We start from the raw sequence: 224,075 nt of genomic DNA on the forward strand, positions 1-224,075 counted from the left end.
CCGATGGGCGCGACCTTCATGATGTAGCCCACGATCACGAACAGCACGTGCGAGAACTTCTCGATGAAGTCGAACACCAGCGTGCCGCGCCCGCCAAACTTGTGCAGCGCGAAGCCGAACATCACGGCAAACAGCAGCACCTGCAGGATCTCGCCCTTGGCGAAGGCATCGACCACGGTGTTGGGGATCACGTGCAGCAGAAAGTCCACCGTGCCCTGCATCTGGCCCGGCTTGGTGTAGGCGGCGACCGAGTTGGCGTCCAGCTGGCTCACGTCCACGTTCATGCCCACACCGGGCTTGACGATGTTGATGATGACCAGGCCCACGATGAGCGCGATGGTGGAGACGATCTCGAAGTACAGCAGCGCCAGGCCGCCGGTCTTGCCGACCTTCTTCATGTCCTCCATGCCGGCGATGCCGACCACCACGGTGCAGAAGATGATGGGCGCGATGATCATCTTGATCAGCTTGATGAAGCCGTCGCCCAGCGGCTTCATGGCCGCGCCGGTCTCTGGCCAGAAATGCCCGAGCAGCACGCCGATCACGATGGCGGTGATGACCTGGAAGTACAGGCTCTTGTAGAAGGGTTGCGAAACCGTTGGGTGGTCCATGCCGCTGTGGGCGGTGTCTGACGGACAGGGGTGATCCTAGGGAGAACCCGGTNTCATGGCCGCGCCGGTCTCTGGCCAGAAATGCCCGAGCAGCACGCCGATCACGATGGCGGTGATGACCTGGAAGTACAGGCTCTTGTAGAAGGGTTGCGAAACCGTTGGGTGGTCCATGCGGGTCTCCTTGGGTAGTGTCAGGCTGCGCGGTGGGAGTGGGCGTCCACAACGGCCAGCGCCGTCATGTTCACGATACGCCGAACGGTGGACGAAGGGGTGAGGATGTGCACGGCACGCGCGGCGCCCAGCAGGATGCCGCCCACCGTGATGCCGCTGCCGGCCGCCACGCGCAGCAGGTTGTAGGAGATGTTGGCCGCGTCCACGTTGGGCATGACCAGCACATTGGCTTCGGCGGTGAGGCCCGAGTCGGGGAACTCGCGGTCAAGGATGGGCTTGGACAGGGCCGCGTCGCCGCGCATTTCGCCCTCGATGGCGAGCTCCGGGTCCTGCGCCTGGACCAGGGCCAGCGCGTCGCGCATCTTGAGGGCCGAGGGCGCGTCGGAGCCGCCGAAATTGGAATGCGACAGCAGCGCCACGCTGGGCGTGATGCCGAAGCGGCGCACTTCCTCTGCGGCCAGCAGCGCGATCTCGGCGATCTGCGCGGCGTCCGGGTCGCGGTTCACGTGCGTGTCGCAAATGAACAGCTGGCGGCCCGGCAGCATCAGCATCTGCATGGCGGCCATGGTCTTGCTGCCGGGGCGCAGGCCGATCACGTCGCGCACATGGCGCAGGTGCTCGCCGTAGCTGCCCAGCGTGCCGCACAGCATGGCGTCGGCCTTGCCCTGGCGCACCAGCATGGCGGCCAGCAAGGTGCTGCGGCTGCGCATGTAGGCCTGGGCCACCTCGCGCGAGATGCCTTCGCGGCGCTTGATCTCGTAGTAGCTCACGGCGGCCTCGCCATGCACGCCCTGGTCCTGCGGGTCGACGGCCTCGCAGTCGGTGCCCAGCGTGAGGCGCAGGCCGAACTGCGCGATGCGCTCGGCGATGACGTCGGGCCGGCCCAGCAGCAGCGGGTAGGCCAGGCCTTCATCCACCACCACCTGGGCGGCGCGCAGCACGCGCTCGTCTTCGCCCTCGGCATAGACCACGCGCTGGGGCGCGTTCTTGGCGGCGGCGAACAGCGGCTGCATGCTGCTGCCCGACTGGTAGACGAACTGGCTCAGCCGCTGGCGGTAGGCACGCATGTCGGCAATGGGCCGCGAGGCCACGCCGCTGTCCATCGCGGCCTGGGCCACGGCGGGCGCCACGGCCTCGATCAGGCGCGGGTCGAAGGGCTTGGGGATCAGGTAGTCGCGGCCGAAGCGAAGGCCGACCGCGCCGTAGGCCTGGGCCACGACCTCGGGGATCTCGGCGTGCGTGAGGTCGGCGATGGCGTGTACGGCGGCCAGCTTCATCTCCTCGTTGATCGTGGTGGCGCCCACGTCCAGCGCGCCACGGAAGATGAACGGGAAGCACAGCACGTTGTTGACCTGGTTCGGGTAGTCCGAGCGGCCGGTGCCCAGGATGGCGTCGGGCCGCACGGCCAGCGCGTCCTCGGGCAGGATCTCGGGCGTGGGATTGGCCATGGCCAGGATGATGGGGTCGCGCGCCATGGCCTGGACCATCTCGGGCTTGAGCACGTTGCCGGCCGACAGGCCCAGGAAGATGTCGGCCCCGCCGATGATCTCGGCCAGCTGGCGGGCCGAGGTGTCCTGCGCGTAGCGGGCCTTGTTCGGGTCCATCTGCTCCTTGCGGCCCGCATACACCACGCCCAGGCTGTCGGACACGGTGATGTTGCGCATGGGCAGTCCCAGGCTCACGATCAGGTCCAGGCAGGCCAGCGCGGCAGCGCCGGCGCCCGAGGCCACGAGCCTGACGTCGGCGATGTCCTTCTTCACATGGCGCAGTGCGTTCAGGATGGCGGCCGCGGCCACGATGGCCGTGCCGTGCTGGTCGTCGTGGAACACCGGGATCTTCATACGCTCGCGCAGCTTCTTCTCGATGTAGAAGCACTCGGGCGCCTTGATGTCTTCCAGGTTGATGCCGCCGAAGGTGGGCTCCATGCGCGCGATGGTGTCGATCAGCGCGTCGGGGTCGTTCTCGGCCAGCTCGATGTCGAACACGTCGATGCCGGCGAACTTCTTGAACAGACAGCCCTTGCCCTCCATGACCGGCTTGCCGGCCAGCGGGCCGATGTTGCCCAGGCCCAGCACGGCCGTGCCGTTGGTGATGACGGCCACAAGGTTGGCGCGCGAGGTGAGGTTCATGGCCTCGGCCGGGTCGCGCACGATCTCCATGCAGGCATCGGCCACGCCGGGGGAATAGGCCAGCGCCAGGTCGCGCTGCGTGGCCATGGGCTTGGTCGGGTTGACCGAGATCTTGCCGGGGGTGGGGTAGCGGTGGTAGTCGAGCGCGGCGTCGCGCAGGGTGTCGTCGGACATGGAGGTTCTCTGGGTTGGTTTTGGTGGATCAGCGGGTGCGGGCCAGCCAGTGCTGCAGCACGCGCAGCAGGGCGGCGGGCTGGTCGGCGTGCACCCAGTGGCCGGCATCGGCAATGCTCTGCAGCGCGGCGCGCGGGAACAGCGCCTGGATGCCGGGCACGGCGCTCGGCGGCACGTAGTCGGAATCGGCGCCGTGCACGAACAGCGCCGGCCCGTCGTAGCGGCCGTTGCGCAGCGCATCGGGAAAGCCGCACAGCTCGCCCATGCACAGGCTGGTGGCCATGAGGTTGATGCGCCAGTCGAAGCGCTCGCCCTGGCGGCGCAGGTTCTGCAGCAAAAAGTCCACCGGCGCCGTGGGGCCCAGCTTTGTCGCCAGCGCCTGCTGCAACTCGCGCCGGCTGGTGGCGGCGGCCACGTCCAGGCTGCGCATGGCCTGCACGTAGGTGCTGAACTGGTCCGCATAGGCCTGCGGCGCGATGTCGATCACGGCCAGGCCGGCGATGCGCTGCGGGTCGGCCAGGGCCAGCGCCATCGCGGTCTTGCCGCCCATGCTGTGGCCGATCACGAAGGGGTGCTCCAGCCCCTCGCGTTGCATCAGCGCTGCCACGTCCAGCGCCATGTCGGCATACGACATGCTGTCGGACCAGGGTGATGCGCCGTGGTTGCGCGCGTCGGGCAGGATCACGCGGTGGTTGGCCGACAGCGCCTGCGCCATCTGCGTCCAGTTGCGCCCCGCGCCGAACAGGCCGTGCAGGATGACGACGGGCGGGCCTTCGCCCAGCGACTCGAACGCTAGCTCGACCGGAGTGCTCATTTCTTCTTTTGCGGCGGCAGGTCGGTGCAGTGGCCTTCGAAGACCTCGGCCGCCATGCCGATGGACTCGCCCAGCGTGGGGTGCGGGTGGATGGTCTTGCCGATGTCGCCGGGCTCGCAGCCCATCTCGATCGCCAGGCACACCTCGCTGATCAGGTCGCCCGCATGCGTGCCGACGATGCCGCCGCCCACGATGCGGTGCGTGGCCTCGTCGAACAGCAGCTTGGTGAAACCCTCGTCGCGGCCGTTGGCAATGGCCCGGCCCGATGCGGCCCAGGGGAACACGGCCTTGCCGATCTTGAGGCCCTCGGCCTTGCACTGCTCCTCGGTCTTGCCGGCCCAGGCGACCTCGGGGTCCGTGTAGGCCACGCTGGGGATCTGGCGCGCGTCGAAGAACGCCGGCTGGCCGTTGGCCGCCTCGGCCGCCACATGCGCCTCGTGCACGGCCTTGTGCGCCAGCATGGGCTGGCCGACCACATCGCCGATGGCAAAGATGTGCGGCACGTTGGTGCGCATCTGCTTGTCGACGTCGATGAAGCCGCGGTCGGTGACGGCGACGCCGGCCTTGTCGGCAGCGATCTTCTTGCCGTTGGGGCTGCGGCCGACGGCCACGAGCACCAGGTCGTAGACCTGCGGCTCTTTCGGCGCCTTCTCGCCTTCGAAGCTGACCTCGATGCCGGCCTTCGTTGCCTTGGCGCCAACCGTCTTGGTCTTGAGCATCACGTTGTCGAAACGCGGCGCGTTGACCTTCTCCCAGACTTTCACGAGGTCGCGGTCCGCGCCCTGCATCAGCCCGTCCAGCATCTCGACCACGTCGATGCGCGTGCCCAGCGTGGAATACACCGTGGCCATCTCCAGCCCGATGATGCCGCCGCCGATCACCAGCATGCGCTTGGGGATGGATTTCAGCAGCAGCGCGCCGGTGGAGTCGACCACGCGGTCGTCCTCGGGCATGAACGGCAGCTTCACGGCCTGCGAGCCGGCCGCGATGATGGCCTTGGCGAACTTGACCACCTTCTTCTTGCCGTCTGCCGCCAGCACCTCGACATGGTGCGCATCGAGGAAGCTGCCCACGCCGGTCACCACCTCGACCTTGCGCGCCTTGGCCATGCCGGCCAGGCCGCCCGTGAGCTTCTTGATCACGCCGTCCTTGAAGCCGCGCAGCGCGTCGATGTCGACTTCCGGTGCGGCGTACTTGATGCCGTGGTGGCCCAGGTTCTTGACTTCGTCCATCACGGCTGCGGTGTGCAGCAGGGCTTTCGATGGGATGCAGCCCACGTTGAGGCAGACGCCGCCCAGCGTGGCGTAGCGCTCGACGAGGACGGTTTTCATGCCCAGGTCGGCGCTGCGGAAGGCCGCGGAGTAACCGCCGGGGCCGGCGCCGAGGACGAGGACTTCGCATTCGATATCGGCCTTGCCGGCATAGCTCCCTCCCCCTTTGGGGGAGGGCTGGGGTGGGGGCGCCTGGCCACTGGCCGGGGCTGGTGCAGGCGCCGCTGCCCCCACCCTACCCTCCCCCAGGGGGGGAGGAGACGAGGCAGCCGCCCCCGCCGCCTCGACCACCAGCACCACCGTCCCCTCGCTCACCTTGTCCCCCAGCTTGACCTTCAGCTCCTTCACCGTGCCCGCATGGCTCGACGGAATCTCCATCGACGCCTTGTCCGACTCCACCATCAAGAGCCCGGTGTCCACCGCGATGACCTCGCCCGGCTTCACCAGCAGCTCGATGACGGCCACATCCTTGAAGTCCCCGATGTCGGGGACCTTGACTTCGACTAGTGCCATGGGGAAACCTCAGAAGAGAACTCGCCGCAGGTCGGCGAGCACGTTGGCGAAATGCACGTTGAAGCGCGCGGCGGCGGCGCCGTCGATCACGCGGTGGTCCCAGGAGAGGGACAGCGGCAAGGTCAGGCGCGACGTGTACGTCTTGCCATCGCTGGAGTGCTGCTTCCAGTAGCTCTTGCACACACCCATGATGGCCACCTCGGGCGCATTGATGATGGGCGTGAAGTAGATGCCGCCGATGCCGCCCAGCGAGCTGATGGTGAAGGTGCCGCCCGACATCTGGTCGGGCTTCAACTTGCCGTCGCGCGCCAGCTTGGCCAGCTCGCCCATCTCCTTGGCGATCTCGGGCACGGTCTTCTGGTCCACGTCGCGGATCACCGGGACCATGAGCCCGTTCGGCGTGTCGGCCGCGAAGCCGATGTGCCAGTAGTTCTTGAGCACCAGCGCGTCACCGTCCAGGCTGGCGTTGAACTCGGGGAACTTCTTCAAGGCCGACACGGCCGCCTTCATCATGAAGGGCAGCATGCTGATCTTGACGCCGGACTTTTCCAGCTCCTTGTTCATCTGCACGCGGAACTGTTCGAGGTCGGTGATGTCGGCCTCGTCGTGCGTGGTGACGTGCGGGATGACCACCCAGTTGCGGTGCAGGTTGGCGCCCGAGATCTTCTTGATGCGCGAGAGCTCCTTGCGCTCCACGGGGCCGAACTTGGCGAAGTCGACCTTGGGCCAGGCCAGCAGGTCCAGGCCGCCGCCACCGCCGGAGGCGGCGGCCGAAGCGGACTTGGCGGCTGCGGGGGCGGCTGCTCCACCGCCGCCCTTGGCGAAGGCTTCCACGTCGGCGCGCACGATGCGGCCATGGTCGCCCGTGCCCTTCACATGGCCCAGGTTCACGGCGAGTTCACGCGCCAGCTTGCGCACGGCCGGGCCGGCGTAGGCCAGCGCGAACGCGGTCTCGTCGATGCCGGTGCTGGCGGCGGCTGCGACCGGCGCTGCAGCTGCGGGCGCGACCACAGGTGCAGGCGCCGCAGCAGCCACCGGCGCTTCGCCGGTCGCCAGCACCAACACTACCGTGCCCTGGCTCACCTTGTCGCCCACCTTGAGCGCAATCGACTGCACCACACCCGACAGCGGCGCGGGCACGTCCATGGTGGCCTTGTCGGACTCCAGCGAGATGATCGGCTGCTCGGCCTTCACCGTATCGCCCACCTTCACGAAGATCTCGATGACCGGGATGTCGCTGAAGTCGCCGATGTCCGGCACGCGCACCTCGGCCACGCCGGCCGGCGCGCTGGTCGCAGAGGGCGGAGCCGTCACGCTGGGTTTGGCGGCCTCGGCGGGGGCGGCGGCAGCCGCGCCCTCGGCCTGGAACGTCATGATCACGCTGCCCTGGCTGACCTTGTCGCCCAGCTTCACGCCGATGGACGCGACGACGCCGCCCTGCGGCGCGGGCACTTCCATCGTGGCCTTGTCGGATTCGAGCGAGATCAGCGGGTCTTCGGCCTTCACCGTGTCGCCGACCTTCACGAAGATCTCGATGACGGGGATGTCGGTGAAGTCGCCGATGTCCGGCACCTGGATGTCGATGGTGTTGCTCATGGTGTTCTGCCTCACACGGTCCAGGGGGCGGCGCGCTCGGCGTCCAGCCCGTACTTCGTGATCGCCTCGGCCACGACGGCCGGCTTGATGATGCCGTCGTCGGCCAGGGCCTTCAGCGCGGCCACGACCACGTGCCAGCGGTCGACCTCGAAGAAGCGGCGCAGCTTCTTGCGGTAGTCGCTGCGGCCGAAGCCGTCGGTGCCCAGCACGGTGTAGCGCCGGCCCGCGGCCTGCACGTATTCGCGCACCTGGTCGGCGTAGTTGCGCATGTAGTCGGTGGCAGCGATGACGGGGCCGTCGTGGCCCTCCAGGCACTGCTCCACGTAGCTCTTGCGCGCCGGCTCGGTGGGGTGCAGCCGGCTCCAGCGCTCGGCGGCCATGCCGTCGCGGCGCAGCTCGTTGTAGCTGGTGGCGCTCCACACGTCGGCGGCGATGCCGAAGTCGGCCTTCAGCAGCTCGGCTGCGAACATCACCTCGCGCAGGATGGTGCCGCTGCCCATGAGCTGCACGCGCTGGCCCTTCTTCTTCTCCTTGCCGCCATCGCTGAGCTGGTACAGCCCCTTCAGGATCCCCGCCTCGCTGCCCTCGGGCATGCCGGGGTGCGGGTAGTTTTCGTTCATGAGGGTGATGTAGTAGTACACGTCCTCCTGCTCGGCGTACATGCGGCGCATGCCGTCGCGCACGATGGCCACCACTTCGTAGGCGAAGGTCGGGTCGTAGCTGATGCAGTTGGGGATGGTGCCGGCCAGGATGTGGCTGTGCCCGTCCTCGTGCTGCAGGCCTTCGCCGTTCAGCGTGGTGCGGCCGGCGGTGCCGCCCAGCAGAAAGCCGCGCGCACGGATGTCGCCCGCCAGCCAGGCCAGGTCGCCCACGCGCTGCAGCCCGAACATCGAGTAGTAGATGTAGAACGGGATCATGGGCACGTTGTTCGTGCTGTACGAGGTGGCGGCCACGATCCAGCTGGACATGGCGCCCCCTTCGTTGATGCCCTCCTGCAGCACCTGCCCGTCCTTGGACTCGCGGTAGTACATGAGCTGGTCGGCGTCCTGCGGCTTGTAGAGCTGGCCGAGCGAGGACCAGATGCCGAGCTGGCGGAACATGCCTTCCATGCCGAAGGTGCGCGACTCGTCGGGCACGATGGGCACGACGTGCTTGCCGATGTTCTTGTCGCGCACGAGGGTGCCCAGCATCTGCACGAAGGCCATGGTGGTGGAGATCTCGCGCTCGCCGGTGTCCTTGAGCAGCCGCTCGAAGGTGGCCAGCGGCGGAATCTCCAGCGCCGTGGACTTCTGCCGGCGCTGGGGCAGGTAGCCGCCCAGCGCTGCGCGGCGCGCCTTCAGGTACTGCATCTCCGGGCTGTCGTCCGGCAGCTTGATGAAGGGCATGTTGGGCAGGTCTTCATCGGACACCGGGATCTGGAACCGGTCGCGAAAGCCGCGCAGCGCGTCCTGCGTCATCTTCTTGGCCTGGTGGGCGATCATTTGGCCCTCGCCCGATTCGCCCATGCCGTAGCCCTTCACCGTCTTGGGCAGGATCAGCGTGGGCTGGCCGGTGTGCTTGACGGCTGCGGCGTAGGCGGCGAACACCTTCTCGGGGTCGTGGCCGCCACGGGTCAGGCTCCAGATCTCGTCGTCGCTCATGTCGGCCACGAGTGCGCGCGTCTCGTCGTACTTGCCGAAGAAGTGCTCGCGCACATAGGCGCCGCTCTTGCTCTTGAAGTCCTGGTACTCGCCGTCCACGCACTCTTCCATGCGCTGCAAGAGCTTGCCGCTCTTGTCGGCCGCGAGCAGCTTGTCCCAGCCGCTGCCCCACAGCACCTTGATGACGTTCCAGCCGGCGCCGCGGAACACGGACTCCAGCTCCTGCACGATCTTGCCGTTGCCGCGCACCGGGCCGTCCAGCCGCTGCAGGTTGCAGTTGATGACGAAGACCAGGTTGTCCAGGCTCTCGCGGCCCGCCAGCGAAATGGCCCCCAGCGATTCGGGCTCGTCCATCTCGCCGTCGCCCATGAAGGCCCAGACCTTGCGCGGCGCCGTGTCGGCCAGGCCCCGGCCGTGCAGGTACTTGAGGAAGCGCGCCTGGTAGATCGCCATCAGCGGGCCCAGGCCCATGGAGACGGTGGGGAACTGCCAGAAGTCCGGCATCAGCCAGGGATGCGGGTACGAGGGGATGCCGTTGCCGTCGGCCTCCTGGCGGTAGTTCAGCAGCTGCTGCTCGGTGAGCCGGCCTTCGAGGAAGGCGCGGGCGTAGATGCCGGGCGAGCTGTGGCCCTGGATGAACAGCAGGTCGCCGCCATGCGTGTCGGTTGCCGCATGCCAGAAGTGGCCGAAGCCGATGTCGTACAGCGTGGCGGCAGACTGGAAGCTCGCGATGTGGCCGCCGAGTTCGCTCGACTCCTTGTTGGCCCGCAGGATGATGGCCATCGCGTTCCAGCGGATGATGGAGCGCAGCCGGTGCTCGATGGCGCGGTCGCCGTTGGACTTTTCTTCGCGCTCGGGCGGGATGGTGTTCTTGTAGGCCGTGTTGAGCGATTTGGGCACATAGAGCCCTTCGCGCCGGCCCACGTCGACCAATCGGTTCAACAGGTCATTGGCGCGTTCGGGGCCGCGGTGCTGCTGCACGGCGCCGAGTGCGTCCACCCACTCGCCGGTTTCCAAGGGATCGGGGTCACCCATCATGCTCATTGCGTGTCTCCTGAGATCGAGCTGCGTCCGGCGTCGGATGACGCGGGCGGCGGATCTCGTTTGCAATGCGCATGCCACGTATCGCGCGGCCGAAACAAGGGATTAAGTCATTGATTCTGAAGAAAGTTTTTCGCCGCGTGCAGGCAGACAGGCCGACATTCCAGCAAGAGGGCGGCGGTAGCGTCCGGCGCGTCGGACAGACGTGTTGGGGAAAACCCTTTGCCGTTGCGACTGATAGCCGGAGCAATCGCTCACGGGAAACATGCGAAGCACTTGATTCCTTTAGAGTCTTCGCTTCCTGCACTCCCATCTCGAAGGGCATCGCGATGCACGTCGTCAATGTTTCTTTTCTGAGGAACAACCCCAGCCGAACGCTACGCTGCGCGCGCGATGACCTCGTCGTGGTCATGCGCCGCGACCAGCCAGACGCCGTGATGATCGGCCTGCAGTCGGGCAAGCTACTCGCCGAGCCCGGTGTGCGCGCGGCATTGGCCACGGCGCTGTTTCGCGCCGGTGGCCTGTCTCTGGCGCGTGCTGCCCGCATGGCGCAGATGCCGCTGGCCAGCTTCATCGCTCATGTGTCGCGGCTGGGAATCTCCGTGGTGGACCATGACGAGAGCGAAGTCCCGCGCGATCTGCAGACGCTGGACGAGTGGCTCACTTCGTCCTGCGCGGTGCCAGCCCCGAGCAGTCTGGGGCAGGGCTGATCCTCTGATGAAAGAGCGCGCCAGCCGTGCCATGGCGACAAAGCAGGGCTGTTAAGGAAACCGCACCACCACGCACAACCCCTGCCCGCTGGCCGCCGTCTGCAGCTCCGCCAGCGCCCCGTGCCGCTCGCAGATCTGCCGCACGATGGCCAGCCCCAGGCCGCAGCCGTCGCTGAGTGCGCCGTTCACGCGGTAGAAGCGGTCGAACACCTTGGCGCGGTGTTCCGGCGCGATGCCGGGGCCGTTGTCCTGCACCTGCAGCAGCGCCTGGCCGTCGGGCGCCTGGCCCACCGACACGGTGATGGCGCCGCCGCGTGGCGTATAGCGGATCGCGTTGTCGGTGAGGTTGCTGACGAGTTCGCGCAGCAGCAGCGCCTGGCCCTGCACCGGCGTGGCGCCGCTGTCCTCGAAACCGAGCTCGACGCCCTTGTCCAGCGCGTTCGGCAGCAGGTCGAAGGTGGCACCGCGCGCAATCTCCACCAGGTCCACGCGCTCCGTCGGCATCAGGTGGCCGGGCTCGCTGCGCGCCAGCGCCAGCAGCTGGTTGATGGTGCGCGCCGTCATGTCGGTGGCGTCGTGGATCTCGGCCACGATGGCGCGCATGCGGGCCACGTCCTGCTGCTGCAGGGCCAGCGCGGCCTGGGTCTTGAGCACGGTCAGCGGCGTCTTGAGCTGGTGCGAGGCATCGGCGATGAACTGGCGGTGCGCTTCGTTGAGCTGGCGTTGGCGTTCGGTGTGCAGGTTCAGCGCCTCGATCAGCGGCGCGACCTCGCGCGGCACGGCCCGGGCGTCGATGGGTGTCAGGTCGAACTCGTCGCGGCCGGCGATCTCGCGGCGGATGCGGCGCAGCGGCTCCAGCCCGCGGCGCACGCCGAAGGTGATCAGCAGGGCGGCCGCCGCGATCAGTGTGAGCTGCGTGAGAGCCGAATCGAGCAGGATGCGGGTGGACATGGCCTGGCGCGCCGCCGTGGTCTCGGCCACCTGCACCAGCACCGGGCCGAGCCCGCGCTCCTCGTACAGCGGCCGGCGCACTGCCACCATGCGGATGGCCTCGCCCTGGTAGCGCGCGTCCTCGAACACCGGCTGGTCGCCCTCGAGCGCCGCCGCGGGGCCGGGCAGGTCTTCGTGGCCGGTGACGACCATGGCGGGGCGCTCGCTGGAGACCTTGTAGAAGACGCGGTCCTGCGCGCGCGTCTCCAGCATCTCCAGCGCGGCATAGGGCAGGTCCACCGAGAACGCGCCATCGCGCACCATCACGCGTTCGGCGATCGCCAGCGCCGAGCCGGCCAGCGTGCGGTCGTAGGCTTCGTTGGCCTGCGCGATGCTGCGCGCGTAGTCCAGATGGAAGCCGATCGCCCACACCAGCGCCAGCGGCAGCAGCAGCCAGCGCAGCAGGTGGTTACGCAGGCGCATCGTCGGCGCGCTCCAGCAGATAGCCCAGGCCGCGCAGCGTGCGGATGCGGGTGCCGGAATGCTCCATGCGCTTGCGCAGGCGGTGCACGTACAGCTCGATGGCCTCGGGGCTGATGGCCTCGTCGAGCGAGCACAGCTGGTCGATCAGCGTCTTCTTGTCCACCGGGCTGCCGGGGCGGGCCATCAGCGCCTCCAGGATCGCGTGCTCGCGCCCCGGCAGCGGCAGCGGCTGCGCGTCCACGCTGAACAGCCGGCTCACCGTGTCGTAGCGCAGGCGCCCCAGCTCGAACACCGAATGGGCACGCCCGGCCCGGCGCCGGGCGATGGCGCGCACGCGGGCCACCAGTTCCTCGGGGTCGAACGGCTTGGCCAGGTAGTCGTCGGCGCCGGCGTTCAGGCCCCGCACGCGGTCGGCCGTCTCGCCGCTGGCGGTGAGGATCAGCACCGGCACCTCGTCGCCGCGCGCGCGCAGCACGCGCAGCAGCTCCATGCCGCCCATGCGGGGCAGTTCCAGGTCGAGGATGACGGCGTCGTACTCCTCGTGCGTGAGCAGTTGCTCGGCATGCAGGCCGTCGCCCACCGTGTCGACCACCAGGCCCGCCTCGGCCAGCCACGCGCTGAGGGAGCGGACCAGCCGGGCGTTGTCTTCAACCAGCAGCAGACGCATGGCGCATGATGTCCTTCAGAAAAACGGGCGCGGGGCGTCGAGATAATGCCCGCGACAACGGAGACGACATGAACAAGATGCTAAGGGCGATGGCGTGCACCATGGCGTGCGCATGGAGCATTCTGGCCATGGCGCAACAGCCCGCGGGTTATCCCTGGGACTACGCCAGCACCATCGCCAGTGCCCGGCACGAGGGCACGGTCGTGGTCTACGGCAACACCGACATGGCGGTGGCGCAGCACCTGGTGCAGGACTTCATGGCGCTGTACCCCGGTGTGCGGGTGGACTACCGCGACATCGAGTCGGCCGACATCTACCAGCGCTTCCTGCAGGAGGCCGCCGCCGGCACCCCGGTGGCCGATGTGCTGTGGAGCTCGGCCATGGACCTGCAGGTCAAGCTGGTCAACGACGGCCATGGCCGGCGCTACGTGTCGCCCGAGACGCCGTACCTGCCCAACTGGGCTGTCTGGAAGGCCGAGGCCTATGGCACGACCTTCGAGCCCATCGGCTTTGCCTACAACAAGCAGCACCTGAGCGAGGCCGAGGTGCCGCGCACGCATAGCGAGCTGGTGCGGCTGCTGACCGCGCCGGGCGGGCGCTTCCGATCGCGCGTGACCACCTACGACCTGGAAAGTTCGGGCCTGGGCTTCCTGTTCGCCACCCAGGACGCCAAGACCTCCACCATGTTCTGGGACGTGGCGCGCGCGCTGGGCCGCAACGACACGCGGCTGCAGACCAGCACCGGCGACATGCTGGAGAGCCTGGCCTCGGGCAGGACCGTGCTGGCCTACAACGTGCTCAGCTCCTACGCCAGTGGGCGTGCCCATCACGATGCGGCGGTGGGCTTCGCCTACCCGCGCGACTACACGCTGGTGGTTTCGCGCATCGCCTTCATCAACCGCCGCGCGCCGCACCCCAACGCCGCGCGCCTGTGGCTGGACTACCTGCTGTCGCAGCGCGGCCAGACCGTGATGGCCCAGCAGTCCGACCTGTTCGCGCTGCGCAGCGACGTGCAGGGCGGCCAGACCGCCGCCACGCTGGCGCGCACTGTCGGTCCCAGCCTGAAGCCGATCGCGATCGGCCCCAGCCTGATGGTCTACTTGGACCGCGCCAAGCGCGGGGATTTCCTGCAGGAATGGAAGCGGGCGCTCACGGCTGCGAGGGATTGAGCCGCCCCGGGGTGCATGCATGCGCGGCATGCTGCACCCACCTGCCTTTCATCCACCTTTCGCCCGACCCTAGGGCAAGCCCCAACACGATGGCGCCCGCTTCGAAAGGTATCCGAAAGCCGCTGTTTCCTACATTGGTCGCACCCCCACAGCGTCCATCCCCAAGGAGACAACGACATGCAGATCACCGGAATGTTGCACGGCGCCCGCCTGCTCGAATTCGCCGGCTTTCCCACCACCGAAGTCCTCGGCCCGGCGGCCAGTGAAGAGGAGATCAAGGCCATGCTGGACAAGCACGGCCTCATCTTCATCAAGCCCGTGTTCAAGGGCGGCATCGGCAAGAAGGGCAAGGCCGGCCTGCTGGGCCGCGCCACCAACCTGCAGGGCGCGCTGGCCGAGAAGGAGCGGCTGTACTTCGCCGAGCACCAGGTCGGCCATGTCAAGGCCAAGGCCAACGGCGTGACCTTCGAGGCTGGCGTGCCGGCCGAGCACGAGGTCTACTTCTCCATCAGCGACTCCACCCATTTCCGCGCGCCCACCATGACGCTCACGCACAAGGGCGGCATGGACATCGAGGAGCTGGACAAGAGCGAAGTGGCGATGGTGCCGTTCGACCCGCTGACCGGGCTGAAGGCCTTCGTCGTGGCCAACGCGCTGACCGAGATCGGCGCGCCCAAGGAGATCATCTCGCCGCTGGTGCAGCAACTGCCCAAGCTGTGGGAGCTGTTCCACAACTTCGGCATGACCACGCTGGAGCTGAACCCGATCCGCATGCGCGCCGACAAGAAGGGCCGGCTCACGCCCGTGGCCTGCGACTTCAAGTGCGGCTTCGACCGCGACGACCCGCGCTGGCTGCGCCTCAATTTGCCGCCGCACCTGTTCGCCGCCGACTACTCGCCGTTCGAGCAGGAGATCAACACCCTGCGCACGCACCAGGGCCAGAGCGACGTGTACGTCATCAACGGCCAGGGCACGGTGCTGGCGCCCACCTTCGGCGGCGGCGCCAATTCGCTGGTGACCGAGATGCTGGGCGACGCGGCCATCATCAGCTCGGACTTCGGCGGCAACCCGCCCTACGAGAAGATGAAGGAGGTGGCGCGCATCTGCTTCAAGCACTGGCTCAAGCAGTCCAACGTGCTGTTCATCATCGGCGGCAAGAGCAACAACACCGACATCTTCGAGACCCTGCGCGCCATGGCCGATGCGCTGCGCGAGCACTTCAGCGCGCACGGGCCCACGCCGCTCTACGTGGTGGTGGGCCGTGGCGGCCCGAACCTGGTGCGCGGCATGGGCGCGCTGCGCGACACCTGCGACGCGCTGGGCCTGCCGTACCGCCTGTTCGGCTTCGACTCGGACATGAGCGAGGTGATCCAGTTCGCCAAGAAGGTCGACCTGTGGATGCGCGATGGCGGCCGCGCACAGATCGCCGAACGCTTGGGGCTGGAAGCCCCCGCAACCAACGCCAACGCCTGAGGAGACACACACCATGCAAACCAACTTCCAACGCCACAGCGTGGGCGGCTTCAAGTACCACGTGGGCATCAGCTCGCTGACCCAGGTCGCCTCGCGCGACGACCGCGTCTGCGTGCTCAACATCCTGGGCGGCGAGTCCAAGGAGGTCACGCCCGTCAGCCACGTCTACTCGGGCGGCAACGTGGTCTGCGGCACCGCACCCGGCAAGGGTGGATCGGTGCTGGAGACGGCCATCGGCAACATCCCGGTCTACAACAACGTGCGCGACGCGCTGGCCGCGGGCCACCGCTTCAACTGCGGCGTGGTCTACCTGCCGCCCTCGGCCGCCCGTGACGGCGTGGCCGAGCTGATCCGCGTGAACCCCGATCTGCGCAAGGTCTTCATCATCACCGAGAAGATCTCGGTGCACGACGCGCGCGAGATCCGCGCCATGGGCCAGCAGAACGGCATCGACATCTTCGGTGCCAATGGGCTGGGCGTGGCCGACTCCTGGAACCAGGTGCGCATCGGCGGCGCGCTGGGCGGCGACAAGCCCGGCGATTCGCTGCGGCCCGGCTCGATCGCGATCTTCTCCAACTCCGGCGGCTTCTCCACCACCATTGCGCAATACCTGCGCATGGGCGGCTGGGGCACCACCACCGTCATCAGCAGCGGCAAGGACGTCTACATCCACTACGCCGCGCCCGAGTTCGCGTTCGCGCTGGCCAACGATGCGCGCAGCAAGGCGGCCGTGCTGTACTGCGAACCCGGTGGCTACTACGAGCACGACGCCACGTTCACCAAGCCGGTGGTGGCCTGCGTGGTCGGCCGCTGGAAGAGCAAGCTCACGCGCGCCGTGGGCCATGCCGGCGCCATGGCCGGCGGCCATGACGACGCGCAGGCCAAGGAGCGCTGGTTCATGCAGAAGTTCGGCGTCACCGAGCTGTTCACGCCCGAGAACCCGGTGTGCTCGGCCAAGGGCGCGGTGGTGACCAACATCGCCCACATCCCGGCCGCCCTCACGGCGGTGATGCGCGCCAACGCCACGCTGCCGGACTTCCCGGCCGAAGGCAACCTGGCGCTCAAGCCCTGGTTCGGCTCCGACGAGGGGCTGGACCTGCCCGAGACGCTGCGCCTGCCCGTGGTCGAGGCCCTGGCGCCCTACAACGAGCAGGTCGCGCTGCTGAACACGCAGATCGGCGGCGTGGTGCCGCGCCAGACCATGAAGGATGCGTCCGGTGCCTCGCAGATGGACGCCAAGACGCAGGTCAGCAGCCTGCACGGCACCAGCATGCTGAACGCCGCCACCTTGCCGCTGGAATCCAATGTGGCGCTGGCCTTGCTGCACGACGCCGGCGGCGACAACGACCGCAAGCTGATCGCACCGGCGATCGCGGCCTACATCAACCTGCACGGCCGGCCCGAGCTGGCCGCCGCGCAGGCCAGCCGCGAGGCGGGCAATGCGCCCAACGCGGTGCTGGCGGCAGCGGCAGCCATCGTCGGCCCCAAGCGCCAGCAGGCGGCGCGCGACGCGCTCAAGTTCATGATCGAGCGCTTCCATGCGGCCGGCCTGGGCAACGAGTACGGCGCCTCGCTGAGCGACAGCTTCGACATCGCTCTTGTGGATGCCGGCAGCCAGGCCGGGCTGACGACGGGCGCGCCCGATGCGCGTGCCCAGGCCCTGCTCGACGGCGTGGCCGCACGCGGTGGCCGCTCGGTCTTCCTGCGCTGGCTGCAGGCGCAGCCCGGCCACGCTACCGAGGCCGCCGTGCTGGCCGCCATCTCGGCCACGCTGGCCTGGGGGCCGTTGTCGCGCAAGCGCATCTCGCGCGCCACGGCCGAGAGCTTCCCGTGGTGGCTGCAGTTGTTCGGCACGCTCATCGGCGCGTCGGCCGACGCTTCGAAGCACGAGCCCACGCGCTTTGCCGGTATCGACCAACAGCGTCTGCTGGGCGAGCTGAGCCTGGGCGAGACGGCCTTCGCCGCGCTGCTGGGCCACGCACCCGGAGCCGACGACCTCTTCGCGTTCCAGACCCTGGTCGGCCTGCTGCTGACCAACGGGCCGGGCGCCATCTCGGCGCAGGGCGCCAAGGGCGCGGTGTCGGCCGACGGGCCGGAGCAGCCCGAGCGCGTGCAGCTGAACAAGGCGCTGATCGGCTTTCTCACGCACACCGGCTACGCGCACGGCGGCAACGGCTACGAGGGCATCGCCTACCTGGTCGAGCAGTTCAACGGCAGCGGCCTCAAGGACCCGAGCGCCAGGGACCACGGCATCGACCTCCAGGCCATCGCCGCCAAGGCCGTGGCGCAGTACGCGCAGTACAAGACGCAGAAGAAGACCCAGGGCAGCCTGGACATCGCCAAGCTGCCGGGCGTGAACCATCCGGTCTTCAAGGACAAGCCGGTCAACCACGACCCGCGCGAGGTCTTCATCGCCAAGCTGTTCGAAGAGCGCGGCGAGCGCAACGTGTTCCACGACTTCTACCGCGCGCTGGTGCAGGAGCTGCACACGGCCGGCGTGTCGCGCAACGTCTATTGCGTGAACATCGACGCGGTCATCGCTGCGCTGCTGCTCAAGATGCTGTGGAAGCCGCTGCAGGCCGGCGAGATCGGCGAGCGTGAGCTGGAGACGGCGGCGTTCACCATCTTCCTGTACCCGCGCATGCTGGGCTGCGCCGCCGAGGTGGACGACCACCTGAACCGCGGGCGCAACATGGACACGCGCACGGTGGCGTCCGTCTGCAAGTTCGTGGCCTGATGCACTGCGGGAACCACACACCATGCTGACCGCACTCGCCTACACCATGATCATCGTCTTCATGGCGCTGATCATGACCAAGCGGCTCTCCGCCATGATCGCGCTGATCCTGGTGCCCATCGTCTTCGGCCTGATCGGCGGTTTCGGCATGGGCCTGGGGCCGATGATGCTGGAGGGCATCAAGAAGCTCGCGCCCACCGGCGTGATGCTGATGTTCGCCATCCTGTACTTCGGCATCATGATCGACGCCGGCCTGTTCGACCCGGCCGTGCGCTGGATCCTGGCGCTGGTCGGCAACGACCCGTGCAAGATCGTCATGGGCACCTTCGTGCTGGCCACCTGCGTCTCGCTGGACGGCGACGGCTCCACCACCTACATGATCACCTGCGCGGCCATGCTGCCGCTGTACCAGAGGCTGGGCATCAGCCGGCTGGTGCTGGCCTGCGTGATCATGATGGCGGGCGGCAACATGAACATCCTGCCCTGGGGCGGCCCCACCGCCCGCGCGGCCAGCGCGCTGGGCGTGGATGTGGGCACGCTGTTCGTGCCGATGATCCTGCCGATGGTCATCACCGGCGCCTGGGGCCTGTTCGTGGCCTGGCTGCTGGGCCAGCGCGAGAAGCGCCGGCTGGGCCACATCGAGCTGCCGGTGGCCGCGCATCCGGCGGAAGGCCTGCCGCTGGTCGCCGACGCCACGACCGCGCGCCCGCACCTGATCTGGGTCAACCTCGGCCTGACCATCGGGCTCATGACGCTGCTGGTGATGGGCACCTTCCCGCTGCAGGTGCTGTTCATGGTGGCAGCCGCGATCGCGCTGATGATCAACTACCCGAACCTGGGCGAGCAGAAGGACCGGCTCGAAGCCCACGCGGCCAACATCGTGCCGGTGGTGGCGCTGATCTTCGCGGCCGGCATCTTCGTCGGCGTGCTGTCGGGCACCAAGATGGTCGACGCCATCGCCGCCAGCGTGATCGCCGGGCTGCCGAACTGGCTGGAGCCCTACCTGGCCGTGGTCACCGCGGTGCTCAGCGTGCCGTTCACGTTCTTCATCTCGAACGACGCGTTCTACTTCGGCATCCTGCCGATCCTGGCCAAGGCCGGCGCGGTGCACGGCTTCACGGCCGCCGAGATCGGCCGCGCCTCGCTGATCGGCCAGCAGGTGCATTTGCTGAGCCCGCTGGTCGCCTCCACCTACCTGCTGGTGGGGCTGGCCAAGGTCGAGTTCGGCGACCACCAGCGCTTCACGCTGCTGTGGGCCATGTCGGCTGCGGTGGTGATGCTGGCCGCCACGCTGCTGCTGGGCGTGATTCCGCTCGCACGCTGAGATGAAACCACCCCCGTTTGGACATCTCACTGCGTGTAGAAGTCCCATCCCCCCTCCAGGGGGCGCCGCGAGCGGCCGGGCAGAGCCCGTTCCGCCGCGTCCGCTGGCATGGGCTGCTCCGCGCCCGTTCGAGCAGCGGCTTGCGACCCTGTTTCATGCCCTGCGGGTGGCGCGCCAGCGCCGTGGAGAACTGAGATGACCATCTTGCACAAGCACATGCCGTTTCCGCCCGCCACGCGCCGGCGCCTGGTGCTGGGCCTGGCCGCGCTCGCCGCCAGCCGGCTGGCCGGCGCCCAGGATGCCGACGAGCTGCTGGAGTTCGCGCCGCGCGCCGCCCCGCCGCCCGGCTATGCGCCAGGCTACGCCGCCACCGTGCGCGCGGCCGAGGACGAAGGGCGGCTGGTCATCTACGCCACCACCGACCTGGCCGTGGCCCAGCCGCTGCTGGACGACTTCAAGGCGCTGTACCCGCGCATCAACATCGAGTACGAGGACCTCACCAGCACCGAGCTGCACCACCGCTTCATCGCCGAGACGCAGCTGCGCCGCGCGTCGGCCGACGTGGTGTGGAGCTCGTCCATGGACCTGCAGGCCAGCCTGGTGGCGCGCGGCGACGCGGCCACCTATGTCTCGCCCGAGCAGGGCGGCCTGCCGGCCTGGGCCAGGTGGAACGACCAGACCTGGGCCACCACCTTCGAGCCCGTGGCCATCGCCTACGACAAGGCGCAAATCACCGGGGCCCAGGTGCCGCGCACCCATGCCGACCTGGCCAAGCTGCTGCAGTCCGATGCCGCGCGCCTGCAAGGCAAGGTCATCACGTACGACATTGCCAAGTCCGGCCTGGGCTTCTTTTTGGCGACGCAGGACGTGGCCGTGGCGCCCACGTTCTGGGACGTCGCCGTCGGCCTGGGCAAGACCGGCGTGCGCTACGCCGCCACCTCCGGCGCCATGCTGCAGCAGCTCGGCACGGGCCGGGCGGCGATGGCCTACAACGTGCTGGGCTCCTACGCCGTGGCGGCGGCGCGCGCGAACGCGGGCATCGGCGTCGTGTTCCCCAGCGACTACACGCTGGTGATGTCGCGCCTGCTGCTCATCAGCCAGCGGGCCGCGCACCCGAACGCCGCGCGCCTGTGGGTGGACTACCTGCTGTCGCGCCGCGGCCAGGCGGTGATCGCCAACCAGTCCGGCCTGTACGCGGTGCGCGCCGACGTGAGCGGCACGGCCACGGCGGCGGGCCTCACGCAGACGCTGGGCACCAGCCTGCGCGCCATCACCGTGGGGCCGGCGCTGGCCGATCACCTGGACGAGCAGAAGTACCGCGACTTCATCCAGAAGTGGCGGCAGGCGCTGGGCAGGCGCTAAGGCTGAGTGCCCAGCAGAGCGCGCAGGCGGCGCACTTCGCGCTGCAGGTCGATGATCAGCGCGGCCGCGTCGATGCTGGCGTCGAGGTCGCGCTGCAGCCGCCGCGCCTCCAGCGCGCAGCGCAGCGCCTCGCCATGAAAGGCCCATTGCGCCTGCGGCAGGCCGGGCTCGGTGGGCGCGATCACGCCGGCGTCGACGAGTTGCACGACCCATTCGATGCGGTCGCCCGCCGCATGGGCCAGCTCGGCCACGCGCAGCGGATGGTCCTCGTCCACGGGCGTGCAGTGGGTGATGGTGACGGTGGTGTGGCGCATGCTCATGCTCGCTCTCCCATGCTGGCGCGCGGATCGAATGCCGTGCTGGCCTGGGCCAGCGCCTCGTAGGCGGCCCGCGCGGCGGCGGAGTCGGCCGGCGGCAGCGCGATCTCCAGTTCAAGGTACACGTGGCCCGGCTGTTTGCCAGGAAAGCCGCGCTCCTTCAGGCGCAGCTTGCGGCCGGCCCGGGAGCCGGCCGGCACGCCGACCTCGACCGCATCGCCGTTGGGCAGCGCCACGCGCACCTGCGCGCCGAGGGCCGCCTCGCTGGGCGTGACGGGCAGGCGCATGGTGATGTCGTGGCCTTGCACGCGCCAGCGCGCGTCGGGCACGATGCGCACCTCCAGGAACAGGTCGCCCGCCGGCTCGCCGCCGTGGCCCGGCAGGCCCTGGCCCGCCAGTCGGATCAGCTGGCCCGGCCGCACGCCGGGCGGGATGCGCACCTCCAGCGTGCGTTGCACAACCTTCGGCTCGCCCTGCGCGTCGATCTCCAGCGCCTGCAGCTGCAGCGTGTGGGTGCCGCCGCGCAGCGCGCCGGGCAGGTCGATGTCGATGGCGGCATGCTGGTCGTCGCCGCGCATGCGGGCGGTGCGCTGCTGCGTCTGGCGGCGCTGGGCGGCACCGAACAGCGAGGAGAAGAACTCGCTGAAGTCGGCGTCGTCGGCCGGCCCGCCAGGGCTGGCCGTGCCCCCGCCGCGGCGAAAGTCGAAGCCCTGGTCCCAGCCCGGCGGCGGTGAGAAGCCCTGCCCGGTCGCGCCGGGCTGCGGGCCGTTGGCCATTTGCTCGGCCAGCGCGTCGTAGGCGGCACGCTTGTCCTTGTCGCGCAGCACGTCGTAGGCCTCGTTGACCTCGCGCATGCGCGCTTCGGCGTCGGCCTCCTTGCTCACGTCGGGGTGGTACCTGCGGGCCAGTTTGCGGTAAGCCTTGCGCACCTCGTCTTCCGACGCGGCCTTGGCCACGCCCAATGCGCTGTAGTAGTCCTTGAAGTCCATGGCGCTCCGTCATGCAGATAGAATGGCGCCGAGCATCGGCCAAGAGTCTCCCGCTTGCAAGCGCCGGGCGGCGGCGCCAGGCGTCGGTGCCTGCCTACAGCCGGGCGCCGCCTCGGCCGGCTGTGCGCCGCCGGGCGGTGGACGACGCTTACTACCACACGCGTGCGCCATGACACGCCAGGAGTCCCCACGATGCATCCCCAAGAATCGGCCGCGCCATCCGCGGCCTGCCCCCTCTCGCTCACGCGGCGCGACCTGCTGGTCGCCTCCGCGGCCACGGCTGCCGCCGGCAGCACCGTGGCCGCTGAGCCCACGGCGCCGCGCCCTGCGGCTGGCGCCGCGCCTTTGCACAAGCTCACGCTCACCGTCAACCGACAGCCCTACACGGTGGAGCTGGACACGCGCACCACGCTGCTGGACCTGCTGCGTGAGCAGCTGCACCTGACCGGCAGCAAGAAGGGGTGCGACCACGGCCAGTGCGGCGCGTGCACTGTGATCGCCGACGGTCGGCGCATCAACGCCTGCCTGTCGCTGGCCGTCCTGCACGAGGGCAGCCAGATCACCACCATCGAAGGCCTGGGCACGCCGCGGCAGATGCACCCCATGCAGGCCGCCTTCGTCAAGCACGACGGCTACCAGTGCGGCTACTGCACACCGGGCCAGATCTGCTCGGCCGTAGCCGTGCTGGACGAGGTCAAAGCCGGCATTCCGAGCCATGTGAGCGCCGACCTGACCGCCAAGCCGCTGTTGTCGGCCGATGAGCTGCGCGAGCGCATGAGCGGCAACATCTGCCGCTGCGGCGCCTATTCCAACATCGTCGATGCGGTGACGGAAGTTGCAGGGAGGACGGCATGAAAGCTTTCACCTTCGAACGCGCCCGCACGCCGGCCGAGGCCGCCGCGGCCGTGGCCCGCACGCCGGGCGCCCGCTTCATCGCGGGCGGCACCAACCTCGTGGACTTGATGAAGCTGCAGATCGAGACGCCCGGCCACCTGGTCGACGTGAACGGCTTGGCGCTGGACAAGATCGAGCCCGCGCCCGGTGGCGGCCTGCGCATCGGCGCCCTGGTGCGCAACACCGACCTGGCCGCCGACATGCGCGTGCGGCGCGACTACGCCGTGCTGTCGCGCGCGCTGCTGTCCGGCGCCTCGGGCCAGTTGCGCAACAAGGCCACCACGGCGGGCAACCTGCTGCAGCGTACGCGCTGCCCCTACTTCTACGACACGGCCCAGGCCTGCAACAAGCGCAGCCCGGGCAGCGGCTGCTCGGCGCTCGATGGCGTGAACCGCCAGCACGCCATCTTGGGCACCAGCGACACCTGCATCGCCACGCACCCGAGCGACATGGCCGTCGCCATGCGCGTGCTGGACGCGCAAGTGGAAACGGTGCGCGGCGACGGGCAGGCCCGCACCATCCCGATCGCCGACTTCCACCGCCTGCCCGGCAACACGCCGCAGCGCGAAACCGCACTGGAGGCCGGTGAGCTGATCACCGCCGTGACGCTGCCGCCGCCCGTCGGCGGGCGCCACATGTACCGCAAGGTGCGTGACCGCGCCTCCTATGCGTTCGCGCTGGTCTCGGTCGCCGCCATCGTGCAGCCCGACGGCCGTGGCCGCCTGGCGCTGGGCGGCGTCGCCCACAAGCCCTGGCGCGTGGATGCCGCCGATGCCGCCCTGCCGCGCGGCGCCGCAGCCGCGGGCGAACAGCTGCTGGCCGGCGCCCGCACCACCGAACACAACGCCTTCAAACCGCCACTCGTGCAGCGCCTGTTGGCCGCCGTGCTGGCCGAAGCCAGGAGACCCGCATGAAATTCGACACCCCCGCCACCACCAACGCCATCGACCAGCTCAAGGTGGTCGGCAAGCCGCTGGACCGCATCGATGGGCCGTTCAAATGCACCGGCAGCGCACCGTATGCCTATGAGCGGCACGACGTGCTGCCGCAGGCCGCCTACGGCGTGGTGGTCGGCGCCGGCATCGCCAAGGGCCGCATCGCCTCCATGGACCTGGCCGCCGCACGCGCAGCGCCCGGCGTGCTGGCCGTCGTGACGGCGCGCAACGCCGGCAAGCTGGCCAAGGGCAAGATGAACACCGCCAAGCTGCTGGGCGGCCCGCAGATCGACCACTACCACCAGGCCATCGCGCTGGTCGTCGCCCAGACCTTCGAGCAGGCGCGCGCCGCGGCCGAACTGGTGCGCGTGCGCTACGAGAGCACGCCCGGCGCCTACGACCTGGCGGCCCTGAAGGACAGTGCCAAGACCGCCAAGCCCAACGAGAACACGGGCCCGACCGAGACCGCCGTGGGCGATTTCGCCGGCGCCTTCGACGCCGCGCCGGTGCAGCTGGACACCACCTACACCACGCCCGACCAATCGCACGCCATGATGGAGCCGCATGCAACGCTGGCCGCCTGGGACGGCGACAAGCTCACGGTGTGGACGTCGAACCAGATGATCGACTGGGGCGTCAGCGACCTGGCGCGCACGCTGGGCGTGCCCAAGAAGAACGTGCGGCTGATCTCGCCCTTCATCGGCGGCGGCTTCGGCGGCAAGCTGTTCGTGCGCGCCGATGCGCTGCTGGCGGCGCTGGGCGCGCGCGCGGCCAGGCGGCCGGTCAAGGTCGCGCTGCAGCGCCCGCTGATCTTCAACAACACCACGCACCGGCCGGCGACGATCCAGCGCATCCGCATCGGCGCCGGCAAGGACGGGCGCATCAGCGCCATCGCGCACGAAAGCTGGTCGGGCGATCTGCCGGGCGGCGGCCCCGAGGCGGCCGTGCTGCAGACGCGGCTGCTGTATGCCGGCGCGCACCGCATGACGGCGATGCGCCTGGCCGAGTTGGACCTGCCCGAAGGCAACGCCATGCGCGCCCCTGGCGAAGCACCGGGCCTGATGGCGCTGGAAGTGGCCATGGACGAGCTGGCCGAGCGGCTGGGCATGGACCCGGTGGCCTTGCGCATCCTGAACGACACGCAGGTCGACCCCGAGAAGCCCGCGCGCCCGTTCACGCAGCGCAGCCTGGTGCAGTGCCTGCGCCACGGCGCCGAGCGCTTCGGCTGGAACGCGCGCCAGGCCAGCCCCGGCACGCGGCGCGAGGGCCGCTGGCTGGTGGGCATGGGCGTGGCGGCGGCGTTCCGCAACAACATGCTGCAGGCCTCGGGCGCACGCGTGCGGCTGGACAGCCAGGGCCGCGTGACGGTGGAGACCGACATGACCGACATCGGCACGGGCACCTACACCATCCTCGCGCAGACCGCGGCCGAGACCATGGGCCTGCCGCTGGAGCGCATCACGGTGCGGCTGGGCGATTCGCTGATGCCCGTGTCCTGCGGTTCGGGCGGGCAGTGGGGCGCAGCCAACTCCACGGCCGGCGTGTACGCGGCCTGCATGGCGCTGCGCCGGCAGGTGGCGCAGAAGCTGGGCCTGGACCCGGCCGCGGCGCAGTTTGCCGATGGCCAGGTCACGGCCGGCGGGCGCACGGTGCCGCTGGCGCAGGCCGCAGGCGGCGGCGAGCTGGTGGCCGAGGACAAGATCGAGTACGACAAGGCGCTCTCCGAGAAAGCCCAGCAATCGACCTTCGGCGCGCACTTCGTCGAAGTGGGTGTGGACGTGGACAGCTGCGAGATCCGCGTGCGGCGCATGCTGGCCGTGTGCGCGGCGGGCCGCATCCTGAACCCCAAGTCGGCGCGCAGCCAGGTCATCGGCGCGATGACCATGGGCGTGGGCGCGGCGCTGATGGAAGACCTGGTGGTGGACAAGCGCCGCGGCTTCTTCGTCAACCACGACCTGGCCGGCTACGAGGTGCCGGTGCATGCCGACATCCCGCACCAGGAGGTGGTGTTCCTGGACGAAGTGGACGCGTCCTCCACGCCGCTGAAGGCCAAGGGCGTGGGCGAGCTGGGCATCTGCGGCGTGGGCGCGGCCGTGGCCAACGCCATCTACAACGCCACCGGCGTGCGCGTGCGCGACTACCCGATCACGCTGGACAAGCTGCTCGAACGCATGCCGACCGGCGCGTAATCCTTCAGTCGGCGTAGCCCGGGTTCACGCGGTCCAGCACCCGCATCATGGCCGCGAAGTACAGCGCCTCGCGCTCGGCGCGCGGGTGGCTGTCCTGCGGGTTCGGCTTGTCGACCTTGGCGACGAGATCGTCGGACAGCAGGGCCAGCGGCTGGCCGGTCGCCATGGCCAGCAACTGGGCCTTGCACACGCGCTCGAGCCGGTAGAGCCGGCGGTAGGCCTGGGCCACGCTGTCGCCCACGGCCACGACGCCATGGTTCTTCATGAACAGCATGTGCTTGTCGCCGATCACGCCGGCCAGGCGCTCGCCTTCGCTGAGACCTGCCGCCAGGCCGGTGTAGCCGTCGTCGTAGGCGATGTGCTGGGTCAGGAACGCCGAGGTCTGGCTGCAGGGCAGCAATCGGTTGTCCTGCAGCAGGTTCATCGCGAGCGCCCAGGTCTGATGCGTGTGCAGCACCACCTGGGCGCCCGTGATGCGGTGCAGCGGCGCGTGGATGCTCACCGCGCTGAGCTCGACGCTGCCCTGGCCCTGCAGCACTTCGCCGGCCTCGTTGAACACGATCATGTCGCTGGCCCGGGCCTCGGACCAGTGCAGGCCGAAGGGCAGCACCAGGAAGCGGTCGGTGGTGCCCGGCACCATCATCGTGAAGTGGTTGTCGATGCCTTCCTCCAGGCCGTCGTGCACCGCGAGGCGGTTGGCGGCGGCCAGATGCACGCGCGCCTGCCAGAGGGCGTCGTCGGTCTCGACGGCGTGCAGATGGGCATGGGTTCTCGGTGCTGTGGTGTTCATGGGGCCTCGTGGGGTGATGGCTGGCGTCAGGTGTCCGCGGGCATTTTCCGGCGTTGAGGCAAAAGAGCTGTCCCGCATGGAACTGCTGGTGCAACGCATGCACCAGCTCATTCGCTAAGCGGACCGGCCGTCCAGACGATCCAGGATCGCCAGCGCACGCTTCGGGTCGCCACCGGCCGCCATCGCGCGAAAGCGCGTCTCGGCGTCGAATGCGGCCAGGGCTTGCGCGCTCATCTCTTCCACCAGCTTGTTCACGCTGAGGCCACGACTGCGGGCCAGGGACTTCAAGCGCTCTGCTGTGTTGTCGGGCAGCCGAATGGTCAAGGTACTCATCACAAATCCTCCAAACATTGCGCGGGCGTTAGCACCCGCAAGTGTTTCCAGGCCAGTTCTCCACGTCGCACATCGCGCACGTTGTGCGTGACGATGGCCTGGGCATTGCCAGCCACGGCAAGCTCGATCAGATGGTTGTCACCCTCATCGGGCAGGTTCGGGCGCCAGCCGTAGTACACGGACACCCAGCGACCCGAGGCGGCAAGCGCCGCCAGAATGGCGCGCCGCTCGTGCGGGGTGGTCTCGTCAGTCCAGACCGGGCGGCCCAGCAAATCTTCGTACTCCAGCCAGAGCGCGTTACCGAACAACGCCGTGTAACGGCCCGACAACACGCGGCGCAGGATCTCCCGCGATGCACCGCCCTCCGACCGCAGCGCAGCCACCATGACGTTGGTGTCGAGAACAATCGTTCGCATCAGGCTGACAGCATATATGACAGCAAAATTCGACTCAAGCAGACAGGCGCGCCACAATCGCGGCTTTTCAGGAGGCCCATGAAACTCGTCCTGCAGCGCGTCCGCGAAGCCCGCGTCGAAGTGGACGGCGCCATCGTCGGCGCCATCGGCCAAGGGCTGCTGGCCCTGGTCTGTGCCGAACGCGGCGACACCGACGAGAAGTCCGACAAGCTGTTGGCCAAGCTGCTCAAGCTGCGCATCTTCAGCGACCCGGCCGGCAAGATGAACCTGAGCCTGCAGGACGTGGGCGGCGGTCTGCTGCTGGTGAGCCAGTTCACGTTGGCGGCCGACACCAGCAGCGGCAACCGGCCGGGCTTTTCCGGCGCGGCGGCGCCCGACGAGGGCCGGCGGCTCTACGACCACTTCGTGGCGCGCGCGCGCGAGGCCCACCCCATCGTGGCGACCGGCATCTTCGCGGCCGACATGCAGGTGCACCTGGTCAACGACGGGCCGGTCACGATTCCGATGAGTGCATAAATGAAGGAGCGAGACATGACGACAGCAACGGTAGGTGTGATCGGCCTGGGCGCGATGGGCGCGGGCATTGCGGCAACGCTGCGCACGCGCGGCCATGCGCTGCGCGTGTGCGACGCGCGGCCCGGCGTGGCGCAGGCTTTCGCCCAAGAGGGCGGCACGGCCTGTGCGCATCCGGCCGAAGTGGCCGAAGGCTGCGAGATCCTGGTCTCGGTGGTCGTCAATGCGCAGCAGACCGAGGCCGTGCTGTTCGGCGACCACGGCGCCGCCGCTGCGATGCGGCCGGGCAGCGTGTTCATCATGTGCTCGACGGTGGACCCGAACTGGTCCGTGCGGCTGGAAGCGCGGCTGGCCGAACGGGGCCTGCTGTACCTGGACGCCCCCATCTCCGGCGGCGCCGCCAAGGCCGCTAGCGGCCAGATGACCATGATGACGGCCGGCACGCCCGCCGCCTACGCCAAGGCCGGCGCGGTGCTGGACGACATGGCCGGCAAGGTCTACCGCCTGGGCGAGAAGGCCGGCGCGGGCAGCAAGGTGAAGATCATCAACCAACTGCTGGCCGGCGTGCACATCGCCGCCGCGGCCGAGGCCATGGCGCTGGGCCTGCGCGAGGGCGTGGACGCGGCTGCGCTCTACGAGGTCATCACGCACAGCGCCGGCAACAGCTGGATGTTCGAGAACCGCATGGCCCATGTGCTGGCGGGCGACTACACGCCGCTCTCGGCCGTGGACATCTTCGTCAAGGACCTGGGCTTGGTCCTGGACACGGCGCGCGCCAGCAAATTCCCGCTGCCGCTGGCGGCCACGGCGCACCAGATGTTCATGCAGGCGTCCACCGCGGGTTATGCGGCCGAGGACGACAGCGCGGTGATCAAGATCTTTCCGGGGATCGAGCTGCCCAAGGCCAAGGGCTGAAGCGGAAAAACCCGGCGATTTGGCAATGCGTCGCTGCCAGCGGCGCGATGGGGGAGGCCCGCGCTGGTCGGCTGCGCCACCATGACGCCGCCGCTGTACGCGTGGGGCGACTTCACCAAGATGCAGTACGAAGCCCTGCGCGCCAACGGGACGCCCTCACCCGAGCGCATGGTCGACATGGAGGCCCACATGCAGGAGGCCGCGGCCTCGCACGCGGCGTTGCCGCCAGGCTTTCGCGCGCACCTGGGCATGCTCAAGCTGGCCAGCGGCGACCCCGCGCAGGCCCGCGCGCTGTGGCAGGCCGAGAAGGCCGCCTTCCCCGAATCCGCCACCTACATCGACCAACTGCTCAAGCGGCTGGATGGGCCCGCACCACAGGACAAGCCGGTATGAAGCCGCACCGCATTTCCCTGGCCGCCGCCGCCACGCTCGGCCTGGCCCTGCTGACCGGCTGCGCCACGCAGAGGGCACCCTACGACTACACCGCGTTCCTGAAGGCCAGGCCCGCCACCTTGCTGGTGATGCCGCCCCTGAACGACTCGCCCAAAGTCACGGCCACGCCGAGCGTGTGGGCGCAGGCCACGGCGCCGCTGGCCGAGGCCGGCTACTACGTGCTGCCGGTCACGCTGGTGGACGAGACCTTCCGCCAGAACGGCGTGACCAGCGCGCACGACGCGCACGAAATCGCGCTGCCCAAGCTGCGCGAGGTCTTCGGCGCCGATGCGGCGGTCTTCATGAAGGTGCGGCAGTACGGCACCAGCTACCGCGTGATCGGCAGCGACACGCGCGTGACGCTGGACGCGCGCATCGTCGACCTGCGCAGCGGCGAGCAGCTGTGGCAGGGCAGCGCCACGGCCTCGTCGGCCGAGCAGCAACAGCAATCGGGCGGCGGCATCGTCGGCCTGCTCGTGATGGCGGTGGTCAAGCAGACCATCGAGTCGTCGACCGATGCCTCGTTCAACTACGCGGGCATTGCCAACCAGCGGCTGCTGGCCCCGCGCGTGGACGGCATCCTGCCCAGCCCCCGCTCGCCCAAGGCCGGCCAGATCCCGGCCCCCCAACGCTGATCAGCCCGGCGCGGCCCGCAGCCCTGCGGCCAGCAGGCCCGCCATCCAGTCGGCGAACACGCGCACGCGGGGCGTGAGGTGGCGCCGGTGCGGCACCACCACGTGCACCGGCATCGGCGCCGGCCGCGCCTGCGGCATGAGCATCACCAGTTCGCCGCGCGCCACAAGGTCGCGCACGTCGTACCACGGCAGTTGCACCAGGCCCAGCCCGGCGCGGGCCGCGGCGATGTAGGTCTCCACGTCGTGCACCGCCACGCGGCAGCGCACGGGCTGCTGGCGCGGCGTGCCGCTGGCGTCCACGAAATCCCAGGGCGTGCGCATGCCGGCGGCACTGCCGCGCTGCGCGCCGTAACCCACGGCCCAGTGCGGCGGCGCGGCGAGCTCGGCCACGGTCTGCGGAACGCCGTGTGTGGCCAGATAGGCGGGGCTTGCGCAGTTGACGAGCTCGAACGCGCCCAGCGGCCGCGCCACCAGGCTGCTGGGCGCGAGCTGGCCCACGCGTACGGCGCAGTCGATGCCCGCCTCGACCAGGTCCACCATGCGGTCGCTGGCGCCCAGGTCGATCTCCAGGCCTGGATGGCTCGCCAGCAGGCTGGGCAGGGCGGGCAGCACGATCTGGCGGCTGATGCGGCCGGGCAAATCCACGCGCAGCCGGCCGCGCACGGGCAGCGCGCGGGCCAGGGCGGCCGGCTGCGGCGTGGCGATGGCCTCGTAGTCGGCCAGCAACGCGCGTGCGCGCTTGAGCAGGCTGTCGCCGTCGGGCGTCAGGCTCACATGGCGGGTCGTGCGCGCCAGCAGGCGCTGGCCCAGCGTGGCCTCCAGTTGCGCGACGGCCGCCGACACCGTCGCGCGTGGCAAGCCCAGGTCGACCGCCGCACGGCTGAAGCCGGACAGCTCGGCCACACGCACGAAGACACGCAGTTGATCGAGACGGTCCATGCGGCGCTTTCTGATTGGTCGCGAAGTGTGGACAGTCTATCCAGCCGGCGACACCCAATCTGGCTTCGTATGCAACCTACCATGCGCGCCCCAAGTATTGATCTCAGGACCACTCCCCATGACATCCCGCACTCTCCAAGGCAAGGTCGCCGTCGTCTCCGGCGGCGGCAAGAACCTGGGCGCGCTGATCGCGCACCAGTTCGTCGACGCCGGTGCCCGCGCCATCGCCGTGCACTACAACAGCGTCTCGTCCAAGGCCGATGCCGAACAGACCGTCGCGGCCCTGGTCGCCAAGGGCGCGCAGGCATTTGCGTTCCAGGGGGACCTGTCGGTGGTCGACAACAACGTGCGCCTGTTCGACGAGACCAGCAAGCGCTATGGCCAGGTCGACATCGCCGTGAACACGGCCGGCGTGGTCATCAAGAAGCCCATCCTGGACGTGACGGAAGACGACTACGAGAAGAGCTTCGCCGCCAACTCCAAGGCCGCGTTCTTCTTCATCCAGCAGGCCGGCCGCACGCTGGCCGACGAGGGCAGCATCGTGACCATCGTCAGCTCGCTGCTGGCGGCCTACACCGACAGCTACGCCGTCTACCCCGGCAGCAAGGCGCCCGTGGAGCACTACACGCGCGCGGCTTCCAAGGAGTTCGGCGCACGTGGCATCAACGTGAACGCGATCGGCCCCGGCCCCATGGACACGCCGTTCTTCTACGGCCAGGAAAGCAAGGAATCGGCGGCCTACCACGCGTCGGCCGCAGCGCTGTCCAAATACTCGAAGAAGGGCCTGACCGACATCGAGGACATCGCGCCCATCGTGAAGTTCCTCTGCACCGAGGGCTGGTGGATCACGGGCCAGACCATCTTCGCCAACGGCGGCTACACCACGCGCTGAGCCGCCGGGGCGGGCGCGCGGCTACTCGCCGCGCATCACCAGCGCGAACAGCTCGTTGCGAAAGTGGATGCCCAGTCGCGTGAACGCGCGGTTGCGGTAGGTCTTCACGGTCGGCAGCGAGAGCTGCAGGTCGGCCGCGATGCCGTCCTGCGTCATGCCGCGCAACAGCCGCGTGCACACATCGAGCTCGCGCGCCGTGAGGTCGGCGCAGCGCTGCAGCAGCGTTGCGCGCAGCGCCGCCGGCGAGCGTTCCACGGCTGCGCTCCCGCCGCGCAGCGCCACATGCTTTTGCGCCAGCGCCAGCAGGGCCGGGGCCAGTTGCTCGAACCAGGCGATCTGCGCGTCCGTCAGCGCGCGCTGGTGCGCGTGGCGGTAGAAGTTCACCGCGAACAGGCTGTCGTCGTCGGCATGGCGCACGACCGACACGCGCTCGGCCATGCCGTGGGCGTCGTACACGCGCACGCGGTGTTCGCTGGGCACCTCCTGCGCGGTCACGTGGCACAGCTGCGTGCTGCTGCGCGCCGTGCCGGTGTCAAAGCGCAGCGTGCAGTCTTCCCGGTAGGGGCCGGCCAGGTAGGCACCCCAGCACGCGCGCGTGGTGTCCGGGATGCCGCTGCTGGCCGACATGAACAGCGTGGGTGCGCAGCGCGGGCCGACCTGGTAGACCGACCACGAGGCCGCCGGCAGCACCGGCTGCAGCTGCTCCAGCAGCTGCGACTCGAAGCCGTCCTCGCCCAGGCTGGCGATCATCCGGCCCATAACCTCGGCCGGCACGGCGGCGGCCTCGTGCCGCCATGCGGTGGGTGCCCATTTCCTCATGCTTGTCTCCCAGGGTTGCCCCGTCATCCTCTGGGATGACAGCGGCGCCGTCGGCGCGGATTTACGCTGCAGCGGCTTTTGACTCCGGAACCGATTGTCATGGACGACACCGCGATTGCCGCTCCCCATTTACGCTTCTTTGCCGACCTGTCGGTGCAGGTCGGCCAGCCCCAGCAGGTCGGCGCCACGCTGCGTGGCACGCGCCGCGTGATCCCCATCGTGGGCGGCCAGGTGCGCGGCGACGGCTGGTCGGCCCGCGTGCTGCCCGGCGGCGCCGACTTCCAGCTCATCGTGCACGCCGGCTACGCCGAGCTGGACGCGCGCTACGTGCTGGAGGCCGACGGCGGCGACCTGGTCTACGTGCAGAACCAGGCCGTGCGCCGCGGCGCGCCCGAGCTCATGGAGCGCATCGCGCGCGGCGAGCCGGTGGACCCGGCACAGATCTATTTCCGCTGCCAGCCGCGCTTCGAGACCGCATCGACGGCGCTCGCCTGGATCAACGAGCACCTGTTCGTGGGCAGCGGCGCGCGGCACCCGGACAAGGTCGTCATGCGCTTTTTTGCCCTGCTGTGAACCCCACCATCCCACGGAGACATCCCATGCCCATCACCCGCCGCCACGCCGCGCTGCTCGCCGCGCTGACCGCCCTGGCACCCCTGGCCGCGCAGGCCCAGACGCCCGGCTACCCCAACAAGCCGGTGCGCATCATCGTCGGCTTCCCGGCCGGCACCGGCCCCGACATCGTGGCGCGGCTGCTGGCGCAAAAGCTCTCCGAAGGCTGGGGCAACCTGGGCGTGATCGTGGACAACAAGCCCGGCGCGGCCGGGCTGATCGCGGCCAGCGAGGCTGCCCGCGCCGCGCCCGACGGCTACACGCTGATGCTGGGAGAGACCGGCCAGCTGGCCATCGCACCCAGCAGCTACAACAAGCTGCCCTACGACCCGGCCAAGGACTTCGTGCCGGTCTCGCAGGTCGTCACGGCCGACTTCATCCTGCTGGTCAACCCGCAAAAGGTGCCGGCGAAGAACGTCAAGGAGTTCGTGGACTGGACGCGCCAGCAGAAGGGCTTGTTCATGGCCACCTTCGGGGCCGGCACGCCGGGCCATTTCGGCGCCTACATGTTCGGCGACGCCATCGGCATCAAGCCCGAGCCGGTCCATTTCAAGAACACGGGCGACGCCATGAGCGGCATCTTCAGCGGCGACGTGTCCGGCGTGTTTGCCAGCGCCGGCCTGGCCGCGCCGAACGTGAAGTCGGGCAAGCTCGCCGCGCTCGCCAGCACCGGCGCGCAGCGCTCGGCGGCCCTGCCCGATGTGCCCACCTTCAAGGAGCAGGGCTACGCGAACCTGGAATTCAACTCGTGGTTCGGCATCGTTGCGCCGGGCAAGACGCCGCCCGAGATCGTGGCGAAGCTCAATGCCGACATCGTGCGCGCCATGCGCTCGCCCGACGGCCAGAAAAAGATGGAAGACGCGGGCTTCCGCGTGACCGGCACCAGCGCCCAGGAGTTCAGCAACATCATCGCGGCCGACACCAGGACCTGGGGCAAGGCCGTGGCCGCCACCGGCTTCAAGGCCGACTGACAACGACTGGAGGAGACACACCATGCACATCAAGACCACCACCCCGGCCACGGCCCTGCTGCTGGCGCTGCTCGCCGGTTGCGGCGGCGACGGCGAGCTCGGCCCGCTGGACGCCAAGGCCGCAGAGGCGCGCTGCACGGCCATGCCCACCACGGCCGGCCTGCCCGCCACCACGCTCACCACGGCCTACGTGCCGGCCGGCACCAAGCGCCCCGGCACGCTCACAACGGGCGATTACCTGGGCGGGCACTGCGTGGTGACGGGCAGCATCGGTGCACGCACGGGCGTGGACGGCAAGCCCTACGCCACGGGCTTTCAGCTCAGCCTGCCCGACAACTGGAACGGCCGCTTCCTGTACCTGGGCGGTGGCGGCAACGACGGCACGCTGCGCGACACTTCGCTCTCCTCCAGCATCTCGGTCGGCACGCCCTCGCCGCTGGGCCAGGGCTACGCCGTGGTGTCCACCGATGCCGGCCACAGCGGCACCAGCGCCAGCTTCGGGCTGGATCCGCAGGCCCGCATCGACCACGCCTACGCGGCGCACGACAAGACCGCCACCAGCGCCAAGGAGTTGATCCGCCAGCGCTACGGCCAGCCGCCGGCGTACTCCTACTTCTCGGGCTGCTCGGGCGGCGGGCGCCAGGGCATGATGTTTTCGCAGCGCTTCCCGAGCTACTTCGACGGCATCACGGCCGGTGCGCCGGCCATGCGGGTGTCCAGCGGCGCCACGGTGGCGGCGATGTGGAACAACAAGAAGTTCACCGACATCGCGCCACAGGACGGCAGCGGCAACCGCATCCTGTCGCAGGCCTTCAGCAACAGCGACCTGACCCTGGTCGCCACGGGCATCGCCAATGCCTGCGACGCGGCCGACGGCGCCGTCGACGGCCTGGTGGCCAACACCAAGGCCTGCCGCTTCGACCCCGCCGTGCTGCAGTGCACCGGCGCCAAGACCGACAGCTGCATCAGCGCCGCACAGGTCGGCGCGTTGAAGGACGTGTTCGGCGGCCCCAAGAACTCCGCCGGCCAGGCGCTGTATGCCGGCCAGCCCTGGGACCCGGGCATCCGCGACGCGGGCTGGCGCGCCTGGACGCTGGGCACCTCGACCACGGCCGAGCCCAACTCGCGCTACAACGTGCTGATGCTGGACGCGCTGCGCAACGAGTTCTTCACGCCGCCCGAGCCCACGTTCAATGCGCTGGCCTTCAACTTCGACACCGACCCGGCGCGCATGGAAGCCTTCTCGGCCGTCTACGACACCTACCGCGACACGCAGCTTGCGGCCTTCAAGGCGCGCGGCGGCAAGCTGCTCTTCATCCACGGCATGGCCGACCCGATCTTCTCGGCCAACGACACGGTGGACTACTACGAGAAGCTGGCCGCCAACAACGGCGGCATCGCGGCCACGCAGGGCTTCGCGCGCAACTTCCTCGTGCCAGGCATGGCGCATTGCTCGGGCGGCCCGGCCACCGACACCTACGACTCGCTGCAGGCCATGGTCGACTGGGTGGAGAAGGGCGTCGCGCCCGACACCATCGCGGCCCGCGCCAGCGCCACCAACGCCTACTACCCGAACCGCACGCGGCTGCTGTGCGCGTATCCGAAGTTCGCGAAGTACAAGGGCACGGGGAGCATGGAGGACGCGGCGAGCTTCAGCTGCAGCGAGAACTGAAGTGACAAGGCTGCGCTGGGCAGGCGTGCTACAAGCGCGTGCCTGACCCCCCCCGGAGCCTTCAGCGATGCAAGCCCTGCGCGTCCACGCCTTCGACCAGCCGCCCCGGCTCGACACACTGCCCGACCCCGTGCCCGCCGCGGGCGAGGTGCGCGTGCGCATCCAGGCCTGCGGCATCTCCTTCTTCGACCTGTTGATCGCGCGCGGGGGCTACCAGTGGCGGCCTGAGCTGCCATTCACCGTGGGCAGCGAGTTCGCGGGCGTGGTCGACGCGGTGGGCGAGGGCGCGGTGGGCTTCGCGGTCGGCGACCGCGTCTGCGGCTCCAGCTCGATCGGCGCGTGGACCAGCCTGCTGTGCCTGCCGCCCGACGCCTTGCAGGCCGTGGAGCCGCAGGCCTCGGTCGACGAATCGGCCGTGCTGCACACGCCCTACGGCACGGCCCTGTACGCGCTGCGCGAACGCGGCGCGCTGCAGCCGGGCGAGACGGTGCTGGTGCTGGGCGCCACCGGCAGCATCGGCGACGCCGGCGTCCAGCTGGCCAAGGTGCTCGGCGCGCGCGTGATCGCCGGCGTGTCGGGCCCGGCCAAGCAGCAGGCCGCGCGCGACGCCGGTGCCGACGCGGTGGTCGACCTGCAGGCCGACGACTGGAAGGACCAGGTCAAGGCCCTGGCTGGCCCGCGCGGCGTGGACGTGGTGCTGGACCCCATCGGCGGCGCCTTCATGGACACCGCCTTCCGCACGCTGGGCTGGGGCGGCCGCCACCTGGTCGCGGGCTTTGCGAGCGGCGCCATCGGCAGCCTGCGCGGCAACCTCACCATCGTGAAGGGCGCCTCGCTGATCGGCGTGGACCTGCGCCAGTTCCGTGAGCGCCAGCCCCAGGCGCTGCAGCGCGTGCTGGGCGATGTGGCCGCGCTGCATGCGGCAGGGCGCATCCGGCCGCGCATCGCGGCCCGCTTTCCATTCAGCCGGGCCGGCGAGGCGTTTGCCCTGGCGCAGCAGCGCGAGACCGTGGGCCGCGTGGTGCTGCAGCCGGGCGGCTGAGGTGCCCCAGGGCAAGGCTGGAGAATTCCGCCCGCGCCCGCATGTACGAAGCGCAAGGAGTTCCCATGACCACGCCAGCAACCACCCGCCTGCCCACCTACTTCATCTCCCACGGCGGCGGCCCCTGGCCATGGGTGCCCGAGATGCGCAGCCGCTATGCGCAACTCGAAGCCGCCCTGGCCGACATGCCGCGCCAGATCGGCCGCAAGCCCGCCGCCGTGCTGATGGTCTCGGCCCATTGGGAGGAGGCCGCATTCACCGTGCAGGCCCACCCGCAGCCGCCCATGCTGTACGACTACGGTGGCTTTCCGCCGCACACCTACCAGGTGCGCTACGACGCGCCAGGCGCACCCGCGCTGGCGCAGCGCGTGCAGGGCCTGCTGCAGGCGGCGGGCCTGCCCGCGGGCATCGATGCGCAGCGCGGCTTCGACCACGGCATGTTCTCGCCCATGGTGGCCATCTACCCGCAGGCCGATGTGCCGACGGTGCAGTTGTCGCTGCTGCGCGGGCTCGACCCGTCTGCCCACCTGGCACTGGGCCGCGCGCTCGCGCCGCTGCGCGGCGAGGACGTGCTGATCGTGGGCAGCGGCCTGAGCTACCACAACCTGCGCGCGTTCGGCCCGCAGGCCGCGGCGCCGTCAAAGGCCTTCGACGACTGGCTGGACCGCACCGTGGTCGGCAGCGCGCCGGCCGAGCGCACGCAGGGCCTGATTGACTGGGAACGCGCGCCCGCCGCGCGCCTGGCCCATCCCCGCGAGGAACACCTGCTCCCGCTGATGGTGGCCGTGGGCGCGGCCGAGGGCGAGGCGGCCGTGCGCGTCTACCACGAGCAGGCCTTCATGGGCGGGCTGGCGGTGTCGAGCTACCGGCTGGGCGACGCGGCGAACGCCTGACGGCCGGCAGCGCGGGCGGCCAGCAGGCCGGGTCGGCGAACCAGGCCGCCAGCGCGTCCAGCATGGCGCGCAGCACCGCCGGCATCTGCCGGCGCGACGCATAGATGCCGTGGATGCCCAGCGGCTGCGCCACGTGGCCGGGCAGCAGCGCCACGAGTTCGCCACGCGCCAGCGGGCCGGCCGCCGCGTACAGCGGCTGCATCGCGATGCCCGCGCCCGCGATGGCGGCGGCCAGCAGCACCTGCGTTTCGTTGGCGCTGAGGTTGCCGCCCACCGGCACGCTGGCCGGTTCCCCGGCCGCGTCGGTGAACTGCCACAGGCTGCGGCCGAAGTACGAATACGTCAGGCAGTTGTGCACGGCCAGGTCTTGCACGCGCTGCGGCGTGCCGTGCGCGGCCAGGTAGGCCGGCGCGGCGCACACGACGGAGGCGCAGTCGCCCAGCCGGCGCGCGATCAGGTTCGGGTCCAGCTCGTTCGTGATGCGGATCGCCAGGTCGATGCGGTCTTCCACCAGGTTCACGGGCCGGGCGTCGATGCGCAGGTCGATGGCCGCCTGCGGGTGCGCGCGCAGGAACGCGGCCACGGGCGCCACCAGCACCTCCTGCGCGAGCGACTGCGCGCAGGCCATGCGCAGCAGGCCGCGTACCGCGTCGGCCTCGTCCTCGGGTGGCACGGCCAGCTCGCCTGCGACGTCCAGCATGCGCCGGCAGCGCGCCAGCGTCTGCTCGCCGGCCGGCGTCAGGCTGAGCCGGCGCGTCGTGCGGTGCAGCAGCCGCGCGCCGGCCCAGCGCTCCATCTCGGCCAGGTAGCGCGTGACCATGGCGCGCGACATCTCCAGCGCATCGGCCGTGGCGGCCATGCTGCCGCGCTCGGCGATCTGCACGAAGACTTCGGCGGCGGTGATGCGGTCCATGTGGGCTTTCTGATTGCACCGATTGGCGCAATGAAGAAGCGCATGGTAGGGGGTATTTCCATCGGATGAAGCAACCTACGATGCGGCCTCGTCGTCCTTCAGAGGCTTGCCATGTCGATCTCTTCCATTCCCACGCTGCACTACGTCTTCGACCCGCTGTGCGGCTGGTGCTATGCCGCCGCCCCGCTGGTCGACGCCGCGCGCGATCTGCCCGGCCTGCGTGTGCAGTTCCACGGCGGCGGCATGATGACCGGCGCGAACCGGCGCGCCATCACGCCGCAGTGGCGCGACTACGTGATGCCGCACGACCGGCGCATCGCCGCGCTGACGGGCCAGCCTTTCGGCGACGCCTACTTCGACGGCCTGCTGCGCGACACGGACGCCGTCATGGACTCGGCCCCGCCGACCACGGCCGTGCTGGCCGCCGAAGCGCTCGCCGGCCGCGGGCTGGACATGGCGCACCGGGTGCAGCGCGCGCACTACGCCCAAGGCCGGCGCATCGCGGACGTGGCCGTGCTGCAGTCACTCGCCGCCGACCTGGGCCTGGACGCGACCGCTTTCGCCGATGCGTACGAGCGCCTTGCCGGCGCCCCCACGCAGGCACACATCGCCGACAGCCGGCAGTGGCTGGCGCGCGCGGGCGGGCAGGGCTTCCCGACCTTCGCGCTGCAGCGCGAAGGTGGCGCCCTGGTGCCGCTGGACATCGGCCCCTGGCTGGGGCGGCCCGCGCCGTGGCGTGCGCACCTGCAGGGCCTGCTGGCCCAGGCGCAGCCCACCGTCGCCGCCGCCACGTCCGCCATGGCCTGTGGGCCGGACGCCTGCGACATCTGAACCGCTTTCCCTTTCCGCAACCGTTCTTCTCAGGAGCATTCCATGACCCAAGTCGCCCTTCTCGGCATCACCGGCCGCGCCGGTTCCCGCATCGCCGCCGAGCTGCTGCAGCGCGGCCACACCGTCACGGGGATCGCGCGCGATGCCCGCAAGGCGGCGGCCCAGCCCGGCCTCACGCTGCAGTCCGCCGACGCCACCAGCGTCGATGCGTTGGTGCCGCTGTTGCGCGCCCACGACGTGCTGGTCAGCGCCACGCGCTTCGACGGCGGCAGCGACGCCGCCACGCTGATCGCCGCGGCCCGGCAGGCCGGCGTGCCGCGCCTCGTGGTGGTCGGCGGCGCCGGCAGCCTGGAGGTCGCGCCCGGCCAGGCGCTGCTCGACGCACCCGGCTTCCCCGATGCCTACAAGCCCGAGGCCGCCGCCGGCCGCGTCTTCCTGCAAACGCTGCGCGCCGAGCCCGCACTGGACTGGACCTTCCTCTCGCCCTCGGCCCTGTTCGAGCCCGGCGAGCGCACCGGCAAGTTCCGTATCGGCGGCGACCAACTGCTGGCCGACGCAGCAGGCAACAGCCGCATCTCGATGGAGGACTACGCCATCGCGCTGGTCGACGAGATCGAGCAGCCCAGGCACACACGCCAGCGCTTCACCGTGGGGTATTGAGAGCGGCCCGGCGGCCGTCTGCAGCGTGTGCCGCCGAGTGCTCCACCGCCTGCTACGCTCGGCCGCTTTGCTCGGCATTGGAGGCGGCCATGGTGTCTGGATCGACGGTGTTGCGCGCGGCGCTGCTGGCCTCGGCCCTGTGGCTGGCCGGATGCGGCGGCGGTGGTGGCGATGGGGCGGACTCCGCGCCCGCGGTCGTGCCGGCGCCGGCCCCTGAAGCCGTGCCCACGCCCATCCCCACACCGGAGCCCGAGGTCGTCGCCCAGGCCTGCGGCAAAGGCGGCCTGGTCGATGCCGAGTTCCGCGACGCCGCCCTGGCCACGCTCACGCAGCTGAGCGTGCAGGCGCCGGGCAAGGACGCGCATGGCGCCATCCGCGCCCACCTGTCCCCCGGCCACACCGACCCCGACGACCAGGATTGGCAATTCGTCGCCGCCTACCACGCCAACCTGGCCATGGCCGAGGCCCTGCGCGTGTCGCCGGCCCTGGCGCCGCGTGCGGCCGACTGGCTGCGCTGGCAGGCCCGCCACACCACCGGCGTCGGCGCGGGCCAGGGCGTGGTGCTGGACCACTGGCTGCGCGTGGGCGACCTGCAGGAGTCGCTGTGCCCGCCCGGCCGGCCGGCCGGCAGCTGCCCGCAGGTCGACTCGTACGACAGCACCGCCGCGTCCCTGCTGCTCATGGCCGACGCCTACCGCGCCGCCGTGCCCGACGCCGCACTGCTGCACGAGAGCGCCGTGCGCACTGCGCTGCAGACGGCAGCCGCCACCATCGCTGCGCTCACGCAGGCCCATGGACTGACGCTCGCCAAGCCGGACTACCCGGTGGCCTACCTGATGGATGCCGTCGAAGTGGCCGCCGGCTGGCGCGCCTGGGCCCGCGTGCAGCAGCAGGTCTACGCCGACACCATCGGCGCCCAGGCCAGCCGGGCCGCAGCGCAGCGCACCGAAGACGCCGTGCGCCAGCAGCTGTGGCACGTGCCCAGCCAGGCCTGGCGCGTGGACGTAGAGGCTGGCGCGCCCGACTTCTCACGGTGGTACGCCGACACCGTGGCCCAGGCCTGGCCGCTGCTGTGGGATGTGCGGGGGCCGGCGGCCTCCGATGCGGCCGACGCCTGGCGCCGCGCCGCCAGCCGCTGGCAGGGCGCGAACGACTGGTCGCAGCGCAACGTGGACCCCGACGGCTTCTGGTGGCCATCCATCGCCGTAGCCGCGCACTGCGCCGGCGACGCGGCGGCGGCGCGTACCTGGGTCGCCCGCGCGCGCAGTGCGTGGTTGCAGCCCGGCGATCCCTTCCCCTGGCCGTTCCAGGTCAGCGATCTGCGCTGGGTGTTCTGGATGGCTGAGCCGCGGAGTTGATGCGGGTGTGCCGCTGCCGCGAGCGGCTGGGCCGGCTGTGCGGCCAGCGAAGAAGTGCTTACACGTCGTGCGCGTAGACGATGAAGCCGAAGTGCTTGGCCACGCGGTCGTAGAGTAGCCTGCCGGCCGCGTTGGTCTCGTGCGTCTGCCAGTAGACCCTTTTGACCCCGCTGGCGCGTGCTGACACGTACACCGCTTCAATGAGGGCGCGACCGACGCCGCGACCCCGCGCCTGCGGCAGCGTGAACAGGTCTTGCAGGTAGCAGGTCGGCTCGATGCGGGTCGTGCTCCTGTGGTACAGGAAATGCACAAGGCCGATGACTTTCCCATCCAGCACCGCGACCAGGGCGAACACAGGTTCGCTTGGATCGAAGAACCTTTGCCATGTGGTCTGCGTGATCTTGCGGTCGAGCGCCGTGGCGCCCTCGCGCCCATAGAAGGCGTTGTAGCCGTCCCAGAGCGGGAGCCAATCCTGCAGGTCGGCTTGCTGGATCGGGCGGACGGTGATGGCTGCGTCAGGCGCTTGGTTGAGCACGTAGGCTATGGGCATGGAGGGCGCGAGCGAGGGACTCATGGTGGTACTCGTTGTCGTCAGCATATGCCAGGGGCACCTTGCCAGATTGGGGCCATAGCAAACCGACTGGGCTCCATCAATGGTCTGGACGAAACTACGCCAGGGCGATCCGAAATCTGAGGCACGGCTTGCTGCCAAATTGGGGCGGCTTGTTGAATCGCTCAAACAGATTTCCGCCCGCGGCCAATATCACCTTCTGCGAAGGCAGGTTGTCGGGGTCTGTGGTGATCTCCACGTACGGCAGTTTCATCGCGCGAGCATCTTCGAGAATAAGCAGCAGCGCTGCCGTGGCATAGCCACGCCGCTGCTTCCACTCGACGACCGAATAGCCGATGTGGCCAAGGCAGTAAGGCGGAAGCGCTGCCGTGCCGTTCTGCCACCGAAGGCCGATGCTTCCCGCAAACTCGCCGTCCCACATCCAGCGCCTGAAGCCCGGCAGGCGCGGGACCATGGAGCCATCAGGCATCTTCACAGGCCCGCCCCTGGCTTCTCTGTCATCGAGGGAGGCGAGGAAGGCTGGGGGGTTTGCCGCGATCTGATCGAGTTCTTCCAGAGAAGCTGCCAGACCGCGTTCATTGTTCGGCGACCAACCGCGCCGAAGTGCGGCTGTGTAGCTCGGGAGATATGGGTCGGCTGGGACTACGAGTTGAAGCATCGCCTAGTTGCCTGACCGTTGAAGTTGAGCCGCAGACCGAGGCTTGCCGAGGGCTGTCGGCTCGAACGACCGATTCGGCCTTGCAGCGTGCACGACTACGCCGCCTCAAGCACAAATTCGACCTTCACAGCCTCAAAAGGGAACACAACGCCACCTTCTACTGTGCGACTAAGAATGCCGGCGTTCAACAAGGCCGTTACGTCCCCATGCACTGCCTTCACATCCCGCCCAACCCTCCGTGCCGCCTCGCGGATGGACATGGCACCAGCCCCACACATTGCTTTGAGCAACTCCCAACGTTTAGCGGAAAGCACCTGCCACAGTAATTCGGGCGTAGCAAAGCCGATGCGAGCCTCGCGCTCAGCGCGGCCAGAGTGCATTGCGCGGGCCGCGTCTGCAAGAGTGTCCGCCAGCGAACGAACCTCAAGAATGACCGTGTTCATGATTCCACCTCGTAATGTCAGCGTTGAAGTCGAGCATCAACTGCTCTGGCGTTGAGAAGACGTAGTCAAGCTCCTGCTCGCCAAAGTGCCGGTGATCACCTTTGCCTCGTTCGTTGTCGTACCTGAGGACGCATTCCCCACGTACAACATAGGCAAGCCGATACTTGAACGGATGCTCAGAAGGCGGAACAGGTTCAGGTACTCGCCAAACGGCGATCTCTGCGAATGCGTCGGAAGCAAGGACAACACGACGGCGAATGAGCGGGATAGCCTTCATGTTGGAGATTGTGACAACACAAAGATGACGTTGTCAACAACTCCAACGCACTCAAAGTCTCCGCGAGGCCGGCTGTGTTGTCTGTCGATTGTTCACGTTTTCCGCCCAACATTTGAGCATGCGCCACTATCTGCCGATAGCGCTTTCTGAACGCGACGTGCGCGTAGTGCAACTCCATAGTCGCGCATCGAACGCCGGATCGATCCGGCATCCATCAGGGCGCGAGGTTCGCCGCCAGCCGTTCGACTGGAGCTTTTCCCGCGGCGGCATTTCCTGGTCTTTGCATTTCGGGCCCAAGCCACCTGACGTGAGGCAATGGCGCGTCAGCAGGAATGGCGAGCCCTGGATGTGTGCGGGGAATCGGTCCCGCACTCGCCCGGCGCAATGGACGTTGACCTGCAAGCCCGCAGGATCGGCGTAGCCGGGGAGGTCAGGACGCGCAGGCGCATCCGCGTGACGCACCACCTACCCCCGATCCCGCACATACGGATTGCTCCGCCGCTCCCGCCCGAAGCTGCTCTCCGGCCCGTGGCCGGGGATGAACACCGTTTCATCCCCCATGGGCCACAGCCGCTGGACGATGCTCTCGATCAACTGGTCGTGGTCGCCCTGCGGGAAGTCCGTGCGGCCGATGGAACCGGCGAACAGCACGTCGCCGACGAAGGCGCGCTGGATGTCGGGCGCATGGAACACCACGTGGCCGGGCGTGTGGCCCGGGCAGTGGCGCACGTGCAGCAAGTGGCCGGCCAGCGTGACCGTGTCGCCGTCGTGCAGCCAGCGCGTGGGCGTGAACGGCCGGGCGGGCGGGAAGCCGAACATGCGGCTTTGCTGCTCCAGCCCGTCGATCCAGAACTGGTCGCCCGGGTGCGGGCCAAGGATGGGCAGGCCCAGCCTTTCGGCCAGCTCGCCCGTGCCGCCCGCATGGTCGATGTGGGCGTGGGTGAGCCAGATCTGCTCGAGCGCGAGGCCGCGCTCGGCGACGGCGGCCAGCAGCAGGTCCAGGTCGCCGCCGGGGTCGATCACGGCGGCTTGCAGGGTCTGGTCGCACCAGACGAGCGAGCAGTTCTGCTGGAAGCGGGTGACGGGGATGGTGTGGTAGCGCAGCATGGCCGTGGAGTTTCACACGGGCATGGGCCTTGGCATCGGCCTGCAGGCCCGTGTCCCGCCGCTGGTGGCCAGCCGCCCCTGTGCGGCCGGCGCCCCGCGGGCGCGCGAGAATGCCGGTGGCGTGCGGGCATTGCCCGGTGCGCGCTGCATCCCACCCTGCAAGGAGCCCCCATGGCCGATGCCCCAGCAACCGGCGCCCGACGCGCGCTCTATCTCGAAGACCTCGCGGTCGGCGACCGCTTCACCAGCGGCACGCATGCGCTGGACGCCGAGCAGATCAAGACCTTTGCGCAGCAGTTCGATCCCCAGCCCTTCCACACCGACGAGGAGGCCGCCAAGGCCACCTTCTTCCAGGGCCTGGCCGCCAGTGGCTGGCACACGGCTGCCATCACCATGCGGCTGCTGGTGGACAGCGGCATGCCGCTGGCCGAGGGCATCATCGGCTCGGGCGGCGAGCTGCATTGGGCGCAGCCCACGCGGCCGGACGACGTGCTGCATGTCGAGAGCGAGGTCGTGGAGATCGTGCCCTCGCGCTCCAAGCCCGGGCGCGCCATGGTGCAGATGCACTGCCGCACGCTGAACCAGCGCGGCGAGCTGCTGCAGAGCTTCAAGCCGAAGCTGGTGGTGACAAAGCGGCCCGCTGCTCAGCCGGCGTAGGGGTTGTCAAAGCCCAGCGCGGCCAGGATGGCGGTCTCCCGCGCTTCCATTTCCTCGGCGTCCTGCTCGCCGGTCTCGTGGTCCCAGCCCTGCGCATGCAGCGTGCCGTGCACCAGCATGTGGGCGTAGTGGGCCTGCAGCGTCTTGCCGTTGTCGCGCGCTTCCTTCTCGATCACGGGCGCGCACAGCACCAGGTCGGCCGTGACGATGGGCTCTCGCGTGTAGTCGAAGGTCAGCACGTTGGTGGCGTAGTCGCGCTGGCGGTAGTCGCGGTTCAGCGCCTGGCCTTCGTCGGCGCCGACGATGCGCACGGTGATCTCGGCGTCCGTCTCCAGCGCATGGCGGATCCAGCGCGTGACCTTGTGGCGCGGCAGCGCGGCGCGGTGCATGGCCACGCCGTCGAATGCGGCGAACTGCAGCGAGAGCGACAGCGCGTTCATCGGGTCACCCGGCGCGTGCGCACCAGCTTCTCGGCGGCGTCCAGGGGCGAGTCGTCCACCTCGCGGCCCACGCCGCGCGCGTCGTAGGCGTCGACGATGCGCGCCACGAGCGGGTGGCGCACCACGTCGGCGCTGGTCAGGCGCGTGATGGCGATGCCCTCGACGCGCTTCAACACGCGCTCGGCATCGATCAGGCCCGACAGCTGCTGCTTGGGCAGGTCGATCTGGCTCACGTCGCCGGTGATGACGGCCTTGGCGCCGAAGCCGATGCGCGTCAGGAACATCTTCATCTGCTCGGGCGTGGTGTTCTGCGCCTCGTCCAGGATCACGAAGGCGTTGTTCAGGGTGCGCCCGCGCATGAAGGCCAGCGGCGCGATCTCCAGCGCGTTGCGCTCGAAGCATTTCTGCACCTTGTCGGCGCCCATCAGGTCGTACAGCGCGTCGTACAGCGGGCGCAGGTAGGGGTCGATCTTCTGCGCCAGGTCGCCAGGCAGGAAGCCCAGGCGCTCGCCGGCTTCGACGGCCGGGCGCGTGAGCACGATGCGCTGCACGGCGCTGCGCTCCAGCGCGTCGACGGCGCAGGCCACGGCCAGGTAGGTCTTGCCGGTGCCGGCCGGGCCGATGCCGAAGGTGATGTCGTTGCTGGCGATGTTGTCCAGGTAGGTCGCCTGGTTCATCGTGCGCGGCTTCAGGTCGGTGCGCCGCGTGAGCAGCGAGGGGCCGTCCTGCGCGCCCAGCATCTCGCCATCGCCGGCCAGCATCAACTGTACGGTGTCGGTGGCAATGGGGCGCTGCGCGATCTCGTACATGGCCTGCAGCACCTCCAGCGCGCGATTGGCCTTGGCCTTGTGGCCGTCGATCTTGAACTGCTCGTGGCGGTGCGCGATCTTGACGTCCAGCGCGGTCTCGATCGTGCGCAGGTGCGCGTCCATGGGGCCGCAGACATGGTCCAGCCGGGTGTTGTTGGGAGGCGTGAAGTTGTGGCGGATGATCATGTGGGGCCCAGGGCAAGGCGACAATTGTCACCGCACGCAATCACATGGGTTATCAATGATCGGAAGACTGCAGGGCCTGCTGGCCGAGAAGAACCCGCCGCAGGTGCTGCTGGACTGCCATGGCGTGGGCTACGAGGTCGATGTGCCCATGAGCACCTTCTACAACCTGCCGGCGCTGGGCGAGCGGGTCACGCTGCTCACGCACTTCGTGGTGCGCGAGGACGCGCAGCTGCTCTACGGCTTCGGCACCGCGGACGAGCGCAACGCGTTTCGCCACCTCATCAAGATCACGGGCGTGGGGCCGCGCACGGCGCTGTCGGTGCTGTCGGGCATGGGCGTGGCCGACCTGGCCCAGGCCATCACGCTGCAGGAGGCGGGCCGCCTGATCAAGGTGCCCGGCATCGGCAAGAAGACGGCCGAGCGGCTGCTGCTGGAGCTCAAGGGCAAGCTGGGCGCCGACATCGGCCCGCACGCCGCCGTCACGCACGACAACCAGGCCGACATCCTGCAGGCGCTGCTGGCGCTGGGCTACAGCGACAAGGAGGCCGCGGCCTCGCTCAAGGCCCTGCCCAAGGACGTGGGCGTCAGCGACGGGATCAAGCTGGCGTTGAAGGCCTTGTCCAAGGGGTGACGCCCGGATGGCCGGGCGGCTTCTCTGTGCCGGTGGAGCGAGGCCGGTGGCGAGCGAAGCGAAGCGCGTTCGGGAGCACCCGCGGCACGGGGGGATATGCGCTAATTCCCCTGCAACTCCGGCTTGCTCGCAAACAGCTCCGCCGCCCAGTCCACGAACGCCCGCACCTTGGCCGACAGGTGCCGGTTCGGCGGGTACACCACGTAGACCGGGATCGGGTCGGGCTTCCAGTCCGTCAGCACGCGCACCAGCGCGCCGCTCTCCAGGTAGTGCGAGATGCCGAAGGAGCCCAGCTGGCTGATGCCCAGGCCGGCCAGCACGGCCTCGGTCAGCGCGTTGCTTTCGTTGACGGCCAGCTGGTAGTTGTTGCCCGCGATCTCGATGCGCTCGCCGTCGCGGTTGAACTCGTGCGGGTAGGGCCGGCCCGTGCGCGCCGAGAAGAAGTTGATCGTGCGGTGGCCCTTCTCCAGGTCCAGCGGGTGGGCCGGCGTGCCGTGGCGGCGCAGGTACTCGGGCGAGGCCACGATCACCAGGTGGATGTTGCCGATGCGGCGCGCCACGAGGGACTGCTCCTGCAAATCGCCGCCGCGGATCACGCAGTCCACGTTGTCGGTGATCAGGTCCACCGGCCGGTCGCTCACCCCCAGGTCGAGCTGGATGTCGGGGTAGCGCGCATAGAAGGTGTGCAGCGCCGGGATCACGATCAGCCGCGCGACCGAGGCGCCGATGTCCACGCGCAGCCGGCCCTTGGGGTTGGCCTGCGCGTTGGCCATGCTGGCCTCGATGTCGTCCAGGTCGTTGAGCAGGCGGATGGTGCGCTCGTAATAGGCGGCGCCGTCGGGCGTCACGGTCACGCGGCGCGTCGTGCGGTTGAGCAGCTTCACGCGCAGGCGCGCCTCCAGGTGCTGGATCTGCTTGGTGACCGTGCCCTTGGGCACGTCGAGCGACTCGGCCGCCTTGGTGAAACTGCCCGCCTCGACGACGCGGGTGAACATGCGCATGGACTGGAGCTGGTCCATGGGTACCTCCTGGTGGGCTCCTGCGGAGCTTCTGTAGGAATTCTCACACGCTGGTTTGCGGCGATTGTTGGTTGTTTGGAAACAGAGAAGGGGCGCAGCCTCGGTTTATCCCGCCCGATGATGCGCCTACATTTGCAACATCGCTGCTGTTCCCACCTGCCACTGTTTCGCTATCGGAGCCCGCCATGTCTGCCACCGCCCCCGTGTCCCCTGTCTCTGCCCCTGCCGGCGGTGCGGCCGCGGCGTGGCGTGACGTGACGGTGGAGCTGCCGCAGCTGGCCCCGGTGCCCACGCGCATCTATGGCCAGCGCAAGCGCGGCCAGGTGCAGCCGCTGGTGGTGCACTTCCACGGCGGCGCCTTCGTGGCCGGCGGGCTGGACAACGGCCGCAACTTCGCCAGCCTGCTGGCCGACAGCGGCGCCATCGTCGTCTCCATCGCCTACCCGCTGGCACCGGCCCACCCGTTTCCGCAGGCCATCGACGTGGGCTACGGCGTGCTGGAATGGGCCTGGAAGCAGCGCACCAAGCTGGCCGGCACCGGCGCCCCCGTGTTCCTGGCCGGCGAAGAGGCCGGCGGCAACCTGGCCGCTGCCGTCACCGTCATCGCGCGCGACCGCCACCACCCGCCGATCGCCGGGCAGGTGCTGATCTCGCCCATGCTGGACCCGTGCGTGGGCACGCAGTCGGTGCGCGAGGCCGTGGGCGCGTCCACGCAGTGCAAGTGGGCCGAGGGCTGGCGCAATTACCTGCGATGTCCGCAGGACTCCACCCACCCTTATGCCGTGCCCGGCGGATCGTTGCGGCTGACCGGCCTGGCGCCCACGCTGGTGCTGACCTCCAGCGACGACCCCATGCGCGACGAGGCCCGCACCTACGCCGGCAAGCTGCAGGCAGCCGGCGTGCCGGTCACGTTCGAAGAGCTGACGCCGGCGACCGGCTGGCCCGACAGCCTGGTCTCCACGCAGCCCATGGAATGCGCGTGCGCGGCCATGGTGCGGCCATCGCTGCTAGCCTTTTTTGCCGCCGCCATGACGGCCGGGACGCGACCACCAGCGGCCTAGACCGCCGCGCTTTTTCCAGGACAGGACCCGGGACCGGGCGCCGCATGGCGTGCCGGCAGGGGAGACGCTTTTTGTTTTTTTGATTGAACCGAGGGATGCCATGACCGATTCCACTTCCACCTCCACCCGCCCGCCGCGCAACCGCGTGCTGGCCGTCGGCACCGTGCTGGTGCTGGCCATGGCCGCCTGCGGCCTGGCGTTCACGCTGCAGTCGCCGCAGGTGCATGCCGATGCCCTGCCCGCGGCAGTGCCGGCCACGCCGGTCTCCGTCGCCACTGTGGCGCAGAGCGAGGTCGCCACCTGGGACGAGTTCTCCGGCCGGCTCGAGGCCGTGGAACGGGTCGACCTGCGCTCGCGCGTGGCCGGCACCGTGCAGTCCGTGCACTTCCGCGAAGGCGCGCTGGTCAAGAAGGGCGACCTGCTGGTCACCATCGACCCGGCACCCTACGCCGCCGACATGGAACGCGTCGAAGCCCAGATGGTGGCCGCCGAGGCACGCCAGTCGTTCACGCGCAGCGAACTCGACCGCGCCCAGCGCCTGCTGGACGAGCGCGCCATTGCCCAGCGCGAGTACGACGAACGCGCCAACGCGCACCGCGAAGCCCAGGCCAACCTGCGTGGCGCCCAGGCCGCGCTGCAGTCGGCCCGCCTGAGCCTGTCGTACACCCAGGTGCGTGCCCCGGTCGCGGGCCGCGCCGGCAAGGTGGAGATCACGGTGGGCAACCTGGTCTCGGCCGGCCCCGGCGCCCCGGTGCTGACCACGCTGGTCTCGGTGAGCCCGATCTACGCCAGCTTCGACGCCGACGAACAGGTCGTCTCGCGGGCGCTGCGCGACCTGCCGGCCGGCGGCAACCGCAACCAGATCGACCGCATTCCGGTGCAGATGGGCACCGCATCGCATGACGACACGCCGCTGGTCGGCCGCCTGCAATGGGTGGACAACCAGGTAGACGCCAAGAGCGGCACGGTGCGCGTGCGCGCCCAGTTCGACAACGCCGACGGCACGCTCATGCCCGGCCAGTTCGCCCGCCTGCGCATGGGGCAGGTCAAGAGCAGCACGGCCCTCTTGGTCAACGAGCGCGCGGTCGGCACCGACCAGGACAAGAAGTTCGTGATCGTGGTGGACGCGCAGAACAAGGCCGAGTGGCGCCAGGTGACGCTGGGTGCCAACGTGAACGGCTTGCGTATCGTGACCAGTGGCCTGAGGGGCGGCGAGCGCATCGTCGTCAATGGGCTGCAGCGCGTGCGCCCCGGCATGGAAGTGGCGCCGCAGGCCGTGGCGATGGACGCCAAGCCCTCTGCCACTGGACAGCAAGCCAAGGCGGCCGCCGCCACGCCGCAATCCTGATCCCCGCCTGATCGACTGACGCTCCCGCGTCCCCCACACCGCGCGCGCCCACCCGGCGCCGTGCGGCGGGGGCTGCTGCGCCCTCTCACCAGAGAACCGCCATGAACCTCTCCAAATTCTTCATCGACCGGCCGATCTTTGCCGGTGTGCTGTCGGTGCTGATCTTCCTCGCCGGCCTGATCGCCATGCAGTCGCTGCCGATCTCCGAATACCCCGAAGTCGCACCGCCGCAGGTCGTCGTCAACGCGCGCTACCCGGGCGCCAGCCCCAGCGTGATCGCCGAGACCGTCTCCACGCCCATCGAGGAGCAGATCAACGGCGTGGAAGGCATGCTCTACATGGGCAGCCAGGCCACGACCGATGGCGCGATGACGCTGACCGTCACCTTCCGCCTGGGCACCGACCCCGACAAGGCCCAGCAGCTCGTGCAGAACCGCGTGGCGCAGGCCGAACCGCGGCTGCCCGAGGAGGTGCGCCGGCTCGGCATCACGACCGTCAAAAGCTCGCCCGACCTGACCATGGTGGTCCACCTCGTGTCGCCCAACGGCCGCTACGACGTGAACTACCTGCGCAACTACGTGCTGCTCAACGTGAAGGACCGGCTGGCCCGCATCGAAGGCGTGGGCCAGGTGCAGACCTGGGGCGGCGGCGAATATTCGATGCGCGTGTGGCTGGACCCGCAGAAGGTCGCGCAGCGCGGCCTGTCGGCCAACGACGTGGTGGAAGCCATCCGCAGCCAGAACGTGCAGGCCGCGGCCGGCGTGGTGGGTGCATCGCCCGGCCTGCAAGGCGTGGACGTGCAGCTCTCGGTCAACGCCCAGGGCCGCCTGCAGAACGAGGAAGAGTTCGGCGACATCATCGTGAAGACCGGCGCCGATGGCGCCATCACGCGGCTGCGCGACATCGCGCGCATCGAACTTGGCGCGGCCGACTATTCGCTGCGCTCGCTGCTCAACAACGACCAGGCCGTGGGCACGGGCGTGTTCCAGTCGCCCGGCTCCAACGCGCTGGAGATCTCGGCCGCCGTGCGCAAGACCATGGACGAGCTGGCCAAGACCATGCCCGAGGGCGTGGAGTACCGCATCGCCTACGACCCCACGCAGTTCGTGCGCGCCTCCATCGAATCGGTGGTGCACACGCTGCTGGAGGCCGTGCTGCTGGTGGTGTTGGTGGTGATCCTGTTCCTGCAGACCTGGCGCGCGTCCATCATCCCGCTGCTGGCGGTGCCGGTGTCGGTGGTGGGCACGTTTGCCGTGCTGCACCTGCTGGGTTTCTCGATCAACGCGCTGAGCCTGTTCGGCCTGGTGCTGGCGATTGGCATCGTGGTGGACGACGCCATCGTGGTGGTGGAGAACGTGGAGCGCAACATCGAGGCCGGCCTGTCGCCGCGCGATGCGACCTACCAGGCCATGCGCGAAGTCTCCGGCCCCATCATCGCGATCGCGCTGGTGCTGGTGGCGGTGTTCGTGCCGCTGGCCTTCATGACCGGGCTGACCGGGCAGTTCTACAAGCAGTTCGCGGTGACGATCGCCATCTCCACGGTGATCTCGGCGATCAACTCGCTGACGCTGTCGCCGGCCCTGGCCGCGATGCTGCTGCGCGGCCATGACGCGCCCAAGGACGCACTCACGCGCGGCATGGACAAGGCCTTCGGCTGGTTGTTCAGGGGCTTCAACCGCATGTTCGGCCGCGGCAGCGAGGCCTATGGGCGTGGCGTGGGCGGCGTGCTCAAGCGCAAGGGCCTGCTGATGGTGGTCTACCTGGTGCTCGTCGGTGCCACCTTCGGCCTGTTCAAGGCCGTGCCCTCGGGCTTCGTGCCCACGCAGGACAAGCAGTACCTGATCGGCTTCGCGCAGCTGCCCGACGGCGCCACGCTGGACCGCACCGATGCCGTGATCCGCCGCATGGGCGAGATCATGGAGAAGAACCCCAACATCGAGGGCACGCTGTCCTTCCCCGGCCTGTCGATCAACGGCTTCACCAACAGCTCGAACGCCGGCATCGCCTTCGCCATGCTTAAGCCCTTCGATGAGCGCCCGAACGCGGACCAGAACGGCGCGGCCGTGGCGCAGCAGCTGAACCAGGCCTTCGGCGAGATCCAGGACGCCTTCATCGTGATGTTCCCGCCGCCACCCGTGGCCGGCCTGGGCACGACGGGTGGCTTCAAGCTGCAGCTGCAGGACCGTGGCGCGCTGGGCTACCAGCAGATGGACGGCGCCGTGAAGGCCTTCATGGCCAAGGCCTACCAGACGCCTGAACTCGCCGGCATGTTCACGAGCTGGCAGGTCAACGTGCCGCAGCTGTTCGCCGACATCGACCGCGCCAAGGCGCGCCAGCTCGGCGTGAAGGTGACCGACGTGTTCGACACCATGCAGGTCTACCTGGGCTCGCTGTATGTGAACGACTTCAACAAGTTCGGCCGCACCTACACCGTGCGCGTGCAGGCCGACGCGGCCTACCGTGCGCGCGCCGAGGACATCGGCCTGTTGAAGGTGCGCTCGGCCACCGGCGAGATGGTGCCGCTGTCGGCCCTCATGAAGGTGCAGACCGGCGCCGGCCCCGAGCGCGCCATGCGCTACAACGGCTTCCTGGCCGCCGACATCAACGGCGCGCCCGCGGCCGGCTATTCGTCGGGCCAGGCGCAGGACGCCATCGAGCGCATCGCCAAGGAAACGCTGCCGCCCGGCGTGGGCTTCGAGTGGACCGAGCTGACCTACCAGGAGATCCTGGCCGGCAATTCGGCGCTGCTGATCTTCCCCATCGCCATCCTGCTGGTGTTTCTGGTGCTGGCCGCGCAGTACGAGAGCCTGACGCTGCCGGCCGCCATCGTGCTCATCGTGCCCATGGGCATCCTGGCCGCGATGACGGGCGTGTGGTTGACCGATGGCGACAACAACGTGTTCACGCAGATCGGGCTCATGGTGCTCGTGGGGCTCAGTGCGAAGAACGCGATCCTGATCGTGGAGTTCGCACGCGAGCTGGAGTTCAGCGGGCGCACGCCGGTGCAGGCCGCCATCGAGGCCAGCCGGCTGCGGCTGCGGCCCATCCTGATGACCTCGCTGGCCTTCGTCATGGGCGTGCTGCCCCTGATGCTGGCGAGCGGCGCGGGCGCCGAGATGCGCAGCGCCATGGGCGTGGCCGTGTTCTTCGGAATGATCGGCGTGACGGCCTTCGGCCTGTTCCTCACGCCTGTGTTCTATGTGCTGATGCGCAAGCTGGCGAGCAACCGCCCGCTGGCGCACCACGGCGCGGCGCATGCGCCTGTGGTTCCCGCCCACGGCGGTGGCGGCGCGTCCGTCCAGGCGTTGCCCGCTGCGCCGCGCCATCCGATCGAATGAAAACCTCTTCACTCCCTCTCCCTCTGGGAGAGGGTTGGGGTGAGGGCGCGCACGGCCTGCCGATGGCCGACGCCGCCGCCCCTCACCCCCACCCTCTCCCCAAAGGGGCGAGGGAGCAAGACCGCTGCAGTTGAAGCGTATTGGAGAACTGACATGAACCGAATCCACAACATCCTGACTCCGCTGATGGCCGCGTTGATCCTGGCCGGCTGTGCCAGCGCCCCGCTGCCGGCCAACCCCGACCACGCGCTGCCCACCATCCCCGCGCAGTTCAAGGAAGGCGGCGCGCGCTTCACCACGGCGCTGCCGGCCGAGCAGGCCGAGCGCGGCGCCTGGTGGCTGGCGTTCAACGACCCGGTGCTCAACGCGCTGGTCGAGCGTGCCGGCGCACGCAACGCCAGCATCCAGGAGGCCGGTGCCCGGCTGGCCCAGGCCAGGGCCTTGCTGCGCAGCGCCGATGCCAACCGCGCGCCGCAGATCGGCGTCGGCGCGGGCGCCGTGCGCCAGACTGGGGCCGACACCGCGCAGGGCAGCCGCCCCGGCAGCGTGTTCAACGCCGGTGCCAACTTCTCGTACGAGCTGGACCTGTTCGGCCGCCTGTCGCAGGCCAGCGACGCTGCGCGGCTCGATGCCGCCTCGCGCGAGGCGCTGCTGCAGAGCACGCGCCTGCTGGTTCAGGCCGAGACCGCGCAAACCTACCTGAGCCTGCGCGCGCTGGACGACGAACGCGCCCTCGTGCGCGAGACCGTTGCCGCCTACGCCGACACCCTGCGCCTCACGCAGCGGCGCCTGGACGCGGGCGACATCGCCGAGCTGGACGTGGTGCGCGTGCAGAGCGAGGTGGCGGCCAACGAGGCCGAGGCACTGGCGCTGGACCGCAGCCGCGCCGCGCTGGAAAACGCGCTGGCCGTGCTGGTCGGCGATGCGGCTTCCTCGTTCGCCTTGCCGGTGCAGGCCTGGCAGAGCGCGCTGCCCACCATCCCGGCCGGCGTGCCCGGCACCGTGCTCGCACGCCGGCCCGACGTGGCCGCCGCGCAGAGCGCCATGCTGGCCGCGCAGGCCCGCGTGGGCGTGGCGCGCACGGCCTGGTTCCCCGACATCGCGCTGACCGGCTCGGGCGGCTTCGCCTCCACCGACCTGGGCGATCTGTTCAAGTGGTCGGCACGCGCCTGGGGCATCGGCGCGCTGCTGTCGCTGCCGGTGTTCGACGGTGGCCGGCGCGAGGCCAACCTGCAGGGCGCCGCCGCACAGCTGGACGCCGCTGCGGCCGGCTACCGCGGCCAGGTGCTGGGCGCGTTCCGCGACGTGGAAGACCAGCTGTCGGCGCTGCGCCTGCTGGGCGAGCAGTCGCAGGCCCAGGGCCGCGCGGTGGATGCCGCCGCGCGCGCCTCGGCCTTGTCCGAGACGCGCTACCGCAACGGCCTGGTCAGCCAGATCGAACTGCTGGACGCGCGCCGCAGCGAGCTGCGCAACCGGCGCCAGGCGCTGCAGGTGAAGGCTGCGCAATACCAAGCGACAGTGGGGCTGGTGCGGGCGCTGGGTGGCGGCTGGTCGGTGTGAGTCTTGCTCCCTCTCCCCAGGGGGGCGAGGGAGTCGGAGCCCGTCGGCTAACGTTCCTGCCGAAACTGCCGCGGGTCCATCCCCGCATGTGCGCGCCGCACCACGCCGGCGCGGTCCAGGTAGACGTAGAACATCTGGTCCACCATGCCGCCGCGCCAGCGGTAGGTGAGCACGGGGCCGTCCCAGTTGCCGACGGACCCGACCGATGCGGGCGGGCCGAATTCGCGGTCGATGTCGGCGCCGGTCCAGTCGCCCTGCGTGCTGATGCGCGCGAAGTCGCGCTCGTTGAGCACCTGCCGGGCCTGGACCACGCGGCCTGCCGGGTCGATGTCGACCATCACGGTCTCCTGGCCGAAGGGCTGGTAGACGTATTGCAGGCGCTCGCCGAAGGCCAGCGGCACGACGCGCGTGGGCTGGCCCCAGCGCGCCATGACCTCGTCCCGCGTCATGCCGGGCTTGAGGCTTTCCACCGTGCCGCAGGCCGCCAAGAGGGCGGCCACGGCCAGGCCGGTCCAGCGCAGGGCACGCGGTTGCATGGCCGGGCGTGTTGCGGGGTGTGGCTTACGCCGCTTCCACGATGCGGATCTCGCGCTCGGCGCCGTCGCCGAGCGCGTCCAGCGCCGCCTGGTAGGCCGGGCTGTCGTGCGTGGCCGTGGCCTGCGCGACGCTGTCGAACTCGATCAGCACCGTGCGCTGCTGCAGGCCGGCTTCATAGACCTGGGCCGGCAGGCCGCGCGCGAGGAAACGGCCGCCGCCGGCCGTGATGGCCGGGCCGGCGAGCGTGGCGTAGGCGGCCAGCTTGTCGGGGTTGCTGACGGAACGGTAGGTCGAGATCCAATAGGCTTTGGGCATGGGTGCTCCTGGGTGTGAGGGGGTGCGAATCGGCGATTGTGAACGCAGCGCGGCGCGGCTGCTGCCGTGCCGCTTATCCGCTGAGCACGCTTGCAAATGCGAAACCCTTCGTTGGCCGCGCCAGGCAGGCCTCCTAAGGTAGGGGCTCTTTCGCACACCCTCAGGAGCCCCCACGTGAACACCCGCCTGAACCCCGCCAAGGCCTCGCGCTCGGCCGCCGTCAAGGCCCGCCTGGACCACCCCGTCATCGACACCGACGTGCACGTGAACGACTTCGCGCCGGTGCTGGAGGACTACATCGCCAACTACGGCGGCCCCAAGCTCGTCGACGCGCTGCGCAAGGCGCTGGGCGGCCGTTTCGTCACGCGCGACGGTGGCGGCAAGGACTGGTACCAGCAGACCCCCGCCGAGCGCCAGCACCACCGCACGCTGCGCGCGCCCTGGTGGGCCCGCGTCACGCGCAACACCTACGACCTGGCCACCTACACCATCCCCGCGCTGCTGCACGAGCGGCTGGCCGAGCAGGGCTCGGACTACTCCATCCTGTTCCCCAACGACGTGCTGTCGCCGGCCGCGGCCGGCAGCGAATACCGCCAGCCGCTGCACCGCGCGATCAACCACTTCCACGCCGACCAATACCGCACCTATGCCGACCGGCTGACGCCCGTGGCCGGCATCCCGATGCACACGCCGCAAGAGGCCATCGAGGAGCTGGACTTCGCGGTCAACACGCTCGGGCTCAAGGTCATCAACATCCCCGGCGGCGTGCGCCGGCCCATCCCGGCGATCGCCGAGAAGTACCCGGCCAAGGACCACCCCGAGATCGCCAGGCACGCCGGGTATATCGACTTCTACGGCATCGACAGCCCGCACGACTACGACCCGTTCTGGGCCCGCGTGGTGCAGCTGGGCGTGCCCGTCACCACGCATTACGGCAGCCAGGGCTGGACCGGGCGCCAGTCCATCAGCAACTACATGTTCAACCACATCGGCCACTTCGCCGATGGCTCGCAGGCGTTCGCCAAGGCGCTGTTCTTCGGCGGCGTGACGCGGCGCTTCCCGGGCCTGCGCGTGGGCTTGCTCGAGGGCGGCGCGGACTGGGGCGCCCATGTCTACACGCACCTGGTGGACCGCTGGGAAAAGCGCAACCGCACGGCCGTGCGCAACTACGACCCGGCCGAGGCCGACATCGACCTCTTGGCCGCGCTGTTCGATACCCATGGCGGCGACCTGCTGCAGGGCCGCGCCATCCACAAACCCACGCTGCTGCGCGACAGCCTGGGGCTGTCGGCCCTGCCGCACAGCCGCGAGCCGCACGACGACGAGATCGACGACTTTGCGCTGGCCGGCATCGAACGCGTGGAGGACATCCGCGCGCGCTGGGTCGACAACTTCTACTTCGGCTCCGAGGCCGACGACCGCACCGTGGCCGCCGCCTTCAACACCCGCGTGAACCCACTCGGCACCAAGATCAATGCGATCTGGTCGTCCGACGTGGGCCACTGGGACGTGCCCGAGTTCACCGAGCCGCTGGCCGAGACCTGGGACCTGGTGGAGCAGGGCGTGCTCAGCGCGGCGGATTTCAAGGCCTTCACCTTCGGCAACCCGCACCGCTTCTACACCGAGGCCAACCCGGCCTTCTTCAACGGCACCGAGGTCGGCCGCAAGCTCGACCTGGCGCAGATTTGATCTTTCGCACTTTCACGGACACCACCATGCTTTTCACCCCATCACGGCGCCGCTGGGCGCAGGCCCTGGGCGCGCTCGCGCTCGCTTTCTCTTTCGGCAGTGCGCAGGCTGCGCCCGAGGTCATCCGCATCGGCGTGGCCACGGCCGGCGGTGGTGACCCGGTCACCTGGGGCGGCTCGCCCGGCGGCGTGGCGCGCGTGAACCAGTGGCTCGAGCAGGAGTTCAAGGCCTCTAACATCAAGATCGAGTGGCTGTTCTTCAAGGGCGCCGGCCCGGCGGTGAACGAGGCGCTGTCGAACAAGCAGATCGACTTCGCCTACCAGGGCGACCTGCCCTCGCTGGTGGGCCGCGCCAACGGGCTGGACACCAAGCTGTTGCTGGCCAGCGGCACGCGCAACAACCTGTACGTGGTGGTGCCGCCCACCTCCGACATCCAGTCCATCAAGGACCTGAAGGACCGCAAGGTCTCGATCTTCCGCGGGACGAACGGCCATCTGGTGGCCATCAACGTGCTGGCGGCCAACGGCCTGACGGAACGCGACATCAAGGGCGTGAACCTGGACACCGGCAGCTCGCAGGCGGCGCTGGTCTCCAGCGGTGTGGATGCGGCGTTCGGAGGATCGGAGTGGTTCAAGGTGCGCGACCAGGGCCTGGCCAAGGTGATCTATTCGACGCAGGGGCAGGACCCGGCGTTCACGCGCCAGGCCGCGCTGCTGGTGCACGGCGCGTTCGAGAAGAACCACCCGGCCGAGGTGCAGCGCGTGGTCGACGTGTTCGTGCGCGCCGCGCACTGGGCGTCCGACGAGAAGAACCGCGAGGCGCTGTTCGGCATTTGGGCCAAGAGCGGCACGCCCGTGGCGTCGTACCAGGCCGAGTTCGACAAGCAGTCGCTGGCCGAGCGCAACTCGCCGCTGCTCGACGGCTTCATCCGCGCGCGCTACAAGGCCGTGGTCGATGATGCGCTCAAGCTCAAGCTGATCCGGCGCAGCGTGACGGTGGACGATTGGCTGGAGCCCAAGTACCTGAACGCGGCTTTGAAGAAGCAGGGGTTGGAGAACCACTGGACGCCGTACGACGCCAAGGGCAAGCCGGTGGACCGGCAATCGGTGGCGGCGCGCTGAAACCATGAACCACCCCCCAAGCGGCTTCGCCGCTCCCCCCTCTGCTGCGCGAGGGTGGCGCACCCAGCGGCCTGGCAGAGCCAGTTCCGCGGGTGCCCTGGCGTGGCGCTTCCTTCGCAGTCCGTCGTCGCTGGCGTCGCTCAGCGATGCGCTGCTGCCCTGGCTGCTGCCCGCCGCCTTACTCGCCCTGTGGTTTACGGGCGCCGACCAGGGCTGGATCTCGCCCCAGGTGCTGCCGCCGCCGCAATTCGTCTGGGAGACCTTGCGCGACCTGGCCCCCAGCGGCGAGCTGTGGCTGAACGTCAGCGCCAGCCTGCAGCGCGTGGTGGTGGGCTTTGCCATCGGCGCGTTGCTGGGCCTGGCGCTGGGCGCGGCCATGGGCCTGTCGCGCACGGTCGAGGCCTACCTGCTGCCCAGCTTCAACGCGCTGGTGCAGATCCCGGTGCTGGGCTGGCTGCCCTTCGTGCTGCTCTTGGTCGGCATCGGCGAGCCGCTCAAGTACATCCTGATCGCCAAGGCCGCGCTGGTGCCCGTGGCGCTGAACACCTTGCAGGGCTTTCGGCAGACGCCGGTGGCACTGCGCGAGGTGGGCCGCGTCTACGGCTTCACGCCGCGCCAGCAGGTGCTGGACATCGTGCTGCCGCATGCCCTGCCCACGCTGTTCACGGGCCTGCGGCTGGGCTTCACCAAGGCCTGGCTGTCGCTGGTGGTGGTGGAGCTGGTGGCGTCCAGCGAGGGGCTGGGCTACCTGATCGTGTACGGCCGGCAGTTGTTCCAGCTCGACCTGGTGATGGCGGCGGTGATCGTCGTGGGTGCCATCGGCTATGCGATCGATCGGGGGCTGGACCGCTTCGAGCGCTGGGCCAGGCGTAGCCAGCCTGGAGTGGCGGTATGAGTACGGACCGCGCTGAACTCGGCACGCTGCAGCCGCTGCGCCCCCAATCGGCGGGCCGCTGGCGCGGCCTGGTGCTGCCCATTGCCTTCATCGCGCTGTGGTGGCTGTCCGCGCGCTACGAGATCGTGAACTCGGCGCTGCTGGTCTCGCCCACCAAGGTGCTGGCCACGGCCTGGGAGCAGATCGAAACGGGCCGGCTGCTTCGCGCCGTTTCCGCCAGCCTGGCGCGCGAGGCCACGGGCTTTTTGATCGGCACCACCGCCGGCCTGGTGCTGGGCGCGCTGCTGGGCCTGTCGCCGCTGTTCAACCGCATCGTCGGCCCGAGCTTCAACACCTTCAAGCAGATCTCGCTGTTCGCGTGGATCCCGCTGATCTCGGTGTGGTTCGGGCTGGGCGACGTGGCCAAGGTGGTGTTCCTGTCGCTGGCCGCGCTGGTGCCGGTGGTGGTCAACACTTGCGACGGCATCCGCACCACGCCGCCGGCGCTGCTGGAAGTGGCGCGCGTGTACGGCTACACGCGCTGGCAGACCATCACGCAGGTGGTGCTGCCGGCTGCCCTGCCCGCCATCTTCACGGGCGTGTACCTGGCGCTGATCTATTCCTGGCTGGCCACCATCGGCGCCGAGTACCTGCTGGTGGCAGGGCGCGGCATCGGCAACACCCTGGTCGAGGGCAGCGAACACTTCCGCATGGACCTCGTGATCTTCGGCATGGTGGTGATCGGGCTGGTCGGCTGGCTCATGAATGCATCGGCCCGCGCATTGGAACGACGCCTGTCCCGCTGGACCGGCCGCTGAAACCTCAAGGACATCCGTGAACGACATCGCAACCCCCACCAACGAACTCCACATCCGCCACCTGGCCAAGCGCTACGCGAGCACGCAGGCGCAGGGCGGCGAGCTGCAGGTGCTGCAGGACATCGACCTGCATGTGCCTTCTGGCCAGTTCCTCAGCATCGTGGGCGCCAGCGGCTGCGGCAAGTCCACGCTGCTGCGGCTGGTGCTGGGCCTGGACGACCAGTACGAAGGCCGCATCGAGCTGGACGGAAAGTCCATCGCCGGCACCGGCCCCGAGCGCGGCATCGTGTTCCAGGACCACCGGCTGTTCCCCTGGCTCAACGTGGAGCAGAACATCGCGGTCGGCCTGCGCAATGCGCCGATCACCGCCGCCGAGAAGCGCGAACGCGTGGCCGAACATGTGGCACTGGTCGGGCTGGAGGGCTTCGAAAAGTCGTGGCCGCACCAGATCTCCGGCGGCATGGCGCAGCGCGTGGCGATCGCGCGCGGCCTGGTGAACCGGCCGCGCGTGCTGCTGCTGGATGAGCCCTTCGGCGCGCTCGACGCGCTCACGCGCTCGCGGCTGCAGAACGAGCTGCAGCGCATCTGGCAGAAGGAGCGCATCACCATGCTGCTGGTCACGCACGACGTGGAGGAGGCCGTGTTCCTGGGCGACCGCGTGGTTGTGATGCAGCCCAACCCGGGCCGCATCCGCCGCATCGTCGACGTCGGCCTGCCGCACCCGCGCAGCCGCAGCGACCCGCGCTTCATCGCGCTGCGCGACGACGTGCTGGGCGACTTTCTGGACCTGCCGGCCAACCCGGTGCTGGCGCCCAGGCGCTGGCCGGAAGGCGCCGGCACGGCAGGCGGGCTGCGCCTGGCCTGGTAAGGCCTACTGGCGCTGCACCAGCGGATGCCGGGCAAAGAGGTCGGCCGACCAGTCCACGAAGGCGCGCACCTTGGCGCTGAGGTGCCGGTTCGGCGGGTAGACCACGTGCACGGGCACGGTGGGCCCTTGCCAGTCCGGCAGCAGCCGCACCAGCGCGCCGCTGTCGATGTAAGGCTGGGCATCGAAGCTGGCCGTCTGCGCGACGCCCAGGCCGGCCAGCAGCGCGGTCACATGCGCGTTGCTCTCGTTCAGCGCGAGCTGGTAGCGGCCCTCGACCGCGATGTGCTCGCCATCGCGCCAGAAGTGGTGGCCGAACTGCCGGCCGCTGCGCGCCGAGAAAAAGTTGATCGTGCGGTGGCCCTGGTCCAGGTCGCGCGGGTGCGCCGGCATGCCGTGGCGCGCGATGTAGGCCGGCGCGGCCACGGTGACGAAGCCCAGAGTGCCGATGCGGCGTGCTACCAGCGACTGCTCGGTCAGCTCGCCGCCGCGCACCACGCAGTCGATGTTGTCGCTGATCAGGTCCACCGGCTTGTCGCCCACGCCCAGGTCGAGCTGGATGTCGGGGTAGCGCGCGTAGAAGGTGTGCAGCGCCGGGATCACGATGCGCTGCGCCACCGAGGCGCCGATGTCCACGCGCAGCCGGCCCTTGGGGTTGGCCTGCGCGTTGCTGACGCTGGCCTCGATGTCGTCCAGGTCGTTCAGCAGGCGGATGGTGCGCTCGTAGTAGGCCGCGCCGTCCGGCGTCACGGTGACCAGGCGCGTCGTGCGGTTCAGCAGCTTCACGCGCAGCCGCGCCTCCAGGTGCTGGATCTGCTTGGTCACCGTGGCCTTGGGGGCGTCGAGCGACTCGGCGGCCTTCGTGAAGCTGCCCGCCTCGACGACGCGGGCGAACATCCGCATGGACTGGAGCTGGTCCATCACTTTCCTTGTGGCGTGGGTTGCATCGTGCGGTGAGTTGTACGCGCGCGACCGGGGGCGGCGCAAGGGCGCATGCGTGTGCACGTCATCAGGCCTGAGGATCAGCGGCCCGGTGGACCGTTGCCCCTCAGCGCTCCAGTGGGCGACCGGCCTCGGCCCACGCGTCGACGCCGCCCAGCAGTGGCAGCACGCGCTTGAAGCCCTTGCGCCGCAGCCTGGTCGCCACCTGCACGGCCGAGGCCTCGTTCGGGCAGGCGCAGTAGACGACGACGAGGGTGTCGCGCGCCATGGTGTCGAACACGGGCGGCAGGGCCTGGCCCTGCATTTGCAGTGCGCCGGGAATGCGGTCATGTGGCAGGGCCGAGGCCGTCTGCACGTCCAGCAGCACCGTGGGCTCGCCCTGGTCGATGCGCCCGGCCAGGTCGGCCACGGTGATGCGCTCGCCGCGCAGCTGCACCTGGAACTGGTGGCGCTGCCACCATTTGGCCGCGACGAAGGCCGCCAGCGCCACGAGCAGCAGCGCCAGCCCGAAGCGGCCGAGCTCGGCCACGGTGCCCAGCGCCGTCTCGATGGCCGACGCGAACACCCAGCCCAGCGCCAGCCCCACACCCAGCCACAGCGCCGCGCCGATCGCATCGAACAGCAGGAAGCTGCCGCGCGGGATGCGCAAGGCGCCCGACAGCGCCGTGGCCACCGAGGCGAAGCCGGGCACGAACTTGGCCACCATCAGCGAGGGCGGGCCGCAGCGCGTGAAGATGGACTCGGTCTGGCGCACGCAGGAATCCGGCGTCAGCGAGATCGTGCACAACAGGCGCAGCACGCGCCGGCCCAGGCGCTGGCCGGCCCAGTACCACAGGTGGTCGGCCAGCAGCGTGGCCAGCATGGCAAGCCCGAACAGCGGCGCCAGCGACATCTGGCCGCGCGCAGCCAGCGCACCGGCCACGACCAGCACCGGGTAGACCGGAATGGGCGCGCCGAGCTGCTGCACGAGCACGACGCCGAACACGAAGGCCGGGCCGTACTGGGTGAGGGTGGCGAGCAGGAGGTCCAAGGTGAGTGGGGGGCGCGAGGGCGGGCCAGTGTAGGCAGGATCGGCCAGGAGCGTGCGCCGGCCGGCCTGTCTGGTGGATGCGGCCCTTTCCTGCGCCGCAGGCGAGCGCCGCGTCGCAGGCTGCTGGCCTTCAGCATGGCAAGCCTGTGCTGCGCCCAGTGGTGGCGTGCGCGAGCGCGCTACAACTGCAGGCAGATCCCTACCAGCCCCAGCAGCACCAGGCCCAGCCCCCAGCGCTCGGCCGGCCGCAGCTTCTCGCGAAAGATCTTGCGCGACACGAGGTAGCTGAAGAACACCTCGATCAAGCCGAGCGTGCGCACGTCGGCCGCCGGCCGGATGGCCATGGCCGTGAACCAGCCGATGGACGCCGCCGCGCCCATCATGCCGGCCACCACCGACAGCCGCCACACGCGCGCGATCGTGGCCAGCGCGGCCGGGTCGCGCCACAGCAGCCAGCCGCCCAGCAGCAGGCTCTGCACGGTCTGCGCCCACAGCACGCCCCAGCCGCCCAGCAGCCAGGGCGATACGCCGGGCATGGTGAGCGAAGCGCCGCGAAAGCCCACGGCCGACATGGCAAAGCAGGCGCCGGATGCCAGGCCGTACAGCACGGCGCGGTTCATGGGCGCGGGGCCGGCCGTGGCCGCGGGCCGGGCCGGCAGCGACAGCAGCACCACGCCCAGGGTGGCGACCAGCATCGCGCCGGCGGCCAGCCAGGTGGGCACCTCATGCAGGAACAGCGTGGAGAACAGCGCGACCTGCAGCACCTCGGTCTTGGAGAACGCCACGCCGACGATGAAGTTGCGCTGCTGCATGGCCATCAACAGGAAGGCCGTGGCCGACAGCTGCGCCACGGCGCCCACCACGACCCAGGCCGCGTAGCCCAGGTGGAAGGCCGGCATGCCGCCGCCGGCCATGCCCTGCACGGCGATCACCCAGAGCAGCGCGAACGGCAGGCCGTACAGGAAGCGGGCCAGCGTGGCGCCCAGCGTGCCGGCCTGGCTGGTCAGGCTGCGCTGGGCCGCGTTGCGCACCGTCTGCGCGAAGGCGGCCCACAGCGTGATGGGGATCCAGGCCCAGGCGGCCAGGGTGGGGAGTTCCATGGGATGCGTGCGCGGCGTGGGGGAGCCGGGGAGGGTAGCGCAGCGCGCTCGGCGCGCGCCTCTCGATTGGCGATGGCCCCCATCGCTTGAAGTCGGCCGCGGCGCCCTCAAGTTCTGCCGGACGCACGCACCGCCGACCATGTTCACCCTGTCCCAGCTCCTGTTCGGCGCCATCGTGGCGGGAGCCGGCGTGGCCGTGCTGGCGATTGCGCTGTGGCCCTGGCTGCAGTCGCTGCGCCGCGGCCGGCTGCGGCGCCAGCCGTTCCCGGCCGCGTGGCGGCGCATCTTGCAACGCCATGTGCCGCAGGTGCGCCAGTTGCCGGCCGACCTGCAACTGCAGCTCAAGCAACTGATGCAGGTGTTCATCGCCGAGAAGCCCTTCATCGGCTGCAACGGCCTGGTGGTCACCGAGGCCATGCGCGTCGTGGTGGCGGCCCAGGCCTGCCTGCTGCTGCTGAACCGGCCGACCGACCACTTCGGCAACCTGCGCCAGGTGCTGCTGTACCCCGGCGCCTTCGTGGTCGACCGCGTGCACACGGGCGCGGGCGGCGTGCTGCGCGACGAGCGCCAGGCTTTGTCCGGCGAGTCGTGGTCGCAGGGCCAGGTGATCCTGTCCTGGGACGACGTGCTGGCCGGCGCGGCCGACCCGGCGGACGGCCGCAACGTGGTGGTGCACGAGTTCGCGCACCAGCTGGACCAGGCCGACGGCCAGGCCAACGGCGCGCCGCCGCTGGCGCGCGGGCATGACGCGGCACGCTGGGCGCGTGTGATGCGCGATGAGTTCGCGCTGCTGGAACGGCAACTGGCCCATGGCGAAGACAACCTGCTGGGCGCCTACGCGGCCACCAACCCGGCCGAGTTCTTCGCCGTGGCCTCCGAGGTGTTCTTCGAGCGGGGCCCGTCGCTGGCCGCCGCGCGCCCGGCGCTTTATGCCGAGCTGGCGGGCTTCTACAAGGTCGATCCGACGAGCTGGTGATCGTCGCCGGCCGTGGGCTCGGCGGCCGGCTCGCTCTGCTGCAGCGCCCACATCTGCGCATAGCGCCCGCTCCGCGCCAGCAGCTGGCCGTGCGTGCCGCGCTCGACGATGCGGCCCGCGTCCATCACCAGGATCTCGTGCGCATCGACCACGGTGGACAGCCGGTGCGCGATGACCAGCGTGGTGCGCCCGCGCGCCACCGACTGCAGCTCGGCCTGGATGGCGCGCTCGTTGGCCGAGTCCAGCGCCGAGGTGGCCTCGTCGAAGATCAGGATGGGCGGGTTCTTGAGCAGCGTGCGTGCAATCGCCACACGCTGCTTCTCGCCGCCCGAGAGCTTGAGCCCGCGCTCGCCCACCATGGTCTGGTAGCCCAGCGGCATGGCGGCGATGAAGCCGTGGATGTGGGCTGAGCGCGCCGCGGCCTCGATCTCGGCTTGCGTGGCGCCCGGGTGGCCGTAGCCGATGTTGTAGGCGATGGTGTCGTTGAACAGCACCGTGTCCTGCGGCACGATGCCGATCGCCTGGCGCACGCTGGCCTGCGTCACGGCGCGGATCTCCTGGCCGCCGATGGCAATCGTGCCGGCCTGCACGTCGTAGAAGCGGAACAGCAGCCGCGCCAGCGTGCTCTTGCCCGAGCCCGAGGGGCCGACCACGGCGACCGTCCTGCCCTCGGGAATGTCGAAGCTCACGCCGTGCAGGATGGGGCGCGCGCGCTCGTAGGAAAAGTCCACGTTGTCGAAGCGGATGGCGCTGCCGCGCGCCGGATCAAGTGCGCGCGCGCCGGGCGCGTCGGCGATCTCGCGCTCGCGCTCCATCAGCGTGAACATCTTGTCCAGGTCGGTCAGGTTCTGCTTGATCTCGCGGTAGATCACGCCCAGGAAGTTCAGCGGGATGTAGAGCTGGATCATGAAGGCGTTGACCATCACCAGATCGCCCAGCGTCATGCGCCCGTCCACCACGCCCTGCGTGGCGCGCCACAGCATGGCGACGAGCGCCACGGCGATGATGAGCTGCTGGCCGGTGTTCAGCATCGACAGCGTGGTCTGGCTCTTCAGGCGCGCGCGGCGCAGGCGGTCCAGGCTCTCGTCGTAGCGGCCGGCCTCGTAGCGCTCGTTGTTGAAGTACTTGACGGTCTCGTAGTTCAGCAGCGAATCGATGGCTCGCGTGTGGGCCGTGGAATCCAGCTCGTTCACCTGCTTGCGGAACTTGGTGCGCCACTCGGTCACGACCACCGTGAAGGTGATGTACAGCGCCAGCGCGGCCAGCGTGATCCAGGCGAACCAGATGTCGAACTTGACGGCCAGGATGGACAGCACCAGCGTCACCTCGACCAGCGTGGGCACGATGCTGTAGAGCGAATACGAGATCAGCGACTCGATGCCACGCACGCCGCGCTCGATGTCGCGCGTCATGCCGCCGGTCTGGCGCTCCAGGTGAAAGCGCAGCGACAGCGCGTGCAGGTGCTCGAAGGTCTGCAGCGCGATCGTGCGCGCCGTGCCCTGCGTGGCCTTGGCGAACACCAGGTCGCGCAGCTCGGCGAACAGCGAGGTCGACAGCCGCAACAGCGCATAGGCCAGCAGCAGGCCGGCCGGCACCACCAGCACGGCGGCCGGGTCACCCGGCTTGATCGTCATGGCGTCGATCAGGTTCTTGAGCAGCACCGGCACGCCCACGTTGGCGACCTTGGCGCCCACCATGAAGGTCAGCGCGAACGCGACGCGCCACTTGTACTGCCACAAATAGGGCAGCAGGCGCTTGAGCGTGCCGAGATCGGAGCGGCCGGCCGGCGCCGGTGGGGCGTTGGCGGTCGCATGGGGGGAGGGGGCGGGTTCTGCTGCGGGGCGCATGGCGGACAATCCTGACGGTCGTTGTTGTTTTCTTCTTCTACGGAGATTGTCCCGGATGTCCACCGAATCAAGCGCCCCTGTGCAGTTGCCCTCCGACATGGAACTGGTACTCAAGGTCATTCCGATGCCGGGGGACACCAACGGCAACGGCGACATCTTCGGCGGCTGGGTCATGGCCCAGGTCGACCTGGCCGGCGGTGTGCTGCCGGCGCGGCTCATCGTCGGCAAGTTCGCCACCGTGGCCGTCAACGAATTCATCTTCAAGCAGCCCGTGCGCGTGGGCGACCTGCTGTCGTTCTTCGCGTCCATCACGCGCGTGGGCAACACGTCGGTCACGGTGGAGGTCGAGGTCTACGCCGAGCGGCGCCACAGCGTCCAGCGCTACGTGAAGGTCACCGAGGCCCGGCTGACCTACGTGGCCATCGGCGAGGACGGCCGGCCGCGGCCGATCAACCCGGCCGTGCAGACGGCTTGAGCATGGCCGACGACATCAGCACGCTGCGCCGCGTCCTGCACCAGCACCGGCGCGTGGCCATCGTGGGCCTGTCGGCCGAATGGCACCGGCCCAGCTTCTTCGTCGCCAAATATCTGCTGCAGCACGGCTACCAGGTGTTCCCGGTGAACCCACGCTACGCGGGCAGTGAGATCCTGGGCCAGCCCTGCGTGGCCAGCCTGGACGATCTGCGAGAGCCGGTGGACATGGTGGACGTGTTCCGCCGCACCGAGGACGTGCTGCCGATCGCGCGGCAGGCGGTGGCCATCGGCGCCAGGTGCCTGTGGCAGCAGATCGGCGTGGTGAACCACGAAGCCGCGCAGCTGGTGGAGCAGGCCGGGCTGGACAGCGTGATGGACCGCTGCGTGAAGATCGAGCACGCGCGGCTGTTCGGCGGCTTGAACTGGGCGGGTGTGAACACTGGCGTGATCTCGGCCAAACGTCCCGTGGTGTCCTGACATGGCGGATCGCAAGTTCCAACCCGAGACGCTGGCCATCCACGCCGGCCAGATCCCCGACGCGGCCACCGGCGCGCGTGCGCTGCCGATCTACCAGACCACGAGCTTCGTGTTCGACAGCGCCGACCATGCGGCCAGCCTGTTCAACCTGCAGACCTTCGGCAACGTCTACTCGCGGCTCAGCAATCCGACCGTTGCCGCGCTCGAAGAGCGCGTGGCGGCACTCGAGGGCGGCCGCGCAGCCGTGGCCAGTGCCTCCGGCATGGCGGCCGAGGCCATGGCGCTCATGACCATCCTGCAGGCCGGCGACCACGTCGTGGCGGCCGGCGCGCTGTACGGCGGCACGGTGACCATGCTGGCCGTGAACCTGAAGAAGTTCGGCATCGAGACCAGTTTCGTCGACGCCAACGACCCCGATGCCTTCGCCGCCGCGATGCGGCCCAACACGCGCGCCGTGTTCGCCGAAAGCCTGGGCAACCCCAGCCTCGCGGTGCTGGACATCGCCGCCATCGCCGACGTGGCCCATGCCCACGGCGTGCCGCTGGTCGTGGACAACACCGTACCCAGCCCCTACCTGTGCCAGCCGTTGGCGCTCGGCGCCGACATCGTCGTGCACTCGGCCACCAAGTACCTGGCCGGCCACGGCACGACGCTGGGCGGCGTGATCGTGGAAAGCGGCAAGCCCAACGGCGGACGGCCCACGGGCCAGTTCGCCTGGAACAACGGCAAGTTCCCGGGCATGACCGAGCCCTCGCCGGGCTACCACGGCGTGAAGTTCCACGAGACCTTCGGCGACTTCGCGTTCACGATGCGCGCGCATGGAGACGCTGCGCGTCTACGGCGCCGCCCTGTCGCCCATGTCGGCCTGGCAGATCCTGCAAGGCGTGGAGACGCTGCCGTTGCGCATGGAGCGGCACTGCAGCAACGCGCTCAAGGTCGCGCAGTTCCTGCAGCAGCATCCGCGCGTGGGCTGGGTCAACTACCCGGGCCTGCCGGACCACCCGCAGCATGCCCTGGTCCAGCGCCAGATGCGCGGTGCGTCCGGCCTGCTGGCCTTCGGCGTCAAGGGCGGCGTGGCGGCCGGCGTGCGCTTCATCGAGTCGGTGCAGTTCCTGAGCCACCTGGCCAACATCGGCGACACGCGTACGCTTGTCATTCACCCGGCCAGCACGACGCACCGCCAGCTGGAGCCGGACCAGCAGCTCGCCGCTGGCGTCAAGCCCGACATGGTGCGGCTTTCGGTCGGGCTGGAGCACATCGACGACATCCTGTGGGACCTGGACCAGGCCTTGCACGCATCGGGAGACATCGCATGAACATCTACGAACAGCACCTGGACAAGAACGCCGCCAACCACGTGGCCCTGTCGCCTGTCAGCTTCGTCGAGCGCACGGCCGAGGTCTTCGGCGACCTGCCTGCCGTCATCCACGGCGCGCGCCGCTACAGCTGGGCCCAGGTGCATGAGCGTTCGCGCCGCCTGGCCGCGGCCCTGCGTGCAGCCGGCGTGCAGCGCGGCAGCACGGTCAGCGTGATGCTGCCCAACACGCCCGAGATGGTGGAGGCGCACTACGCCGTGCCGGCGCTCAACGCGGTGCTCAACACGCTCAACACGCGGCTGGATGCCGAGCTGCTGGCCTGGCAGATGCACCACTGCGAAGCGCAGGTGCTGATCACCGACACCGAATTCGCGCCGGTCATGGCCCAGGCGCTGGCGCTGCTCGAGGACCGGCACGGCCGCACGCCGCTGGTCATCGACGTGGCCGACAGCGAACACCCTGGCGAACACCGGCGCCTGGGCGCGCACGACTACGAGGCCTGGCTGGCCGCGCACGCGCCGCTGGCGCGCCTGGACGGCCCGCAGGACGAGTGGGACGCCATCGCCGTGAGCTACACCAGCGGCACGACGGGCGACCCCAAGGGCGTGGTGACGCACCACCGCGGCGCCTACCTGAACGCCGTCAGCAACGTGGTCACGTGGACCATGCCGCAGTTCCCGCGCTACCTGTGGACGCTGCCGATGTTCCATTGCAACGGCTGGTGCTTCCCATGGACGGTGGCGCTGCAGGCAGGCGTGCATGTGTGCCTGCGCCGCGTGGACGCGCCGGCCATCCTGGCGGCCATGCGCGCGCACGGCGTCACGCACTACTGCGCCGCGCCCATCGTGCACAGCCTGATCATCAATGCCGACCCGGCCCTGCGCGACGGCGTGGCCGGCGTGCGCGGCATGGTGGCGGGCGCCTCCCCGCCGGCCGCGATGATCGAGGGCATGGCGCAGATCGGCTTCGACATCACCCATGTCTACGGCCTGACCGAGGTCTATGGCCCGGCCGGTGTCGCGGCCAGGCGCGTCGATTGGGCCGCAGCCGACATCGGCGAGCAGGCCCGGCTGAACGGCCGCCAGGGCGTGCGCTACGCGCTGCAGGAAGGCATGGCCGTGATGGACCCCGCCACCATGGCCGAGGTGCCGGCCGATGGCCAGACCATGGGCGAGATCATGTTCCGCGGCAACATCGTGATGCGGGGCTACCTGAAGAATCCGGCCAGCACGGCCAGTGCGTTCGCAGGCGGCTGGTTCCACACCGGCGACCTGGCCGTGCTGGAGCCCGACCGCTACGCCCGCATCAAGGACCGCAGCAAGGACATCATCATCAGTGGCGGCGAAAACATCAGCTCCATCGAGGTCGAGGACGTCCTGTACCGCCACCCGGCCGTGATGGCCTGCGCCGTGGTCGCCAGGCCCGATGCGAAGTGGGGCGAGGCGCCGGTGGCCTATGTCGAGACCAAGGCTGGCGCCCAGGTGACGGCGCAGGAGCTGGTGGCGCACTGCAAGGCCCATCTGGCCGGCTACAAGGTGCCGCGCGACGTGCGCTTCGAGGCCATTCCCAAGACGTCCACCGGCAAGATCCAGAAGTTCGAGCTGCGCCAGCGGGCCAAGGGCTAGCCGTCGGCGGTCCGCTCCATGCGGATCGCATCGAATGGGCAGGCGACGAAGCACAGCGCGCAGCCCGTGCAGCCCGCGCGGTCGTGCAGCACCGCGCTCTTGGGGCCCCAGCGCTGGGCGCCCGGCACCGCGAGCGACAGCACATGCGGCGGGCAGGCGCCCACGCAGCGGCCGCAGCCGGTGCAGCGGTCCGGCGCAATGGCGGGCAGGGCTTTGGGCGCAACGGCGGGCATGGCGGCATTGTGGTGGCAGACTGCGCAGCTTCGCCGGAGACGACCATGACCGAACCCCACGCGCCGCTCGTGCTGCGCAGCCAGAATGCCCAGGGCGTCCGCACCCTGACGCTGAACCGCCCCGATGCCTTCAACGCGCTGAGCGAAGCCATGCTGGCTGCGTTGCAGGCGGAACTGGATGCCGCCGCCGCCGACGCCGATCTGCGCGTGCTCGTGATCACCGCGGCCGGCAAGGCCTTCTGCGCCGGCCACGACCTGAAGGAGATGCGCGCCGAGCCTTCGCTGGCCTACTACCAGCGGCTGTTCGCCCAGTGCACGAAGCTGATGCTGGCGATCCAGAAGCTGCCGGTGCCCGTGGTCGCCCAGGTGCAGGGCATCGCGACGGCGGCCGGCTGCCAGCTCGTGGCCATGTGCGACCTGGCCGTGGCGTCCAGCGACGCGCGCTTCGCCGTCAGCGGGGTCAACCTGGGCCTGTTCTGCGCCACGCCCGGCGTGGCCCTGTCGCGCAACCTGCCGCGCAAGGCGGCATTCGAGATGCTGGTCACGGGGGACTTCATCAGCGCGCAGGAAGCCAGGGACAAGGGCCTGGTCAACCGCGTGGCAGAGCCCGACGCGCTGGCCACGGCCGTGGCCGCGCTGGCCGCCAGCATCGTGGCCAAGCCGGCGGTCGCGCTTGCCATGGGCAAGGCCCTGTTCTACCGGCAGCTGGAGGTGGGCATTGCCGCGGCCTACCAGGACGCAGGCCAGACCATGGCTTGCAACATGATGGATGCGGCCGCGCTCGATGGCGTGCAGGCCTTCATCGACAAGCGCAAGCCGCGCGGCTGATGCCGGCGCCGTGCGCGCCAGGCACGGCAGGCTATCCTCGCCCGATCATGAAAGACGAGACGATGGCATCCCAAGAGACCGATCTGCTGGGCCGTGAATGGACGGCGCTGCACCGCGACTGTGAACTCCAGGAGCGCAGCGCACTGTGGATCAAGCTGGGCGCCGTCGCCCTGAGCGTGGTGGCGCTGGCCCTGGCGTTCGACACCGTGCTGACCCTGCTGCTGCTGGCCGTGCTGTGGCTGCAGGAAGCGATCGTGCGCACGGGCCAGTCGCGCCTGAACGCGCGGCTGCTGAACATCGAGACGCTGCTGCGCGCGCCGCTGCCTGGCGCGGGCCAGGCCTGCCAGCTGTATTCGGAGTGGGCCGCCAGCCGGCCGGGCCACCTGGGGCTGATCGGCGAGTACCTAGGCAATGCGCTGCGGCCCACGGTGGCCTTCCCGTACGCCGTGCTGCTGGTGCTGCTCTGGACGGTCAGCGCGACGGCATGAACGCCCCCTGCGCTCGCCCATAATGCCGCGATGGAAACCAAGTGGCTGGAAGACTTCGTCAGCTTGGCCGAGACGCGCAGCTTCAGCCGCTCGGCCCAGCTGCGGCACGTGACCCAACCGGCGTTCTCACGCCGCATCCAGGCGCTGGAAGCCTGGGCCGGGACCGATCTGGTCGACCGCAGCTCCTACCCTACGCGCCTGACGCCGGCCGGCGAGACGCTGTATGCGCAGTCGCTGGAGATGCTGCAGGCCCTGCAGAGCACGCGCGCAATGCTGCGCGGCCACAACTCGGCGGGCCAGGACGTGATCGAGTTTGCCGTGCCGCACACGCTGGCCTTCACGTTCTTCCCGGCCTGGGTCACCAGCCTGCGCGAGAAGTTCGGGCCCATGAAGAGCCGGCTCATCGCCTTGAATGTGCACGACGCCGTGATGCGCCTGGTCGAAGGCAGCTGCGATCTGCTGATCGCCTACCACCACAGCTCGCAGCCGTTCCAGCTGGCGGCCAGCCGCTATGACATGGTGAGCCTGGGCCGTGAGGTCATGTCGCCCTACGTGAAGGCCGACGCCGACGGCGCGCCGCTGTACCAGTTGCCGGGCCGGCCGGGCCAACTGCTGCCCTACCTGGGCTATGCGCCGGGCGCCTACATGGGCCAGATGGTGGACATGCTGCTCAAGCAGTCGCCCACGCCCATCCACCTGGACCGGGTCTACGAGACCGACATGTCCGAAGGGCTCAAGGCGATGGCGCTCGAAGGCCACGGCATCGCGTTCCTGCCCTACAGCGCGGTCAAGAAGGAGCTGCGCAGCCGCCGGCTCGTCAGCGCCGCACCGGCCGGTATGCAGGGCGTGGAAATGACGCTGGACGTGCGCGCCTACCGCGAGAAGCCCTCTGGGCATGCCAGCCCCAAGCGTTCGGCCGAGGCCCTGTGGGCCTACTTGACCGATCCGAAGACCACGCGCCAGGCAGGTGCGGATGCCGAGGCTTGAGGCTATTCATTTTCTGCATATCAGCTCAGCCAATCGGCATTGGCGCATACGCGGGCACGACCTTTACAGTCCGCTCCGCTGCAATCACCGTGGTCTGGGCAAGGGTTTGGCATACAAACTGCTTGCTGGCTCGCCGTGCAGCTCGGATCAGGCCATTTCCGATTCCCCACGAAGGTTGTCGGGCTGCATGGAGTCGACGGTTGTCACGCCGGTGCCATATTCTTTCTGCACCGGCATGGGGCATTCGGGTATTTCCGCTGACTCCGTGTTCCTTGTTTCAGGTTAGATTCCCGCTCGGTTTTCACTAGGAGAGTATTGAATGAAGAAGCACATCCTCGCCCTCGTTTGCGCCATGGTCGCGACCGGCAGCGCACTTGCGCAGAGCAATGACACTTTGGCGAAGATCAAGGCCAGCGGCAACATCAGCCTCGGCGTGCGCGACTCGTCTGCGCTGTCGTACACGCTGGGCAACGGCAAGTACGTCGGTTTCCATACCGAGATGGGTGAGCGCATCGTGGCCGACCTGAGCAAGGCCGCCGGCAAGGAGATCAAGATCACCTACTCGCCGGTCACCTCGCAGAACCGCATCCCGCTCGTGCAGAACGGCACGGTCGACCTGGAATGCGGCTCCACCACCAACAACGCCACGCGCCAGAAGGACGTCGCCTTCGCGATGACTACGTATGTGGAGGAAGTGCGCATCCTGACCAAGGCCAGTTCCGGCATCAACAGCATCAAGGATCTGAACGGCAAGACGGTCGCAACCACGACGGGCACCACTTCAGTGCAGACGCTGCGCAAGAGCGAACGCGCCGGCGGCATCGACTTCAAGGAGATCATGGGCAAGGACCACGCCGACAGCTTCCTGCTGCTGGAGTCCGGCCGTGCCGATGCCTTCGTGATGGACGGCTCCATCCTGGCCGCCAACGCCTCCAAGTCGCGCAACGCGGCCGACTACAAGATGGTCGGCGACGTGCTGTCGGTCGAGCCGATCGCCTGCATGATGCGCAAGGACGACCCCGCGTTCAAGAAGGCCGTGGACGACAGCATCAAACGCCAGATCGCCGATGGTTCGCTGGCCAAGCTGTACGACAAGTGGTTCATGCAGCCGATCCCGCCGACCAATACCAAGATCGGCCTGCCGATGTCCGACGCCACCAAGGCCGCCTGGGCCAACCCGAACGACAAGCCCATGGAAGAGTACGTGAAGAAGTGATGCGCGCCTAGCGCATGAGACGCCCGCCCCCGAAGGGGAGCGGGCGTTTCTTTATCGCAACCCTAGAGCAACGACGACGAAGACGAGGAGTTCCCGATGGGAAATTGGGATTGGCAAGTGTTTCTGCAGGATCCGGGCGGCAAGGATCCGACCTATTGGCAATGGATGATGTCGGCGTGGGGCTGGACGGTCTCGGTCGCCCTGTCGGCGCTGGTCGTCGCCCTGGTCGTGGGGTCGCTGGTCGGCGTGCTGCGCACGCTGCCCAACAGCCCGGGCTGGGTGCGGTTCGGCAATGCCTGGGTCGAGCTGTTCCGCAACATCCCGCTGCTGGTCCAGATCTTCCTGTGGTACCACGTGGTTCCCGCCCTGTTCACGGTGATGCGTGGCGTGCCGCCCTTCGTCCTGGTGGTGCTGGCGCTGGGCTTCTTCACCTCGGCGCGGATCGCCGAGCAGTTGCGGGCCGGCATCCAGGCGCTGCCGCGCGGCCAGCGCTACGCGGGCATGGCGGTCGGCTTCACGACCTGGCAGTACTACCGCTACGTGATCCTGCCCATGGCCTACCGCATGATCCTGCCGCCGCTGACCAGCGAGTCGATGAACATCTTCAAGAACTCGTCCGTGGCCTTCGCCGTGTCCATCGCCGAACTCACGCAGTTCGCGATGCAGGCCGGCGAGGAGACGGCCCGCCCCGTCGAGATGTACGCCGGCGTGACGCTACTCTACGTCATCTCGGCCCTGACGATCAACCGCATCATGACCTTCATCGAGAAGCGTGTGCGCGTGCCGGGCTTCGTGGCTTCTGGCGGCACGGGAGGCCACTGACATGATGAATCTCGACTTCGGCTTCTACAACTGGGCCGTCATCACTGACTTCGTGCTGAAGGGCTTTTACTTCAGCGTGTTCCTGACCGTGGTGGCCACGCTGGGTGGCATCTTCTTCGGCACGCTGCTGGCGCTGATGCGCCTGTCGGGCAAGAAATGGCTGGACGCGCCGGCCGCTTTCTATGTCAACGGCATGCGCAGCATCCCGCTGGTCATGATGATCCTGTGGTTCTTCCTGCTGGTGCCGTTCCTGATCGGGCGGCCCATCGGCGCGGAGACCTCGGCCATCATCACCTTCATTGCGTTCGAGGCTGCCTACTTCAGCGAGATCATGCGCGCCGGCATCCAGTCCATCCCTCGCGGCCAGGTCTTCGCGGGCCAGGCGGTCGGCATGACCTACGGGCAGAACATGCGCCTGGTGGTGCTGCCGCAGGCCTTCCGCAACATGCTGCCGGTGTTGCTCACGCAGACCATCATCCTGTTCCAGGACACGTCGCTGGTCTATGCCATCGGCGCGTACGACATGCTCAAGGGCTTCGAGACGGCGGGCAAGAATTTCGGACGCCCGATCGAGTCCTACCTGCTGGCGGCCGTGGTCTATTTCGTGCTGTGCTACGCGCTGTCCTACGGCGTCAAGCAGCTGCACAAGAAGATCGCCATCATCCGCTGACCCATTAGCCGCCATACGCAATCGACAGGAGAATCCCTCATGGCAGAACGAATGATTGAAATGAAGGACGTGTCCAAGTGGTACGGCCCCGTCCAGGTGCTGAACAACTGCAACGTCAGCATCGACAAGGGCGACGTGGTCGTGGTCTGCGGGCCGTCGGGCTCGGGCAAGTCCACGCTGATCAAGACCGTCAACGCGCTGGAGCCGATCCAGAAGGGCACGATCACCGTCAACGGCATCGGCGTGAACGATCCCAAGACCGACCTGCCCAAGCTGCGCTCCAAGGTCGGCATGGTGTTCCAGCACTTCGAGCTGTTCCCGCACCTGTCGGTGACCGAGAACCTGACCATCGCGCAGATCAAGGTGCTGGGCCGCAGTGCCGACGAGGCCAAGACCCGCGGTTTGAAGATGCTGGACCGCGTGGGCCTCATGGCGCACAAGGACAAGTTCCCGGGCCAGCTGTCGGGCGGTCAGCAGCAGCGCGTGGCAATTGCCCGCGCGCTGTCGATGGACCCGATGGTGATGTTGTTCGACGAGCCCACCTCGGCGCTGGACCCGGAAATGGTCGGCGAGGTGCTGGACGTGATGGTCAGCCTGGCCAAGGAAGGCATGACCATGATGTGCGTGACGCACGAAATGGGCTTTGCGCGCAAGGTGGCGAGCCGCGTGATCTTCATCGACGTCGGGGGCCGCATCCTGGAAGACTGCTCCAAGGACGAGTTCTTCGGCCACCCCGAGAACCGCCAGCCGCGGACCAAAGATTTCCTGAACAAGATCCTGCAGCACTGATCCCATGGCCCTGGCCGCGTTCCTCAGCACCATGCACGCGCCTGCCCGCTCGGCGGCAGGCGTGGCGCTGCTGCGCGCGCGCCCGGTGCAGCGGCTGCGCGCGGGCCGAAAGCCCGCCGCACCCTCTTGAGCCCGGCGAACCTTCCTTCCTCTCTTCGCCACATCGGATCGCCGGGCTCCCACCCGGCGTTTTCGTTTGTGCCAGGAGTGTGAAATGAATGTTCTGTCCCCCACCAATGCCGTCCGTACCTTGAACGAACTGGACCATGTGCGCATCGCCAAGCTGGTCGATGCCGGCGACGCGGCCCATGCGCAGGTGCAAAGCCTGCTCGACAACGCCGACCTGCTGGCGCCGGCCGAGATGCCGGCCGATGTCGTCACCATGCGCTCGCGCGTGCGCGTGGCCGAGCTGACGGGCGCCGACCCGCGCGAGATCGTGCTGTCGTATCCGGCCGAGGCCGATGCCGCGCAGGGCCATGTCTCTGTGCTCTCGCCGGTCGGCACGGGCCTCTTGGGCATGAAGGCCGGCGAGGTGGCCGAGTGGACACTGCCCGACGGCCGCGCGGCTGCGCTGCGCGTGCAGGCCGTCGTGTTCCAGCCCGAGGCCAGCGGCGACTACCTGCGCTGAGAGTTGCATGCAGGCATGAAAAAGCCCCGCGAGCGGGGCTGGCCGGGCCGCCGGGGCGGGCTTACTGCTTGCGCGCGGCGATGGCCTTCTCGGCCTTGTCCACGAGTGCGGTGCCGATCTGCGGCTTCCACTTGGTGTAGACCGGGCGCGTGGCCTTCACGAAGGCATCGCGCTCGGCGGCGCTGAGCTGCGTCACCGTCACGCCCATGCCGGCGATGTCCTTGAGCAGCGGCTTGTCGGCCTCGGTCAGGCCCTTGCGTGCGAGCGCGATCTCCTCCTTGCCGGCGTCGATGGCGGCCTGGCGCACGATGGCCTGGTCGGCTGGCGTCCAGGAGGCCCAGATCTCCTTGTTGACCACGAAGACCAGCGGGTCGGCCATGTAGCCCCACGTCGTCACATGCTTCTGGCCCACGGTGTGCATCTTCAGCACGGTGAACAGGAACAGCGGGTTCTCCTGCCCGTCGACCGCGCCACTGGCGAGCGCCGGCTGCGCGTCGGCCCAACTCATCTGCGTGGGGTTCGCGCCCATGGCCGTGAACATGTCCGAGAAGATCGGCGAGCCGACCACGCGGATCTTCATGCCCTTGAGGTCGGCCGGCGACTTGATCGCGCGCTTGGAGTTGGTCACCTCGCGGTAGCCGTTCTCGCCCCAGGCCAGCGGCTGCACGCCGGCCTTGTCGATGGCCGCGAAGATCTCCTGGCCGACCTCGCCCTGCGTCAGCGCATCGACGGCCGCGTAGTCGGGCATCAGGAAGGGCAGCGAGAACAGGTTCAATTGCTTGACCTGCGGCGACCAGTTGATCGTGGAGCCCACGGCCATGTCGATCACGCCCTGGCGCAGCGCGCTGAACTCGCGTGTCTGGTCGCCCTGGATCAGCGAGACGCCGGGGTACAGCTTGATGTTGATCCGGCCCTGCGTGCGTTCCTTGACCAGGTCGGCCCAGATCTTGCCCGCCATGCCCCAGGGCGTGGGCGGGCCCAGCACCAGCGACATCTTGTATTCGGGCTTGTAGGTCTGCGCCGGAGCGGCCACCGAAAAGGTGCCGAGCGCCGTGGCCAAGGCCGCCAGGGCCAGCAGGGAGCGACGGAATTGCATGGGAGTGGTCTCCTTCGTTGACAAGAATTCAATAGCCGAGCTTGGCCGGCAGCCACAGCGCGAGCTGCGGCCAGATGATCACGGCCACCATGACCAGGAACATCGCGAACAGCATCCAGCCGACCCAGCGCACGGTCTCTTCCATGCGCACGTTGGCGATGCGGCACGACACCATGAGGTTCACCGCCAGCGGCGGCGTGAACTGCCCCAGCGCCACCTTGAGCGTGAGGATCACGCCGAACCAGACCGGGTCCCAGTTGTAGTGCTGCACGATGGGCCACAGCAGGGGCACGAAGATCAGGAAGATCGACACGCCGTCCAGGAACATGCCCACCGTGATGAGCAGCAGGATCAACAGCGACAGCACGCCGTACTCGCCCAGGCCCGAGTTCACGATGGCGCGCGCGACCGGGTCGATCACGCCCAGCGTGGACAGCGAATACGCGAAGATGCCGGCCAGCGAGACCACGATCAGGATCACGGCCGACAGCTCGCCCGACTCCCGCAGGATCACGAACAGGTCGCGCACCCGGATCGTGCGGTGGATCACCATGCCCACGAACAGCCCGTAGAACACGGCCACCACGGCCGCCTCGGTCGGCGTGAACCAGCCGGCGCGCATGCCGCCCAGGATCAGCACCGGTGCCGCCAGGCCCCAGACCGCGTCGCGCAAGCTGCGCCAGAACGGCGGGCGTGGCAGGCTGGATTCGAGCTGGCCCATGTGGTTCTTGCGCGCCATCCACACCGCCGGCACGATGAGCGCGACGCCGGCCAGGATGCCCGGCACCATGCCGGCGGCGAACAGGGCCGGCACCGAGGCGCCCGGCACCAGCACCGAGTACACGATGAAGGCCACCGAGGGTGGAATCAGGATGTCGGTGGCCGCCGCCGCGCCAACCACGCTGGCTGAATAGGCCGGCGGGTAGCCGGCGCGCGACATGGCCGCGATCATCACGGCGCCAACGGCCGCCGCGTTGGCCGGGCCCGAGCCCGAGATGCCGCCCAGGAACATGGCCACGACGATGGCCACCAGCGGCAGCATGCCCGGGCCGCGGCCCACGATGGAGATCGCGAAGTTCACGAGCCGCAGCGCCACGCCGGAGCGGTCGAAGATGGAGCCCACCAGCACGAACATGGGGATGGCCAGCAGCGGGTACTTGCCCAGGCCGGCATAGAAGTTCTGCGGCACGGCCAAAAGGCCGAACCACTGGGCGTCGGCATTGGCCAGCGCGATGCAGGCCGCGCCGGCCAGGCCCAGGGCCGCGCCGATCGGCACGCCGGCCAGCATCATCAGCACGAAGCCGGTGAACAGCAGCGTGGCGATCATGCGCGGCCACGCCGGATGAAGAGGCCGACGGCGCGCAGACCGATCGCCGTGCACACGATGGGCAGCCAGATCGAATACCACCACTGCGGCACACCGATGCCGGGCGAGGTCTCCTCGAACCGGAAATCGTCCCAGACCACGCGCACCGACAGCGCAGCGATCAGGAAGAACAGCAGCGCCACCATGAGCGCGCCGAACTGCGCCAGCCGCTTGCGCCGCGCCATCGAGCCGGCCTCGCTGAAGTATTCGATGCGGATGTGCCGGTCGCGCGCCACCGCGGCCGAGGCGCCCACCATGGCCAAGAGGATCATGAGGAAGATCGAGAACTCTTCGGTCCACGCGAACGAGCTGTCGGTGAAGTAGCGCACCAGCACGTTGGCGAAGGTGATCAGCGCCAGCACGGCCATGATGGCCACGGTCAGCCAGTCCTCGATCTTCAGCGGCACGCGCGTGGGCTCGTCGGGTGCGGGGCTGTCCACCGGCGTGCCGGCGTCGTTCTCTGGGGGCATGGAAACGGCTGGATGAAAAAGAAAAGCCGCCGGGCAGCGAGCCCGACGGCGTCGGCGCGGATGATAGCGGCGCCCCCCTGCCGGGCGCATGGGGAGTTTCCAGAACGCCGGGCCGCTACGATGCCGGCATGCCCCTCACACTGCAGCCCCAGCCCCTGAGCGCCGCCGCTTTCGCCCCCTATGGCACCGTGATCGAGGCGCCGACCGGCGGGCCTTCCCGGCCGATCAACGGCGGCACATCGCAACGCTTCGACTTGGTGGGCGACCTGGCGCTGACCGCGCAGGGCGGCCGGCCGCTGCTGGCCCTGTTCCGCGCGCAGGCACGCCGCTTCCCGCATGCCGTGACGGAGCTGGAGCGCCATGCGCTGGGCAGCCAGAGCTTCGTGCCGCTGGGCCGCAGGCGCTTCGTGATCGTGGTAGCGGCATCCGGCGATGCCCCACAACCCCAGGCCCTGGCGGCGTTCGTGAGCAACGGCGAGCAGGGCGTGGTGCTGGCGCCCGGCACCTGGCACCACGCGCTGCTGGCCGTGGACGCGGGCGATTTTGTGGTGGTCGAGCGCGCCGCCGATTGTGTGGACTGCGACGTCTGCGACCTGCCGGCCGCCGTGTCGGTGGTCCTGGGCTAAAGCTGCCCGGCCAGCGCGATCAGCGAACGGTCCGAGCCCGCCGGCCCCAGCAGCGACAGCCCCAGCGGCGCGCCATGGCGCGTGGCCAGCGGCAGCGAGATCTGCGGAAAGCCCGACAGCCCCGCGCTGCACAGCATGGTGGTGGCGCGGTTGCGGTAGCTTTCCAGGCCGGCCTCGCTCTCGCTGCGCAGCGGCGCGATGTCGGGCATGGTGGGCATGACCAGCACGCCGTCGTGGCCCAGCAGCGCGCCCAGGTGGGCGCGAAAGCGCGCGCGGAACGCGCGGGCCGCCGTGATCTGCGCGTCCGTCACGTCGCGCGACCAGGCAAAGCGCTCGGCCACGCCTGGCCCCAGCGGCGGCGCGAAGCGCTCGATCATGGGGCCGTCCGTCAGCCAGGCCTCGCGGCCCTGCACGTAGCGGAAGTTCCAGTACATCACGTCCCACGATTCGAGCGCGATCTGCGTCGGCGTTGCGGTGCCCGCCAAAGCCTCGACACGGGCCAGCGCCTCGGCCAGCGCGTCGACCACGGGCGCCTCGACGAGAGCCCAGACATCCGTTGGTTTCAGCAGCCGCACGCGCGCGGGCAGCGGCGCCGTGTCGTCGCCCAGCAGCACGGCGCCCACGCGCGCAAAGGTCTGCACGTCGCGCGCGAACCAGCCGCAGGTGTCCAGGCTGGGCGCCAGGTCCAGCACGCCCTGCAGCGAAATGCGGCCATGCGTGGGCCGGATGCCGTACAGCGCGCAGTGGTTGGCCGGCGCGCGCACCGAACCGCCCGTGTCGCTGCCCAGCGCGAAGTCGCACAGCCCCGAGGACACGGCCGCCGCCGAGCCCGACGACGAGCCGCCCGTGATGCGCTCCGGCGCCGCGCCGTTGACCGGCGCGCCGAAGTGCGCGTTGTTGCCGTTCATCGAGAACGCCAGCTCGTCGGTCACGGTCTTGCCGACGAAGCGCGCGCCCGCGTCCAGCAGCGCCTGCACGGCCGGCGCCGTTGTCGTCTTGATGCCCGACATCGCCAGCACGAAGGGGCTGCCGCCGCCGGTCGGGTAGCCGGCCACGTCGAACAGGTCCTTGGCTGCGAAGCGCAAGTCGGCCAGCGTGCCGGTCGGCGCGGACGCGACCGGCACGTCGGGGTAGGGTACGAAGGCGTGGGCGGTGTCGTGCAGGGGCATGGGATGTCTCGGTGGTTCAGGCGATGGCGACGGGGCTGGTCGCGGCGAGGCGTGCCGCCACGGCGTCGGTGCGCAGGCAGCGTGCCAGGTGGCCGGGTGAGAGCGTGACGGCTGGCGGCTGCGTGCTGCGGCACGCGGCCTCGGTGAAGGTGCAGCGGTCGGCGAACGCGCAGCCCGGCGGCAGGGCCGCCAGGTCGGGCGGCGCGCCGCCGATGGTCTCCAGCCGCGCGCCGGGCGTCAGCGCGCCGTGGGCGCGGCTCTTGAGCAGGGCCACGGTGTAGGGGTGACGCGGCGAGCGGATCAGTTCGCGCGCCGTGCCCTGCTCGACGATGCGGCCGGCATACATCACGGCGATGCGGTCGGCCACCTCGACGGCCGCGCCGATGTCGTGCGTGACGAACAGCACCGACAGGTTCAGGTCGCGCTGCAGCTCGCGCAGCAGCAGCAGGATCTGGATCTGCACCGTCGCGTCCAGCGCGGTCGTGGGCTCGTCGGCCAGCAGCACCTGCGGCCGGCAGGCCAGGGCCAGCGCGATCATGGCGCGCTGGCGCATGCCGCCCGACATCTCGTGCGGGTAGGCCTGCAGACGGCGCTCGGGGCTGGGAATGCGCACGCGCTCGAACAGCGCCAGCGCGCGCTGGTGTGCCTCTGCCGCGCTCACGTTCTCGTGCCGGCGGATCGACTCGACGATCTGCGCGCCCACCGGGTAGACCGGGTCCAGCGCTAGCAACGGCTCCTGGAAGATCATGGACACCAGCTTGCCGCGGTAGTCGAACAGCTCGCGGCCCGACAGGGCCAGCACGTCGCGGCCGGCCACGCGCACCTCGCCCGTGACCTGCGTGCGGCGCTCGGGGTGCAGGCGCAGCAGCGTGCGCATGGTCACGCTCTTGCCCGAGCCGGACTCGCCGATCAGCGCGACGACCTCGCCCTGGCGCAAGTCCAGGCTCACGCCGTTGACCGCGTGCACGGGCTTGCGGCCGCCCGTGAAGGTGACGTTGAGGTCGCGCAGGCGGACCAGGGGTTCTTCGGGGGAAGGGGTCGTGTTCATGCTGTCACCGCCTGGGGATGGCCGCTGCCCGGCTCGTGGATCAGGCACGCGACGGATTGTTCGTCTCGTGCTACACGGCGCGGTGTTTTCTGCGAACAGACGGGCGCGGCCATCGCGCAGCGCGGGTGGAAGCGGCAGCCGCTGGGCGGGTCGATCGGGTTCGGCGGGTCGCCGGCCAGCGGCGCTTCCTCGGTGCGGTGGTCCGGGTCCATGGACGGCATGGACGACAGCAGTGCCCGCGTGTAGGGGTGGGCCGGGTCTTCGAACAACGCCTCGGACGGGCCGACCTCGGCGACGCGACCCAGGTACATCACCATCACACGGTTGCTCATGAAGCGCACCACGTTCAGGTCGTGGCTGATGAAGACGTAGGTCAGGCCGAACTCGGCCTTCAGGTCCAGCAGCAGGTTCAGCACCTGGGCCTCGACCGACTTGTCGAGCGCCGACACGGCTTCGTCCAGGATCACCACGCGCGGCTGCAGGGCCAGCGCGCGCGCGATGTTCACGCGCTGGCGCTGGCCGCCCGACAGCTCGTGCGGGTAGCGCTCGGCGAAGCGGTTCGGCTCCAGCCCCACGCGGGCCAGCAGGTCGCGCGCACGGGCCACGGCCTCGCGGGCCGGCACGCCATGCACCTGCGGGCCGAAGGCGATCGAGTCCTCGATGGTCAGGCGCGGGTTCAGCGAGGCGTAGCTGTCCTGGAACACCATCTGCACCTGGCGGCGGAATTCCTTGAGCGGCAGCGCGCGGCTGCCGACCGTGCGTCCGTCGAACACGATCTCGCCGGCGCTCGGGTCGATGAGTTGCATGAGCAGCCGCGCCGTCGTGGACTTGCCGCAGCCGGACTCGCCGACCACGCCCAGCGTCTCGCCCTTCATGACCTCGAAGTCCACGCCGTCGACCGCGCGCACGACCTTGCCGCCACCCGGCAGCACCTTGCCCTTGAGCGAGAAATGCTTGACCAGGCCGCGGATCGTGAGCAGCGGTTGCGCGGGGCCGCCGACGTCTGGGTGCGCTTCGAAGGGGGCGGCGGCCGCCAACAGTTCTGTGGTCATGTCAGTGCCGCCCGGCCGCCCGAAGGCATTGACGCACCACCTCGGGGGGGCAGCGGACCACGCGAAGCGAGGGAGCGTGGGGGTCGTTTCATGGTCATCCCTTGTTGTCCATGGCGGCGCGCAGGCCGTCAGAGAGCAGGTTGAACGAGATCGAGGTGATGAAGATCATCACGCCGGGCAGCGCCGCGATCCACGGCTGCACGTAGATGGCCGTGCGCAGCGTGTTGAGCATCAGCCCCCATTCCGGCTCGGGCGGCTTCACGCCCAGGCCCAGGAACGACAGGCCCGAGGCCAGGATCATGGAGACGGCGATCAGGCTGGTGGCGTACACGAAGATCGGCCCCAGCACATTGCCCAACACATGCACGCGCACGATGGTGAACGCGCTGGCGCCCGAGGCGCGCGCCGCCTCCACGTAGTCGCGCCCGCGCACCTGCGTGGTCACGGCCTCGGCCACGCGCGCGATCTGCGGGATGAAGACGATGGTCAGCGAGATCAGCGAATTGAGGATGCCGGCGCCCAGCGCGCCCGACAGCGCAATGGCCAGCAGCACCGATGGGAAGGCGTAGAACACGTCGATGGTGCGCATGATCACCGTGTTGACCGGCCCGCCTGCGTAGCCCGCGACGATGCCGATCACCGTGCCGACCACGAACGCGACCAGCACCGGCGTGATGCCGATGAACAGCGACAGCCGCGCACCCACGATCAGGCGCGACAGCATGTCGCGGCCCAGCTCGTCGCTGCCCAGCGGCAGGCCCTCGGTGCCGATGGGCTTCAGGCGTTTCATCATCGACGCCTGGTACGGGTCGGCCGGCGCGAGCCAGGGGCCGAACACGCCGATCAGGATCAGCAGCAGCACGGCGATGGCCGCGCCGACCGCGACCGGGTCGCGCCGAAAGCGCAGCCAGACCGAGGCCCAGTAGCCTTGCGAGCGCTGCGCGGGCAGCGGCTCGACGCGGGGAGAGGTGGACAGGACGGCAGACATGGTGGGCATCTCCTCAGGCGCGCGCGATCCGCGGATCGAGCAGGGTTTGCAGGATGTCCACCAGCAGGTTCAGCACCACGAAGAACATGGCCAGCACCAGGATGGAGCCCTGCAGCAGCGGCAGGTCGCGCTGGAAGATCGCGGAGTTCAGCAAGAAGCCCGTGCCGGGCCACGAGAACACGGTCTCGATCAGGATCGAGCCGCCCAGCAGGTAGCCCAGCTGCAGGCCCATCACGGCCAGTGCGGTGGGCGCGGCGTTCTTGACGATGTGGCTGAACACGCCGAAGTGCGTGAGCCCGCGGGCGCGCAGGCCGACCACGAATTCCTGCTCCAGGATGTCGGCCACCAGCGCGCGCACGGTGCGCGCGATGATGCCCATGGGAATCACCGACATGGTGATCGCGGGCAGCACCAGGAACTGCAGCTGCTCCCAGTTCCACTGCCAGTCGTCCGAGCCGCTGGGGCCGGCGCCGGTGGCGGGCAGCCAGCCCAGCTGCGACGAGAACACGATCACCATGACCATGCCCAGCCAGTAGTGCGGCACCGACACGCCCAGCACCGAGAACATCGACGCCAGCCGGTCCAGCCAGGTGCCGCGGAAGTAGCCCGCCACGAAACCGAACAAACAGCCGAACACGAAGCCGATGGCGGTGGCGACCACGGCCAGGCGCAGGGTGTTGCCCACGGCTTTGAACACCTCGGGTGCGACCGGCCGGCTGGTGGCGATCGACACGCCCAGGTCGCCGTGCAGCGCACGCCAGACCCAGCTGCCGAACTGCTCGGGCAGGCTGCGGTTGAAGCCGTACAGCTCGCGCAGCTGCGCCTGCAGGTCGGCCGAGGCATCGGGCGGCAGGATCGACACCAGCGGGTCGCCCGGCGCGAGATGCACCAGCGCGAAACACACCAGGGCCACGCCCAGCATGATGGGGATGGCGTACAGGACGCGGCGCAATAGGTAGGCAAGCATGGGCGTGGCTGGCGTTGGGCTGGCAGGTCGGGTCTCGCTCCCTCGCCCTGGTGGGGGAGAGGGTGGGGGTGAGGGGCGGGTCGCTTGCAAGCGCCGTCGGCCCTCACCCTGGCCCTCTCCCAGAGGGAGAGGGAACTGGGGTCAGTCCATCGTCATCGGTGCGATGTCGATGAACCAGCTGCGCGGCTGCACCACGCCCTTGACCTTGGCCGACATGGCGCGCGGGCCCACGTCGTGCGCGATCCACACAAAGGCCGCGTCGTCCACCAGGTGCGCGTGCAGCTTGGCCAGCGCCGCGTCGCGGCCCTTGTCGTCGAAGGTGGTGCGCGCATCGGCGATCAGCTTGTCGACCTCGGCATTGCCGTAGTAGCCCCAGTTGTTGGACACGGGCGGGAAGGTCTTGGTCGAGGAGAAGCGCACCATGGCGAAAAACGGGTCCATGGCCGCGAAGCTCACGTTGGTGGCGTTCGCGCCGTTGGCCGATGGGTCCTTCACGCCCTTGCGCCAGTTCGTGAACAGGGTGTTCCACTCGATCACGTCGAACTCGACGTCGAAGAAGCAAGCCTTCAGCGACTGCTGCACGAACTCGTTCATGGGCAGCGGCTGCATCTGGCCCGAGCCCGAGGCCGAGATCTGCACCTTGACCTTGAGCGGCTTGGCCGCCGAGTGGCCGGCCTGCGCCATCAGCGCCTGCGCGGCCTTCACGTCGTACTTGATGTCGAACTTGGGGTTGCCCCACCACGGGTGGCCCTGCGGCACCGTGCCCTTGGGCTCGGCCATCATGCCTCCCAGCATCTGCTTCAAGCCACCGCGGTCCACGCACAGATTGGCGGCCTGGCGCACGCGCTTGTCCAGCCAGGGCGAGCCCTCGGCGAACGACAGCTGCCAGGGCCAGACGTGCGGCTGGGCGTTGGAATAGATCTTGTAGCCGCGCTGCGTGATCTGCGGCATGGCGTCGGGCGCGGGGGCCTCGATCCAGTCGACCTGGCCGCCCAGCAGCGCGGCCGTGCGCGCATTGGCCTCGGGCATGGGCAGCAGCACGACCTTGTCGATCTTGGGCGTGCGCTTGGGGTCCCAGTAGGCCTTGTTGGCGGCCAGCTCCAGCCGCTCGCGCGCGACGAAGCGCGTCATCCTGAACGGGCCCGAGCCCGAGGCGTCGGCGGCGAACGCCGTCCAGGCCTGCTTGGCGCGCTCGGCCGCATCGGTCACGCTGGCCGGCACCGCCTTGAGCTTGGCCTCCCAGTGCGCGGGCGAGGCCATGAACAGGTTGGTCAGGTTCAGCGGCAGGAAGGAATCGGGCTCGCTGGTCGTCAGCTCCACCGTCAAATCGTCGATCTTGCGCGCCGAGACCAGCGTGGGCATGCGCGAGGCCGTCACGCCGACCTGGCTGGGATCGAACTGCGGCGCGCCCTTGTCCAGCACCTTGCGCACGTTCCACACCACGCTGTCGGCCGTGAGGGCCGAGCCGTCGTGGAACTTCACGCCGGGACGCAGCTTGAACACCCACTTGGTCTTGTCCTTGGCGTCCACGGCCCAGCTCGTGGCCAGGCCCGGGATCAGCACGCTGGCGGCATCGGCCTTGGACAGGTCCCAGTGCGTGAGCGCGTCATACATCGGGATGCCGGTGAAGCGGTTGCCCTCAAAGCCCTGGTCGGGCTGGCCCAGCGTGCGCGGGATGTCGGCGGCCGTCATCGCGATGCGCAGCGTCTTCTCCTGCGCCTGGGCACTCATGGCGCAAGCCAGCACGCACACGGCGGCAGCCAGCGATTTCAGCGCGAAGGATGGTGGGGCTTGGTTCACGTGGGATCTCCTGTGGGGGAAAGCGGGGGGTGGAAGAGAAAACGGTCGCCAGGGTGTTTAGCAAGGGGTATGCCAGGCGTTTTAATAAATATCGATAATCGATAGACAAAACTTTTATTGCGAGTGTTTTAGTATTGATTTGGTCTGTGTTGGTATTGATTGCATCGCAAGGCGGTCCGTTTATTGCTTGTTGTGGCCGAATGGACCATCCCCACTCTCCCGTAGTCCACCCAACCCCTCCGGAGCCCCACGCCATGGACCTGTCGACCCCGCCCGCCACCCCTGCTGCATCCACCCCGCTGCGTGTGGATGGCGCGCGCCTGTGGCGTTCGCTGATGGACCTGGCCCGCATCGGCGCCACGCCCAAGGGCGGCGTGCGCCGCATCGCGCTGACCGACGAAGACAAGCTGGGCCGCGACCAGTTCGCCGCCTGGTGTGCCGAGGCCGGCCTCACGCTGCGCATCGACGCCGTGGGCAACATGTTTGCGCGCCGCGCCGGCAGCGACCCGCATGCACGGGCTGTGGCCACCGGCAGCCACATCGACACGCAGCCCTCGGGCGGCAAGTTCGACGGCAACTTCGGCGTGCTGGCCGGCCTGGAGGTCATGCGCACGCTGAACGAGCGCGGCATCACCACGCGCGCGCCGCTGGAGGTCGCCGTCTGGACCAACGAGGAGGGCACGCGCTTCACGCCGGTCATGATGGGTTCCGGTGCATTCGCGGGCGTGTTCGCGCCCGATTTCGTGCATGTGCAAGTCGATGGTGCAGGCCTGTCGGTGGGCGACGAGCTGCGCCGTATCGGCTACCTGGGCGAGCAGCCCTGTGGCACGGTGCCGGGCGGGCCTTACGCCGCGTATTTCGAGGCCCACATCGAGCAGGGCCCGGTGCTGGAGGCGGCCGGCCTGCCGATCGGCGTGGTCAGCGGGGCGCTGGGCCAGCGCTGGTTCGACGTGACCGTGACCGGCATGGATGCGCACGCCGGCCCCACGCCCATGCCGCTGCGCCGCGACGCCATGCTGGGCGCGGCCCGCATGGTCGAGGCGGTGAACCGCATCGCGCTGGACGAGGCGCCGCACGGCCGCGGAACGGTCGGCTTCCTGCAGGTGGTGCCGAACTCACGCAACGTCATCCCGGGCCGGGTGGCGTTCTCGGTGGACCTGCGCAACCTCACGCACGAGGGGCTGGACCGCATGGAGGCGGCGCTGCACCGGCAGTTCGCGCAGATCGCGCGTGACACGCAGGTCCAGGTCGAACTGCGCCAGGTCGTGCAGTTCGACGCCTGCCATTTCGACGCCGCCTGCGTGGCCAGCGTGCGCAGCGCGGCCGAGCAGCTGGGCCTGCCGCACATGGACGTGGTCAGCGGCGCCGGTCACGACGCCGTCTACCTGGCGCAGGTCGCGCCCACCGGCATGATCTTCGTGCCCTGCAAGGACGGCATCAGCCACAACGAGATCGAGGACGCGCTGCCCGAGCACATCGAGGCCGGGGCCAACGTGTTGCTGCTGGCGATGCTGGAGCGGGCGGGCTAGAAACGGGCGGGCGCGTAAGGCGCCGGGTCCACCATCGGCGGCTGGCCATCGATCAGCTCGGCCAGCAGCCGCCCGCAGGCCGGCCCCAGCGTGAAACCCTGGTGCGCATGGCCGAAGTTGAACCACAGGCCGCGGTGGCGCGGCGCAGCGCCGACCACGGGCAGCATGTCCGCCGTGCAGGGGCGGGCGCCGCGCCAGGGCGTGGCCTCCACGGGCTGCGGCAGGTCCAGCAATTCGCGCGCGGCCGCCTCGGCACCGGCCAGCTGCCAGGGTGTGGCGGCGGCATCGCGCGCCGCGAACTCGGCGCCGGTGGTGAGGCGCACGCCGCGCTGCATGGGGGCCACGACCAGGCCACGGTCCGCGTCCAGCCAGGGCATGGTGGGCACCGGGCCGCCCGTGTAGTGGCGGTGGTAGCCGCGCTTGACGAACAGCGGCAGCCGGTAGCCCAGCGGGCGCAGCAAGGTGTCGGCCCAGGGGCCCAGCGCGATGACCGCATGCTCGGCCTCCAGCGGGCCGTCGGCGCTCTGCAGGGACCAGCCGGCACCGTTCTCGCGCAGCGTGCCGGCGTCGGCCTTCACGATGCGGCCGCCCAGCTGCGTGAAGTGCGCGGCGTAGCGCGCCACCAGCGCACCGGGGTCGCGCACGGCCCACGGGTCCGGCCAGTGGATGGCGCCGGCCAGCCGGGCCTTGAGCGCCGGCTCCGCCGCCGCCAGCGCACCGGCGTCCATGGCGACATGGCGCACGCCATAGGCGCTGTGCAGGCGCTCGGCGCGGGCCAGGGCCTCGTCCATGGTGGCGGTCTCGCGGAACACCCAGCGGTAGCCGGTGCGCTGCACCAGGTCCTCGGCGCCAGCGGCGGCGATGAGCGGCGCGTGTTCCGGGATAGCCTGCGCGATCAGCCGGGCATAGGCCTGCGCGATGGCCGGGTAGTGCGCCGGCCCGGACGCTTGCCAGTAACGCGCCAGCGGGCCGGCCAGGCCGGGCAGCGCGGCGGCGTGGTAGTTCACGTCCAGGCCGCGCTTGAACGCTGCGCGCAGCAGCTTGGCCGCCTCGCGCGGGAAGGCATAGGGCTCCACCGCCTCCTGCTGGATCAGGCCGGCGTTGCCGTACGAGGTCTCCTCGCCGGGCGCACGCCGGTCGGCCAGCACGACCTGGTGGCCGCGTTGCGCCAGGTGGATGGCCGTGCAGGTGCCGACCATGCCGGCGCCCAGGACCAGGACGCTGGAGGTCATGGCGCGCGCCCCGGGAATGCAGCGCGAGGAACGAGAGGTGCAGGGGTCATGGCCGAGGCGGTGGTCGTTGCGGGGACGGGCGCGATTGTGTCGCCGTGCCGGCAGCGCACCAATGACTTGCGGGCAAGCCTGCGTTGCAGCGCGCGCAATGCTGTTCAGCCCTGGGCCGCCAGCGTCTCGCGCAGGTGGGCGATGAAGGCGCGCGCCGCGTCGGGCAGGTGGCGCCCGGCCATGGTCTGCACCTCGAAGTGGCGCTCGTTCATCTCGCGGTCGCGCAGCGGCACGGCGACCACGGTGCCGGCGCGCAGCTGCTGGCGCAGCGCGATCTCGCCGCAGAAGGTCACGGCCCGGGTGTGCGAGACGTACTGGATCAGCGGGTACAGGTGGTCGCTGGTCAGCACCGGCTCCAGCTGCAGCCCCTGGCGGCTGCAGCTGATGTCCAGCAGCTGGCGCAGCGTGGAGCCCTTGGCCGGCAGTGCCAGCGGGTAGGCCGCCAGCTGCGCCAGTGCCACCTGCGCGCGCCCGGCCAGCGGGTGCCCAGGCGCCACCACGGCCAGGATCGGCGAAGGGTGGCGGTACTCCACGTTGAGCCCGCGCTCCGAACTCAGGCTCACCGTCACGCCGACATCGGTCAACCCCTCGCGCACGCGGCGCGCCACCTCGGCCTGCGTGCACATGTCCACGGCGAAGCGGATGCCCGGGCTGCGCTCCTGGAAGCCGGCCACCAGCCCGGGCAGGAAGTCGTAGGCGAAGCCCTCGGTGGCCGCCAGCCGCACCGCGCCCTGGCGCAGGCCGCGCAGCGCCAGGATCTCGTCGCCCACGCGCTCGATGTCCAGCCAGGCGCGCCGCGTGTGTGCCGCCAGCAGCTCGCCGGCCGAGTTCAGCGCCATGCCGCGCGCGCGGCGCTCGAACAGCAGCGTGTCCAGCTCGCGCTCCAGCCGGCCGAGCTGGCGGCTCACGGCCGAGGGCGCCACCTCCAGCCGCGCCGCGGCCTCGGTCACCGAGCCGGCGTTGGCCACCTCCATGAAGTAGCGCAGCGCCACTTCCTGCAGCACGCGGTGGTTGATGGCGCGCCGTGCAGCCGGCGGCTTGGGCGGAGAGGGCATGGGCTTTGCGTTGCCGATCCGGCAATGAAACTTTATGGATTGCGTTCTTGCTGCAAGGAAGCCGCGTTTCTAGCATGCAGGCACCGCACTTGAAAGGCCCCGCCCCATGACCGCTTTGCCCCACCGCTTTCCCGCCCGCCCCTGGTCGCGCCGCGCGCTCGGTGCGTCCGTCCTGGGCGCCCTGGCCCTGGGCTGCGTGCTGCCCTTGGCGGCCCAGGCCCAGGCGCCCTGGCCGGCCCGGCCGATCACGCTGGTCGTGCCGTTCCCGCCCGGCGGCAGCGCCGACACCATCGGCCGGCTGGTCGGCCAGCGGCTGTCCACCGAGCTGGGCCAGCCCGTGGTCATCGACAACCGGCCCGGCGCGGGCACGGCGATCGCCGCCGGCCTGGTGGCCAAGGCGCCGGCCGACGGCTACACGCTGCTGATCAGCTCGGGCTCCACCTTCACGGCAAACCCGGCGATCCGCGCCAACCTGCCTTACGACGCGGTCAAGAGCTTCGATCCCATCGCCATCGTCGCGCGCATCCCGCTGATCGTGCTGGCCAACAAGGACGTGCCCGTCAACACCGTCAAGGAGTTCGTCGCCGCCATCAAGGCCGCGCCCGACAAGTACGCCTACGCCTCGTTCGGCGCCGGCACCACCTCGCATTTCACGGGCGAGATCGTGCTGCAGGCCGTGGGCGCCAAGATGCTGCACGTGCCCTACAAGGGCAGTGCGCCGGCCATGACCGACCTGATCGGCGGCCAGGTGCCGTTCTCGGTCGACACCGTCACGGCGGCCATTCCGCAGCTCAGGTCCGGCAAGGTCAAGGCCATCGGCGTGACCACGGCCAAGCGCTCCTCGCAGCTGCCCGGTGTGCCCACCTTCGCCGAGGCCGGCTACCCGCAGGTCAACGCCGACACCTGGCTCATGCTGGTGGCGCCCAAGGGCACGCCGGCGGCCGTGCGCCAGCGCGTCGAGCAGGCGCTGGCCAGGATCGTCGCCACGCCCGATGCCCAGGCCGCGCTGCGTGCCCAGGGCGCCGAGCCCGCGTTCTCGGGCGCGGCCGGCTCGGTCGCCCAGATCGAGCAGGAGCTGCCGCTGATGCGCGCCGTGGCCCAGCGCGCCAACATCCAGTCGGACTGATCGCGATGACCGAGTCCCTCACCGCCGCCTCCGCCGTCGAGCTGCGCCGCCGCATCGGCACGCGCGAACTCTCGCCCGTCGAGCTGCTGGAGGCGTGCATCGCGCGCATCGAGCAGCTCAACCCCTTCGTCAACGCCGTCACCGCCACCTGCTTCGAGCGCGCGCGGGCCGAGGCGCGCGCTGCCGAGCAGGCCGTGCTGCGCGGCGAGCCGCTGGGCCTGCTGCACGGCCTGCCGCTGGGCGTGAAGGACCTGGAGCCCACGCAGGGCCTCTTGTCCACCGCCGGCACGCCCAGCCTGCGCAACCACGTGCCCGCGGCCGACATCGAACTGGTGCGCCGCCTGCGTGCGGCCGGCGCCATCGTGGTGGGCAAGACCAACGTGCCCGAGATGGGCGCAGGCGCCAACAGCCGCAACCCGGTCTGGGGGGCCACCGGCAACCCGTTCAACCCCAACCTGAACGCGGGCGGCTCCTCCGGCGGCTCGGCCGCCGCGCTGGCGCTGGACCTGCTGCCGCTGTGCACGGGCTCGGACACCGGCGGCTCGCTGCGCATCCCGGCGGCCAAGTGCGGCGTGGTGGGCTTTCGGCCCTCGCCGGGCGTGGTGCCCAGCGTGCGCAAGCCGCTGGGCTTCTCGCCGATCTCGGTGGTCGGCCCCATGGGCCGCGACGTGGCCGACGCCTGCCTGCAGCTGGCTGCATCTGCCGGGCCGCATGCCGGTGACCCGCTGAGCTATCCGCTGGACCCCATGGCCTTCCTGCAGCCCGCGCCGCTGGACCTGTCGCGCCTGCGCATGGCCTACACGGAGGACTTCGGCCATTGCGACGTCGACCCCGTGGTGCGCCGCGCCATGCGCGCGCGCATCGCCGAAATGCGTGGCCTGTTCGCGGCCTGCGACGAGGTGCGGTTCGACGACCTCGGCGACGTGCACCGCTGCTTCGACGTGCTGCGCGCCGAGGCCTTCGTGGCCGGCATGCGCGCCACCTACGAGCGCGACCCGTCCAGTCTGGGCCCCAACCCGCGCGCCAACTATGAGATGGGCGTGCGCATGAGCCTGCTGGACGCAGCGTGGGCGCAGACCGAGCAGACACGCATCATCCAGCGCTTCCAGCGCGTCTACCAGGACTACGACCTGGTGCTGGCGCCCACCACGCCGGTCTCGCCGTTCCCGTGGACGCAGCCCCATGCGGCCGAGATTGACGGCCGCCCACAAGAAAACTACTACCGCTGGCTGGCGCTGACCTACCTGACCACGCTGACCACGCACCCCTCCATCACGCTGCCCTGCGGCGTGGACGAGCGGGGCATGCCCTTCGGCCTGCAGGTGGTCGGCGCGTTCCGTGGCGACCTGCGGCTGCTGTCGGCCGCGCAGGCCATGGAGGCCGCGTTCGCGCGCCGGCCAGCGCTGCGCCGCCCGCGGCCCGACACCGCGCGGCTGCGGCCGGCCGATCCGGCGCTCGACTCCATCGTCACGGCCGCACCGGACGACCGCTTCGCCCATGTGCCGACGGAGGCGGGCGCGGCCTCGGTGGTCTGATTCCACCGGGCCCGGCGCGCTACCGCGACACTGTCACCAGCCGCCATCAGCGCCAGCAACTGACGGCACCCGACAGCATCCGCGCGCACGGCGCGCCACAAGGAGCCCACCCGGTGACCAGACAGACAGCAGTGCGCGCAGCAGCGCAATACTTCGACGACGGCGGCTTCACGCGCGACCTGGCGCGCAAGGTCGCGCAGCGCACGGCCAGCGAGGAGGAGGGCAGCCTGCCGGTGCTGCAGGCCTACCAGCGCGACGAGACCGCGCCCGAGCTCGAGGCCATGGGTTTCACCACGCGGGTGCTCGACAACCCCGTGGCCGGCTGCGGCCCCTACGTGATCGCCGAGCGCATCGAGGACGCCGCGCAGCCTACCGTGCTGCTGTACGCGCATGGCGACGTGATCCGCGGGCAGGACGCGCAGTGGGCCGAGGGCCGCTCGCCGTGGGAGCTGGCCGAGCACGCCGGGCGCCTGTACGGCCGCGGCACGGCCGACAACAAGGGCCAGTGGACGGTCAACCTCGGCGCGCTGCGCGCCACGCAGCAGGCGCGCGGCGGGCGTCTCGGCTTCAACACGCGCGTGATCGTCGAGATGGCCGAGGAGCGTGGTTCACCGGGCCTAAACGACTTCTGCCGCCGCCATGCCGACCTGCTGGCGGCCGACCTGTTCCTGGCCTCGGACGGCCCGCGCCTGGGCGCGGCCACGCCCACGCTGTTCCTGGGCTCGCGCGGCATCCTGAACTTCGCGCTGTCGCTGCGCCTGCGCGAGGGCGCGCACCACTCGGGCAACTGGGGCGGGCTGCTGCGCAACCCGGGCACGGTGCTGGCCTCGGCCATCGCCTCGCTGGTGTCGGCCGACGGCGCCATCCTTACGCCGCTGCTGCGGCCCACGGCCATCCCCGAATCGGTGCGGCGCAGCCTGGCCGCATTGCAGGTGGGCGGCGCGCCGGACGATCCGGAGGTGGACGCCGGCTGGGGTGAGCCGGGCCTCACGCCGGCCGAGCGCGTGTTCGCCTGGAACACGCTGGAAGTGCTGGGCCTGGAATGCGGCAGTGTGGCCAGGCCCATCGGCGCGATCCCGGCCGTGGCGCGTGCCGTGTGCCAGCTGCGCTACGTGGTGGGCACCGACCTGGACGGCATCGAGGCGCGGCTGCAGGCGCATTTCGACGCGCTGGGCATGCCGTGGGTGCGCGTGGCGCTGCAGGCGCACATGGCGGCCACGCGGCTCGACCCGGAGCACCCGGCCGTGGCCTGGGCCGCGCGGTCGGTCGAGGCCACGACGGGCCGGGCGCCCGCCATCTTGCCGAACCTGGGCGGCACCATCCCCAACGACGTGTTCGCGCAGGACCTGGGCCTGCCCACGGTCTGGGTGCCGCATTCCTACCCGGCCTGCTCGCAGCATGCGCCCAACGAACACCTGCTGGCGTCCGCCGCCCGCGAGGGCCTGCAGATCATGGCCGGGCTGTTCTGGGACCTGGGTGAGCCCGGGGCCTTCGGCTGGAGATCGGCCCAGGCTCAGTAGGCCGTGGTGCTCGAGATCGCCCGGGCGCACTCGATGAGCATGGGCGCCAACTTCTTTTGCGCCTCCTCCATGGTCCAGCGGCTGGTGGGCGGCGACAGGTGCAGCGCGCCCACCGCGTTGCCCTGGCGGTCCACCAGCGGCGCGGCCAGGCCCATGTCGCCCAGGAACAGCTCCTCGCAGTTGGTCGCGTAGCCGACCTGCCGGCATTCGGCAACCTTGGCCACGATGGCGTCCACATCCGTCAGCGTGAACTGCGTGCGCGCGGGCCGCGGCGCGCTCTGCAGCAGCGCGCGCACCTGGTCGTCGGGCAGCGTGCTCAGGTAGGCACGGCCGCTGCTGCTGCAGTACATCGGGATGCGCATGCCCACCGGCGTGAACACCGGGATGAACTTGGACGTGACCAGCTGCGCCAGGTACAGCATGTCCGGCCCCACGGGCTCGGTCACATTGGCGGTCTCGCCGCTGGCATTGGCCAGCTGCGCCAGGTAGGGGTGCGCCATCTGCACCAGCGGGTGGCCGACCAGGTAGTTGGCGCCGATCTCCATGGCCTTGGGCAGCAGCTGGAAGCGCCGCATGCGCGGGTGCTTGCCCACATAGCCCAGCACCTGCAGCGTGTGCACCGTGCGCTGCGCCGAGCCCTTGGTCATGCCGGTCTGCTCGGCCAGCTCGCCCAGGGTCATGGTGCGGTGCGAGGCGTCGAAGGCGCGCAGCACGGCCAGGCCTTTTTCGAGCGACTGGTTGAACAGCGGGTCGGACGGGGCGGCCTCGGCTGGCTCCATGGCTTCTGGCGGCGGCGCGTCGGCGTTCTTGGATCGGGGCATCTGGTGCGGCACGCAGCGGTCTGGACGTGCTTCGCGCTGTTGTGATCGATGATCGATTCTATGGATGCGATAACCTGGTTTGTGCCCGGATGGGACAATCCGGCCATGAACCGCCCCCTCGACACCCTGACCATCACACGGCCTGACGACTGGCACCTGCACCTGCGCGACAGCGAGGCCCTGCACACGCTGGTGCCGCACAGCGCGGCCCAGGTCGCGCGCGCGCTCGTCATGCCCAACCTGCGCCCGCCCGTCACCACGGCCGCGCAGGCCCTGGCCTACCGCGACCGCATCCTGGCCGCCGTGCCGCAGGGCAGGGCGTTCGAGCCGCTGATGTCGCTGTACCTCACCGACCAGCTGGCGCCTGACGAGATCGGGCGTGCGCGCGACGCGGGCGTGGTCGCCGCCAAGCTGTACCCGGCCGGCGCCACGACCAACAGCGACTCCGGCGTGACCGCGCTGACCAAGGTGTATGCGACGCTTGAGGCCATGCAGCGCGCCGGCATGCTGCTGCTCGTGCATGGCGAGGTGACCGACCCGACCGTCGACCTGTTCGACCGCGAGGCCGTGTTCATCGAGCAGCAGCTGATCCCGCTGCGCCGCGACTTCCCCGAGCTGAAGATCGTGATGGAGCACATCACCACGCGCGAGGCCGCGCAGTACGTGGCGCAGAGCGACGCCTACACCGCGGCCACGGTCACGGCGCACCACCTGCTCTACAACCGCAACGCCATCTTCATGGGCGGCATCCGCCCGCACTACTACTGCCTGCCCGTCCTCAAGCGCGAGACGCACCGCCTGGCGCTGGTCGAGGCGGCCACCAGCGGCAGCAGCAAGTTCTTCCTGGGCACCGACAGCGCGCCGCACGCTGCGCACCTGAAGGAGCACGCCACGGGCTGCGCCGGCTGCTACACGGCCCATGCCGCGATCGAGATGTACGCCGAGGCCTTCGACAACGCCGGCGCGCTGGACAAGCTCGAAGGCTTCGCCAGCTTCCACGGGGCCGACTTCTACGGCCTGCCGCGCAACACCGGCACCATCACCTTGAAGCGCGAAGAGTGGACGCCGCCGCCCAGCTTCGCCTACGGCGAGGCCGAGTTGAAGCCGCTGCGCAGCGGTGAGTCGCTGCCCTGGAGGCTGGTGGCATGAACGCCGCCCGGCAAGCCCACGCCGGCTCCGTCGCGCTGCTGCTCGACGCCGACAACCTGTCCTCGCCCGAACTCGTCGCGCAGGCCCTGCACCTGCTGCAGCAAAGCCACGGCCCGGTCTCGATCCGCCGCGCCTATGGCAGCGCCGAGAACCTCAAGGGCCTGGGGCCGGTGCTGCGCGAGCTCGCGTTCCGGCCCTGTGTGAACCTGCCGCTGGCCAAGAACACCACCGACATGATGCTGGCCGTCGACGCCATGGACCTGTGTGCGCAGCAGCAGCTCGCGGTGGTGGCCATCGGCACGGGCGACGCCGACTTCGCGCCGCTGGTGCTGCGCCTGCGCGAGCTGGGCGTGCGCACGTTGTGCTTCTCGCAGGCCAACAAGATGTCGCCCGATGCGCAGGGCTTCTACGACGAGGTCGTGCTGATCTCGCCCACGCGCCGCCGCAGTGCCGAGCCATCGGACGCCGTGGCCGCCGCCCCCGTGCCGCGCAAGGCGCCGGCGCGCAAGGCCGCTGCCAAGAAAACGCCCGCCAAGACGGTTGCAGCGCCGGCACCCACGGCCGCGCGCGCACCCGCGCCGCAGGCGGACGAACAGCCCGCTATCCAGTCCGGCCAGTCCCGCCAGTCCGGCCAGTCCAGCCGGCCCGCCAAGGCCAGCCGCGCCAGTGCCCAGGCGGACGCCCAGGCCACGCTCAGCGCCCAGGTGCAGGCCCTGCTGCGCGAGATGCCGGGCCTGCTCGAAGGCAAGCCCGTCGAATTCGGCGAGGTCGCGCAGCGCCTGCGCAGCGCCAAGCTCATGAGCCGCAGCGCCAGCGCCGGCAAGTTCCTCAAGAAGCACGTGCCCGGCGTCGAGCTGGTGCCCGAAGACTCGCCGCACAAGCTGCGCTGGCCTGCCGCACGCTGAGCTTGCAGGGGGCGGGCGTCATCGACTGGGCGCAGCCCTGGCTGCAGCCCTACCGCGCCTTGGGCGAGGCCGCCGCGTGGCACGCGGCGCAGGGCCTGCCGGTGCACGAGGCGCTGGCGGCCGTGCGCCCCATGGCGCGCGCGGACGACGCCCTGCTTCCGCGCTTCGCCGCGCAGGCCAGCCTGCCGCCGGGCACGCCGTACGAGTCGCATGTCTTCGCCACCGGCACCGTGCCCATGCGCGACCACGTGCACGACTTCTTCAACGGCCTGGCCTGGCTGCAGTTCCCCGCCACCAAGCGGCGCCTGAATGCGCTGCATGCGCAGGCCATCGCGGCATCGAACCCCGCTGCGCCGCGCGGCCGCTTGCGCGACGTGCTGACCGTCTTCGACGAGAACGGCGCGCTGCTTTTGGCCCCAGCGTTCATGTGGGATGCGCTGCGCGCGCGCGACTGGCAGGCGCTGTTCCTCACGCACCGCGCGGCCTGGTCGCAGGCCCGTCTGGTGCTGTTCGGCCATGGCCTGCTGGAGAAGCTGCTGGCGCCGCGCAAGCCGATCACGGCCCATGTCCTGCCAGCGCCGCAAGCTCTTGAATCGATAGCGCAGATCGACCACTGGCTGGCCGATGCCGTGGGTGGGCCAGCCTGGCTGGACAAGCCGTTCGCACCGCTGCCAGTGCTCGGCGTGCCGCACTGGCATGCCGGCAATGTGGACCATTCCTTCTATGATGACCCGCTTGTTTTTCGCCGCGCTGGGCGTTCATACGTACCACAACAAAGGACATTGCCGCGCGCGGCTTGAGGTTGTGCACACTGCCCCCATGTGTGCAACCGCCCCCCCACTGAACTCAGGGAGCCCCACGGAGAACCCATGAAACGCATTGCCTTGTTTGTCCTGACCAACCTCGCCGTCGTGGTGGTGTTGGGCATCGTCGCCAGCCTGCTCGGCGTCAACCGCTACCTCACGGCCAACGGCCTGAACCTGGGCGCGCTGCTCGGCTTCGCGCTCATCATGGGCTTCGGCGGCGCGATCATTTCGCTGCTCATCAGCAAGCCCATGGCCAAGTGGACGTCCGGCGTGAAGGTGATCGACCAGCCGCAGAACGCCGACGAAGCCTGGATCGTGGAGACCGTGCGCCGCCTGGCCGACAAGGCCGGCATCGGCATGCCCGAGGTCGGCATCTTCGAAGGCGACCCGAACGCGTTCGCCACCGGCGCCTTCAAGAACTCGGCGCTGGTCGCCGTGTCCACGGGCCTGCTGCGCGGCATGACGCGCGAGGAGATCGAGGCCGTGCTCGGCCACGAGGTCGCGCACATTGCCAATGGCGACATGGTCACCATGACGCTGATCCAGGGCGTGATGAACACTTTCGTCGTGTTCCTGTCGCGCGTGATCGGCTATGCGGTGGACAGCTTCCTGCGCCGTGGCAACGAGGAGAACTCCGGCCCCGGCATCGGTTACTGGGTCACCACCATCGTGCTGGACATCGTGCTGGGCTTCCTGGCCGCCATCATCGTGGCCTGGTTCTCGCGCCAGCGCGAGTTCCGTGCCGACGCCGGCGCCGCCTCGCTGATGGGCCGCAAGCAGCCCATGATCAACGCGCTGGCGCGCCTGGGTGGCATGCACCCGGCCGAGCTGCCCAAGAGCGTCGCGGCCATGGGCATCGCCGGTGGCATCGGCCAGCTGTTCTCGACGCACCCGCCGATCGAGCAGCGCATCGCCGCACTGCAGAGCGCGGCATAAGCCGGCCCTGCGCCCGCAAGGCCGCCTTCGGGCGGCCTTTTTTTTGGCGCATCGATGCGGTCTCTAAGGGTTGTTGCTGATTCGGAAACGATCAGTTGCGTTGTAGGCGGTTTTTCTTTCGACGCCGGCCTTCTACAGTTCAACCCATCGATGAGCCGCGACGAACGAGGACTCACCGAGGCGGACGAGACGGGCATGACATGAGGCCCGCCCTGCCCGGAACCCATCCAACCTTGTCATTGAAGGAACACACCATGAACACGAAGTTTTTTGCCACCGCCCTGATCGCTGCCGCTTCCTTTGCAGCCGCCCCCAGCTTCGCCGGCGACAACATCAGCGGCGAAGTCGGCTACGTGCCGCAAGTCACGGCCAGCACCAGCGGCCTGAGCCGCGCCACCGTGCGCAACGAAGTGCTGAAGGCCATGCGCGACGACACGCTGGTGCAGACCGGCGAAGGCTCCGACATCGGTGCCGTGGCTGCCACCAAGAGCACGCTGACGCGTGAGGCCGTGCGCGCCGAAGCTGCCTATGCCGTGCGCCACGGCCAGACGATCGGCGGCGAAGTCTGATCGCCGCGGGCCGGCCGGCCCGCTCCATCCGAAGGCCCGCATCGCAAGGTGCGGGCCTTTGGTGTTTTCAGCGCGGCCTGCGCATGAGGAACTTCTCGCCCAGCGCGAAATAGTCCGCCGGGCCTCCGCCGCGCAGCACGGGCTGGGCTGCGGCCGTGTCGTAGATGCCGTCGTGCAGCAGCGTGCGCGCGATGTGCACCTGCACCACCTCGCCCAGCACCAGCCAGGTGTTCACCGGCGTGCCGTCGGCGCCCTGCAGCTGGATCAGCTGCGACAGCCGGCACTCGAACGCGACAGGGCTTTCGCCCACGCGCGGCGGCGCCACGCGTGTCGAGGCCACGGGGGTGAGCTGCGCCAGTTCGAACTCGTTGACCTCGGGCGGCACGGCCGCGCAGGACGCGTTCATGGGCTCGGCCAACGGCCGCGTCACCAGGTTCCACACGAATTCGCCGGTCTCCTCGATGTGGCGCACCGAGTCCTTGCGGCCGATGCTGGCAAAGCCGATCAAGGGCGGCGTGTAGTTGAACGCGTTGAAGAAGCTGTAGGGCGCCAGGTTGACCTGGCCCGCCGCGCTGCGCGTGGACACCCAGCCGATCGGCCGCGGGCCGACGATGGCGTTGAACGGGTCGTGCGGCAGGCCGTGGCCCTGGCGTGGTTCGTAGGAATGCAGGTCGGTGTGGATCATGCGGTGGCCTGTGCGTTGTCGTGTGAGGGAGGCGCCTGGCGGGCCGGCAGGCGCAGCGTCTCGCCGATGGCGATCACGCCGAAGTCGGTGGCCATGAGCCCCTGCGCCCGGGCCGCCTCGGCCAGCGCGCGCGGCGGCTCGTCCAGCGGCTCGTCGGTCAGCTCGAAGGTGCCCCAGTGCACGCCCAGCGAGCGCTTGGCGCCCAGGTCCAGGTGGATGCGCACGGCCTCTTCGGGGTTCACATGCTGCGGCGCCATGAACCAGCGCGGCGCGTAGGCGCCGATGGGCAGCAAGGCGATGTCGAAGCCGCCGCCATTCTCAACCGTCTGGCGCGCCGCGAAGTGCGTGCGCGTGTCGACGAAGTTGCTCGGCGAATAGCCGGTGTCGCCGCCGAAGTACAGGTGCAGGTCCGGCCCCAGCACCGCAAAGCCACCCCACAGCGAGGCCATGCGGTCGCCCAGCGCGCGGGCCGACCAGTGGCGCACGGGCGTCAGAGTGATCTGTACGCCCTGCACCGCAAGCGGCTGCCACCAGTCCAGTTCCTCCACGCGCGTGATGCCGCGGCGTGCGAACCACTGCTTCAGCCCCAGCGGCACCACGAACAGCGGTCCGCCACCGGCCTGGGCCGCCAATGCGCGCACGGTGGCGTCGTCCAGATGGTCGTAGTGGTTGTGCGAGACCAGCACCAGGTCGATGGGCGGCATGCGGTCCAGCGCGATGGCCGGCGGCTGCGCGCGCCTGGGGCCGCTGAACGAGAACGGCGATGCGCGGTGGCTGCAGTGCGGGTCGGTCAGCAGGTTCACGCCGCCGAACTGCGCCAGCACCGTGGCATGGCCCAGCCAGGTGACGGCCGGCGTCAGCGCGCCGCCGGCATTGCGCGCGATGAAGTCCAGGTCCGCATCGCGCGTGGGCGTGCGCTGCTGCGGCGGCGGTGGCAGGCCGTTGCGCCAAGCGTGCCGCTGCCAGCGCAGCACCTCGCCCAGGCTGCGCACGGCAAAGGGCTCGGTGTTGAGAAAGCGCCCTGCCGCATTGCGCGGCGCGCCGGTGGTCATGCGTGGCCGGCCAGCGCGCGGGCCACGGCCTCGGCCACCTTGATGCCGTCCACCCCGGCCGACAGGATGCCGCCCGCGTAGCCGGCACCTTCGCCGGCCGGGTACAGGCCAGCCACGCCGGGGCATTGCAGGTCGTCGGCATCGCGCGCGATGCGGATCGGCGAGGAGGTGCGCGTCTCTACGCCGGTCAGCACGGCATCGGGCCGGTCGTAGCCGGCGAGCTTGCGGCCGAAGGCCGGAAAAGCTTCGCGCATGGCCTCGATGGCGTAGCCGGGCAGGGCGCTGGCCAGGTCGCCCAGCAGCACGCCGGGCTGGTAGCTGGGTTGCACTTCACCGAGCGCGGTCGAGGGGCGGCCCGCCACGAAGTCGCCCAGGAGCTGGCCGGGCGCGCGGTAGTCGCTGCCACCGAGCACATAGGCGGCGGACTCCAGCCGGCGCTGCAGCTCGATGCCGGCCAGCGGATGCGGCTTGCCCTGTGCGGACTCGGGCACGTCGATGTGCTGGTAGTCGGTCGGGTAGTCGCTGGGCTCGATGCCGACCACGATGCCCGAGTTCGCATTGCGCTCGTTGCGCGAGTACTGGCTCATGCCGTTGGTCACGACGCGCCCCGGCTCGCTGGTGGCGGCGACGACTGTGCCGCCCGGGCACATGCAGAAGCTGTAGACCGCGCGGCCATTGCTGGCGTGGTGCACGAGCCGGTACTCGGCCGCTCCCAGCGCCGGGTGGCCGGCATGGCGACCCCAGCGTGCGCGGTCGACCAGGCCCTGCGGGTGCTCGGCGCGAAAGCCGATGGAGAAGGGCTTGGCCTGCACGGGCACGCCGCGCGCGTGCAGCATCGTAAAGGTGTCGCGTGCGCTGTGGCCCAGTGCCATGACCACGTGGTCGGCGCGCAGCTCGGACGAGGCGCCCGTGGCCTGGTCCAGCACGGTCAGGCCGCGCAGATGGCCGCCTTCGACCTGGATGTCCGTCACCCGTTGCTGGAATCGGATCTCGCCGCCCAGCGCGAGGATCTGCGCGCGCATGCTCTCCACCACCTTGACCAGCTTGAAGGTGCCGATATGCGGGTGTGCATCGACCAGGATCTCGGGCGGCGCGCCCGCGTCCACGAACTCCTGCATCACCTTGCGGCCGAGGAAGCGCGGGTCCTTGATCTGGCTGTAGAGCTTGCCGTCGGAGAAGGTGCCGGCGCCGCCCTCGCCGAACTGCACGTTGGATTCGGGATGGAGCTCACCACGGCGCCACAGGCCCCAGGTGTCCTGCGTGCGTTCGCGCACGGCCTTGCCGCGCTCCAGCACGATGGGGGCCAGCCCCATCTGCGCCAGCAGCAGCGCCGCGAAGATGCCGCAGGGCCCGAAGCCCACGACCACGGGCCGCAGCGCGGGCGGCGTGGCGGCCACGTAGGGCGGGCGGTAAGCCATGTCGGGGGCCGGCATCACATGCGGCTTGCCGGCCAGGCGGGCCAGCACGGCGGCCTCGTCCTGGCCCGGGGCCAGCGTCACGTCCAGGATGTACACCTGCTGCAGCTCGGCCTTGCGCGCGTCGAAGCTGCGCTTGTAGACGAGGTAGGAGGCGATGGCGGCATGGGGCAGCGCCAGCTTGCCGGCGATGGCGTCCAGCAGCGCGGTCTCGGGGTGCTCCAACGGGAGCTTGATTTCGGAGAGGCGAATCGGCATGGTCGTGGCCCGTGTCGATCGGGCAGTGCATGTGGGACGCGGATGATACGGTCGCTTCAGCGATGGATGGTCGTGGAGTTTGCGAAGATCGAGGAATGACCTCAACTGCTTTCGAACTGACCCCGCCCGACCTCGGCCCCTGGCGCGCCGGCAACACCGGCACCGAGGGCGTCTGGCGCTTCGACTCCGGCCTGCCCGGCCCGCACGTGATGCTCAGCGCACTGGTGCACGGCAACGAGCTGTGCGGTGCCTGGGCGCTGCGGGGCCTGCTGGAGGCCGGCGTGCGGCCTGCGCGCGGCACGCTGACGCTGGCCTGGTGCAACCTGGAGGCCTTCGACCGCTTCGATGCGCGCGACCACGACGCCTCGCGCTTCGTCGACGAAGACCTGAACCGGCAGTGGATCGCCGAACGCATCGCCGAGGGCGGCACGCGCGAACGCCGCCGCGCCGCCGCGCTGCAGCCCTTCGTGGAGAGCGCGGACTGGCTGCTGGACCTGCACTCCATGCACGAGCCCAGCCCGCCGCTGTGCCTGACCGGCTTGCAGCCGCGCAACCTGGCGCTGGCGCGGCAGATGCGCTCGCCCGAGCATGTGGTGGTGGATGCTGGCCACAAGGACGGCGTGCGCATGCGCGACTTCGGGCGCTTCGGCGCAGCGCACGCGCAGGCGGCCGACACCCGCTCGCTGCTGATCGAATGCGGCTTCCACGGCGACCCGGCCAGCGTGGACGTGGCGCGCGACCAGTGCCTGCGCTTCCTGGTTGCGGCCGGCGTGCTATCGGACGAGGCGGCACAGGCACAACTGCCCGGCTGGAAGCAGCCCGATGCGGCGCGCCAATGGGCGTTGCACGTGACCGGCCCGGTGGTGGCGAAGAGCGAGCGCTTCCGCTTTACCGAGCCTTTCACGGGGCTGGAGCTGATCCCCGCCGCCGGCACGGTGATCGGCGACAACGACGGCGAGTCCGTGGTCACGCCGTATGACGACTGTGTGCTGGTCATGCCCTCGACGCGGCAGGCGCGGGCCGGCGTGACCGTGGTGCGCTTCGCGCGGCGCGAGGCGCTGGGCTGATCAGGTGCGATGCTCGCGCAGCCACTGCTTGAAAAAGCGCGGGTCCTGCAGCTCGCGGAGCTCCCACTGGTAGTAGGCAATGTTCTGCTGCAGCGCGCGGCTCTGCTCACGGATCGCGCGCGTGATGCGGGTGGCCGTGGGCTCGGCGCCATGGCCCAGGCCGATCTGCGTGCGAAAGCCGCGCTCGGTGTCGGCCGTCTCCTGGCGCAGCTCGCTCAGCTGCTCGGCCAGCACCGCGTTGTAGCGGCGCAGCGCCACCTCGCCCATGGCGGCGATGCTGCGCGTGTCGATCTGCTCGATCTCCAGCTGCAGCTGCAGCAGGTCCAGCAGGTTGCGCGCCTCGTAGGCCACGTTCACGCGCTGCATCAGCGCGGTCTTGCGCGCGCGCTGGGCGTCGTCGAGCTCGCGGTCCGGGTGCAGCGCGCTGGCCAGCTTGCGGTAGACGGCGCGGATGGTCTGGCTCGCGTCTTCGGGTTGCGGCGCCGTCATGCGTTGGCGCCGGCTGGCGGCCTTGTGCTGGGCGCGCTGGCGTTCACGCTGCTGGGCCGTATCGGACTGCGCGGCCTCCATGCGCTCCCATTGCGCCATCCAGTCCTCGTCGTCGGCTGCCGGCGCTGCTGCCGCGGGGGCTTCGTCCGGCGCGTCTTCCTCCGGCGCATCCGTCTCCTGGTGGCGCGCGGAGATCGCGCGCAGTTCCGGCTCATCGCCCTGGCGCAGCAGGCTGGCCGCCAGGGCGCGCACCAGCGCATGCAGGATGTGCAGGTCGCTGCGGCCGAGGTCGCCGGCATGCGCGGCTTCGTCGAGCAAGCGCAGCAGCGCCATGTCGATCGCGCGCTGGCTGGCCAGCAGCGGCGCGAGCGCCTGGGCCTGCTGCTGGTGGAAGTCGCTGCTGGCCTGCTGCCAGCGCTGCAGCACCGCGCGCTGCGCGGCGATGGCATCGGTCAGGCGGTGGAACTCGATCAGCTGCGGCGGCTGGCCGGGGTCGGCGGTGGTGACGAGTTCAGGCATGGGTGGGGTGCGGTCGCTCGAAGCGTCAGCGCCCGAACAGGCTCAGCAGATCATCGTCCTGCTGCGCCTGCAGCGCCTCGCGCTGCATCTTGAGCCAGCGCTTGAAGGTGGGTAGGTCCTCCAGCAGCAGCGGCAACTGCTGGCGCAGCTGGTGCGTGTCCATGCTGAGCTGCGCGATCTGATGGCGCAGCGTGTCCATGAGCCCGGCGGGCTTGAGCTGCTGCAGCGGGTGCAGGTTGAACTCCATCACGAAGGCGCCTTCGCTTGCGGCGACCTCGTGGCGCAACCCGTCCAGTTGCTCGGCCAGCACATGGTTGTAGTGCTTCAGGCGCTCGGCGCTGAGGCTGGCGAGCTGGGCAGGGTCGATCTGTTCGGCTTCCAGCTGCAGCTGCAGCAGCTCGAGCAGGCGGTTGTTGGCATAGGCGTCGTTCACGCGCTGCATCAGCGCGGTCTTGCGTGCGCGTTCGGCGGGATCGGGCTCGCGGTCGGGGTGCAGCGCGCTGGCCAGCTTGCGGTAGACCTCGCGCAGCGACTGGTTGGCCTGCTGGGCCTGTTCGGCGGCCTGCTGCTCGCGCTTGCCGGGCTTCTTCGCCGGGCGCGCGGGGGCGGCCTCGGCCTCGGCCCGCATCTGCTGCTCGATGTGGCGCATCAATTCTTCGGGCGAATTCATGTCCAGGTCGTCGGGGATGTCCATGCCGAACAGCTCACGCGCCATCTGGCGGGCCATGGCGTCGCCCTCGGCACCGTCGTCGTCGAAGTCGGTGCCGGCATGGTCGTTGTAGCGCTGCTTCATCTCGGCGCGCAGGGCCTCATCGGGCGCGCTGTCGGCCAGCGAGCCGGCCAGGTCGGTGATCAGCGCACCGATGGTGGCGCGCTCGGTCTTGGTCAGGCCCTTGCGACCGAACGCCTCGTGCAGCGTGCGCACCATCTGTACGTTCAGCACGCGGTACTCGTCCAACAGCGGCGAGAACTCGCGCGTGCGCCGCTCGCGGTACAGCGGCACGGCCAGTTCCCACTGGGCCAGCAGCTCGCGCTGCTCGGCGATGCGCTTGACCAGGCTGTTGAACTTCTTCTGCGCTGGCGACAGCTTGGCCGCCGCCGGTTGCGCGATGGTCAGCGTGCGGCCGGCCTTCATGCCGGCAGGAAACCTTCGATCGACAGGTAGCGCTCGCCCGTGTCGTAGTTGAAGCCCAGCACCTTGGCGCCGGCTGGAAGTTCGGGCAGCTTTTGCGCGATGGCGGCCAGCGTGGCGCCCGATGAGATGCCGACCAGGATGCCTTCCTCGCGCGCGCAGCGGCGGGCCATCTCGCGCGCGGGCTCGGCATCGACCTGGATCACGCCGTCCAGCAGGCCGGTGTCCAGGTTCTTCGGGATGAAGCCCGCGCCGATGCCCTGGATCGGGTGCGGCGAGGGCTGGCCGCCCGAGATCACGGGTGAGGCCACGGGCTCGACGGCGAACACCTTGAGCTGCGGCCATTTGGCCTTCAGCACGCGTGCGCAGCCCGACAGGTGGCCGCCCGTGCCCACGCCGGTGATCAGCACGTCCAGGCCGTCGGGGAAGTCGGCCAGGATCTCCTCGGCCGTGGTGCGCACGTGCACGTCGACGTTGGCCGGGTTCTCGAACTGCTGCGGCATCCAGGCGCCAGGCGTGGCGGCCACGATCTCCTGCGCGCGGGCGATGGAGCCCTTCATGCCCTTCTCGCGCGGCGTCAGCTCGAAGCTCGCACCATAGGCCAGCATCAGCCGGCGGCGTTCGACCGACATGGAGTCGGGCATCACCAGCACCAGCTTGTAGCCCTTGACGGCGGCGACCATGGCCAGGCCCACGCCGGTGTTGCCCGAGGTCGGCTCGACGATGGTGCCGCCGGCTTTGAGCGCGCCGGATTTCTCGGCGTCCTCCACCATGGACAGCGCGATGCGGTCCTTGATCGAGCCGCCCGGGTTGGCGCGCTCGGACTTGACCCAGACCTGGGCGTCGGCGCCGAACAGGCGGTTGATGCGGATGTGCGGCGTGTTGCCGATGGTCTGCAGAACGTTGTCGGCCTTCATGGCGGTCTCCCAGGTGGTGGTTGGAAAAAGGGAGATTCTGGCGCACGGTGATAATCCCGGCCGTGAAGCCCGCCAGGCCGTCGCTGGTGCAATCTGAGAAGACGACGCTTGCGTCGGGCCGAAAGGCCGCACTGGAGGAACGTCCGGACTGCACAGGGCAGCGTAGGAGCTAACGGCTCTCCACCGCGAGGTGAGGATCAGAGCAACAGAGACGAGTCGGTGCCAGGGCAACCTGGCATCGGGTGAAACGGGCAATCTCTACGCGCAGCAATACCAAATAGGCCAGCGTTGATGTGGCTCCGCGGAGCTGGCGGGTAGGTAGCACCGAGCCGCTTGGTGACAAGCGGCCCAGAGGAATGGCGGTCACACCGGGGGCGACCCCGGTGCACAGAATCCGGCGTATCGGCGGGCTTCACACTTTTCACACCACGCGCCGGACCGGGCTCAGAAGCGCTCGTCCGGCAGCAGGTAGCGCCATTCGCCCGGCGCCATGCCGGCCAGCGCGACGCGGCCCAGGCGCAGGCGGCGCACACCCAGGATCTTCAGGCCCGCGCGCTCGCATAGCGCGCTGACCTGGCCCGGCTGCGGCCCCTTGATCGCAAAGCGCAGTGAGGTGCGGCCCTCGCGCTGCGAGGCGACGCTGACACGCGCCGGGCGCATGGCTTGCAGCGCCTCGGCCACCACCGCGCCCTGCACCTCGACGACCAGTTCGTGTTCCAGGATGCCCGCGTCCTCGACCAGCTTGCGCTCGATGCCGGGCACCTGCGTGAACACCACGAGGCCGCTGTCGTGCGGTGCGAGCGTGGCCACGCAGCGCTGGTCCACCAGATGGCGCGGCAGCTGCAGCAGGCCGGAGCGGTCCGTCTCGCTGCGGCGCGCCCCGGCCAGCGGCGTGGCCGGGTTCACGCGTACCCCGGGGGGCTTGTGCAGCACGATGGTGACGGGCGGCACGGGTTGCGGTGTCGCGTTCTTCTCGATCTCCACGCGCTGCGCGGGCCGCACGCGCATCTGCGGCGTGGGCGCGACCGTGCCGTCCACGCGCACCACGCCGTTGTCGATCAGCAGTTCTGCCTCGCGGCGCGAATAGCCGGTCATCTCGGCCACGCGCTTGGCGAGGCGAATGCCTTCGGCGTCGCTGTCGTGGTGGGGGGCGTCAGAGGTCATGCAGCAGTGGCACCGCGCAGGCCGGCGGAGCCTGGTCCGGCGGCCCCGTGGCAGCAAGTGGGGAGGGGCCGCATTGTCGGCCCTCTCGCACCAAGGGCTCTACTGCTTGGCCCCTTCGACCAGCCGGCGACCCAGCGAGATGGCGTATGGCGCGGCACGGGCCGGCAGCATGGGGTCGGCCGAGGCTTCGACGCCCTTGGGCAGCACGATCGGGTTGTAGGTGATCGCCACGCAGGGGCCGGTGGCGTCGGCCGCGACCGACTTGACGGTGAGGCGGCCCAGGTTCACCTTGGGCCGCTCGGCGGGCAGCGGAACGACGGCGCTGTCGAGCCGGTCGCCGGGCTCGGCCAGCTGCAACATGAAGTCGAATGCCACTTCGCCTGCCGCCACGCGCTGGCGCAGGTCGTCGATCAGGAAATCCGCGCCCTTGGCCTTGGCCTCGTCGTCCGTCAGCACCTGGGTGCCGCCCACCGGCTCGAACACCCACTTGCCGAACTGCTTCTTGCCTGCGGCATCGATAAAAGCGAACGCGTGCACGCCCCAATAGTTCGTGCGGGCATAGCTGGCCGGCACCGGCTGGCTGGCGAAGTACTTTCCTTGCAGCAGCACATCCGGGTTGGCATCGGCGAAGGCCTTGATCCTGTCGGGGTCCGGCTTCTTGGTCTGAGGATCGGGCGTCAGGGAATCCAGCCGTCCGATGAACTGCTCGGGCGTCGACGCGCCGAAGACGGGCGCCGAGATGTTGCCCATCTGCCAGGTCTCGCCGCCCGGCAGGTCGAACTGCAGCGCCATGTTGCGCTGGCTGCGCGCGTTGTCGGGCGCCTTGGGGTTGCCGCCGCCCACCGAGAAGCGCGCGATCACGGGCACCGGCGTGCCGCTGAAGGCCGACGCGGCCGACAGCGTCCGGCCCTGGGCGCTGCCGACGAATTCGGCCACGGCACAGACCCCTTTGGCGCCGGATCGGCGGTAGCCCTCGAACTTGCCGCCGTTGCGCTCGAAGGCGTCCACCAGGCGGGTGGGATCGACCTGGGCCGACGCGGGGGCTGCGCCAAGCGCAGCAAGCAACGTGGTGGCCATCAGGGCGGGCAGGGCAATGGGTGTGCGCATGGGAACTCCTCGACGTGGGTGATGTTGGGCAACGCGGGCCTAGTGCAGGCCGAGGCATTGTGGTTGTTTACGCCACCGCGTGCTTGGCGCCCTCAGATCTCGTCGATGGGCGTCGCCGTGGCCGGCGCGCTGGCGCTGCCCTCCAGCGAAAACCGCTCGCGCGTGTTGATGTAGAAGCTCGCGCCGAAGCGCGCGACCGGGAAGTAGTCCTGCAGCCGCACGCGCCAGGTCTCGGTGTCGATCAGCCCCTCGCGCGCATGCAGCCAGCGCACCTGGCCGATGAAGATCTGCCGGCTCGCGGTCTCCAGCAGCTCGTGCAGCGTGCACTCGAACGCCACCGGCGCCTCGACGATGCGCGGCGGCTGCACCACCTTGCACGGCGCTGCCGTCAGCCCCACGGCGGCCAGCTCGCTCACGTCGGCCGGGAAGCGCTCGCCGCAGCGGTGCATCTGCTGCGCCATGGCCTCGTCGCTGATGTGCACCACGAACTCCTTGCGCTCGACGATGTTCTGCGCCGTGTGCTTGAGGTCGCCGTCCTGCAGCCGGTTGATGCTGACCATCACGATGGGCGGCTCCTCGCCCAGCATGTTGAACATGCTGAACGGCGCGGCGTTGACCACGCCGTCGGCGTTCAGGGTGGTGATCAGCGCGATCGGCCGCGGCACGATCAGGCTGGCCATGAGCTTGTAGCGCTGGTATTCGGTGAGGGCGGCGAAGTCGATGTCCATGGCGGTGTCTTTCAGGTCAGGCCCAGCATCTGGCCCAGGGATTTTTCGGACTGCGGGCGGTCCAGGCTCAGGCGCCGCTCCAGGTCCAGCAGGTGCTCGTCCATGAGCCGGCTGGCCTTGCCGAGCTCGCCCTTCTCGATGTGGTCGACGATGCGCGCATGCTCGTCGTGTTCGCAGGCGGCATTGCCGGGCGGTTCGTACAGCGCCACGATCAGCGAGCAGCGCGAGATCAGCTCGTGCAGGTAGCGCTGCAGCACTTCGTTGCCGGCGATCTCGGCCAGCCGCATGTGGAACGAGCTGGCCAGCCGCGCCCAGGCCGGCTGGTCGTTGGTGTGCAGCGCGGCGTGTTCCTCGCGCAACTGGCGGCGCAGCGCGGCCAGCTCGGCCTTGGTGATGCGCGCGGCGGCCAGCGGCATGATGGCCGCCTCCAGCAGCCGGCGCGCCTCGAAGATCTGCCGCGTCTCCTGCGCCGAGGGCACGGCCACCACGGCGCCGCGGTTCGGCCGCAGGTCGACGATGCGGTCGTGCGCGAGGCGCTGCAGCACCTTGCGCACCACAGCGCGGTGCACGCCGAACAAGTCGGACAGCGCCTGCTCGGGCAGCTTGGTGCCGGGCGTGAGGCGCTGGTTCATGACGCTTTCGAACACCGCGTGGTAGATGCGGCTCTCGGCCTCGTTCAGCCCTGTCACCAGGGCAGGCGCCACGGGCGGCGCGGGGTTGCGGCTACGCGTGGCCATGGGGCTGGATCTCCTGCATGTGGCTGGCGATGGCGCCGGGCGTGGTCCACCAGATGCGGCCGGCATCGCGCGCACGGGCGATGTGCTGCAGCGCGCGGCGCAGGTGGCGCAGCCGGTAGGGCTGGCCGACGATGTAGGGGTGCAGCGCGATGCCCATGACCAGCGGCTGCACGCGCGACTGCTCCAGCATCTCGTCGAAGTTGTCGATCAGCACCTGGGCGAAGTCCTTGGCGTCCATCTGGCGCGCCATGACCATGGGGATGTCGTTCATCTCCTGCGGATACGGGATGGACCACAGCGGCCCCGCGTCGGTGTGCATGCGCACGGGCTGGTCGTCGTGGCACCAGTTCAGTGTGTAGCCGTAGCCGGTGGCGGCCAGCAGGTGCGGCGTGGCCAGGCTTTCCGAGATCCACGGCGACAGCCAGCCGGCCGGCGCCACACCGCTCTCGCGTGCGATGCGGGCGCGGCAGTCCAGCAGCAGCTGGCGTTCGGCGTCGGCGTCCATCTCGGCCTGGCGCTCGGCGTTGGTGTGGCCGTGCGCGATGAGCTCGTCGCCGCGCGCCGCGCAGGCCGCCACGAGCTCCGGGCAGTGGTCGTACAGCGCGGTGTTGAGCAGCGTGCCGGTGGCCAGGCCCAGCTGGTCGAACAGCTCCAGGCAGCGCCAGGCGCCGACGCGGTTGCCGTATTCGCGCCAGGCGTAGTTCAGCACGTCGGGTTGCGGCGAGACCGGCCCGAGGTTGGCGCCCAGGCCTTCACCGAACGCGAAGTGCTCCAGGTTGAAGCCGATGTAGACCGCCAGCCGCCGGCCGCCTGGCCAGTGGTAGTCGGCGCGTTGCGTGATGGCCCGGTAGTCGAACAGGCCGTGGCCGGGCAGGGGGCGCTCGGCACTGTCTCGGTGCGAGGAAGAACGGGTTTGGTGCGTGGGCATGGTGCAAGGCGCTGAAAGCGGCGCTCGCTTGGGCGCAGCAATTATGGTGCCTATGTGCGCGCCGGATTGCTGACAATCTGGAAACGTCTTTGCTGCCAATGTGTTCCACCGATTGCTGCCATTCGGTGCAGAAATGGCATGGAGCTTGCAAAGCCGGGGCATCGTGTTCATCTCTCCGGAGGATCCCATGCCCCTGCTTCGCCGCTCTGTCCTGTCGCTGGCCGCCGCCGGCCTCGCTGCCCTGTCCAGCCTGCCCGCACAGGCGCAGGAAACCATCAAGATCGGCCTGGTCACGGCGCTGTCCGGCCAGTCGGCCCGTGCCGGCGAGGCCATCACGCGCGGCATGGCGATCGCCATCGACGAGATCAATGCCAAGGGCGGCCTGCTCAACGGCCGCAAGCTGGAGCTGGTGCGCCGCGACGACGAGGGCAACCCGGCCAAGGGCGTGGTGGCCGCGCGCGAGCTGATCTACAAGGAAAAGGTGGCCGTGCTGTTCGGCGGGCTGGACACGCCGGTGTCGCTGGCCATCGTCGCGCTGGCCAACCAGGAGAAGGTGCCGTTCATGGGGCCCTGGGCGGCGGGCACGCCCATCACCAAGAACGGCGGCAAGCCCAACTTCGTGTTCCGCGTGTCGGCCGTGGACGAGATCGTCAACAAGGCCATGCTGCAGTACGCGCAAAAGACCTTCCAGGCCAGCAAGCCGGCCATGATCCTGGTCGACAACCCCTGGGGCGAATCCAACGAGAAGGGCCTCGTCGCCGCGCTGGCCGCGCAGAACATGAAGGCTGTGGGCATCGAGAAGTTCGACGGCAACGCGGTCGACGTGGTGCCGCAGCTCACCAAGCTCAAGGCTGCCGGTGCCGACACGCTGTTCCTGGTCGGCAACGTGGGCCCCTCGGCCCAGGTCGTCAAGTCGCTGGACCGCATGGGCTGGAAGGTGCCCATCGTGTCGCACTGGGGGCCGGCGGGCGGCCGCTTCACCGAGCTGGCCGGGCCGAACGCCAAGAGCGTGCACTTCGTGCAGACCTACAGCTTCTTCGGCAAGCAGGGCCCGGTGGGCGAGAAGGTCATGGCCGCGTTGAAGGCCAAGTACCCCGACATCAAGGGCCCGGACGACGTGACGCCCTCGGTGGGCGTGGCCAATGCCTACGACGCGCTGCAGCTCAGCGCGCTGGCGATTGCCAAGGCGGGCAGCACCCAGGGCGACGCCGTGCGCCAGGGCTTCTACAAGATCGAGCGCTACGAGGGCCTGATCAAGACCTACAACCAGCCGTTCACGGCCGAGGTGCACGATGCGGTGGGCGAGAACGACTACGTGTGGGCGCAGTTCATCGACAACCGCATCCTGCCCGTGCAATGACCCACCCCCGTTTGGACTTCTCACTGCGTGTAGAAGTCCCATCCCCCCTCGAGGTGGCGCCGCCAGCGGCCTGGCAGAGCCAGTTCCGCGGCCTCTCGGGCCGCGGCTTGCCGCGCGCGCATGGTCGGAGCCTGCGCGCGCCTGCCTGCGTCAAGGGCGGCCCATGCTGCTGACCTCCGCCCTCATCAGCGGCCTGGGCCTGGGCAGCATGTACGGGCTGATCGCGCTGGGCTTTCACATCACCTACGCGGTGTCGGGCACGGTCAACTTCGCGCAGGGCAGCTCGATGATGCTGGGCGCGGTGCTGACCTGGACCTTCTCGCAGTCCATGGGCTGGCCCATGCCGGCGGCACTGGCGGCCGCGCTGGCCGTGTGCGCGGCCTACGGCATGCTGGTCGAGGTGATCGCCGTGCGGCCGTTCGCCCGGCGCGGCTCCAATGCGTGGCTGATGTCCACCGTGGCGCTGGGCATCGTGCTGGACAACCTGGTCATGCATGGCTTCGGCAAGGAGCCGCGCAGCCTGCCGTCGCCGCTGGCGCAGACGCCGCTCACGCTGGGCGACGTGGCGCTGGGCGTGTACCCGCTGCAGCTGCTGGTGCCCGTGGTGGGCTTGGCCCTGGCCGCCGTGCTGCACCAGGTGGCGCGCCGCACGCGCTGGGGCATCGCCGTGCTGGCCGTGCAGCAGAACCGCGATGCGGCGCGGCTGATGGGCATCCCCGTGCAGCACGTGGTGATGCTGGCGTTCGCGCTGTCCACGCTGCTGGCCGGCGTGGCGGGCGCGCTGGTGGCGCCGCTGTTCAACGTGCATGCCGACATGGGCACGCTGTTCGGGCTCAAGGCGTTCGCCGTCGCCATCCTGGGCGGCATCGGCAGCGCCTGGGGCGTGATGCTGGCCGGCCTGGTCTTTGGCGCCGGCGAGGCGCTGGTCACGGCCACACTCGGCTCGGGCTACACGCAGATCATGATGTTCTCGCTGGTGATCGTGGTGCTGGCGCTGCGGCCCAACGGGCTGTTCGGCCGCGCCGAGGTGAAGAAGGTATGACCAGGCCTGTGAGTCCCTCGGGTTGGGCCGTCTGGGCCGTGTTGCTGGCCGCGGGCCTGGCCATGGCCGCCACGCTGAACGGCTACTACGTCTACGTGCTGGCCAACGTGGCGCTGCTGGCCATCGTGGGCATCGGCATGAACGTGCTGCTGGGTTTGGCCGGGCAGGTCTCGTTCGGCCATGTGGGCTTCTATGCCATCGGCGCCTATGCCGTGGCCGTATTGACGACCAAGGCCGGGCTGTCGTTCTGGCTGGCCTGGCCCATCGGCGTGCTGCTGTCGGGGGCGGTGGGCCTGCTGCTGTCCGTGCCGGCGCTGCGCGTGAAGGGGCCTTACCTGGCCATGGTCACCATCGCGTTCGGCTTCATCGTGGAGCACGGCGCGGTCGAGTGGCGCGACGTGACCGGCGGGCAGAACGGCATCATGGGCATCGCGGCGCCCGCCGTCGCGGGCTTCCCGCCCGGCGAGCGCACGGTGGCCGCGCTGGCCGTGCTCGCGTGCGCCGTGCTGCTGCTGCTCTACGCCTGGCTGGACAAGAGCGCCTGGGGCGCGGCGCTGCGTGCGGTGCGCGACAGCGAGGTGGCGAGCGAGTCCATCGGCATCTCGCCCGTGCGCGTGAAGGCCGTGGCGTTCGCGCTGTCGGCCGCGCTGGCGGGACTGGCGGGCGGGCTGTTCGCGCCGCTGTCGGGCTTCGTCACGCCGCAGACCTTCGGCATGCTGCAGTCCATCCTGTTCGTGCTGGTGGTGATGGTGGGCGGGGCCGGCACGGTGGTGGGGCCGCTGATCGGCGCGCTGGTGGTCGGGGTGCTGCCCGAGCTGCTGTCGGGCATGGAGGAATACCGGCTGCTGTTCTTCGGCGTGCTGCTGCTGGTGGTGCTGTGGGCGGCGCCGCAGGGCGTGGCCGGCCTGCTGGGCGGGCTGTGGATCAGGCGCCAGCCGGCCTTGACGCCGCCGCCGTCTGCCGCGTCGCCGATGGCGGTGCCCGCAGGCGCCCGCGCGCGTGGCGTGCTGCGCGTCCAGGGCCTGGGCCGGCAATTCGGCGGCGTGCGCGCCGTGCACGAACTCGGCTTCGAAACCGTGCCGGGCGGCGTCACGGCCCTGATCGGGCCCAACGGTGCCGGCAAGACCACGGTGCTCAACATGTTGAGCGGCTTCTACAAGCCGACCGCGGGCGGCTTCAGCCTGCAGGGCACGGCGTTGCAGGGCCGCGCCGCGCATGCGCTGGCGCGCGCCGGCATCGCGCGCAGCTACCAGACCTCGCAGCTGTTCGGCAGCCTGAGCGTGGAGGACAACGTGGCGCTGGGCCTGTGCCGTGGCCGCCTGGGTTCGCCGCTGGGCGTGCGGCGCTTCCATGCGCCCGCGGCGCGCGAGCGGGCCCGCGCCCTGCTGGCGCAATGCGGCTACACCGGCGCGCCGCAGGCCCCTGCGGCCGACCTCGCGCATGTGGACAAGCGGCTCGTGGAGATCGCCCGCGCGCTGGCCACCGACCCGCAGTTGCTGCTGCTCGACGAGCCGGCCGCGGGCCTTTCGCGCGAGGACAAGACGCGGCTTACCGGGCTCTTGCGCGCCATCGCCGACACCGGCATCGGCGTGGTCATCGTCGAGCACGACATGGCCATGGTGATGGACCTGTCCGACCGCATCGTCGTGCTGGACGCCGGCCAGCGCCTGGCCATGGGCGCGCCGGCCGAGGTGCGCGCCGACCCGGCCGTGCGGCGCGCGTACCTGGGCGAGTCCGGCCTGCAGGCCACGCGCGGCACGCGGGCACCGGCCACGCCGGCCGAGGAGGTGCTGGGCATCGGCGCGCTGCAGACCGGCTACGGCGCCGAGCCCGTGCTGCACGGCGTGGCGCTCAGCGTGCGCGCAGGCCAGATGGCGGCGCTGCTGGGTGCGAACGGCGCGGGCAAGTCCACGCTGATGCGTTCCTTGGCAGGCCTGCACCGCCCGGTGGCCGGCGGCATCCACTTGCGTGGGCGCGAACTGGCGGGCCTGGGGGCCGAGCAGATCGCCGCGCTGGGCCTGGTGCTGGTGCCCGAGGGCCGCCAGGTGTTCCCCGAGCTCAGCGTGCTGGACAACCTGCGCCTGGGCGCTTTCCTGAAGCCCGAGGGGCGGGAAGCGCGCATCGACGACATGCTGGAGCGCTTCCCGCGGCTGCGCGAGCGCCTGCAGCAGCGCGCCGGCCTGCTGTCGGGCGGCGAGCAGCAGATGTTGGCCATTGCACGCGGCCTGATGGCCCAGCCCCAAGTGCTGCTGCTGGACGAGCCCTCGCTGGGTTTGGCGCCCAAGGTCATCGAGGATCTGTTCGCCGTGCTGTCACGCCTGCGCGACGAGCGCATGACGCTACTGCTGGTGGACCAGATGGCCGGGCTGGCACTGTCTTTGGCCGACCATGCCTATGTGCTGGAGTCGGGGCGCATCGTGGCGCAGGGCAGTGCGGCGCAGCTACTGGCCGATGGGGCGCTGATGCGGGCGTATCTGGGGGAGTGAGTCAGGGTGTATGGGCCAGTTGCGCATGGGCCCAGAGCAGCAGCGCGGCCAGCGCCTGGAGCACGCGCGGCCGGTCCAGGCCCTGGATGCCGGGCAGGCCGTATCGGGCATCGACCGCGTAGGGGTTCAGCTCGTCCAGCCAGTCGGCGCCAGGCGGCGGCGGCAGACCGTGGTCGTGCAACAGATCGAGCAGCAGGGCCAAGTCGTGCGTACGCCGGAACTCAACGCTGTGGCGGCTCAGCACTGCTTTCAACGCCTTTTCCACGCACTGCTGCGCGTGAATGCCCACCATGGCATCGCCGATGCCCGGCGCTTGCGAGAGCGCATCGCAAGCTGCCATGTCCTGCTCTGCAGCGTGCAACAGCATGCGTGCGACATCGCTCTGGTCCGCCGGGTCAGCCATGCACCACCCGGCCTTCCTTGAGGGCCCAGTACAAGGCCGTGCCCGACTGGCTGCCCCAACGCGCCACCTCGTCGCGCGAGTAGACCAGGATGTCGGCGGCGACCCGTAGCGGCCGCAGCGTGCGGCGCAGTCGCACCATCTCTTGTGCGCGGTCCTCGACTGCCGGCTCGATCACCAGGAAGTCCAGGTCCGAATCGGCCAGGGCTGCTCCCCGTGCATGCGAGCCGAACAGCAGGATCTGCGTGTCCGGTGGCGCGGCCTCTGCCAGCGCGCGGATCGCAGCTTGCGTGGTCGAGGAGTCAATGCTCATGCTTGGACTTTAATGCGGGCGTGGCACCAATGGCCTACGCCGCGCCGAGATGCCGGATGTGCTCCACATGCGCCAGCATCGAGCGCTCGGCCACGGGCCACATCTTCTCGGGCACGTCGTCGTAGGCGATGGCCACCCAGTCGCGCATGCTGCCGGCCGGGATGGCGCGCATGGCCTTGAGCACCTTGGCCTCGCGCGCGAGACGGTGGGCCTTGAGGCGGGCGATGGCGCCGGGCGCGTCGCCCAGCACGTAGCCGTGGGCGGGCAGGATGAAGGCAATGCCGTATTCGGCGCAGGCTGCGCTCAACCGGTCCAGCGAATCCAGGTAGTCGCCCATGTCGCCGTCCGGCGGGTCCACCACCGTGGTGCTGCCGTTCAGCACGTGGTCGCCGCTGAACAGCAGCGCGTCTTCCTCCAGCACCAGGCAGACATGGTTGGCCGCGTGGCCGGGCGTGTGGATGGCTTTGAGCGTGTGGGTCGTGCCGCCGCCTTCCAGCACCAGCCGCTCGCCGTCGGCCATCTCGCGGTCGGGCGTGAAGAGGCTGGCGGGCCGCGCGGTCGGGCGCGAGGCCAGGCCCAGGATGGGCGGGCGCGGGCGGCCGGCGGCCACGACGCGCTCGGCCAGCGGCCTGGCGCCGGGCGAATGGTCGGCATGCGAGTGCGTGCAGACGATGGTGCGGATGTCGCCGCCGGCGGCCTGCCACAGGCGTTCCAGGTGCGCCTCGTCGTGCGGACCCGGGTCGATGGCGATGAAGCCGGTGGCCGTGTCGCCGACCAGGTAGCTGTTGGTGCCGGGGCCCGTCATCACGCCGGGGTTGCCGCAGGTCAGGCGCTGCAGGTTGCGCAAGAGGGCGGTCGGCTGGTCGTGCCGCCAGTCCAGCGCATGCAGCAACTGGCCGTCCGGGCTCACCAATTCCAGTTCGCCGAACGCGGACTCGTGCTCCATGTAGCGCGCCTCCGCGCCGGCCAGGAACCCTGCCCGCGGGCAGGAGGTCCACAGCGGCTGCTCGCTGGCGCAGGCGGCCAGCACGGCGTCCACCGTGGCGTAGGCCTGCAGCCGTTGCAGCGTGCGGATGGTCGGGAAGATGATGGAGAAGCTGCCGGCCGCGTGGCGTGCCAGCGCGTCGGCCGGGCGCACCCAGCAGGGCTCGAACTGCTCGGCCTCGTCGGCCACGGGCTGCTGGCCTTCGGGCATGCGCGCCACGAGGAAGGGCACGTCGAAGCGCTTGGGCAGGTCGCGGTCGGTGGTCCAGTGGGCGAGCACGAAGACCTGGTCGGCCGCCAGCTCCAGCCCGCGGGCCGCGCATTGCGGCAGCAGCGGGGCATGGCGGTCCAGCGCGGCGGCGTCGGCGGTGGTGGCCCATGCGCCGTCTGCGCGGCGGGCCAGCAGCACGCCCAGTTCCTCGAAGCTCTCGCGCACGGCAGCGATGGCCTGGGTCAGCCGCGCATCCTCCTGGCCCGGCCGGCGCCGGGCCTGGCCGTGCGCCGCGTGGTCGGCCGCGTCGATGGCGCCGCCCGGGAAGACGAAGGCGCCGGGTGCGAAGCTGGCCGTGGTGGAGCGGCGCGTCATCAGCACCTCGATGCCGTCCGGTGTGTCGCGCAGCAGCAGCACGGTGGCTGCGGGGCGCGGCGTGACGGGTTCGCGCTGCGGGTGGAGCAGTTGGGTGGGGCGTGGCATGGCCGGATTCTGCCGATTTGCCGGCAGGCGTGTGGCCGGGTCTGTCCCCGGGCCGACAGAGCCGGTCACGCCGCGATAATCCCCGCCCATGCGAATCCGATTCACCAAGATGCACGGCGCCGGCAACGACTTCGTGGTGCTGGACGAGACCCGCGGCCTGCTGCACCTGAGCCCCGCGCAATACCGCTTCCTGGCCGACCGCCACTTCGGCGTGGGCGCCGACCAGATCCTGTCGGTGCGGCCTTCCACCGGCCCGGGCGTGGACTTCGAATACGTGATCCACAACGCCGACGGCGGTGAGGTCGAGCAGTGCGGCAATGGCGCGCGCTGCTTCTTCCGCTTCGTGCGCGAGCGGGGCCTGAGCGACAAGGAAGCCCTGACGGTGCACACGGCCGGTGGCCTGATCACGCCGCGGATGCGCGCCGATGGCCGCGTCACGGTGGACATGGGCCAGCCGGTGTTCGAGCTGGACCGCGTGCCCTTCGACGCTGCCGGCCTGGTGGCCCATGCCGACTGGGGCCCATGGCGGCTGGCGCTGGGCACCGAGGCCGACAGCCCCATCGTGCAGGTGGCGGTGCTGTCCATGGGCAACCCGCATGCCGTGCAGCGCGTGGACGACGTGGACGCGGCGCCCGTGGCCGAGCAGGGCCCGCTGATCGAGCACCACCCGCGCTTCCCGAACCGCGTCAACGCCGGCTTCCTGCAGGTGGTGGACCGCCGCCATGTGCGGCTGCGCGTGTACGAGCGCGGCGCCGGTGAGACCCTGGCCTGCGGCACCGGCGCCTGCGCGGCCGTGGTGGCCGGCATCCGCCAGGGCTGGCTGGACGGCGAGGTCGACGTGGACACGCGGGGCGGCGTGCTGACCATCGCATGGGCCGGCGAGGGCGCGCCCGTGCTGATGACCGGCCCGGCGCAAACCGTGTTCGAAGGCGAGATCGAGATTCCAGGATGACTTTCCGAGTACAGGCAGCATGAACACCCACAACCCGATCACCGAAGACGACATCGCCAACTTCCTGATGAACACGCCGGCGTTTTTCGAGCGGCATTCCGAAGTGCTGGCCGCTGTGCAGATGACCAGCCCGCATGGCAACCGCGCGGTGAGCCTGCAGGAGCGCCAGGCCGAGATGCTGCGCGAGAAGATCAAGGGCCTGGAGCACCGGATCATGGACATGATCCGCCACGGCAACGAGAACGTGCTGATCGCCGACAAGCTGCAACGCTGGGCGCGCAGTCTGCTGCGCACACGCCAGCCGGCCGAGCTGCCGCAGCGCATCGCCAGCGAGGTGCAGACCCAGTTCGGCGTGCCGCAGGTGGCGATCAAGGTCTGGGGTGTGTCGGCCGACTACGCCGGCCACAGCTTCGCCCAGGGCGTGAGCGACGACGCCAAGAGCTTTGCCTCCTCGCTGACGTCGCCCTTTTGCGGCGTGAACCCCGGCTTCGATGCCGTGCAGTGGCTGCCCGATCCGGCGCAGGCCATGTCGGTGGTGCTGATGCCGCTGCGCGTGGGCGAGCTGAACAGCGCCGAGCCGGCCTTCGGCATGCTGGTGCTGGCCTCGCCCGATGCGCAGCGCTTCGAGTCCGGCATGGGCACGGACTTCCTGGAGCGCATCGCCGAACTGGCCAGCGCCGCGCTGTCGCGCCTGCAGGGCTGACGGCCATGGACGCGGACGGCCTGGTCGACCGCTACCTCACCTACCAGCGCGTCGAAAGGCGCCTGGCGGACCGCACGCTGGCGCTGTACCACGAAGACCTGGTCAAGCTGCGCGCCTTCGCCGAGGCGGCCGGCGTGCCGCTGCTGCAGGTGCACAACGCCCACATCCGGCGCTGGGTGGCGCAGATGCATGGCGCCGGCCGCAGCGGGCGCGGCATCGCGCTGATCCTGTCGGGCTGGCGCGGCTTCTACGCCTGGCTGGGCCGTGAGGGCATGGTGGGCAGCAACCCGGTGCAGGACGTGCGCGCGCCCAGGGCCGGCAAGCCCCTGCCCAAGGCCTTGGGCGTGGACGAGGCCGTGCAACTGGCCGAGTTCAGCGCCGAGGCCGACGAGCCTTGGCTGGACGCGCGCGACGCCGCCATGGTCGAACTGCTGTACGGCGCCGGCCTGCGCGTGGCCGAGCTGACCGGGCTGGACGTGCGCGCCGGCCCGCAGGCGCGCGGCTGGATCGACCTGGACGCGGCCGAAGCCCATGTGCTGGGCAAGGGCAGCAAGCGGCGCAGCGTGCCCATCGGCGCGCAGGCCCAGCGTGCCGTGAAGGCGTGGATCGCCTTGCGCGGCGAGGTCGGGGCGCTGAACCCGGCGCTGTTCCTGGGCCGGCACGGCACGCGGCTCACTTCGCAATCCATCTGGCAACGCCTGCGCCGGCGCAGTCTGCTGGCCGGGCTGACGACGCCCGTGCATCCGCACATGCTGCGCCACTCGTTCGCCAGCCACGTGCTGCAGTCCAGCGGCGACCTGCGCGCCGTGCAGGAACTGCTGGGCCACGCCAACATCGCCACCACACAGGTCTACACGCGGCTGGACTTCCAGCACCTGGCCAAGGCCTACGACGCCGCCCATCCGCGGGCGCGGCGCAAAGCCGGCACGTGACGGTCAGGCTGCGGGCGCCAGCACCTGCAGCACCCGGCCATCGCCCGTGAACGCGTCACCCACCAGCATGCGAAAGGGCGTGCCTTGCGGCAGCTGGGGCAGCGCCGTCTGCGGCGTCAGGAATTCGACATGCAGCTGGTGCGTCTGGCCGCGGCGCACCACTTCGCCGGGCGCCACCTGCCAGCGCGACTGGAAGCCCTGGTGGCCGACCACGAGCACGAAGCGGTGTTCGCCGATAGCCACCGGTCCGTCTTCCGCCGGGATCGAGGCCGGGCGCAGCGTGAGCTCGACCAGTGCCTGGGGCTCGAAGGCACGGCCCGGCGCGAAGCTCGGCGGCGCCGCAGGCGGCTTGCGCTGCAGCCTGGCGTAGAACCAGCCCACGATGCTGCCGACCACGGGCAGCCAGAGCAGCATCATGACGGTGCTGACGTTGTGCACGGTGGAGCCGCGCTCCGCGTAGTGCCGGATGACGGCCGCGACGGCCGCCACGCACAACAGCAGGATCACGATGAGTTGGCGGCGGGCTTGGATGGTCGTCATGCGGCGAGTATCGGCGGGCCGTCGCCGACAATCCGCGCCATGAAAACCATCCGCCTGCGCGAGGGCAAAGAAAAGTCGCTGCTGCGCCGCCACCCCTGGGTCTTCGAGTCGGCCATCGCCCGAGGCGGTGCCGATGCCGGCGAGACCGTGCGCGTGGAGGCCGCGAACGGCGACTTCCTGGCCTGGGCTGCGTTCAGCCCCGCCTCGCGCATCCGTGCGCGAGCCTGGAGCTTCGACGCCGAGCAGCGCATCGACGCCGCCTTTTTGCGCGCGCAGCTGGAGCGCGCGATTGCCGCGCGCAGCCGCTTCGATATCCGGAGCGACGGCTTGCGCCTGGTGCATGGCGAGTCCGACGGGCTGCCCGGCCTGGTGGTCGACCGCTATGGCGACACGCTGGTGGCGCAGTTCGGCTCGGCCGGCGCCGAGCGCTGGAAAGCCCAATTGGCCGACGCGCTGTGCGGCATCACCGGCCTCACGCGCCTGTACGAACGCTCGGACGCCAGCGTGCGCGGCCTCGAAGGCCTGCCCGAGGCCACGGGCTGGCTGCGCGGCGACGGGCCCACCGAACTCACCATCACCGAGCACGACTGGCGCCTCACACTGGACGTGGCCACCGGCCACAAGACCGGCTTCTACCTGGACCAGCGCGACAGCCGCAAGCGGTTCGCCGACACCGTGCAGCGCCTAGGCAGTGCGCGCGTACTGAACTGCTACTGCTACACCGGCGGCTTCACGGTCGCCGCGCTGGCCGGCATGCGCGCGGCGGGCACCACGGGCGGCCACGTGACCTCGATCGATTCCTCCGGCCCGGCGCTGGCGCGGGCCGCGGCCCATGTGGCGCTGAACGGCTTCGCGGCCGACCAGGCCGACTTCCTGGACGCCGATGTCAACGCCTCGCTGCGCCGCTTCGCCACCGAAGGCCGGCGCTTCGACGCCATCGTGCTGGACCCGCCCAAGTTCGCCCCCACGGCTGCCCATGCCGAGCGCGCCGCGCGCGCCTACAAGGACATCAACCGCCTGGCCCTGGGCCTCCTGGAGCCGGGCGGCGTGCTGTTCACGTATTCCTGCTCCGGCGGCATCCCGGCCGAGCTGTTCCACAAGATCGTGGCCGGCGCGGGCATGGACGCCAAGGTCGACGGCTACATCACCGACCGCATGGGCGGCGCGCCCGACCACCCGATGACCATCAACTTTCCCGAGGGTGAGTACCTGAAGGGCCTGGTCGTCATGCGGCGCTGAGCGTTCCTGCGCGGGCCGCAAGGCCTTGGCAAGCTCACTAAACTACCCGCCTTCCGCCGCCCGGCATCCAGATTGCGAGACCTCCCCATGGCCCTGATCCCCGCCACCATCCTGACCGGCTTTCTCGGCTCGGGCAAAACCACGCTGCTCAAGCGCGTGCTGACCGAGGCCCACGGCCAGAAGATCGCCGTCATCGAAAACGAATTCGGCGAAGAGAACATCGACAACGAGATCCTGGTCTCCGAGCCCGGCGAGCAGATCATCCAGCTCAACAACGGCTGCGTGTGCTGCTCGATCCGCGAAGACCTGCGCTCCACGCTGGCCCTCCTGGCCGAGAAGAAGCGCAAGGGCGAGCTGGACTTCGAGCGCGTGGTCATCGAGACCACCGGCTTGGCCGACCCTGGCCCCGTGGCGCAGACCTTCTTCATGGACGACGAGATCGCCGAGAGTTATCTGCTCGACTCCATCCTCACGCTGGTCGATGCCAAGCACGCCGCCACGCAGCTCAACGAACGCCAGGAGGCGCGCCGCCAGGTGGGCTTTGCCGATCAGATCTTCATCAGCAAGACCGACCTGGTCGCCAAGGACGAGGTCGACGCGCTGGTCCATCGCCTGAAGCACATGAACCCCCGCGCGCCGCACAAGGCCGTGCACTTCGGCGAGGTGGCGCTCAGCGAGGTGTTCGACCTGCGCGGCTTCAACCTGAACGCCAAGCTAGACATCGACCCCGACTTCCTGAAGGAAGACGACCATGCGCACCACGACCACGACCATGACCATGCACACGAGCATGGCGAGCACTGCGACCACCCCTCGCATGCGCATGACCATGGGCACGGCCACCACCACCACGTGGACGACGACGTCAAGAGCTTCGTGTTCAAGGCCGACCGCCCGTTCGACCCCGCCAAGCTCGAAGACTTCCTTGGTGCCGTGGTCAACATCTACGGCGCGCGCATGCTGCGCTACAAGGGTGTTCTCCATATGCAGGGCACCGAGCGCAAGGTGATCTTCCAGGGCGTGCACCAGCTGATGGGCAGCGACCTGGGCCCGGCCTGGGCCGAGGGCGAGCCGCGCAACAGCAAGATGGTGTTCATCGGCATCGACCTGCCCAAAGACATCTTTCTGCAGGGCCTGGAGCAGTGCCTGCTGTAGGCCGGCCAGCCGATTGGCACAAAGTTGTGCCCAGCCGCCGAAAAGCCCCGTATTGAGGGTATAAACCGTCCCGAAGTTGCGGGCGGCGGTCGAACCCCTGCTTGCCGGAGCGTCCGGCTGGCGGTTTTGACCGGCTCGTGAGGAGGTCCCCGAGTGAAAGATCCATCCGCCCAATCCAAGGCTGCGGCCAAGCCGCACAAGGAACTTGCACACGGCAAGAAGGTTGAACCCACCGTTGCAGTGCCGCCGCCGAAGGCAGCCGCTGCCAAGACAGGCACGGCCAAGACAGCGGCTCCGGCCACTGGTGCGAACCGCACCAGCAACGTCGTGTCGCCGCCGCCGTCGTCCATTCCCGCGAAAGCGGGTCGGACTTCGCGGCTCGCGCAAATCACCGTACCATCCATGGGCCCCGCAGTGGCCTCCACCGCTGCGAAGGCCAGTTACCTGCAAGAAGCACCGTCCCCCATGATTGCCCCGCCGTCACACGTCGCCGCAAAGAAAGACCCGAAGCTGGCCAACAACTGGAAGACCAAACCGGCCGACCAGCTGACCGACCAGGAAGTCCTGGCCATGCCCGACTCGGAGTACATGAACGAGAAGCAGACGGCGTTCTTCCGGCTCAAGCTGGTCACGTTGAAGCAGGACATGCTCAACAACGCGGGCGAGACCACGGAACACTTGCGCGAAGACACCGTCGTCGTGCCCGATCCGGCCGACCGCGCCACGATCGAGGAAGAGCACGCGCTGGAACTGCGCACGCGCGACCGCGAGCGCAAGCTGCTCAAGAAGATCGAACAGTCCATCAGCCGCATCGACGCGGGTGACTACGGCTACTGCGACGAAACCGGTGAGCCCATCGGTGTGGGCCGCCTGCTGGCTCGCCCCACGGCCACGCTGTCGCTGGAAGCGCAGCAGCGCCGCGAGCTCAAGCAGAAGATGTTCGGCGACTGAGTTCGCGAGGCGCGTCGCGCCGTCGTCGTTCCCGCGCCCTGTCCAACCACCTGCCCCGCTGCCACCACCTCCCCCGTACATGGCCCAGGACGAACAACCACCCGGCGGCCTGCTGTCCAAGGTGGTCAAGTTCGTCCGCAACCCGACGGTGAGCTGGTCCGACCTGGACCAGCCCGAGGACAAGGAAAGCCACTACAGCAAGCAGATGCTCAAGGAGATGATCGAGCGCAAGCGGGCGAACGATTTCGTGCGCCGCCGAGAGTTTGATCAGCTGCGCAAGCTGCGCCAGCGCAACGCGCTGGGTGCGGCCGGCGATCTGGACGCCGCTGGCCGGGTCTCGTTCTTCCAGAGCAGCCTGCCGTCCAACCAGGGCGACCGAGCCGGCACATTGAAGAAGATCGACGAGATCGAAGCCCAGATGTCGCAGCAATGGTGGAAGGGCAAGGACCAGGGCCTGCCGCCGCCGGCGCAGACGGCCCAGGCCGTGGCCTTGAATGCCGCCCAGCACGCCCGCCAGTACGCCACCACCGTCCACGCGGTGTTGCCCGACACCCCGATCCGCGACACCGATTTCGCGGCGACCGACATCTCGCCCATGGCGCACCTGCACGCGGGTGTCGCCGAGTCCGGCGACCTGCTTGCGGTGGACGACGACCTGACCCTGGACTGGCCCACCGGGCCGGTCCAGCCGCTGGCCGAAGAAGTCGTCGTGCACGACCCGGCGCTCGAGGAGGCGGCGATCCGCTTTGCCAACGGCGACGATGCCGGCGCAGCATCGGCGCTGCAGGCCCTGCTCGTCCCCGGTGCGCACACCCCTGCGCAGGACGGCATCTGGATGGCGCTGTTCGACCTGTACCGCGCCACGGACCAGCGCACCCGCTTCGACGCAGCGGCTGCCGATTTCGTGGCCCAGGCCGGCCGTGCCGCGCCGGCGTGGTCGCCGGCAGGCCAGCGCGAAGGCGCCCCCATCGCCAAGGCGCCGCATTGGGTCAGCCCCGGCGTGCTGGGCGTGGCCGAGGTGCTCAAGCTGCAGTCCCTGGTCGATGCGCGCAAGTCCGGCCAGCATCTGCTCGACTGGTCGCCGCTGGGCGCCATCGACGATGAGGCCCTGGCGCCGCTGGCGGCCCTGTTCACGGCCTGGACCTTGCAGCCGCTGGCCCTTCGCATGCAGGGCGGCGGGCGCCTGGACGGGCTGCTGCGCAGCCGCACCGTCTCGGGTGAGCGGGCTGCATCGGTGCATTGGTGGCGGTTGCGCATGGAGTGGCTGCGCCTGATGCGCCGGCCCGACGAATTCGATCTGGTGGCGCTGGACTACTGCATCACCTACGAGGTGTCGCCACCGGCGTGGCGCGATGCGGCCTGCGACGCCACCGCGGCAGACGCCGCGGCGCTCGCGGCGGATTTCAGCCGCACCGATTCCGGCCTGTCCACCATCCCCGATGGCGTGCTGGCGGGGCCGCCCGCGGCCGGCGTGCTGTCCGGCGTCATCACCGGCGATGCGACGGATCTGCTTGCGAGCTTCGACATGGCGGCGCCAGGCGATGTGGTCGTCGACTGCACACCGCTCGTGCGCATCGATTTCGCGGCCACCGGCTCCGTGCTGAACTGGGCCGTCGCGCAGCAGACCGCGGGCCGGCAGGTCCGCTTCACGGGCCTGCACCGGCTCGTGGCTGCCTTCTTCAACCTGATCGGCGTGGGCGAACACGCCACGATCCTGTCGCGCCGCAGCTGACCCAGGCGCGCCGCCTTTCGGCGCACCCGCTGCTTGCATTTCCGGCTTTCAACCCAAGTTCATTCCTTATGGAGCAATTTCACGGCACGACCATCGTCAGCGTGCGCCGCAACACGCCACAAGGCGTGCAGGTCGCCATCGGCGGCGACGGCCAGGTCACATTGGGCAACATCGTCATCAAGGGCTCGGCGCGCAAGGTGCGCAAGCTGCACCACGGCAAGGTGCTGGCCGGCTTCGCCGGGGCCACGGCCGACGCCTTCACCCTGTTCGAACGGTTCGAGGCCAAGCTCGAAAAGCACCAGGGCCACCTGGTGCGCGCGGCCATCGAGCTGACCAAGGACTGGCGCACCGACCGCGTGCTGCGCCGGCTCGAGGCCATGCTGGCCGTGGCCGACCACGAGGCGTCCCTCATCATCACCGGCAACGGCGACGTGCTCGAGCCCGAGCGGGGGATCGTGGCCATCGGCTCCGGCGGTGCCTATGCGCAGTCGGCCGCCATCGCGTTGCTGGACAACACCGAGCTCTCGGCCGAGGACATCGTGCGCAAGTCGCTCGAGATCGCCGGCGAGGTCTGCATCTACACGAACATGCACCACACGATCGAGGTGCTCTGAACATGTCATCGATGACCCCCCAGGAGATCGTCTCCGAGCTCGACAGGCACATCGTCGGCCAGCAACAGGCCAAGCGCGCCGTGGCCATCGCGCTGCGCAACCGCTGGCGCCGCCAGCAGGTCGAGGAGAAGCTGCGCGTGGAGATCACGCCCAAGAACATCCTCATGATCGGCCCGACCGGCGTCGGCAAGACCGAGATCGCGCGCCGGCTGGCGCGGCTGGCCGATGCGCCGTTCATCAAGGTCGAGGCCACCAAGTTCACCGAGGTCGGCTATGTCGGCAAGGACGTGGATTCCATCATCCGCGACCTGGTCGACGTGGCCGTCAAGCAGACGCGCGAGCAGGCCACGCACAAGGTGCGCATGCGCGCCGAGGACGCCGCCGAAGACCGCGTGCTGGACATCCTGCTGCCGCAGGCGCGCGTGCCCGCCACCGAGGCCTCCTTCGGCTTCACGGCCAGCAGCGCGCCCGCCGCGCCGCCGGCCGACAGCACGGCGCGCCAGGCCTTTCGCAAGAAGCTGCGCGAGCACCAGTTGGACGACAAGGAAATCGAGATCGACGTGGCCGATACCAAGCAGCCGCTCGAAATCATGGGCCCGCCCGGCATGGAAGAGATGACCGAGCAGCTGCGCGGCATGTTCAGCCAGATGGGCCAGCAGCGCCGCAAGACGCGCAAGCTGCGCATCGCCGAGGCCATGAAGCTGCTGATCGAGGAAGAGGCCGCCAAGCTCGTCAACGAGGAAGAGATCAAGACGCTGGCGGTGCACAACGCCGAGCAGAACGGCATCGTCTTCATCGACGAGATCGACAAGGTCACCTCGCGCAGCGAAAGCAGCGGGGCCGAGGTCTCCCGCCAGGGCGTGCAGCGTGATCTGTTGCCGCTGGTCGAAGGCACGGCGGTCACCACCAAGTACGGCGTGGTACGTACCGACCACATCCTGTTCATCGCCTCGGGCGCGTTCCACCTCTCCAAGCCCAGCGACCTGATTCCCGAACTGCAGGGCCGCTTTCCGATCCGCGTGGAGCTGCAGTCGCTGTCGGTGCAGGACTTCGAGGCCATCCTCACGCAGACCCATGCCTCGCTGGTGCGCCAGTACCAGGCGCTGCTGGCCACCGAGAACGTCACGGTCGAATTCCGGCCGGACGGCGTGACACGATTGGCCCACATTGCGTACGACGTGAACGAACGCACGGAGAACATCGGCGCGCGCCGCCTGTCGACGGTCATGGAGCGGCTGCTCGACGAAGTCAGCTTCGAGGCCACCAAGCTGGAAGGCCAGACCGTGGTCGTGGATGCGGCCTATGTCGACAGCCGGCTGGCCGAGCTCAGCCGCAACGAAGATCTGTCGCGCTACATCCTCTGAACCCGTTCCAGGCCGGCCCAGGCGCAGGGCCGGCTTCGGCATTTCTCACTCGCTGCATGCACTTGCAGCGCTAAGTGCTTCATTTGAAATGACTTTTCCTCGTCTTGCGGGTCGTAAGTCGAGGCTAAGTCATTGATTTGATTACAAAAAAGACCTGCAGCCGGGCTTGTGGACCGGATGTTTGGTGCTACAGTGGGAAAAAGTGCAATTAAGTGGGAATCAGGGGCTCGCCGAGCCCTTTTGTCCATGGCACTGACCAAGGTGGTGTGTGGTGTTTCAAGGGCCTTCGTCGCTCAGTCTGGATGCAAAGGGTCGCCTGTCGGTGCCGACCCGGCATCGTGACGTCCTGAGCAAGGAAGAAGCCGGGCAGGGCGCGCTGACCATCACCAAGCACCCGCACGGCTGCCTCATGGTGTTCCCGCGGCCCGAATGGGACAAGTTCCGCGAGCGCATCGCGGCCCTGCCGGCGTCGGCACAGTGGTGGAAGCGCATCTTTCTTGGCAACGCCATGGATGTGGAAATGGATGCCGCCGGCCGCGTGCTGGTCGCGCCGGAGTTGCGCGAAGCGGTCGGCATCGGCAAAGACGCCATTCTGCTCGGGATGGGCAACTATTTCGAGCTCTGGGACAAGGCCACCTACCAGGCCAAGGAAGCCGAGGCGATGAACGCGCCGACGCCCGAGGCTTTCGAGGACTTCTCTTTCTGAAGGCGGCGCGGTGGAAACGTCCTGGACACACACCACCGTCTTGTTGAACGAAGCTGTCGACGCTCTTTTCAACCAGACTGCACCGGATGCCGCCGGCGGGGCAGCCGCGCGCTGCTTCGTGGACGCGACCTTCGGGCGCGGTGGCCACAGCCGGTTGCTGCTGTCGCGTCTGGCGCCGCAAGACCGTTTGATCGCATTCGACCGCGACCTTGAGGCCGTTGCCGCCGCGGCGCAGATCGACGACCCGCGTTTTTCGATCCGGCACCAGGCCTTCCATGCGCTGGGCGAGCTGCCGGCGGCCAGCGTGGCCGGCGTGCTGATGGACATCGGCGTGAGCTCCCCGCAGATCGACGACGCGGCGCGGGGCTTCAGCTTCCGGCAGGACGGCCCCCTGGACATGCGCATGGACACCACCCGCGGCCAGAGCGTCGCCGAGTGGCTGGCCGGCGCCGAACAACACACCATTGCGGAGGTGATTCGTGACTATGGCGAAGAACGGTTTGCTCTTCCGATTGCAAAGGCGATTGTTGCTCGCCGACAGGAACGGGGCCCAGTTTCAACCACCGCCGAGCTGGCCCAGCTCGTGGCTGGCGCGGTCAAAACCCGCGAGCCGGGCAAGGACCCTGCAACGCGCACATTTCAGGCTTTTCGGATTTTCATCAACGCCGAGCTTGAGGAGCTGCAACAGGCGCTGAACGCCAGCCTGCAGGTGCTGCAGCCCGGCGGCCGCCTGGTGGTGATCAGCTTCCATTCGCTGGAAGACCGCATCGTCAAGCAGTTCATCGCCCGCCATGCGCGCGAGGTGGTGGACCGGCGTGCGCCCGGCTGGATGCTGGGCCATTCCACCGCGCTGCCGCTGGTCGCGCTGGGCCGTGTCAAGCCAGGCGCCGAAGAGGTCGCCGCCAACCCGCGCGCGCGCAGCGCCGTGATGCGCGTGGCCGAGCGCACCAGCGCTGAGGTGTTGGCATGACGCGGCTCAACCTCGTGCTGCTGGTGGCTGTGATCGCCAGCGCCCTGTACCTCGTGCGCACGCAATACGAATCGCGCAGCCTGTTCATCGAGCTGGACCGCGCGACTGCGCTGGCGCACAAGCTGGACGTGGAGTTCGACCGGCTGCAGGTCGAGCGCCGTGCCCAGGCCACGCCGCTGCGCGTGGAGAAGCTGGCCAAGGAGCAACTGAAGATGCGCACCGCCACGCCGGCCATCACGCAATACGTCAACGCCACCACGGGCGCGGCCATCGCCATGCCGGCGGCGCTGCCGGCGTCCGCGCCCACAGCAGCAGGAGCTCGAAGATGAGCCATGGCAACAGCCGCAGCGTGCGCTACACGTCCAGCCCCTTGCTCGCCAGCAAGACGCCGGTGTGGCGCAGCAAATTCATCGTCGCCGCGCTGGCGCTGGGCTTCGTCGGCCTGACGGCACGCGCGGCCTACATCCAGGTCGTGGCCAACGACTTCTTCCAGCGCCAGGGCAAGGTGCGCTTCATGCGCACGCTGGAGCTGCCGGCCAACCGCGGCCGCGTGCTGGACCGCAATGGCCTGATCCTGGCCTCCAGCGTCGTGGCGGCCAGCATCTGGGCGATTCCGGAAGACGTGGACCGCGACCCCGCCAAGCTGCGTCAGCTGGCCAAGCTGCTGGAGATGCCGCTGGCCGAGCTGAACAAGAAGCTGGAGGACGAGGACAAGACCTTCGTCTGGCTGTACCGCCAGCTCGACGAGCCCGTGGCCCAGCAGGTGGCGGCGCTCAAGATCAAGGGCATCTACCAGCGCAAGGAATACAAGCGCCAGTACCCCGAGGGCGAGGCGGCTGCGCACGTGGTCGGCTTCACCAACGTCGAGGACCATGGCCAGGAAGGCGTGGAGCTCGCATTCCAGTCCGAACTGGCGGGCAAGGTCGGTTCGCGCCGCGTGCTCAAGGACCGGCTGGGCAACGTGGTCGAGGACATCGGCGACCAGGTGCCGCCTGTGGACGGCCGCGACATCCAGCTGTCCATCGACAGCAAGGTGCAGTTCTTCGCGTACCAGAAGCTGCGCGACGCCGTGGCGCAGCACAAGGCCAAGGCCGGCAGCGTGGTGGTGCTCGACGCCGTGACCGGCGAAGTGCTGGCGCTGGCCAACTACCCGAGCTACGTGCCCGACAAGCGCCGCAACCTGTCGGGCGAGCAGCTGCGCAACCGTGCCATCACCGACACCTTCGAGCCCGGCTCGACCATGAAGCCGATCACGGTCGCCATGGCGCTGGAGGCGCGCCGGGTCACGCCGCAGACCCTGGTCGAGACCGGCCCGGGCCGCTTCCAGCTGGGCGGCTTCACGATCAGCGACACGCACAACTACGGCACGCTGACGGTGGAAGGCGTGATCCAGAAATCGTCCAACGTGGGCGCACTCAAGATCGCGCAAAAGATGACCCCGCACGAGATGTGGGACACCTACACCGCGCTGGGCTACGGCCAGAAGCCGCAGATCCAGTTCCCCGGCGCCGTCACGGGCCGGCTGCGCCCCTGGAAGAACTGGAAGCCGGTCGAGCAGGCCACCATGTCCTACGGCTACGGCCTGTCGGCCTCGCTGTTCCAGATGGTGCAGTCGTACACGGCTTTCGCGCACGACGGCTCCATCATCCCGGTGACCATGCAAAAGAGCAGCGAGCCCGCTGTGGGCACGCGCGTGTTCTCGCCGCAGAACGCTGCGGCCGTGCGCCACATGCTGCAGATGGCCGCCGGCCCCGGCGGCACCGGCATGAAGGCGCAGACGGTCGGCTACTCGGTCGGCGGCAAGTCGGGCACGGCGCGCAAGCAGGCCGGCAAGGGCTACGCAGCCGGCAAGTACCGTGCCTGGTTCACGGGCATGGCGCCCATCGACAAGCCGCGCATCATCGTCGGCGTGATGGTCGACGAGCCCAGCAACGGCACTTATTACGGCGGCACCGTGGCCGCGCCCGTCTTCAGCGAAGTCGTGCAGCAGACCCTGCGCATGATGGGCGTGCAGCCCGACATGGCCGTGCAGCCCCAGGTCGTCGCAGCCCAGGTGGACGAGTCATTCTGATGCGTGAACTGGCCTCCACCACAGAAGCGGCAGCCTGGCTGCGCGGCCGGGTCACCGGTGCGCTGCACACGGACAGCCGGCGCGTGGGCCCGGGCGATGGCTTCATCGCCTGGCCGGGCGCCGCGGTGGACGGCCGGCGCTTCGTCGGCCAGGCCCTGGAGCAGGGCGCGACGGCCTGCCTGGTCGAGCGCGTCGGCAGCGAGGCCTTCGGCTTCGACGCCGAGGGCGTGGCGGCGTTCACGGGCTTGAAGGCCGGCTCCGGCCCCATCGCCGCGGCCTATTTCGAGCAGCCCTCGCAGGCGCTGGACGTGCTGGCCGTGACCGGCACCAACGGCAAGACCTCGACGGCCTGGTGGCTGGCCCAGGCCCTGACGCAGGCGCAGCAGCAGGCCGGCACCACACCGCGCGGCTGCGCCGTGGTGGGCACCCTGGGCACGGGTGTGCCGCCCAGCGTGGTTTCCACCGGCATGACCACGCCCGACCCGGTGTTGCTGCAGGCGCGGCTTCGCGAGTTCGTGACCACCGGGCTCACGGCCTGCGCGATCGAGGCCTCGTCCATCGGCATCGCCGAGCGCCGGCTGGACGGCACGCGCATCCGCCTGGCGATCTTCACGAACTTCACTCAGGACCACCTGGACTACCACGGCAGCATGGCGGCCTACTGGCAGGCCAAGGCCGAGCTGTTCGCCTGGCCCGGCCTGGCAGCGGCAGTGGTGAACCTGGACGACGCGCAAGGCCGCACGCTGGCCGCCGACCTGGCAGGCAAGGATCTGGATCTGTGGACCATTTCCGTCACCCGCCCCGCGCGCCTGGTGGCCGCCGACATCGCCTACGAGAACGACGGCCTGGCCTTCACGGTGCACGAGGGCGCCGCCCATGCGCGGCTGGCCACGCCGCTGATCGGCCAGTACAACGTGTCCAACCTGCTCGGCGTGATCGCCGCGCTGCGCGCGCTGGGCTTCGGCCTGGACGCCGCGGCCCAGGGCTGCGTGGGCCTGCTGCCCGTGCCCGGCCGCATGGAGCGCCTGGCGGCCCCCGGCCAGCCCATGGTGGCCATCGACTACGCCCACACGCCCGACGCGCTGGAGCAGGCCTTGCAGGCCCTGCGTCCGCTGGCCGACGAGCGTGGCGGCCGGTTGTGGTGCGTGTTCGGCTGCGGCGGCAACCGCGACGCCGGCAAGCGCCCGATGATGGCCGCCGTGGCCGAGCGCCGGGCCGACACCGTGGTCGTCACCAGCGACAACCCGCGCCACGAAGCGCCCGAGGCCATCATCGGCCAGATCGTCGCCGGCCTGGCGCGCCCGGACGCCGCCCATGTGCAGGCCGACCGCGCGCGCGCCATCGCCGAGACCCTGGTGCAGGCCGGCCCGGCCGACGTCGTGCTGCTGGCCGGCAAGGGCCATGAAGACAGCCAGGAAATCGCCGGCGTGAAGCTGCCCTTCTCCGACCATCAGCATGCCCAGGCCGCCCTGGCCGCGCGCGCAGCAGGGGCCGCCGCATGATGATGACGCTGCAGCAAGCGCTGGCCTGGCTGCCCGGTGCCAGCCTGTTTGGCGACGGCAACACCGCCATCGCGCGCGTGCACAGCGACACGCGCACCCTGGCCGATGGCGACCTGTTCGTCGCCATCCGCGGCGAGCGCTTCGACGCCAACACCATGCTGGCCCAGGCCAAGGCCAGCGGCGCCGTGGCCGCGCTGTGCCTGCCTGGCGCCAGCGGCGGCTTCGCCAACCACGGCCTGCCCTGCATCGAAGTGGCCGACACCATCGCCGCGCTCGGCGCGCTGGCACGCGGCTGGCGCGCCCAGTTTTCCCTGCCCTTCATCGCCGTGACCGGCAGCAACGGCAAGACCACGGTCACGCAAATGACCGCCTCCATCCTGCGCGCGCATGCCGGCGATGCCGCCTTCGCCACGCAGGGCAATCTGAACAACGACATCGGCCTGCCGCTGACGCTGCTGCGGCTGCGCGAAACGCACCGCATCGGCGTGGTCGAGCTGGGCATGAACCACCCGGGCGAGATCGCGCTGCTGGCGGCCATCGCCCAGCCCACGGTGGCGCTGGTCAACAACGCGCAACGCGAACATATGGAATTCATGGCCACGGTCGAGGCCGTCGCACGCGAGAACGGCACGGTCATCGACGCACTGCCGCCCACCGGCCGCGTGGTGATCCCCGCCACCGACGACTTTGCGCCGCTGTGGCGCCAGCTGGCCGGCCAGCGCGAGGTGCTGCGCTTTGCGATCGGCACCGGCGCCGAGATCACGGCCGAGGAGCCGCGCTGGGGCGAGGGCGCCTGGCAGGTCCAGGTGCGCACCCCGCAGGGCGGCTTTGAATGCCGGCTGCACATCGCGGGCCGCCACAACGTGCAGAACGCGTTGGCCGCCACGGCCGCGGCGTTGGCCGCCGGGGTGCCGCTGGCCGCCATCGCGGCCGGCCTGTCGGCCTTCGAGCCGGTCAAGGGCCGCTCGCGTGCGCTGTCGATCGCCGGCGGCATCACGCTGGTGGACGACAGCTACAACGCCAACCCCGACTCGGTGCAGGCCGCCATCGCCGTGCTGGCCGCGCTGCCCGGCCCGCGCCTGCTGGTGCTGGGCGACATGGGCGAGGTCGGCGACGCAGGCCCGCGCTTCCATGCCGAGGTCGGCGAGCAGGCCCGCGCGGCCGGCATCGAACAGCTGTTCGCGCTCGGCGCGCAGGCGGCGCACACCGTCACGGCGTTCGGCCCCGGTGCGCGGCATTTCGCGGACGTGGGCAGCCTGATCGCCGCAGCCCGTGCGCAGCTTGCCTCGGCGGCCAGCGTGCTGGTCAAGGGCTCGCGCTTCATGAAGATGGAGCGCGTGGTCGACGCGCTGCGCGAGGAGGGCCCCCATGCTGCCTAGCCTGGCCCAGTGGCTGCAGACCCTCTCGCCGGAACTCGGCTTCTTCCGCGTGTTCCAGTACCTCACGTTCCGCGCCGTCATGGCGGCGATGACGGCGCTGCTGATCGGTGTGGCCGCCGGCCCCTTCGTGATCCGCAAGCTGCGCGAGCTCAAGATCGGCCAGCCGATCCGCGGCTATGGCGTGGAGGCGCACCTGGCCAAGAACGGCACGCCCACCATGGGCGGCGTGCTGATCCTGTTGTGCATCGGCATCTCCACGCTGCTGTGGTTCGACCTGGCGAACCGCTTCGTCTGGATCGTGATGCTGGTCACCTTCGGCTTCGGCGCCATCGGCTGGGTGGACGACTGGCGCAAGGTGGTCAAGAAGGACCCGGAGGGCATGCGCTCGCGCGAGAAGTACCTGTGGCAGTCGCTGATCGGCATCGTCGCCGCGCTGTACCTGGTGTTCTCGATCTCGGAGAACTCCAACCAGCGCGTGTTCGAGCTGTTCGTGAGCTGGGTGCAGTCCGGCTTCGACCTGGACCTGCCGCCCAAGGCCGGCCTGCAGGTGCCGTTCTTCAAGGAAGTCAGCTACCCGCTGGGCGTGCTGGGCTTCGTCATCCTGAGCTACCTGGTCATCGTGGGTTCCAGCAACGCCGTGAACCTGACCGACGGGCTGGACGGCCTGGCCATCATGCCGGTGATCCTGGTCGGCTCGGCGCTGGGCGTGTTCGCCTACGTGACCGGCAACACCGTGTTCGCGCGCTACCTGCTGCTGCCCAACATCGCGGGCGCGGGTGAGCTGCTGATCTTCTGCGCCGCCATGGCCGGCGCCGGCCTGGCCTTTTTGTGGTTCAACGCGCACCCGGCCCAGGTGTTCATGGGCGACGTGGGCGCGCTGGCGCTGGGCGGCGCCCTGGGCACCATCGCCGTGATCGTGCGCCAGGAGATCGTGCTGGCCATGATGGGCGGCATCTTCGTGGTCGAGGCGCTGTCCGTGATCGTGCAGGTGAGCTGGTTCAAGTACACGCGCAAGAAGTACGGCGTGGGCCGGCGCATCCTGAAGATGGCGCCGCTGCACCACCATTTCGAGAAGAGCGGCTGGAAGGAGACGCAGGTCGTCGTGCGCTTCTGGATCGTGACCATGCTGCTGTGCCTCATCGGCCTGTCGACGCTGAAACTCCGATGAAGCACCTGCAAGACCTCTCCGTCCTGATCCTGGGCCTGGGTGCATCCGGCCTGGCGATGGCGCGCTGGTGCGCCGCGCACGGCGCGCGCGTGACGGTCGCCGACACGCGCGAGGCGCCGCCGCAGTTGGAGACCCTGCGCGCGGAACTGCCGGGCGTGCGCTTCGTGGCCGGGCCGCTCGGTGCTGCGCTGGTCGAGGGCCAGGACGTGCGCGCGGTGTACCGCTCGCCGGGCCTGTCGCCCGCGCAGCTGGCGCCTGTGCTGGATGCGGCGCGTGCGATCGGGTTGTTCGTCGGTGGCGAACTGGATCTGTTCGCGCAGGCGCTGAAGGACTTGCGTGAAGCCGATTCACTCCCTCTGCCTGAGGGAGAGCGTCGGGGTGAGGGGGAAGCGGCCGACGAGGAAGCGCCGGTGCTGGATGATGCGCCGCTGGCCCTCACTCCAACCCAGGGGGAGAGGGCGCAAGAGGAAGAGGCGCCGCCAGCCCTTGCGCAGGGCGTGCCGGGGCAAGATGAGGAAGCGGTCGCCGTCGTGGCCCCACAAGACGACGAAGACGCCGCCGCCATCGTCGTCGTGCCGCCCCCCATCGACACCGGCTACCGCCCCGCCGTGCTCGCCATCACCGGCACCAACGGCAAGACCACCGTCACCTCGCTGACCGGCCAGCTCGTCGAGCGCGCCGGCAAGAGCGTGGCCGTGGCCGGCAACATCGGCCCCACGCTGCTGGACACGCTGGCCGAGCACATCGCGGCCGACACGCTGCCCGAGGTCTGGGTGCTGGAACTGTCCAGCTTCCAGCTCGACGCCGCCACGCAGTTCGAACCCACGGCCGCCACCGTGTTGAACCTCTCGCAGGACCACCTGGACTGGCACGGCAGCATGGCCGCCTACGCCGCCGCCAAGGCCCGCATCTTCGGCGCGACGACGCTGATGCTGCTGAACCGCGACGACAGCGCCGTCATGGACCTGCTGCCCAAGCCCGTGGCCGTGAAGGGCTCGCGCGCCAAGCCCGTGCCGCGCGCGTACGTAGGCTTCGGCGGCGACATGCCGCAGCGCCCGGGCGACTACGGGCTGGAGGTCGTCAACGGCATGGCCTGGCTGGTGCGCGCGGGCGAGAGCGATGGCCTCAAGCGCCGCCGCAACGAGGCCGCCGAAGAACTGCACCTGCAGCGCCTGATGCCGGCCGACGCCCTGCGCATCCGCGGCCGGCACAACGCCGTCAACGCGCTCGCGGCGCTGGCCCTGGCGCAGGCCGCCGGCTGCGCGCTCGCGCCCATGCTGTACGGCCTGCGCGAGTACCGCGGCGAGCCGCACCGCGTCGAGCCCATCGCCACCGTGCACGACGTGGAGTACTTCGACGACAGCAAGGGCACCAACGTGGGCGCCACCGTGGCCGCCCTGTCGGGCCTGGGCGCCGACCGCCGCGTGGTCGTCATCCTGGGCGGCGAAGGCAAGGGCCAGGACTTCGCGCCGCTTGCGCCGGCCGTGGCGCAGTACGCGCGCGCCGTCGTGCTGATCGGCCGCGACGCGCCGCTGATCCGCACTGCGCTGGCCGACACCGGCGTCACGCTGGCCGATGCCGCCAGTATGACGGACGCCGTGCGCGTGGCCACCGAGCGGGCGCAGCCGGGCGACGCCGTGCTCATGTCGCCGGCCTGCGCCAGCTTCGACATGTTCCGCAACTACGAGCACCGTGCCGCGGTGTTCCAGGCCGCCGTGCGTGCGCTGGCCGAGGAACACGGCGGCATGCTGGAGACATCCCCATGAGCGAACTGTCGATGCGCCTGCCGGAGTGGTTGCGCGGCCGCGCCAAGAACAAGGGTGCCGACGAGATGCCGGTGCGCCTGGGCACGGGCGGCTACGGCAAGACACCGGTCACGCCCGTGCGCGTGCTGGGTTTCGACCAGGCGCTGCTGTGGGTCTGCGTGGCCCTGATCGCCTGGGGCCTGGTCATGGTGTATTCGGCATCCATCGCGATGCCGGACAACCCACGCTTCAAGGGCTACACGCATACCTACTTCCTGATCCGCCACGCACTGTCGATCGGCGCGGCCTTCGTGGCCGGGCTGCTGGCCTTCCAGGTGCCGATGAAGACCTGGGAGAAGCACGCGGGCTGGCTGTTCGTGCTGTCCATCGTCATGCTGGTGCTGGTGCTGGTGCCATTCATCGGCAAGGGCGTGAACGGCGCGCGCCGCTGGATCCCGCTGGGCGTCACCAACTTCCAGCCGTCCGAGCTGGCCAAGCTGGCCGTGGTGTTCTATGCGTCCAGCTACATGGTGCGCAAGATGGACGTGAAGGAGAACTTCTGGCGCGCCGTGCTGCCGATGGCGGTGGCCATCGGCCTCATCGGTGTGCTGCTGCTGCTGGAGCCCGACATGGGCGCCTTCATGGTGATCGCCGTGATCGCCATGGGCATCCTGTTCCTGGGCGGCGTGAACGCGCGCATGTTCTTCCTGATCGCAGCGATCCTGGTCGTTGCCTTCAGCCTCATGATCCTGACATCCGAATGGCGGCGCGAGCGCATCTTTGCCTACCTCAACCCTTGGGACGAGAAGCACGCGCTGGGCAAGGGCTACCAGCTGTCGCACTCGCTGATCGCCATCGGCCGCGGCGAGGTCTTCGGTGTCGGCCTGGGCGGCAGTGTCGAGAAGCTGCACTGGCTGCCCGAGGCGCACACCGACTTCCTGCTCGCCGTGATCGGCGAGGAGTTCGGCCTGATCGGCGTGGTCTGCGTGATCGCGCTGGTGTTCTGGATGATCCGCCGCATCATGCACATCGGCCGCCAGGCCATCGCCCTGGACCGCGTCTTCTCCGGGCTGGTCGCGCAAGGCGTGGGCGTGTGGATGGGCTTTCAGGCCTTCATCAACATGGGCGTGAACCTGGGCGCGCTGCCGACCAAGGGACTCACGCTGCCGCTCATGAGCTACGGCGGCTCGGCCATCCTGATGAACGTGGTGGCCATCGCCGTGGTGCTGCGCATCGACTACGAAAGCCGACAGCTCATGCATGGGGGCCGCAGGGGATGAGCCATCTGGTCGTCATGGCAGCCGGCACGGGCGGGCATGTGATCCCCGGGCTCGCGGTCGCGCGCGAACTGCAATCACGGGGCTGGAGCGTGAGCTGGCTGGGCACGCGCACGGGCATGGAGAACCGCCTCGTGCCGCCGTCCGGCATCCCGCTGGACACCATCGGCTTCTCGGGCCTGCGCGGCAAGGGCCTGCTGCACACGCTCACCGGCGGCATGCGCATGCTGGGCGCGTTCTGGTCCTGCCTGCAGATCCTGCGCCGGCGCCGCGCCGACGTGGTGCTGGGCATGGGGGGCTATGTCTGCTTCCCGGGCGGGCTGATGGCCAGCCTGCTGGGCAAGCCGCTGGCACTCGTGAATGCCGACGCGGCGCTGCTCATGAGCAACAAGGCCTTGCTGCCCATCGCCGACGCCGTGGCCTTCGGCTTCGACGGCGCGGCCGCGTCGCGCACCAAGAACGCGCTGGTCACCGGCAACCCCGTGCGTGCCGAGATCGAAAGCCTGCCGGCGCCCGCCCAGCGCTTCGCCGGCCGCACTGGCCCGCTGCGCGTGCTGGTCGTAGGTGGCAGCCTGGGCGCACGCGTGCTGAACGAAACACTGCCGCAGGCGCTGGCCCTGCTGGGTGCGGAAAGGCGCCCGCAGATGCTGCACCAGACCGGCCAGGGCAACGACGCCGCCGTGTCGGCCGCCTACGCGCAGGCCGGCGTGCAGGCCGAGGTTCGGCCCTTCATCGAAGACATGGCCGCTGCGCTGGCCGAGTGCGACCTCGTGGTCTGCCGTGCCGGCGCCGTCACGGTCAGCGAACTGTGCGCGGCCGGCGTGGCCGCCGTGCTGGTGCCGCTGATCGTCAGCACCACCTCGCACCAGCGCGACAACGCGCAGTGGCTGGCAGGCCATGGCGCGGGCATCCACCTGCCGCAAGCCGAGCTCACGCCGCGCCATCTGGCCGACCTGCTCGCAGGACTCACGCGCGAGGCGCTGCTGGCCATGGCCGGCAAGGCGCGCGCGCTCGCAAAACCCCAGGCGGCCGCACGGGTCGCCGACCAGATCGAAGGCCTGGTGGCCGCATGAAACACGCGATTCGTCATATTCACTTCGTGGGCGTGGGCGGCGCCGGCATGAGCGGCATTGCCGAGGTGCTGCGCAACCTGGGCTACCAGATCTCCGGCTCCGACCTGGCCGACAGCGCCACGCTGCGCCGGCTCGCAGGCCTGGGCATCCAGACCTTCGTCGGCCACGATGCGGCCCACGTGCAGGGCGCCGACGCCGTCGTCACGTCCACGGCCGTGCAGGCGGCCAACCCCGAGGTGCAGCAGGCCCGCGCCATGCGCATCCCGGTCGTGCCGCGCGCGCTGATGCTGGCCGAGCTCATGCGCTTGAAGCAGGGCATCGCGATCGCCGGCACGCACGGCAAGACCACCACCACCAGCCTGGTCGCCAGCGTGCTGGCCGAGGCCGGCATGGACCCGACCTTCGTCATCGGCGGCAAGCTCAACAGCGCGGGTGCCAATGCCAAGCTGGGCAGCGGCGACTACATCGTGGTCGAGGCCGACGAGTCCGACGCCTCGTTCCTGAACCTGCTGCCGGTGATGGCCGTCGTGACCAACATCGACGCCGACCACATGGAGACCTACGGCCACGACTTCGGCCGGCTCAAGGGTGCGTTCGTCGACTTCCTGCACCGCATGCCGTTCTACGGCACGGCCATCCTGTGCACCGACGACGCCGCCGTGCGCGAGATCGTGCCCCAGGTCACCTGCCCGATCACCAGCTACGGCTTCGGCGAGGACGCCCAGGTGCGCGCCGTCGACGTGCGCGCCGTCGGCGGCCAGATGCATTTCACGGTGCAGCGCCGCAACGGCGTCACCTTGCCCGACCTGGACGTGGTGCTCAACCTCGCAGGCCGGCACAACGTGCTGAACGCGCTGTCGGCGATCGCCGTCGCGGTCGAGCTCAACGTGCCCGACGCAGCGCTGCTCAAGGCACTGGCGGAGTTCAAGGGCGTGGGCCGGCGCTTCCAGATCCATGGCGAGCTGCCGATCGCCGACGGCGGGCGCATCACGCTGATCGAGGACTACGGCCACCACCCGGTCGAGGTCGCGGCCACGCTGGCCGCGGCGCGCGGCGCCTACCCGGGCCGCCGGCTGGTGCTGGCCTTCCAGCCGCACCGCTACACACGCACACGCGATTGCTTCGAGGACTTCGTGAAGGTCATCGGCGAGGCCGACGCCGTGCTGCTGTCCGAGGTCTACGCCGCAGGCGAGACGCCCATCGTCGCGGCCGACGGCCGCGCGCTGGCGCGTGCGCTGCGCGTGGCGGGCAAGGTGGAGCCGGTGTTCGTCGACGACATCGGCGCCATGGCCGCGGCCATCCGCGACAACGCGCATGGCGGCGACGTGGTGCTGTGCATGGGGGCCGGCTCCATCGGTGGCGTGCCGGCCAAGGTGCTCGAAATGGGAGGCGTGCAATGAACACCGTGGCCAGCAGCCTGGGCAAGGTGGCCGTCCTGATGGGCGGCAGTTCGGCCGAGCGCGAGATCTCGCTGCTGTCGGGCAACGGTGTGCTGGACGCACTGCGCCTGGCCGGCGTCGACGCGCATGCCTTCGACCCGGCCGAGCGCGGCCTGCACGAGCTGGAGGCCGATGGCTTCACGCGCTGCTTCATCGCGCTGCATGGCCGCCATGGCGAGGACGGCACGGTGCAGGGCGCGCTGGAGCTTCTGGGCATCCCGTACACCGGCTCCGGCGTGATGGCCTCCAGCATCGCCATGGACAAGGTCATGACCAAGCGCATCTGGGAAGCCTGCGGCCTGCCGTCGCCGCGCTACCAGGTGCTGCAACCCGGCGCGCAGGAGCTGGCCGACGTGCGCGCCGTGCCCGATGCACTGGGCCTGCCGCTGATCGTGAAGCCGCCGCGCGAGGGCTCCTCCATCGGCGTCACCAAGGTCAAGGGGTATTCGGACATGCTGAATGCCGTGCGCCTGTCGGCCCGCTACGACCCCGACGTGCTGTGCGAGGAATTCATCGAAGGCGAAGAGGTGACCTGCGCCGTGCTCGGTGCCGGCGCCGATGCGCAGGCCCTGCCGGTGATCCGCATCCAGGCGCCCGAGGGCGCCTACGACTACCAGAACAAGTACTTCACCGACGAGGTGCGCTACCTGTGCCCGAGCGGCCTGCCGCAGGACGAGGAGCGCGAGATCCAGCGCATCGTGCTAGCCGCCTACCAGGCGCTGGGCTGCCGCGGCTGGGGCCGGGCCGACCTGATGATCCGCGCCAGCGACCGCAAGCCCTTCCTGCTGGAGATGAACACCTCGCCCGGCATGACCGGCCATTCGCTGGTGCCGATGTCGGCGCGCGCGGCTGGCATCGACTACCCGTCGCTGTGCGTGCGCGTGCTGGCCAGCGCCACGCTGGACCACACCCTGGAGCGCGCGACACCATGACCACTGCGCTGCCCGCACCGGTGGATGTGAAGCTCATGAACGGCACGGCCAGCGTGCTGTTCGTGGTCTTCGCCTGCCTGTCACTGGGCACGCTGTGCATGTGGGTGCTGCGCCAGCCGGTTTTCGCCATCGGCGGCGTCGAGGTGCGCGGCGAGGTCACGCACAACAACGTGGTGACGCTGCGCGCCAACGTGGCGCCCAAGCTGCGCGGCACCTTCTTCACGGTGGACCTGGCGGACACGCGCGCCGCGTTCGAGGCCGTGCCCTGGGTGCGCCGCGCCGTCGTGCGCCGCAGCTTTCCGAACCGGCTGGACGTGACGCTGCAGGAACACCAGGCGGCCGCCTATTGGGGCGCCGAGAGCGGCTCGCAGCTGCTGAACAGCTTCGGCGAGATCTTCGAGGCCAACGTGGCCGAGGTGCACCGCAGCGACCTGCCGCGCCTGGCCGGGCCGGACGACCAGTCGGGCCTGATCCTGGGCATGTACCGCACGCTGGCGCCGCTGTTCGATCCGCTGGACAGCGCGATCTCGGAACTGGAGCTGACGGGCCGCGGCAGCTGGCGCGTGCAGCTCGATTCGGGCGCGGTCGTGGAGCTGGGGCGCGGCACGCCCGAGGAGCTGACGGCGCGCATCGAGCGCTTCGCGAAGACCTTGACGACGGTGGCCGGCCAGTACGGCAGGGGGGTGGATGCGCTGGAGGCCGCGGACCTGCGCTATCCCGAGGGCTATGCCCTGCGGTTGCGCGGCGTGACCACGGTGACGACCGCCGTGCCGCCGCCCCGCAGGCCGGGCCGCTAGACAAGACAACAGGAATGCTGACATGGCAAAAGAGTACAAAGATCTGGTAGTGGGGCTGGACATCGGCACCGCCAAGGTGATGGTGGTGGTGGCCGAGGTCATGCCCGGGGGCGACCTGAAGCTGGCCGGCTTCGGCGTGGCGCCGAGCAATGGCTTGAAGCGCGGCGTGGTCGTGAACATCGACGCGACCGTGCAGAGCATCCAGCAGGCCCTGAAGGAGGCCGAGCTGATGGCCGACTGCAAGATCTCGCATGTCTACACCGGCATCACGGGCAGCCACATCCGCGGCATCAACTCCAGCGGCATGGTGGCCGTGAAGGACCGCGAGGTCACCCAGGCCGACGTGGCGCGCGTGGTCGAGACCGCCAAGGCGATCAACATCTCGACCGACCAGCGCCTGCTGCTGGTGGAGCCGCAGGAATTCGTGATCGACGGCCAGGACGTGAAAGAGCCGATCGGCATGAGCGGCATCCGCCTGGAGGCCAAGGTGCACATCGTCACCGGCGCGCAGAGCGCGGCCGAGAACATCATCAAGTGCGTGCGCCGCTGCGGGCTGGACGTGGACCAGCTCATGCTGAACCCGCTGGCCTCCAGCCTGTCGGTGCTGACCGAGGACGAACGCGAACTGGGCGTGGCCCTGGTGGACATCGGCGCGGGCACCACCGACGTGGCCATCTTCACGGGCGGCGCGATCCGCCACACGGCCGTGATCCCGATCGCCGGCGACCTCATCACCAGCGACATCGCGATGGCGCTGCGCACGCCGACCAAGGACGCCGAGGACATCAAGGTCGAGAACGGCTACGCCAAGCAGCTGCTCGCCGACCCCGACAGCCAGGTCGAGGTGCCGGGCCTGGGCGACCGCGGCCCGCGCATGCTGAGCCGCCAGGCGCTGGCCGGCGTGATCGAGCCACGCGTGGAGGAGATCTTCTCGCTCGTGCAGCAGGTGATCCGCGAGTCCGGCTTCGAGGAAGTGCTGTCCTCGGGCATCGTGCTGACCGGCGGCAGCGTGGTCATGCCAGGCATGGTCGAGCTCGGCGAAGACATCTTCCTCAAGCCCGTGCGCCGTGGCGTTCCGAAGTACGCAAGTGCGCTGGCCGACATGATTGCGCAGCCCCGCGCCGCCACCGTGATGGGGCTGCTCGAAGAGGGCCGCATCGCACGCCTGCGCGGCTACAAGGTCGCGCAGAAGAACGGCTCCATGAAAACCGCCATGGGCCGCGTCAAAGACTGGTTCGTCGGCAACTTCTGAGAGCCAGCGATGTCACAGCATTCCAAGGTCGAGACCTGGCCCTTGTGGCTGGCGCGGGGCAGCCCGCCGCGACATGGCCGATGGCGGTGCCCCTATCCGCCACCTGCACCCTGACACACAAGAGCTACACACGACAGAACACCCAAGGCAACTGCAACTTATTTTTTGGATTGAAGGAGAAGAACATGCCCATCGAAATGATTGAAGTCGAAGAATTCAACCTCGGAACGCAGATCAAGGTGATCGGCGTCGGCGGGGGTGGCGGCAATGCGGTCGAACACATGATCGGCTGCTCCGTGCAGGGCGTGGAATTCATCAGCGCCAACACCGACGCCCAGGCCCTGGGCCGCACGGCCGCGCACAAGACCATCCAGCTGGGCACCAGCGGGCTGGGCGCCGGCAGCAAGCCCGACAAGGGCCGCGAAGCCGCCGAGGCCGCGGTCGACGACATCCGCAACGCGATTGCCGGCGCGCACATGTTGTTCATCACCGCCGGCATGGGCGGCGGCACCGGCACCGGCGCGGCCCCCGTGATCGCACGCGTGGCCAAGGAGATGGGCATCCTGACGGTGGGCGTGATCACCAAGCCCTTCGACTTCGAAGGGCCCAAGCGCATGGCCAACGCCGACGCCGGCCTGACCGAGCTTGAAGCCAACGTGGACTCGCTGATCGTGGTGCTGAACGAGAAGCTGCTCGAAGTGCTGGGCGACGACGCCACGCAGGACGAGGCCTTTGCGCACGCCAACGACGTGCTGAAGAACGCAGTCGGCGGCATCGCCGAAATCATCAATGTGCCCGGCCATGTGAACGTCGACTTCGAAGACGTGCGCACCGTGATGGGCGAGCCCGGCAAGGCCATGATGGGCACGGCCGTGGCGGCCGGCCCGGACCGCGCGCGCATCGCTGCCGAGCAGGCCGTGGCCTGCCCGCTGCTGGAGGGCATCGACCTGTCCGGCGCCAAGGGCGTGCTGGTGCTGATCACGGCGGCCAAGGGCTCGCTCAAGCTGTCCGAGTCCCGCCTGGCGATGAACACGATCCGCGCCTACGCCTCGGCCGAAGCGCACGTGATCTACGGCACGGCCTACGACGACAGCCTGGACGACCAGATCCGCGTGACCGTGGTCGCCACGGGCCTGTCGCGCCAGGGCGCGCGCCGCACGGCCCCTCCGCTGCAGGTGGTGCAGCGCAACGGCACGGACGGCCAGGGCTTCGAGATCCCGACGCTGAACGCTGCCAGCATCATCGGCGCCGGCATGGGCCGCGCGCAGCCCGACTACGAGTCCTTGAAGGGCCCGGCCGTCTGGCGCACGCCGAACCGCACGCAGGCCAGCGCGCGCGTGGACGCGCTGTCTTCGGGCGGCATGGACGACTACGAAATCCCGGCCTTCCTGCGCAAGCAGGCTGATTGACAGAGATCAACCCCGTGCGCGGCTTCGCCGCTTCCCCCTTGCGCTGCGCGAAGGGGGACGCACCCAGCGGCCTGGCAGAGCCAGTTCCGCGGGTGCCCTGGCCCGGCCGTGCGTCCGGCATTGATTCTGCCAATCTGCGCCATGGTTGCCGCAATGCCCTTGCGAAGGTCTGAAACGCATCACGCCAACTAAAATCGCCCCCATGCTTGCGCAACGTACTCTGAAGTCCATCACCAAGGCCGTGGGGGTCGGGCTGCACAGCGGCCAGCGCGTGGAGCTGACGCTGCGCCCTGCGCAGCCAGACACGGGCATCGTGTTCCGGCGTGTCGACCTGCCCGAGCCGGTGGACATCCCGATTCAGGCCGAGGCCGTGACCGACACGCGCATGGCCTCCACCATTTCCAGCGGCAATGCCAAGGTGCATACGGTCGAGCACCTGATGTCGGCCTGCGCCGGCCTGGGGCTGGACAACCTGTACGTGGACATCAGCGCCGAAGAGGTGCCCATCCTCGACGGCTCGGCCGCGTCCTTCGTCTTCCTGCTGCAGAGCGCGGGCATCGAGTTGCAAAAGGCCCCGCGCCGCTTCATCCGCGTGACCCAGCCCGTGGAGGTGCGCGAGGGCGAAGGCGCCAACCTCAAGTGGGCGCGGCTCGAGCCCTACCACGGCTTCAAGGCCAGCTTCGAGATCGACTTCGACCATCCGGCCGTGGACTCCACGGGCCAGCGCGTGGAGTTCGACCTGTCCACGGATTCCTATGCGCGCGACATCGCACGCGCGCGCACCTTCGGCTTCACCAAGGACGTGGAGATGATGCGTGCCAACGGCCTGGCCCTGGGCGGCGGGCTGGACAACGCCATCGTCATGGACGACTACAAGGTGCTCAACAGCGACGGGCTGCGCTACGACGACGAGTTCGTCAAGCACAAGATCCTGGACGCCATGGGCGACCTCTATCTGATCGGCAAGCCGCTGCTGGCCGCCTACAGCGCGTTCCGTTCCGGCCATGCCATGAACAACAAGCTGCTGCGTGAACTGCTGGCCCACCCCGAGGCCTACGAGATCGTCACCTTCGACGACGAGCGCAAGGCGCCCAAGGGCTTCGCCCAGCCGGCCCGCGCCTGGTAAGTGCACGGCCGATGCTGCTGTTCCGCTGGGCGATTTTTTTCCTGCTGATCCTGTGCGGCGTGATGTTCGCGTTCTACGCGGGCACCGGCCGCGCGCACTACAAGCGCTGGGGGCTGGTCACGCTGAAGTGGACGCTGCTGGCGGCGTTCGGGTTCTTTGCGGTGCTGGTGCTCGAACGCATCGCCTGAGGCCGTAGCGCCACAGCCTACTTCAGCGGCTTCTCGTCCGTCGGCACAGGCGCCGCTTCATCCGGCTCCTTGGGCACATCGGACGACCGCGACGACTTCACCCGCGCCGCGGGCTCACTGCAGTTCTTCGCGCCGCGGCATGTCCGCCCCGCGCCGCGAGCACGTGATCGACGCGGCACGCGCGGCGAAACGCAGCATGGCCGACAGGTCGTGCACGCTCAGCGCGTCCAGCTTCGCAGGACTCAGCGCGTCGTGTTCCTGCAGCCAGGTGAGCATCGCGCCCTGGAAGGTGTCGCCCGCGCCCACGGTGTCGAACACATCGACCAGCAGTGACTGCGCGGTGGCGTGCCCGGCGCGCGCCCAGGCTTCGCTGCCCGTGGCGCCGCGTGTCACCACCACCAGGTGCGCGCCGCCGGCAAGCCAGCGTTGTGCGACCACGGCCGGTGCCTCGTCGGGGTAGAGCAGGCCCAGGTCCTCGTCGCTGACCTTGACGATGTGCGCGAGCTGCGTCATCTCCTGCACGATGGGCAGCCAGCGCGCCACGTTGGGCTCGACGTTCAGCCGCACGTTCGGATCGTAGGCGATCAGGCGGTTGGGCCGCTCGCGCGCCGCCAGGTGGCGCAGCGCGCTGCCCACGGGCTCCACGACCAGCGCGTACGAGCCGAACTGCAACACGCGCGTGTCTGCGGGCAGCTCGGGCAGCGTGTCCACCGTGAGCTGCCGGTCGGCCGCGCCATGGCCGTGGAAGGCATAGCTCGGCACGCCGGTCGCGCCCACGCTGACCACCGACAGCGTGGTGGCCGCGCCGTTGCGGGCCACCAGCGCCGTGCCCACGCTCTCGTCGCGCAGCGTCTGCATCAGGCGCTCGCCGGGCACGTCCTGCGACAGCGGGCACAGGAACTGCACCGGCTGCCCCAGCCGTGCCAGGCCGACCGCCACGTTGAACGGCGAGCCGCCCACCCGCGCGTCCAGCAGCAGGCCGGTGGCCGTGCTGTCGCGCACATACACATCCATGAGGGCTTCGCCACACACTACGAACATCTTGTCTTTCCTTCCTTTGCTCTTGTGCTCGTTCGGCCTTCCGGGGCTCAGCGCGGGCTGGACCAGCCCTTGTAGTCCTTGACCGTGGCGCGCGTCACCAGCACCGAGGGCAGCAGCACCATGGTCTGCGCCGGCTTCTTGCCGTTCAGCACGTCCTGGCCGATCTCCACGGCCTTCTGCGCGATCATGTACGGGTCCTGGCTGGCCGAGGCCTGGATCTGGTTGTCGGCCTTCAGCGCGGCCTCGATGTCGGGTGCGCCGTCCACGGACGTGATGACGATGTTCTTGCGGTTCAGCTGGCGCGCGGCCAGGTCTGCGCCGATGGCCTGCGGGTCGTTGATCGCGAACACGGCGTCCACCTTGGGAAAGCGCGTCAGGTGGTTCTGCATGACGTTCAGGCCGCCTTCACGCGAACCCTTGGCGTCCTGGTCGTCGGACAGCACCTTGATGTCCGGGCTCTTCTTGAACACCGACTTGCAGCCGTTCACGCGGTCGATCACGGCCGAGACCTGCGGGCCGTTCTGGATGATCACGTTGCCCTTGCCGCCCAGCTTCTCGACGATGTACTGGCAGGCGATCTCGCCGGCCTGCACGTTGTTGGTCTGCACGGCCGCGTCGGCGCCGTTGGCCGCCACGTCCACGCCGACGACGGCGATGCCGGCCTTCTTGGCCTTGTTGATGGCCGGCTCGATGGCCTTGGCGTCGACGGCGTTGACCAGGATCAGGTCCACGCCTGAGGCGATGAAGCCGTCGATCTGCGAGAACTGCTTGTTCAGGTCGTAGTCGGCCGACAGGGCCGTCACCTTGGCCGCGGGGTTGAGCTGCTTGGCCTTGGCTTCGGCGCCCTTGGCCAGAGTCACGAAGAAGGGGTTGCCGAGCGAGCCCAGCGTGATGCCGACGTTCTTGACCGGCTTGTTCTGGGCCTGGGCCAGCGGTGCCGACAGGGCGGCGGCGATGGCGGCGAGGGCGATGAGGTGTTTGCGCATGGAGTGTCTCCGTTGGTGGGTCAGTGGAAGCGGTTGGGGAAAAGGTTCAGGTGCGGGCAGAGTCTTTGCGGCGGTACTTGTCCAGCGCCACGGCACCGATGATCACGAGGCCCTTGACGATGTACTGCCAGATGTCGGAGACGCCCATCAGGATCAGGCCGTTGGTCAGCACCGCGATGATCAGCGCGCCGATCAGCGTGCCCAGGATGGAGCCCGTGCCGCCGACGAAGCTGGTGCCGCCCAGGATGACGGCGGCGATCGCGTCCAGCTCGTAGGACGCGCCCAGCTGCAGCCCGTTGGCCGCGTACAGCCGGGCCGAGGCCATCACGCCGCCCAGGCCGGACAGCAGGCCCGAGGCGCAGTACACGAACAGCAGCACGGCCCAGACCTTGATGCCGGCCAGGCGCGCGGCCTCGGGGTTGCCACCGACCGAGTAGATGTTCAGGCCCAGCACCGTGCGGCGCAGGATGAACCAGGACAGTGCCACCACCGCGAAGGCGATGATCACCAGCCATGGGATGCCCAGCACGTCGCCGTTGCCGATGAAGGCAAAGGGCAGGTTGGGGTTGAAGATGGTGGTGTCGTTGCCCAGCAGCCGCGCGATGCCGCGCACCGCGGTCAGCGAGCCCAGGGTCACGATGAAGGGCGGCAGCTTGACGAAGGCGATCAGCACGCCGTTGATCAGGCCGAACAGCAGCCCGGCGCCCAGGCCCGCGGCGATGCCCAGCATGCCCAGGCCGGGGATGTTGGAGACCAGCATGGCGGCCACGGCCGAGGCCGCGAGGATGGAGCCCACCGACAGGTCGATCCCGGCCGTGAGGATCACGAAGGTCATGCCGGCGGCCAGCACGATGTTGATCGAGGCCTGCTGCGTCATGATGGACAGGTTCTGCAGGCTGAAGAAGTTTTCGCTGGACAGGCTGAAGCCGATGCACAGCAGCACGAGGATGGGCAGCATGCCGAGCGCGCGGACGATCTCCTTGCCGCGCGCGCTGCTGGCGGATGGGGAACTCGGCGCCGTGGCGGCCGTGGGGGCGGTCAGGGGGGTGGCCATGGTGGGTCTCCGGTGGGTGTTGTCGGGAGGGGGAAAGGGGTCAGTGCAGCGTGGGCTCGGCCGTGGCGGCGCCGGTGGCCAGGGCGACGATGTTTTCCTGCGTGATGGCCACGCCGCTGGCGCCGCCCACCTCGCCGACCAGCCGGCCCTCGCGCATCACGACCACGCGGTCGCACACGCCGACGACCTCGGCCAGCTCGCTGGAGATGACCAGCACGGCCACGCCGCGGCGCGCCAGCTCGTCGATCAGGCGGTAGATCTCGCTCTTGGCGCCGATGTCCACGCCGCGCGTGGGCTCGTCCAGGATCAGCACCTTGGGCGCCAGTTCCAGCAGGCGGGCGAGCAGCACCTTCTGCTGGTTGCCGCCCGACAGCGCGCCCACGTTCACGCGCGGCGAGGCCACGCGGATGGACAGCTGCGCGATGGCGTCGCGGGCACGCTCGAAGGCGCGCTTGCGGTCCATCACGCCGCCGGCATGCGCGTCGCGCGGGCTGATCATCACGTTGATGTTGTCGCGCACCGACAGGTCCAGGAACAGGCCCTGGCCCTTGCGGTCCTCGGTCAGGTAAAGGATGCCGGCTCGGATGGCGTCGATGGGCCGGCGGATGTCCAGCACGGCGCCGCTGCCGCTCAGCGTCACTTGGCCGGCCGTGCGTTCGTCGGCGCCGAAGATCAAGCGCGCCAGCTCGGTGCGGCCGGCGCCCACCAGCCCTGCCAGGCCCAGCACCTCGCCCGCATGCAGCGCCAGGCTGCAGCCGCGCACGCGCCGGCCGTCGGCCATGTCGTGCACGGCCAGCACCTGGGCGCCGGTGTGCTGGCCCTGGTGTTCCTTGCGGTAGAAGCCCGACAGGTCGCGGCCCACCATCATCTTCACGAGCTTGTCGCGCGACAGGTCCGCGCGCGACAGCGTACCCACGTAAGTGCCGTCGCGCAGCACGGTGACCTCGTCGGCCAGCTCGTCGATCTCGTCCATGCGGTGGCTGATGTACAGGATGGCCAGGCCTTCGGCGCGCAGCTTGCGGATCAGCACGAAGAGGCGGTCGGTCTCGTGCGTGGACAGCGGCGTGGTGGGCTCGTCCATGACCAGGATGCGGCAGTCGAACTGCACGGCGCGCGCGATCTCCACCAGCTGGCGCTGCGCGATCGACAGCGTCTCCACGCGGGTCGTCGGGCCGAAGTCGGCGCCCAGGCGGCGCAGCGTGTCCGCGCAGGCGGCGGTCATGCCGGCGCGGTCGACCAGGCCGCCTTTCTTCATCGGGCGGCCCATGAAGATGTTCTCGGCCACCGACAGATTGGGCGCCAGGCTCAGCTCCTGGTAGATCACCGAGACGCCCAGGTTCTTGGCCGCGAGCGGGCCGTCGATGTGGGCGAGCTGCCCGTCGATGCGGATCTCGGCGCCGGCGTCGGGCATGTAGGCGCCCGACAGGATCTTCATGAGCGTGGACTTGCCCGCGCCGTTCTCGCCCATCAGCGCATGCACCTGGCCGGCGCGCGCGCTGAGCTGCACGTTCTGCAGTGCCTTGACGCCGGGGAAGGTCTTGGAGATGCCGCGCAGCTCCAGCAGCGGCGCGGTGGTCACGGGATCAGGCATGGGACAGCTCCTGCAGGTGGTGCGTGGGCACGAAGGGGGACGCATGGCCGCGCAGCACGTCGGCGCGCGGCGAGAAGTTGAAGAACATCGGCAGGCTGGCCGCGCCGATGGCGCCGGCGTCGGCGCGGAAGCTGCCGCGCAGCAGGCGGGGCGTTTGCCGCGCTTCCGGGGCGATGGCGCGCAGGCCGTCTTCGCTGCGCCGGATCAGCGCGTCGATCAGCCCGCCGTCGATGTCGCAGTCGATCACCACGGCCGGCAGGTCCAGCACGGCCAGCGCGGCGCGCAGCGAGGGCACGAAGGCGTCGACGCAGTCGTCCAGCCACTCGGCCACGGCCGGCCCGCCGGCCCGGACCACGGCCTCGAGCTGAGCGTTGCCGGCGACCTCGATGCCGTGGTGGCGCACATGGCGCGACAGCGCGTTGAGCGAGGCGCGCGACAGCAGGATGTCCCACTGCCCGCCGAGCTGCGGTGCCGAGGGCAGGGCGCTGGGCGGCACCGGCATCAGGCCCAGGTCGGCGCCGTTGCCCGAGCTGCCGCGCAGGCTCTCGCCGCCCAGCACGGCACCGGCGCCCAGCGCCGCGCCGATGAACACGTACAGAAAGTCGTTCTCCTGGCGCCCCACGCCGAACACCAGCTCGGCGATGGCGGCGGCATTGCCGTCGTTCTCCTTGAACACGGGCAACTGCACGGCCTGCGACAGCATGGTGCCGAAGTCCACCGCGTCCCAGACGCGGAAGTCGGCCTCCAGGCCCAGCTGCTGGAGCCAGCTGCCCAGGTTGTAGGGCTGGGCCAGGCCCACGCCGGCCAGGCGGCCGCGTTGCTCGGGCGAGAGCTCGGCCAGCACGGCCGCGATGTCCTGCTGCACGATGGCCAGGGCCTGCTCGGGCTGGGGCAGCACCTGGTCGTGCATGCGCCGCGCAAGGATGTGGCCGGCCAGGTCGATCACCACGGTCTCGATGCTGGTGCGGTCCAGCCGCACCCCGATGCCGTAGGCGCCCTGCGGGTTGATGCGGTACAGGCCGGCCGGCTGGCCGCGCTGGCCTTCCTGGCGGCGGCCGGCGCTCTCGATCAGGCGGGACTGCTCCAGCGATTCGACGATGCTGCCCACGGCGGTGTTGGTGAGCTGCGCCCAGCGTGCCAGGTCGGCCTTGGACGCCTCACCCGCGCGGCGCAGGCGCTGCAGCAGGCTGCGCTCGTTGTATTGCCGAAGGCTGACCGAATTGGTGCCGCGGCCCGGGCCTGCTGTTTTCACGTCTTGGTCTCCTGCGTTCTATTAATTAATTCAACTTGAACAAATTTTAGAGACGCCAACCGATACGCTCATGCAGGGTTAACCCCAGGCGTGTGCAACAAGCTGTAATGACGAGCGCCTTGGCGCTCCTGCGCCTAGCGCGTGCGCCCGGCCCGGTACATGCCGCTCGTGGCGCGCGTCAGCGGTGTGGCCTGCGCCAGCCGCGCCATGGCCTGGCCCACGTGGGCGTGCGTGATCGCCAAGCCGAGCGCGTCGGCCGCGTCCTTGCCGGGCAGCCCGGGCAGGCGCAGCAGGCGCTTGACCATTTCCTGGACCTGGCTCTTGTCGGCGCGGCCATGGCCGACGACGGCCTTCTTCATCTGCAAGGCGGTGTATTCGGCCACCGGCAGGTCGCGCGAGACCAGGGCTGTCACGCAGGCGCCGCGGGCCTGGCCCAGCAGCAGCGTGGACTGCGGGTTGACGTTGACGAAAATGATCTCCACCGACGCGGCTTGCGGCTGGTAGCGCGTCGTGACTTCGCAGATGCCGTCGAACAGGATCTTGAGCCGCGCGGGCAGGTCGCCCATGGCCGCGCTGGACGTGGTGCGGATGGTGCCGCTGGCCACGTAGTCGAGCGCCGCGCCCTCGGCGTCGATCACGCCAAATCCAGTGGTCTGCAGACCGGGGTCGATGCCCAGGATCCTCATGCGACGTTCATGCCCCGAAGTACCAGCGTGCGGAGTGGAAGAACACCGGCGCCGCGAAGCACAGTGCGTCCACGCGGTCCAGCAGCCCGTTCGCGCCCGTGACCGACTGGCCCTGCGCGCCCCAGTTCGTCACGCCGCGGTCGCGCTTGAGCGCCTTCATGACCAGGTGGCCCATGCTGCCGGCCACGCAGGCGATGGCGCCCATGGCCAGCGTCTCCAGCGGCTTGAACGGCGTGATCGCGGTCAGCAGCACGCCCAGGCTGCTGGCCACGCCCACGGCCACGGCCCAGGTCGCCCAGTTGAAGCTGCGGCTCACGTTGGGCGCGGTCGGCGGCCGCGGGAAATGCCGCGCCGCCAGGTGCTGGATCACCATGCAGCCCTGCACCACGGCGACCAGGAAGAACACCAGGAAGGCGCTCTTTCCCTCGTATTGGCGCAGGTTCAGCAGCAGCAGCGCCGGCACGTGCGACAGGCCGTAGACGCAGACCATGATGCCCCACTGCAGCTTGGCGTTGCGCTCCAGGAAGCGCTGCGGATCGTCGGCCAGCGCGCTGACGACCGGGATCGCCAGGAACACATAGACCGGGATGAACACCGTGAACAGATCGAAGTGCGCGCTGCCGCCCAGCCAGAACTGCACCGGCAGCACGACGAAGAAGGCCAGCACCAGGCTGCGGTGGTCGCCGCGCCGCGTGGGCGACAGGCTGATGAACTCGCGCAGCGCGAAGAACGAGACCAGGCCGAACAGCACGGTGGCCACGCGCTCGCCCAGCACCCAGCCGATCCAGAAGATGCTGACCATGAACCAGGAGGTCTTGAGCAGGCTCCACCAGTCCGCGTGCGCGGCCTGGCGTTGCGCGTCGGCCTCGTGGCGGCCGCGCACCGACAGCGTGATGAGCGCGGCCGTGACCAGCGTCAGCAGGCCAAAGACGATGATGAACAGGACGCCGACCTGTTCGGCGGGGGTGAGGCTGCGCAGAAGGCTGGTCATCGCTTTAGACCTCGCGCAGGGCGATGACGGCGGCGCGCGCGCGGTCGAGGAAGGCGCGCCGTTCCTCGCCGGGCTCCACCTGCATCGGCGCGCCGAACGTCACCGAACACAGGATGGGCACCGGCACCACTTCGCCCTTGGGCATCACGCGCTGCACGTTGTGGATCCAGGCCGGCACCAGCACCACCTGCGGGAAGCGCTGCGCCAGGTTGTACAGCCCGGCCTTGAACGGCTGCGGTTCCTCTTCATGGCCGCGCGTGCCTTCAGGAAACAGGATGATGGAGTCGCCGTTGTCCAGCGCCTGCACCAGCGGGGCCAGCGGGTCCTGGCCGTCGACGCGTTCGCGGTCCACATAGACGGCGTTGAACACCGCGGTCGTGATCCATTGCTTGAACGGCGTCTTGGTCCAGTAGTCCTTGGCCGCGATCGGCCGCGTGATGCCACGCAGCTCGGCCGGCAGCGCGGCCCAGATCATGACCAGATCGGCATGGCTCTGGTGGTTGGCGAAGTAGATGCGTTGCTCGGCCTTGGGCGGGCAGCCGTGCCAGCGCGCCTGGGCGCCGGTCAGCACGCGCACCAGGCCCAGCAGGAACCAGGCCATCAGCTTGGCGCGTTTCGAAGTCATCGGGAAAGGCAGATTCCGGGAAAAGGGGTCAGGGCAGGCTCACGTCGCCCATGCGCGCGACGATGGTGTTCGCCCGGCTGGCCAGGTAGGGCGACTGGGGCAGTTTCTCGTAGTGGCGCGGGCGCGGCAGCATCACGGCCAGGCGCGCGGCCTCGTAGGCCGTGAGCCGGGCGGCGCTCTTCTTGTAGTAATGCTGGGCCGCGGCCTCGGCGCCGAACACGCCTTCGCCCCACTCCACGCTATTGAGATAGATCTCCAGGATGCGCTGCTTGCTCAGGAAGGTTTCCAGCAGCAGCGTCAGCACGAATTCCTGGCCCTTGCGCAGCAGCGTGCGCTCACCCGAGAGCAGCAGGTTCTTGGCCAGCTGCTGCGTGATGGTGGAGCCGCCCACGATCTTGGGCGTGCGGGCCGGCTTGCCCACGGGCGCGGCCTGGGTCTGGCGCTCGGCGCGGGCCTGGGCCTTCTCGTTCTTCTCCCAGGCCTTCTCCAGCGCCTCCCAGTCCACGCCTTCGTGGCTCGGAAACCCGGAGTCTTCCGATGCGATGACGGCGCGCTTGAGCGCATCGGCGATCTGGTCGTAGCCCACCCATTGCTGGCGCCACTGCCAGTCGCCGTTTGCCGGCTCCGGCTTGCGGCCCTTGGCCGGGGCGGCCTGCGCCGGCCCCTGTGTGGCCAGGCGCCAGGCCTCGGAGCGCTGGAAGGACGTGGACTGCGGGTCGACCACAGCCATCAGCGCGATGCGCGCGACGAAGAACAGCTGCAGCGCCAGCAACGCCGCGACCAGCAGCACCAGCCAACGCCAAAGTGCGTGCATGCGTCAGCCGTCCACCAGTGCGCGCAGCTCGGCCAGCACGGTGGCCGAGGGCGGGCGCACGCCGCGCCACAGCGCGAAGGACTCGGCGGCCTGCTCCACCAGCATGCCCAGGCCGTCACGCGCCGTGGCGCCATGCGCACGGGCCCAGGCCAGGAAGCCGGCCGCGGCGGGGCCGTACATCATGTCCACGGCCAGCGCGCCAGGGGCGAGGACGGTGGCAGGCACGGGCACCTGGGCGCCAGCCAGGCTGCTGGCCGTGGCGTTCACGACGATGCCGAACTGGCCCGTCACTGCGTCCAGTCCGCAGGCGTCGAGCTGGCAGCCATGCCCGGTCGCCAGTGCGGCATGGCGTGCCACCAGAGCCTGGGCCTTGTCCACCGTGCGGTTGGCCACGGCGATGCGGCGCGCGCCGGCCTCGATCAGCGGGGCCAGCACGCCGGCCGCGGCGCCGCCGGCGCCGATCAGCAGCAGGTCCCGCCCGGCGATGGACACGCCCGCGTGCTGCTGGATGTCCTGCACCAGGCCGGCGCCGTCGGTGTTGTCGGCATGGATGCCGCCCGGCCGCACATGCAGCGTGTTGGCCGCCTGCGCCATGCGCGCGCGTTCCGACAGCGTCGTGGCCAGGTGGAAGGCCTCGAACTTGAAGGGCACCGTCACGTTGCAGCCCTGGCCGCCGTCGGCGATGAATGCCTGCACCGTGGGCACGAACGCGTCCAGCGGCACCAGTTGCCGGCCGTAGACGAGCTGCTGCCCGGTCAGTTCGGCAAAGCGCGCGTGGATCCACGGCGAGCGGCTGTGCTGGACCGGGTTGCCCATCACGCAGTAGTCGAATGAATCGGTTGTCATGTCAGTTATCCATTGCGTTGCACGCCACCCGCAGCCCACGAACCCGGGTCGCAAGCAAAGGCTCAGAAGGCCGCGGAGCAGGCCATGCCAGCGGCCGCCGCGGAACGGGCTCTGCCCGGCCGCTGGCGGCGCCCCTGGGGGATGGGATGGCTACACGAAGTGAGCCGTCCAAACGGGGTGGTCTCATCAGTTCGCGGTGACGTTGGTTTCCAAGGTGGCCTCGCGCGTGAAGCGAAAGCGCGACACAACGAGGATCTGGTCGGCCTTGCGCCGCATGGCTTCGCTGAACGGGCCGAACGGCGCCGCGCTGCGCGCAATGGCCTCGGCACGGCGGTCCAGCGTGCGGTTGCCCGAGCTTTGCGCGACCTCGGTGGCCAGGATGCGGCCGTTGTGGTCCACGGTCACGATCATGACCAGCTCGCCGTACAGCTTCTTGCCGTCCTGCTCGGGAAAGTTCTCCGTGCCCTTGTCCTCGACCTTGCGCCGCAGGGCCTCGTAGTAGATGGCGTAGACCTCCTCGCGCGTGGCCGGGCTCACCACGCGCCGCTTGGGCCGCGCATTCTCCAGCGCGATGCGGCGCTCGATCTCGGCCAGGTGCTTGAGCAACTGGCGGCGTTTTTCCTCCTGCGCCTGGGTTTCGGGCGCATGGCTGGGCAGGCGCGGATCGGGAGGCGGCAGCGCGGCCAGCATGCGGCTGATCTGCGCCAGCAGCACGGTCTGCTCTTCCTGCATGGCCTCCATGCGGCGCTGCGCCTCCTCCATGGCCTCGCCGATGTCGCTGTGCGCGGCCGGCGGCAGCGGCGAGGTGGCGCGGCCCTTGGCGGCGTCGCCGCCGCCGGCCAGGTTGGCCTGGGCGATGGCCAGCGCCTTGTCCGGCCGCTCGGCAGACTTGGCGTTGACCAGTATGACCTCCAGCGGCGTGTCCTCGAACACGCGGTTGAACGCCACCGGGTCGACGGAGCGCACGGTCAGCACGGCCGCATGGACCAGCAGCGACACCAGCAGCGCGAGCTGCAGCGTGCTCAGCCGGTGCAGAACGCGGCGCGGGTTCACGGCGTGGCGGGGGCTTCAGCGGCCGTGGCCGGCTGGTCCATGTCGACGGCAATCGCGATCGGGCCGGCCGCGGCTTCTTCCTCGTCCTCCTCGGTGGCCTCGGGCGCTGCCGGCGCGGCGCCGGGCGCATCCAGCCGCTCGACCACGGTGCCGGCCACGTCCAGCGTGATGAGGTCGATCGCGCCCAGGCGCACGCGCACATGGGCGCCGCGCGGCAGGTCCTGCGTGCCCATCACGCCCAGCACCAGCGGCAGGTCGTCGGCGCGCACCAGGCCTTCGCGGAACACCGTGCCGGTGATCTCGTGCAGGCCATTCTGCTGCAGGTATTGCAGCGTCCAGAAGCGCTCCATGCCGCCCTGGAAGCCGTTGTAGGCGCTATAGGCCGCATCGAAGCTGGAGATGATGGAGAACAGCTCGGCGTCCTTGGGCTTGAACGGCGCGGCCAGCGCGGCCGTTTTGCCGTGGCGCGCGCAGGCAATGATCTGCCACTGGTTCACCAGGTCCACGTAGCGGCGCAGCGGCGAGGTGCTCCAGGCGTAGCTGGGCACGCCGATGCCGGCATGCGGCAGCGCCTTGGTGCCCATGCGCACCTTCACGCCGGGCGCCAGGCTGGCCTGGCTGCGGTAGATGCCGGGTACGCCGCAGGCGGCCATCCAGGTGCCCCAGGTGCTGTTGGCCAGGATCATGGCCTCGGCCACGATCAGGTCCAGCGGCGCGCCGCGGCGGCGCACGCTGATCTCCACGCGCTCGGCGCCGGCCGGCTCGTCGCCCAGCGGGGCCTCGGCGCTGTCGACCAGCTTGAAGTTGTAGTCGGGGCGGTTGAAGGTCTCGGGCTTGCCGCGCACCACCTCGCGCTGCGCCTTCAGGTGGCGCGCCAGGCGGTACAGGAAGGCCAGCTGCGCCGGGTCCACGCCGGAAATGGCGGGGGCTGCGGCGGCATCGGGGGCGGCCAGCCATTCCTCGGTCACCAGCGCGTCGAGCTGGTCGTGGCGCAGGTTGGCCGCGATCGGCACACGCTCCAGCCGGGTCTCGCTGTCCAGCACGGCCAGCGTCTCGGCGTCAAAGCGCACGTAGAGCGACACGGCCGGGCAGTCGCGCCCCTCCTGCAGGGTGTAGGCCTGCACCACCGGGTCGGGCAGCATGGTCAGCTTGTGGCCCGGCATGTAGACCGTGGACAGCCGCGCGCGGCCGAGCTGGTCGATCGGCGAGCCCGGCACGATGGCCAGGGCCGGCGCCGCGATGTGGATGCCGACCGTGACCTGCGCCGTGCCCAGGCCCTGCACCGACAGCGCATCGTCGATCTCGGTGGTCGTCGAATCGTCGATCGAGAACGCCTGCACGCCGGCGACCGGCAGCGCATCGGTGATCTCGGGCGCCTGCAGCGCCGCGAAGCCCGTACCCTTGGGGAAGAACTCCAGCAAAAAGCGGCGCCAGTGGAACTGGTAGGGCGAATCGATGGCGCCGGCGCGCTGCAGCAGCGCCAGGGGCGCGGTCTGCGTGGCGCGCGCGGCATCGACCACGGCCTTGTACTCGGCGGCATTCTTGTCGGGCTTGAACAGGATGCGGTAGAGCTGGTCGCGGATCGGCTGCGGGCAGCGGCCCTCGGCGAGTTCCTGCGCCCAGTCGTCGATCTGCAGCTGCAGCAGCCGCTTTTTCTCGATCGCAGCCAGCGCCTGCTGCACCTGCTCGGCCGGGGCCTTGCGGAAGCGGCCCTTGCCGGCACGGCGGAAGTAGTGGGGCGCCTCGAACAGGCGGAACAGCGCGGCCGCCTGCTGCACCAGCGTGGCGTCGTCGTTGAAATACACCCTGGCCAGGTCGCCGAAGCTGAATTCGTCGTCGCTGGCGAACTCCCAGGCCAGCTCCAGCTCGATGGACTCGGCCAGCGAGCGGGCCTCGCGGACCAGCACCTCGGGGCCGGGTTTCTCGAACTTCAGCAGCAGGTTGGCGGCCTTGACCTTGACCCGTTTACCGGATTCCAGCTCGATCTGGGACGAGGCTTCGGCCTCGGAGAGCACCCGTCCGGACATGAATTTGCCCGCTTCTTCGAACAATGCGTACATGGCGGCTATTGTCCGCGATGGCCGGCGCTACGCCGGGGCCAGCAGGAAGTCGAACACTTCGTCCACGTATTCCGGGAATTCGCTGATCGCGTGGTCGCTGCCTTCCAGCAGCTTCACGCGGGCCCGCGGGTAGCGCGCACACATCTCGCGCCAGTCCAGCACCTCGTCGCCCTTGGCGATGATGGCGAAGCTGCGGGCCATGGCTGCCTGGGCGGCGGGCGCCTTGGGCGGCTGCTCCATGGCGCGCAGTTCGTCGATGTATGCGGCGCGGAAGAAGAAGCGCTCGTTCGGGTCGTGCCAGGCCGTGTGCTCGCCGATGTGGCGCGCCAGGTCGCGCGCCGGGTGCACGGCCGGGTTCAGCAGCACGGCGCGGCTGCCGGTCTGCTCGGCGATGACGGTGGCGTAGAAGCCGCCCAGCGAGGAGCCGACCACGGCCATGCTGGCGCGCGGCCAGTCCGCGATGCCAGCGAGCAGTTCGTCCATGGCCTGGCGCGGCGAGGGCGGCAGCTGCGGGCACCACCAGACCAGTTCGGGGTGGCGCGCCTGCACGCGCGCAGCGACCAGCCGCGCCTTGGTCGATTGCGGCGAGGAGCGAAAGCCGTGCAGATAGAGCAGATGGGTCAGGGGCATGGTGGGGGCGGGGCGGCAGGCCGGCGTGGCGCGGCCCATGGTACGCATGGCGCGGGCGGGGCGCTGGTTTTTTGCATATTTCAGTACCACTGCGCGGCATAGACGGCGATGATTCGCACGCTGCCCCGTGCGCCGGCATGTTCGCGAGGAAACCCGCGGAGCGCAGAGCGAAGTTCACCGTCCATCTGCCGGCCCTCGCCCAAGGAGACACGACATGGGAACCCTGTACCGCATCGCCCCGCTGCTGCTGGCCGCGGCCGGCCTCGTCACGCTGCCGGCCTGCGCCCAGCAGCCGCCGCAGCCCGACTGGTGCAAGTCCAAATGGGGGGCGGCCGACGAGATCGGCGCGGGCAACCTGCTGACCGCCGAGCTGTCGCTGGCTGCCTCCCGGCTCGTGAAGACCGGCAAGACCTACCGCCTGGGCGTGGAGACCAATGCCAAGACCCCGGCCTTCGGCCCGCGCAGCTGGGCGCTGGCGATCAACCAGCCCGGCCAGGTGGGCGGCATCGGCCTGGGTCCCACCAAGACCAACTACAACGACGACATCTACATGGGGTACGTGGGCACGGGCACGCAGATCGACGGCATGGGCCACATCGGCGTGGACAACGTCTACTACAACTGCAACAGGAACAGCGAGTTCGTGCAGGCCAACGGGCTGACCAAGCTGGGCATCGAGAAGGTGCCGGCCATCGTCACGCGCGGCATCGTGCTGGACATGACGGCCTACTACGGCCAGAACCCGGTGCCGGAAGGCACGGCCTACAACCGCAAGGAGATCGACGCGCAGGCTGCGCGCCAGGGCGTGGAGATCCGCAAGGGCGACGTGGTGCTGTTCTACAGCGGCTGGCTGAACCTGGTCGGCAAGGACGACAAGCGTTTCATCACCGGCGAGCCGGGGCTGGGCAAGGAGGGGGCCGAGTACCTGGCTGGTAAGCAGCCCGTGGCCGTGGGCGCGGACACCTGGGGGCTGGAGGCGATCCCGTTCGAGAAGGGCGTGGGCATCTTCGAGGTGCACCAGATCCTGATTCCCAAGAACGGCATCTACATCCTGGAGAACGTGGACACGGCCGAGCTCGTGAAGGACCAGGCGTGGGAGTTCATGTTCGTGCTCGGCCCCAGCCGCATGACGGGCGGCGTGCAGGCCATCGTGAACCCGATCGCGATCCGCTAGCAGCCCGTGCCGGCCGGTTCCGGCCGGTACCGGCGTGCCGCGGCCAGTGGTTGGCGCACAACGGACGGTGCGCGGCGCGTGGGAAGTCCGTTGCCGGCCAGGGGAAACCCGCGGCGATTCGCTACGATGGCGGGCTTCGCCATCCGCCCACCTTCCATGCCAGATCGATCGCCCAGCGAAATCGCCCGAGAGACGTTCAAGATCCTGGCAGGAAAGCGTCTGGCCCCCACGCCCGAGAACTACCAGGCCCACTACCACGAGGTCGCCGGCACGCTGGCGCCGGCCTATTTCCCGAGCGAGCCGCTGCGCCAGATCGCTGCCGTGCTGCCCTCGCGCAACCCGGGCCAGGAAAAGCAGCTGGGCCTGCTGACCTCGGCCATCGGCCAACGCAGCTGGGACAAGGTGGAAGCAGCCCTCGTGGGTTATGCCAGTTTCGCCGTGTCGGCCTCGGCGTTCGCGCCGCTGGGCAGCGCGGAGCCGGCCGAGCCCGAGGCGCAGGTCACGGCGCTGCAGGAGCAGGTGGCGCGGCTGATCGAGTCCGCGCAGCCGGCGCTGGGCGCGGACGATGCGCGCTTCCTGAGCCAGGCGGCCGAGATGCTGCGCATGCTGCGCCATTCGCACGATGTGATGGCGGTCAAGACCGCGCTGGGCAACTTCGCGCACCGCCTGTCGTTCGCGGCGGAAGACCAGGCCGAGATCAAGTCCTCGTTGCTGAACCTGCTGCACATGGTGTTCGAGAACATCGGCGAGTTGTGCACCGAGGACCGCTGGTTGCGCGGGCAGATCGACGCGCTCATGAACGCCTCGACCCCGCCGCTGAACCTGCGCCGCCTGGACGACGTGGAGCGCCGGCTGCGCGATGTGATCTTCAAGCAGACGGAGGCCAAGGGCCGTGCCAGCCAGGCGCAGGCGCAGATGCAGCAGCTGCTGGCCACCTTCGTCGAGCGGCTGTCGCAGATGTCCGAGTCCAGCACCGTCTACCACGGCAAGATCGAGAACTGCGCGCGCCTGATCGAGCAGGCCACCACCATCGAGGAACTCGGCCCCGTGCTGCAGGACGCCATCACCGCCACGCGCTCCATGGCGCACGACATGGCGCACTCGCGTGACGAGCTGCAGACCATGCGCGCCAAGACCGAGCAGGCCGAGGAGCAGATCGCCCGGCTGCACAACGAGCTGGACCGCGCCAGCGCCCAGGCGCGGCACGATGCGCTGACCGGCGTGCTGAACCGCCGCGGCCTGGACGAAGCCATGGCGCGCGAGATCGCCACCGCGCGGCGCAAGGGCCATGCGCTGTGCGTGGCGCTGCTGGACCTGGACAACTTCAAGAAATTCAACGACCAGCTCGGCCACGACGCGGGGGACGCGGCCTTGCAGCACCTGGCCGACGTGGCGCGCCAGTCGATCCGGCCGCAAGATTCGCTGGCGCGCTACGGCGGCGAGGAATTCGTGATCGTGCTGCCCGACACGGGGTTGGAGGCTGCGATCGCCATCCTCACCCGATTGCAGCGCGAGCTGACGACACGCTATTTCCTGAGCGGCAAGGACAAGCTGCTGATCACGTTCAGCGCCGGTGTCGCCCAAATGGCCGACAGCGAAGACATGGCCGATGCGATCAAGCGCGCCGACGGCGCCATGTACCTGGCCAAGCGAACCGGCAAGAACCGCGTCCTCGGGGCGTGAGAAGCCCGCGCAGGCAGCTGGCGAAAAGCCGCGCAGGATAATCGCGCGCCATGGCCGCCGTACTCGACACCCCTTCTCTCTGGCGCCGCGCCCTGCCGCTGTTCCGCGGTTTCGACGGCCCGCTGGCCTTCGCCGTCTTCATGCTGGCCGGTGCCGGCATGCTGGTGATGTATTCGTCCGGCTTCGACCACGGCACGCGCTTCGTCGACCACGGCCGCAACATGCTGCTGGCCGGCTTCATCCTGTTCGTGGTGGCGCAGATCTCGCCGCAGCAGCTCATGAAATTCGCCGTGCCGGTGTACCTCACCGGGGTGTTGCTGCTGCTCGGGGTGGAATTCTTCGGCATCACGCGCAAGGGGGCGACACGCTGGCTCAATGTGGGGATCGTCATCCAGCCCAGTGAAATCCTGAAGATCGCCACGCCGCTGATGCTGGCCTGGTGGTTCCAGAAGCGCGAGGGCCAGCGCCAGCCGCTGGATTTCGTCGTGGCCTTCGTGCTGCTGGCCGTGCCCGTCATGCTGATCATGCACCAGCCCGACCTGGGCACCTCGCTGCTGGTGGCGGCGGCCGGGCTGGCGGTGATCTTCTTCGCCGGCCTGCCATGGCGGCTGGTCGCGCCCCCGGTGCTGCTGGCGCTGCTGGGCATCGGCCTGTTGGTCTGGTTCTCCTCGGACCTGTGCCAGGACGGCGTGCGCTGGGTCGTGCTGCGCGAGTACCAGCAGCAGCGCGTGTGCACGCTGATGGACCCGACGCGCGACCCGCTGGGCAAGGGCTTCCACATCCTGCAGGGCATGATCGCCATCGGCTCGGGCGGCGTGTTCGGCAAGGGCTTCATGCAGGGCACGCAGACGCACCTGGAATTCATCCCCGAGCGCACCACCGACTTCATCTTCGCGGCCTATTCCGAAGAGTTCGGCCTGATGGGCAACCTGTTCCTGATCGTGGCCTTCGTGTTCCTGGTGCTGCGCGGCCTGGTCATCGCGCTGGAGGCGCCCACGCTGTTCTCGCGGCTGCTGGCCGGCGCCGTCGCGCTGATCTTCTTCACCTATGCCTTCGTGAACATGGGCATGGTCAGCGGCATGCTGCCCGTGGTCGGCGTGCCGCTGCCCTTCATCAGCTATGGCGGCACGGCCATGGTCACGCTGGGCAGCGGGCTGGGTATCCTGATGTCCATCGCCAAGTCCCGGCGGCTCCTACAGACTTAGCAGCCTGTCCCTAGAATGCGGCGATGATCTCCCGCGAACCCACCCTGGCACGCATTGCCACCGCCCAGCAACTGCTGCTCGATCCCTTCGGCCTGACGCCCGCGCACCTGCAGCGCGCGCTGTCCGAGATCACGGCGCACAAGGTCGACGATGCCGACCTGTACTTCCAGTACACGCGCAGCGAGGGCTGGAGCCTGGAGGAGGGCATCGTCAAGACCGGCTCGTTCAGCATCGACCAGGGCGTGGGCGTGCGCGCGGTCAGCGGCGAGAAGACGGCGTTCGCCTATTCCGATGACATCTCCGAGGCCTCGCTGCTGGACGCGGCGCGCACCGTGCGCGCCATCTCGTCGGCTGCGCAGAACAAGCGCGCCAAGGTGCCGGTGCAAAAAGTGGCCGGCAGCCGTTCGCTCTACGACGGGCTAGACCCGATCGCCACGCTGGACAGCACGGCCAAGGTCCAGCTGCTGGAGCAGGTCGAGCAGCGCGCCCGCGCCAAGGACCCGCGCGTGGTGCAGGTCATGGCCGGCCTGGCCAGTGAATACGACGTGGTGCTGGTCGCGCGCGCCGATGGCACGCTGGCCGCCGACGTGCGGCCGCTGGTGCGCCTGTCGGTCACGGTGATCGCCGAGGCCAAGGTCGGCGGCACGGTGCGGCGCGAGGTCGGCTCGGGCGGCGGCGGCGGGCGCTTCGGCCTGGCCTACTTCGACAGCGGGCGCATCGACGAATACGTGGACCAGGCCGTGAACGCCGCGCTGACCAACCTGGAGGCACGCCCCGCGCCGGCCGGCGAGATGACGGTGGTGCTGGGCGCCGGCTGGCCCGGCATCCTGCTGCACGAGGCCATCGGCCACGGGCTGGAGGGCGACTTCAATCGCAAGGGCTCCAGTGCCTTCAGCGGGCGCATCGGCCAGCGCGTGGCAGCCAAGGGCGTGACCGTGCTCGACGACGGCACCATCGCCGACCGCCGCGGCTCGCTGAACGTGGACGACGAGGGCAATGCCAGCCAGCGCAATGTGCTGATCGAGGACGGCATTCTGAAGGGCTATATCCAGGACGCGATGAACGCGCGCCTGATGGGTGTGAAGCCTACCGGCAACGGCCGGCGCGAGAGCTACGCCCACATCCCCATGCCGCGCATGACCAACACCTACATGCTGGGCGGCGACAAGGAGCCGGGCGAGATCATCGCCAGCATCAAGAAGGGCTTGTACGCCAGCAACTTCGGCGGCGGCCAGGTCGACATCACCTCGGGCAAGTTCGTGTTCTCCGCCAGCGAGGCCTTCTGGGTCGAGAACGGCAAGATCTTGTACCCGGTCAAGGGCGCGACCCTGGTCGGCAACGGCCCCGACGCGCTGACGCGCGTGAAGATGATCGGCAACGACATGAAGCTGGACTCGGGCGTGGGCACCTGCGGCAAGGAAGGCCAGAGCGTGCCGGTGGGCGTGGGCCAGCCCACCTTGCGCATCGACGGCCTGACCGTCGGCGGCACGGCTTGAACCGCCATTGATGTGCTAGAGTCGCGCCCCATGTCTGCCTCCCGCGCTGTTTACTTTGCCTACTTTTGGTTCCCGGATTCCGGCGGACAAGAGGCGCGCGCGTAAAGCAAGACACACAGACCTCCCAAAACCGCCGGTACCGCAAGGACCGGCGGTTTTTTTTGGCCCGCACATTTCAACCAGAGGACAAGAGACCATGAGCACGCAGCAGACCCCTGACGCCTGGACGGCGAACGTCGAGAAAACCAGCCAGACCGACGACGAACGCATCAAGGACATCACCGTGCTCCCGCCTCCCGAACACCTGATCCGGTTCTTCCCGATCCGCGGCACGGCCGTCGAGTCGCTGATCAGCCGCACGCGTACCAGCATCCACGACATCATGGCCGGGCAGGACGACCGGCTGCTGGTGGTCATCGGCCCGTGCTCCATCCACGACCCGGCTGCGGCACTGGAATACGCCCGCCGCCTGAAGGTGCAGCGCGACAAGTACGCTGGCACGCTGGAAATCGTGATGCGCGTCTACTTCGAGAAGCCGCGCACCACGGTGGGCTGGAAGGGCCTGATCAACGACCCTTACCTGGACGAGAGCTACCGCATCGACGAGGGCCTGCGCATCGCGCGCCAGTTGCTGATCGACATCAACCGCATGGGCCTGCCGGCCGGCAGCGAGTTCCTGGACGTGATCTCGCCGCAGTACATCGGCGACCTGATCGCCTGGGGCGCCATCGGCGCGCGCACCACCGAGAGCCAGGTGCACCGCGAGCTGGCCTCGGGCTTGTCCGCGCCGATCGGCTTCAAGAACGGCACGGACGGCAACATCCGCATCGCGACCGACGCGATCCAGGCCGCCGCGCGCGGCCACCATTTCCTGTCGGTGCACAAGAACGGGCAGGTCGCCATCGTGCAGACCAATGGCAACAAGGACTGCCACGTGATCCTGCGCGGCGGCAAGGCGCCCAACTACGACGCGGCTAGCGTGGGCGCGGCCTGCAAGGAACTGGCAGCCACGGGCCTGGCGCCCACCTTGATGGTGGACTGCAGCCACGCCAACAGCAGCAAGCAGCACGAGAAGCAGACCGATGTCGCGCGCGATGTCGCGGGCCAGATCGCCGGCGGCTCGCGCCAGATCTTCGGCCTGATGATCGAAAGCCATCTGCAGGCTGGCGCCCAGAAGTTCACGCCGGGCAAGGACGACGCCCGGCAACTGGTCTACGGCAAGAGCATCACCGACGCCTGCCTGGGCTGGGAGCCCTCGCTGGACGTGCTGGAGACGCTGTCGCAGGCCGTGGCGGCGCGCCGCGCGGCCCAGCGCTGAAGCCGGGTTTGCGTCGATTGCCGGCAGCGCCGGCTGCAGCGATGCTGGGTCTTTTCGTACAGGGGACACGCCATGCGCAGTGAAGTGTCGGTCGAGCTGGTCACGGGGCAGCGGTTCAGCGTCGACCTGGAAGAAGTGCAGCCCATGCCGCACGACCAGGCCCGCCAGTGGCTGGACGCGCAATTCACGCAGCTCGAATGCGAGCCGCTGCGGGCCACGGGCAAGGTGCTGCTGGTGGACAAGTTGATCGCGATCGCACAGGCCGCCGGGCCCTCGCTGCTGGGCGACGCGCAATGGCTGGCCGATTTCGCGCGCGCCGCCAGCGCCGCGCTGGCCAAGCCCGTGGTGCGGGTCGACCTGGGCGCGATGGCGATCAGCTACTGAAACGGGCCTGCAGCGCGTCCAGCAGCCGCCGGTGGATGCCACCGAAGCCGCCGTTGCTCATGCATAGCACCTGGTCGCCGGGCCGCGCCGCCGCGACGACCTGGTCCACCAGCGTGGCGATGTCGCCGGCCACCTGCAGCTTCGGCCCCATGGACGCCAGCGCTTGCGCCGGGTCCCACCCCAGGCCGGCACTGTGGCAGAACGCCAGGTCGGCCGATTCCAGGCTCCAGGGCAGCCGCGCGTTCATGGCGCCCAGCTTCATGGTGTTGCTGCGCGGCTCGAACACGGCCAGGATGCGCGCGCCAGCGCCCAGTTGCGCACGCAAGCCATCCACCGTCGTGCGGATCGCTGTCGGGTGGTGCGCGAAGTCGTCGTAGACGCGGATCTCACCGCCAGCGGCTGCGACCGTGCCGCGCAGCTCCATGCGGCGTTTGACGTTCTGGAAGCTCTGCAGCGCGGCGGCGGCGTCTGCAGGCTTCACGCCCAGGTGCTGCGCGGCGGCGATGGCGGCCAGCGCGTTCATGCGGTTGTGCAGGCCCGACAGCTCCCAGTGCAATTCGGCCGCGGGAACGCCGTCCTGCAGCACCGTGAAGCGCTCGGCCGTGCCATGCGCCGTGAAGCGCCCGCCCGTGCCGAAGCCCGCGGTCTCGCTCCAGCAGCCTTGGGCCAGCACGCGGGCCAGCGCTTCGTCCTCGGCGTTGACCACCACGCGCCCCTGGCTCGGCACGGTGCGCACGAGGTGGTGGAACTGGCGCTCGATCGCCGCCAGGTCGTCGAAGATGTCCGCGTGGTCGAACTCCAGGTTGTTCAGCACGGCGGTGCGCGGCCTGTAGTGCACGAACTTGCTGCGCTTGTCGAAGAACGCCGTGTCGTATTCGTCGGCCTCGATGACGAAGCAGCCGCCGGGCGCGCTGAGGCGCGCGGAGATGCCGAAGTTGAGTGGCACGCCGCCGACCAGGAAGCCAGGATGCAGGCCCGCGCATTCCAGCACCCAGGCCAGCATCGACGTGGTGGTCGTCTTGCCGTGGGTGCCCGCTACGGCCAGCACATGGCGGCCCTGCAGCAGGTGCTCGGCCAGCCATTGCGGGCCGCTGGTGTAGGCAGCGCCCGCGTCCAGGATGGCTTCCATGAGCGGGAATTTGGGCGCGCCATCGGCCAGCCGGGCGCGCGAGACCACGTTGCCGACCACGAACACGTCGGGCTTCAGCGCCATCTGCTCGGCGCCGAAGCCCTCGATCAGCTCGATGCCCAGCTCGCGCAACTGGTCGCTCATGGGGGGGTAGACGCCCGCGTCGCAGCCCGTCACGCGGTGGCCGGCAGCGCGCGCCAGTGCGGCCAGGCCGCCCATGAAGGTGCCGCAGATGCCGAGGATGTGGATGTGCATGGGCGGCGATTCTAGGAGCCGCCCAGGGGCATCGACGCCAGGGGCACAATCGCCGCCCATGGACAAGGCGAGTGCAGAAATCGCAGCCACGGCGGCGCGGATGGTGGTCGAGGAGGGGCTGGAATACGGCCCGGCGAAGCGCCGCGCGCTCAAGCAGCTGGACCTGGGGTCGCGCGCGCGCCTGCCCGACAACGACGCCGTGGAAGACGCGGTGCGCGAATACCTGGACCTGTTCTGCGCCGACACCCAGCCCGGCGAGCTGCTGGCGCTGCGGCGGCTGGCCCTGGTGTGGATGGAGCGCTTGCAGGCATTTCGCCCCTACCTGGCCGGCGCCGTCTGGCATGGCACGGCAACGCGGCTGTCCGACATCTACCTGCAGCTGTTCTGCGACGACTCGAAGTCGGCGGAGATCTCGCTGATCGACCATGGCGTGCGGTTCTCGCCCAGCACGGTGCCGGGTTTTCGCGGTGATCCAGTCGAGGCCCTGAGCCTGAGCAGCCGCAGCGCCGAATTGAACGAGAACGTGGGCGTGCACCTGCTGGTCCACGATCTGGACGATCTGCGCGGCGCGCTCAAGCCCGACGCCCGTGGCCGCTCGCCCCGCGGCAGCCTGGACGCCGTGCGCAAGCTGGTGCAGGCGTCGGAGGTGGCATGAGCACCGCGGACAAGACACCTCCCGCCGGCCGCCGCGGCCTGGTGCTGGGCGCCGGCGCTGCGGCCCTGCTCGCTGGGGCTGGCGCTGCGTGGTGGAGCAGACGGCCCAGCGCCGAAGACGCTGCCGCGACGCAGGCCTTGTGGGCCGTCCAGGGCGAGCGGCCACAGGGCGGTACGCTGGACATGGCCGCTTTTCGCGGCAAGCCCGTACTGGTCAACTTCTGGGCCACCTGGTGCCCGCCCTGTGTCGAAGAGCTGCCGTTGATCGATGCGTTCTTCCGCCAGCACGCGGCCAATCGCTGGCAGGTGGTCGGCCTGGCGCTGGACAAACCGGCGGCGGTGCGCACTTTCCTGGCCAAAACGCCCGTCACTTTCCCGGTCGGGATTCTGGGTTTGGGCGGCATGGGCGTGCTCAGGACACTGGGCAACACGGGCGGTGGTTTGCCCTTCACCTTGGTGCTGGATGCGGCAGGCCAGGTGCAAGCTCGTAAAATGGGGCAAATCACCCCCCTGGATTTGCAAGGCTGGGCGAGCAAAACCGCTTGATCCTGGCCTTGTAGCACCGCCAGCAGCAACCGCTGATCGGCGCAGTACCTCTTAATTGCCCGCAGTAAGCGATAGTTGAGTGAAATTCGGTTAGATTTCACCCCTTTTCGTTTGGTGCGACTGGAGCTCCCATGGATTTGCGCAAACTCAAGACCTTGATCGACTTGGTCTCGGATTCCAATGTGTCCGAATTGGAAATTACAGAAGCAGAAGGCAAGGTCAGGATCGTCAAGGGCGTGCCTGCAGCACCCCAGGTCTACATGCCGGCACCGAGCCAGCCGGCCCCGCTGGTGGAGACGGTGGCAGCCGCGCCGGTGGCAGTGGCCGCGCCCGCAGAGCCCGTGGTCAAAGGCCATGTCGCCAAGTCGCCGATGGTCGGCACCTTCTACCGCTCGCCGAGCCCCGGCGCCAAGGCGTTCATCGAGATCGGCAGCGTGGTGAAGGAAGGCGACACGGTCTGCATCATCGAGGCCATGAAGATCCTCAACGAGATCGAGGCCGACAAGTCCGGCACCATCACCGAGATCCTGTGCGAGAACGGCCAGGCGGTCGAGTACGGTCAGCCCCTGTTCGTCATCGAGTGAGCATGTTCAAGAAGATTCTGGTTGCGAACCGCGGCGAGATCGCCCTGCGGATCCAGCGCGCCTGCCGTGAATTGGGCGTCAAGGCCGTCATGGTCTATTCGGAGGCCGACCGCGATGCCAAGTACGTGCGCCTGGCCGACGAGGCCGTGTGCATCGGGCCGGCGCCGTCGGCGCAGAGCTACCTCAACATGCCGGCCATCATCTCGGCCGCCGAGGTGACCGACGCCGAGGCCATCCACCCCGGCTACGGTTTCCTGAGCGAGAACGCCGACTTCGCCGAGCGCGTGGAGAAGAGCGGCTTCCAGTTCATCGGCCCGACGCCCGAGAACATCCGCACCATGGGCGACAAGGTCGCGGCCAAGCAGGCCATGATCAAGGCCGGCGTACCCTGCGTGCCGGGCTCGGACGGCGAACTGCCGGACGACCCGGTCCAGATCCGCCGCATCGCCAAGACGGTCGGCTACCCGGTGATCATCAAGGCGGCCGGCGGCGGCGGCGGGCGCGGCATGCGCGTGGTCCACACCGAGGCCGCGCTCGTGAACGCCGTGCAGACGACCAAGGCCGAGGCCGGCTCGGCCTTCGGCAACCCGGCCGTCTACATGGAGAAGTTCCTGCAGAACCCGCGGCACGTGGAGATCCAGGTGCTGGCCGACAAGCACAAGAACGCCGTCTACCTGGGCGAACGCGACTGCTCCATGCAGCGCCGCCACCAGAAGGTGGTCGAAGAGGCGCCCGCGCCCGGCATCCCGCGCAAGCTGATCGAGCGCATCGGCGAGCGCTGCACGGCGGCCTGCAAGCGCATCGGCTACCGTGGCGCCGGCACTTTCGAGTTCCTGTACGAGAACGGCGAGTTCTATTTCATCGAGATGAACACGCGCGTGCAGGTCGAGCACCCGGTGACCGAGCTGATCACGGGCGTGGACATCGTGCGCACGCAGATCATGGTGGCGGCCGGTGAGAAGCTGCCGTTCACGCAACGCCAGATCGAGATCCGCGGCCATGCCATCGAATGCCGCGTAAACGCCGAGCACCCCTACAACTTCATGCCCTCGCCGGGCCGCATCACGACCTGGCACCCGCCGGGCGGGCCTGGCGTGCGCGTGGACTCGCATGCCTATGCGAACTACTTCGTGCCGCCGAACTATGACTCGATGATCGGCAAAATCATCGTGCACGGCGACACGCGCGAGCAGGCCATGGCGCGCATGCGCACGGCGCTGGCCGAGACCGTCATCGAGGGCATCAACACCAACATCCCGCTGCACCGCGAGTTGATGGTGGACGCCAAGTTCATGGCCGGCGGCACCAACATCCATTACCTGGAAGAGTGGCTGTCGCAGCACAAGCGATGAGCGCCGCGCCGGGCCGCCCCAAGCAAGCTCGCTCCCCCTCGGGGGGCAGCGAACCTCGCGCAGCGGGGAGCGTGGGGGCCTTGATGAGCGCCGGAGCGTGGGGGCCTTGATGAGCGCCGCGCCGGGCCGCCCCAAGCAAGCTCGCTCCCCCTCGKGGGGCARCGAACCTCGCGCAGCGGTGAGCGTGGGGGCCTCGATTGGCTAAGGCCCTGGCGGCTTGAGGACGAGAACATGTACGAAATCCGCCTGATGTGTCCCGAGGACCGGGTCGAAACGCTGAGCGAGGCGCTGGAGGCGCTGGACGCGCTGTCCGTCAGCGTGGAAGACGCCGATGCGCAGACCGACGCCGAGCAGGCCCTGTTCGGCGAGCCCGGCATGCCGCCGCCGGCCGAGGGCTGGCAGCGTTCGCGCCTGGTCGCGCTGTTCGCGACCGAGGATGGCGCGCGCGAGGCCGAGCAGCTGCTGCAGGCGCAGGACTTCTTTGCCGGCTGCCAGTGGCTGGGCGTGGACGAGGTGCCCGAACAGGACTGGGTGCGGCTCACGCAGTCGCAGTTCACGCCGGTCGAGATCACGCCGGCGTTCTGGATCGTGCCGACCTGGCACGAGCCGCCTGCGCAGGCGCGGCAGGTGATCCGTCTGGACCCGGGCCTGGCCTTCGGCACCGGCACGCATCCCACCACGCGCATGTGCCTGCGCTGGATCGCGCGCCAGGCCGCGTCGGGCTGGGGCCGCGTACTGGACTACGGCTGCGGCTCGGGCATCCTGGCCATTGCGGCCGCCAAGCACGGCGCCACCGTGGTCGACGCGGTGGACATCGACGAGGCCGCCGTCACCTCCACGCTGGACAACGCGCGCGCCAACGACGTGACGCTGCACGCCGGCCTGCCGGACCGGGCCCAGGGCCTGTACCAGGTGGTGCTGGCCAACATCCTGGCCACGCCCTTAAAGATGCTGGCGCCGTTGCTGTGCGCCCATGTGGACGCTGGCGGCTCGCTGGTGCTGGCCGGCATCTTGGAGCGCCAGGCCGACGAGCTGCAGGCTGTTTACGCGCCGCTGCTGGACCTGCAGGTCGCCGATCGCGAAGACGGCTGGGTGCTCATGACGGCCACGCGGCCAAGCTGAGCTTCGGCACCGCGCGCGCATCCATGAGCCAGGTCACGCGCTGCCCCGCTTGCGGAACTTCGTTCAGGGTCGTGCCCGACCAGTTGCGCATCTCGCAGGGCTGGGTGCGCTGCGGGCAGTGCGACGAGGTTTTCGACGCCGCGCAGGACCTGCGCGACCAGGCGGCCGCCCAGGGCCGGCCCATGCCGCAGGAGGTGCAGGAGGCGCAGGAGGCGCAGCCGCCCAGGCCCGCGCCGGCCGAGGCTCCGCTGTTCGGGCCGCCCGAGGACGCGACCACGCCCGCCCCGGCGCGCGCGCCCGAGGGCACCGACCCACCCGCGCCGACGCTGGTCGATGTCGCACCGCAATGGTTGCAGAGCGCGCCGCCCGAGATCCCGGTCACCGACCCCGCTGCCTCGCTCGACGTCGGCTTTGCCGAGTACCAGCAAGCCCAGGTGCAGGCCGACGATCCGGTGCTCGCCCCCTTGCTGAGGCCTTCGGCATCGGACGGCCCAGCCGGCGCGCCCGCGCCCGACGATGCGCCGCCCGGCGCCTTGGGGGGAGACCGCCTGTTCGTTGCCCTCGCGCCGGGCGCTGGCGCCAGGCTGGAGGCCGCGGCCGCAACCGCGGTCGACGCCATGCCGTTGCCGCAGCGGCCTGCCTCCGATGCTGCGCCATCGCTTGCGGCACAGGCGGCGCGTCCGGCAGGCCCGGTGCCTGTGGCGACGCACCCCGGCGCGACCGCGCATGCCGAGGTCTCCTTTCTGCGCGATGCGCCCGAGATGGCCCCGGTGCGGGTTGCGGCCACGCCCCGACGCGGGCTGTGGTTGGGCGCTGCGGCGCTGCTGCTGCTGGTCTTGGTGCTGCAGCTGGCCGTGCACACGCGCGACCGCCTCGCCTCTGCGGCGCCGGCCTTGCGCCCTGTGCTGCGGGTCATGTGCCTGCCGCTGGGCTGCACGCTGCAGCCGCTGCGCCGCATCGACGCCATCGTGATCGACGGCTCGGCCTTCGTGGCGCTGGGCGAGCAGGGCTATCGGCTGAGCCTCACGCTGCGCAACCGCGCACCGCATGCCGTGGCACTGCCGGCACTCGTGCTGTCGCTGACCGACATCCAGGAGCAGGCCGTGGTGCGCCGCGTGCTGCTGCCTGAGGAGCTGGGCGCGCCGCCGGCCGAGCTGGCGGCACACGGCGAATGGTCCACCAGCGTGGACCTGCAGTTGGCAGACAACGCCGGCCGTGCGCGCGTGGTGGGCTACCGCCTGGACTCCTTTTATCCCTGACGACTTCCTGCTCGGAGAAACACCATGGCCAGCATCATTTGCGGATCCCTCGCGTTCGACACCATCATGACCTTCGAGGGCCGGTTTTCCGACCAGATCCTGCCCGACCAGATCCACAACCTGAATGTGTCGTTCCTGGTGCCCGGCCTGCGGCGCGACTTCGGTGGCTGCGCCGGCAACATCGCCTACGCGCTCAAGCAGCTCGGCGGCGACCCGTTGCCCATGGCCACGCTGGGCCGCGACAGCGCCGACTACCTGCAGCGCCTCGTAGACCTGGGCATCAGCACCGAGTACGTCCAGGAGATCCCGGAGACCTACACCGCGCAGGCCATGATCATGACGGACCAGGCCAACAACCAGATCACGGCCTTCCACCCGGGCGCGATGATGCAGGCGCACCAGACACGCATCGTGGCTCGGCCTGATGTGAAGCTGGGCATCGTCTCGCCGGATGGCCGCAACGCCATGCTGGCGCATGCGGAGCAGTTCGTGGCTGCCGGCATCCCCTTCGTCTTCGATCCTGGCCAGGGCCTGCCGATGTTCGACGGCGCGGCGCTGCGGCATTTCGTCGAACTCGCGACCTGGGTCACGGTGAACGACTACGAAGGCAAGATGCTCAGCGACCGCACCGGCCTCGGCTTTGCAGAGCTGTCGCGCCAGGTGCGAGGCCTGATCGTGACGCTGGGCGGCGAGGGCAGCGAGGTCTGGATCGCGGGCGAGAAGACCTTGGTGCCGGCGGTGCGTGCAACAGAGGTCGTGGACCCGACGGGCTGCGGCGACGCCTACCGTGGCGCGCTGCTGTATGGGCTGGAGCAGGGCTGGCCGCTTGCGCGCTGCGCGGCATTGGGCAGCCAGCTGGGTGCGCTGAAGATCGCCCAGCGCGGGCCGCAAAACTACGTGGTCGACCGCGTCGCGCTGGGCTTGTAAGAACGCGCAGGAATGAAAAAGCCCGGCGTCTTGCGACGCCGGGCCTGGTGCGCATCGCTGCGCAGGGGCTCAGGGCTTGCCGGCCGTCGGGAAGGGCCAAGCAGCCTGGGGGTTCAGCGTGGTCTGTGTGGACGCAGAGGCTGGGGCCGGGGCAGGCTTGGCGGCAGCGGGTGCGGCCGCTGCTTTCTTGGCAGCCTTCTTGGTGGCGGCCTTCTTCGCAGGAGCCGGCGCGGCTGCCTTCTTGGCGGGCGCAGCGGCCTTCTTGGCGACGGCCTTCTTTGCCGGGGCGGCCTTCTTCGCGGGCGCCGCCTTCTTGGCTGCAGCCTTCTTCGCGGGCGCTGCTGCCTTCTTGGCCGGAGCGGCCTTCTTGGCGGGCGCTGCCTTCTTGGCGACGGCCTTCTTCGCGGGTGCTGCTGCCTTCTTGGCCGGTGCAGCCTTCTTCGCTACAGCCTTCTTCGCGGGCGCTGCAGCCTTCTTCGCGACAGCCTTCTTGGCGGGCGCTGCGGCCTTCTTCGCCGGTGCGGCTGCCTTCTTGGCTACAGCCTTCTTCGCGGGAGCCGCCTTCTTCGCGGGTGCAGCTTTTTTCGCTGGTGCGGCCTTCTTTGCGGCCGGCTTCTTTGCAGTTGCCATTGAGTTCTCCTTGATCGGATTACAAAGAGCACTTCATGCGGGTTGGGCCGCAGGAAGCGATGCATGGCGTTGGAACCCGATGTCCCAGCGCCATGTATTCGAGAACGCACCACGCCCGCACTCTGCGGTGCTAGGGCGGTGGTGCGTGATGCCTTGTGGCATGTTCTTGTGGAGCTTCAGTCCCAGGACAGCGCGCCGCCGGACTGGTATTCGATGACCCGGGTCTCGAAGAAATTGCGCTCCTTCTTCAGGTCGATCATCTCGCTCATCCAGGGGAAGGGGTTCTCTTCGTTCGGGAACAGCGGCTCCAGGCCGATCTGCGTGGCTCGGCGGTTCGCGATGTAGCGCAGGTAGCCCTTGAACATCGAGGCGTTCATGCCCAGCACGCCGCGCGGCATGGTGTCTTCGGCATAGCGGTACTCGAGTTCGACGGCCTTCTCGAACAACGCCTTGATCTCGGCCTTGAACCCGGCCGTCCACAGGTGCGGGTTCTCCAGCTTGAGCTGGTTGATCAGGTCGATGCCGAAGTTGCAGTGCATGGACTCGTCGCGCAGGATGTACTGGTACTGCTCGGCCGCGCCCGTCATCTTGTTCTGACGGCCCAGCGCCAGGATCTGCGTGAAGCCCACGTAGAAGAACAGGCCTTCCATGAGGCAGGCAAACACGATCAGCGACTTGAGCAGCGTCTGGTCGTTCTCGGGCGTGCCGGTGTGGAAGTTCGGGTCCATGATCGCCTCGATGAAGGGGATCAGGAACTCGTCCTTGTCGCGGATCGACTTGACCTCGTTGTAGGCGTTGAAGATCTCGGACTCATCCAGCCCCAGCGACTCGACGATGTACTGATAGGCGTGCGTGTGGATCGCCTCTTCGAAGGCCTGGCGCAGCAGGAACTGGCGGCACTCGGGCGCCGTGATGTGGCGGTAGGTGCCCAGCACGATGTTGTTGGCGGCCAGCGAGTCGGCAGTGACGAAGAAGCCGAGGTTGCGCTTGACGATGCGGCGCTCGTCTTCGGTCAGGCCGTTCGGGTCTTTCCACAACGCGATGTCGCGCGTCATGTTCACCTCTTGCGGCATCCAGTGGTTGGCGCAGGTGGCGAGGTACTTTTCCCAGGCCCACTTGTACTTGAACGGCACCAGCTGGTTCACGTCGGTCTGGCCGTTGATGATGCGCTTGTCGGCTGCGTTCACGCGGCGTGCGACAGGGGCTTCAGAGGTGCTGGCGCGCGGTGCTGCGGCAGCGGGAGCGACGGCGCCATCGTCGAGTTTGCGCAGTGCCACAGGGGCTGCGGCCGCGGTCGCGACGGAGGGGTTCACGGATACGGGAGAGACCGACGCCTCGCGGTGTCCGGTGGAACCGCCGTGCATGTTCGATGGCGAGGAGGGCTTGACTTCGTCGTCCCAGGTGAGCATAGATTTTCCAGTGCAGAGATTATGAAAGCGGTGCAGTGAAAAGCAAAGGCTTCACACTGGTCACCGCTTGGTTTTGTTGCTCAATCGCATCGCAAACGAAGGCTTCGCATGCGATGCGTCGGGTTCAGGCCTGCGCGCTTACTGGCAGGCCTCGCACGTGGGGTCATCGACACCGCAGAACTTCACGTCGGTGGCCGGCGATGCGGCGAGTGGCGCGTTCATCTGCGCGTCCATCTGGGCACGCGCTTTCGCAGCGGCCACATCGAGCGCGCTCATGCGCTGTGCATCGTTGCCGCCCGACGAAACAGCGTTCATGCGGCCTGCCGTGACGGTGGATTTTTCGGCGTGCGTGGCACCGCGCGTGCGCAGGTAGTAGGTGGTCTTGAGGCCACGCGTCCACGCCAGCTTGTAGGTGTCGTCCAGCTTCTTGCCCGAGGCGCCGGCCATGTAGATGTTCAGCGACTGCGCCTGGTCGATCCACTTCTGGCGACGCGCTGCGGCCTCCACCAGCCAGGTGGTCTCGACCTCGAACGCAGTGGCGTAGAGCGACTTGATCTCCTGCGGCACGCGGTCGATGGGTTCGAGCGAACCGTCGAAGTGCTTGAGGTCCATGACCATCACGTCGTCCCACAGGTTCAGGCGTTTCAGGTCGCGCACCAGGTAGTGGTTGATGACGGTGAACTCGCCCGACAGGTTGGACTTGACGGACAGGTTGCCGAAGCAGGGCTCGATCGATGCGTCCACGCCGATGATGTTGGAGATGGTCGCGGTCGGTGCGATGGCCACGCAGTTGGAGTTGCGCATGCCGTCCTGCTTGATCTTGGCGCGCAGGGCTTCCCAGTCCAGCGTGGCCGAGCGGTCCACTTCCACGTAGCCGCCGCGGGCCTTGGCCAGCAGGTCCAGCGTGTCCAGCGGCAGCACGCCCTTGTCCCACAGCGAACCCTTGTAGCTCGCGTAGCGGCCACGCTCGGCGGCCAGGTCGGTCGAGGCCCAGTAGGCGTAGTAGCAGATGGCTTCCATCGAGGTGTCGGCGAACTGCACGGCGGCGTCGCTGGCGTAGGGCACGCGCAGCTCGTACAGCGCGTCCTGGAAACCCATCAGCCCCAGGCCCACCGGGCGGTGGCGCATGTTGGAGTCGCGCGCCTTCTTCACGGCGTAGTAGTTGATGTCGATCACGTTGTCCAGCATGCGCATGGCGGTCGCGATCGTCTTCTTGAGCTTGGCGTGGTCAACGCTGCCGTCCTTCAAGTGCTGCAGCAGGTTCACGGAACCCAGGTTGCAGACCGCGGTCTCGGTGTCGCTGGTGTTCAGCGTGATCTCGGTGCACAGGTTGGACGAGTGCACGACACCCACATGCTGCTGCGGCGAGCGCACGTTGCAGGCGTCCTTGAACGTGATCCAGGGGTGGCCGGTCTCGAACAGCATCGTGAGCATCTTGCGCCACAGGTCCGAGGCCTGGACGGTGCGGCTGGGCTTGATCTCGCCGCGCGCGGCCTTCTCTTCATAGGCCACGTAGGCCTTCTCGAAGTCGGTGCCGAACAGGTCGTGCAGGTCGGGCACGTTGGAGGGCGAGAACAGGGTCCAGCTGCCCTTTTCCATCACACGGCGCATGAACAGGTCGGGGATCCAGTTGGCCGTGTTCATGTCGTGCGTGCGGCGGCGGTCGTCGCCCGTGTTCTTGCGCAGCTCCAGGAACTCTTCGATGTCCAGGTGCCAGCTTTCCAGGTAGGTGCAGACCGCGCCCTTGCGCTTGCCGCCCTGGTTCACGGCGACCGCCGTGTCGTTGACGACCTTGAGGAACGGCACCACGCCCTGCGATTCGCCGTTCGTGCCCTTGATGTGCGAGCCCAGGGCGCGCACGCGCGTCCAGTCGTTGCCCAGGCCGCCAGCGAACTTGGACAGCAGCGCGTTTTCCTTGATCGACTCGTAGATGCCGTCCAGGTCGTCGGGCACGGTCGTGAGGTAGCACGAGGACAGCTGCGAGCGCAGCGTGCCGGCGTTGAACAGCGTGGGCGTGCTGGACATGAAGTCGAACGAGGACAGCACCTCGTAGAACTCGATGGCGCGCGCTTCGCGGTCGATCTCGTTCAGCGACAGGCCCATGGCCACGCGCATGAAGAAGGCCTGCGGCAGTTCGATGCGCGTCTTGCGCACGTGCAGGAAGTAACGGTCGTACAGGGTCTGCAGGCCCAGGTAGTCGAACTTCAGGTCGCGCTCGGCCTTCAAGGCGGCGCCCAGTTTCTTGAGGTCGAACTGCAGCAGCTTCTCGTCCAGCAGCTCGTTGTCCACGCCCTTTTTGATGTAGAGCGGGAAGTAGTCGGCGTAGCGCTCGGCCATCTCGGCCTGCGTGGACTCCACGCCCAGCACTTCCTTGACGATGGTGTGCAGCAGCAGGCGCGCCGTGGCGTAGGTGTAGTCCGGGTCCTTCTCGATCAGCGTGCGGGCGGCCAGGATGGCGGCCTTGTAGACCTCTTCGATCGGCACGCCGTCGTACAGGTTGCGCATGGTCTCGGCCACGATGGGATCGGGCTTGACGTCTGCGCCCAGGCCGGCGCAAGCATCGGCGATCAGCTGCTGCAGGCCGGCCAGGTCCAGCGCGACGCGCTCGCCGCCGTCCAGCACATGCAGGCTGGGCGCCGCAGGCTTGTCCTGCTCGCCCTGGCGCAGGCGTTCCTGCGCGCGGCGTTCGCGGTACAGCACGTAGGCACGTGCGATCTCATGGTGGCCGCCGCGCATCAGGCCCAGCTCGGCCTGGTCCTGCACGTCTTCGATGTGGAAGGTGCCGCCGCCCGGGCGCGAGCGCACCAGCGCGCGGACCACGGCCTGGGTCAGGTTGTCGACCACTTCGCGCACGCTGGCCGAAGCCGCGCCCTGCGTGCCGTGCACGGCCAGGAAGGCCTTCATCATGGCCACGGCGATCTTGTTCGGCTCGAACGGCACGACGGCGCCATTGCGGCGGATGATCTGGTAGTGCGCCAGCATGCCGGGCGTGGAGGCGTCGGCAACGGCGCCGCCGCGGGCGGCCTGGCTGGCGGGCGATGCGGGCGCGGTCTGCGAAGACGGGGAGGGGTTCGCTGCGGTGTGCATGGCTTCCTTCTTTTTTGGGACAACGATGGGAGAACGCGAGGGCTGTCGTCAGCCCGGACGGGTGCTGGAACAGCCTTCGGAAATGAGCGGGTGGACCCTATATCTGGGGTTCGGCGGCATTCTAGCCACTACCGGTAGTGTTTCGCAGCGGGTTTTTGTGAGCACTGGCAACGCACTGCCCGCGATGCCAGCAGGCATCTGCTATGGCGGGTCGAAAGCCAGATTCCATGCGCTCTGGCGGCCGGTTTCGCCCGCGCGGGCGCGCCGTCAGTGGCTCGGCGCCGCCCTATCTTTTCAGTCCTGGCGTATCCCTGTTGCCTGGGCGGGAAAGACGCGGGCCGGCCAGCCGGTCGATTGCTGCAATGCCGCCCAGTCGAAGCCCGGTCCTGGATCCTGCTTGCGGCCCGGTGCCACATGCTCGTGCCCGGCCACGTAGGCGATCGGGTAGTGGTGCGCGAGCGCCGTGCACAGGCTGGCCAGGGTCTCGTACTGGGCCGGTTCGAAGGGCCCGCCTTCCAGGCCTTCGAGCTCGATGCCGATGGAGTCGTCGTTGCACTCGTCGCGGCCGCGCCAGTGCGAGCGGCCGGCATGCCAGGCGCGCTGATCGCAGTCCACGAACTGCCACAGCTCGCCCTGGCGGCGGATGTAGAAATGCGCGGAGACCTGCAGGCCGCGAATCTGCGCGAAGTACGGGTGCGCGTCCCAATCGAGCCGGTTGTCGAACAGCTCCATCACTTCGTTGCCGCCGTACACGCCGGGTGGCAGGCTGATGGAATGCACGACGAGCAGGTCCACCTGCGCGCCGGCCGGCCGTGGGCCGAAGTTCGGAGAGGGATGGCGCCGTGCGAAGCGGTACCAGCCGCCGTCCCACAGCGCTGCGGCGGCGGGCTCAGTGCGCATCGTCATGCGGCTCGTTGTCCTGCGGCGCCGCGATGTTCAGGCGCGCGATGCGGTAGCGGATCTGGCGCAGCGACAGGCCCAGCCGCGCGGCCGTGGCCGTGCGGTTGAAGCCGGTCTCGTGCAGCACGCGGGTCAGGATCTCGCGCTCTTGCTGGTCCAGATAGGCCTGCAGGTCGCTGGGCGTGCCGCCGGGCGGGGGCGGTGCGTCGGCGCCGGGCGCGTCCTGCAGCGGCATGCCGTCGCTGGACGCGAAGTCGGCATCGAGCTCGTCGCCCTCGCTCATGGCCACGGCGCGGTGCAGCAGGTTCTCCAGCTCGCGCACGTTCCCGGCCAGGGGATGGTGCTGCAGCTCGTGCAGCAGGGCCGGCGACGGGGGTGGCACGGGCATGCCGGACTCGTGTGCGATGCGCGCGAGCAGAGCCTGGCACAGCGCAGGCAGGTCCTCGCGGCGCTCGCGCAAGGGCGGCACCACGATCTCGATCACGTTGAGCCGGTAGTACAGGTCCTGACGGAAGCGGCCGGCCTTGACGTCTGCGGCCAGGTCGCGGTGCGTGGCGCTGACGACGCGCACGTCTACCGGGTCCTCCTGCGTGGAGCCCAGGGGCCGCACGCTGCGTTCCTGGATGGCGCGCAGCAGCTTGGACTGCATGGGCAGCGGCAGGTCGCCGATCTCATCGAGGAACAGCGTGCCGCCGCGTGCGGCCTGGAAGTACCCCAGACGGTCGGCCACCGCGCCCGTGTAGGAGCCCTTCTTGGCGCCGAAGAACTCGGCCTCCAGCAGGTTCTCGGGGATGGCGCCGCAGTTCACGGCCACGAGCGGCGCGGCCGCGCGGTGGCTGCTGGCGTGCAGGGCCTGGGCCACCAGTTCCTTGCCGGTGCCGGACTCGCCGCGCACCAACACCGGCGCCATGCTGCGCGCCACCTTCACGATCCGCTGCTTGACCTGGCGCATGGGCTCCGAATCGCCGACCAACCGGTCCAGCGCGGGCAGGGCCGGCGCGCCACGCTCGGCCGGCGCGGCGCGCGGTGGGCCGTCGCCCCGTGGCGCCGTGCGCAGGGCGGCTGCGCCCTGGTCCTGGACGGCCGACGCGACCACGGCGCGGAACTGCTTGAGGTCCACGGGCTTGGTCAGGTAGTCGAAGGCGCCGGCCTTGAGCGCCTCGACCGCGTTCTCGGCCGAGCCGTAGGCCGTGATCACCACGCAGCGCTCGGCCCGTTGCTGGGTGCGCAGGGTCTGCAGCAGCGTGAGACCCAGGCCGTCGGGCAGGCGCATGTCGCTGATCACCGCATCGAAGCGCTGGGCCTGCAGCGCCGCATGGGCCTCGGCCAGGCTGCCGGCGGTCTCCACGCGGTAGCCCTCGCGCAGCAGCGTCAGTTCGTACAGGGTGCGCAGGTCCGGCTCGTCGTCGACCACCAGGATGCTGGCGGCAGGCGCCTGCGCTGGCGGCAGGGGGGAGGGGGCGGTGGAGTGGAAGGCCATGCGTGGGAGTCTCAGACCAGCGGCATTTGCGAGGAATTGCGGCGCCCGGCGCCCGTGGCGGGCTTGGGCGGCCGGAACTGCACGGAGAACTCGTTGCCCAGCGCCGTCGCACCGGCCAACTGGCGCGGCGCGCGCTGGTAACCGATGGTGGCACGGTGGCGTTCGCACAGTTCACGGCAAATGTACAACCCCAGACCGCTGGAGCGGCTCTCCGACGAGAAGAAGGGCTCGAACAGGTGCTGCTCGACCGTGTCCTCCAGCGGCGGGCCATCGCTCCAGACCTGCAGGCTGGACTGCCGTTCGGCCGACAGCTGGGTCGACACCTGGATCGAGGCCGGTCCGCCGCTCACGTAGCGCAGCGCGTTGTCCAACAGGTTCACGATCACGCGGCGCAGGTGGTCGGTGTCGAAGTCCACGGGCAGGCCGTGCGTGCCCATGCTCAGCAGCACCTGGCGATCATGGGGCGACTGCTGGGTCCAGTCGTTGCAGATGCTGCGCACGGTTTCGTCCAGCACCAGGCTGGGCGGCGAGGTGCGGCCCGGCGCGGGCACGCGGGCCACGTCCAGCACCTCGTCGACGATCTTGGACAGGCGCTGCGCGTTCTGCCGGATCATCAAGGTCAGCTGCTGCGCACCGCGGTCCTGCAGGTCTTCGGACAGCAGCGCATTGGCTTGCGCAATGGCCGCCAGCGGGTTGCGGATCTCGTGCGCGACGGCGGCCGACATGCGGCCCATGGCGGCCATCTTCTCGGTGCGCAGGCGGGCCTCGACCTCGCGCAGGTCGTGCAGGAACAGCACGCACAGGCGGTCCTGCAGCAGCCCGTGGGCCTCGGTCATGCGGGTGCGCACGCGCACCCGCCGCGTGCCCTTGCCGGCGTTGCGCAGTGTGATGTCGGCCACCTGGGCACTTTCGCGCTCGAAGGTCATCATCGCCAGCTCCAGCAGCGGCGCCCAGCCCGGCCGCGCGCTCAGCACCAGCGCATCGCGCTCTTGCAGCCCGGCTGCGCCCAGCAACTGCCGCGCCGCGGGGTTCACGGTGCGCGCGCTGCCGGCCGCATCGACCACCAGCACGCCGTCGGCCAGGGCTTCGATGACCAATTCGTTGACCTGGGTCTGCAGCCGGGCCGCATGCTGGCTGGCCAGCGCCAGTTGCTCCTCGCGCACCAGCCGCGCGGCCAGCTGGTTGGCCAGGAAGGCGACTAGCAGGTAGCCCAGGCCCGTCAGCACCGTCTGCAGGTAGCGCGCCGTGGTCTCGCCAGCGCCGCGCGCCGATCCCCACCAGGTCTCCAGCACCAGCAGCAGCGTGATGGCCGAGGCCATGCCGATGGACATCGCCCGCGTGCCCAGCACGGCCGTCTGCAGCACCGGCACGCCGAGCAGTGGCGTGTAGTTGAAATTGCTGCCGGCCTGGAACACCTGCAGCAGCGCGACGGCCAGCACGTCCAGGCCGGCGGTCAGCAGCCAGGTCGGGTCGGCCGCGTGGCGCGGCAGCCGCGGCCGCGCCAACAGGCGCACGGCCAGTGCGCTGGCGAAGTAGGCCGCGCACAGCAGCACCAGCCATGGGCTGGAGGTCTCGTGCAGCAGATACTGGCTGCCCTGCAGCAGCAGCAGCGCCAAGGCGATCGTGCTGCGCGCGGTCATGAAGCCATACCAGGCGCGCGTCATCGCCAGGTCGCCGGCTTCTTCGATGGAGGGTGTGTGCTGTGGCGCCGGGCGCCCGAACTGGGAATGGGGCGCAGCGGAGGAGGGCACGCCTCAGCCTTCGATCTGGCGCCGGTGTTCCACGCTGCAGTAGGTGCCGCGCGCGCTGCGTTCGGCGTCGGCCAGCGGCAGGTGCAGGCCGCACACGGCGCAGCGCGTCATTTCGGCCACGGCCTTGCCTGCGGGGCGCTTGCGTGGCGGCGCGGCCTGGGGTGGAGGGCGACGCGAGCGCCACAGCCAGATCCCCACCGCGATGGCCAGGATCACGATCAACAGCTTCATGCCGCCCCCCGCCCGATGATGACTTCCAGCACGAAGCGCGAGCCCACGTAGGCCAGCAGCAGCAGCCCTGCACCGGCATACAGCACGCGCACGGCCGTACGACCGCGCCAGCCGAAGCGGGCCCGGCCGAGCAGCAGCACGGCGAACGTCAGCCAGGACAGCACCGAGAACACGGTCTTGTGGTTCCAGGTCCAGGCCGCTGCGGCGGTGCCGTAGAGCGCTTCGCCGAACAGCCAGCCGGCCAGCAGGGTGGCCGTCAGCAGCACGAAGCCGGCCTGCACGAAGCGGAAGGTCAGCCGCTCCAGCGTCAGCAGGGGCACGCCGGTGAAGGAAGCGTCGGCATGGCGCATGGCACGCTCCGTGCGCCGCATCAGCCAGGCGTGCACCACGGCGGCCGCGAACAAGCCGTAGGAGGCAAAGCCCAGTGCCCCGTGCACGGGCAGCCAGGGCGACGCCGTCTCGTGCATGGGCGTGCCCGGGAACAGCAGCGCCAGCAACACGGCCAGCGCGCCGAAGCCGGCCAGCGCCCAGCGGGCGCGCAGCTGCGGGAACACATGGCTCTCGACCGCATACACCGTGAGCACCAGCCAGGCCGTGACGGACAGCGCCGGTGCGAAGCCGAAGCGCGGCGTGGACGCGAACAGCAGGCCCCAGCACAGCAGCGTGCCGTGCAGCAGCCACGCGGTGAGCAGGGCGCCGCGGCTGGCCGACAGGTTCAGGCGCGAGGCGGCGGCCGCCGGCACGGCATAGGCCACGGCGGCGGCTGCCGAGAGCAGCACGGTGGCCAGGGACGCGCTCGCTAAAATCATTTCTGCAGTTTAGCGGCTTGCCCCTTCCGGCCACGCCGGTTTCCCCCTCTTCCATCCCTGCTCTCCACCTGGAGCGAAAGACCGCCATGGCGTCCGCCCTCACCGAAAAGTTATCGCGACTGGTCAAGGAAATCCGCGGCCAGGCCCGCATCACCGAGGCCAATGTCGCCGACATGCTGCGCGAGGTGCGGATGGCCTTGCTGGAAGCCGACGTGGCCCTGCCCGTGGTACGCGACTTCATCGCGCGCGTGAAGGAAAAGGCGCTGGGCCAGGAGGTCTTGGGCTCGCTGTCGCCGGGCCAGGCGCTGGTCGGCATCGTGAACCGCGAACTGGCCGCCACCATGGGCCAGGGCCAGGCCGGCGGCGAACTCAACCTGGCGGCGCAGCCGCCCGCCGTGATCCTGATGGCCGGCCTGCAGGGCGCCGGCAAGACCACGACCACGGCCAAGCTGGCCAAGCATTTGATCGAGCGGCGCAGGAAGAAAGTGCTGACGGTGTCGGCCGACGTCTACCGACCGGCCGCCATCGAGCAGTTGAAGACGGTCACCAAGCAGGCCGGTGCCGAGTGGTTCCCGAGCACGGGCGACCAGAAGCCCGTCGACATCGCGCTGGCCGCGCTGGACTACGCGCGCAAGCACTACATCGACGTGCTGCTGGTCGACACCGCCGGCCGCCTGGCCATCGACGAGGCGCTGATGCGCGAGATCCGCGAGCTGCATGCGGCCGTGCACCCGGTCGAGACCCTGTTCGTGGTCGACGCCATGCAGGGCCAGGACGCGATGAACACGGCCAAGGCCTTCTCGGACGCGCTGCCGCTCACCGGCATCGTGCTGACCAAGACCGACGGCGACTCGCGCGGCGGTGCTGCCCTGTCGGCGCGCCACATCACGGGCGCGCCGATCAAGTTCGCCGGCACCAGCGAGAAGATCGACGGGCTGGAGGTGTTCGACGCCGAGCGCCACGCCGGCCGCGTCCTGGGCATGGGCGACATCGTGGCGTTGGTGGAGCAGGTGACGGCCAACGTGGACGTGGCGGCCGCGCAGAAGCTGGCGGCCAAGGTCAAGAGCGGCGAGAGCTTCGACCTGAACGACTTCCTGGGGCAGATCCAGCAGATGAAGCAGATGGGCGGCCTGTCCAGCCTCATGGACAAGCTGCCCACGCAGATGGCGGCCAAGGCCGGACAGGTCGACATGGACCGCGCTGAGCGCGACATCCGCCGCAAGGAGGGGATCATCCACAGCATGACCCCCCTGGAGCGGCGCAAGCCCGAGCTCATCAAGGCCACGCGCAAGCGCCGCATCGCCGCCGGCGCCGGCGTGCAGGTGCAGGAGGTCAACCGCATGCTCAACGAGTTCGGCCAGATGCAGGACATGATGAAGAAGATGAAGGGCGGCGGCCTCATGAAGATGATGAAGCGCATGGGCGGCATGAAGGGCATGCCCAAAATGCCGTTCTAAGCCACACCGACCGACCATGAAAAAAGCGCCTCATCGAGGCGCTTTTCCTTGGGGGCTAGAAACCGATCAGGCAGCGAGGGCCAGCGGCCGCAGCGGCTGGCTGGCATGCAGCCATGCGCGGCGGAGCACGGCGGGCGACCAGCTTTCTTCCGGGATCAGCAGCCAGCGCTGGCGGCGCATGGCCGAGCCCAGGTCGCTGCGGCTGGTCAGCACGCTCATCGGGATCGCCAGCAGCAGGGGCAGGCCCACGGGCAGCAGCCAGACCAGTGCGGTCGGGTCGATCATGGCGATGCCCACGGCCAGCAGGGCGACCACGCTGCTCATCGGCGCCAGGTTGCGGGCGGCATCGCTCCAGCGCAGCGCGGCGGCTTCGCGAGGGGGCGACTTCCATTCCAGCTTCAGGCCGGTCAGGGCCACCAGCACGAACAGCGAGTGGGCCAGCATGCGGACCGGCGACTGCAGCATGGCCATCACGCTCTCGAGTGCGGCGCTCTTGACGAGGCCCAGCGTGCCGCCATAGCGGCGCTGCTCGCCCTGCACCAGCACGGCGGCCATGCCCAGCAGACGCGGCAGGAACAGCACGGCCAGCGTCCAGATCCACAGGCCGACCAGCTCGGCCGGCACGGCCGACAGCGCGGCGCTGACGGAGTGCAGGCCCACGGCTTGCGGTGTGCCCGACAGCCACAGGGCCGTGCCCAGGGTCATGAAGGCCAGCCACAGGGGTGCCGACAGGTAGGACATGGCGCCCGTGATGAACATGGCGCGGTGCACACCGGCGATGCCGGGCTCGGCCATCAGGCGTGCATTTTGCAGGTTGCCCTGGCACCAGCGGCGGTCACGTTGCAGCTCGGACAGCAGGTCCGGCGGTTGTTGCTCATAGCTGCCGACCAGGTCGGACACCAGCCAGACATGGAAGCCGGCACGGCGCATCAGCGCGGCTTCGACGAAGTCATGCGACATGATGCCGCCGGCCAAGCCGCCCGTGCCCTTGATCTCTGCCAGCGCGCAATGCTTCATGAAGGGCTCGACGCGCAGGATGGCGTTGTGGCCCCAGTAGTGGGACTCGCCCAGCTGCCAGTACTGCATGCCCAGCGTGAACAGACGGCCGGTCATGCGCGAGGCGAACTGTTGTGCGCGGGCATGCAGGGTCTGGTGGCCGATGGACTGCGTGGCGGTCTGGATGATGCCGGCCTTGGGGTGCGCTTCCATGAGCTTGACCATGGAGGTCAGGCAGTCGCCGCTCATGACGCTGTCGGCGTCCAGCACGACCATGTACTTGTAGTCCTTGCCCCAGCGGCGGCAGAAGTCGGCCACGTTGCCGGCCTTGCGGTGCGTGCGGCGCTTGCGCAAGCGGTAATAGACCTCGATGGCCGGGCCGCCTTCTTGCGCCAGCACGGCGCGCAGGTCTTCCCAGGCAGCGCGCTCGGCCTGCTGGTTCTCCGGCTTGTTGCTGTCCGACAGCACGAACACGTCGAAAGCCTTGCCCTGGCCCGTGGCCAGCACCGACTCGCAGGTGGCGCGCAGGCCAGCGAATACCGTGCCCACGTCTTCGTTGCAGATCGGCATGATGATCGCCGTGCGCGCGTCGGCGCCGGTGGGCATGGCGTGGCCCTTGACCTCGTTGACCGACAGCGCATGCGGGTCGCCGCGCAGCACGACGAAGAAGCCCATCAGCGCCGTGCCGAAGCCCGACACGATCCAGGCCGACAGCAGCGCAAACAGCGACAGCTGGCCGACTTCGAGGAACACGCTGTTGTAGTCCGGCTGCACGGCAGCGAACAGGCTGGTCGCCACGCCGGAGGTCAGCAACACGATCAGCATCAGCACCATGCGGCGCCGGCTGGCGGCCTGCTGCCAGGCCTCGGTGGCCTCGGCGGCCTGGCGCGGCGCGGCCGGACGCATGCCGGGGATGGCCATCAGTGCGGCCGTGCCCAGGCTGTTCCAGAAGCCGCGCCAGGGGCGGGGCGTCATGGAGCCACGGTTCAGGGGCGGCGCGGTGACCGCATTGGGGTGGCGTTCTTCACGCAGCGCGCTGCGCTGCTGGTCCCACGAGCGTCCTGCGATCTGCCGGCCGACGCGGGCGAAATGTTGCTGGTTCATGGAGTCTTCAGGGTTGGATGAGGAGGGAGAGACGGTGCTCATATGCACTTGCTAGTGCAAACCCCATGCCAGGCTGAAAAGACTATATGAATCAACAAGTTGCGCCGATTTTTGCGGCGCCGTGGCGGCTTGGCCGCGAAACGGCCCCCAAAACCCCGGTATTTGTCGCTGAACAGCGACAGGAGGGCACGGCTGCCAGCCCGTTCCTTTCTAAATCAATGACTTAGCCCTGTCGCGGTTCAGCGACGGGCTCTGCAGAATTACTTCCTGACTCACCTTTGAACAGCCCAGGCGTCAGCTCGTGCTTCTGCATGAGCCGGTAGAACTCGGTGCGGTTGCGGTCGGCCAGGCGCGCGGCGTCGGCCGCGTTGCCGTCCGTGAGCTTCAGCAGCCCGATCAGGTACTCGCGCTCGAACTTGCGCTTGGCCTCGGCGTACGGCAACACCTCGATGGCCGGCGTGCGCAGCGCGCGCTGCACCAGCGCCAGCGGGATCAGCGGCGTCGTGGACAGCGCGCAGACCTGTTCCACCACGTTGTGCAACTGCCGCACGTTGCCGGGCCAGGCGGCTGTGGTCAGGGCCTTCAGGGCCTCGGGCGCGAAGCCCGACAGGCGCTTGCCGTACTTGGCCGCCAGCCGTTGCAGGAAATGCTGGGCCAGCAGCGGGATGTCCTCGCGCCGCTCGCCGAGCTCGGGCAGGGTCAGCGTGACCACGTTCAGCCGGTAATACAGGTCTTCGCGGAACTGGCCGGCGGCCATGGCCACCTCCAGGTCGCGGTGCGTGGCCGACAGGATGCGCACGTCCACCGGGATCGACTGGCTGGAGCCCAGCGGCCGCACGGCGCGCTCCTGCAGCACGCGCAGCAGCTTGACCTGCAGCGCCGGCGGCATGTCGCCGATTTCGTCCAGCAGCAAGGTGCCGCCGTCGGCGGCCTGGAACAGGCCCTTGTGGTTGGTCACGGCATCGGTGAAGGCGCCGCGCATGTGGCCGAACAGCTCGGACTCGAGCAGCGCCTCGGGAATCGCGCCGCAATTGACGGCCACGAAGGGCTTCTTGGCACGCGCGCTGGCGCGGTGGATGGCGCGGGCCAGCAGTTCCTTGCCGGTGCCGCTGTCGCCCAGCATCAGCACGCTGGCGTCGGACTGGGCCACCATCTGCGCCTCGGCCAGCACCTCGGCCATGCGGCCCGAGCGGCTGACGATCTCGTCGCGCCAACTCTCGTCCGTGCCGCCCTTGGGCACCGGCGCCGCAGGGGCCGAGAGCGACAGCGCCTGGGCGATCTTGTCCAGCAGGGCCTTGCCGTCGAAGGGCTTGGTCAGGTAGGTGAACACGCCGCGCGCCGTGGCCTCCACCGCGTCGGGAATCGTGCCGTGGGCGGTCAGCAGGATCACGGGCAGGGCCGGGTGCCGGGCGCGGACCAGGTCGAACAGCGCCAGGCCGTCGCGGCCCGGCAGCTGCACGTCGGACAGCACCAGCTGCGGCTGCTCGATGTCCAGCTGGTTCAGCGCAGCCTCTGCCGAGCCCACGGCGCTGACCCGGTAGCCGGCGGCGGTGAGCCGCATCGACAGCAGGCGCAGCATGTCGGCGTCGTCGTCGACGACCAGGATGTGGGCCCGTGGCGCAGTGGAGGTGGGGGCGTTGGGCATGGCCAGTTCAGGGTTGGGTGGCGCGCGGCTGGCCGTTGGGCGGCGCCGGGCGCGCCGTCAGGCTGCGCTCGATGGCCCGTACGGCTTCCAGCCGTTCGTTGAGTTGCTCGATGCGGCGCTGCTGCTCCTTGACCTGCTGGGTCTGCTTGTCCAGCAGGTCTTCCACACGGCGCTGCTCGGTGTAGCGCGCCAGCAGCAATGCCGCCAGCGGGTGCAGGCCGCGGGCGTCGTCGCGCGGGTTGGCCAGCACACGCTGCAGCAGGCCCTGGGCGCGCGCCAGATCGGCCGGCACGCGCGTCTGCCCCAGCGCCAGCGCCAGCTGCAGGTCGTCGCCGGGCTGGCGCTGCGCCTCGGGCATCTCGGACAGGCGCGCCAGCTCCTGCGCCAGCTCCTGTGGCGGCATGCGCCGCAGCCGGTCGGCCTGGGCCAGCAGGGCCACGCTCGCGCTGCGGCTGTCGGGCACGACGGCGCCGGGCAGGCCGCCCTGCACGGGCATGGCCACGGCGGCCTGCGGGGGCGGTGGCGCAGGCTCCACCACGGGCGGTGGCGGTGGGGGCGGCGCCAGCGGCACAGGGGCCGCAGGCCTGGGCGCGGGGGCCGGCGGCGCGGGCAGCGCACAGGCGCTCAGCAGCGCAGCGGCTGCCAGCACGGGCAACAGTGCAGGGAACGCGCGGGACGCGCGTGGTTCAGGGCACATGGGGTAATTCGATCCGAAAGTGGGCGCCGGGGCCGCCGGCCAACAGCGTCATCTTGCCACCATGCGCGGCGATGTATTCGTGCACGATGGAAAGCCCGATGCCGGTGCCCTTGACAGCACCTTCGGGCTGGCGCTGGCCGCGGTAGAACGGCTCGAACACGCGGTCGCGGTCGGCATCGGCCACGCCCGGGCCGGCGTCGATCACATCGATCAGCACCAGGTGGTGCAGCCGCTGCAGCCGCAGCACGATGCGCCCGCCCGGTGGCGAGAAGCGGATCGCGTTGGACAGCAGGTTGGCCAGCGCCGTGCCGATCTTGGCTGGGTCCACGCGCGCGGTGACAGGCTCGCCTTCGACCTGCACCACGAGCTGGTTGGCCCGCCACTGCAGGCGCTGCGCATCGACCTGGGCCTCGATGAGCTGCAGCAGGTCCACGCGCTCGCGCTGCAGTTGGCGCGCCTCGAACGCGGCGGCGTTGAAGCGCAACAGCGCCTCGATCTGGCTCTGCAGTTGCACCGTGTTCTGGCGCAGGATGGAGGCGATCTCGCGCTGGTTGTCGTTGAGTTCGCCGGCCACGCCTTCCTCGAGCAGCGAGACGCCCTCGCGCAGTGCCGCCAGCGGGGTTTTGAGCTCATGCGAGATGTGGCGCAGGAAGCGGGCCTTGTCCGCGTCCAGCTCGCTCAGGCGCAGCCGCAACCAGTCCAGCTGCTGGCCGATGCGGTGCACGTCGGAGGGCCCCTGGATCTCGATCGGCTGGTCCAGCCGGTTCTCGCCCAGGCCGACGATGGCACGCTCCACGCGCTTGAACGGCCGCGCCAGCCAGATGCCCAGCGCCACAGCCAGCAGCAGCGCCAGCACCAGCATGCCGATCACCTGCCGCGTGATCTGCGCGCGGCTGGCGTCCAGCTCGGTGTTGAGCGCCTGGCGGCGCTTCTCGATGGCGGCCTGCATCTGCTGGGCGATCACCACGTTCAAGGCGTCCAGCTCGCGGAATTCGCCGGCGATGTTGCGTTCGCGCTCCAGCGCCGTGTCGGGCGCGCCTTCCATGAGCCGGTCGATGGTCTCCAACTGGTTGCGCCAGCGGGCGGCCAGCGGCGGCGGCAGGTCGGCGGGCTGCAGGTCGGCCACGATCTCGCGCGCCTGGCGCGCGGCGTCGACAAAGCTGCGGCGCAGCGGGCTGTCGTTCAGGATCAGCGACTGGCGCGCCGCGCGTTCCATGGTCGCGCTGCGCTCGGACAGCGCCTGCGCCGCGCCGTTCAGTTGCAGCGTGCGGGCCGAGAAGCCCAGGCTGCGCGCCATCAGCCCGTCGAAGGTGAACACTGCGCGCAGCGCCACGCCGCCCAGCAGCACGGCGATCAGCAGGAACGCCAGCAGCAGCAGTTGCCGGAAGGAACCGCGGGGCAGCCTCACGCGAGTGCCGGGTGGTCCTGCGTGCAGACCTCGCCCCGCAGCGAATAGCTGTTCGCCGCCGTCACGCGCACGTCGATCATCTGGCCCACCAGCCGCGCGGGCGCCGGGAAGTTCACCACGCGGTTGCACTCGGTGCGGCCCATGAGCTCCGGCACCTCGCCGTAGCTGCGCTTGGCCGGCCCCTCCACCAGGATGCGCTGCACCGTGCCCACGCGGCGCGCGGCGATGGCGCGCACGTTGGCGTCGATCACGCCCTGCAGGTGCTGCAGGCGCTTCAACTTCACGTCGTGCGGCGTGTCGTCGGCCAGGTTGGCGGCCGGCGTGCCGGGGCGCGGGCTGAAGATGAACGAGAAGCTGTTGTCGAAGCCGATGTCGTCGATGAGCTTCATCATCTTGTTGAAATCGTCCTCGGTCTCGCCCGGGAAGCCGACGATAAAGTCGCTGCTCATCGCCATGTCGGGGCGGATCGCACGCAGCTTGCGCACGGTCGACTTGTATTCCATGGCCGTGTAGCCGCGCTTCATGGCCATCAGGATGCGGTCCGAGCCGTGCTGCACGGGCAGGTGCAGGTGGCTCACGAGCTTGGGCACGCGCGCGTAGGCCTCGATCAGCGGCTGCGTGAACTCGTTGGGGTGGCTGGTGGTGTAGCGGATGCGCTCGATGCCGGGGATCTCGGCCACGGTCTCGATCAGCGTGGCGAAGTCGGCGATGGCGTCGTTGCCCTTGGCAGGCGCGCCCACACGGCCCCGGTAGGCGTTGACGTTCTGGCCCAGCAGCGTGACCTCCTTCACGCCCTGGTCGGCCAGCCCGGCGATCTCGACCAGCACGTCCTCGAACGGGCGCGATACCTCCTCGCCGCGCGTGTAGGGCACGACGCAGTAGCTGCAGTACTTGGAGCAGCCTTCCATGATGGAGACGAAGGCCGTCGCACCTTCCACGCGCGCGGGCGGCAGGTGGTCAAACTTCTCGATCTCGGGGAAGCTGATGTCCACCTGCGGCCTGTTCTGGCGGGCCCGCGCGTTGAGCATCTCGGGCAGGCGGTGCAGCGTCTGCGGGCCGAACACCACGTCCACATAGGGCGCGCGCGCGATGATGGCCTCGCCCTCCTGGCTGGCCACGCAGCCGCCCACGCCGATCTGCACGCCCTTCTTCTTGAGATGCTTCACGCGGCCCAGGTCGGAGAACACCTTCTCCTGCGCCTTCTCGCGCACCGAGCAGGTGTTGAACAGGATCAGGTCGGCTTCGTCGACGTCCTGCGTGGGCTCGTAGCCCTGGGCGGCGTGCAGCACGTCGGCCATCTTGTCCGAGTCGTACTCGTTCATCTGGCAGCCGAAGGTTTTGATGAAGACTTTTTTCGTCATGGCGGTCTCGCGGGGGAAAGGGGGCGCCGGCAGGAATGCCGCCGGAGCTGGAGGAGCAATGCCTACTGCCCGTACTTGGGCAGCAGGTGGAACGGCGTCTTGCCGTCGTCCTTGGGGCGGGTGTCTTCTTCGGACGCGAAGATGAAGTTGCGCTCGCGCGTGGCGCCGGGGCGCTTGAGCGCAGCCTCCTGCTGGTTGAGCAGCCAGACCCGGTGGACCATGCCGTTGGGTTCGCGCTCGTAGTTCACGACCAGGCGCTCACCGGCGATGCTGGCCGACAGCACCAGTTCGTTGCGCGGCCCGAGGATGCGTGCGCCGGGCGACAGCCGGTCGGCGTTGCCGTCCAGCAGCACCTCGGGTGGCTGGGTGACCTGCAACACGCCACGCAAGGCGGCCGGCGGAAATTCGCGCACCTGCGCCTGTGCGGTGGACAGGGCCAGCAGGGCGGTGGCGAGTACGGGAAGGCAGCGGTTCATGGTGTTCATCCAGAGGCTGGGCGGGCGATTTTAAGTGCCAGGGCCGGGCCTGCCGGTTGGCCCTCTAAGATCGCCGCTTTTCGCGCCCAGGAGTCCACCACTTTGACGCAAGCCCTCCGCGACATCCGGCGCTGGCCCTGGCATCTGCCGGCCCATGTGCTGAACGGCATCGGCGTGGCGCTCGGCGTGTTGCTGGTGCAGCTGCTGGCCGGTGCGGCCGGCGGCACCCCGGCCGCGCTGCTGGCCGCCGGCGGCGCGATCTTCGCCAGCCTGGCGGACACGCCCAATCCGCCCCACCGCACCGGCCCGCGCGTGGCCCTGGGCGCGGCCGTCGGACTGATGGCCAGCATCCTGGTCACGCTGCTGCGCGCGCATCCGTTGGCGCTGGGCGTGCTGCTGGTGGCCATGTCGTTCTGCGCCAGCATGTTGCTGGCCTGGGGCGTGCGTGCCGGCCCGATCTCGTTCGTGCCCATACTGGCCGTGGTGTTCACGATGGCCGCACCGCCGCCCGCCGACTGGCAGACGCAGGCGGTGCATGCGGCCTGGACGGCCCTGGGTGGCGCGCTGTACCTGGCCTGGGCGCTGCTGGTGGCGCGCTGGCTGCAGCCGCGCTACCGCGCGCTGGCCCTGGCCGGGGTGCTGCATGCCACCGCCGAGCTGTTCCGCTCGCGGGCGCGCATGCTGGCGCTGGAGCCACGCGAAGCGCAGGGCGCGTTGCCGCTGCAGGACTGGATGCAGCGGCAGGTGGCGCTCGACGAGCGTCTGCAGGGCGCTCGCGACATGTTGTTCGTCGCCGCGGATGCCCCCCACGGCGCACGCCAGATCGCCTTGCTGCTGCACGCCATCGACCTGCGCGACATCCTGCTCGGCAGCGAGCTCGACCTGGACCTGCTGGGTGGCGACGCCGCGGCCGAGCGCTTGCGCATTGCGCTGGCAGGCCGCATCGACGGCACCGCTGCCATGCTGGACCGTGTGGCCCTGGCCGTGCAGCTGGACGTGCCGCTTGCGCGCGTGCCCGGCGGCGCCACGGTGCCCGATGCGCTGGACGCCTCCATCGAAGGCTTTGCGGCCGACCCGCGCCGCCGCGCGCTGGCCGGTGCGCTGCGCGACCGCGCGCGCCACCTGAGCGACGACCTGGCCCGCATGCTGGCGACCTTGCAGCACCACGCCGCACCGGCCGTGCTGCGACCGGCCGAGTTGCAGTTCTTCGTGTCGCCGCAGGGCTGGCCGCTGGCCGCGCTGCGCCCGCACCTGCGCCTGGGCTCGCCCATCCTGCGCCACGCCTTGCGCAGCGCCGTGGCGCTCGGCACGGCCTATTTCCTGGCCCTGGCGCTGCCCTGGACCTCGCACCCGCACTGGCTGGTGCTCAGCGTGGCCGTGGTGCTGCGCGGCAACCTGGACCAGACCCTGTCGCGCCGCGATGCGCGCGTGGCCGGCACGGTGCTGGGCTGCATGCTGGTGCTGCTGTTCGCCTCGCTGCAGCAGTACTGGCTGTCGGGCATCGTCTTCCTGCTGGCGGTCGGCATCGCCCACGCGTTCGTCAACGTGCGCTACCTCGTCACTGCCACTGCCGCCACCGTGATGGCGCTGCTACAGGCCCACATGGCACACCCGGCCGGCGGCTTCAACATCGGTGAGCGCCTGGCCGACACATTGCTCGGCGCGCTGCTGGCCTGGGGCTTTTGCTATGTGTTGCCCGCCTGGGAGCGGCGCGGCCTGGTGCGCCTGGTCGACCGCGTGCGCACGGCGGCACGCGCGCTGGTGCACGAGACGCTGCACTGGCCCGAGCCCGGCCAGGCCGACGTGCCGCTGCGCCTGGCGCGCCGCGAGTTCTACGAGGCCATTGGCGGCATCGCCGCCAGTGCGCAGCGCAGCCGCGCCGAGCCCGCGCGCGTGCAGATCGCGCTGCCAGCCATGGCCACGCTGCTCACGCGCTGCCATGTGCTGCTGGCCCAGTTGGCGGCCGTGCGCACCTTGCTGGAGCGCCGGCGCGACCGCCTGGAGCCCGAGGCGGCCAGGGCCTTGCTGCTGCAGGCCGCCACGGCGGTCGATCGCCTGCTGGAGCCTGGCTCTGCCGTGGCCTCGGACGCGGTGGCATCCGACACGCTCGGGCCTGCGCCCATGGTCTGGATCGAGGAGCCCGAACGTCTGCTGCCCTGGCTGGAGCGGCGGCTGGGCCTGGTGGCCGACAGTGCGGCCGGCGTCGCGGCTGCCGCGTCGGCCGTGCGGGCCGCGAGCGTGCGTGGCTGATTGCGCCGGCTTGTTCCAATTGTTGATTGCAAGCCCTTTTCGTTGTGCGTTTGTCGCGTGAAGTTGTCCCTCGCCGCCGTGGGCAAGCTTGTGGACAAGTGCGGGGCGATCTCCGCAGATCGTTGCCTGGCGCGGCTTGCGACGCAGTGCCCGGCAAATAGGCACAGCCATCAGAGACGGCTGGCCCACGCCATCAGGTGGCACAGGCTGACACGCCGCGCCCGATGCGCGGGCCACCATGAATGCACCAACTCAAAGGAGCACACCATGGGCAATGAAGACATCAACCTGGCACCGAACGCAACGGGTGCCGACCGCATCGACACGGGCTCGGACGAAGCCGTGGGCACCTGGGCGAAGCGGCTGGACGTCAGCCCGGACCAGATCCGGGAGGCGGTCGCGAAAGTGGGCGACCGGTCCAGCGACGTGGAACTGCACCTGAAGGGCAGCCGCAGCACCACCACCGACGACCGGGTGGAGGCTGCCGAGTAAGACGGCGCTGCAAGGGTCTTCGCAGCGTCCCTTCGGGGGCGTAGGTCGTGCGCGTTGTTGCTCTGCTGGAAACGATGCATTGCCGCGCAGGCGGTTTTTCTTTCGGCGCTCGGAACCTACAGTTCAACCCATCGATGAGACGCACCGAACACGGCTCATCGAGACGGGGTGGACATGGTGTCCGGCCCCGCCGATCGAGTCACCAGACCTGAAGGAACCATCATGAAGACCCAATTTTTTGCCACCGTCCTCGTCGCCGCCGTCGGCTTCATCGCCGCCCCCAGCTTTGCCGGCGACAACATCAGCGGTGAAGTCGGTTATGTACCCCCTGCGCCTGTCGCATCGACGGGCGGCCTGACCCGCGAAGCCGTGCGCAACGAGGTGCTGCAAGCCATCCGCACCGACACGCTGGAAACCACGGGCGAAGGCGCAGACATGGGCGCGGTCGCTTCGGCCAAGAGCAACCTGACGCGCGCGGCCGTCCGCGCCGAAGCCGTCTACGCCGTGCGCCACGGTCAACTGGGTGGCGGCGAAGTCTGAGCCATCGGCTGACCGCACCACGATCGAGCCGCCTTCGGGCGGCTTTTTCTTGCCTGGGCCTGGACAACGCTGCTCAGTCCTCCTGGACGCGGTCGAACACCACGACCGCCGGTTGGCCGGTGGTGCGCTGCACGCGGGCACGCACGCGCTGGCCGATGCGAACCGTGTCGGTCGGGCCTTCCACGCGGCTCATCAGTCGCACGCCTTCGTCCAGGTCCACCAGCGAGATATTGAAGTCGCCGCCGGCCTCGGCCTTGCGGCGTACGGTCCTGGCCGCATAGACGGTGCCGGTGCCGGCCGGCGCGACCAGTTCCAGTTCAGCGCTGCCGCAGTGTGGGCACAGCTCGCGCGGGAAGTACACGTGCCGGCTGCAGCCGCCGCAGCGCTTGATCAGGAAGTGGCCGGCGTCCAGCGCAGCCTGGTGTCGTGCCTGGTTGCCGCTGCCCGGCTGGGTTGAGACGGAGTGGTACATGACAGTGCGCGCCCCGCGGTGGTTGCGATGGTGCGACGGAGCATGCCGCGAGGCCGCACGGCGGGCCACCGACGTTTTTTCAGCGCAGCGCCGACGATGTGGCAGCGAAGATATTGCGCTGTCCGCAGGCATGGATGGCGCTCCTGCCGAGGCCCGCCGATCCGTCGGCCGCCAGGTTCAAGACGACCGCCGCGATACACCGTTCCGACTGCAGGCGCGCGTTTCGGGCAGCGCGGGCGGGCGCGCCGGCATCACGCGCTTGCTGGTGGGCAAGGGCCTCGGCAGCGTATCCTCGCCGGGTTACTGAAGTCCCGTTGCCCGCTTCTCGCGTTCCTGGAGATTCCATGACCCATCTGACCCGGCGCCTCGTGCTGGCCGCGGCCGTGCTGCTGCTGTCGTCTTGCGCCACCGCCCCCAGCCCCGACGGTGCCGACGCACGCCCCCCAATCGTCTTCGTGCACGGCAACGGCGACAGCGCCGCGGTGTGGTTGACGACCATGTGGCGCTTCGAGTCCAACGGCTGGCCGCGCGAGCGGCTGCACGCCATCGACATGCCGCTGCCCACCGCGCGCGACGATGACACGCGCGAACAGCCCGGCCGCTCGTCCGCCGCCGAGCACCGGGACTACCTGCGCGCCGAGGTCGACAAGGTGCTGGCCCGCACCGGCGCGCGCCAGGTCGTGCTGATGGGCAATTCGCGCGGCGGCAACGCCATCCGCAACTACATCGCCCATGGCGGCGGCGACAAGACGGTCTCGCACGCCATCCTGGGTGGTACGCCCAACCACGGTGTCTGGGCGGTGCCGATCGAGGGCCTGTCCGACCGCAGCGAGTTCGCGGGCCACGGCCCCTTTCTCAGCGCGCTGAATGCGCCCAAAAACGCGGCCGGCGACGAGGTCACCGGCCCGGTGCGCTGGATGACGGTGCGCTCGGACGGCAACGACAAGTTCGCCCAGCCCGATGGCCTGTGGATCGGCAAGCGCGGCGTGGCCACCGGCGTCACGGCCGCCGGCCCGCAGCTGAAAGGCGCCACCAACGTCGTGATCCCGCGCATCGACCACCGCGAGACTTCGTTCTCCCCTGCTGCATTCGAGGCGGCGCACCGCTTCATCACCGGGGTGGCGCCGGCACGCAGCGCGATCGCCCCCGAGCCGCGCGTGTCCTTGTCCGGCAAGGTGAGCGGGGCGGGCACCAACATCGGCCTGGCAGGGGCGCGCATCGAGGTCTTCACCGTCGACCCCCGCACGGGTGAGCGTCTCGGGCCGGCTCTCTACACCGCAGTGGTGCCCGCGGCAGGGGAGTGGGGTCCCCTGGTGACCGATCCGCAAGCGCGCCACGAGTTCGTGGTCAGCGCGCCCGGCTACGCCACCACGCACTTCTACCGCAGCCCGTTCCCGCGCTCGACCCAGGTGCTCCATGTGCGGCCCGAGCGCGTGCCCGAGGCCGACAGGGCCGCGCCTGCGCTGGCCGTGATGACGCGCCCACGCGGCTACCTGGATCCAGGGCGCGACACGATGGCCTTCGACGGCCAGTCACCACCGCCGGGCGCGCTGCCGGGCGCAGGTGTCGCGGTGTCGCGCACCAAGCCCGCCGGGCCGCCGCGCCCGCTGGTGGCCGAATTCAACGGCGAGCGTGTCGTCGGACGCAGCTGGCCGCTGGCCGACAACCACGTGACGGTGCTGGAACTGAACCACTGACGCGCGGCGGCTCACGCCGCGCACGCCACCCACTCCGACTCTCCCGCATCGTTCCCCGCTTCCTGCGCCCCCTGCACCAGGCTCATGCGCGGCAGCACCTGGCCCTGGGAGGTGTGCCCGCTGTCGCACTGCTGCGCGGCCTGCACCAGCCACTCGCGGAAGGCGGCCACCGCGGGGTTGTGCCGGGTCTGCTCGGGGCACACGAAGTAGAAGGCCGAGCGGTTGCGCAGCGGCACGTCGAAGGGGATCACCAGGCGAGCGGCCTGCAGCTCGTCGAGCACATAGTGCCGGTGCGTGAGGCCGATGCCCATGCCGGCCAGCACGCATTGCAGCACCACGGTGGCGTCCTCCAGATAGGCCTCGGCGGCGGGCTCGAAAGGCTGTTCGCTGACCAGGCGGAACCAGCGCGGCCATTCCTCGCGCCGCGCATAGGCGTGGTATAGCGTGGCCCGTAGGATGTCCTGCGGCTCGGCCAGCGCCAGCCGTTCGGCCAGCGCGGGCGTGCAGACCGGCACCATCTCCATCGGGAACAGCGCGTCGGCATGGCAGCCGGGCCACTGCCCGCGGCCGAAGCGGATGGCCGCATCCACGCCGTCATGGCCGAAGTCGACCGCCTCGCGGCTGGACGAGAGCTGCACCTCGATGCGCGGCTGCACCGCCTGGAAGCCGGGCAGGCGCGGGATCAGCCAGCGCAGCATGAAGTTGGTGTCGCCGTGCACCTTGATCACGCTGCGCTGGCGCGCGTGGCGCAGCACCTGGCTGGCACGGTCGATCTCGTTGAAGGCGCGCGTCAGCGATTCACAAAAGCGCCGCGCCTCGGGCGCCACGACCAGGTTGTTGTTGAAACGCTCGAACAGGCCGAAGCCGAGGTACTCCTCCAGGTGCCTGATGTGCCGGCTGACGGCCCCCTGCGTCACGTGCAGCTCGTTGGCCGCGCGCGTGAAGCTTTCATGCCGCACGGCGGCCTCGAATGCGCGCAGATGGTTCAGGGGCGGCATGTGTCTTCTCATGGCTTGTATCCTGTGGGCCGGGTGAGAAAGACTATACATGGTCCTTTAGAACTATCAACCCCCAGGCGCAGCGCAAGCTCCTGCCGGGGTTGGGGCAGGGGCGCGAGGGGGCGGGACAGGGGCAGGGGGCCGCGTCAGCGCTGCGCCATGGTCGGAATCCTGGAGAACGGGATGTCCTGGTCCGCCTGCATGTCGCCCGGCAGGCCCAGCACGCGCTCGGCGATGACGTTGCGCACGATCTCGTCGGTGCCGCCGCCTACGCGCTTGCTCGGCGCATCCAGGAAGGCCTGCTGCAGCCAGCCTGACTCGGGCGCCAGCGACGCGTCCATGACGGCGCCGCCCGCGCCCAGCAGGTCGAGCACGAAGTCCACGCTGTCTTGCAGCAGCTGCGGCGTGACGGCCTTGCACACGTCGGCCTCGGGGCCTGGCGCCTGGCCGCGCGACAGCGCGGTCATGACGCGCTTGCGCGTGTGGCGCACGCCCTCGGTGCGCACGTGCAGCTCGGCAAGGCGGCGGCGTGCGGCCGGGTCGGCCAGCAATTTGCGGCCATTGGCGCCGCTCGTGGCGGTGCACAGCGTGCGCAGGTCGCCGACGTCGGGGCGGAACACATTGCTCACGGCCAGCCGCGCGTGCGACAGCGCGGTCAGCGTGACGCCCCAGCCGCCGCCCACGGCGCCCAAGCGCTGGCTGTCGGGCACCCGCACGTCGCTGAGGAACACCTCGCCGAAGCTGCGATCGCCGCTGGCCTGCTGGATGGGCCGCACCAGGACGCCGGGCGACTGCATGTCGATGAAGAAGGCCGTGAGGCCGGCCTGCTTGGGCACGTCGGGGTCGGTGCGCGCGATCAGCAGGCCGAATCGGGCCAGGTGCGCGCGCGAGGTCCAGATCTTGTGGCCGTCCACGCGCCAGCCGTCGCCGTCGCGCCGCGCGCGGGTGCGCAGGCCGGCCACGTCGGAGCCGGCGCCGGGTTCGGAGAACAGCTGGCACCACATCTCCTCGCCGCGCAGCGCGGGCGGCACATGGCGCGCCAGCTGCGCCTCGCTGCCGTAGGCCAGCAGCGTCGGGATGCACATGCCCACGGTCACGTCGTACACGCCATGCGGCACGTCGTGGCGGGCCTCCTCGTCCAGGTAGATGACCTGCTCGATAGCGCTCGCCTCGCGCCCGCCCCAGCGGCGCGGCCAGGCCAGTGCAGCGAAGCCGTGCGCGGCCTTCACCGCCTGCCACTCGCGGGCGCGGGCGGTCATCTCCTCGGTGGCACAGGCGCGGGTGTGGCGGCCGGTGCCGCCGTTCCGGTCGTGCGGCGCATGCGCCTGCAGGAAGGCGCGGGCCTGGGCACGGAAGGCGGCCTCGGCGGGGGTGTCGTCGAAATCCATGTCAATGAAGCTCGGCCGCCCGAAGGCATTGACGCGTCCCCTCGTGGGGCAGCGGGCCGCGCACAGCGGGCAAGCGTGGGGGTGGGGTCATGTCAGTTCTTGCGCTGTGGGGCGGTTTTGGCGAGCTGCTGCGCCAGCCGGTCTTTCCAGGCACCCAGGCCGCCCAGGGCCAGGCCCAGGTGGCGGCCACGGCGCAGGTACAGGTGGCAGTCGGCCTCCCAGGTCACGCCCAGGCCGCCGTGGGTCTGGATGTTCTCCTTGGCCGCGAGCAGGTAGGCCTCGCTGGCGCTGATGCGCGCGGCGGCGGCCGCCTGGGGCAGCTCGGGCGCATCGTGGGCCAGCGCCCAGGCCGCGAAGTAGGCGTTGGAGCGCGCCAATTCCAGCGCGATGTAGACGTCGGCCAGCTTGTGCTTGATGGCCTGGAACGAGCCGATCGGCCGGCCGAAGGCGTAGCGCGTCTTCGCGTACGCGACCGCCATGTCCAGGCAGGCCTGGGCGCCGCCGATCTGCTCGAAGGCCATGGGCACGGCGGCGCGGGCGAGCATGCGCTCCAGCGCAGCGGGGCCGTGCGGCTGCGTGCCCAGGCGTTCGGCCGGGGCACGGTCGAACACCAGCTGCGCCAGTTCGCGCGAGGGGTCGATGCCGGCCAGCGCGGCGCGCTGCACGCCAGGGTGGTCCAGCCGCACCAGGAACAGCGCTGCCTCGCCGCCGGCATCGTGGTCCCATGCGACGACCACGGCCCTTTGCGCGGCCAGGCCGTCGACCACGGGCCATTTGCGGCCGCTGAGGCGGCCACCCCGCACGCGGCAGGCCAGTGTGTCGGCATGCGTTTCGCCGAGGCCCTCGGCCAGCGCCAGCGTGCCGACCAGGCGGCCCGCGGCCACGGCCGAGAGTTGCTCGCTGCGCTGCTGCGGCGTTCCCAGCTGGGCCACGGCGTCGGCGAACAGGTAGACGGTGGACGCGAAGGGCACGGCCGCCAGCGCATGGCCCAGCTCCTGCGCGAGCATGCACAGCGCCTCGACGCCGGCCTGCGCTCCGCCATCGTCGGTGCCGATGTTCACGCCCAGCCAGCCCAGCTCGCCCATGGTCTGCCACAGCGCCTGGTCGTGGCCGCCACAGTCCAGCAGCTGGCGGGCGGCGGCGCGGGCCTGCCGGCGCTGCAGCAGCGTGCGCGCCTCCTCGCCGATGGCGCGGGCGTCGTCCGAGATCTCGAAATTCATGGGGTCCGTCCTGCGGCGCACAGTGGGTCGCGCTGCGTGCCTGCGACTGTCCGCTCGCGGGGTGCGGACGGTGGCGGCGAGTATTGCGGTCGCCCGCGCTGCGGGCCAGCGATGAAAGGTGGGGCGCAGGCGCAGGCTTGCTCGCGCGCTCACCAGGCTTGCTCGAGCAGCTCCACGAGCGGCTCCGCATGGCGCACCGGCCGCGGGCTGTCGTGGATGCACCAGTCCTTGAGCGCCATCCGCGCGATGGCGGCGAACGCGTCCTGCGGCACAGGCAGATCGCGCAGTCGCTGCGGCACGCCCAGCGGCTCCAGCACGGCCTGCAGCACGGCGCAGACGGCCTGCAACGGATCGGCGCGTGCCGGCAGCGCCAGCGCCACGGCCAGCCGCTCCAGTCCCGGCGCGATGGCCTGGGCGTCGAAGCGCAGCACGTGCGGCAGCACCACCGCGTTGACCAGGCCGTTCTCGGTGCCGTGGCGCGCGCCGATGGCATGGCCCAGCACCGATATCAGGCCCGAGGCGCTGTGCTCGGCGCCACGGCCACACAGCACGGCGGCCAGCAGCAGCGCGCTGCGCATGTCCGGCCCGTCGTCGCGCGCGATCGCCGGCAGGTGCAGCGCCAGCAGGCGCACGCACTGCATCAGATCGGCATGCGCCAGCGCGTCGCCGACCGGCGAGACCAGCGCCTCCACCGCCATCGCCAGCGTGTTCAGGCTGGCACTGATCGCCAGCGCACGCGGTGCCGACAGCAGCAGCTGCGGGTCGGCGAAAACGGCCTGCGCGCGCGTCTTGGGATCGAACAGCGCCAGCCGCTCGCCGCGCACCGGGTCGAACACGGTGCTGCCGGCCTGCACGGCGGCGGTGCTCGGCGTGGTGGGCACCACGAACTGCGGCAGCTTGGCCGCAAGCAGCCGCGGTCTGTGCAGTCGGCCGTCGACGGTGCGGGTGCACAGCCGGCTGGCCGGCTGCTGCTCGGCCAGCAGGATGCTCGCGGCGCGCGCGGTCACGATGGCCGAGCCGCCGCCGACGGCGACGACGGCATCGGCCCGCAGCCGGCGCATCGCCTCGGCCGCGGCCTGGACATCGGGCACCGGGCTGTGCGCGCGCACCTGGTCGAACACGCCCGCGCGTTGCGGACCGCAGGCGGCGAGCACGCGGTCGAGCAGCCCGGGCTGGCGCGCCAGCGAGCCGCCGCAGACCACCACAGGCCGTGTGCAGCCCAGGCGCTGCAGCTCGCGCCCGAGCCGGCCGAGCGCGTCCTCGCCGTGGAACAGGCGCAGCGGTGCCGCGATGTGCTGGAAGGTTTGCATGGATGCTGTCCCCAAAAAAAGCGGCCGACCTGCAGCCGCGCAACCCCTTGGCGTACGGATGGACAGGTGCTACGGCGCGCCGGGCACGATGCCGGCCTGCTGCACCAGCCGGCGCCACTTCGCCAGGTCGGCGCGCGCGTTGGCCGCCAACTCGGCCGGCGGTACCGGCCAGGGCACCAGCCCGCCCTCGGCGAACCGGGCCTGGATGGCCGGGTCTGACAGCGCGGCCGTGAACAGGGTGTTCAGGGCCTGCACCACCGGCTGCGGCGTGCCGCGCGGCGCGACCAGCGAGGTCCACGCGAAGAACGAGTAGCCCCGCAGCGTCTCGTCGATGGGCGCGGCGTCCGGGTACAGCGGATCGCGCTTGCGCGCGCTGGTGCCCAGCACGCGGGCCTGCCCGCTGTCGACCAGGGGCCGGGTGGTCATGGTGCCGTTGAACATCATGTCGATGCGGCCGGCGGCCAGGTCGTGCGCCGCCTTGGCCACGCCCTGGTAGGGCACGTGCAGTAGGTCGATGCCGGCCATGGACTTGAACAGCTCGCCGGCCATGCGCCCGGACTGGTTGCCCGAGCCGAAACTGAGCTGGCCGGGCCGGCTGCGCGCCAGCGCGATCAGCTCGGGCACGTTGTACACCGGCAGGTCCTTGCGCACGGCCAGCACATAGGCCACCAGCGACACCCCGACCACCGGGGCGAAGCTCTCCAGCGGGTCGTATGGCAGCTTTGCGTGCAGCGCCCCGGCCGCGGACGACACGGTGGTGCCGCTGAACAGCAGCGTGGTGCCGTCCGGCGCGGCCTGAGCGACCTGCGTGGCGCCGATGATCATGTCGCCGCCCGGGCGGTTCTCCACGATCACGGTGCGCCCGCTCTGCTCGGTGACCTTGGCGGCCAGCAGGCGCGACAGCGTGTCGCCGCCCTGCCCCGGCGGGGACGGCACGACGATGCGGATCGGTCGCTCGGGCAGTTCCGCCATGGCGTCGCCGGCCAGCGAAGGGGCCAGGGCCAGGGCACAGCGCAGGACATCGCGGCGTTGCATGGGTCGGTAGTCTCCTTCTGTCAGCAGCCGACCCAACTGGGCCGGCGGCGCTCGTTGAACGCCGCCAGGCCTTCGCGGGCGTCGCGGGTCTGGATCATCGCGCCGATGTTCGATTCGGTGAAGGCCACCATCTGGTGGAAGCCCATGCCCTGGACCGCGCGCATGGCGTACTTGCCACGGCGCAGCGCGATGGGCGAGGCCGCCAGCAGGTCGTCCAGCAGCATGTCGACCGCGGCATCCAGTTCCGCGGCCGGCACCACCCGGTTCAGCAGGCCCAGCGACAGCGCGGTGGGCGCGTCGATCGGGCGGCCGGTCATGCACATCTCGTTGAGCCGGCGCGGCGGGATCAGGTCGCGCAGCATGGTCAGGACCTGCATCGGGAACAGGCCGATGCGCACCTCCGGCAGGCCGAAGCGCGCGTGATCGGCTGCCACCGCCAGGTCGCATAAGCCGAACAGGCCCATGCCGCCGGCCATGCAGACCCCGTTGATGCGGCCCACCAGCGGCACATGGCAGCCGTGCACGGCACGCGCCAGGTCGGCCAGCGGCAGCGTCAGCCGGGCCGGATCGCTCTGGAACGGGGTGTCGCCCGGCGTCAGGTCGGCACCGGCGCAAAAGGCCTGCTCGCCCGCGCCGGTCAGCACGATGGCGCGCAGCGACGGGTCGGTGCCGGCTTCGCGCACGACGTGCGCCATCTGCAGCAGCACCGCGTCGGTCAGGGCATTGCGCCGCTCGGGGCGGTTGAGGGTCAACCAGAGCACGGCCTCGCGTCGCTCGACCAGCAGCTCGCCGTCGCTGGAATTCAAGGTGGGGGCGGACAGGGACACGCGGGCACTCCGGCTAAACGGTTGCCACCACTGTAGTCATGTATAGTTGTACCGTCAATAGAACTTGTGACGGATCCTCAGGAGGCAGCGGATGGCCAACGCAGAAGACGGCGCCTGGGGCACGTTGCAGGGCATGGTGGGCAAGGACTTCTCGCCCACGGCGGTGATGGGCGTCGACCGCATCGAGGCCGGCGCGATCCGCCGCTACCTGGAGCCGCTGGAGTTCGACTGCGCGCTGCACCACGACGCCGCGTTTGCGCGCCGCCATGGCTTTGCCGACGTGACCGCGCCCTACACCAGCCTGTCCACCTTCTGCATGCCGGCCTTGTGGCGCCCTGGCGAGCGGTTGTGGACCACGGCCGGGCGCGACGCCCTGCCGCCATGGCTGGCCGACGGCCTGCAGCGCCAGCCTGGGCTGCCGCGGGAGGCGACGCAGTATTTCGTGACCGATGTGGACACCGACTTCCTGCGCCCCGTGCTGGCCGGCGAGCGCGTGGGGCGGCGCGGCCGGCGCCTGCTGTCCTGCACGCCCAAGCAGACCTCGGTCGGGCGCGGCGCCTTCCTGGTGTTCGAGTCGGACACCATCGACGCGCACGGCGAGGTGGTGGCGCGGCACCGGCGCGGGCTGTTCCACTACGCGCCGCAGCCGGGGCCGGCGGGCGAACGGCCTGCGGCCAGCGCGGCGCCTGCGGAGCCGGCGACACCGCCGCAGCCACCGGCCGCGCCGCCAGACTGCTGGGAGGCCGTCGCGGCCGGCGACTTGCTGCCACCGCATTCCTTCCCGCTGACGGTGCACCGCCTGGTCGTGGCGGCCGGCGCCAACCGCGACTTCAATCCACTGCACCACAACAGCGCCTACGCCCAGGCCAGCGGCGCGCCCGAGATGTACGCCAACAACTTCTTCCTACAAGGCATGTGGGAGAAAACGGTGCGCGCCTGGATCGGCCCGGCCGGCACGCTGCGCGCACTGAACGGCTTTCGCATGCGGGTGTTCAGCACCGTGGGGCAGACGGTGGTGGTGCGTGGGCGCGTGCTGCGCACCTGGCGCGACGGCGATGCCGGCTGCGTGGAGATCGCGCTGTGGTCCGAGACGGCCCACGGCACCACTGTCGGCCCGGGCCGCGTGGTGGCCACAGTGCCGCTGCGCCAGCCTTGAGCGGCCATAGACTGTAGCCCTGACCCCACCCGCAACAGTCGAGGCGCCCATGCCCACGTCCACCGCCATCCACCCTGCCCCGGCCGCCGGTGGCGCCCGTGCGCCGCGGCGCACCCCGCGGTTCACCGCGGGCCCCACCACGCTGTACGCGCAGCTGGCCAGCGTGCTGCGTGGCCACATCGCCAGTGGCGAATGGCCGCCGGACTCGGACATCCCCAGCATCGACGAGCTATGCGCGCAGTACGGGCTGGGCCGCATCACGGTGCGCCAGGCGCTGCAGATCCTGGCCGCCGAGGGACTGGTGTCCAGCCAGCGCGGGCGGCGCACCTTCGTCACCTATTCGCGCGACCAGCTCGAGGCCGCACCGCTGTTTCCCACCTTCGCGGCCGTGGGGGTGCAGACGCCGGAGTACGGCGTGAAGATCCTGTCGCACACACGCACGGATGAACTGCCGCCTGCGCGCTGGGACCTGGGCCGCTCGGCCGGCCCCTACATGTTGGTGCGCAAGCTCGACCAGAGCAGCGGCCAGCCCTACGGCCTGTCGGGCATCTACGTAGCCGAGGACATCTACAAGCGCTTTCCCAAAGGCGCAGAGAACCGCTCCAAGCTGGTGCGCCTGCTGGTCAAGTACGCCAAGGTGCCGGTGACCCTGGCACGCGAGCGCGTGCGCGTGGCCGCGGCCGATTTCGCCGAGGCCGAGGGCCTGGGCTGTGCCATGGCCATGCCGGTGGCCCGCGTCGAGCGCGTGTTCTGCGACGCCGATGGCCGCGTCGTCTACTACAGCAACACCGCCTACCGCGGCGACCGCTATGGGCTGGAGCGCGACATTTCCGAGTACCTGCATCGCGTGTAGTCGGTCAGACACCGACATCCTGTCGCTTGACGCTGCCAGGTGGCTTTCTACGATCGATCGGACTATTCAGAGGACGTGCGTCCGGTAGTCACATGATCGGAGAGTCGACGTGCCATCCCAACCACTCCTGCTGCTGCGCGCCAAGAGCTTCGCGCAGGTGCTGCCGGCGCACCCGGGTCGCATCCCGCCGGCCTGGCGGGCCGATATCGACGCCGGCCGTCCGGCGCAGGTGGCCCCGTGACAGCGCCGGCAAGCGGCCCGCTGGCCGGCGTGCGCGTGATTGACCTGACCACCGTGCTCATGGGCCCCTCGGCCACGCAGGCCCTGGCCGATCTGGGCGCCGACGTGGTCAAGGTGGAGACGCCCGAGGGCGACAACGTGCGCCGCATCGGCCCGGCCGGCGAGGAGCAGATGGGCCCACTGTTCCTGGGCCTGAACCGCAACAAGCGCAGCCTGGCGCTGGACCTGAAGCACCCGGAGGGCCGCGCCGCCTTCCTCAAGCTGGCCGCCACCGCCGACGTGCTGACCTGCAACGTGCGGCCCAAGGCCATGGCGCGGCTGGGCCTGAGCTACGAGGACGTGGCGGCGGTGAACCCGCGCATCGTCTATGTGTCCATGGTCGGCTTCTCGCAGCGCGGCCGGTACGCGCCGGCGCCGGCCTTCGACGACCTGATCCAGGCCGCCACCGGCCTGCCGGCCATGCTGGCGGCCAGCGGCGACGGCACGCCGCGCTTCGTGCCGCTGAACATCGCCGACCGCTCGGTGGGGCTGTATGCCTTCGGGGTGATCACGGCGGCGCTCTATGCGCGCGAGAAGACCGGCCGCGGCCAGCGCGTGGACGTGCCGATGTTCGAGACCATGGTGCCCTACATCCTGGGCGATCACCTGTACGGCGCCAAGTTCGTGCCGCCGCGCGGCGGCTACGGCTACCCGCGGCTGCTGGCGCCCTCGCGCCTGCCTTACCCCACGCGGGACGGCCACATCGCCTGTGCCATGTACACCGATGCCCACTGGCGCAGCTTCCTGGCCATGACCGGGCAGGAGCACCTGATGGACCAGGACCCGCGCTTTGCCGACCTGACCACGCGCACCGCGCACATCGACGAGCTCTATGCGCTGGTGGGCCGCGCGATGCGCGAGAAGACCACCGCCGAATGGGCCGCGCTGCTGACTGCGGCCGACATCCCGGTCTCGCCGGTGCACAGCTTCGACAGCCTGCTGGCCGACCCGCACTTGGCCGACATCGGCTTCTTCCGGGAGGTCGAGCATCCCACCATGGGCACGATCCGCGAGACCGCCGTGCCCAGCGAATGGCATGGCACGCCGCCACAGGACTACCGCCCGCCGCCGCAGCTGGGCGAGCACAGCGCCGAGCTGCTGCGCGAGGCCGGCTACGGCGAGGCCGAGATCGACCGCCTGGTCACCGCCGGCATCTGCCGCATCCCCACCGGACCCGCGCGCCCATGAGCAAACCCACCCTCACGCCCGAGCTGGCGCAGATCCGCGATGCCATCACCGCGTTGTGCGACCGCTTCGACGACGACTACTGGCTGCACGCGGACCGCGAGCACCGCTTCCCGCACGCGTTCCACCGCGCCGTGGCCGAGGCCGGCTGGCTGGGCATCACGTTGCCCGAGGCCTACGGCGGCGCCGGCCTGGGCGTGACCGAGGCGGCCTGGATGATGCAGCTCATCGCCAGCTCGGCCGGCACCATGGCCGCCTGCTCGGCGGTGCACATCAACATCTTCGGCCCGCATGCCATCAGCAAGCACTGCACCGAAGAGCAAAAGCGCCGGCTGCTGCCGCCATTGAGCCGCGGCGAGGAACTGGTGGCCTTCGGCGTGACCGAGCCCGACGCCGGGCTGAACACCACGCAGATCGCCACGCGCGCGGTGCGCAGCGGCGACGGCTACGTCATCAACGGCCAGAAGGTCTGGACCAGCACCGCGCAGCAGGCCCACAAGATCATGCTGCTGGTGCGCACCGCGCCCTACGACGCGGCGCGGCCCACCGACGGCATCACGCTGTTCTACACCGACCTGGACCGGCGCCACATCGAGGTGCGCGAGATCGAGAAGCACGGCCGCGCGGCGGTGGACTCCAACGCCCTCTTCATCAACGACCTGCAAGTGCCCGCGCGCGACCGCATCGGCGCGGAGGGCCAGGGCTTTCGCATCATCCTGGACAGCATGAACCCCGAGCGCATCCTGGTGGCGGCCGAGGCCATCGGCATCGGCCGGCGCGCGCTGGCCAAGGCCACGGCCTATGCCAAAGAGCGCGTGGTGTTCGGCCGGCCCATCGGCCAGAACCAGGCCATCCAGCACCCGCTGGCCGAGAGCTGGGCCGAGCTGGAGGCGGCCAACCTGATGGCCTTCCACGCCGCCGAGCTGTACGACGCCGGCCAGCCCTGCGGGCCCGAGGCGAATGCCGCCAAGGTGCTGGCGGCCGAGGCCGGCTACCGCGCCTGCGACCGCGCGGTGCGCACGCACGGCGGCTTCGGCTACGCCAGGCATTACCACGTGGAGCGCTACCTGCGCGAGGCCATGCTGCCGCGCATCGCCCCGGTCAGCCGCGAGCTGGTGCTGTGCCACATCGCCGAGCGCGTGCTGGGGCTGCCGAAATCCTATTGAGCATCCTGATGCCCGAGGCCCACGGCGGCAGCGACCAGGGCCACCAGACGTCGGCCTGGTGCCGGAGGCGGCGGGCCAGAAGGCGACGGCGCGCGCCCGAAGCGCGTCGGCTGCGGCATCTGCCAGCACCGCGAAGGCTGCAGCAGTGCACCGCTGGCCCGCGCCAGCGTGCGCTATGGCAAGGTTTTCATGCGCAGCCCTGGGGGTCGAGCTGGAAGATCTGCAGCCCGTCCTGCCAGCGCACGCGCACACGGCGCGCCAGCGGGTCGAGGTCGTGCATGGCCTGCGGCGTGGCCGTGTCACCCACGGCGGTGGTCGCCAGCACGCGCTGCCCACCCTGCAGCAGCCGGCCCACGACGATGGCGTGCGTCGGCTGGCCCTGCTGGTGCACCACGGTGTAGCCTTCGATGCGCGCCGGGCCGGCTACCTTCTCGGCAAAGGGCGGCGCCGGTTCCGCATCGATGCGCTGCTGCAGCGGCGCATCGTCGGGCGCTTGCCATGCGCGCGGTGTGGTCGAGTAGACGCCGGCCGCGTACTTGCTCAAATGCCCGCCGTTGGCCCCCACCAGCCCCAGCGCGCCGGGCCGCGCGCGCAGGCGTTGCGCCATCTCGGCGATGGCATGCAGCGAATAGCTGTTGCCCGGCCCGCCGAAGTACGGCAGCCCGCCCGTGACGGTGAGGCCGCGCGCATCGTCGGCCGCCAGCCCCAGCGCGTCACAGGCCACGTTGGACACGGCGATCGGAAAGCAGCTGTAGAAGTCAAAAAGGTCGATCTGCGGCACCGTGGCACCGGCCTGCGCCAGCGCTGCCCGCACGGCCATGCGTGCGGCCGGCGAGGTGCCCAGGTCGGCGCGCTCCAGCACCGGCCGCTCGGCCAGCGCGCTGCAGCCGTGCAGGAAGACCCAGCGCTCGCGCGCGATGCCCAGGCGCCGGGCGTTGCCCACCGAGGTCAGCAGCAGCGCGGCGCCCTGGTTGACCTGGTCGCGCGAGACCAGCCGCAGCGGATACGGGTCGGCCACCATGCGGTTGCGCGGGCCGACCGTCACCAGCTCTTCGGCCGTGCGCGACGGCTGCGCGCTGCAGGCATAGGGGTTGCGCGCGGCCACGCCGGTGAAGGGTGCGAACAGCGCGCCCATCTGCGCCGCATAGTCGGCGCGCGACAGGCCCAGCCGCGCGCGGCGCGCGCTCTCCAGCACCGCGTAAACCGTGGGCGCGCCCACCAGGCGCTGGCGGCGCTGCGCAGCCGGCAGGCTGCTGCCCGCGCCGCGGTCGTCCAGGCTGCCGGCGACCTGCTCGGCCCAGTTCAGCAGCGTGCCCTGCTGCTGCATGTGGCGCGCCGTGGAGATCGCCTCCGAGCCGGTGACCAGGGCCACGCCGACCTCGCCCTCGGCGATGCGCGCGCACAGCTCGTTCACCAGGCGCTGCGGGCTGTCGCCGCCGACCTGCTCCAGGATGGCGCGCTGCGGGCCCATGCCCAGCCGCCGGGCGATCGAGCGCGGGTGGTTGGTGGAGATGCCGAACGGCGGCGGTACCGGGCGCGAGGCGTCGAAGGTGCGCGTGCTGGCGATGGTGTCGATCTCGGCGCGCAGGGCCTGCAGCGACAGCGCGTCCGCACAGGCTTCGGCGCAGGCCTGCGCGGCCAGGTCGTACGGCGACAGCGCGCGGTAGCCCGGCGCGTCCAGCCGGTCGACCGCCTGGCCCACGCCGACCAGGATGGGAGTGCGGTCCGGGACCGCGGGGTTCAGCGTGCCTGCCATCTCGGCGTCCTCGTCTTTTGCAAGGCGCGCGGTCCTGCGGTGTCGTCCCGGGTGGTGCGCAGCCGCGCCAAGGCCTCGGCGCCGATGTGCCGGGCGGCGGTCGGAGAGCCCAGCGCCGCGTTTTCGCAGCTACGCGTGGCCAGGGCCAGGGCGGCCGGCAGCACCTCGCCAAGCGGCAGCGCCTGGTGGACAAGGCCCCACTGCGGCCTTGCCTGCGCGTTCATCGCCGCACCTGCTGCAGGTCGGCCCCGGCGCACCAGGCGCGCCCGCCGGCACCGGTCAGCACAGCGGCCCCACGGGTCTGCGTGAGCCGCGCTCGGTTCGTCGGCGTCGCCCGTCTCCTGCGCCATGCGTGCGGTCACGCAGTGCGGGAGCTCGGGCCGGCCCAGCGTCATGACCACGATGCGGTCCACCCGCTCGACCCGGATGTGCTGCAGGCGCATGGCTCAGGCGCCGTCGCTCGGCCAGGTGACGAGGCCGTTTAGCGCCTCGATCTGGCGGCCGGCCACACGCAGCGCGTTGACCTGCAGCACCGCCGCCGCGGGGTGCAGCGCCAGCGCCGCATCACCGATGCTTTCGATGGCACGCACCAGCCCATGCAGGTCGGCCGGCTCCTGGCCGCGCGCACCGGCCAGCAGGCCGAAGCCTCGCAACGCGCGCAGCATGGCCGCGATCTCCTCGCCGCGCAGCGGCAGCGGGCGCATCTGCACGTCCGTCAGCACCTCGCTCCAGATCCCGCCCAGGCCCACGGCCAGCAGTGGGCCCCAGGCGGCATCGCGGGTAACGCTCACGCGCAGCTCCACTCCCCCGCGCCGCATCGGCGAGACGGCGACGCCTTCGATAAGGGCCTCGGGGCGCCGGGTGTGCACGCTGCGCACGATGTCGCCGAAGGCCCGGGACACGTCGGTATCGCCACGCACGTCCAGCCGCACGCCGCCGGCCTCGGTCTTGTGCGCGACGTCGGGCGCGCTGACCTTCAGCGCCACGGGGCTGCGGAACTGGCGGGCCGCGTCCTGCGCCTGCACCGCGGTGGCCGCCAGCAGCGTTGGCACCACCGGCACGCCATGGCGCTGCAGGTGCCGCAGCACGGCGCGCTCGCCCACCGGGCGCTCGCAGGCCGGGCCGGCCGGGCCGGCTGGCCCGGCGTCGGCCAGTGGTGGTGCCGCGAGCCGGGCCGACCAGTCGATTGCCTTGGCCAGGCTGCGCGCCAGGTGCGCGATGCCGCCGGTGACGAAGGGGATGCCCACCGCCTGCTGCGCCTCACGCAGGAGCGGGGTGGACGGCCGCAGCGCGTGGGAGGCCAGCAGCGCGCGCGGCCCCAGCGGCGCCAGCGCGGCCCCGGCGGCCTGCATCAGCGGCAGCCGCGTGCCGCTGCGCTTGTCCTTGCTGCCGATGGTGTAGCCGCACACGGTCAGCGCCACGCCCGGGTCGTCGGCGATGGCCTGCAGGCAGTGCGTGAGCAGCGTCGGGTCGTTGATGACCGCGCCGGTGGTGTCGAAGGGGTTGTCGGTGCGTGCGTCGTCGGGCAGCACGCTGCGCAGCCGTTCCAAGGTGGCGGGCGCGAGGGCCGGCATCGGCAGCCCGGCCCGTTCGGCCGCCTCCGCGAACACACTGCAGGCGCCGCCCGACGGCGATACGTAGGCGATGCCGCCAGGGCCGATGGGGCCTGTGTGGGCGAGCAGCGCGGCGGTGCCGACCAGGTCTTCCAGGCTGTCGGCGCGCAGCACGCCATGGTGGCGGCAGACCGCGTCGAACACCGCGTCGTCCCCGGTCAGCGCGCCGGTGTGCGCCGGGGCGATGGCGGCGCTGCGCGCGCCACGGCCGAGCTTGAGCACCACGATCGGCTTGCGCACGGCCAGCGCGCGGCGCGCCACGGCGACGAAGCGCGCCGGGTTGCGCACGGTCGCGGCGCAGACACCGATGGCGCGCGTGGCGGGGTCGTCCATCAAATGCTCGACCACGTCGCACAGGTCGACCATGGCCTCGTTGCCCATGGCCGCCATGAAGGACAGGCCCACGCCCTGCTGCAGCGCGTAGTCGGCCAGCGCCACGCACATGGAGCCGCTCTGCGACACGCAAGCCAGGCCGCCCGGCAGCACCGGCTCGGGCACGGTGAAGGCGCACAGGCCGCTGCGCGCGGCGATGTGGGCCACGCCCATGCTGTTGGGGCCCATGAAGGTGATGCCGTGGCGGCGCGCCTGCTCCAGCAGGCGCTGCTGCGCAGCCGCACCCTCGGGCCCGGTCTCGGAAAAGCCCGAGCTCAGCACCACGGCTGTGCGGATGCCGGCTTGCGCCATGTCGTCGAAGACCTGCGGCACGCTGGCTGCCGGCGCCAGCACGCAGGCCGTGTCCACCGGCGCACCGATCTGCGTGGCCGAGCGGAAGCCGGGCAGGCCGTGCGCCGGGGACGCGCTGCGGTTGATGGCGAACATCGGCCCGTCGTAGCCCAGCGTGCGCGTGGCGTTGACGATGCCGCGCGACCAGGCGGATTTGTCCGAGGCGCCATACAGCGCGACCGATCGCGGGCGCAGCAGAAGCGCCAAAGGTGTGGGGGCGGCGCTCACGCAGCGGGGCTCCACTGGCGCACGGCACCGCGCGCCACCAGCGCATCGATGGTGTGGGCCGGCACGCCCCAGCCGGCCAGCACTGCGCGCGACTGCTGGCCGATGTGCGGTGCCTGCTGGGCCGCACCGGTGTCGAACGGCTGCGCGCCCGGCACGTTGCCCAGCGGCAGGCGCTGCGCCAGCCCGTCCTGCTCGGCCCATGCCACGGCGTGCTGGTGTTCGACCTGCGGGTGCGCCAGCAGCTGCTCGTAGCTGAGCACGCGTGTATGCAGCACGCCGGCCTCTTCCAGCAGGTCGGCGATCTGCTCGGTGGTGCGGCGTTCGAACTCGGCGCGCAGCGCGGCCATGAGCGGCGCCTCGTGCGTGAGCCGGCTGTCGCGCGACGCGTAACGCGGGTCAAGCGCCAAATCGTCGCGGCCCAGTGCGTGGCACAACGCGACGAAATGCTTGTCGCGCATGACCGAGATCGAGATGTTGCCGTCGGCCGTGCGCATCACACCCAGCGGCGCGTACATGGCCCGGTTCATGCCGCCGGCGGCCATCTCGGCCAGCTTGGTGGTCTGGAAGGCGATGGCCGACTGCATCAGGCTGCAGTCGATGTACTTGCCCTCGGTCGCACCCTGGGCACGCTCCAGCAGCGCGGTGGTGATGGCCTGGAAGGCGTACAGGCCGGTGATGACGTCCATCATCACCATGTCCACGCGGCGCGGCACGCCATCGGCGCCGGCGTTCATGTGCATGAAGCCGGAGAAGCCCTGCATCACGCCGTCGGTGGCGGGCAGCGTGGCCATCGGCCCGGTCTGGCCGAAGCCGGTGACCGACAGGTAGACCACGCGCGGGTTGGCGCGCCGCACGCTGGCGTAGTCCAGCCCATGCCGGGCCAGCACGCCGCTGCGGAAGGACTCGATCACCACGTCGGCCTCGCCTGCGGCGCGCTGCACGATGGCCAGCGCCTCGAGGTCCTGGAAGTCCACTGCCAGCGACTGCTTGCCGCGGTTGTAGGCGACCATGTAGGAGCTGAGGTCGCCGAACTGGCGGCCCATCGTGCGCGCCCAGTCGCCACCTGGCGACTCGACCTTGACGACCTCGGCCCCGTGCTGGCGGCACAGCATGCCGGCGTGCGGGCCGGCGACGCCCATGGACAGGTCCAGCACACGCAGGCCTTTCATGGCTTGGCTCATGTACTAGCTCCTCGAACAGTGTTCGCTGCGGTGCGCTGGCACCGCCGGCATCGGCGCGCAAGGCGGCCACGCAATTGGCCATGCCGGCGGCCAGGCGCGGCGGGTCGCGCGGTCGTTGCCGTAGGAGGTGAAGCCATCGATCGCGCGCGGGTCGATCCCGACGATCGCGGTGCGCCCGCGCGGCGTCCTGTCGCTCATGTGTTGCCTTGCTGTGTTCGAGTCAGCCATTACAGGCCGGCGACGACACGGTGACAACGGACGTTTCATCGGCGCGCGCACTCCGAAACGTCGGGGGCCTGCAGGCCGTTCCCGAAGTAATTACTGAATGGCCTATTTTTAGTTTTTTCTAGGGCTGCCGCGCCATGCGACGTGGTGTCGGCTCGTGGGCCGACACACGAGCAGACGATGGCCAGGCATGCGAACACTCGACGGCCGCCGCGCCCGGAGCGCAACCCGACGACTCGGGAAGCGGCAAGCCCAGCGGCTCCCCGAGAAAAGCTGCGTTGCCCGCACCGGTCGTGTTGCCTAGCATGCACAAGGCCTATTGACCGGCCATTCCATCAATGCCTGAGGATGCGCATGCAACTCCCTGCCGACAGCCTGGCGCGCCGCCGCCTCGGTCCCGCGCCCAACCAGCTCTTCATCGACGGCCAGTGGGTCGACAGCCGCTCGGGCAAGCAGCTTGACTGCGTGAACCCGTCGACCGGCGAAGTCATCGCACGCATCGCGGCCGGCAACGTACAAGACGTGGGTTTGGCCGTGGCCGCCGCGCGCCGCGCCTTCGAGGGCCCCTGGCGCCAGATGCTGCCGCATGACCGGCAGGCCATCATGCTCAGGTTTGCCGACCTGGTGGACCGGCACTACGACGCCCTCGCCACGCTGGACGCCATGGACATGGGCGCGCCGTTGGCGCGGCTGCAGGGCGGCAGCCGCCAGCGTGCCCTGGGCGGCGTGCGCTTTTACGCCGGGCTGGCCACGGCGATCGGTGGGCAGACCATTGCCAACTCGGTCTCGCGCGCCATGGCCAGCTACACGCTGCGCGAGCCGGTGGGCGTGGTCGGCGCCATCATTCCGTGGAACGCGCCGCTGGGCTCGGCGCTGTGCAAGATCGCCCCGGTGCTGGCCACCGGCTGCACCATGGTGCTCAAGCCGGCCGAGCAGGCCTCGCTGTCGAGCCTGGCGCTGGCCGAGCTGCTGGCCGAGGCCGGCGTGCCGCCGGGCGTGGTCAACATCGTGACCGGCCTGGGCGATACGGTGGGTGCGGCGCTGGCCCACCATCCCGGCGTGGACAAGATCGCCTTCACAGGCTCGGGCCCGGTCGGCCAGTCCATCGTGCGCGCCTCGGCCGGCAATCTGAAGCGCGTGACGCTGGAGCTGGGCGGCAAGTCACCGAACATCGTGTTTGCCGACGCCGACCTGGACGCCGCCGTGCCCGGCGCGGCCATGGCCATCTTCGGCAACAGCGGCCAGGTGTGCGCGGCCGGCAGCCGGCTGTTCGTGGAGCGCAAGATCTACCGCGAGTTCGTCCTGCGCGTGGTGGCGTACGCCAACCAGCTCAAGGTGGGCGACAGCCTGGACGCGGACACGGTGCTGGGCCCGCTGGTCTCGCGCGAGCAGATGGAGCGGGTGCTGGGCTACATCGACATCGGCCGCCAGGAAGGTGCGCGCGCGCTGTCGGGCGGGCAGCGGCTGGTGGAGGGCAAACTGGCCAGCGGCTACTTCGTGCCGCCCACGGTGTTCGGCGACGTGGACGATGGCATGCGGATCGCGCGCGAGGAGATCTTCGGCCCGGTGGTCTGCGCGATCCCGTTCGACACCATCGACGAGGTGGAGCAACGCGCAAACGCCACGCCCTACGGCCTGGGCAGCGGCGTGTGGACGCGCGACATCCACAAGGTCCAGCGGCTCACGCGCAGCCTCCGCGCCGGCTCGGTGTGGGTGAACTGCTACAGCGTGGTCGAGGCGTCGGTGCCGTACGGTGGCTACCGGATGAGCGGCTACGGGCGCGAGGGCGGCCTGCAGAGCCTGGACGCGTACCTGGAGACGAAGGCGGTCTGGGTCAACGCGGGATAGGCGCTGTGCATCGCCACGGCTCCTAGCGGCTCCCGTAATTGAACGCTGGCTCGGCAACCGGCTGGCACGGAAACGCGCTGCAGATGGCTGCACAGCGGCTCCGACGACCCGAACGCCCAAAGAAAAAGGGCCTAGCACCGCTGCTAAGCCCCTGATTTGTTTGGTGGCGCTTCACGGATTCGAACCGCGGACCTGTGGATTATGATTCCATCGCTCTAACCGACTGAGCTAAAGCGCCAAGCCCAACATTATAGCGCAGCCGCAAGGCTCCGTTTCAACCGTGGCTGAAGTTGGCGCTGCGCTTGTTCAGGAAGGCGTCCATGCCCTCTTTCTGGTCGGCCGTTGCAAAGAGGCCGTGGAACAGCCGGCGCTCGAACATGACGCCATCGGACAGCCCGCTCTCGAAGGCGCGGTTGACC

Annotated in this window: 207 protein-coding genes, 1 tRNA gene, 1 other RNA gene and 1 pseudogene (1 of these 210 running past the window's edge); 111 read left to right on the forward strand and 99 right to left on the reverse strand. The window is 69.8% G+C overall.

Annotation, left to right across the window (positions count from 1 at the left end; translation table 11 throughout):
• The 6 genes from ASF43_RS19850 to aceE all read right to left on the reverse strand — a co-directional run.
• Positions 1-611: cation:dicarboxylate symporter family transporter (locus ASF43_RS19850; protein WP_156373442.1), on the reverse strand; the 611-nt coding region annotated here is incomplete at its 3' end.
• 191 nt (positions 612-802) lie between these two features.
• Complete coding sequence (locus ASF43_RS19855; protein ID WP_056184648.1) at positions 803-3,085, reverse strand: NADP-dependent malic enzyme; 2,283 nt, start codon at positions 3,083-3,085, stop codon at positions 803-805.
• Positions 3,086-3,113: 28 nt separating this feature from the next.
• Positions 3,114-3,899, reverse strand: a complete 786-nt coding sequence (locus ASF43_RS19860; protein WP_056184650.1) for an alpha/beta fold hydrolase — start codon at positions 3,897-3,899, stop codon at positions 3,114-3,116.
• Positions 3,896-5,683, reverse strand: a complete 1,788-nt coding sequence (gene lpdA, locus ASF43_RS19865) for a dihydrolipoyl dehydrogenase (RefSeq protein ID WP_056184652.1) — start codon at positions 5,681-5,683, stop codon at positions 3,896-3,898. Before lpdA ends, ASF43_RS19860 begins: the two co-directional genes overlap by 4 nt.
• A gap of 9 nt (positions 5,684-5,692) precedes the next feature.
• Positions 5,693-7,279, reverse strand: a complete 1,587-nt coding sequence (gene aceF / locus ASF43_RS19870; RefSeq protein WP_056184654.1) for a dihydrolipoyllysine-residue acetyltransferase — start codon at positions 7,277-7,279, stop codon at positions 5,693-5,695.
• Positions 7,280-7,290: 11 nt separating this feature from the next.
• Positions 7,291-9,963, reverse strand: a complete 2,673-nt coding sequence (aceE, locus tag ASF43_RS19875) for a pyruvate dehydrogenase (acetyl-transferring), homodimeric type (RefSeq protein ID WP_056184655.1) — start codon at positions 9,961-9,963, stop codon at positions 7,291-7,293.
• Positions 9,964-10,073: 110 nt separating this feature from the next.
• Between aceE and ASF43_RS31410 the strand changes: the two genes are divergently transcribed.
• The gene (locus ASF43_RS31410; protein WP_200932576.1) at positions 10,074-10,670 is read left to right on the forward strand and encodes a UPF0175 family protein; all 597 of its coding nucleotides are present in this window, start codon (positions 10,074-10,076) and stop codon (positions 10,668-10,670) included.
• Between the two features lie 51 nt (positions 10,671-10,721).
• Here ASF43_RS31410 and ASF43_RS19885 read toward each other — a convergent pair whose 3' ends face one another.
• Together ASF43_RS19885 and ASF43_RS19890 are read right to left on the reverse strand one after the other, a co-directional pair.
• A complete protein-coding gene (locus ASF43_RS19885; protein ID WP_056184659.1) occupies positions 10,722-12,083 on the reverse strand; it encodes a sensor histidine kinase in 1,362 nt (453 codons plus the stop codon).
• Positions 12,070-12,750 (reverse strand): response regulator, encoded by a 681-nt coding sequence (locus ASF43_RS19890; protein WP_056184661.1) that lies wholly within the window; start codon positions 12,748-12,750, stop codon positions 12,070-12,072. The genes ASF43_RS19885 and ASF43_RS19890 overlap by 14 nt, the downstream gene beginning before the upstream one ends.
• Before the next feature lie 68 nt (positions 12,751-12,818).
• Between ASF43_RS19890 and ASF43_RS19895 the strand changes: the two genes are divergently transcribed.
• The 5 genes from ASF43_RS19895 (at position 12,819) to ASF43_RS19915 (ending at position 20,815) form a co-directional block, all read left to right on the forward strand.
• Positions 12,819-13,919, forward strand: a complete 1,101-nt coding sequence (locus ASF43_RS19895; RefSeq protein WP_056184663.1) for an ABC transporter substrate-binding protein — start codon at positions 12,819-12,821, stop codon at positions 13,917-13,919.
• Positions 13,920-14,096: 177 nt separating this feature from the next.
• On the forward strand, positions 14,097-15,392 hold the full coding sequence (locus ASF43_RS19900) for an ATP citrate lyase citrate-binding domain-containing protein (RefSeq protein WP_056184665.1): 1,296 nt from the start codon (positions 14,097-14,099) through the stop codon (positions 15,390-15,392).
• 13 nt (positions 15,393-15,405) lie between these two features.
• The gene (locus ASF43_RS19905) at positions 15,406-18,129 is read left to right on the forward strand and encodes a CoA-binding protein (protein WP_056184667.1); all 2,724 of its coding nucleotides are present in this window, start codon (positions 15,406-15,408) and stop codon (positions 18,127-18,129) included.
• Between the two features lie 22 nt (positions 18,130-18,151).
• Positions 18,152-19,453 (forward strand): CitMHS family transporter, encoded by a 1,302-nt coding sequence (locus ASF43_RS19910; RefSeq protein WP_056184669.1) that lies wholly within the window; start codon positions 18,152-18,154, stop codon positions 19,451-19,453.
• Positions 19,454-19,648: 195 nt separating this feature from the next.
• A complete protein-coding gene (locus ASF43_RS19915) occupies positions 19,649-20,815 on the forward strand; it encodes an ABC transporter substrate-binding protein (protein ID WP_235578315.1) in 1,167 nt (388 codons plus the stop codon).
• On the opposite strand, the gene ASF43_RS19920 is transcribed toward ASF43_RS19915, so the two are convergent.
• The gene (locus ASF43_RS19920) at positions 20,812-21,135 is read right to left on the reverse strand and encodes a chaperone modulator CbpM (RefSeq protein ID WP_235578316.1); all 324 of its coding nucleotides are present in this window, start codon (positions 21,133-21,135) and stop codon (positions 20,812-20,814) included. The two genes, ASF43_RS19915 and ASF43_RS19920, sit on opposite strands and share 4 nt — an antisense overlap.
• Positions 21,132-22,121 (reverse strand): DnaJ C-terminal domain-containing protein, encoded by a 990-nt coding sequence (locus ASF43_RS19925; protein WP_056184670.1) that lies wholly within the window; start codon positions 22,119-22,121, stop codon positions 21,132-21,134. Before ASF43_RS19925 ends, ASF43_RS19920 begins: the two co-directional genes overlap by 4 nt.
• Positions 22,122-22,313: 192 nt before the next feature.
• On the opposite strand from ASF43_RS19925, the gene paoA reads away from it, so the two are divergent.
• The 3 genes from paoA to paoC are packed head-to-tail and all read left to right on the forward strand — an operon-like array spanning position 22,314 to position 26,139.
• Entirely contained in the window at positions 22,314-22,976 is a 663-nt protein-coding gene (gene paoA / locus ASF43_RS19930; RefSeq protein WP_056184672.1) for an aldehyde dehydrogenase iron-sulfur subunit PaoA, read from the forward strand.
• Complete coding sequence (locus ASF43_RS19935) at positions 22,973-23,929, forward strand: xanthine dehydrogenase family protein subunit M (protein WP_056184674.1); 957 nt, start codon at positions 22,973-22,975, stop codon at positions 23,927-23,929. Before paoA ends, ASF43_RS19935 begins: the two co-directional genes overlap by 4 nt.
• Entirely contained in the window at positions 23,926-26,139 is a 2,214-nt protein-coding gene (gene paoC / locus ASF43_RS19940; protein ID WP_056184676.1) for an aldehyde oxidoreductase molybdenum-binding subunit PaoC, read from the forward strand. The genes ASF43_RS19935 and paoC overlap by 4 nt, the downstream gene beginning before the upstream one ends.
• A gap of 4 nt (positions 26,140-26,143) precedes the next feature.
• Here paoC and ASF43_RS19945 read toward each other — a convergent pair whose 3' ends face one another.
• The 3 genes from ASF43_RS19945 to ASF43_RS19955 all read right to left on the reverse strand — a co-directional run bounded on the left by ASF43_RS19945 (position 26,144) and on the right by ASF43_RS19955 (position 27,678).
• A complete protein-coding gene (locus tag ASF43_RS19945; RefSeq protein WP_056184677.1) occupies positions 26,144-26,929 on the reverse strand; it encodes a class II aldolase/adducin family protein in 786 nt (261 codons plus the stop codon).
• A gap of 114 nt (positions 26,930-27,043) precedes the next feature.
• Entirely contained in the window at positions 27,044-27,262 is a 219-nt protein-coding gene (locus ASF43_RS19950; protein WP_056184679.1) for a ribbon-helix-helix protein, CopG family, read from the reverse strand.
• Positions 27,262-27,678, reverse strand: a complete 417-nt coding sequence (locus tag ASF43_RS19955; protein WP_056185656.1) for a putative toxin-antitoxin system toxin component, PIN family — start codon at positions 27,676-27,678, stop codon at positions 27,262-27,264. The genes ASF43_RS19950 and ASF43_RS19955 overlap by 1 nt, the downstream gene beginning before the upstream one ends.
• A gap of 78 nt (positions 27,679-27,756) precedes the next feature.
• Here ASF43_RS19955 and dtd point away from each other — a divergent pair, with 78 nt between their 5' ends.
• The 4 genes from dtd (at position 27,757) to ASF43_RS19975 (ending at position 30,173) form a co-directional block, all read left to right on the forward strand.
• A complete protein-coding gene (gene dtd / locus ASF43_RS19960; protein ID WP_056184681.1) occupies positions 27,757-28,194 on the forward strand; it encodes a D-aminoacyl-tRNA deacylase in 438 nt (145 codons plus the stop codon).
• A gap of 15 nt (positions 28,195-28,209) precedes the next feature.
• A complete protein-coding gene (gene ltnD, locus ASF43_RS19965) occupies positions 28,210-29,106 on the forward strand; it encodes an L-threonate dehydrogenase (protein ID WP_056185659.1) in 897 nt (298 codons plus the stop codon).
• 81 nt (positions 29,107-29,187) lie between these two features.
• Positions 29,188-29,499 carry a DUF4810 domain-containing protein gene (locus tag ASF43_RS19970; protein WP_056184682.1) on the forward strand — a complete coding sequence of 104 codons (312 nt, stop codon included), beginning with the start codon at positions 29,188-29,190 and terminating at the stop codon, positions 29,497-29,499.
• Complete coding sequence (locus ASF43_RS19975) at positions 29,496-30,173, forward strand: DUF799 domain-containing protein (protein WP_056184684.1); 678 nt, start codon at positions 29,496-29,498, stop codon at positions 30,171-30,173. The genes ASF43_RS19970 and ASF43_RS19975 overlap by 4 nt, the downstream gene beginning before the upstream one ends.
• Here ASF43_RS19975 and ASF43_RS19980 read toward each other — a convergent pair whose 3' ends face one another.
• Positions 30,174-31,112, reverse strand: coding sequence for a LysR family transcriptional regulator (locus ASF43_RS19980; protein ID WP_056184686.1), 939 nt, complete (start codon positions 31,110-31,112; stop codon positions 30,174-30,176). It lies immediately after the preceding gene.
• A 118-nt stretch (positions 31,113-31,230) separates the two neighbouring features.
• Between ASF43_RS19980 and ASF43_RS19985 the strand changes: the two genes are divergently transcribed.
• Positions 31,231-32,004: an SDR family oxidoreductase gene (locus ASF43_RS19985; RefSeq protein ID WP_056184688.1), complete on the forward strand. Its 774-nt coding sequence runs from the start codon at positions 31,231-31,233 to the stop codon at positions 32,002-32,004.
• A gap of 21 nt (positions 32,005-32,025) precedes the next feature.
• Here the strand turns inward: ASF43_RS19985 and ASF43_RS19990 are convergent, their stop codons facing one another.
• Positions 32,026-32,823: a helix-turn-helix transcriptional regulator gene (locus ASF43_RS19990; protein WP_235578317.1), complete on the reverse strand. Its 798-nt coding sequence runs from the start codon at positions 32,821-32,823 to the stop codon at positions 32,026-32,028.
• Positions 32,824-32,922: 99 nt separating this feature from the next.
• Between ASF43_RS19990 and ASF43_RS19995 the strand changes: the two genes are divergently transcribed.
• From ASF43_RS19995 to ASF43_RS20015, 5 genes are all read left to right on the forward strand, one after another.
• The gene (locus ASF43_RS19995; RefSeq protein ID WP_056184690.1) at positions 32,923-33,396 is read left to right on the forward strand and encodes a DUF3237 domain-containing protein; all 474 of its coding nucleotides are present in this window, start codon (positions 32,923-32,925) and stop codon (positions 33,394-33,396) included.
• Between the two features lie 26 nt (positions 33,397-33,422).
• Positions 33,423-34,406: a tripartite tricarboxylate transporter substrate binding protein gene (locus ASF43_RS20000; protein ID WP_056184692.1), complete on the forward strand. Its 984-nt coding sequence runs from the start codon at positions 33,423-33,425 to the stop codon at positions 34,404-34,406.
• Positions 34,407-34,428: 22 nt separating this feature from the next.
• Positions 34,429-36,078, forward strand: a complete 1,650-nt coding sequence (locus ASF43_RS20005) for a DUF6351 family protein (RefSeq protein ID WP_056184694.1) — start codon at positions 34,429-34,431, stop codon at positions 36,076-36,078.
• Between the two features lie 67 nt (positions 36,079-36,145).
• Entirely contained in the window at positions 36,146-37,120 is a 975-nt protein-coding gene (locus tag ASF43_RS20010) for an NADPH:quinone oxidoreductase family protein (RefSeq protein ID WP_056184696.1), read from the forward strand.
• Positions 37,121-37,185: 65 nt separating this feature from the next.
• Positions 37,186-38,013 (forward strand): class III extradiol ring-cleavage dioxygenase, encoded by an 828-nt coding sequence (locus ASF43_RS20015; RefSeq protein WP_056184699.1) that lies wholly within the window; start codon positions 37,186-37,188, stop codon positions 38,011-38,013.
• Here ASF43_RS20015 and ASF43_RS20020 read toward each other — a convergent pair.
• Positions 37,958-38,926 carry a LysR family transcriptional regulator gene (locus ASF43_RS20020; RefSeq protein WP_056184700.1) on the reverse strand — a complete coding sequence of 323 codons (969 nt, stop codon included), beginning with the start codon at positions 38,924-38,926 and terminating at the stop codon, positions 37,958-37,960. The genes ASF43_RS20015 and ASF43_RS20020 overlap by 56 nt on opposite strands.
• A 126-nt stretch (positions 38,927-39,052) precedes the next feature.
• Between ASF43_RS20020 and ASF43_RS20025 the strand changes: the two genes are divergently transcribed.
• From ASF43_RS20025 to ASF43_RS20035, 3 genes are all read left to right on the forward strand, one after another.
• A complete protein-coding gene (locus ASF43_RS20025) occupies positions 39,053-39,757 on the forward strand; it encodes a DsbA family protein (protein ID WP_056185664.1) in 705 nt (234 codons plus the stop codon).
• A gap of 42 nt (positions 39,758-39,799) precedes the next feature.
• Positions 39,800-40,417, forward strand: coding sequence for an NAD(P)-dependent oxidoreductase (locus ASF43_RS20030; RefSeq protein ID WP_056184703.1), 618 nt, complete (start codon positions 39,800-39,802; stop codon positions 40,415-40,417).
• Between the two features lie 89 nt (positions 40,418-40,506).
• Positions 40,507-41,775 (forward strand): hypothetical protein, encoded by a 1,269-nt coding sequence (locus ASF43_RS20035; protein WP_156373443.1) that lies wholly within the window; start codon positions 40,507-40,509, stop codon positions 41,773-41,775.
• Between the two features lie 58 nt (positions 41,776-41,833).
• Here the strand turns inward: ASF43_RS20035 and ASF43_RS20040 are convergent, their stop codons facing one another.
• From ASF43_RS20040 to ASF43_RS20050, 5 genes are all read right to left on the reverse strand, one after another.
• A complete protein-coding gene (locus ASF43_RS20040; protein WP_082498022.1) occupies positions 41,834-42,349 on the reverse strand; it encodes a GNAT family N-acetyltransferase in 516 nt (171 codons plus the stop codon).
• 94 nt (positions 42,350-42,443) lie between these two features.
• Complete coding sequence (locus ASF43_RS31810; RefSeq protein ID WP_235578319.1) at positions 42,444-42,800, reverse strand: GNAT family N-acetyltransferase; 357 nt, start codon at positions 42,798-42,800, stop codon at positions 42,444-42,446.
• Between the two features lie 299 nt (positions 42,801-43,099).
• The gene (locus tag ASF43_RS30020; protein WP_082498023.1) at positions 43,100-43,447 is read right to left on the reverse strand and encodes a DNA-binding protein; all 348 of its coding nucleotides are present in this window, start codon (positions 43,445-43,447) and stop codon (positions 43,100-43,102) included.
• Positions 43,428-43,724: a DUF6516 family protein gene (locus ASF43_RS30025; RefSeq protein ID WP_082498024.1), complete on the reverse strand. Its 297-nt coding sequence runs from the start codon at positions 43,722-43,724 to the stop codon at positions 43,428-43,430. Before ASF43_RS30025 ends, ASF43_RS30020 begins: the two co-directional genes overlap by 20 nt.
• A gap of 465 nt (positions 43,725-44,189) precedes the next feature.
• Positions 44,190-44,831 carry an MBL fold metallo-hydrolase gene (locus ASF43_RS20050; protein ID WP_056184710.1) on the reverse strand — a complete coding sequence of 214 codons (642 nt, stop codon included), beginning with the start codon at positions 44,829-44,831 and terminating at the stop codon, positions 44,190-44,192.
• A gap of 171 nt (positions 44,832-45,002) precedes the next feature.
• On the opposite strand from ASF43_RS20050, the gene ASF43_RS20055 reads away from it, so the two are divergent.
• Positions 45,003-45,488, forward strand: a complete 486-nt coding sequence (locus ASF43_RS20055; RefSeq protein WP_056184711.1) for a MaoC family dehydratase — start codon at positions 45,003-45,005, stop codon at positions 45,486-45,488.
• On the opposite strand, the gene ybeY is transcribed toward ASF43_RS20055, so the two are convergent.
• Both ybeY and ASF43_RS20065 read right to left on the reverse strand, forming a co-directional pair.
• Positions 45,476-45,928 carry an rRNA maturation RNase YbeY gene (gene ybeY / locus ASF43_RS20060; protein WP_056184713.1) on the reverse strand — a complete coding sequence of 151 codons (453 nt, stop codon included), beginning with the start codon at positions 45,926-45,928 and terminating at the stop codon, positions 45,476-45,478. The genes ASF43_RS20055 and ybeY overlap by 13 nt on opposite strands.
• Positions 45,925-46,923 carry a PhoH family protein gene (locus tag ASF43_RS20065; RefSeq protein ID WP_082498025.1) on the reverse strand — a complete coding sequence of 333 codons (999 nt, stop codon included), beginning with the start codon at positions 46,921-46,923 and terminating at the stop codon, positions 45,925-45,927. Before ASF43_RS20065 ends, ybeY begins: the two co-directional genes overlap by 4 nt.
• Before the next feature lie 55 nt (positions 46,924-46,978).
• Between ASF43_RS20065 and ruvA the strand changes: the two genes are divergently transcribed.
• Positions 46,979-47,554, forward strand: a complete 576-nt coding sequence (gene ruvA / locus ASF43_RS20070) for a Holliday junction branch migration protein RuvA (protein WP_056184715.1) — start codon at positions 46,979-46,981, stop codon at positions 47,552-47,554.
• Positions 47,555-47,655: 101 nt separating this feature from the next.
• Here the strand turns inward: ruvA and ASF43_RS20075 are convergent, their stop codons facing one another.
• On the reverse strand, positions 47,656-48,573 hold the full coding sequence (locus tag ASF43_RS20075) for a LysR family transcriptional regulator (RefSeq protein WP_056184717.1): 918 nt from the start codon (positions 48,571-48,573) through the stop codon (positions 47,656-47,658).
• 185 nt (positions 48,574-48,758) lie between these two features.
• On the opposite strand from ASF43_RS20075, the gene ASF43_RS20080 reads away from it, so the two are divergent.
• The 4 genes from ASF43_RS20080 (at position 48,759) to ASF43_RS20095 (ending at position 55,880) form a co-directional block, all read left to right on the forward strand.
• The gene (locus tag ASF43_RS20080; RefSeq protein ID WP_056184719.1) at positions 48,759-49,634 is read left to right on the forward strand and encodes an alpha/beta hydrolase; all 876 of its coding nucleotides are present in this window, start codon (positions 48,759-48,761) and stop codon (positions 49,632-49,634) included.
• A gap of 100 nt (positions 49,635-49,734) precedes the next feature.
• Positions 49,735-50,982, forward strand: coding sequence for an efflux RND transporter periplasmic adaptor subunit (locus ASF43_RS20085; RefSeq protein ID WP_082498026.1), 1,248 nt, complete (start codon positions 49,735-49,737; stop codon positions 50,980-50,982).
• A 101-nt stretch (positions 50,983-51,083) separates the two neighbouring features.
• The gene (locus ASF43_RS20090; protein ID WP_056184722.1) at positions 51,084-54,320 is read left to right on the forward strand and encodes an efflux RND transporter permease subunit; all 3,237 of its coding nucleotides are present in this window, start codon (positions 51,084-51,086) and stop codon (positions 54,318-54,320) included.
• A 153-nt stretch (positions 54,321-54,473) separates the two neighbouring features.
• Positions 54,474-55,880, forward strand: coding sequence for an efflux transporter outer membrane subunit (locus tag ASF43_RS20095; protein ID WP_056184723.1), 1,407 nt, complete (start codon positions 54,474-54,476; stop codon positions 55,878-55,880).
• Between the two features lie 47 nt (positions 55,881-55,927).
• On the opposite strand, the gene ASF43_RS20100 is transcribed toward ASF43_RS20095, so the two are convergent.
• Both ASF43_RS20100 and ASF43_RS20105 read right to left on the reverse strand, forming a co-directional pair.
• Positions 55,928-56,416 carry a hypothetical protein gene (locus ASF43_RS20100; protein WP_056184725.1) on the reverse strand — a complete coding sequence of 163 codons (489 nt, stop codon included), beginning with the start codon at positions 56,414-56,416 and terminating at the stop codon, positions 55,928-55,930.
• 25 nt (positions 56,417-56,441) lie between these two features.
• The gene (locus ASF43_RS20105; RefSeq protein ID WP_056184726.1) at positions 56,442-56,732 is read right to left on the reverse strand and encodes a DUF1330 domain-containing protein; all 291 of its coding nucleotides are present in this window, start codon (positions 56,730-56,732) and stop codon (positions 56,442-56,444) included.
• 174 nt (positions 56,733-56,906) lie between these two features.
• Between ASF43_RS20105 and ASF43_RS20110 the strand changes: the two genes are divergently transcribed.
• The 5 genes from ASF43_RS20110 to ASF43_RS20130 are packed head-to-tail and all read left to right on the forward strand — an operon-like array spanning position 56,907 to position 62,102.
• Complete coding sequence (locus tag ASF43_RS20110; protein WP_056184728.1) at positions 56,907-58,421, forward strand: amidohydrolase family protein; 1,515 nt, start codon at positions 56,907-56,909, stop codon at positions 58,419-58,421.
• A gap of 26 nt (positions 58,422-58,447) precedes the next feature.
• Entirely contained in the window at positions 58,448-59,542 is a 1,095-nt protein-coding gene (locus ASF43_RS20115) for an ABC transporter substrate-binding protein (protein ID WP_056185671.1), read from the forward strand.
• A 4-nt stretch (positions 59,543-59,546) separates the two neighbouring features.
• Positions 59,547-60,437, forward strand: a complete 891-nt coding sequence (locus ASF43_RS20120; RefSeq protein WP_082498027.1) for an ABC transporter permease — start codon at positions 59,547-59,549, stop codon at positions 60,435-60,437.
• Positions 60,434-61,234, forward strand: coding sequence for an ABC transporter permease (locus tag ASF43_RS20125; RefSeq protein ID WP_056184730.1), 801 nt, complete (start codon positions 60,434-60,436; stop codon positions 61,232-61,234). Before ASF43_RS20120 ends, ASF43_RS20125 begins: the two co-directional genes overlap by 4 nt.
• Before the next feature lie 25 nt (positions 61,235-61,259).
• Positions 61,260-62,102: an ABC transporter ATP-binding protein gene (locus tag ASF43_RS20130; RefSeq protein ID WP_056185677.1), complete on the forward strand. Its 843-nt coding sequence runs from the start codon at positions 61,260-61,262 to the stop codon at positions 62,100-62,102.
• Between the two features lie 3 nt (positions 62,103-62,105).
• Here the strand turns inward: ASF43_RS20130 and ASF43_RS20135 are convergent, their stop codons facing one another.
• The 3 genes from ASF43_RS20135 to ASF43_RS20145 all read right to left on the reverse strand — a co-directional run bounded on the left by ASF43_RS20135 (position 62,106) and on the right by ASF43_RS20145 (position 65,171).
• The gene (locus ASF43_RS20135) at positions 62,106-63,020 is read right to left on the reverse strand and encodes a LysR family transcriptional regulator (RefSeq protein WP_056184732.1); all 915 of its coding nucleotides are present in this window, start codon (positions 63,018-63,020) and stop codon (positions 62,106-62,108) included.
• A gap of 127 nt (positions 63,021-63,147) precedes the next feature.
• Complete coding sequence (locus ASF43_RS20140) at positions 63,148-64,071, reverse strand: VTT domain-containing protein (RefSeq protein ID WP_056184734.1); 924 nt, start codon at positions 64,069-64,071, stop codon at positions 63,148-63,150.
• 179 nt (positions 64,072-64,250) lie between these two features.
• Positions 64,251-65,171 (reverse strand): hypothetical protein, encoded by a 921-nt coding sequence (locus ASF43_RS20145; RefSeq protein WP_056184736.1) that lies wholly within the window; start codon positions 65,169-65,171, stop codon positions 64,251-64,253.
• 139 nt (positions 65,172-65,310) lie between these two features.
• On the opposite strand from ASF43_RS20145, the gene ASF43_RS20150 reads away from it, so the two are divergent.
• A complete protein-coding gene (locus ASF43_RS20150) occupies positions 65,311-66,147 on the forward strand; it encodes a zinc-dependent peptidase (RefSeq protein WP_056184738.1) in 837 nt (278 codons plus the stop codon).
• On the opposite strand, the gene ASF43_RS20155 is transcribed toward ASF43_RS20150, so the two are convergent.
• Positions 66,120-67,994, reverse strand: a complete 1,875-nt coding sequence (locus ASF43_RS20155) for an ABC transporter ATP-binding protein/permease (RefSeq protein WP_056184740.1) — start codon at positions 67,992-67,994, stop codon at positions 66,120-66,122. The genes ASF43_RS20150 and ASF43_RS20155 overlap by 28 nt on opposite strands.
• Before the next feature lie 55 nt (positions 67,995-68,049).
• Between ASF43_RS20155 and ASF43_RS20160 the strand changes: the two genes are divergently transcribed.
• From ASF43_RS20160 to ASF43_RS20175, 4 genes and pseudogenes are all read left to right on the forward strand, one after another.
• Complete coding sequence (locus ASF43_RS20160; protein ID WP_056184743.1) at positions 68,050-68,469, forward strand: acyl-CoA thioesterase; 420 nt, start codon at positions 68,050-68,052, stop codon at positions 68,467-68,469.
• 2 nt (positions 68,470-68,471) lie between these two features.
• On the forward strand, positions 68,472-68,945 hold the full coding sequence (locus ASF43_RS20165; protein ID WP_056184744.1) for a CoA-binding protein: 474 nt from the start codon (positions 68,472-68,474) through the stop codon (positions 68,943-68,945).
• Between the two features lies 1 nt (position 68,946).
• Positions 68,947-70,261 (forward strand): annotated as a pseudogene (locus ASF43_RS20170) (O-acetylhomoserine aminocarboxypropyltransferase/cysteine synthase family protein).
• A complete protein-coding gene (locus ASF43_RS20175; RefSeq protein ID WP_056184746.1) occupies positions 70,258-71,886 on the forward strand; it encodes an acyl-CoA synthetase in 1,629 nt (542 codons plus the stop codon). Before ASF43_RS20170 ends, ASF43_RS20175 begins: the two are co-directional and overlap by 4 nt.
• Here the strand turns inward: ASF43_RS20175 and ASF43_RS20180 are convergent.
• Positions 71,883-72,119, reverse strand: a complete 237-nt coding sequence (locus tag ASF43_RS20180) for an ATP-binding protein (RefSeq protein WP_056184748.1) — start codon at positions 72,117-72,119, stop codon at positions 71,883-71,885. The genes ASF43_RS20175 and ASF43_RS20180 overlap by 4 nt on opposite strands.
• Before the next feature lie 45 nt (positions 72,120-72,164).
• Here ASF43_RS20180 and ASF43_RS20185 point away from each other — a divergent pair, with 45 nt between their 5' ends.
• From ASF43_RS20185 to rnk, 8 genes are all read left to right on the forward strand, one after another.
• Entirely contained in the window at positions 72,165-72,947 is a 783-nt protein-coding gene (locus tag ASF43_RS20185) for an enoyl-CoA hydratase (RefSeq protein ID WP_056185679.1), read from the forward strand.
• A gap of 62 nt (positions 72,948-73,009) precedes the next feature.
• The gene (locus tag ASF43_RS20190; protein ID WP_056184750.1) at positions 73,010-73,435 is read left to right on the forward strand and encodes a hypothetical protein; all 426 of its coding nucleotides are present in this window, start codon (positions 73,010-73,012) and stop codon (positions 73,433-73,435) included.
• Positions 73,436-73,465: 30 nt separating this feature from the next.
• Complete coding sequence (locus ASF43_RS20195) at positions 73,466-74,422, forward strand: LysR family transcriptional regulator (protein WP_056184752.1); 957 nt, start codon at positions 73,466-73,468, stop codon at positions 74,420-74,422.
• Positions 74,423-74,741: 319 nt separating this feature from the next.
• On the forward strand, positions 74,742-75,638 hold the full coding sequence (locus ASF43_RS20200; protein WP_056184754.1) for an amino acid ABC transporter substrate-binding protein: 897 nt from the start codon (positions 74,742-74,744) through the stop codon (positions 75,636-75,638).
• Between the two features lie 96 nt (positions 75,639-75,734).
• The gene (locus ASF43_RS20205; protein ID WP_056184757.1) at positions 75,735-76,460 is read left to right on the forward strand and encodes an amino acid ABC transporter permease; all 726 of its coding nucleotides are present in this window, start codon (positions 75,735-75,737) and stop codon (positions 76,458-76,460) included.
• 1 nt (position 76,461) lies between these two features.
• A complete protein-coding gene (locus ASF43_RS20210) occupies positions 76,462-77,130 on the forward strand; it encodes an amino acid ABC transporter permease (RefSeq protein WP_200932578.1) in 669 nt (222 codons plus the stop codon).
• A gap of 51 nt (positions 77,131-77,181) precedes the next feature.
• The gene (locus tag ASF43_RS20215; RefSeq protein WP_056184758.1) at positions 77,182-77,919 is read left to right on the forward strand and encodes an amino acid ABC transporter ATP-binding protein; all 738 of its coding nucleotides are present in this window, start codon (positions 77,182-77,184) and stop codon (positions 77,917-77,919) included.
• A gap of 214 nt (positions 77,920-78,133) precedes the next feature.
• Positions 78,134-78,547, forward strand: a complete 414-nt coding sequence (gene rnk / locus ASF43_RS20220; RefSeq protein ID WP_082498029.1) for a nucleoside diphosphate kinase regulator — start codon at positions 78,134-78,136, stop codon at positions 78,545-78,547.
• A 61-nt stretch (positions 78,548-78,608) separates the two neighbouring features.
• Here rnk and ASF43_RS20225 read toward each other — a convergent pair whose 3' ends face one another.
• The 3 genes from ASF43_RS20225 to ASF43_RS20235 are packed head-to-tail and all read right to left on the reverse strand — an operon-like array spanning position 78,609 to position 81,479.
• Positions 78,609-79,643: a DctP family TRAP transporter solute-binding subunit gene (locus tag ASF43_RS20225; RefSeq protein ID WP_056184762.1), complete on the reverse strand. Its 1,035-nt coding sequence runs from the start codon at positions 79,641-79,643 to the stop codon at positions 78,609-78,611.
• Positions 79,644-79,671: 28 nt separating this feature from the next.
• Entirely contained in the window at positions 79,672-80,970 is a 1,299-nt protein-coding gene (locus ASF43_RS20230) for a TRAP transporter large permease (protein WP_056184763.1), read from the reverse strand.
• Entirely contained in the window at positions 80,967-81,479 is a 513-nt protein-coding gene (locus ASF43_RS20235; RefSeq protein ID WP_056184764.1) for a TRAP transporter small permease, read from the reverse strand. Before ASF43_RS20235 ends, ASF43_RS20230 begins: the two co-directional genes overlap by 4 nt.
• Before the next feature lie 128 nt (positions 81,480-81,607).
• On the opposite strand from ASF43_RS20235, the gene ASF43_RS20240 reads away from it, so the two are divergent.
• Positions 81,608-82,105, forward strand: a complete 498-nt coding sequence (locus ASF43_RS20240; RefSeq protein WP_056184765.1) for an ureidoglycolate lyase — start codon at positions 81,608-81,610, stop codon at positions 82,103-82,105.
• Here the strand turns inward: ASF43_RS20240 and ASF43_RS20245 are convergent.
• The 6 genes from ASF43_RS20245 to ASF43_RS20270 all read right to left on the reverse strand — a co-directional run bounded on the left by ASF43_RS20245 (position 82,102) and on the right by ASF43_RS20270 (position 89,060).
• Positions 82,102-83,274, reverse strand: a complete 1,173-nt coding sequence (locus tag ASF43_RS20245) for an amidase (protein ID WP_056184767.1) — start codon at positions 83,272-83,274, stop codon at positions 82,102-82,104. The two genes, ASF43_RS20240 and ASF43_RS20245, sit on opposite strands and share 4 nt — an antisense overlap.
• A 16-nt stretch (positions 83,275-83,290) precedes the next feature.
• Positions 83,291-84,322, reverse strand: a complete 1,032-nt coding sequence (locus ASF43_RS20250) for an ABC transporter ATP-binding protein (RefSeq protein ID WP_056184769.1) — start codon at positions 84,320-84,322, stop codon at positions 83,291-83,293.
• On the reverse strand, positions 84,319-85,374 hold the full coding sequence (locus tag ASF43_RS20255; RefSeq protein WP_056184771.1) for an ABC transporter ATP-binding protein: 1,056 nt from the start codon (positions 85,372-85,374) through the stop codon (positions 84,319-84,321). The genes ASF43_RS20250 and ASF43_RS20255 overlap by 4 nt, the downstream gene beginning before the upstream one ends.
• 94 nt (positions 85,375-85,468) lie before the next feature.
• Complete coding sequence (locus ASF43_RS20260) at positions 85,469-86,362, reverse strand: ABC transporter permease (protein ID WP_056185687.1); 894 nt, start codon at positions 86,360-86,362, stop codon at positions 85,469-85,471.
• A gap of 13 nt (positions 86,363-86,375) precedes the next feature.
• On the reverse strand, positions 86,376-87,329 hold the full coding sequence (locus tag ASF43_RS20265; protein ID WP_056184773.1) for an ABC transporter permease: 954 nt from the start codon (positions 87,327-87,329) through the stop codon (positions 86,376-86,378).
• Between the two features lie 141 nt (positions 87,330-87,470).
• Positions 87,471-89,060, reverse strand: a complete 1,590-nt coding sequence (locus ASF43_RS20270) for an ABC transporter substrate-binding protein (RefSeq protein ID WP_369803314.1) — start codon at positions 89,058-89,060, stop codon at positions 87,471-87,473.
• A 323-nt stretch (positions 89,061-89,383) separates the two neighbouring features.
• On the opposite strand from ASF43_RS20270, the gene ASF43_RS20275 reads away from it, so the two are divergent.
• Entirely contained in the window at positions 89,384-90,658 is a 1,275-nt protein-coding gene (locus ASF43_RS20275; protein WP_082498030.1) for a Zn-dependent hydrolase, read from the forward strand.
• Here ASF43_RS20275 and ASF43_RS20280 read toward each other — a convergent pair.
• Together ASF43_RS20280 and ASF43_RS20285 are read right to left on the reverse strand one after the other, a co-directional pair.
• The gene (locus tag ASF43_RS20280; protein WP_056184780.1) at positions 90,655-91,890 is read right to left on the reverse strand and encodes an FAD-binding oxidoreductase; all 1,236 of its coding nucleotides are present in this window, start codon (positions 91,888-91,890) and stop codon (positions 90,655-90,657) included. The two genes, ASF43_RS20275 and ASF43_RS20280, sit on opposite strands and share 4 nt — an antisense overlap.
• Before the next feature lie 155 nt (positions 91,891-92,045).
• Complete coding sequence (locus ASF43_RS20285; protein ID WP_082498031.1) at positions 92,046-92,996, reverse strand: LysR family transcriptional regulator; 951 nt, start codon at positions 92,994-92,996, stop codon at positions 92,046-92,048.
• A 106-nt stretch (positions 92,997-93,102) separates the two neighbouring features.
• On the opposite strand from ASF43_RS20285, the gene ASF43_RS20290 reads away from it, so the two are divergent.
• The 3 genes from ASF43_RS20290 (at position 93,103) to ASF43_RS20300 (ending at position 97,177) form a co-directional block, all read left to right on the forward strand.
• The gene (locus tag ASF43_RS20290) at positions 93,103-94,122 is read left to right on the forward strand and encodes a tripartite tricarboxylate transporter substrate binding protein (protein WP_056184782.1); all 1,020 of its coding nucleotides are present in this window, start codon (positions 93,103-93,105) and stop codon (positions 94,120-94,122) included.
• Positions 94,123-94,127: 5 nt separating this feature from the next.
• Positions 94,128-95,657, forward strand: coding sequence for an amidase (locus ASF43_RS20295; protein ID WP_200932579.1), 1,530 nt, complete (start codon positions 94,128-94,130; stop codon positions 95,655-95,657).
• Positions 95,658-95,770: 113 nt separating this feature from the next.
• Entirely contained in the window at positions 95,771-97,177 is a 1,407-nt protein-coding gene (locus ASF43_RS20300; RefSeq protein ID WP_056184789.1) for a M20 family metallopeptidase, read from the forward strand.
• Here ASF43_RS20300 and ASF43_RS20305 read toward each other — a convergent pair.
• Positions 97,171-97,956, reverse strand: coding sequence for an IclR family transcriptional regulator (locus ASF43_RS20305; RefSeq protein ID WP_056185696.1), 786 nt, complete (start codon positions 97,954-97,956; stop codon positions 97,171-97,173). The two genes, ASF43_RS20300 and ASF43_RS20305, sit on opposite strands and share 7 nt — an antisense overlap.
• A 147-nt stretch (positions 97,957-98,103) precedes the next feature.
• On the opposite strand from ASF43_RS20305, the gene pyrC reads away from it, so the two are divergent.
• The 5 genes from pyrC to ASF43_RS20330 all read left to right on the forward strand — a co-directional run bounded on the left by pyrC (position 98,104) and on the right by ASF43_RS20330 (position 102,363).
• Complete coding sequence (gene pyrC / locus ASF43_RS20310) at positions 98,104-99,147, forward strand: dihydroorotase (protein ID WP_082498032.1); 1,044 nt, start codon at positions 98,104-98,106, stop codon at positions 99,145-99,147.
• Positions 99,144-100,052, forward strand: a complete 909-nt coding sequence (locus ASF43_RS20315; RefSeq protein WP_056184791.1) for an NYN domain-containing protein — start codon at positions 99,144-99,146, stop codon at positions 100,050-100,052. Before pyrC ends, ASF43_RS20315 begins: the two co-directional genes overlap by 4 nt.
• A 2-nt stretch (positions 100,053-100,054) precedes the next feature.
• Positions 100,055-100,852 carry a DUF3025 domain-containing protein gene (locus ASF43_RS20320; RefSeq protein WP_082498033.1) on the forward strand — a complete coding sequence of 266 codons (798 nt, stop codon included), beginning with the start codon at positions 100,055-100,057 and terminating at the stop codon, positions 100,850-100,852.
• Between the two features lie 69 nt (positions 100,853-100,921).
• The gene (htpX, locus tag ASF43_RS20325; RefSeq protein ID WP_056184793.1) at positions 100,922-101,794 is read left to right on the forward strand and encodes a protease HtpX; all 873 of its coding nucleotides are present in this window, start codon (positions 100,922-100,924) and stop codon (positions 101,792-101,794) included.
• A 254-nt stretch (positions 101,795-102,048) separates the two neighbouring features.
• Complete coding sequence (locus tag ASF43_RS20330; RefSeq protein ID WP_162241835.1) at positions 102,049-102,363, forward strand: DUF4148 domain-containing protein; 315 nt, start codon at positions 102,049-102,051, stop codon at positions 102,361-102,363.
• 67 nt (positions 102,364-102,430) lie between these two features.
• Here ASF43_RS20330 and ASF43_RS20335 read toward each other — a convergent pair whose 3' ends face one another.
• The 3 genes from ASF43_RS20335 to ASF43_RS30910 are packed head-to-tail and all read right to left on the reverse strand — an operon-like array spanning position 102,431 to position 105,773.
• Entirely contained in the window at positions 102,431-103,048 is a 618-nt protein-coding gene (locus ASF43_RS20335) for a flavin reductase family protein (RefSeq protein ID WP_056184799.1), read from the reverse strand.
• Entirely contained in the window at positions 103,045-104,100 is a 1,056-nt protein-coding gene (locus ASF43_RS20340) for an MBL fold metallo-hydrolase (RefSeq protein ID WP_056184801.1), read from the reverse strand. Before ASF43_RS20340 ends, ASF43_RS20335 begins: the two co-directional genes overlap by 4 nt.
• Positions 104,097-105,773, reverse strand: a complete 1,677-nt coding sequence (locus tag ASF43_RS30910; RefSeq protein WP_056184803.1) for an NAD(P)/FAD-dependent oxidoreductase — start codon at positions 105,771-105,773, stop codon at positions 104,097-104,099. Before ASF43_RS30910 ends, ASF43_RS20340 begins: the two co-directional genes overlap by 4 nt.
• 95 nt (positions 105,774-105,868) lie before the next feature.
• Here ASF43_RS30910 and ASF43_RS20350 point away from each other — a divergent pair, with 95 nt between their 5' ends.
• A complete protein-coding gene (locus ASF43_RS20350; protein WP_056184804.1) occupies positions 105,869-106,840 on the forward strand; it encodes a succinylglutamate desuccinylase/aspartoacylase family protein in 972 nt (323 codons plus the stop codon).
• Here the strand turns inward: ASF43_RS20350 and ASF43_RS20355 are convergent, their stop codons facing one another.
• Genes ASF43_RS20355 through cysK form a run of 3 tightly spaced genes read right to left on the reverse strand, consistent with a single transcriptional unit; the run spans position 106,841 to position 109,897 of the window.
• Positions 106,841-107,848, reverse strand: a complete 1,008-nt coding sequence (locus ASF43_RS20355) for a J domain-containing protein (RefSeq protein WP_056184805.1) — start codon at positions 107,846-107,848, stop codon at positions 106,841-106,843.
• A gap of 25 nt (positions 107,849-107,873) precedes the next feature.
• Positions 107,874-108,983 (reverse strand): J domain-containing protein, encoded by a 1,110-nt coding sequence (locus tag ASF43_RS20360; protein WP_056184807.1) that lies wholly within the window; start codon positions 108,981-108,983, stop codon positions 107,874-107,876.
• A complete protein-coding gene (gene cysK, locus ASF43_RS20365) occupies positions 108,980-109,897 on the reverse strand; it encodes a cysteine synthase A (RefSeq protein ID WP_056184809.1) in 918 nt (305 codons plus the stop codon). Before cysK ends, ASF43_RS20360 begins: the two co-directional genes overlap by 4 nt.
• Before the next feature lie 64 nt (positions 109,898-109,961).
• Here cysK and rnpB point away from each other — a divergent pair.
• Positions 109,962-110,315: RNase P RNA component class A (gene rnpB / locus ASF43_RS22020), an RNA gene on the forward strand.
• Positions 110,316-110,341: 26 nt separating this feature from the next.
• Here rnpB and ASF43_RS20370 read toward each other — a convergent pair.
• The 5 genes from ASF43_RS20370 to ASF43_RS20390 all read right to left on the reverse strand — a co-directional run bounded on the left by ASF43_RS20370 (position 110,342) and on the right by ASF43_RS20390 (position 114,561).
• Complete coding sequence (locus ASF43_RS20370; RefSeq protein ID WP_056184811.1) at positions 110,342-111,061, reverse strand: RNA pseudouridine synthase; 720 nt, start codon at positions 111,059-111,061, stop codon at positions 110,342-110,344.
• A 99-nt stretch (positions 111,062-111,160) separates the two neighbouring features.
• A complete protein-coding gene (locus ASF43_RS20375; RefSeq protein WP_056184813.1) occupies positions 111,161-112,168 on the reverse strand; it encodes a catalase family peroxidase in 1,008 nt (335 codons plus the stop codon).
• A 92-nt stretch (positions 112,169-112,260) separates the two neighbouring features.
• Entirely contained in the window at positions 112,261-112,896 is a 636-nt protein-coding gene (locus tag ASF43_RS20380; protein WP_056184814.1) for a flavin reductase family protein, read from the reverse strand.
• Positions 112,897-112,907: 11 nt separating this feature from the next.
• Entirely contained in the window at positions 112,908-113,633 is a 726-nt protein-coding gene (locus ASF43_RS20385; protein WP_235578320.1) for a GntR family transcriptional regulator, read from the reverse strand.
• Positions 113,620-114,561, reverse strand: coding sequence for a polysaccharide deacetylase family protein (locus ASF43_RS20390; protein ID WP_056184816.1), 942 nt, complete (start codon positions 114,559-114,561; stop codon positions 113,620-113,622). The genes ASF43_RS20385 and ASF43_RS20390 overlap by 14 nt, the downstream gene beginning before the upstream one ends.
• Positions 114,562-114,748: 187 nt before the next feature.
• On the opposite strand from ASF43_RS20390, the gene ASF43_RS20395 reads away from it, so the two are divergent.
• From ASF43_RS20395 to ASF43_RS20405, 3 genes are all read left to right on the forward strand, one after another.
• Positions 114,749-115,921 carry an ABC transporter substrate-binding protein gene (locus ASF43_RS20395; RefSeq protein ID WP_056185702.1) on the forward strand — a complete coding sequence of 391 codons (1,173 nt, stop codon included), beginning with the start codon at positions 114,749-114,751 and terminating at the stop codon, positions 115,919-115,921.
• 163 nt (positions 115,922-116,084) lie between these two features.
• The gene (locus ASF43_RS20400; protein ID WP_056184818.1) at positions 116,085-116,963 is read left to right on the forward strand and encodes a branched-chain amino acid ABC transporter permease; all 879 of its coding nucleotides are present in this window, start codon (positions 116,085-116,087) and stop codon (positions 116,961-116,963) included.
• Positions 116,960-119,449 carry a branched-chain amino acid ABC transporter ATP-binding protein/permease gene (locus ASF43_RS20405; RefSeq protein ID WP_056184819.1) on the forward strand — a complete coding sequence of 830 codons (2,490 nt, stop codon included), beginning with the start codon at positions 116,960-116,962 and terminating at the stop codon, positions 119,447-119,449. The genes ASF43_RS20400 and ASF43_RS20405 overlap by 4 nt, the downstream gene beginning before the upstream one ends.
• A 1-nt stretch (position 119,450) precedes the next feature.
• Here ASF43_RS20405 and ASF43_RS20410 read toward each other — a convergent pair whose 3' ends face one another.
• Genes ASF43_RS20410 through ASF43_RS20420 form a run of 3 tightly spaced genes read right to left on the reverse strand, consistent with a single transcriptional unit; the run spans position 119,451 to position 121,840 of the window.
• Complete coding sequence (locus ASF43_RS20410) at positions 119,451-119,852, reverse strand: HEPN domain-containing protein (protein WP_056184821.1); 402 nt, start codon at positions 119,850-119,852, stop codon at positions 119,451-119,453.
• Positions 119,845-120,162 (reverse strand): nucleotidyltransferase domain-containing protein, encoded by a 318-nt coding sequence (locus ASF43_RS20415; RefSeq protein ID WP_056184826.1) that lies wholly within the window; start codon positions 120,160-120,162, stop codon positions 119,845-119,847. The genes ASF43_RS20410 and ASF43_RS20415 overlap by 8 nt, the downstream gene beginning before the upstream one ends.
• A 34-nt stretch (positions 120,163-120,196) precedes the next feature.
• The gene (locus ASF43_RS20420) at positions 120,197-121,840 is read right to left on the reverse strand and encodes an MBL fold metallo-hydrolase (RefSeq protein ID WP_056184828.1); all 1,644 of its coding nucleotides are present in this window, start codon (positions 121,838-121,840) and stop codon (positions 120,197-120,199) included.
• Between the two features lie 88 nt (positions 121,841-121,928).
• Here ASF43_RS20420 and dapF point away from each other — a divergent pair, with 88 nt between their 5' ends.
• From dapF to ASF43_RS20435, 3 genes are read left to right on the forward strand one after another with little or no spacing between them, the layout of a single operon-like run.
• Positions 121,929-122,792 carry a diaminopimelate epimerase gene (dapF, locus tag ASF43_RS20425; protein WP_056184830.1) on the forward strand — a complete coding sequence of 288 codons (864 nt, stop codon included), beginning with the start codon at positions 121,929-121,931 and terminating at the stop codon, positions 122,790-122,792.
• Between the two features lie 19 nt (positions 122,793-122,811).
• Positions 122,812-123,495, forward strand: a complete 684-nt coding sequence (locus tag ASF43_RS20430; protein ID WP_056184832.1) for a DUF484 family protein — start codon at positions 122,812-122,814, stop codon at positions 123,493-123,495.
• A 5-nt stretch (positions 123,496-123,500) separates the two neighbouring features.
• Positions 123,501-124,427, forward strand: coding sequence for a tyrosine-type recombinase/integrase (locus ASF43_RS20435; protein WP_056184834.1), 927 nt, complete (start codon positions 123,501-123,503; stop codon positions 124,425-124,427).
• Positions 124,428-124,430: 3 nt separating this feature from the next.
• Here the strand turns inward: ASF43_RS20435 and ASF43_RS20440 are convergent, their stop codons facing one another.
• Positions 124,431-124,967, reverse strand: coding sequence for a hypothetical protein (locus tag ASF43_RS20440; protein WP_056184837.1), 537 nt, complete (start codon positions 124,965-124,967; stop codon positions 124,431-124,433).
• Between the two features lie 39 nt (positions 124,968-125,006).
• Between ASF43_RS20440 and ASF43_RS20445 the strand changes: the two genes are divergently transcribed.
• From ASF43_RS20445 to ASF43_RS31415, 23 genes are all read left to right on the forward strand, one after another.
• Positions 125,007-126,206 (forward strand): class I SAM-dependent rRNA methyltransferase, encoded by a 1,200-nt coding sequence (locus ASF43_RS20445; RefSeq protein WP_056184839.1) that lies wholly within the window; start codon positions 125,007-125,009, stop codon positions 126,204-126,206.
• Between the two features lie 87 nt (positions 126,207-126,293).
• Positions 126,294-127,361 carry a GTP-binding protein gene (locus ASF43_RS20450; RefSeq protein WP_056184841.1) on the forward strand — a complete coding sequence of 356 codons (1,068 nt, stop codon included), beginning with the start codon at positions 126,294-126,296 and terminating at the stop codon, positions 127,359-127,361.
• Positions 127,362-127,826: 465 nt separating this feature from the next.
• The gene (gene dksA / locus ASF43_RS20455) at positions 127,827-128,312 is read left to right on the forward strand and encodes an RNA polymerase-binding protein DksA (protein WP_056184843.1); all 486 of its coding nucleotides are present in this window, start codon (positions 127,827-127,829) and stop codon (positions 128,310-128,312) included.
• 79 nt (positions 128,313-128,391) lie between these two features.
• A complete protein-coding gene (locus ASF43_RS20460; protein ID WP_056184845.1) occupies positions 128,392-130,044 on the forward strand; it encodes an STAS domain-containing protein in 1,653 nt (550 codons plus the stop codon).
• Positions 130,045-130,112: 68 nt separating this feature from the next.
• Positions 130,113-130,658 (forward strand): ATP-dependent protease subunit HslV, encoded by a 546-nt coding sequence (hslV, locus tag ASF43_RS20465; RefSeq protein WP_056184847.1) that lies wholly within the window; start codon positions 130,113-130,115, stop codon positions 130,656-130,658.
• 2 nt (positions 130,659-130,660) lie between these two features.
• Positions 130,661-132,022 (forward strand): ATP-dependent protease ATPase subunit HslU, encoded by a 1,362-nt coding sequence (hslU, locus tag ASF43_RS20470; protein ID WP_056184850.1) that lies wholly within the window; start codon positions 130,661-130,663, stop codon positions 132,020-132,022.
• A gap of 271 nt (positions 132,023-132,293) precedes the next feature.
• Positions 132,294-132,728, forward strand: coding sequence for a division/cell wall cluster transcriptional repressor MraZ (gene mraZ / locus ASF43_RS20475; protein WP_056185705.1), 435 nt, complete (start codon positions 132,294-132,296; stop codon positions 132,726-132,728).
• A gap of 10 nt (positions 132,729-132,738) precedes the next feature.
• Positions 132,739-133,698, forward strand: a complete 960-nt coding sequence (gene rsmH / locus ASF43_RS20480) for a 16S rRNA (cytosine(1402)-N(4))-methyltransferase RsmH (protein WP_056184852.1) — start codon at positions 132,739-132,741, stop codon at positions 133,696-133,698.
• Positions 133,695-134,027 (forward strand): cell division protein FtsL, encoded by a 333-nt coding sequence (ftsL, locus tag ASF43_RS20485; RefSeq protein WP_056184855.1) that lies wholly within the window; start codon positions 133,695-133,697, stop codon positions 134,025-134,027. The genes rsmH and ftsL overlap by 4 nt, the downstream gene beginning before the upstream one ends.
• Positions 134,024-135,769 (forward strand): penicillin-binding protein 2, encoded by a 1,746-nt coding sequence (locus ASF43_RS20490; RefSeq protein ID WP_056184858.1) that lies wholly within the window; start codon positions 134,024-134,026, stop codon positions 135,767-135,769. The genes ftsL and ASF43_RS20490 overlap by 4 nt, the downstream gene beginning before the upstream one ends.
• Positions 135,769-137,271, forward strand: coding sequence for a UDP-N-acetylmuramoyl-L-alanyl-D-glutamate--2,6-diaminopimelate ligase (locus ASF43_RS20495; protein ID WP_056184862.1), 1,503 nt, complete (start codon positions 135,769-135,771; stop codon positions 137,269-137,271). Before ASF43_RS20490 ends, ASF43_RS20495 begins: the two co-directional genes overlap by 1 nt.
• Positions 137,268-138,650, forward strand: a complete 1,383-nt coding sequence (gene murF, locus ASF43_RS20500; RefSeq protein ID WP_056184865.1) for a UDP-N-acetylmuramoyl-tripeptide--D-alanyl-D-alanine ligase — start codon at positions 137,268-137,270, stop codon at positions 138,648-138,650. The genes ASF43_RS20495 and murF overlap by 4 nt, the downstream gene beginning before the upstream one ends.
• Positions 138,640-139,818 (forward strand): phospho-N-acetylmuramoyl-pentapeptide-transferase, encoded by a 1,179-nt coding sequence (gene mraY / locus ASF43_RS20505; RefSeq protein WP_056184867.1) that lies wholly within the window; start codon positions 138,640-138,642, stop codon positions 139,816-139,818. The genes murF and mraY overlap by 11 nt, the downstream gene beginning before the upstream one ends.
• Entirely contained in the window at positions 139,815-141,584 is a 1,770-nt protein-coding gene (murD, locus tag ASF43_RS20510) for a UDP-N-acetylmuramoyl-L-alanine--D-glutamate ligase (protein WP_056184869.1), read from the forward strand. The genes mraY and murD overlap by 4 nt, the downstream gene beginning before the upstream one ends.
• Positions 141,581-142,843: a putative lipid II flippase FtsW gene (gene ftsW, locus ASF43_RS20515; protein ID WP_056184872.1), complete on the forward strand. Its 1,263-nt coding sequence runs from the start codon at positions 141,581-141,583 to the stop codon at positions 142,841-142,843. Before murD ends, ftsW begins: the two co-directional genes overlap by 4 nt.
• Complete coding sequence (gene murG, locus ASF43_RS20520) at positions 142,840-143,913, forward strand: undecaprenyldiphospho-muramoylpentapeptide beta-N-acetylglucosaminyltransferase (RefSeq protein ID WP_056184874.1); 1,074 nt, start codon at positions 142,840-142,842, stop codon at positions 143,911-143,913. The genes ftsW and murG overlap by 4 nt, the downstream gene beginning before the upstream one ends.
• A complete protein-coding gene (gene murC, locus ASF43_RS20525) occupies positions 143,910-145,313 on the forward strand; it encodes a UDP-N-acetylmuramate--L-alanine ligase (RefSeq protein WP_056184877.1) in 1,404 nt (467 codons plus the stop codon). The genes murG and murC overlap by 4 nt, the downstream gene beginning before the upstream one ends.
• The gene (locus tag ASF43_RS20530; protein ID WP_056184880.1) at positions 145,310-146,284 is read left to right on the forward strand and encodes a D-alanine--D-alanine ligase; all 975 of its coding nucleotides are present in this window, start codon (positions 145,310-145,312) and stop codon (positions 146,282-146,284) included. Before murC ends, ASF43_RS20530 begins: the two co-directional genes overlap by 4 nt.
• The gene (locus ASF43_RS20535; RefSeq protein ID WP_056184882.1) at positions 146,281-147,081 is read left to right on the forward strand and encodes a cell division protein FtsQ/DivIB; all 801 of its coding nucleotides are present in this window, start codon (positions 146,281-146,283) and stop codon (positions 147,079-147,081) included. Before ASF43_RS20530 ends, ASF43_RS20535 begins: the two co-directional genes overlap by 4 nt.
• Positions 147,082-147,103: 22 nt before the next feature.
• Positions 147,104-148,333 (forward strand): cell division protein FtsA, encoded by a 1,230-nt coding sequence (ftsA, locus tag ASF43_RS20540; protein ID WP_056184887.1) that lies wholly within the window; start codon positions 147,104-147,106, stop codon positions 148,331-148,333.
• Positions 148,334-148,518: 185 nt separating this feature from the next.
• Positions 148,519-149,742 (forward strand): cell division protein FtsZ, encoded by a 1,224-nt coding sequence (gene ftsZ / locus ASF43_RS20545; protein ID WP_056185708.1) that lies wholly within the window; start codon positions 148,519-148,521, stop codon positions 149,740-149,742.
• Between the two features lie 202 nt (positions 149,743-149,944).
• Positions 149,945-150,868 carry a UDP-3-O-acyl-N-acetylglucosamine deacetylase gene (gene lpxC / locus ASF43_RS20550; protein ID WP_056184888.1) on the forward strand — a complete coding sequence of 308 codons (924 nt, stop codon included), beginning with the start codon at positions 149,945-149,947 and terminating at the stop codon, positions 150,866-150,868.
• Between the two features lie 11 nt (positions 150,869-150,879).
• Positions 150,880-151,056, forward strand: coding sequence for a hypothetical protein (locus tag ASF43_RS31415; protein ID WP_200932580.1), 177 nt, complete (start codon positions 150,880-150,882; stop codon positions 151,054-151,056).
• 114 nt (positions 151,057-151,170) lie between these two features.
• On the opposite strand, the gene ASF43_RS20555 is transcribed toward ASF43_RS31415, so the two are convergent.
• From ASF43_RS20555 to ASF43_RS20615, 13 genes are all read right to left on the reverse strand, one after another.
• On the reverse strand, positions 151,171-152,097 hold the full coding sequence (locus ASF43_RS20555; RefSeq protein ID WP_056184891.1) for a carbohydrate kinase: 927 nt from the start codon (positions 152,095-152,097) through the stop codon (positions 151,171-151,173).
• A 47-nt stretch (positions 152,098-152,144) separates the two neighbouring features.
• A complete protein-coding gene (locus ASF43_RS20560) occupies positions 152,145-153,083 on the reverse strand; it encodes an ABC transporter substrate-binding protein (RefSeq protein ID WP_056184895.1) in 939 nt (312 codons plus the stop codon).
• A gap of 46 nt (positions 153,084-153,129) precedes the next feature.
• Positions 153,130-154,137 (reverse strand): ribose ABC transporter permease, encoded by a 1,008-nt coding sequence (locus ASF43_RS20565; RefSeq protein ID WP_056184898.1) that lies wholly within the window; start codon positions 154,135-154,137, stop codon positions 153,130-153,132.
• A gap of 40 nt (positions 154,138-154,177) precedes the next feature.
• Positions 154,178-155,728, reverse strand: a complete 1,551-nt coding sequence (locus ASF43_RS20570; protein WP_056184901.1) for a sugar ABC transporter ATP-binding protein — start codon at positions 155,726-155,728, stop codon at positions 154,178-154,180.
• On the reverse strand, positions 155,721-156,980 hold the full coding sequence (locus ASF43_RS20575) for an ROK family protein (protein WP_056184905.1): 1,260 nt from the start codon (positions 156,978-156,980) through the stop codon (positions 155,721-155,723). Before ASF43_RS20575 ends, ASF43_RS20570 begins: the two co-directional genes overlap by 8 nt.
• A gap of 134 nt (positions 156,981-157,114) precedes the next feature.
• Positions 157,115-157,666, reverse strand: a complete 552-nt coding sequence (gene ruvC, locus ASF43_RS20580) for a crossover junction endodeoxyribonuclease RuvC (RefSeq protein ID WP_056184908.1) — start codon at positions 157,664-157,666, stop codon at positions 157,115-157,117.
• Between the two features lie 7 nt (positions 157,667-157,673).
• On the reverse strand, positions 157,674-158,657 hold the full coding sequence (locus ASF43_RS20585) for a phosphatidate cytidylyltransferase (protein WP_056184911.1): 984 nt from the start codon (positions 158,655-158,657) through the stop codon (positions 157,674-157,676).
• Positions 158,658-158,661: 4 nt separating this feature from the next.
• Positions 158,662-159,282 carry a 1-acyl-sn-glycerol-3-phosphate acyltransferase gene (locus ASF43_RS20590; RefSeq protein WP_056184913.1) on the reverse strand — a complete coding sequence of 207 codons (621 nt, stop codon included), beginning with the start codon at positions 159,280-159,282 and terminating at the stop codon, positions 158,662-158,664.
• Positions 159,283-159,310: 28 nt separating this feature from the next.
• Positions 159,311-160,096 (reverse strand): monofunctional biosynthetic peptidoglycan transglycosylase, encoded by a 786-nt coding sequence (gene mtgA / locus ASF43_RS20595; RefSeq protein ID WP_056184916.1) that lies wholly within the window; start codon positions 160,094-160,096, stop codon positions 159,311-159,313.
• Positions 160,097-160,099: 3 nt separating this feature from the next.
• Positions 160,100-160,942: a shikimate dehydrogenase gene (gene aroE / locus ASF43_RS20600; RefSeq protein WP_056184917.1), complete on the reverse strand. Its 843-nt coding sequence runs from the start codon at positions 160,940-160,942 to the stop codon at positions 160,100-160,102.
• 186 nt (positions 160,943-161,128) lie between these two features.
• Positions 161,129-161,995 carry an energy transducer TonB gene (locus ASF43_RS20605; RefSeq protein WP_056184921.1) on the reverse strand — a complete coding sequence of 289 codons (867 nt, stop codon included), beginning with the start codon at positions 161,993-161,995 and terminating at the stop codon, positions 161,129-161,131.
• On the reverse strand, positions 161,992-164,055 hold the full coding sequence (locus ASF43_RS20610; RefSeq protein ID WP_056184924.1) for a ribonuclease catalytic domain-containing protein: 2,064 nt from the start codon (positions 164,053-164,055) through the stop codon (positions 161,992-161,994). Before ASF43_RS20610 ends, ASF43_RS20605 begins: the two co-directional genes overlap by 4 nt.
• A gap of 27 nt (positions 164,056-164,082) precedes the next feature.
• The gene (locus tag ASF43_RS20615; RefSeq protein ID WP_056185711.1) at positions 164,083-164,685 is read right to left on the reverse strand and encodes a YqiA/YcfP family alpha/beta fold hydrolase; all 603 of its coding nucleotides are present in this window, start codon (positions 164,683-164,685) and stop codon (positions 164,083-164,085) included.
• Between the two features lie 214 nt (positions 164,686-164,899).
• Between ASF43_RS20615 and ASF43_RS20620 the strand changes: the two genes are divergently transcribed.
• From ASF43_RS20620 to ASF43_RS20645, 6 genes are all read left to right on the forward strand, one after another.
• Positions 164,900-165,859: a cyclase family protein gene (locus tag ASF43_RS20620; protein ID WP_056184927.1), complete on the forward strand. Its 960-nt coding sequence runs from the start codon at positions 164,900-164,902 to the stop codon at positions 165,857-165,859.
• A gap of 156 nt (positions 165,860-166,015) precedes the next feature.
• A complete protein-coding gene (locus ASF43_RS20625; RefSeq protein ID WP_056185713.1) occupies positions 166,016-167,542 on the forward strand; it encodes a diguanylate cyclase in 1,527 nt (508 codons plus the stop codon).
• Positions 167,543-167,592: 50 nt separating this feature from the next.
• Entirely contained in the window at positions 167,593-168,747 is a 1,155-nt protein-coding gene (rodA, locus tag ASF43_RS20630; protein WP_056184930.1) for a rod shape-determining protein RodA, read from the forward strand.
• Positions 168,748-168,770: 23 nt separating this feature from the next.
• Positions 168,771-170,243 carry a metalloprotease TldD gene (tldD, locus tag ASF43_RS20635; RefSeq protein ID WP_056184934.1) on the forward strand — a complete coding sequence of 491 codons (1,473 nt, stop codon included), beginning with the start codon at positions 168,771-168,773 and terminating at the stop codon, positions 170,241-170,243.
• Between the two features lie 196 nt (positions 170,244-170,439).
• Positions 170,440-171,561 (forward strand): 3-deoxy-7-phosphoheptulonate synthase, encoded by a 1,122-nt coding sequence (locus tag ASF43_RS20640; protein WP_056184937.1) that lies wholly within the window; start codon positions 170,440-170,442, stop codon positions 171,559-171,561.
• A 72-nt stretch (positions 171,562-171,633) separates the two neighbouring features.
• Positions 171,634-171,945, forward strand: coding sequence for a hypothetical protein (locus ASF43_RS20645; protein ID WP_056184940.1), 312 nt, complete (start codon positions 171,634-171,636; stop codon positions 171,943-171,945).
• Here ASF43_RS20645 and mpl read toward each other — a convergent pair.
• Entirely contained in the window at positions 171,935-173,329 is a 1,395-nt protein-coding gene (gene mpl, locus ASF43_RS20650; RefSeq protein ID WP_056184943.1) for a UDP-N-acetylmuramate:L-alanyl-gamma-D-glutamyl-meso-diaminopimelate ligase, read from the reverse strand. The genes ASF43_RS20645 and mpl overlap by 11 nt on opposite strands.
• Positions 173,330-173,387: 58 nt before the next feature.
• Here mpl and ASF43_RS20655 point away from each other — a divergent pair, with 58 nt between their 5' ends.
• The 7 genes from ASF43_RS20655 to ASF43_RS20685 all read left to right on the forward strand — a co-directional run bounded on the left by ASF43_RS20655 (position 173,388) and on the right by ASF43_RS20685 (position 179,773).
• Complete coding sequence (locus ASF43_RS20655) at positions 173,388-173,984, forward strand: hypothetical protein (RefSeq protein ID WP_056184946.1); 597 nt, start codon at positions 173,388-173,390, stop codon at positions 173,982-173,984.
• Positions 173,981-174,529, forward strand: a complete 549-nt coding sequence (locus tag ASF43_RS20660; RefSeq protein WP_056184948.1) for a TlpA disulfide reductase family protein — start codon at positions 173,981-173,983, stop codon at positions 174,527-174,529. Before ASF43_RS20655 ends, ASF43_RS20660 begins: the two co-directional genes overlap by 4 nt.
• A 131-nt stretch (positions 174,530-174,660) precedes the next feature.
• On the forward strand, positions 174,661-175,113 hold the full coding sequence (gene accB, locus ASF43_RS20665; RefSeq protein WP_056184951.1) for an acetyl-CoA carboxylase biotin carboxyl carrier protein: 453 nt from the start codon (positions 174,661-174,663) through the stop codon (positions 175,111-175,113).
• 2 nt (positions 175,114-175,115) lie between these two features.
• Positions 175,116-176,465 carry an acetyl-CoA carboxylase biotin carboxylase subunit gene (gene accC / locus ASF43_RS20670; RefSeq protein ID WP_056184953.1) on the forward strand — a complete coding sequence of 450 codons (1,350 nt, stop codon included), beginning with the start codon at positions 175,116-175,118 and terminating at the stop codon, positions 176,463-176,465.
• Positions 176,466-176,696: 231 nt separating this feature from the next.
• Positions 176,697-177,587 carry a 50S ribosomal protein L11 methyltransferase gene (gene prmA / locus ASF43_RS20675; protein ID WP_056184956.1) on the forward strand — a complete coding sequence of 297 codons (891 nt, stop codon included), beginning with the start codon at positions 176,697-176,699 and terminating at the stop codon, positions 177,585-177,587.
• A 23-nt stretch (positions 177,588-177,610) separates the two neighbouring features.
• Positions 177,611-178,846: a zinc-ribbon and DUF3426 domain-containing protein gene (locus ASF43_RS20680; protein WP_082498034.1), complete on the forward strand. Its 1,236-nt coding sequence runs from the start codon at positions 177,611-177,613 to the stop codon at positions 178,844-178,846.
• A 24-nt stretch (positions 178,847-178,870) separates the two neighbouring features.
• Positions 178,871-179,773, forward strand: a complete 903-nt coding sequence (locus ASF43_RS20685; protein WP_056184961.1) for a carbohydrate kinase family protein — start codon at positions 178,871-178,873, stop codon at positions 179,771-179,773.
• Between the two features lie 69 nt (positions 179,774-179,842).
• On the opposite strand, the gene ASF43_RS20690 is transcribed toward ASF43_RS20685, so the two are convergent.
• From ASF43_RS20690 to ASF43_RS20725, 8 genes are all read right to left on the reverse strand, one after another.
• A complete protein-coding gene (locus tag ASF43_RS20690; protein ID WP_056184964.1) occupies positions 179,843-180,403 on the reverse strand; it encodes a hypothetical protein in 561 nt (186 codons plus the stop codon).
• A gap of 176 nt (positions 180,404-180,579) precedes the next feature.
• The gene (locus tag ASF43_RS20695; protein WP_056184967.1) at positions 180,580-181,812 is read right to left on the reverse strand and encodes a ribonucleotide-diphosphate reductase subunit beta; all 1,233 of its coding nucleotides are present in this window, start codon (positions 181,810-181,812) and stop codon (positions 180,580-180,582) included.
• A gap of 138 nt (positions 181,813-181,950) precedes the next feature.
• Complete coding sequence (locus tag ASF43_RS20700; protein ID WP_056184972.1) at positions 181,951-184,899, reverse strand: ribonucleoside-diphosphate reductase subunit alpha; 2,949 nt, start codon at positions 184,897-184,899, stop codon at positions 181,951-181,953.
• Positions 184,900-185,193: 294 nt separating this feature from the next.
• Complete coding sequence (gene ampD / locus ASF43_RS20705; RefSeq protein WP_156373446.1) at positions 185,194-185,805, reverse strand: 1,6-anhydro-N-acetylmuramyl-L-alanine amidase AmpD; 612 nt, start codon at positions 185,803-185,805, stop codon at positions 185,194-185,196.
• Complete coding sequence (locus tag ASF43_RS20710) at positions 185,789-187,279, reverse strand: sigma-54 dependent transcriptional regulator (protein WP_056184977.1); 1,491 nt, start codon at positions 187,277-187,279, stop codon at positions 185,789-185,791. Before ASF43_RS20710 ends, ampD begins: the two co-directional genes overlap by 17 nt.
• An 11-nt stretch (positions 187,280-187,290) precedes the next feature.
• Positions 187,291-189,030: an ATP-binding protein gene (locus ASF43_RS20715; protein ID WP_235578321.1), complete on the reverse strand. Its 1,740-nt coding sequence runs from the start codon at positions 189,028-189,030 to the stop codon at positions 187,291-187,293.
• 3 nt (positions 189,031-189,033) lie between these two features.
• Positions 189,034-189,261 (reverse strand): PP0621 family protein, encoded by a 228-nt coding sequence (locus tag ASF43_RS20720; RefSeq protein WP_056184985.1) that lies wholly within the window; start codon positions 189,259-189,261, stop codon positions 189,034-189,036.
• Entirely contained in the window at positions 189,258-190,070 is an 813-nt protein-coding gene (locus ASF43_RS20725; protein WP_056184987.1) for an inner membrane protein YpjD, read from the reverse strand. The genes ASF43_RS20720 and ASF43_RS20725 overlap by 4 nt, the downstream gene beginning before the upstream one ends.
• Positions 190,071-190,156: 86 nt before the next feature.
• Here ASF43_RS20725 and ffh point away from each other — a divergent pair, with 86 nt between their 5' ends.
• Complete coding sequence (ffh, locus tag ASF43_RS20730; protein ID WP_056184990.1) at positions 190,157-191,527, forward strand: signal recognition particle protein; 1,371 nt, start codon at positions 190,157-190,159, stop codon at positions 191,525-191,527.
• A 66-nt stretch (positions 191,528-191,593) separates the two neighbouring features.
• On the opposite strand, the gene mdoH is transcribed toward ffh, so the two are convergent.
• The 6 genes from mdoH to ASF43_RS20760 all read right to left on the reverse strand — a co-directional run bounded on the left by mdoH (position 191,594) and on the right by ASF43_RS20760 (position 199,214).
• The gene (gene mdoH, locus ASF43_RS20735) at positions 191,594-193,627 is read right to left on the reverse strand and encodes a glucans biosynthesis glucosyltransferase MdoH (RefSeq protein ID WP_056184993.1); all 2,034 of its coding nucleotides are present in this window, start codon (positions 193,625-193,627) and stop codon (positions 191,594-191,596) included.
• A 223-nt stretch (positions 193,628-193,850) separates the two neighbouring features.
• Entirely contained in the window at positions 193,851-195,272 is a 1,422-nt protein-coding gene (locus ASF43_RS20740; RefSeq protein ID WP_056184996.1) for a sigma 54-interacting transcriptional regulator, read from the reverse strand.
• A gap of 7 nt (positions 195,273-195,279) precedes the next feature.
• On the reverse strand, positions 195,280-195,921 hold the full coding sequence (locus ASF43_RS20745; RefSeq protein WP_162241836.1) for a hypothetical protein: 642 nt from the start codon (positions 195,919-195,921) through the stop codon (positions 195,280-195,282).
• A 37-nt stretch (positions 195,922-195,958) separates the two neighbouring features.
• Complete coding sequence (locus ASF43_RS20750) at positions 195,959-197,377, reverse strand: sensor histidine kinase KdpD (RefSeq protein WP_056184999.1); 1,419 nt, start codon at positions 197,375-197,377, stop codon at positions 195,959-195,961.
• Positions 197,374-198,738, reverse strand: coding sequence for a tRNA (N6-isopentenyl adenosine(37)-C2)-methylthiotransferase MiaB (gene miaB / locus ASF43_RS20755; RefSeq protein ID WP_056185003.1), 1,365 nt, complete (start codon positions 198,736-198,738; stop codon positions 197,374-197,376). Before miaB ends, ASF43_RS20750 begins: the two co-directional genes overlap by 4 nt.
• Positions 198,739-198,800: 62 nt before the next feature.
• Positions 198,801-199,214, reverse strand: a complete 414-nt coding sequence (locus tag ASF43_RS20760) for a hypothetical protein (protein WP_082498068.1) — start codon at positions 199,212-199,214, stop codon at positions 198,801-198,803.
• A 102-nt stretch (positions 199,215-199,316) separates the two neighbouring features.
• Here ASF43_RS20760 and ASF43_RS20765 point away from each other — a divergent pair, with 102 nt between their 5' ends.
• The 3 genes from ASF43_RS20765 (at position 199,317) to ASF43_RS20775 (ending at position 202,496) form a co-directional block, all read left to right on the forward strand.
• Complete coding sequence (locus ASF43_RS20765; protein ID WP_056185007.1) at positions 199,317-201,464, forward strand: FUSC family membrane protein; 2,148 nt, start codon at positions 199,317-199,319, stop codon at positions 201,462-201,464.
• Positions 201,465-201,731: 267 nt separating this feature from the next.
• Complete coding sequence (locus ASF43_RS20770; protein WP_082498036.1) at positions 201,732-201,956, forward strand: DUF3606 domain-containing protein; 225 nt, start codon at positions 201,732-201,734, stop codon at positions 201,954-201,956.
• 222 nt (positions 201,957-202,178) lie between these two features.
• The gene (locus ASF43_RS20775; RefSeq protein WP_056185010.1) at positions 202,179-202,496 is read left to right on the forward strand and encodes a DUF4148 domain-containing protein; all 318 of its coding nucleotides are present in this window, start codon (positions 202,179-202,181) and stop codon (positions 202,494-202,496) included.
• 73 nt (positions 202,497-202,569) lie between these two features.
• On the opposite strand, the gene ASF43_RS20780 is transcribed toward ASF43_RS20775, so the two are convergent.
• Positions 202,570-202,968 carry a Zn-ribbon domain-containing OB-fold protein gene (locus tag ASF43_RS20780; RefSeq protein ID WP_056185012.1) on the reverse strand — a complete coding sequence of 133 codons (399 nt, stop codon included), beginning with the start codon at positions 202,966-202,968 and terminating at the stop codon, positions 202,570-202,572.
• A gap of 344 nt (positions 202,969-203,312) precedes the next feature.
• Between ASF43_RS20780 and ASF43_RS20785 the strand changes: the two genes are divergently transcribed.
• Positions 203,313-204,665: an alpha/beta fold hydrolase gene (locus ASF43_RS20785; RefSeq protein WP_056185015.1), complete on the forward strand. Its 1,353-nt coding sequence runs from the start codon at positions 203,313-203,315 to the stop codon at positions 204,663-204,665.
• 11 nt (positions 204,666-204,676) lie between these two features.
• Here the strand turns inward: ASF43_RS20785 and gcvA are convergent, their stop codons facing one another.
• The 6 genes from gcvA to ASF43_RS20815 all read right to left on the reverse strand — a co-directional run bounded on the left by gcvA (position 204,677) and on the right by ASF43_RS20815 (position 211,443).
• A complete protein-coding gene (gene gcvA, locus ASF43_RS20790) occupies positions 204,677-205,663 on the reverse strand; it encodes a transcriptional regulator GcvA (RefSeq protein WP_056185018.1) in 987 nt (328 codons plus the stop codon).
• 146 nt (positions 205,664-205,809) lie between these two features.
• Entirely contained in the window at positions 205,810-207,051 is a 1,242-nt protein-coding gene (locus ASF43_RS20795; RefSeq protein WP_056185020.1) for an acyl-CoA dehydrogenase family protein, read from the reverse strand.
• A 92-nt stretch (positions 207,052-207,143) separates the two neighbouring features.
• Complete coding sequence (locus ASF43_RS20800) at positions 207,144-208,271, reverse strand: acyl-CoA dehydrogenase family protein (RefSeq protein WP_056185023.1); 1,128 nt, start codon at positions 208,269-208,271, stop codon at positions 207,144-207,146.
• 149 nt (positions 208,272-208,420) lie between these two features.
• On the reverse strand, positions 208,421-209,581 hold the full coding sequence (locus tag ASF43_RS20805; protein WP_056185025.1) for an iron-containing alcohol dehydrogenase family protein: 1,161 nt from the start codon (positions 209,579-209,581) through the stop codon (positions 208,421-208,423).
• A gap of 69 nt (positions 209,582-209,650) precedes the next feature.
• Positions 209,651-210,616, reverse strand: coding sequence for a tripartite tricarboxylate transporter substrate binding protein (locus tag ASF43_RS20810; RefSeq protein WP_056185029.1), 966 nt, complete (start codon positions 210,614-210,616; stop codon positions 209,651-209,653).
• 20 nt (positions 210,617-210,636) lie between these two features.
• Entirely contained in the window at positions 210,637-211,443 is an 807-nt protein-coding gene (locus ASF43_RS20815) for an enoyl-CoA hydratase-related protein (protein WP_235578322.1), read from the reverse strand.
• 91 nt (positions 211,444-211,534) lie between these two features.
• Between ASF43_RS20815 and ASF43_RS31420 the strand changes: the two genes are divergently transcribed.
• The 5 genes from ASF43_RS31420 to ASF43_RS20840 all read left to right on the forward strand — a co-directional run bounded on the left by ASF43_RS31420 (position 211,535) and on the right by ASF43_RS20840 (position 216,082).
• On the forward strand, positions 211,535-212,599 hold the full coding sequence (locus tag ASF43_RS31420; RefSeq protein ID WP_200932581.1) for a MaoC family dehydratase N-terminal domain-containing protein: 1,065 nt from the start codon (positions 211,535-211,537) through the stop codon (positions 212,597-212,599).
• Between the two features lie 49 nt (positions 212,600-212,648).
• Complete coding sequence (locus tag ASF43_RS20830) at positions 212,649-213,452, forward strand: GntR family transcriptional regulator (protein WP_056185036.1); 804 nt, start codon at positions 212,649-212,651, stop codon at positions 213,450-213,452.
• Positions 213,453-213,561: 109 nt separating this feature from the next.
• Positions 213,562-213,693, forward strand: a complete 132-nt coding sequence (locus tag ASF43_RS32065) for a hypothetical protein (RefSeq protein ID WP_255358153.1) — start codon at positions 213,562-213,564, stop codon at positions 213,691-213,693.
• Positions 213,690-214,919 carry a CaiB/BaiF CoA transferase family protein gene (locus ASF43_RS20835; protein ID WP_369803308.1) on the forward strand — a complete coding sequence of 410 codons (1,230 nt, stop codon included), beginning with the start codon at positions 213,690-213,692 and terminating at the stop codon, positions 214,917-214,919. The genes ASF43_RS32065 and ASF43_RS20835 overlap by 4 nt, the downstream gene beginning before the upstream one ends.
• Positions 214,916-216,082: an acyl-CoA dehydrogenase family protein gene (locus ASF43_RS20840; protein ID WP_056185039.1), complete on the forward strand. Its 1,167-nt coding sequence runs from the start codon at positions 214,916-214,918 to the stop codon at positions 216,080-216,082. The genes ASF43_RS20835 and ASF43_RS20840 overlap by 4 nt, the downstream gene beginning before the upstream one ends.
• 187 nt (positions 216,083-216,269) lie before the next feature.
• On the opposite strand, the gene ASF43_RS20845 is transcribed toward ASF43_RS20840, so the two are convergent.
• The 4 genes from ASF43_RS20845 to ASF43_RS20860 are packed head-to-tail and all read right to left on the reverse strand — an operon-like array spanning position 216,270 to position 221,583.
• Positions 216,270-217,838 carry an acetyl-CoA acetyltransferase gene (locus tag ASF43_RS20845; RefSeq protein ID WP_056185042.1) on the reverse strand — a complete coding sequence of 523 codons (1,569 nt, stop codon included), beginning with the start codon at positions 217,836-217,838 and terminating at the stop codon, positions 216,270-216,272.
• Positions 217,823-218,281: a hypothetical protein gene (locus ASF43_RS20850; protein WP_056185045.1), complete on the reverse strand. Its 459-nt coding sequence runs from the start codon at positions 218,279-218,281 to the stop codon at positions 217,823-217,825. Before ASF43_RS20850 ends, ASF43_RS20845 begins: the two co-directional genes overlap by 16 nt.
• Positions 218,282-218,284: 3 nt before the next feature.
• Positions 218,285-220,402 carry an acetate--CoA ligase family protein gene (locus tag ASF43_RS20855; protein ID WP_162241837.1) on the reverse strand — a complete coding sequence of 706 codons (2,118 nt, stop codon included), beginning with the start codon at positions 220,400-220,402 and terminating at the stop codon, positions 218,285-218,287.
• The gene (locus ASF43_RS20860; protein WP_082498039.1) at positions 220,399-221,583 is read right to left on the reverse strand and encodes a CaiB/BaiF CoA-transferase family protein; all 1,185 of its coding nucleotides are present in this window, start codon (positions 221,581-221,583) and stop codon (positions 220,399-220,401) included. The genes ASF43_RS20855 and ASF43_RS20860 overlap by 4 nt, the downstream gene beginning before the upstream one ends.
• A gap of 579 nt (positions 221,584-222,162) precedes the next feature.
• Between ASF43_RS20860 and ASF43_RS20865 the strand changes: the two genes are divergently transcribed.
• Positions 222,163-223,656 (forward strand): aldehyde dehydrogenase family protein, encoded by a 1,494-nt coding sequence (locus ASF43_RS20865; protein ID WP_056185728.1) that lies wholly within the window; start codon positions 222,163-222,165, stop codon positions 223,654-223,656.
• Positions 223,657-223,817: 161 nt separating this feature from the next.
• Here ASF43_RS20865 and ASF43_RS20870 read toward each other — a convergent pair.
• Together ASF43_RS20870 and ASF43_RS20875 are read right to left on the reverse strand one after the other, a co-directional pair.
• Positions 223,818-223,894 (reverse strand) — tRNA-Met (locus ASF43_RS20870).
• A gap of 36 nt (positions 223,895-223,930) precedes the next feature.
• On the reverse strand, positions 223,931-224,075 hold the final stretch of the coding sequence (locus tag ASF43_RS20875) for an enoyl-CoA hydratase (RefSeq protein WP_056185054.1). It continues 635 nt past the right edge of the window; the window shows 145 of its 780 coding nt (coding positions 636-780); its start codon lies beyond the right edge, outside the window; it ends in the stop codon at positions 223,931-223,933.

The sequence above is a fragment of the Pseudorhodoferax sp. Leaf267 genome, from assembly GCF_001422405.1.
Lineage (GTDB): Bacteria > Pseudomonadota > Gammaproteobacteria > Burkholderiales > Burkholderiaceae_C > Pseudorhodoferax.

Coding starts and splice junctions, on each gene's coding strand:
- ASF43_RS19855 (WP_056184648.1), bottom strand. CDS start 3,085: ATGTCCGACGACACCCTGCGCGACGCCGCGCTCGACTACCACCGCTAC.
- ASF43_RS19860 (WP_056184650.1), bottom strand. CDS start 3,899: ATGAGCACTCCGGTCGAGCTAGCGTTCGAGTCGCTGGGCGAAGGCCCG.
- lpdA (WP_056184652.1), bottom strand. CDS start 5,683: ATGGCACTAGTCGAAGTCAAGGTCCCCGACATCGGGGACTTCAAGGAT.
- aceF (WP_056184654.1), bottom strand. CDS start 7,279: ATGAGCAACACCATCGACATCCAGGTGCCGGACATCGGCGACTTCACC.
- aceE (WP_056184655.1), bottom strand. CDS start 9,963: ATGAGCATGATGGGTGACCCCGATCCCTTGGAAACCGGCGAGTGGGTG.
- ASF43_RS19885 (WP_056184659.1), bottom strand. CDS start 12,083: ATGCGCCTGCGTAACCACCTGCTGCGCTGGCTGCTGCTGCCGCTGGCG.
- ASF43_RS19890 (WP_056184661.1), bottom strand. CDS start 12,750: ATGCGTCTGCTGCTGGTTGAAGACAACGCCCGGCTGGTCCGCTCCCTC.
- ASF43_RS19895 (WP_056184663.1), top strand. CDS start 12,819: ATGAACAAGATGCTAAGGGCGATGGCGTGCACCATGGCGTGCGCATGG.
- ASF43_RS19900 (WP_056184665.1), top strand. CDS start 14,097: ATGCAGATCACCGGAATGTTGCACGGCGCCCGCCTGCTCGAATTCGCC.
- ASF43_RS19905 (WP_056184667.1), top strand. CDS start 15,406: ATGCAAACCAACTTCCAACGCCACAGCGTGGGCGGCTTCAAGTACCAC.
- ASF43_RS19910 (WP_056184669.1), top strand. CDS start 18,152: ATGCTGACCGCACTCGCCTACACCATGATCATCGTCTTCATGGCGCTG.
- ASF43_RS19915 (WP_235578315.1), top strand. CDS start 19,649: ATGACCATCTTGCACAAGCACATGCCGTTTCCGCCCGCCACGCGCCGG.
- ASF43_RS19920 (WP_235578316.1), bottom strand. CDS start 21,135: ATGAGCATGCGCCACACCACCGTCACCATCACCCACTGCACGCCCGTG.
- ASF43_RS19925 (WP_056184670.1), bottom strand. CDS start 22,121: ATGGACTTCAAGGACTACTACAGCGCATTGGGCGTGGCCAAGGCCGCG.
- paoA (WP_056184672.1), top strand. CDS start 22,314: ATGCATCCCCAAGAATCGGCCGCGCCATCCGCGGCCTGCCCCCTCTCG.
- ASF43_RS19935 (WP_056184674.1), top strand. CDS start 22,973: ATGAAAGCTTTCACCTTCGAACGCGCCCGCACGCCGGCCGAGGCCGCC.
- paoC (WP_056184676.1), top strand. CDS start 23,926: ATGAAATTCGACACCCCCGCCACCACCAACGCCATCGACCAGCTCAAG.
- ASF43_RS19945 (WP_056184677.1), bottom strand. CDS start 26,929: ATGAACACCACAGCACCGAGAACCCATGCCCATCTGCACGCCGTCGAG.
- ASF43_RS19950 (WP_056184679.1), bottom strand. CDS start 27,262: ATGAGTACCTTGACCATTCGGCTGCCCGACAACACAGCAGAGCGCTTG.
- ASF43_RS19955 (WP_056185656.1), bottom strand. CDS start 27,678: ATGCGAACGATTGTTCTCGACACCAACGTCATGGTGGCTGCGCTGCGG.
- dtd (WP_056184681.1), top strand. CDS start 27,757: ATGAAACTCGTCCTGCAGCGCGTCCGCGAAGCCCGCGTCGAAGTGGAC.
- ltnD (WP_056185659.1), top strand. CDS start 28,210: ATGACGACAGCAACGGTAGGTGTGATCGGCCTGGGCGCGATGGGCGCG.
- ASF43_RS19970 (WP_056184682.1), top strand. CDS start 29,188: ATGACGCCGCCGCTGTACGCGTGGGGCGACTTCACCAAGATGCAGTAC.
- ASF43_RS19975 (WP_056184684.1), top strand. CDS start 29,496: ATGAAGCCGCACCGCATTTCCCTGGCCGCCGCCGCCACGCTCGGCCTG.
- ASF43_RS19980 (WP_056184686.1), bottom strand. CDS start 31,112: ATGGACCGTCTCGATCAACTGCGTGTCTTCGTGCGTGTGGCCGAGCTG.
- ASF43_RS19985 (WP_056184688.1), top strand. CDS start 31,231: ATGACATCCCGCACTCTCCAAGGCAAGGTCGCCGTCGTCTCCGGCGGC.
- ASF43_RS19990 (WP_235578317.1), bottom strand. CDS start 32,823: ATGAGGAAATGGGCACCCACCGCATGGCGGCACGAGGCCGCCGCCGTG.
- ASF43_RS19995 (WP_056184690.1), top strand. CDS start 32,923: ATGGACGACACCGCGATTGCCGCTCCCCATTTACGCTTCTTTGCCGAC.
- ASF43_RS20000 (WP_056184692.1), top strand. CDS start 33,423: ATGCCCATCACCCGCCGCCACGCCGCGCTGCTCGCCGCGCTGACCGCC.
- ASF43_RS20005 (WP_056184694.1), top strand. CDS start 34,429: ATGCACATCAAGACCACCACCCCGGCCACGGCCCTGCTGCTGGCGCTG.
- ASF43_RS20010 (WP_056184696.1), top strand. CDS start 36,146: ATGCAAGCCCTGCGCGTCCACGCCTTCGACCAGCCGCCCCGGCTCGAC.
- ASF43_RS20015 (WP_056184699.1), top strand. CDS start 37,186: ATGACCACGCCAGCAACCACCCGCCTGCCCACCTACTTCATCTCCCAC.
- ASF43_RS20020 (WP_056184700.1), bottom strand. CDS start 38,926: ATGGACCGCATCACCGCCGCCGAAGTCTTCGTGCAGATCGCCGAGCGC.
- ASF43_RS20030 (WP_056184703.1), top strand. CDS start 39,800: ATGACCCAAGTCGCCCTTCTCGGCATCACCGGCCGCGCCGGTTCCCGC.
- ASF43_RS20035 (WP_156373443.1), top strand. CDS start 40,507: ATGGTGTCTGGATCGACGGTGTTGCGCGCGGCGCTGCTGGCCTCGGCC.
- ASF43_RS20040 (WP_082498022.1), bottom strand. CDS start 42,349: ATGAGTCCCTCGCTCGCGCCCTCCATGCCCATAGCCTACGTGCTCAAC.
- ASF43_RS31810 (WP_235578319.1), bottom strand. CDS start 42,800: ATGGTCCCGCGCCTGCCGGGCTTCAGGCGCTGGATGTGGGACGGCGAG.
- ASF43_RS30020 (WP_082498023.1), bottom strand. CDS start 43,447: ATGAACACGGTCATTCTTGAGGTTCGTTCGCTGGCGGACACTCTTGCA.
- ASF43_RS30025 (WP_082498024.1), bottom strand. CDS start 43,724: ATGAAGGCTATCCCGCTCATTCGCCGTCGTGTTGTCCTTGCTTCCGAC.
- ASF43_RS20050 (WP_056184710.1), bottom strand. CDS start 44,831: ATGCTGCGCTACCACACCATCCCCGTCACCCGCTTCCAGCAGAACTGC.
- ASF43_RS20055 (WP_056184711.1), top strand. CDS start 45,003: ATGGCCGATGCCCCAGCAACCGGCGCCCGACGCGCGCTCTATCTCGAA.
- ybeY (WP_056184713.1), bottom strand. CDS start 45,928: ATGAACGCGCTGTCGCTCTCGCTGCAGTTCGCCGCATTCGACGGCGTG.
- ASF43_RS20065 (WP_082498025.1), bottom strand. CDS start 46,923: ATGATCATCCGCCACAACTTCACGCCTCCCAACAACACCCGGCTGGAC.
- ruvA (WP_056184715.1), top strand. CDS start 46,979: ATGATCGGAAGACTGCAGGGCCTGCTGGCCGAGAAGAACCCGCCGCAG.
- ASF43_RS20075 (WP_056184717.1), bottom strand. CDS start 48,573: ATGGACCAGCTCCAGTCCATGCGCATGTTCACCCGCGTCGTCGAGGCG.
- ASF43_RS20080 (WP_056184719.1), top strand. CDS start 48,759: ATGTCTGCCACCGCCCCCGTGTCCCCTGTCTCTGCCCCTGCCGGCGGT.
- ASF43_RS20085 (WP_082498026.1), top strand. CDS start 49,735: ATGACCGATTCCACTTCCACCTCCACCCGCCCGCCGCGCAACCGCGTG.
- ASF43_RS20090 (WP_056184722.1), top strand. CDS start 51,084: ATGAACCTCTCCAAATTCTTCATCGACCGGCCGATCTTTGCCGGTGTG.
- ASF43_RS20095 (WP_056184723.1), top strand. CDS start 54,474: ATGAACCGAATCCACAACATCCTGACTCCGCTGATGGCCGCGTTGATC.
- ASF43_RS20100 (WP_056184725.1), bottom strand. CDS start 56,416: ATGCAACCGCGTGCCCTGCGCTGGACCGGCCTGGCCGTGGCCGCCCTC.
- ASF43_RS20105 (WP_056184726.1), bottom strand. CDS start 56,732: ATGCCCAAAGCCTATTGGATCTCGACCTACCGTTCCGTCAGCAACCCC.
- ASF43_RS20115 (WP_056185671.1), top strand. CDS start 58,448: ATGCTTTTCACCCCATCACGGCGCCGCTGGGCGCAGGCCCTGGGCGCG.
- ASF43_RS20120 (WP_082498027.1), top strand. CDS start 59,547: ATGAACCACCCCCCAAGCGGCTTCGCCGCTCCCCCCTCTGCTGCGCGA.
- ASF43_RS20125 (WP_056184730.1), top strand. CDS start 60,434: ATGAGTACGGACCGCGCTGAACTCGGCACGCTGCAGCCGCTGCGCCCC.
- ASF43_RS20135 (WP_056184732.1), bottom strand. CDS start 63,020: ATGGACCAGCTCCAGTCCATGCGGATGTTCGCCCGCGTCGTCGAGGCG.
- ASF43_RS20145 (WP_056184736.1), bottom strand. CDS start 65,171: ATGGAACTCCCCACCCTGGCCGCCTGGGCCTGGATCCCCATCACGCTG.
- ASF43_RS20150 (WP_056184738.1), top strand. CDS start 65,311: ATGTTCACCCTGTCCCAGCTCCTGTTCGGCGCCATCGTGGCGGGAGCC.
- ASF43_RS20155 (WP_056184740.1), bottom strand. CDS start 67,994: ATGCGCCCCGCAGCAGAACCCGCCCCCTCCCCCCATGCGACCGCCAAC.
- ASF43_RS20160 (WP_056184743.1), top strand. CDS start 68,050: ATGTCCACCGAATCAAGCGCCCCTGTGCAGTTGCCCTCCGACATGGAA.
- ASF43_RS20165 (WP_056184744.1), top strand. CDS start 68,472: ATGGCCGACGACATCAGCACGCTGCGCCGCGTCCTGCACCAGCACCGG.
- ASF43_RS20175 (WP_056184746.1), top strand. CDS start 70,258: ATGAACATCTACGAACAGCACCTGGACAAGAACGCCGCCAACCACGTG.
- ASF43_RS20180 (WP_056184748.1), bottom strand. CDS start 72,119: ATGCCCGCCGTTGCGCCCAAAGCCCTGCCCGCCATTGCGCCGGACCGC.
- ASF43_RS20185 (WP_056185679.1), top strand. CDS start 72,165: ATGACCGAACCCCACGCGCCGCTCGTGCTGCGCAGCCAGAATGCCCAG.
- ASF43_RS20190 (WP_056184750.1), top strand. CDS start 73,010: ATGGCATCCCAAGAGACCGATCTGCTGGGCCGTGAATGGACGGCGCTG.
- ASF43_RS20195 (WP_056184752.1), top strand. CDS start 73,466: ATGGAAACCAAGTGGCTGGAAGACTTCGTCAGCTTGGCCGAGACGCGC.
- ASF43_RS20200 (WP_056184754.1), top strand. CDS start 74,742: ATGAAGAAGCACATCCTCGCCCTCGTTTGCGCCATGGTCGCGACCGGC.
- ASF43_RS20205 (WP_056184757.1), top strand. CDS start 75,735: ATGGGAAATTGGGATTGGCAAGTGTTTCTGCAGGATCCGGGCGGCAAG.
- ASF43_RS20210 (WP_200932578.1), top strand. CDS start 76,462: ATGATGAATCTCGACTTCGGCTTCTACAACTGGGCCGTCATCACTGAC.
- ASF43_RS20215 (WP_056184758.1), top strand. CDS start 77,182: ATGATTGAAATGAAGGACGTGTCCAAGTGGTACGGCCCCGTCCAGGTG.
- rnk (WP_082498029.1), top strand. CDS start 78,134: ATGAATGTTCTGTCCCCCACCAATGCCGTCCGTACCTTGAACGAACTG.
- ASF43_RS20225 (WP_056184762.1), bottom strand. CDS start 79,643: ATGCAATTCCGTCGCTCCCTGCTGGCCCTGGCGGCCTTGGCCACGGCG.
- ASF43_RS20230 (WP_056184763.1), bottom strand. CDS start 80,970: ATGATCGCCACGCTGCTGTTCACCGGCTTCGTGCTGATGATGCTGGCC.
- ASF43_RS20235 (WP_056184764.1), bottom strand. CDS start 81,479: ATGCCCCCAGAGAACGACGCCGGCACGCCGGTGGACAGCCCCGCACCC.
- ASF43_RS20240 (WP_056184765.1), top strand. CDS start 81,608: ATGCCCCTCACACTGCAGCCCCAGCCCCTGAGCGCCGCCGCTTTCGCC.
- ASF43_RS20245 (WP_056184767.1), bottom strand. CDS start 83,274: ATGCCCCTGCACGACACCGCCCACGCCTTCGTACCCTACCCCGACGTG.
- ASF43_RS20250 (WP_056184769.1), bottom strand. CDS start 84,322: ATGAACACGACCCCTTCCCCCGAAGAACCCCTGGTCCGCCTGCGCGAC.
- ASF43_RS20255 (WP_056184771.1), bottom strand. CDS start 85,374: ATGACCACAGAACTGTTGGCGGCCGCCGCCCCCTTCGAAGCGCACCCA.
- ASF43_RS20260 (WP_056185687.1), bottom strand. CDS start 86,362: ATGTCTGCCGTCCTGTCCACCTCTCCCCGCGTCGAGCCGCTGCCCGCG.
- ASF43_RS20265 (WP_056184773.1), bottom strand. CDS start 87,329: ATGCTTGCCTACCTATTGCGCCGCGTCCTGTACGCCATCCCCATCATG.
- ASF43_RS20270 (WP_369803314.1), bottom strand. CDS start 89,060: ATGAGTGCCCAGGCGCAGGAGAAGACGCTGCGCATCGCGATGACGGCC.
- ASF43_RS20275 (WP_082498030.1), top strand. CDS start 89,384: ATGGACCTGTCGACCCCGCCCGCCACCCCTGCTGCATCCACCCCGCTG.
- ASF43_RS20280 (WP_056184780.1), bottom strand. CDS start 91,890: ATGACCTCCAGCGTCCTGGTCCTGGGCGCCGGCATGGTCGGCACCTGC.
- ASF43_RS20285 (WP_082498031.1), bottom strand. CDS start 92,996: ATGCCCTCTCCGCCCAAGCCGCCGGCTGCACGGCGCGCCATCAACCAC.
- ASF43_RS20290 (WP_056184782.1), top strand. CDS start 93,103: ATGACCGCTTTGCCCCACCGCTTTCCCGCCCGCCCCTGGTCGCGCCGC.
- ASF43_RS20295 (WP_200932579.1), top strand. CDS start 94,128: ATGACCGAGTCCCTCACCGCCGCCTCCGCCGTCGAGCTGCGCCGCCGC.
- ASF43_RS20305 (WP_056185696.1), bottom strand. CDS start 97,956: ATGGAGCCAGCCGAGGCCGCCCCGTCCGACCCGCTGTTCAACCAGTCG.
- pyrC (WP_082498032.1), top strand. CDS start 98,104: ATGAACCGCCCCCTCGACACCCTGACCATCACACGGCCTGACGACTGG.
- ASF43_RS20315 (WP_056184791.1), top strand. CDS start 99,144: ATGAACGCCGCCCGGCAAGCCCACGCCGGCTCCGTCGCGCTGCTGCTC.
- htpX (WP_056184793.1), top strand. CDS start 100,922: ATGAAACGCATTGCCTTGTTTGTCCTGACCAACCTCGCCGTCGTGGTG.
- ASF43_RS20330 (WP_162241835.1), top strand. CDS start 102,049: ATGAACACGAAGTTTTTTGCCACCGCCCTGATCGCTGCCGCTTCCTTT.
- ASF43_RS20335 (WP_056184799.1), bottom strand. CDS start 103,048: ATGATCCACACCGACCTGCATTCCTACGAACCACGCCAGGGCCACGGC.
- ASF43_RS20340 (WP_056184801.1), bottom strand. CDS start 104,100: ATGACCACCGGCGCGCCGCGCAATGCGGCAGGGCGCTTTCTCAACACC.
- ASF43_RS30910 (WP_056184803.1), bottom strand. CDS start 105,773: ATGCCGATTCGCCTCTCCGAAATCAAGCTCCCGTTGGAGCACCCCGAG.
- ASF43_RS20350 (WP_056184804.1), top strand. CDS start 105,869: ATGACCTCAACTGCTTTCGAACTGACCCCGCCCGACCTCGGCCCCTGG.
- ASF43_RS20355 (WP_056184805.1), bottom strand. CDS start 107,848: ATGCCTGAACTCGTCACCACCGCCGACCCCGGCCAGCCGCCGCAGCTG.
- ASF43_RS20360 (WP_056184807.1), bottom strand. CDS start 108,983: ATGAAGGCCGGCCGCACGCTGACCATCGCGCAACCGGCGGCGGCCAAG.
- cysK (WP_056184809.1), bottom strand. CDS start 109,897: ATGAAGGCCGACAACGTTCTGCAGACCATCGGCAACACGCCGCACATC.
- ASF43_RS20370 (WP_056184811.1), bottom strand. CDS start 111,061: ATGACCTCTGACGCCCCCCACCACGACAGCGACGCCGAAGGCATTCGC.
- ASF43_RS20375 (WP_056184813.1), bottom strand. CDS start 112,168: ATGCGCACACCCATTGCCCTGCCCGCCCTGATGGCCACCACGTTGCTT.
- ASF43_RS20380 (WP_056184814.1), bottom strand. CDS start 112,896: ATGGACATCGACTTCGCCGCCCTCACCGAATACCAGCGCTACAAGCTC.
- ASF43_RS20385 (WP_235578320.1), bottom strand. CDS start 113,633: ATGGCCACGCGTAGCCGCAACCCCGCGCCGCCCGTGGCGCCTGCCCTG.
- ASF43_RS20390 (WP_056184816.1), bottom strand. CDS start 114,561: ATGCCCACGCACCAAACCCGTTCTTCCTCGCACCGAGACAGTGCCGAG.
- ASF43_RS20395 (WP_056185702.1), top strand. CDS start 114,749: ATGCCCCTGCTTCGCCGCTCTGTCCTGTCGCTGGCCGCCGCCGGCCTC.
- ASF43_RS20400 (WP_056184818.1), top strand. CDS start 116,085: ATGCTGCTGACCTCCGCCCTCATCAGCGGCCTGGGCCTGGGCAGCATG.
- ASF43_RS20405 (WP_056184819.1), top strand. CDS start 116,960: ATGACCAGGCCTGTGAGTCCCTCGGGTTGGGCCGTCTGGGCCGTGTTG.
- ASF43_RS20410 (WP_056184821.1), bottom strand. CDS start 119,852: ATGGCTGACCCGGCGGACCAGAGCGATGTCGCACGCATGCTGTTGCAC.
- ASF43_RS20415 (WP_056184826.1), bottom strand. CDS start 120,162: ATGAGCATTGACTCCTCGACCACGCAAGCTGCGATCCGCGCGCTGGCA.
- ASF43_RS20420 (WP_056184828.1), bottom strand. CDS start 121,840: ATGCCACGCCCCACCCAACTGCTCCACCCGCAGCGCGAACCCGTCACG.
- dapF (WP_056184830.1), top strand. CDS start 121,929: ATGCGAATCCGATTCACCAAGATGCACGGCGCCGGCAACGACTTCGTG.
- ASF43_RS20430 (WP_056184832.1), top strand. CDS start 122,812: ATGAACACCCACAACCCGATCACCGAAGACGACATCGCCAACTTCCTG.
- ASF43_RS20435 (WP_056184834.1), top strand. CDS start 123,501: ATGGACGCGGACGGCCTGGTCGACCGCTACCTCACCTACCAGCGCGTC.
- ASF43_RS20440 (WP_056184837.1), bottom strand. CDS start 124,967: ATGACGACCATCCAAGCCCGCCGCCAACTCATCGTGATCCTGCTGTTG.
- ASF43_RS20445 (WP_056184839.1), top strand. CDS start 125,007: ATGAAAACCATCCGCCTGCGCGAGGGCAAAGAAAAGTCGCTGCTGCGC.
- ASF43_RS20450 (WP_056184841.1), top strand. CDS start 126,294: ATGGCCCTGATCCCCGCCACCATCCTGACCGGCTTTCTCGGCTCGGGC.
- dksA (WP_056184843.1), top strand. CDS start 127,827: ATGATTGCCCCGCCGTCACACGTCGCCGCAAAGAAAGACCCGAAGCTG.
- ASF43_RS20460 (WP_056184845.1), top strand. CDS start 128,392: ATGGCCCAGGACGAACAACCACCCGGCGGCCTGCTGTCCAAGGTGGTC.
- hslV (WP_056184847.1), top strand. CDS start 130,113: ATGGAGCAATTTCACGGCACGACCATCGTCAGCGTGCGCCGCAACACG.
- hslU (WP_056184850.1), top strand. CDS start 130,661: ATGTCATCGATGACCCCCCAGGAGATCGTCTCCGAGCTCGACAGGCAC.
- ftsL (WP_056184855.1), top strand. CDS start 133,695: ATGACGCGGCTCAACCTCGTGCTGCTGGTGGCTGTGATCGCCAGCGCC.
- ASF43_RS20490 (WP_056184858.1), top strand. CDS start 134,024: ATGAGCCATGGCAACAGCCGCAGCGTGCGCTACACGTCCAGCCCCTTG.
- ASF43_RS20495 (WP_056184862.1), top strand. CDS start 135,769: ATGCGTGAACTGGCCTCCACCACAGAAGCGGCAGCCTGGCTGCGCGGC.
- murF (WP_056184865.1), top strand. CDS start 137,268: ATGATGATGACGCTGCAGCAAGCGCTGGCCTGGCTGCCCGGTGCCAGC.
- mraY (WP_056184867.1), top strand. CDS start 138,640: ATGCTGCCTAGCCTGGCCCAGTGGCTGCAGACCCTCTCGCCGGAACTC.
- murD (WP_056184869.1), top strand. CDS start 139,815: ATGAAGCACCTGCAAGACCTCTCCGTCCTGATCCTGGGCCTGGGTGCA.
- ftsW (WP_056184872.1), top strand. CDS start 141,581: ATGAGCGAACTGTCGATGCGCCTGCCGGAGTGGTTGCGCGGCCGCGCC.
- murG (WP_056184874.1), top strand. CDS start 142,840: ATGAGCCATCTGGTCGTCATGGCAGCCGGCACGGGCGGGCATGTGATC.
- murC (WP_056184877.1), top strand. CDS start 143,910: ATGAAACACGCGATTCGTCATATTCACTTCGTGGGCGTGGGCGGCGCC.
- ASF43_RS20530 (WP_056184880.1), top strand. CDS start 145,310: ATGAACACCGTGGCCAGCAGCCTGGGCAAGGTGGCCGTCCTGATGGGC.
- ASF43_RS20535 (WP_056184882.1), top strand. CDS start 146,281: ATGACCACTGCGCTGCCCGCACCGGTGGATGTGAAGCTCATGAACGGC.
- ftsA (WP_056184887.1), top strand. CDS start 147,104: ATGGCAAAAGAGTACAAAGATCTGGTAGTGGGGCTGGACATCGGCACC.
- ftsZ (WP_056185708.1), top strand. CDS start 148,519: ATGCCCATCGAAATGATTGAAGTCGAAGAATTCAACCTCGGAACGCAG.
- lpxC (WP_056184888.1), top strand. CDS start 149,945: ATGCTTGCGCAACGTACTCTGAAGTCCATCACCAAGGCCGTGGGGGTC.
- ASF43_RS31415 (WP_200932580.1), top strand. CDS start 150,880: ATGCTGCTGTTCCGCTGGGCGATTTTTTTCCTGCTGATCCTGTGCGGC.
- ASF43_RS20555 (WP_056184891.1), bottom strand. CDS start 152,097: ATGTTCGTAGTGTGTGGCGAAGCCCTCATGGATGTGTATGTGCGCGAC.
- ASF43_RS20560 (WP_056184895.1), bottom strand. CDS start 153,083: ATGCGCAAACACCTCATCGCCCTCGCCGCCATCGCCGCCGCCCTGTCG.
- ASF43_RS20565 (WP_056184898.1), bottom strand. CDS start 154,137: ATGGCCACCCCCCTGACCGCCCCCACGGCCGCCACGGCGCCGAGTTCC.
- ASF43_RS20570 (WP_056184901.1), bottom strand. CDS start 155,728: ATGCCTGATCCCGTGACCACCGCGCCGCTGCTGGAGCTGCGCGGCATC.
- ruvC (WP_056184908.1), bottom strand. CDS start 157,666: ATGAGGATCCTGGGCATCGACCCCGGTCTGCAGACCACTGGATTTGGC.
- ASF43_RS20585 (WP_056184911.1), bottom strand. CDS start 158,657: ATGACCAGCCTTCTGCGCAGCCTCACCCCCGCCGAACAGGTCGGCGTC.
- ASF43_RS20590 (WP_056184913.1), bottom strand. CDS start 159,282: ATGACTTCGAAACGCGCCAAGCTGATGGCCTGGTTCCTGCTGGGCCTG.
- mtgA (WP_056184916.1), bottom strand. CDS start 160,096: ATGCACGCACTTTGGCGTTGGCTGGTGCTGCTGGTCGCGGCGTTGCTG.
- aroE (WP_056184917.1), bottom strand. CDS start 160,942: ATGACAACCGATTCATTCGACTACTGCGTGATGGGCAACCCGGTCCAG.
- ASF43_RS20610 (WP_056184924.1), bottom strand. CDS start 164,055: ATGTACGCATTGTTCGAAGAAGCGGGCAAATTCATGTCCGGACGGGTG.
- ASF43_RS20615 (WP_056185711.1), bottom strand. CDS start 164,685: ATGCCCCTGACCCATCTGCTCTATCTGCACGGCTTTCGCTCCTCGCCG.
- ASF43_RS20620 (WP_056184927.1), top strand. CDS start 164,900: ATGGGAACCCTGTACCGCATCGCCCCGCTGCTGCTGGCCGCGGCCGGC.
- ASF43_RS20625 (WP_056185713.1), top strand. CDS start 166,016: ATGCCAGATCGATCGCCCAGCGAAATCGCCCGAGAGACGTTCAAGATC.
- rodA (WP_056184930.1), top strand. CDS start 167,593: ATGGCCGCCGTACTCGACACCCCTTCTCTCTGGCGCCGCGCCCTGCCG.
- tldD (WP_056184934.1), top strand. CDS start 168,771: ATGATCTCCCGCGAACCCACCCTGGCACGCATTGCCACCGCCCAGCAA.
- ASF43_RS20640 (WP_056184937.1), top strand. CDS start 170,440: ATGAGCACGCAGCAGACCCCTGACGCCTGGACGGCGAACGTCGAGAAA.
- ASF43_RS20645 (WP_056184940.1), top strand. CDS start 171,634: ATGCGCAGTGAAGTGTCGGTCGAGCTGGTCACGGGGCAGCGGTTCAGC.
- mpl (WP_056184943.1), bottom strand. CDS start 173,329: ATGCACATCCACATCCTCGGCATCTGCGGCACCTTCATGGGCGGCCTG.
- ASF43_RS20655 (WP_056184946.1), top strand. CDS start 173,388: ATGGACAAGGCGAGTGCAGAAATCGCAGCCACGGCGGCGCGGATGGTG.
- ASF43_RS20660 (WP_056184948.1), top strand. CDS start 173,981: ATGAGCACCGCGGACAAGACACCTCCCGCCGGCCGCCGCGGCCTGGTG.
- accB (WP_056184951.1), top strand. CDS start 174,661: ATGGATTTGCGCAAACTCAAGACCTTGATCGACTTGGTCTCGGATTCC.
- accC (WP_056184953.1), top strand. CDS start 175,116: ATGTTCAAGAAGATTCTGGTTGCGAACCGCGGCGAGATCGCCCTGCGG.
- prmA (WP_056184956.1), top strand. CDS start 176,697: ATGTACGAAATCCGCCTGATGTGTCCCGAGGACCGGGTCGAAACGCTG.
- ASF43_RS20680 (WP_082498034.1), top strand. CDS start 177,611: ATGAGCCAGGTCACGCGCTGCCCCGCTTGCGGAACTTCGTTCAGGGTC.
- ASF43_RS20685 (WP_056184961.1), top strand. CDS start 178,871: ATGGCCAGCATCATTTGCGGATCCCTCGCGTTCGACACCATCATGACC.
- ASF43_RS20690 (WP_056184964.1), bottom strand. CDS start 180,403: ATGGCAACTGCAAAGAAGCCGGCCGCAAAGAAGGCCGCACCAGCGAAA.
- ASF43_RS20695 (WP_056184967.1), bottom strand. CDS start 181,812: ATGCTCACCTGGGACGACGAAGTCAAGCCCTCCTCGCCATCGAACATG.
- ASF43_RS20700 (WP_056184972.1), bottom strand. CDS start 184,899: ATGCACACCGCAGCGAACCCCTCCCCGTCTTCGCAGACCGCGCCCGCA.
- ampD (WP_156373446.1), bottom strand. CDS start 185,805: ATGACGATGCGCACTGAGCCCGCCGCCGCAGCGCTGTGGGACGGCGGC.
- ASF43_RS20710 (WP_056184977.1), bottom strand. CDS start 187,279: ATGGCCTTCCACTCCACCGCCCCCTCCCCCCTGCCGCCAGCGCAGGCG.
- ASF43_RS20720 (WP_056184985.1), bottom strand. CDS start 189,261: ATGAAGCTGTTGATCGTGATCCTGGCCATCGCGGTGGGGATCTGGCTG.
- ASF43_RS20725 (WP_056184987.1), bottom strand. CDS start 190,070: ATGATTTTAGCGAGCGCGTCCCTGGCCACCGTGCTGCTCTCGGCAGCC.
- ffh (WP_056184990.1), top strand. CDS start 190,157: ATGGCGTCCGCCCTCACCGAAAAGTTATCGCGACTGGTCAAGGAAATC.
- mdoH (WP_056184993.1), bottom strand. CDS start 193,627: ATGAACCAGCAACATTTCGCCCGCGTCGGCCGGCAGATCGCAGGACGC.
- ASF43_RS20740 (WP_056184996.1), bottom strand. CDS start 195,272: ATGCCCAACGCCCCCACCTCCACTGCGCCACGGGCCCACATCCTGGTC.
- miaB (WP_056185003.1), bottom strand. CDS start 198,738: ATGACGAAAAAAGTCTTCATCAAAACCTTCGGCTGCCAGATGAACGAG.
- ASF43_RS20760 (WP_082498068.1), bottom strand. CDS start 199,214: ATGAACCGCTGCCTTCCCGTACTCGCCACCGCCCTGCTGGCCCTGTCC.
- ASF43_RS20770 (WP_082498036.1), top strand. CDS start 201,732: ATGGGCAATGAAGACATCAACCTGGCACCGAACGCAACGGGTGCCGAC.
- ASF43_RS20775 (WP_056185010.1), top strand. CDS start 202,179: ATGAAGACCCAATTTTTTGCCACCGTCCTCGTCGCCGCCGTCGGCTTC.
- ASF43_RS20780 (WP_056185012.1), bottom strand. CDS start 202,968: ATGTACCACTCCGTCTCAACCCAGCCGGGCAGCGGCAACCAGGCACGA.
- ASF43_RS20785 (WP_056185015.1), top strand. CDS start 203,313: ATGACCCATCTGACCCGGCGCCTCGTGCTGGCCGCGGCCGTGCTGCTG.
- gcvA (WP_056185018.1), bottom strand. CDS start 205,663: ATGCCGCCCCTGAACCATCTGCGCGCATTCGAGGCCGCCGTGCGGCAT.
- ASF43_RS20795 (WP_056185020.1), bottom strand. CDS start 207,051: ATGGATTTCGACGACACCCCCGCCGAGGCCGCCTTCCGTGCCCAGGCC.
- ASF43_RS20800 (WP_056185023.1), bottom strand. CDS start 208,271: ATGAATTTCGAGATCTCGGACGACGCCCGCGCCATCGGCGAGGAGGCG.
- ASF43_RS20805 (WP_056185025.1), bottom strand. CDS start 209,581: ATGCAAACCTTCCAGCACATCGCGGCACCGCTGCGCCTGTTCCACGGC.
- ASF43_RS20810 (WP_056185029.1), bottom strand. CDS start 210,616: ATGCAACGCCGCGATGTCCTGCGCTGTGCCCTGGCCCTGGCCCCTTCG.
- ASF43_RS31420 (WP_200932581.1), top strand. CDS start 211,535: ATGGCCAACGCAGAAGACGGCGCCTGGGGCACGTTGCAGGGCATGGTG.
- ASF43_RS20830 (WP_056185036.1), top strand. CDS start 212,649: ATGCCCACGTCCACCGCCATCCACCCTGCCCCGGCCGCCGGTGGCGCC.
- ASF43_RS20840 (WP_056185039.1), top strand. CDS start 214,916: ATGAGCAAACCCACCCTCACGCCCGAGCTGGCGCAGATCCGCGATGCC.
- ASF43_RS20845 (WP_056185042.1), bottom strand. CDS start 217,838: ATGGCAGGCACGCTGAACCCCGCGGTCCCGGACCGCACTCCCATCCTG.
- ASF43_RS20850 (WP_056185045.1), bottom strand. CDS start 218,281: ATGCGCCTGCAGCACATCCGGGTCGAGCGGGTGGACCGCATCGTGGTC.
- ASF43_RS20860 (WP_082498039.1), bottom strand. CDS start 221,583: ATGAGCCAAGCCATGAAAGGCCTGCGTGTGCTGGACCTGTCCATGGGC.
- ASF43_RS20865 (WP_056185728.1), top strand. CDS start 222,163: ATGCAACTCCCTGCCGACAGCCTGGCGCGCCGCCGCCTCGGTCCCGCG.